Genomic DNA, 226,173 nt, shown 5'->3' on the forward strand with positions numbered 1-226,173 from the left:
CACGCAGGCACTTAGCCGGCCGGCGATCGCGCGCCGTCCGGATTCTCGACATCGTCAAAATCATAACATCATCAAAATCATTCGGCCCGTCGCATCGCGCGAGACATCCGCGCGCCGGCGTCGCCGCGCCCGCGATCAACCGCAAAGATCATCCGACATGACCCGAACCATTCAGAACGACTTTACTGCTCCTGCATTGCCGCCGATCGTCATCACCGCGAGCGAGGCGCATCGCCTCAGCGCGTTGGCCGATTCCAGCATGGCAGTGTTTCCGCGCGTGGCCCAGTTCCTTGCCCGCGAGACCGACCGGGCCCGGGTCGTCGCCGACGATGCCGAACTGCCCGACGTGGTCCGCATGGGCTCGCGCGTGCGCTACCGCGACGACGAGACCGGCGACGTCAGGGAGGTCGTGCTGGTGTATCCGCACGAAGCCGACATCGCGCTGCGGCGCATCTCGGTGCTGACGCCGGTCGGCGCCGCGCTGATCGGGCTTTCAGTCGGCCAGACGATCGATTTCCAGACGCCGAGCCACCAGACCCGCGCGGTGACGATTCTGGCCGTGAAGCAGCAGAGCTAGCGGCCTACGCCGCCAGACCACACTGCCCTATCTCCAGCCCGTGCCTGCGCCCGCGCGCGATGCCCTCGGCGATCGCCTTCACGACGATCTCGGCATCATCGGGCGAAAGCTGGTCGAGCGGCTGCCAGGCGCGCGCATGATGTCCCGCGCGCGATCCAGATCGCCATAGATTGCAAGAAGAGGAAGCGTTTTGATCGGCATGTCCGTGGCTCCCAACCGCAACTGCGCGAGCCTACCTCAGCTGGGTAGGCGGAGCCATGCGTTCGGCAGTCGCGGTTCTGCACTTTGCTGATCACCGATGCATGGCGAGAAGCCAGCAACTGGCTGCCATTGTAACTAGAGGCGCGACTGGCGTAGCTACAACACCAGCAACAGTCCCGAAACCAGCAAGATCCCGAGAATAATTCGCCGGAACAGCGCGTCATCGACGCAGCGAAAGACAAAAAGCCCGAGCGCCGTTCCTGCGAGGAGTGCCGGGGCGCTGATGGCGAAGTCAACCAGCACCTTCGTCGACAGATCTCTTCGGATCAGCATAAGACCAAGTGCGAATATCTGCATGGCGGCGATGAAGGGCTGAACCATTCCACGCTGCTCGGTTTTTGGCACGCCGTGAATGTCACACCATATGGTCGGTATTGCACCCGGCATTGCCGTCAACCCGCCGACAAAGCCTCCGCCGAAGCCGATCAATGCATTACGGCTCGCATTCATCTGCAAGCGATGAGAAAGCACCGGGCGGAATAACGTGTAGGCCGCATAGCAGGCGACGGCGAGACCAAAGCTCTCTCTGAAGATCCGCGCGTCTGCAGCTTGCAGCAACCAGACGGCGATCGGAACGCCAAGTAATCCGCCGACCACCAGTGCGGAGCTCTGTTTCCAGCGGATGCTTTTTCTCAAGGCCCAAAGACCCGTGGCTTGCACGGTGATGCTGCAGGCCATCATCAGCGGGACCGCCTCCAGTGGTGGGAGAGCGTGAAGCAGAATCGCGCCGGCCACCGCCGAAAAGGCAAAACCCGCGAGGCCCGAGACGAAAGCGCCGCAAAACACAGCGATGCTCAGCTGGCAAAACGACGCGATGTCACCCATGAGCTAACCCTTTCGGTTCGCAAAATCCGGGAAAACGACGTGGCGATCAGTCCGTGGATGACAGTCCCGGCGGCTCGGGCGCCACCCCGGCATCGCTCTGGCGGGTCGAAGTCAACATCGTGGCTGCAAGGATGTGCACAATGACAAAGCAGATGGCGATCGTTGCCAGCAGCGCATTCTCGCTCGGTGCCGAAACCCGAAGCTTGCGTCCGGACGACTTCTCACTGACCGACATTGTCATGACCTCCAACATCGTATCGCGAGGCAAACTGGTGCCACCTATTGTCGATCAGGTGACGATACTGCCGAAGGGTGCGCTCTGCCTGCGGCCGTCGCGAATGGTGGAGCGCCTGAAGGAGGCGCCCAAACCAGCCCTCTTTTCGGGAAAAACTCGTGGAGGCGACGGAAAACAACGTATCGCTTCCGGTTGAAGCCCTGCCGTCAAACAATGGTACGGCCGCTGCCGCGATCGACTGAAACATCTTGCGAAACAACAACCCATAGAACACGCGGGTGAGACGCCGCGCCTTTTCCTCCAAGCGCATGACACGAGCACCTTGTGTGAGTGGCTGGATACGGCTGGAAGTATCGAACGCCACGCCACGCCACGCTTTAACGCGAGCTTAATTTGTTCTTATCGTTTCCTTGATTTTGAAGGGTTTGCTTGCTTTCGGGCCGGTGTACCGGTTGAATGCCCGCCTCGCGCACTTCCGAAGGCATTGTTTTGCTGTATTTATTTGACGAGTTCGTTCTCGACACCGACCAGCGGGAATTGCGCCGTGACGGACGTCCGATCCCGTTGCAGCCTCAGGTTTTTGACCTCCTCGCGTATCTTGTCCGCCACCGCACCCGGGTGGTGACCAAGGACGATCTGATCAGTGCAATCTGGGGCGGGCGCATCGTCTCGGAGTCAGCGCTCACCACCCGCATCAACGCAGCCCGTACGGGAATAGGCGATTCCGGCGAGGCGCAACGGCTAATCAAGACCTTGCCGCGCAAAGGCGTCCGCTTTGTCGGCACGGTGCGGGAAGCACCCCGGGAGGTTGCGAACGCGGTCGTACCTCTGAAGGCCGAGACCTCCACCCTGGTGGTCGGCCGGACAGCCTCCTTCGAGACGATCGACCGGATGACGCGGCATGTATTGTCCGGCAACCGGCAGATGGCTTTTGTCACCGGAGAAGCCGGCATTGGCGAGGCGGCCTTCATCGCCAAGGCGATCGAGCAGCTGGCGGAACAGGGCTTCGATCAGCTCTATGGGCGCTGCACTGAACGATTCGGAACGGACGAAGTCTTTCTTCCACTCATCGATGCACTGGTGAACCGTTATCGCGCAAACGGTCCGGAATTGATTTCGGCCGTTCGCGCGCACGCCCCGACCTGGATACTGCAATTGCCAGGCGCCATCGACGCATCGGAACGCGCGGCTTTCCAGGATGAAGTGTTCGGCGCGACGCGCGAGCGGATGCTGCGCGAATTTTGCGATCTTCTGGAAGCGCTGAGCACCGGCCGCCCCTGGGTCCTTGTTCTCGAAGATCTGCATTGGAGCGACTTCGCGACGCTCGACGTACTGTCTCGCTTCGCGCGCGGAAACGGCAAGGCGCGCGTGCTGGTGCTCTGCTCCTATCGTCCGGCCGATAGTTCCGCCGGCGGACATCCTATCCGTCGCCTGCACCGGGATCTCGAGATCCATGGATACTGCAGCGAACTGCGGCTCGATCGCTTGTCGCGTTCGGAGGTCGAGCGTTACCTGGCATTGCGCTTCGACGACGAGGAACTTGCGTCCAGCCTGTCAAGACCCGTGTTCGAGCGAACGCTGGGACATCCCTTGTTTGTTGCCTCGCTGCTCAAGCACCTGATCGACCAGGAGTCGATCGTCGAAATCGACGGCAGATGGCGCCTGGCCTCACAGGCGGCATTCACGCAAGATCGCATTCCAGACAGCCTCCTCAACATGATCGGCCACGAGCTCGATCGCCTCACCGATAACGAGCGGCGTCTACTCGATGTCGCCAGCGTTGCCGGCGAAGAATTTTCTGCGGCCCTCGTTGCGGCCGGCTTGTCCGACGATGCGATCGACGTTGAAAGGGACATCGAAGCGTCGATCCGGAAAGATCAAATCCTCGTTCGTTCGGGCGTTTCCGAGTGGCCCGATGGGACATATTCGGGCTCCTACGCCTTTCGTCACATTCTCTATCAGAATATCATTTACCAGAATTTGCCGCCGGGGCACCGCGCGCAGACGCACAAGCGCTTGGGCAAGAGGCTGGAGGAGGCCTATGCCGGCCGCACCCCTGAAATAGCGCCCGCGCTCGCACTTCACTTTGAGCAGGGTCGCGACTTTCCGAGCGCGTTGCGCTACCTCCGGGAAGCGGCAAAGAGCTCGACGAAACGCCTCGGCCATGCGGAGGCCGCAAGCTATCTCACCCGCGCGCTCGGCATACTTGATCGTTTCGATGCTGCCGACAAATTTTCGACCCGCGTCGCTCTCTTGCGGGAGCGGAGCTGGGCGCTTCGCTCGTGCGGCGACCTCGCCGGCTCGATCCGTGATTTGCGCGACATGATTGCCTGCGCCGAACAGGCCGGCGAGATCAAGCAACAGCTCAACGGCCTCACGGCTGTGAGCAGTCTCTGCTTGCGCGTGGATCGCCACGCCTGCCTTGAGGCCGCTGACGATGTGCTGTCGCGAAGCCAGACGCTTGCGGACGACACATTCAAGGCTCTGGTCCAGGGCAGCAGCGCGAGCGTCAACCTGTTCCTCAACGGCTGGCGCAAACAGGACGCCACGCTCTGCGACAGGGCGATCGAGCTGAGTGCGAATGCCACGAACTATGGCGTCTTGATCAGGCGCAATGGAATATCCGGTATCGTTGATTGCTGGAGGTCGCGGTACCAGGAATGCCGCCGCGCCGGCACCGAAGGAAAGCGGTTGGCGCGGCTAGCCGGCGACGTTTACACTTTTGTTCTGTTCAACGTTCTTGAATCCATCGCGCTCATTCATCTGGGCGAATGGCGGGAATTGCGGCGTGAAATCACGGCCGGCCTCGAACTGGCCGTCAGGAACGCGAACGGCCCCGGCAGCGCATTATGCCGGCTGACGCTTGCATGGTTGCATGTCGAAGCGATGGACTTTGATGGAGCCCGGGAGCTCTGCGAAAGTGTCGACGACAGTCTATTGGTCGGCGATCAGTCGACGTACTTCCACAAGCGGGCCGTCCTTGCGAAGGCCTATGTCGGCCTGAACGATCCGTCGGGAGCGCGCAGGCAATTCGACGATATTGAGCGCCGCAGGCAGGAAGAAGGCATCGATATCGAATTTACCGCCGCGACGCAGGTGTATCATTGCCTCGGCGAATATTATCTGCAGGTTGACGACTTTACGCAGGCTCAGAGCTGTGCGCGCCAGCTCCACGACTATGTGGCTACGGCCCCGGATCTCAATCACCTGGCCCAGGCCCACGGACTGCTCGCGCGGACTGCGCTTGCCTTGGGCGATTCCGCGGAGGCTCGGTTGCACCTGTCCCGCGCGCTGGAGATCGTCGACAGTGCCGACTTCCCGATTGCCTCCTGGCGGGTGTACCGCACGGCCGCCGAGATCTTCGCGAAGTACGGAGACGTCGACAGGGCGGCGACGTATCGCATGCGATTTGTCGAGACCATCCGAACCCTCGCGCATAATTTCGAACCCGAGGATCGGCTGCACAAGAGCTTGCTCGCGGTGCTGGCAACGCGAACAGCGCAGCTCGAAGCGATGACCGCGCTGCCTTCGCGGCCCCAGCAAAATCAACGAAGCTGATCGATATCCCGTCGCTCATGACGGTCGGGTTGCAGGTTCGAGCCCTGCCCCGCCGTCAACGCGCGTTCCTGTTACGCGGCGCCCGAGCCGCCCTGCACGATCTTCTCGTTCAGCTTCTGATCGACGGTCTCCACGGTGCGGTCGATCTCGGCGCTCGGCGTGCCGAGCTGATGCGAGATCAGCTTCACCAGCAGATCGACGCGCTCGATGAAGGGCGCGCCGGCGGCGACCGCGCGGGCCGCCGAGGACGGCTTGAGCAGGCTTTCGGCCGCCTTGGCGTATTTCGCGAACGGCACCTGATCGGCAGGGTCGGCGCCGAGCTTCCGCGCGATGGCGTCGACATGGTCATAGATCGCCTGCGAGCGCGTGAGATCACTGTGGACGGCGTCGCGGATCGATTGCGGCTCAGTCAGCGTGATGCAGCGATAATTGCCGGTCAGCAACATCGACCACTTCGCCAGCGGCACGAACAGCGAAGAAAACACTTTCAGCTTCACCGGAACGTCCTGGCCGTCAAGGGTCACCGCGTCGATGTCGGCTTCGAGCTCGCGTAGTACCTTGTTGTGCTTGTCGTCGGCGAAGGCGGAGGCCTTGAAGTTGGTCGGCAGGCCGACATGCAGCACGTTGGCCTTCTCCTCCGGCGGACGGAACGCCTGCGGATCCGGCGAGCAAAGCGTGACGAGGCCCGGCTCGAAGCGCTCCCAGACCTGGGCGTTGGTGTAGGCCTCCTCGAGGTCCATGCCGGCGAGCGCGGGGATCCGCTTCAGATACGGCAGCGGCGGCATGTTCATGATCGACAGGCAGGGCAGTTTCGCCGCCGCGATCTTGATCATCAGCACGCGAACCGTGTGGTTGGTGTATTGCGGCTCCTGCATCGCCAGGCCGACCATGTCGTAGCGCGACACGTCGACATCGGCGGGCGTAACGGCGTCGAGCTTGCCCGGCAGGTCGCGCGAGAAGATCGAGCGGTGCTCCTTCTCGTCACGCAGCTTGATGCGCACCTCGGTGCCGTCGCGGTTGATCAGGTCCGCAGTGTTCTTCCGGCACACCAGGGACACGTTGTGGCCCGCCATCAGAAGCTTGGTCCCCAGCAGGGAGCCGTAGGAAGCCCCAAGGATCAGAATGTTGCGCGCCATGCTCTCTCCAAAAGCCGCTGGTGTATGGTATACCAACGTCTATCGCAGATCGACAAGCTGCTGCCAAGGGGATTATCTCGCGTACGGATTTTCGTTCCGCGATCAGGAAGGGCATTCGAGCTTGCAAGTCGCCGCCGACCCGACGGATCGGGCTGAAGAAATCCTCCTCTCAGCTTCCCGGCTGTTTGCCCGCCACTCCTACGCGAACGTGACGATGGAGCAGGTCGCGGCGTCCGTGCGGGCCGTACCGGGCGCGCTGTACCACTATTTCCGCGACAAGGAAGATCTGATCTTCCACTGCTATCTGCGCGGCCTTGCGATCTATCGGCATGAGATTGAAACGGCGGCCGAGCCCGGCATCGACGGGCTCGAGATTATCAGACGCTTCGTGCGCGGCAGGCTGCGGTCTGAAGCCCAGCGCATGATTCTGTTCACTGACATCGATGCGCTTGCTGCGCCCTACAGCAGCGAAGTCCACGCCAAGCGCTGGCAGAATGCCGCGCGGCTTGCCGAAATTCTGGATCGGGGCGTAGCGGACGGCTCGATCGCCTGCGACGAACCGCTGCTCACGGCGGTGGCGCTCATCTCCATCCTGGACTGGGTGCCGTTCTGGCTGTCCGAACGCGACTACTACACGCGCCAGCAGGCGATCGATGCCATCGACGACATCATCACGCACGGCGTTTACCGGCGCGAGATCGCGGTTCCCGAGATGCCCGAACCGCTCAGCCTTGCCCCGTTCCTGGAATCTCGCGCGGCGTTGAACAAGCGGGCTGCAAAGTTCGACAGGATGCTTTCGATTGCCTCCGACAGCTTCAACCGCAGGGGCGCATCAGGCACGTCGCTCGAGAGCATCGCCGTGGATGCAGGCATGACCCGCGCCGGCATCTACTATCACTTCAGCGAAAAGGAGAGCCTGCTGCTGGCTTGCCTGCGACGCGGGCTCGCCGGCGAGATCAGCATTCGCGAGCACCTGCAGGACCAGCGCCTCGGCGCATTCGATCACATCGTGCAGAGGATCCGCTTGCTGTTGATGCTGCACGACACGCCCTGCGGCCCGAAGGCGACCTACCACAACATCAACTATCTCAACGACGTTGACCGGAAGGCCTATGTCGGTCAGGTGCTGGCGACGATCCGGCAGGACCAGGACAGCTATCAGCGCTGGATCGACGAGGGCCGCTTCCGCCGCATCGATACCTACTTCGCGGAGCGTATTCTGACCGGAATGGGCCACTGGTATCCGATCTGGTTCAAGACCACGCGTGACTGGTCTCCGACGCAGATTGCCGATCATTTCGCGCGGTTGCTTCTCTCGGGACTCAAGCCGCGCCGGCATCCGGCTTGAGCCGCCAATTCGCCTCCGGTTGCTTTAGCGATGCTGGAGCATCGGCCCGCCTATATGGAGGGGACGACATCGGTTCCAGATGGTGAGCCAGCATGCGAGCGCAGGCCTCATCCAAAAGTTTACCTGTAATTCAAAACAGTGACCAAATCCGAAGGCATATAGCCTATAACATGATACTACCTTGCGCTAAAACTTGACGCCATATTCAAAGCGAAAGTTGCGAAGGCGCGGCAATTGGGGTTATGAGACGGCCTCGATCGCTGAAGACCAATCAGAAACATGAGCAAGGGAGAACGCAGGATGCATAAGCTGATCGTTGCCGCCGCGGCAGCGCTGACGGTGTTGGGAGGCGCGGCGTCCGCGCAGGAATCCATCAAGATCGGCTATATCGATCCGCTCTCCGGCGGCGGCGCCAGCGTTGGCGAAGGCGGCCTGAAGACGTTTCAGTACCTCGCCGACGAATTGAACGCCAAGGGCGGCATCCTCGGCCACAAGGTCGAGATCGTCCCGCTCGACAACAAGACCAATCCGCAGGAAAGCCTGGTGCAGGCGCAGAAGGCGGTCGACGCCGGCATCCACTACATCACCCAGGGCAACGGCTCGTCGGTCGGTGCGGCGCTGGAAGATTTCGTCACCAAGAACAATTCGCGCAACCCCGGCAAGGAAGTGCTCTACTTCAACTACGCCGCGGTCGATCCGAGCATGACCAACGAGAAGTGCAGCTACTGGCATTTCCGCTGGGATGCGAACTCGGACATCAAGATGGCCGCGCTGACCAACTACATGAAGGGCCAGCCGTCGATCAAGAAGGTCTATCTGATCAACATGGACTACTCGTTCGGCCAGTCGGTGCGATCGGAAGCGCGCAAGATGCTGGGCGAAAAGCGGCCGGATATCCAGATCGTCGGCGACGAATTGCACCCGATGCTCAAGGTCACCGATTTCTCGCCCTACATCGCCAAGATCAAGGCGTCCGGCGCCGACACGGTCGTGACCGGCAATTGGGGACAGGACTTCGCGCTGCTGCTGAAGGCCGCGGCCGATGCCGGCCTCAAGGTCAACTGGTACACCTATTATGCCGGCGGCGCCGGTGGACCGACCGCGATCAAGCAGACCGGTCTCGACCACCAGGTGTTCCAGATCAGCGAGGGCATCCCCAACTCCGGCAACAAGGCGGCGATGGATTTCGAGAAGGACTTCCGCGCCAAGACCGGCATTTCCGTGTGGTATCCACGCGCCGTCAACGAGATGCGGATGTTCAAGGCCGCCGCCGAGAAGGCCAATTCGATCGATCCGGTGAAAGTCGCGGCCGCACTCGAGGGCATGAAGTTCGACGTGTTCGACGGCGGCGACGGCTTCATGCGCAAGGACGACCACCAGTTCTTCCAGCCGATCATCATCTCCTCGTTCGGAACGTTGGCCGACAAGGCCAAGGAGCCGTTCGACGAAGAGAACACCGGCTGGGGTTGGCACCCCGTCTCCAAGATCGACACCGATCAGACGATGCTTCCGACCACCTGCAACATGAAGCGGCCCTGATCGGCCGCTGCTAGGCGCCTCCGCGACCACAGGGTTGCGGAGGCGTTCACCTTCCGGCAGCGTCGTGGTGCCGTAGTTCATTTCATCGACAGGTTATTGATCACGTGAACCGTTCCAGTCTCAAGCGGGTGCGCCGTGGCTGAGCTCATCGTCATCTCGACGCTCAACGGCGTGCTGTTCGGCATGCTGTTGTTTCTGCTGTCCAGCGGACTCACCGTCATCTTCAGTATGATGGGCGTGCTCAACTTCGCGCATGCGAGCTTCTACATGCTGGGCGCGTTCTTCGGCTTTCAGCTCACCCGCTGGATCGGCTTTTGGCCGGCGCTGGTAATCGCACCGCTGCTGGTCGGCGTGGTCGGCATGGGCGTCGAGCGCTACGGCCTGCGCAACATCCACAAGCATGGCCATGTCGCCGAACTGCTGCTGACCTTCGGTCTCGCCTTCGCCATCGAGGAAATCGTCTCGATGATCTGGGGCAAGAGCCCGGTCGACTATCGGGTTCCGGCGGCACTCGACTTTCCGGCCTTCACCGTGTTCTCGACCAACTACCCCGCCTACAAGATCTTCATGCTGGTGGTCTCCGTCGTGATCTTCATCGCGCTCCTGGTCACGCTGAAGCGGACGCGGGTCGGCCTCATCGTGCAGGCCGCGCTGACTCATCCGAGCATGGTCGGCCATCTCGGCCACAATGTCGGCCGCGTGTTCATGCTGGTGTTCGGCGTCGGCAGCGCGCTGGCGGGTCTTGCGGGCGTCATCGCCGGGCCCTCGCTGGTGACCCAGTCCGACATGGCCGCGCTGCTCGGGCCGATCCTGTTCGTCGTCATCGTATTCGGCGGCCTCGGCTCGCTGCCCGGCGCCTTCATCGCTTCGCTCCTGATCGGGTTGATCCAGACCTTTGCGGTCGCGCTCAATGGTTCGCTCGCCAGCGTGTTCGGGCCGCTTGATCCGAGCCTCGGCGCCTCGCCGCTGACCGACATCTGGAACGTCACGATCGCGCAGATCGCGCCGATCCTGCCCTATCTGCTGCTGGTGCTGGTCCTGATCTTCCGCCCCATGGGCCTGCTGGGGACGCGCGAGTCATGACGAACGCTGTGACCCCCGCTCCCGCAGTGGCCAAAGAAGAGTCCGGCGGCGCCCTGAGCTTCTATGGCATCTGGCTGATCGCAGCCGCAGCGCTCGTCGTGCTGCCGCTGGTGTTCTCCTCCGGCGGCTCGCTGACCTCGTTCAGCCTGATCGGCATCGCGATCATCTTCGCACTGTCCTACAACATCCTGCTCGGCCAGACCGGGCTGCTGTCGTTCGGACATGCCGTGCAGTACGGCCTCGGCGGCTTCCTCGCCGTCCACGCCATGAACGCCGTCGCGAGCCACAACTGGCCGATCCCGTTGCCGGTGATCCCGCTGGTCGGCGGCATCGGCGGCATGGCCTTTGCTCTGGTGGTCGGCTGGGTGATGACCAAGCGCGCCGGCACCGTGTTTGCGATGATCTCGCTCGGCATCGGCGAGCTGGTCGCCTCGTCGTCGCTGATCCTGCGCAGCGTGTTCGGCGGCGAATCCGGCATCACCACCGACCGCACCTCGCTGATGCCGCTGTTCGGCTGGACCTTCGGGCCGCAGATTCAGGTCTACTACTTGATTGCGTTCTGGGTGATGGTCTCGGCGATCGCGATGTACGCGCTGACCCGCACCCCGCTCGGGCGCATCTGCAACGCGGTGCGCGACAATCCGGAGCGCGTCGAGTTCATCGGCTACGATCCGCATGTGGTGCGCTATCTCGCCTACATGTTCGCCGGCTTCTTCGCCGGCATCGCCGGCGGCCTCGCCGCGATCAATTTCGAGATCGCCAACTCCGCCTATCTCGGCGCGACGCAGTCGGGCCTCGTGCTGTTCGCAGCCTTCATCGGCGGCACCGCCTATTTCTTCGGTCCGATCCTCGGCGCCATCTTGGTGACGTACCTGCAGCTCGGGCTGACCAACGTCACCTCGGTCTGGCAGCTCTATTTCGGCATCATCTTCATCGCCATCGTGATGTTCGCACCGGGCGGCATCGCCGGCATCTTGATGAAGCACCGTCCGCTGATCCGCGCCGGAACGCTCGGCACGGTGATCCCGTCCTATCTGGTCGCGGCGATCCCGACGCTGGCGCTGGCGCTCGGCATCATCCTGACCATCGAGACCGTCGCGCGCTTCTCCGGCGGCGACGTCATCAAGCTGCTCGGCATTCCCTTCGCCGCCACGGCGCCGACGACCTGGGCGGCCGCCGCGATTCTCGTGGTCGGCGGCTTCCTGGTCGCACGCATCACCTGGCGGCGCGTCGCGGAAGCCTGGGATCGCGCCGCGACGGTGGCCCGTGATCGGGGGTATCTCGCATGACCGCTGCCATCGAAGTCAACGCCGTCGAGAAGAGCTTCGGCAATGTCGGCATCATCCGCGACCTCAATCTCAGCGTCGCCAAGGGCGAGCGTCACGCCATCATCGGCCCGAACGGCGCCGGCAAGTCGACCACGTTCAACCTGATCAGTGGCTACATCAAGCCAACCTCGGGCGAGATCCGGCTGAACGGTGAAGTCACCTCGGGATTGCGGCCGTTCGAGATCAACCGGCGCGGCCTGTCGCGCTCGTTCCAGGTCACCAACGTGTTCGCCCGCATGACTGTCTGGGAGAACGTCCGCTGCGCCGTGCTGTGGGCGACCGGCCACCGCTACGCGTTCTGGAAGAATGTCGACAACCTGCCCGAGGTGAAGCGACGCACCGCGCAGATACTCGACGACATCCATCTCAGCCATCGCCGCGACGTACCGGCGGGCTTGCTCACCTATGCCGAGCAGCGCGAGCTCGAGATCGGCATCACGATCGCGGGCGGCGCCAGCGTCATCATGCTGGACGAACCGACCGCGGGCATGAGCCATGCCGAGACCGAGCGCGCCGTCGCGCTGATCCGCCGCCTCACCGAAGGACGCACGCTCGTCATCGTCGAGCACGACATGAGCGTGGTGTTCGGCCTTGCCGACCGCATCTCGGTCTTGGTCTACGGCCACATCATCGCCTCCGGCACCCCGGAGGAGATCCGCGGCAATCCGAAGGTCAAGGAAGCCTATCTCGGCGAGGAGGTCGACTGATGCTCGAGGTCAGGAATCTCCACGCTTATTACGGCAAGAGCCACATCCTGCAGGGTGTCGATCTCGACATCGCCGCCGGCGAGGTCGTGAGCCTGCTCGGGCGCAACGGCGTCGGCCGCTCGACCACCGTCAAGGCGATCATGGGCGAGGTGCCGCCGCAGGGCACCATCCGCTTCAAGGGCAAGGACATCGCAGGCCTGCCGAGCCACAAGATCGCCCGCCTCGGCCTCGGCTATGTGCCGGAGCATCGCGACATCTTCCCGAGCCTGACGGTTCGCCAGAACCTGATCCTCGGCATCAAGGACCCGCGCCGCCCCGGCAAGTGGCGGCTGCAGGAGATGCTCGACATGTTTCCTAACCTCGCCCGCCGCGCCGACACGCCGGCCGGCGTGCTCTCGGGCGGCGAGAAGCAGATGCTGACCACCTGCCGCACCCTGCTCGGCGATCCCGAATTGATGATGATCGACGAGCCGACCGAAGGTCTGGCGCCGCTGATCGTGCAGCAGGTCGGCGAACTGATCGCGCGGATCGCCAAGGCCGGCGTCGCCATCCTGCTGGTCGAGCAGAAGCTGTCGATCGCGATGAAGATCTCGAACCGGGTCTACATCATGGGCCACGGCCGCGTCGTGTTCGAAGGCACGCCCGAGCAGCTCAAGGCGAATGCCGCCATCCGCGAGGAATGGCTGGAAGTGTGAGTCAGGCCGGAGCGCGGGCGGGCTTCCTGTATTCCGCGGTCTCGGCGCGAAGCAGGTCGCAGAATTCCAGCGCAAGACGGCTGCGCGGCCGTTGCGACGGAAACAGCAGCACGGTGGTAATCTCCAGCCGCGGCGTGAACGGCTTGAGCACGATCCGGGCGCTGGCAAAATCCCGCGCCACGACGGGATCGACGATCGAGAAGCCCAGCCCCTGCGCAACCAGCGCGCAGCGCTGCATGCTGTACTGAATCTCCGCCACCGTTCTGACCTCGGCCCCGGCGTCTTCGAAGGCGCGTTCGAGGCGCGATCGATGCGGCGCGCCCGGGGCTGCCGCGATCATCGCCTCGCCGTGCAGGTCTTTTGGCATGATCAACCGCTTGGACCGCAGTCGGTGCTGACGCGGCAGCACGCAGATGGCGTCGGTCGTCATCAGCAGTTCGTCGTCGACCGCTGCAAAGCCTGACTGGGGTCGCGCCAGCCCGACATCGCACTGGCCTGCAGCAACCAGACTCCAGACCCGTTCAGGGCTGTGCACGGCGACCGACAGCATGATGCCGGGGTTCTTCCTGGAGAACTTGCTGACGATCCGCGGCATCAACGAATAGGTGAATGCTGGAAGGCAGGCGATCCTCAGCGTCCCGCTGCCCCGCGCGCGAATGCCGCGCGCGGCACGCGCCAGATACTCCAGCCCGGCTTGGTTGCGCTCCACCTCATGCAGGAATATCTCGCCTTCCGGCGTCAACGTGACGCCGCCGCGCCCGCGTTCGAACAGCGCGAAGCCGATCTCGCGCTCCAGCCGCGCGATGGCGCGACTGACGAACGGCTGCCCGATCCGCAGGCTCAGGGCCGCCTTGGTGATTCCGTTGTGACGCACGACCTCGCGAAACAGGTCAACGTGTCTCGGATTCAGGGACATGACCAATCCGCATATGAACTGCCATTCCAGTCATTTGACGGCATGTTGGTTCGGTGCGTCAATAGGGCATGCAATTCGCAGACAGCCATGCCGCCTTGGCCACCGACCGCATCCTGCTGACCAGGATCCACTGTTCTGAGATCTCGCGGGTAAAGCCGCTCGGGGACGCCGGCATGCTTCGGCAGCTCGATCGCGGCGGCTCCGGCCAGGCGGCGGCCGCGCGCGTGGCAGCCACGCTGAGCTGCGCGAACGTCACGGCCGCGTTCGCGATCGAGGACGCCGGGTCAGGCGACATCATCGGCCTTACCGCTTTCGCGGCGCTCGAGCCGGAGGAGAAGCGGGCGACGCTTGCGCCGATCTGGAGCAGCGGACGATTGGACGAGGTCCTGCTCATCAGCCATGTCGCGCATCTCATGACGCGGTATGCCTTCGAGGTGCTCGCCGTCGAGCGGGCCGAGGTGCATCTGGATTGGCGCCTGCGGCGTACGCTCAAGCTCTACACCGGCCTCGGCTTCCGCTGCGAAGGGCGGCTTCGCGCCTATTTTGCTTGCGATGAAGGTCCATCCGCCGACGCTGCGGTCCTCAGCGTGGTACGCTCCGGATGGCCTGCCATCGCCGACCGGCAGCGCCGGCTCCTTGCCAACGAGGCGTGGTGCTGTCGGCTTCCGTCCGATCGTCCCCCATAGGGCCATGATGGGGACAGGACCGCAGCAGACCGACGCGGCCCAATCTACTCCGGCCGGATCAACGCCACCACATCCCCGGCGCGCAGCGTCTGGCCAGGCTTGACCGGCACCGACGCAATGCGGCCCGCGCTCGGCGAATGCACTGATATCTCCATCTTCATGGACTCGATGATGGCGAGTGTGTCGCCGGCTGCGACCACGGCGCCCTCCTCGACCAGGATCTTCCAGATGTTGCCCGGCACCTCCGAGAACGCGCCGACCTGGCCGTTGGGAATGCCGGTTGCCGCAGCCCCTGCATCGATCGATTCCACCGGCGTCTCGTCGAGCTTCATCTCGCGCCAGCGCTGGCGCTCGGCATCGAACGCGGCCTGCTGCGTCGCCTTGAACGCCGCAATCGACGGCCGCGCATCGGCCTGCGACTTCGCGTAGTCGGCGTAGGAGAACTCACCCTGCTCGATCCTGATGTCATATTGCCCGTGCGGGAACGCGGCGCGGGCGTCCAGCAATTCATCGGCATCGACCGGGAAGAAGCGGATCTTGTCGAAGAACCGCAGCAGCCAGGGATGGCCGGGCTCGAACACCCGCGTGGTGCGCCAGCTGTTCCAGACCTGGATGGTGCGGCCGAACAGCTGGTAGCCGCCCGGCCCTTCCATGCCGTAGATGCACATATAGGCACCGCCGATGCCGACCGCATTCTCCGGCGTCCAGGTCCGCGCCGGATTGTACTTGGTGGTCACCAGCCGGTGCCGCGGGTCGAGCGGGGTTGCCACCGGCGCGCCGAGATAGACGTCGCCGAGGCCGAGCACGAAATAATTCGCGTCGAACACGATGCGGCGGACGTCGTCCTCGCTGCCGAGCCCGTTGATGCGCCGGATGAACTCGACATTCGACGGACACCACGGCGCATCCGCGCGGACCAGCTCCTGATACTTGCGCATCGCAAGCTCGGCTTCTGGATCCCGCCACGACAGCGGCAGATGCACGGTGCGGCTCGGCACCCGCATCGCATCGACCGGCGGCAATTCGCGCTCAATCTTGCGCAGCAGGTCGAGCAGCCTCGTTCGCGACAGCGTCGTGCCGTTATAGTGGATCTGCAGCGAGCGGATGCCGGGCGTGAGGTCGATCAGCCCGCCGAGTTTTGCTTCTTCCAGCGCCTGCGCCAGCACATGGACGCGCAGCCGCAGCGCGATGTCGAGCTCCATCGGGCCATATTCGACCAGGAGATTGTCGTCACCGGCGCGCCGATAGACCACCGGGATCGGACCATCATCATGGCGCCCGACGATGGCCGCGCCGAGCTCGGGCGCGCGCAGCACTGTGGGGCCGGCAACCGGATCGTCGCGTTTCACCGGTACGAAGCGGACGGTGTCGCCGGGCCGGAGCTGGCCGACCTTCCAGAGCTCGTCGCGCGCGACGACCGCCGGACAAACGAAGCCCCCGAGACTCGGTCCGTCCGGTCCGAGAATGATCGGCATGTCGCCGGTGAAGTCGATCGAGCCGACCGCATAGGCGTTGTCATGAATGTTCGACGGATGCAGCCCGGCCTCGCCGCCGTCGGCGCGGGCCCAGCGCGGCTTCGGACCGATCAGCCGCACGCCGGTGCGGGCACTGTTGAAGTGCACCTCGTAGCTCGACGCGAACAGCGTTTCGATGTCCTCGTCGAGGAAGAAGTCCGGCGCGCCGTGCGGGCCATAGACCACGCCGATCTGCCACGCCGAAGTCAGCTCTGACCGCTCGTCCTCCGTGGCGCGGCGCGGCGCGGCAAGGCCTGACGTCTCGACACCGATATGCAGCACGTCGCCGGCCTTGAGCGAGCCGGTCGCATGGCCACCGAACGCGCCGAGCGCGAACACGGCGCGCGAGCCCAGGATCTCCGGCACATCAATGCCGCCACGCACGGCGAGATACGCGCGCTGGCCCGGGCCCCTGATACTTCCGATGACGAGCGTCTGGCCGGCGCGCACGGCGACCGGCTCATCATGGGCGACCTCGGCACCATCGAGCGATGCCTTCATGCCTGCGCCCGAGAGCGCGACGATCGCATCGGTATTGAAGCGCAGGGTCGGCCCGTTGACCGTCAGCTCCAGCGCGGTCGTCGTCTCCGGATTGCCGACCACGCGGTTGGCAAGACGAAACGACCGCTCGTCCATCGGCCCGCTCGGCGGCACGCCGACATGCCAGAGATGCAGCCGGCCGGGCAGTTCCTGCACACCGCTCTGCGCACCGGGTGCGACGACATCGATGGTGCGCGGGCGATAGGCGAATGTGCCGAGCACACTGGTCGCCACCTTGCCGCTGCGGAACACCTCAGACGCCGCGATCGCGCGGAGATAATCGAGATTGGTCTCGATCCCGGCAACGATCGTGTCATCCAGCGCTTTCGCCAGCTTTGCGATCGCGGCATCGCGCGTCTCGGCCGACACGATGATCTTGGCCAGCATCGGATCGTAGAACGGCGAGACCTCGGTGCCGGTCTCGATCCATCCGTCGATGCGCGCGTCCGGCGAAAAGCTGACCTGCGTCAGCCGGCCCGCGCTCGGGCGAAAGCCAGCGCCCGGGTTCTCGGCATAGAGCCGTACCTCGATCGCGGCGCCCTCTGGTGCGAGCGCGCCGGCCTGGCCCAGCACATCCTCGCCGGCCGCCTGCCGGATCATCCATTCTACGAGGTCGACGCCAGTGACCTGCTCGGTGACGGGATGCTCGACCTGGAGACGGGTGTTCACCTCGAGGAAGTAGAAATCCTCGCGTTCGACGTCATAGATGAACTCCACCGTCCCGGCGGATTCGTAAGCCACCGCCTTGCCGAGCGACACACCGCGGCCGCGTGCAGCCGTTGCCTGATCTCGGCGGAGAGCCCCGGCGCGGGGGTCTCCTCAAGAACCTTCTGGTTGCGCCGCTGCAACGAGCAATCGCGTTCGCCGAGCGCGACCACATCGCCCTTGCCGTTGCCGAAGATCTGCACCTCGATGTGGCGTGCCTGAGCGACGAACCGCTCGAGATAGACCCGGGCATCGCCGAAGCTGGCGCGCGCTGTGCGCTGCACGGATTCAAACCGCTCGCGCAGCGTCGCCATGTCGTGGCAGAGCTGCATGCCGATGCCGCCGCCGCCCGCCGTGCTTTTCAGCATCACCGGAAGGCCGATTCTGTCAGCCTCTCGCACCGCCTCGTCGATAGTCTCCAGCAGGCCGGAGCCCGGCAACAGCGGCACGCCGCTAGCCTCGGCGATCTCGCGTGCCTTGTGCTTGAGGCCGAAGGCGTCGAGATGCTCAGGCCGGGGCCCGATGAACTTGATCCCGTGCTCGGCGAGCCGTTCGGCCAAGCGGCGGTTCTCCGACAGGAAGCCGTAGCCGGGATGGACCGCCTGCGCGCCGGTCGCAAGGCAGGCCGCCATGATCGCATCGACGTTGAGATAGCTCTCGGCCGCCGGCGCCGGGCCGATGCGCACCGCCTCGTCGGCCTCGAGCACCGGCCGCGTGAAGCGGTCGGCATCGGAATAGACCGCGACCGAGCCGATGCCCATGCGGTGCAATGTTCTGCCGATCCGCCCGGCGATCTCGCCGCGGTTGGCAATCAGGACCTTGCTGAACATGCCTCACGCCTCCCGCTCGAAGATCGTGACCTGCACCGGCGTCGGGAAGAAGCCGTTGCAGGGATTGTTGATCTGCGGGCAGTTCGAGATCAGGCACAGCACGTCCATCTCCGCCACCAGTTCGACCGCGTCACCCGGTTTGGAGACGCCGTCGACCACGGTGAAATTGCCGGCGGGATCGATCGGCACGTTCATGAAGAAGTTCAGGTTCGGCACGATGTCGCGCTTCGACATGCCGTATTTCGCAGCCTCCAGCACGAAATTCTCGCGGCAGGCGTGCTGGTACCGGGTCTGGTGCCCGAACCGCACGGTGTTGCTTTCGCAGGAGCAGGCGCCCGCCGAGGTGTCGTGCAGGCCGCAACTATCAGCGGTGACGCGCAGCATCACGCGGCCTTCATTGGACATGATCCTGGTGCCGAGCCCGACATAGGCCGAGCCCTGCGCGCGCAGCGTATCCTGGCCGCTGTAGCGCTCGCCGAAATCGTCGGCACGATAGAACAGCGTATCGACCGCCTGCTGGCCATGGGAATCCGTGATCCGCAGCGTCTGGCCTTTGCGGATGATGGCCGACCACGGTTTGCGCGCGGGAATTTCCACGTCGAGAACGACGCGGCCACGGGTCTGAGCGGATTGCGTGGTCATCGCACGGCTCCTTCGCTCATCTCGCCGAGATACAGCGCATTGTTCTCAAAGGCGCGGATCGCCTCGGCGGTCGCGGTACGGCACAGATCATCGGCGTCGGACTTGGCCGAGCGGTAGCGCACGATCTCCACGCTCGCCTGCGGATAGCTTTCCGCCGGATCGAGCGGATGCGGACAGTTCGACAACGCAATCAGCAGGTCCATCTCCGCGCGCAGATCGACGAAATCACCCTTTTGCCGGCGCGCCTCAGACCAGAAAAACTTGCCGCCCGCGTCGATCGCGACCGGCGCAAAGAAGCTGACGCAGGGATGAACGTCGCGGCGATCGAGCCCGAGCTTCGCCGCGGCGAGGACGAAATTGTCGCGCGTATTGCGGAAATTCCCTTCGCCATACTTGGCCAGGTTGGTCGCCGCGGTCGAGCCGCCGACCACGGCATCATGCGCGGCGCTGGTGTCCTCGGTGATGCCGAGCAGCGCGCGCCCCATGTCCGAGAGCAGCACGCGCCCCTTCTGCAGCCGGGCCGCCCACTGCACCTTGATGGTGTCGGCGTGGTTGAGCCGCTCGGTGGTGTCGGCGCTGTTCCAGGCGAGCAGGCTGACGGTCGATGTCCCCGAACTGTTGACGATACGCAGCGTATCGCCGCGGTTCAGCCGCGTGGTCCAGTACCAGCCGGCCGGAATCATCTCGCGATGGATGATCGCGTCAGTGGCGATCGGCGCAGCGTCGCGCGTGGTCGGCGCCGGCAGCGCCCGCGGCGCATGCTCCTGCCCCGCTGCTTTCAACTCGTTGTAGCGTCGGGTATGCACCGCAATCTCGGCCTTCTGTTCCTCTGTGAGGATCATGGTTGCTCCTTCAAGACGAGAGCGCCGGGCCGTCCCGGCTGATGCTCCGTGCCTGACCGGGTCGTCCCGATCGGAGCTGGTTGAACGGATGACCGCGGCTCGGCGCTGCGGCGTGGGAAGATCTCGAGGTCGCGCGACACGGTGGCGCCGTAGCGCTCGCGCTCCTCCGGCCGGTTGCGCTGCCGCTCCAGCGCGATCACGCGGGTCGCGAGCCCGAATGCCTCGCTGAGGTCGTGCGTCACCATCACGACCGTCAGATGGGTCTCGTTCCAGAGCCGCTTCATCAACAGATGGATGTCGGCGCGAATCCCCGGATCGAGCGCGCCGAACGGCTCGTCGAGCAGCAGGATTTTCGGCCCGCGCATGATCGCCTGCGCCAGCGCGAGGCGCTGCTGCATGCCGCCCGACAGCGCCGACGGATATTTGCTCTCCTGACCGGCGAGCCCGACCTCGGCGAGTAGCTTCATGGCGTCGTCGGTCGCGGCGCGCCGCGCGGCGCCGAACAGCCGGGCCGTGAATTTGGCGTCGCGCAACTCGCGGCCGAGCATGACGTTTTGCAGCACGGTCAGATGCGGAAACACCGAGTAGCGCTGGAACACCACGCCGCGGTCGGCATCCGGCTCCGCGCGCAACGGCTTGCCGTCGACCATGATCTGGCCGCGGCTCGGCTGCTCCTCGCCGAGCAGCATCCGGAGCAGCGTGGTCTTGCCGCAACCGGACGGACCGACCAGCGCAATGAAGGCGCGCGGCTCGACCTCCATCGTGATGCGCTCCAGCACGATGTGGTCGCCGTATTCTTTCCAGACGTCGTCGAACCGGATCGCGCTCATTCCGCCCTCACCGAGGCAAACCAGGGAAACAGCCTGCGCTGCACGACGCGCAGTCCGACATCGATCAGGAACGCCAGCAACGTGATCCAGGCGACGTAGGGGATGATGACGTCCATCGCGAGATAGCGGCGCACCAGGAAGATCCGGTAGCCGAGCCCGGAATCCGAGGCGATAGCCTCGGCCGCGATCAGGAACAGCCACGCCGGGCCGAGTTGCAGACGCAGCACGTCGATCAGCCGCGGCAGGGTTTGCGGCATCGCGACGCGCAACGCAATCTGCCATGTCGAGGCGCCGAGCGTCTGCGCCTTGACGATCTGCTCGCGCGGCAGCTCCTGCACCTTCATGGCGAGGTCGCGGATCATGCAGGGCAGCGTCCCGATCACGATCAGCGCAATCTTCGAATTCTCCCCCCAACCCCATCACGATGAACAGGATCGGCAACAATGCCAGCGGCGGCACCATCGAAGTCACCGATACGAACGGCCCGAGCAAGGCATTGGCGCCCGGCAACAGCCCGATCACGATACCAAGGACGAGCGCCGCCACCGTCGAGATCGCCAGCGCCGACCCCAGCCGCTCCAGGCTGGCGACGGTGTCGGAGGCCATCAGATAGCCTCCGGTGCGCGGATCGACCTCGAACGCCATCTGCTTGACCGCCTGCACCATGCTGGGCAGCGCCGGCAGCAGCTTGTCGTTCGGGTTTTGCGTGAGCCGCGCGCTGGAGCCGGCGAAGTAGGCGATTGCGACCAATACGAACGGCAGCGCGAGCAGATAGATTCGCGTCTGCCGTCCCGGCCGTATGTTCACAAGTCGCATAGTCGGCTCCTGCTTGAGGCGACGCGATGCGCGTCCGAGCTTGGCGTCAGAGCTTGACGTCAAAGCTTGCCTTTGGCGGCTTCGTCCATGTAGGTCGGATCGAAGCGCAGCTTGACGTTCGACTTGTCGCCCAGCACCGACTTGTCGGCGAGCTCGATCCCGACCGCGTCGACCGACTTCGCGCCCTTGCCGAGCAGGTCCTTCTCGAACAGGAACTTGCGGACGCGGTCCATGGTCACGCCGATGGTCTGGCTGCGCGTGAAGGCTTCGGCGTCGGTTGCCTTGTCGAATAGTTTTGTGGTCGAGAGCTGGCTGTCGAAACCTGCAAGGTCGGTGCCGGACGCCTTGGCCATCGCCTCCTTGGCGGCCTTCGCGGCAGGATCGTTCGCCGTCATCTTGGACAGCGTCTCGTACCAGATGCCGACCAGCGCCTTGGCGAAATCCGGATTGTCCTTGGCGACCGCGGTGTTGACCACCATCAGGTCCATGATCTCGCCGGGGATCTGCGAGGAGTCGAACACCTTCTTGGCGTCAGGTGAGCCAAGGATTTCCGTCACGATCGGATTCCAGGTCACGACCGCGTTGACGTCAGGCGTCTTGTAGGCGGCGGCGATATCGGCATCGGAGGTGTTGACAACCTTGACGTCCTTCTCGCTCAGCTTGCTGGTCTCGAGCGCGCGGGCCAGCAGATAGTGCGACACCGAGAATTCGACCAGATTGACCGTCTGCCCCTTGATCGCGGCGAGATCCGACTTGTTCTTGAGGATCACGGCATCGTTGCCGTTGGAGAAATCGCCCATCACGACCGCGGTGGTGTCGACACCGCCTGCCGCCGGAATCGACAGCGCGTCCATGTTGGTGATGGTGACGGCATCATAGCCGCCGGCGGTGTACTGGTTGATCGATTCGACGTAGTCGTTGAACTGCTTGACCTCGATCGCGATGCCGTATTTGTCGGCCCACTTCTTGACGATGCCGGTGTCGGCCGCATAGCCCCACGGCATCCACCCGACATAGATCGACCAGGCGACCTTGAAGCTTTTCTTCGGTGCGGCGTCAGCGACGGATGCTACCGCGAGCACGATCGCGCAGCCGGTGACAACAGAGCGGAAGAAGAAGACGAATTTGTTCATTGCCGATCCCTCTTGCGAAACTTCACAAAAAGGGACTGGCGAAAAGACCATCGCTCCGCCAATCCCTTGGCTAACGAGGTCTCCCGGGCTTTTATCCCGCCGTGCACCTGCGGGGATGTCTCCCCCGCAAGCGGCTGCTCTCGGACCAGCACCTTGTGTCTCAAGGTCGGAACCCTAGCGGCCAACTCGATGCCCTTGATGCACGAGGCGTGCCACACCGCCGGCTTTTGAATCTGATGAGATTTTTCGGCGCGCGGCGCGCGGCCGCGAGAACGCTTTGCTTAAAAACTACGCAGGCGTGCCCAGAATTGGCTCTGTCATTCCCTCACCGACATCAGCAGGATCGCAGTCGGCGGATGTCGAGGGGGAAGTCGATGCGCAAGCTTCTGAGCGTACTTTGCGGCGGCCTCTGGCGCGGGCTGCACGGCCGGTTTGGTCTGATGCCTGGATGCGAGATCGGGCGGTCCCCGGCAGCGCCAACCCTGAATGGCGCGACCGATCAGCTCTTCACGGTATTGATCGCGACGCTTTCCTTATAGGCCGGCCGCGCCGTGACGCGGTCGAGATAGGGCGTTGCGACGTCGCAGACACCGACACCGTAGTCGATCGCCCATACCAGGCAGGTCGCGAGCAGGATATCCGCGCTGGTGAACTGATCGCCCATCAGATACTGGCGGCCGTCCGACAAGGCGACCTCGACATGGCGGAGTTGCTGGCGGAAATACTCGGCCGCTTTCACGACGACATCCGGAGCATGGCCGTAGATATGAGCGAGGCCTTGGACGTCATGGCGACGCATCACGTAGAGGCTGGTCGAGTCGAGCTCGGCCACGATGAAGAAGCACCATTCCAGCCATCGTGCGAAATCGCGCTCCTCAACGGGAACGAGCGAAACATTCGAGTTGGAGTAGTGGCGCGCCAGATAGGCGACGATGGCGGCACTCTCCCCGATCGTGAAGTCGCCATCCTGCAGCAGGGGAATCTTCTGCCGCGGATTGAGCAGGGTGTATTCCGGCGTCTTGGTCTCGCCGGAGCGCGGCAGGATCGGCTTGCAGTGATAGTCCAGCCCCAATTCGTGCAACGCCCAATGGGCCCGGATCGTCCGCGATGTCCCCACCCCCCATAGCGTCAGCGTCTCCGGCATGACGTCACCATTTCTCGACGGAGGGACGCAGATCGAGTTCATGGCTCCAACCGTCCCGGCTCTGCTGGTGCACGAACCAGTAAGCCTCGGCGATGGAAGATGTCCGCGTCAAGGAATCCGGCGGGATCGCCGATGCGTCGACGCCCGTGGCGGCTTTCATCCGCTGGTGGATGGCCGGGCTGTCGACGCCGGCATCGATCAAGAGATGGGCGACATGGATGTTCTTCGGTCCGAGCTCGCGCGCCATCGCCTGGGCAACCGCGCGCAGGCCGAACTTGGCGGATGCGAATGCCGCAAAGCCGCTGCTGCCGCGCACGCTCGCGGTCGCGCCGGTGAACAGCATGGTGCCGCGGCCATGCCGCAGCATGTGCCGCGTCGCCTCGCGTCCGACCAGGAAGCCGGCGAAGCAGGCGAGCTCCCATGCTTTGAAGAACAGCTTTTCGCTGGTCTCATGCAGCTCCTTCTTGACGTTCGAGCCGGCATTGAACAGGCAGACCTCGATCGGCCCGATCTCACGTTCGACCCGCTCGCAAAGTTCCTGCACCTCTGTCTCGCGCCGGGCGTCGACACTCAACGCATGCACCTGGCTTCCGGCGCCGGTCAATTCCTCCACCAGGGCGCCCGATTTCGCCGCATCACGCCGCGCGATGCAGACGGTGTAGCCGCCGGCGGCGAAGCGCCGCGCCACTGCGGCGCCGATCGCATCGCCCGCGCCAACCAGCAAGGCAGTCTTGTTTGTCTCGGCCATAGGACATCTCCCACCGACAGCGGTTGTTCGATTCAGCAATTGTGACGTTGCGCGGCGCGGTCGCTCAGACCGCGCGCACGGCCTTTTGCTCGATCATCGCTTCAATCGCGGCATCGCCGTAGCCGAGGTCGGACAGCACCTGCTTCGTATGCTGCCCGATGCGCGGCGCAGGACCGCCGATCGCGGCGGCATCGACCTCGAAGCGCGCCGCTGGCTTCGGCTGCCGCACCGTGCCGACCCCGGGCTGCTCGAGCTCGGCGATCAGCCCGCGGGCGACGACCTGCTCGTTGGCGATGATCTCGCCGCGCCGCAGGATCGGCGCGCACGGCACGTCGGCTGCATCAAGCCGGGCGAGCCATTCGGCGGTGGTGTGCCTGCCGATATAGTCCTGCATCTTGTTGATGCGCGCGGTTGCATTGACCGAACGCGAGGCCGGCGTGGCGAAGCGCGCATCGTTGGCGAGCTCCGGATCACCGGTGGCCTTGCAGAAGCCCTGCCATTCGGAATCGGAAATCGTCCCGCAGGTAAGATAACCGTCCGAGGTCTGGAACACGAGATCGGGCCGGTCCGTTCGGATCGGCCGTCGCCTGCTCCCGGCCGACCACCGTGTATTGCATCATGCCTTCCGGCCAGAGATAGGCGATCATCGCGTCGAGCATCGCCACCTGGATATGCTGGCCGCTGCCGGATTTTTCCCGCGCGTAAAGCGCCGCCGTGATCGCCTGCGCGGCATAGACCGCCGTCGTCTTGTCGGCCACGATGGTGCGGATCATCTGCGGACGGTTGGTCACCGGCTGCGCCTGTATATCGCAGAAGCCCGACAGGGCCTGCACGATCGGATCATAGACGCGCTTCTTGGCGTAAGGCCCGTCTTCGCCGACGCCGCTGATCGAGACATAGATCAGCCGCGGGTTCTTCTTGCGCACCTCGTCCGGACCGAGCCCGAGACGTTCCATCGTGCCGGGCCGGAAATTCTGCACCAGCACGTCGGACTGCAGGACCAGCTTGCCCAGCACGTCCCGGCCGGCGTCGGTTTTCATGTCAATCGAGAGCGAACGCTTGCCGCGGTTCGACGAGATGAATAGCGCCGAGAACTCGCCGGTCTTGTCGACATTGGCCCGGCTGCGGCGGGTGATGTCGCCGCCGATCGGCTCGACTTTCAGAACATCCGCGCCCTGATCGGCTAGAAACATCGTCGCGAACGGGCCCGAGACGACACCGGTCAGATCAAGTACGCGAACTCCCGCCAATGGCCCTGGCATGCTTTGCTTCCCTCTCCAATGCGCGGTCGCGACCAAACCCTGAGCGCAACCCCGGCATACGCTGGACCCTGCGCCGGCGCTTGCGGGAAAGCGCCTCGACTTGCAAAAAAGCGCCGAAACTCACGCCCGTCCCTGTTGCCGGAACACCGACGGGCTGACACCCGTGACTTGCCTGAACGTCGACGAGAAATGCTGGGCGTGGCTGAACCCCGACGCCAGCGCGATGCTGGTCAGGCTCTCATCGGTGTCGCTGAGGCGGCGCTTGGCCACCTCGATGCGCAGGCCGAGCACATAGCGATGCGGGCTGGTGCCCATGCTCTCCTGGAACGCGCGCAGGAAATGCCGCTTGCTCAGGCCGGCAACATCTGACAGTGCCGACAACGAGATCGTCTCGCCAAGATTGGCCCGGACGAATTCCTCGATCCTCCGCAGCTTGAGCGCCGGCAAACCGCCGCGGCTCGGCGCTTTTGCCGGTCCCGCGCCGCGCGACAGCCGCGCCATATGGGCCAGCGCCTGGCTGGCCCAGCCTTCGGCGAACAGATCGAACAGATTGTCCGGCGTGGTCGCTTCCTGGCAAAGTTCGGAGAGACCACGACAGAGTTGGTCATGGCCGAACGCAATGGCGGGCGTTTCGATCAAGCCATTGAGACGGCTCTGCACGAATTTTGGGTCAAGGAAGACGACCACATAGTCGAATGCCGGCCCGACCGACCACTCCCCCTCGATCTCGGTGCCGGCGGGAAACAGCGCGAGATTGGCCGCCCTGGAGAACTCATATTCGACCGGACGGCCGTTGATCGTGGCCTGCAACCGCGAGCAGCCGTTGCGGAACCAGAACAACGTCAGTTCGGGCTGGCGGAAGTGCCAGTTCATGCGGGGCCGCGAGGTTCGGCTGAGCAGCTCGACCCTGATCGGCTCCGACCGCGCGATGACGGACGACACCAGCTCACCGCCGACCTCGCGGACAAACCGCTCCGGACGCGCTTCCTCCATGGGACATCTCCTCCGCGTATGCACGGATGGTAAGTTCCAAATCAGAATTGACGATCCGGAGCCGGAAATCCAGCCCTTTGATGGGCTGATCGCCAAGATGTTAGCGGGCAGCTGCGACGGATAGCGCACGCGAGAGACCGCGTACCACCCTCGTGTTCGGTGGCTCGCGGGGGATCGGCGCCGCGATTGCCAAGTGCCTTGCGGAGGAAAAAAGTGCCTTGCGGAGGAGAGGTGGATGCGAGGAGACAGGCGCCCGGCGCTGCGCGCCGAGCGGCCGCGCTATCCGGCGACCCGCAGCGCGGTGACCGCGACGCAGGCATTGCCGAACGGAATCAGCACCACCTGCGCGCCGTTCGGCAGCGCGATCGTCGCGAGGTCACCAAGCGTGCCGTTCTGCCCGTTGAGCTTGGCGAGCTCCGCAGCAACTGTCGAGCAGCTTTCTGCGCTCGGCGTCACCCGCACCAGATTGCCTTCACAGGACGACCCGACCGGCGCGGCAAACACGATGCCGACGGCGCGCTGGGCAGCGCTGCCCTGAGGCGCCTGATTTGGTGCGAGCGCGACCAGCGACTGCACCGAATGCGAATTGCCGGCCTTGGCGTCCCACTGCGACTGCGCGGTGTAGTTGGAGTTGGTCGCGAGACCGCGGCCGAGCGTTCCGAACAGATTGGCGCAGGCCACGACGTTGCCCTGCCGCGCATGCTCGTCGAACACCGTCGGCTGCTGCCCCGCCTGCTGCGGCGGAACGGATGCCGCGGCCGCCGATGGCGTCTGCGCCTCCTGCGGACGCTGTTTGTGCGGCTGCGGCTTCGCAGCGATAGCAGGCTTCTTGGCCGGTGCGGGCGCGGCCGGCTGCAATGGTACCGGCTGGGTCTGCTGCGCATAGACCACGACGCCGGCGGCACCGAGCGCGGCCACGACGACCGCAACAAAGATCAATCCCAGGGTGCGCCGCATCGACCATCCGTCCTTTTCACTTCGCGTGTCAGTCTCGAGCCGAATACCGGAACGCCACATCCGCATGTCCGACCCCGGCTTATTTCAGCTTCGCCAGCACACCGGACAGGCCGTCGAGCGGCGCCTCCAGCACGACCGGCCCGCCTTGCGGCAGCGGATAGGACACCAGGCACGGCGTCGCCGCGCGGATGTGCCGCCTCAGCACATTGCCGATCGCGATCGTGGCAAAGCAGAAACTGGCGTCGCAGCGATCGGTCTGCGCGACGATGCGGTCCGGACTATCGCCCATCGCGAGCTCGATCTGCGCGCCGACGCCGGCGGCCGCAGGAATCCGCATCGCCATCAGCGGCTTGCCGTCGGCGGTCGCAATCAGCGACCAGTTGAAGGCGACCGCACCCTGCGCGTTGACGATCGACTGCGTGACGTTGCAGACGCGGCGCTTCGATTTCAGGCTCTCGTCGCAGATCAAGGTCCAGTTCTTGAACGGCTGGATCATCCGCCTGAACTCGCCAAGCGTCTCGCCTTCCGGCACCACGACGTCCGATGGCTTCACGGCGTAGGCGGGTAGCGGCGCAGGCTGCGCGCTGGCGCCCGCCGCCGCGCAGAGCCAGATCGCCAAAGCCAGACACGCCAGCCGCCTCGTCGCCGTCAGGGTCAATTGAGCGTCAGGCTCACGCCGGCGCTGACACCCCAGTCGCTGCCGGCGGTGGTCGCCGCCAAATTGCTGCGCAGCCGGCTGTTCTCGCTGGTGTAACCGATGCCGAAGGCAAGCGCGCCCTGGCTACGCCAGACGCCGCCGCCGGCCGATGCGCTGATCTTGCCGGGCCGGTCGTCATAGCGCAGCGATGCCGCGGCCATGCCGATCGCGGCGGCGCGCCATGCGTCCTGCCGCACCTCGCCGATCTGACCATTGAGCTGTTGGAATGCGCTGTTGAGCTGGTTGACGTTGACCGCATCGGTGCCGGCGACACCCGCCGCCACGTTGCTGATGGTGACCGGCCCGGTGCTGCCACTGTTCAGCGTCACCTTGTTGGTGGTGTTCCCTGAGGCATCGGTGTCGTAGCGGATCGAGCCGCTGGAAACCGCCTGGAGCTGGCTGACATTGACCGCGTCGGTCGCAGCCGAGCCGGCGGCAACATTGGTGACGCGGCGTTCGGCCCCGGACGAGCCGACCGACACTTCGCCGGTCGCAACCCCCGCGACGCTCTTGCCGACGACGGGCGTATAGGCCGCATCGCTCAGATTGGCCGTGGTGGTCGAGTTCGCGCCGAGCGCCAGCGAATTGGCCGAAGTCGCCTTGGCGCCGGCGCCGATCGCGACCGAGTTGGCGCCCGATGCGGCCGAGCCGTTGCCCATCGACACTGCGTTCGCGCCGCTTGCGACCGATTGCGGTCCGATCGCGACACTCTCCGCGCCGGTGGCGGACGAATCCGCCGCGGTGGAGTTGGCGTGGAAATACTTGATTCCGCCGCTGCCGGTCGAGATGTTGTTGACCGTGGTATAGAGAGCGTCGAGCGAGGTGTTGGTGGCCCAGAGCTGCGAGCCGTTGATCGCGTCCGTCGAGGTCGCGCTGATCTGGCCCGCGGCGACGTTGGTGACGGTGCGTTCCGCCCCGGCGCTGCCGACGCTGACGGTCGAGGTCGGCGCCGTGCCGGCGAAGGCGTAGGTGGTGCCGCCGATCGTGGTACTGGTGGTCTTGACCACCGTCGAGGTGGTCGAATTGGCACCGAGCGAGACGTCGCCGGCCTGCGCCGTCGCCTTGGCATTCGGGCCGAGCGCAACGCTGGTCGGGTTGGTGGTCTGGGCTCCGGCGCCGATCGAAACCGACTGGATGCCGCTGGCCTGCGCATTGGTTCCGAACGCGATCGAGTCGGCGAAGTTGGACACCGAATTCTGGCCGATCGCGATGCCGCCGGGCGCGGTCTGCGCCACGGTTGCGCCAAACCCCATGCCGATGCCGTTGTCACCGTTGACCACGGTCTGCGGTCCCACCGCGACGGAATTGTTTCCGACCGCGAGCGAGTCGGCGAGCGTCGAATTGGCGTGGAAGTATTTCGTCGTCGTGGTCGCGAACGACGACAGTGCGCCGGTCAGCTGCCGCACGGTGACGGCGTCGCTCGACTGCGTGCCGTCGGCGACATTGGCGATCTGGCGATAGCTCGTCGCATTGCCGACCGACACCGCGCCGAGCAGCGCGAGATCGGTGGTGTTGTAGGGGATGATGGTGCCGCCGATCGTGCCGGAAGCCGGCGCGATCGCGCGGTTGGAGATCGATCCCGATCCGATCGCGACGCCGTCGGCGACCGTGGCCTGGGTGTTGAAGCCGAGCGCGGTGGAATTCGCCGCTGTTGCCGACACGACGCGGCGATGCCGGCGGCCATCGAATTTGCACCGGTCGCACCGTTGTTGGTGTAGTTCGCCAGCTGGGTGCCACCGTCGTTGACGCTATAGTAATGTGTCAGGCCGTTGCTGACGACGGTCGAGAGACTATCGATCGCTGAAGTGGCGGCAAACAGCTGCGAACCGTTGATCGCATCCGTCGAGCCGTTGCTGACCCGCCCCGCCGCGACATTGGTGATGGTGCGCTCGCTGCCGACCGAGCCGACGCTGACCGTCGAGAGCGGATTCGTGCCGGCGAAGCTGTAGGCGGTGGTGCCGATGGTGATGCCTGACGTGCCAACCGCCGTGGTGGTCTGGCTGCCGGAGCCGAGCGCGATGTCGTTGGCGTTGGCGGCCGTCGCACCGTTGCCGATCGACACCGAGCCGCTGCCGGTCGCGGTCGACACCGGCCCGATCGCAACGGCGTTGGTGCCCACGGCGGAGGAATCCGCCAGCGTCGAATTGGCGTGGAAATACTTGATGCCGCCGCCGGTGTTGATGTTGTTGACGGTGGTGGCGAGGCCGTCGACAGCCTGGTTGGTCGCAAACAGCTGCGACCCGTTGACCGCATCCGTCGACCCGTTGTTGAGCCGCCCGGCCGCAACATTGGTGATGGTGCGCTCGGCGCCGACCGCACCGACGCTGACGGTCGAGGTCGCTGTCGTGCCGGCGAAGCTGTAGGTGGTGCCGTTGATCACCGTGTTCGGCGTGTTGACCGCCGTGGTGGTCTGGCTGCCCGAGCCGAGCGCGATATCGTTGGCATTGGCGGCGGTCGCGCCATTGCCGATTGACACCGAGCCGGCGCCGGTGGCGGTCGACACCGGGCCGATCGCAACCGAGTTCGTACCCGCGGCAGACGAATCGGCCAGCGTCGAATTGGCGTGGAAATACTTGATGCCGCCGCCATTGTTGATGTTGTTGACGGTGGTACCAATGGCGTCGACAGCCTGGTTGGTCGCAAAGAGCTGCGACCCGTTGATCGTGTCGGTCGAAGATCCGCTGATCCGCCCGGCGGCGACATTCGTAATGGTGCGCTCGGCACCGGGTGCGCCGACGCTCACCGTCGAGCTCGGAGTCGTGCCCTGGAAGGTGTAGGTGGTGCCGTTGATCACCGCACTTGGCGTGCCGACCGCGGCAGCCGTGACGCTGCCGGAGCCGAGTGCGACATCGCCGGATTTTGCCGCCGCCGTTGCGCCGTCACCCAGCGCGACGTTCCCGGCGAGACCGGCCGCGCCCGCGGTGGAGCCATTGCCGAGCGCCACGGAGCCCTGCCCGATCGCCTTGTTGTTGTTGCCGATCGCGACGGCGCCGTTGGCCTGGTTGGCGGCGGTGGCGCTGGCCGTACCGTCGCTGTTGGCGATGTTGTTCGCGCCGCCGGTGAAGGCGCCGGTGCCGCTCGCATAGCTGGGATCGCCGATCGCCACCGCGCCGTTGCCAAAGGCGGTGTTGTTCGCGCCGATCGAGACCGCCTGGCCGCCGGCCGCCACCGCGTTGGTGCCCAAGGCCACCGCGTTGGCGGAACTGGCCGCGGCATTGTTACCGATAGCGATGGCGCTTGCAGCCGACGCCTTGGCGCCGATGCCGAGTGCGGTACTGGCGATTCCGCTGGCGCTGGCGCTGACGCCGGCCGCGAGAGAATTGTCTCCTATCGCATTCGCTCCAGACCCGAACGAGGAGGCGTTTATGCCACTGGCAACGGCTGTGTTGCCAACCGCCGTGCTGGCGGCGGCACTCGCATTTGAGGAAGTGCCGATCGCCAGCGAACTTGTGCCGGCGGCACTGGCTCCAACGCCGGTCGCGATCGAACTGATGCCGGCGGATGCCGCATTGTTGCCAAGCGCGATGCCGCCCGTCGCGGCACTGTTGACGATCGCGCCCGATCCGATTGCGACCGAGCCCCCGGTGCTCAGCGCCTGTGCCTGATTGCCCAGAGCCACGGCGAAATCCGCCGACGCGCTGGAGAGGTTGCCGGCCGCCAACGAGCTGGTACCCGACGCGACCGACTGGATGCCGATCGCAGCGGCGTTGCTGCCGCTCGCATTGGCAAGGTATCCCAAGGATGCGCTGCCTACCGCGGAGGCTTTCGCTCCATTACCGATGGCGGTGGCCTGGTTTGCCGACGCCGTGGCCGACGTGCCGAAAGCGCTGGCTCCTGTCCCCGTCGCTGAAGCGCTTGGGCCGACACTGGTTGACCAAGCCCCCGTTGCGGTGGAACCGGTGCCAAGCGCAACAGCCTCGAACGTGAAGCCGGCAGGCGCGGTCCCGCTGGCATTGGCATTCGTGCCGATGGCGATCGGAGACCCGCCGCCGGCTCCGGCGTTTGCTTTGGAGCTGACCCCGATTGCCGTACCCGAACCATTTGGCGATGAGGCAGCGGAGGATAATCCGATCGCGATCGAGGCACCACCAGAGGCGCTCGCCGTCGAGCCCAGCGCCAAGGCACCCACTCCATTTGCAGTGGTGTTGACGCCGAAGGATGAGGATCCGTCACCGGTGGAATGCGCGTTCCCACCTATGGCGAGAGCATTGGTGCCGGTCGCATTCGCAAACACACCCATACCGATCGCATTGAGGCCGTTCACAGAGTTGGAATAGCCCACGATGATCGAACCATCGCCGGTCGCGCTGTTCGAATCGCCTATCGCCAGGGAGTTCTGGCCATTCGCATTGGTATTAGCGCCAATGGCGGTTGCGGTGGCGCCGGCAGCGTGGGCGCCGCAACCAATAGCCGTGCTGCCTGCCGTTGCAGCGGTGGGATTGGTGCAGTTGGCGGGGTTGCTCAAAACACCGTTGCCGATCGCAACCTGCGCGAACGCCGCCTGCGGGATCATGATCCCCATGACGACGAGCAGCGCGCCGACCGCTCCGCCAGCGCCGAGCGAACCAAGCCCCAGCCGATCGCGCTTCACGCCGAGCCTGCGATGCGCCTGTCGCAGCACCGCGATCAGCCGGCGCCGCAGCGAACGGCTGCCCGCATCGCCCGATGCGACCCAGCTCCGGACGAAGCCGGTGCAGCCTTGACGCTTCAGCGATTCGGTTGAGTTGCGTACGACAACCATGGTGCGTCCCCTTTGTGACATCTGGTCCAGACGTCGGGGGTGCCATGCCGCGGACTGTGCCGACATGCGTGTCCCTTGGGACCACATGTGGAGATATGAGGACCGCGCAACCTGCGCCGGCCTTCCGGTCCTGGCCAACGATGTGTCGAACTCAACGAGCGCATCTTGCCACCCAGCGCTCGCTCGACTGCCCCATCAATGTGCCCCGAGTCGTCATATCAAAAATGATAGACACAATTTCGCCAACGTCACTCAGCAGGCCGTCCAAATAGCGCGCAGATCGTCTCACAAGTTGAACGATTTGCTCGATGCACCGTGGGGTATTCCACACATCTTCAACCGGCAGTTGATCTGCGGCGCACGCGTTCACGCATCTCGCGCGGACTCACGCCGAATTCGCGGCGAAACGCGCGGGTGAAATCCGACGCCAGCTTGAAGCCATGACGATAGGCGATCTCCTGCACCTGCCTGTCGTTGGACGCGACGAGTTCTGCCTGCGCCGCACGCAACCGCTTGCGCAGGATGTAACCGGCGACGCCGCCGACGCTCTCGAATGCACGGTAGAGGGCAGAGCGCGAGATCCGCAATTGCTGCGCAATGCGATCCGGCGTCAGATCGAAGTCGCCGAGATGCGTCTCTATATAGAGACGTGCACGCTCGAACAGCACCGATTCGATCGCACCGCGCGCCTGCTCCAGCCGGTCCGAGGACAGCTGAACGCATGCGGCGATCATCTGCGCGGTCGCTCGCCCTGCCTGCCGCAGTTCCTCAGGGGACATCAGGACGACGCGCGTTTCGAGTCTGTCGAGATAATCGGTCAACAGCTCGATCAGATTGCCGGAGAGCAGGATGTTGCAGGCATCATTGAGTTGATCGGCGACGTCCAAGAATGACCTGCGCGGCAGAGCCAGCACCAGGCCTTCATAGTCCGTGATGCTGCCACAGAAATCGTCGTCGAGCGAGATCAGGAACATCGCGCCGGGCCCGGCCTGAATCTGCCGGCCAGCGGTTTCGAAGCGGGCTTCGCCGGAGCGCACCCGGAACAGCCACCAGATATCGACCGGCGCACCTTGTGACGGCTCGGCGGCGCGCGCGAATGTTTGAGCGGCAATGCGTCCGGATGTGAAGATGACATCGGCCATGTTGCAGGTCAGATACTCCACCTCGAACCCCTGTGCAGGGTCGTGGTCGTCCGGCAGCGCGACGTCGATCAGCGAGGCCATGCGCGTTTTCCAGACATCGAACTGCTCCGATGGCGGATAAGGCCGTGTCGTGAAAAGCCGCGGTACCGCCGGGACTATGTCCCTGATGTTACGGGGCTCGCGTGGCAGGGGAACTTGTTCGAGGAGCTTGGCGGCGCTCGCCGGCGCATTGTCGTCTTCTGGCATGTCATTCCGTGCCCCGTTGTCGCAAACGACGAACGTCGTCTCAACGGGGGCGCATTCCCAAGGTTGCGTCGCCGGCCTCTGGCGGGCAGGCGAATTTCTGGCGGACAAGGAAGCAGCATTTTTGGATGCGGACATCACCCGCTTACACCGGCCGCTCCTGATAGGGCCGATGGGTCCTGCGGCAGTCGTGCTCACACATGGCATTCATCATTGTCGCGTCGTTGCCGGATTTCGGCCCGGAAGCTCGGCCTGACTGATCTAAAGAACAATCTGTGCGAGAACCAGAGCGGCGGCAACGCGCGCTTTGAAGAAATCCAAAATTGCGTTCGTGCGATGCGATCGGGCAACGCATCATTGCGGAGTCTTCAGAAAATCTTCTCGATCTTCGCGCTGAGACGAAATGAATGTCGGGAGAGCGCTGCAACTTAAGCACGGTACATGACACATCGCGAATCCCGCGCACGGGATTCGCGTCGACCGCGCCTGAAGACGCTTGCCTAATCATGCGGCATTCCACCACGTGCGACGTGAATGCGATCGATGGGAACGGAACACGCGCGCCGCACGAGGCGCACATGTTGTGGCACGCTGCGGCATTTTCATGTGAACGTCGAGATGACGAAAGTAACAATGGCTCATCATATTCGTCGGTGAACACGCCCGCCATGCCGGCGGGGCGAGCCTGATCGCCGGCACCTGCAACACCAGCGGCGCAGCCTGCGTTCCTCGATCGGGCGCCGCCCAGCTATGCCTTGGCTTGCCCGATCTGGTCGAGCCATGCCGCAAAGCGCGGATGCTTCGCGAACCTGCCTTGCACGACCGCCAACTCCTGCTGGAAGACCGGCAGCGAGAGCACCCGTTCGATGTCGGGCTCCCTGATCTTCCAGATTCCCGGCGGAACGAAGCCATGCACCTTGAGCTCGTAGAGCTCGAAGATCGAGAAGATGACTTCATGCACAATTCGGCGCTCGTCCGGCGTCATCTCAATGGCGCCGCCGGCGCCCTCGTCATGGAACGCCGCCGTTGGCAGGCGACGCCGCAAATCGGATATGCGCTCGGAATATCTCAGGAAGATGTCGGCTCCCAGACGCCGGTTGTTGGTGTGCAGCGCCGTGTAGATCGCGGTGACGCCGACGATGATGGTCCCGAGCGTCATGAACTTCAGGATATGATCGAGCACTGCGATGCCTCCTTCGACCTTCCGTGATCGCGCCAGGAGCCCTGTGCATCCTGTGTTCCGCGCCCTTTATTGCCCCGGGGCGCCGTGATCGTCGAGATGCCGATCACCGATTTGCCCGACCGCACGAGTCCACCGTCCAAGCCGCCTTCGATGGCTCCCGGCAGCACAGGGGTTCTCACCGGGGAGGCGTGCCGGGCCCCGGCGCCCGTTCCGAAAGGCCATGTGCCAGCACGGCGGCAATTTGGCCCTCGACGAAAGTCGCAACAAATGGGCCGCGCGCCTGTCGTAGATTTGTAACCATCTTGCAAATCGTTATCGGGCAAAAGTCGCGGGCAGCCTTCACGCAACCTTTTGCAAACTCCAAACTGCCTACCGTCGCCGGATATTATAGTGGATTGGGGATCGGCAGATGGTTGGACTGCGGCCGAATATTTCAATACGGCTCGGGGCCGCGATCAGGGAACAGCACTCGGGCGTTGAGCGTGATCCGGCCGTTCCATCGGTTGGAACTAACCCGGAGGTCGAGCGCCTGCGCGGCGTCATTGCACGCCTGATGCACACGGCCGCGCATGATCAGCTGACCGGACTTCCGACGCGCAGCCTGCTGCTCGAGCGGCTGGACCTTGAACTGGCGCGCGAGGCCGATGACGGCGCGCGGATCGCGGTTCTGTTCGTCGATCTCGACAACTTCAAGCTCGTCAACGATTCACTCGGCCATAGCAGCGGCGACGAGGTGTTGTCCGAAATGGCCCGGCGCATCCTTGGCTGTCTCGGACCGGACGATACGGCGAGCCGGTTCGGCGGCGACGAGATGGTCGTTCTCCATCCGCGCGCCTCGGACTCCTCCGGAGCGGAACTCGGCAAGCGGATCCTTGCAGCGCTGGCGGAGCCGATCCTGCTCTCAGGCAAGGAAGTCGTGGTATCGGCAAGCGTAGGGCTCGCGCACTGCAAGCCCGGCACGAAGTGCGCCGAACAATTGCTGCGCGAGGCGGACACCGCCCTCTACGCGGCAAAGGTCCGCGGCCGCGCGCGATTGGCCGAGTTCAACGACGAGCTGCATGCCCGCGCCGAGAAGCGTGTTCAAATCGAATCCGATTTGCGGGCGGCGCTACGGGAATCGCAGCTGTTCGTGGAGTATCAGCCGCAAGTCCGCCTGAAAGATGGACGCGTCGTCGGCGTCGAGGCGCTGGTGCGCTGGCGGCATCCTGAGCGCGGCATCATCTCGCCCGCCGACTTCATCCCCGTCGCCGAGGAATGCGGGCTCATCGTCAAGATCGGACGGCAGGTGCTGCAGGAATCCTGTCGCCAGCTCGCCGAGTGGACGAGGCTGATGCCGGGCTGCCCGCTCGCCATGACCGTGAACGTGTCGCCGCGCGAGATCGCGGAGCCGACCTTCATCCAGGAGCTCCGCCAGACTCTCGCCAGCACCAATGTCGATCCGACCGCCCTGTGTCTCGAAATCACCGAAAGCGTCATGATGAGCGCCCCGGAGGAGGTCGTCCAGGTGCTCGATCAGATCCGGCAGCTCGGCGTGTTCGTCGCGATCGACGATTTCGGCACTGAGCACTCGTCGCTGTCGCGCCTTCGCGACATGCCGGCCGAAGTCCTGAAGATCGACCGCAGCTTCATCGACGGTCTCAGCAGCGAGCCCGGCGATACGGCGATCGTATCGTCGATCCTTGGCCTACGCGATGGGCAAGCACACCATCGCCGAGGGCGTCGAACGAAGTGAGCAGGCCGCAATGCTGCTCCGCATGGGTTGCGACGTTGCCCAGGGTTATTTCTTTTCGCCGCCGGTTGCCGCCGAACAGATTGCGCCGATGCTGACCAGGGCACTCTGGCATCCGAGTTCGGGACGCGCGCTGCACGCCGCGCAGCCGGTGGAAGGACCGGTGCGGCGCGGCCATCACTATTTCATCGACGAATTCCTTGATCACATCGGGGCTCCCATGGGCACCAAGGCGACGGTCTCGCGGTGATGTATCTCGTCATTGGTCTCAGCAATCTGGCAATCGGACTGGCCTACGCGGGCCTTGGGATATTGTCGGCCTGGGAAACGGTCAGCCTGCATCGTTACCGGGGCTGGTCCCGCTTCGGCATCGGATTTTCGATGATGGCTGCGAGCTGCGGCCCGCATCATCTGGTGCACGGCTTCCAGGTGCTGCAGGGCGAAAGCGTGTCCTGGTCGATGCTCGCCGTCACCCTGCTCGGGCTGCCGGCAGGTTTGACATTTGTGTTCCTGCGGTTCGAGACGATATTGGGTGGCCAGGGCGAGCGATTGATCGCCCTCTCGCCGCATCGCGCGATGTTGCTGGTCGGCGGCTTCGCCATCACGGCGGGCTGGCTGGCGGCCTGGGCGATGGCCCAGCCCGGCGCGAACATCCCGTTCCTTTGCACGTCGGCCGATCTTGCCGCGCGCGCGACGATGCCTAGCACCTGGATCGACGTCGCCTCAGCCACGTTCTTAGCCAATGTGTTCGTCACCGTGACTTACGGGCTGGTCGGCTGGTATCTGGCTGACCATCAGGTGCGCCGCTATCTGGCGACCGGTGTGTGGTCGCTGTCGGGGGCCGCATTGGCGGGCGTCTTCTTCTCCTGCGCGCTGATCCATCTCATTGATGCGACGACTCAGGGCAGCGGATCGATGCTCGTCTTCGACCTGATCGGCATTCCCGCCTCGGTTTATTTCCTCTGGGTCGTCGAGCAGCTGCACAGCGACTCCGTGCTGGACTGGAATCGGCGTCCGCTGGTCGGCGCCGCGGCCGCGCCGGCGCGGCCCTCACCATGGAGCGGCAGGAACCTGCAGCACTGACCGGTCTTGTGGGTGCGATCGGCAGCCGGCTTTCCCTGGGCCCTCTTCAAGAGAGAGGGCGAGACGAGATGCAAAGCTCGGGCAAATCATGTCGCGAGAATGCGGATCTATGACTCACAGGTCGCGCAGCACACTCGGTGTCGTCCTGGCGAAAGCCAGGACCCATTACCCCAAATCTCAATTGTTGCGCGACGCCGGGGCCACGATGCGGTTCATCACTGAATGCGGTGGTCCTGCTTTCGCCAGGACGACAACGTGGGGGCCGGCGCGGCGTCGAACGAGCTGTTTGACGGGTTGAATCGGAAGCCCGCCGTCATGGCGCGGCTTGCCGAGCCCTAGCTCGCGGCCAAAGGCCCGCCTTCGCCCTTTGGGCTTCGGCGCGGCATCCTTCTCTCGCTTCGCGAGCGAAGGATGGTGGGTGCGACAGGGATCGAACCTGTGACCCCTACCATGTCAAGGTAGTGCTCTCCCGCTGAGCTACGCACCCAAAGCCATGTTTGGATCGGGACCCTATAACGGACGGCGGCGGGGCAGGCAAGGATACAAAGCGAAGGTTTTTTGGCGAATTAGGCCGCCAGCAACTTATTCACTTCGCTAACCAATTCCCGGAGGTGCACGGGCTTGGACAGCACCTTGGCGTTTTTCGGCGCCTCCGAATCGGAATTGAGGGCCACCGCGGCAAAGCCGGTGATGAACATGATCTTGATATCGGGATCGAGTTCCGAGGCACGGCGCGCCAGCTCGATGCCGTCCATCTCGGGCATCACGATGTCGGTGAGCAGCATTTCGAACGGCTCCTCACGCAGCCGCTGATAGGCCGACATGCCGTTGTCGTGCGGCGAGACCTTGAAACCTGCATTTTCCAGTGCCTTGACCAGAAAGCGGCGCATATCGGTGTCGTCTTCGGCGAGAAGAATTTTCGGCATGGCAGGGATCGTCGAATCCGGCTTGAGGAGCAGTCCGAACAGTAAGCCCGACAGACGGTAAATTTCGGGTGAAATTTGCGTCAAGCCAGCGGCAAATGCGCGCCAGCCAGTTGTGGACCGAACCACGCATCGAATCAACCTTGTACGGCATTTGCCGCCCTCAAGACGCGTTCCAGCCCGCGCCACACTCTTTTCACTTGGCAGAATGATCGCGATTACCGACAATGTCCGCCCATAAATCTCCGCCTTTCCGGCAGAATCAGTTCTTGCGGGGCGAGGCGGACGCAAGGGACGGCGCCAAGGGAATGACCGAATTTGCCGGCGAGTTGTCGCCCCCGTTCGAGATCGTTGAGCCGCAGGCCTGGCGTGCGCCGATCATCTTCAATTCCCCGCATTCGGGCTCGGCCTACCCGGCCGAGTTCCTCGAGGCGTCGCGAATCGACGTGGCGGCGCTGCGCCGCTCCGAAGACTCCTTCATGGACGAATTGATCGCTGGATTGAGCGATCGCGGCTTTCCGATCATCCGGGTCAACTTCCCGCGCTCCTATGTCGACGTGAACCGCGAGCCCTATGAGCTCGACCCGCGCATGTTCACCGGGCGGCTGCCGAGCTTTGCCAACACGCGCTCGATGCGGGTGGCCGGCGGCCTTGGCACCATCCCGCGCGTGGTCGGCGACGGCCAGGAGATCTACCGCGAGCGGCTCGACGTCGACGAGGCGCTGCGGCGGATCGAGGTGCTCTACAAGCCTTATCACCGCGCACTGCGCCGGCTGATCAACAAGGCGCACCAGGCGTTCGGTGCCGTGATTTTGGTCGATTGCCATTCGATGCCGTCAGTCGGGGTCTCGCGCGATGAGCCGCGCCGGCCCGACGTCGTGATCGGCGACCGCTACGGCACGAGCTGCGCGCCGCTGCTGCCCGACCTGGTCGAGGAGATGATGAGCTCGCTCGGCTATTCGGTCGGTCGCAACAAGCCCTATGCCGGCGGCTTCATCACCGAGCATTACGGCAACCCGGCGAGCGGCCTGCACACCGTGCAGATCGAGCTCAACCGCGCGGTCTACATGGATGAGCGCCAACGCGAGCGCGGACCGCGCTTCGTCCAGGTGGCGGCAGTCCGACTTTGGACCGACTTTGCGTCGCTCGCGGATGCGCTCGCGAAAATTCCGTTCGGGGATCTCGGCCCGTTCCAGGCGGCAGCGGAGTAAATCCTTCGTCGGCCACCCGTGGTGCCGATGAAGTCATGAACCGAGAATTCAAATTGGCGACGCGATGAGCGCCGAATTGGATTCTCAGTTCACTCGCAGAAATGACGGCCCAAAGAAAAAAGGGCCGCTTGAATGAACAAGCGGCCCAAGTCTAGGGAGGAAACGCCCAAGGAGGGCAGCGATAGCGCGAGGCGCTACCGCACCGCAACAATATGCGACCGCGCTGCACAAAACGCAAGAACTTTCGAAACATTTCTTCTGTAATGTTGGTAAGTCTGGCGAAACTGCAACACGACCAGCTAGATGAATTAAGATGTTGAATATCAATATCTTACACAAGAAATCGCGATCGGACAGCGTTCAGCGCATAGCTTGTATACCAGAACTCGCAACTTCGTGATCCGCCGCGAAGCCGGGCAGACTTTCGAATCGAAGCCAAATCGAAAGTCCGGAACCGGTCATCAGGCTGGGATAACACTCCGTTAATCGTGCGCGCCGCATGGGATTGAGCTAGGCAAGAGCACATCCGGTTCTATCGCGTCGTTTGCGCATTTCAGGGACATGCCGTGACGGTCATCGACTTTACCGCCTTCATCGGCCGCCTCGCGACCGCATCCGGCGAAACCATCCTGCCCTTCTTCCGCACCTCACTCTCGGTCGACAACAAGAGCTCGAGCGATTTCGATCCGGTCACCGAGGCCGACCGGGCCGCCGAAGCCGTGATGCGGCGGCTGATCAAGGCGAACTTCCCCCAGCATGGCATCGTCGGCGAGGAATTCGGCAATGAACGCCAGGACGCCGACTATGTCTGGGTGCTCGATCCGATCGACGGCACGAAGTCGTTCATCGCCGGCTTTCCGATCTGGGGCACGCTGATCGCGCTGCTGCACAAAGGTACGCCGGTATTCGGCATGATGCACCAGCCCTATATCGGCGAGCGCTTCTCCGGCGACAACGGCTCGGCACATTACTCCGGCCCGTCGGGCGAGCGGCGGCTCTCGGTGCGGCGCTGCGCCTCGTTGAAGGAAGCGACCGTCTTCACCACCAGCCCGCTGCTGATGAATCCGGATGACCGCGCCCGCTTCGGCCGCGTCGAGCAAGCGGCGCGCCTGTCGCGCTACGGCGGCGACTGCTACTCCTATTGCATGCTCGCGGCCGGCCATCTCGACCTCGTGGTCGAGACCGAGCTGAAACCCTACGACATTGCCGGCCTGATCCCGATCGTCACCGGCGCCGGCGGCGTCGTCACCACCTGGGACGGCAAGCCGGCGCAAGGCGGCGGCCGCATCATCGCAGCCGGTGACCCGCGCGTGCACGAAGCCGCGATGAAGCTGCTCAACGCCTGATCCTTGCTCCGCCTGATTTCTTGAGTTGCCGGGCGATTGATCTGCGCCCATCCTGACGGCAACGAGAAAAGTCAGGGATCGGCGCACATGACGATATGCGGCAGGCTGCTGGCAGCCATTCTCCTGCTTCTCGCGCCCGTCACCGCCAGCGCCCAGCAGTTCCCGACCAAGCCGATCCGGCTGATCGTGCCGTTCCCGCCCGGCGGGCCGAACGACATCATCGCGCGGGTGATCGGGCAGAAGATCTCGGAACTGGTGAAGCAGCCGATCATCGTCGACAACCGCGCCGGCCAGGGCGGCGTGCTCGGCACCGATGCGGTCGCGAAGGCCGCCCCCGACGGCTACACGGTTGCGATCGCGAGCGCCGGCGCGCTGGCGATCAGCCCGAGCATGGAGAAAGTCGCCTACGACACGCTGACGGATCTCGCGCCAATCACGCTGGTCGCGACCGTGCCGGAGATGCTGGTTGTCGCCACCGACGTGCCGGCAAAGAACATGAGCGAGCTGGTCGCGCTCGCCAAGGCACAGCCGGGCAAGCTCAACTTCGCCTCCTCCGGCCCCGGCAGCCTGCCGCATCTGGCCTGCGAATTGTTCAAGCTGACGGCAAAGATCGACATCGTGCACGTGCCCTATCGCGGCGCGGCGCCGGCGGTAAACGATCTGTTGGGCCAGCAGGTGCAGATGACCTTCCTCGACCTGCCGGTGATCCTGCCGCAGATCAAGGCAGGCTCGCTGCGGCCAATCGCGCTCGGCGGCCGCGAACGCGCCCCAACCGCGCCCGACGTGCCGACCACGACAGAGGCCGGCATGCCCGACCTGATCATCGAGAACTGGTACGGCATGGTCGCGCCCGCCGGAACGCCGCCGGCGATCATCACCAGGCTGAATCGGATCGCCACCGAAGCGATGGCTGATCCGACGGTCAAAGCAAAACTCGCCGAGCAGGGCCTGACGCTGGTCGGCGACACGCCGGAGCATTTCCGCGACTTCGTCGCCGCCGACATCAAGAGATGGGCGAAGGTGATCCAGGACGCCGGCGCGGTGACGGCGAAGTAAGACTAATAATCGAGCCGGCCGCGCAGCTCCTCAAACGGAAGCATGACGTGCTTACGAAACGGCAGGCGCTGCTGCAGCCTCTGATACCAGCGCTCGACCGCCGGCAGCGGCGGGCGCGCGATTTCGAGCTCGAAATAGCGATAGAGCGAGGTTCCCGCGGTGATGTCAGCGAGCGACAGTGTCTCGCCGAGCAGGAACGGCTTCGCTTCGAGCAGGCGTTCGAGCTTGGCAAAATGCTGCTCGCAGCGGGCGAGCGCCTTGTGAATCGCTGGCCAGTCGCGCCGGTTCTCGGGTGTGCGGAAAAATCCCCAGAACACGCCGCCGAGAAGATCCGGTTGCAGCGCGGTTTGCGACCAGTCCATCCAGCCATCGACCCGCGCCCGGACGACGGGATCGTCGGACCAGAAGCGGCCGTTGCCGTGGCGCGCGGCGAGGTAGCGCAGGATGGCGTGGGATTCCCAGACCGTCGCGTCGTCATCCCTGACGACGGGCACGCGGCCATGCGGGTTCATCGCGAGGAACGCCGGCGCATCGAGCCCCCCGAACGCGCCGCCGGCATCGATGTGCTCATGCGCCAGATCGAGCTCGCCGATCAGCCACATCACCTTCTGCACGTTGAACGAACTGCGCCGTCCCCAGACCCTGAGCATTGCAGTCTCCTCGGCTTCGTCAGCGCTGCGCTTCGGCCCGCAGATATTCCACCAGCTGCTTGGCCGCGCGCGGCAATGCCTTGAAGCTGCGCGCGCAGATCGTCAACCGGCGGTTGGCCCAGGCGTCGCGGATCCGGATCGTCGTGATCGGCATCGCCGCCGCGCAGCGTCGCGCCGCGGTTTCCGGGATCACCGCGATGCCGACATCGGCGGCGACCATCTGGCAGATGGCGTCGAAGCCGCGCAGGCGGGCGCGGAAGCGCAGCCGCGCACCAAGTTTTGCCGCGTGCCGCGAAATATGGACCTGCAGCGCCGACGTTGCCGTGAGGCCGACGAAATCGCGGCCGACCACCTCCTGGAAGTCGATCTGGCGGCGGCCGCCGAGATCACTGCGGCGCGACGCCACCAGCATCAGGCGGTCCTCGCTGAACAGGAAGCGTTCGACGCTGTCGGGCAGCGCATGTTCGGCGGCGAAGCCGAGATCGGCGGCGCCGCTCGCGATCGCTGTCGCGATATCGGTGCTCTCACGCTCCTCGACGTCGACGCTGATATCGGGATGCTCGTGCAGGAACGCCGCCAGCGCCCGCGGCAGATGCTCCGACAGGCCCGAGGTGTTGGCGAGCAGCAGCACGTTGGCGCGGACGCCGCTGGCATAGGCGGCGAGATCGCTCTGCAAGGCCTCGACATTATGCATCACGATCCGCGCGTGACCGAGCAGGCTCTCGCCCGCCGCCGTCAATTCGACGCCGCGACGGCCGCGCTTGAGCAGCGCGACGCCGAGCGCCTCCTCGAGCCCCTTGATTCGCTCGCTTGCCGAGGCTAGCGCAAGGTTTGCGCGCGCCGCGCCCTGGGTGATGCTGCGTGCATCCGAAACCGCGATGAACAATTGCAAGTCGATCAGGTCGAACCGCATGAAGTTTCCCACCCCATACCTTCGGACACCCCGAAGGCTAACTCCGTAACCTCCAGATTGTGCCGATCGGCTCGATCGGTCAATGTGCAGCGATGGTCGACCATCTCCTGATCTTCATCGCTTTCGCCTTCCTACTTGCCGGCTTCGTCAAAGGGACACTCGGCCTCGGTCTGCCGACCGTCGCGATGGGACTGCTGGCAACCACGATGGCGCCGGGCCAGGCGATCGCGATCGTGATCGTGCCGGCGATCGTCACCAATATCTGGCAGACCTTCGTCGGCCCCTATCTGCGCGACATCCTCAAGCGGTTGTGGCCGCTGATGCTCGGCACCGTGGTCGGAATCTGGATCAATGCCGGGCTATTGACCGGTCCTTACGCAGCCTACGGCACCGTGGTGCTCGGCGCGCTGCTGGTGATCTACGCGATCGTCGGCCTGAGCAGATTCAACTTCAAGGTCGCTCGGCGCCACGAGACATGGATCGGCGGCATCGTCGGCGTCATCACCGGGCTGATCTCGGCGGCAACCGGCGTCCAGGTTATTCCCTCGATGCCGTTCATGCAGGCGATCGGCATGGAGCGGGACGAACTGGTGCAGGCGCTCGGCGTCTTCTTCACCACCGCGACCATCGCACTCGCCTTCAATCTCACGGCCTCGGGCCTGCTGACCGCGGCCACCGCGCTGCCGGGTGCGGTGGCGATGGGGGCGTCGTTCACCGGCATGTTCGTCGGCCAGGCGGTCCGCACACGGATGCAGCCGGACGTCTTCCGCCGCTGGTTCCTGATCTCGATGATCCTGCTCGGCATCTATCTCGCCGGCAGCGCGCTGCTCAAGATCCACGGCTGAGAACCTAGCGCGCCTCCAGCATGGCGACGCGGACGCCGAGATAGATGAAGAGCGCGCCGAGCGAACGGTTGATCCAGGCGATCACGCCGGTCGATTGCCGGATGCGGCCGGCAGCCCGCGCCGCAAAGGCCGCGAGGCCGAGGCACCACAGCGTGCCGCCGGTGATGAAGATCAGCCCGAGCACCAGGAAGGCGAGCGTCTTGTGGGCTGAGTCCGCCGCCACGAATTGCGGCAGGAATGCCAGGAAGAACAGCGCCACCTTGGGATTGAGGATGTTGGTCAGCGCCCCCTGCCAGAACACACGTGAGATCGAAGTCTCGCCGCCCTGCCCGGCGATCTCCGCGATCGGCTTGGCGCGCGACAGCAGCATCTGCAGCCCGGTCAGCACCAGATAGGCCGCGCCGATCAACTTGACGGCCAGGAACGCGGTGGACGACGCCATCAGCAGCGCCGACAGCCCGATCGCCGCGCCCAGCACGTGAACCAGGCAGCCGCAGCTGATACCGATCGCCGCAGCGGCTCCGCCGCGCCATCCGTGCTGAATCGTACGCCCTATGATATAAGCGGTATCCGGCCCCGGCGTGACGTTGAGCAGCAGCCCGGACAGGACAAACAGCCAAAGCTCGTGAATTCCCAGCATCTCGGCCACATTAACCTATGTAAGTAACGAACCCGAAAGGACCGTCAGCCAACCTGCACCATCGCAGCGACACACGAATTCAGTAGAGAAACGGATTGTACGATCCGTTGGTCGCATGCCAATTCCTGCTACTATGCATTATAGGTGCCCGTAAACCGAGCTTCCGCCGGACCCGGCCTGTCTTGTAAGTATCGGATTCGGTCACCTCGGCTAAGTGGCCAATTCCAGGGCACAGGAGACATGGAAAGACGGCTCGCTGCCATTCTTTGCGCTGATATCGCCGGCTATTCCCGCATGATGGGTGTCGACGAGGCGGGGACGCATGCCTCGTTCAAGGCGCATCGCAGCGCGATCTACCCGATCATCCTCAACCACGGCGGCCGAATCGTCAAAAACACCGGCGACGGCTTCCTGCTGGAATTTCCGAGCATCATCGGCGCGATCGAAGCAGCCGTCGCGATGCAGACCCTGATGGCCGAGCGCAACGAACATCTGCCGCCCGACCGCGCCATGCACTTCCGGATGGGCGTCCACATGGGCGACGTCATGGCCGACGAGGACGAGGTGTTCGGCGACGACGTCAACATCGCGGTCCGCCTCGAGACCGTTGCCGTGCCCGGCGGCATCGCGGTGTCGGACAAGGCCCGCACCGAGTCAGGACGGCGGCTTGCCGTCACCTTGGTCGATGCCGGCCCGCACCGCTTCAAGAACATCACCGAGCCGGTCCATGTCTGGACCTGGGCGCCGGCCGGATCCGATCTCCAGGAGAAGACGCCGGATGACGGCCCGCATCTGCCAGGGCAATACCGGACCGCGATCGTCGGTGTGCTGCCGTTCGACAATCTGAGCGGCGGCGCCGACGAATATTTCTCCGACGGCCTGACCGAGGATCTGATCCACGCGCTGTCGCTGCAATCCTTCTACCGCGTGCTGAGCCGCAACTCGACCTTCGCCTACAAGGGCAAGAACGTCTCGACCCGCCTGATCGCGCGCGAAATCGACGCGACCTATCTGATCCAGGGTTCGGTGCGCCGCGCCGGCAACAAGATCCGCGTCTCCGCCGAGTTGATCGCGCCCGAGAAGGGCGAGCAGCTGTGGACCGGCCGCTACGACCGCGACATGGGCGACCTGTTCGCGATGCAGGACGAGATCACCGCCAACCTTTCCGCCGCGGTGGCCCAGGAGATCTACCGCGCCGAGGCCTCGGCACCGGCGCGCTCGCCGAACGCCGAACTGACCGCATGGGACCGCTTCCTGAAGGGTCTGTCGCACTACTATCACCAGACCAAGGACGATTGCGAAACCGCGATCGCACTGTTCAAGGAGGCGATCGAGCTCGACCCTGCGCTGTCGATCGCGCGCGCCTATCTCGCGCTGATCCAGATCCAGAGTATCCAGTTCGGCTGGATTCCGAGCACGCGCGAATTGTGGGCCTCGTCGGTCAGCCTGGCCGAGAGCAGCGGTCCGGCTCGACCCGCGCTCCTCGTTCGCATTTTCGCTGCTGGCCTATCTGCATGCGATGCAGGGCCACTACGAAGCCGCGATGGACGCCATCAAGCGGGCGATCGAGCTCAATCCCTACGACATGGGCGCCCGCGGCGTGCTTGGAATCTGCCACATGGTGATCGGCGATCATCGCAAGGCGGTCGATCTGTTCTCGACGGCGGTCCAGCGTGGCAACAGCGATCCGCGCTACCAATGGGGAGCTTTGAACGCGTTCAGCCATTACCTGCTCGGACAATACGACGCATCGCTGTCATGGTCGCGCGAAACGCTCTATCTCAACCCGAACCACCTGCAGGGTCTTGCGGTGCGCGCCGCGGCACTTGCCCAGCTCGGCCGCGCCGACGAAGCCGCGCAGGCGGCCGAGGCGCTGCTCGCCAATCATCCCGACCTCACGGTCGAACGTCATTTGCGCAATTTCCACTGGAAGAACCCGGCCGACATCGCGCTCTATCGCGAAGGCCTCTTGAAAGCCGGCCTCCCCTTCGGCAAACTCGCTCTGGTTGCATCCAACTCGAAATTCGCCGCTGATTCCTGAGCGAATTCATCCACCGGTAATGGATGCTTTCTAAGCTGAAGCTTTCAGGATGTGGTTTGATGTCCGATACGGCTGCAAGCGCGGCACCCGCCCCGCAGGTTTCCCCTGACAATCCGTGCCCGTTCCTGCGTGCGCTGGTCGCCGGCGACTATGTCGGCGGCCATATCGTGCCGCTGCCGAAGCTGACCGAAACCATCGACCGCGCCACCGGCAAGACCGGCCTTCCGGCGCTCAGCGCCGGCGCCAAGATCTTCATGGTCGCGCAGATGGCCAACGGCATCGGTCCGTTCAGCCAGGTTCGCAGCCTGTTGCAGGGCGCGATCCTCGACGAGTTGCGCAATGGCCCGCTCGACAAGCACGGCGCCGGCTCGCGCATCCTCGATCAGCATGCCGTCGTGCATGAGGACGAGATCGCGCGGCTCGCCACCTTCGGCACGGACCACAAGGCCCCCGACGGCAGCGTCGAACGCGGGCTGTCGGCCTCCGAGATCAAGACCTTCATGGCGGCGAACTTCCAGCGCGCCAAGGACGAGCATCCGGCGTCCTACGCGATCCTGCACTGCTACTATCCGCTGCTGATGCTCGGCGAGTGGCCGGTGCTGCTCGACATCATGGGCAAGGGCGAAGGCAAGGACCGCTATCTCAGCGTCGCCGAGGTCAGGACCTTGTTCGTGGAAAAGCGCTTTCCCGACCGGATCGTTGCGCTGCTGCAGGGCTAGATTTCTTTTTGACGCGTTTTCTTCACGCGAACCGGTATCCACTTCGCTCGAAAACGCTATCGTTCACTTGAACAGCGGCGTGCCCGGCACGAAGGCGTCGAACGCCGCCCAGAATTGCCCGCGGTAGCGATCCTGCTCCTGCAGGATCTCGTGCTTGGAGCCGGCGATCACGAGATGCGAACCGGCGCGCAGATGGTAGGCGAACTCCTCGATCGCCGCCGTCGACACCACCTCGTCATTGCTCGCCGCCAGCATCAGGATCGGCTGGCGGATTTCGGACGGATACGACATGCCGCGAAAAGTGCGCATCGCGGTGAATGCGGTGTCGGCCCAGGCGATCGTGGGCGCCGCGATGCCGAGCGTCGGGTCTTCTTCCAGGATCGCAGCGTTGCGGGCGTGGCGCACCGGGTCGCTGGTCACGGGATTACCAATGAAGGGCGCGAGGCCGACCAGTTCGTCGCTGCTGCCCGGAACGTAGCGGCCGCCCTGCCCGGCCAGTCGCATGATCCGGAGCAGCGCGCTTGGAAAGAACGACACGCGCCCGCGCGGCAGGTCGATCATCGGCGCCGACAGCACCATGCGGTCGAACCAGCGCTTGCCGGCATGCGCGACCCGCAGCATGACCGCGCCGCCCATCGAATGCGCCAGCGCGAAATAGGGCGGCGGGCAATCCGGCAGCACCACCTGCTGCACGAAGGCCTCGACGTCGACCTCGTAGTCGGCAAAGTCGCGGACGTAACCCTTGCGTGGATCGCGCAGCCGCCGCGACGAATGCCCTTGCCCGCGCCAGTCGATCATCGCCACCGCAAAGCCGCGGTCGCGCAGGTCGCGCACCGTCTCGAAATATTTCTCGATCATCTCGCCGCGCCCGCCGAACACGCAGACCGTGCCCTTGCGGCCGGGCGGCGGCGCCCAGCGCGCGAAGCGCAGCTCGGCTCCATCGGGAGTCTTGATGGTGCCACTGACAACGTCGTCCGGAACCGGGTTGGCGGGGATCGAGACGAGCGTCATGCAGGAGACCGGCGTGGAGGGACAGGGTGCAGATCAAGGACGCCGGCGCCGAAAAAAAGCGACGCGGTTTCCGCCTCTTGAACGCGACGTGACCCCTCCCATATCACCTCAGTGCAGGCCGCTACCAGTGTTTCGGAACCGGAACATCAGGCTGCACACATCTAAGCCCGGCCCGATGGCGGGCGGGTAACTGAAACAGTCGCTCATTGGAGGACTACCCCTATGCGTACCTACGACCTCACTCCGTTCTATCGTTCCACCGTCGGCTTCGACCGCCTCTTCAGCCTGCTCGATCAGGTGACCTCGGACGGCAGCCCCGGCTATCCCCCCTACAACATCGAGCGCACCGGCGAGAATGCTTACCGGATCAGCGTTGCGGTCTCCGGCTTCTCGCAGGCCGAGCTTTCGATCGTCGCGAAAGAGAACACGCTGACGATCAAGGGCGAGAAAACCGCCAACGAGAACTCCGGCAACAGCGCCGAAGTGCTCTATCGCGGCATCGCCTCCCGCGCCTTCGAGCGCGTCTTCCAGCTTGCCGACTTCGTGCAGGTGAAGAACGCTTCGCTCGAGAACGGCCTGCTCCATGTCGATCTCGTCCGCGAGATTCCCGAGGCCAAGAAGCCCCGCAGCATTCCGATCGGCGGCGGCGAGAAGGCCCCGCAGGTGGTTGACGGCTCGGCCAGCAAGGTCGCGGCCTAAGCGGCACATCTCGCGTCAGCAGATATTGGCTGAACGCGAAAACGCCCCGGGAAACCGGGGCGTTTTTTCTATCGTGGTGCCGTAGCCCGGATGAAGCGCAGCGACCTCTGTCACTCCAGTCCCTGCACCTTCGGCATTTCCTGGGTCGGCAGGATCGCAGGCGCCGGCGGCGGTGGAGCGGCCTGACCAACGGTCGGAGCCTCGGCTTGCTGGACGGCCTGCGGTGCGGCCGCCTGGGTTTCGGTCGGCTTGGGCGCCGCCGCGGCCTGCTCGGCCGGCGCGGGTGCGGTTGCCGGGCTCGGCGCAGCGGTCGGGGCGACGGCGGCCTGGGCCGCTGGCGCGGGAGCCTGGGCCGCCGCCGGGGCAGAAGCCGGCGCCGGACCGGGCGCTGACCTGGACGCGAGCGGGCTCCGCTTCGGCACCGGCACGCGGCTCGCGACATGCGGGATCGGGAGCGGCGGCCGCGGTACCCTCGCCTGGATCGCCCGCGGCATCGGGCCGACCGGGCCGTAGGTCGCGCTCATCTCCTCCTCGTAGTTGTCGCCGAGCCGGTAGGCCGGGGTGAAGCGGATGATGTGCCCGTCGCGGGCGTCGATCACCAGCCGGCCGTCGTCGCCGCCCTGGTCAATCACCGAAATCGTGTAGACGAAGCCGCGCTGCTGGGGCGCGCCGAGCGGCAGATAGCCGTTCTCGCGCAGCACGGTGTAGACCTCGACCGGCGGCAAAAGGCTCGGGACGCGGCCGAAGCGCGGCGGCGGCGGAACCTCGGGCATGGCGGCATAGGGCCCGTCCATGTCGGATACCCTGACGAGAGCCGGGCTGCCAATCCGGACGGATGTCACCAGCTGCGCCTGGGCCGAGGCTGCGCTGAGCGCGAGGGCGGCGGCTGCAACCGAACCTGTGAACAACTTCATCGCCGTAACTCCTGTCTGGCCCGCCTCTCGGAGCTTCCCGCTCTCTTACCGGCGTGCCGGGCAAAATTTCGGTTTGAATTCCGGCGGTCCTTGGTCCCTCCTTGGGCCAGATCACGGCGTGTTTGCTTCGAATCAGGGGCGCGGCGGGCCCGCCGAGCTGTCCGATCCAAGCATGCGGGCGAGGACTTCCTCGCGCTTGTGTGATAGACAAAAATTTGGCAAGGTCGAGGTTAGGACAGCAGAGCTGTCTCAATTTCGAGGCCATTCCGGCATAGGGATTGCAACGAAACCTCGGCGCCACGGGCTCCGAGAATGCTGCAGGCAGGGCCGTCCCCTAGGGGACGTTGAAACGCCCGTCGCCTGAATTTAGGAAAATGCGGCTCGCGGCGGACGAGCGGTGGCCCGGTGGGTGCCGCAACGTTCAAGGTGCGCCAAATACGGTGAGGCCCCTTACGAAAGGGAGAGGACACATGAGCGGGTCGGAATTCGAGCGCGAAACCATCGTGACAGGCATGCTGTCGGCGACCGCGGACTCGAAAGCCGCCGATGCCGCGCATGATGCGTCCTTTGGACCGCACAACCCCCGAGCTTCACACCTGGCGCCCGCAGGCCGAAGGCCTGTACGACCTGAGCCTGGAAAAGGATTCCTGCGGCGTCGGCTTCATCGCCAACATCAAGGGCCAGAAGTCGCATCAGATCGTCTCCGACGCGCTGAGCATCCTCTGTAACCTCGAGCATCGTGGCGCCGTCGGCGCCGACCCGCGCGCCGGTGACGGCGCCGGCATCCTGGTGCAGATCCCGCACGCCTTCTTCGCGCGCAAGACCTCCGAGCTCGGCTTCAAGCTGCCGAAGCCCGGCGAATACGCCATCGGCGCACTGTTCATGCCGCGCGATGCCGCGTGGCGGAACGTGATCAAGAGCATCATCGCCGACGAGATCAAGAACGAGGGCTTCAAGCTGCTCGGCTGGCGCGACGTACCGTCGGACAATTCCTCGCTCGGCGTCACCGTGAAGCCGACCGAGCCCTATCACATGCAGGTCTTCATCGGCCGCAACAATGCGGTCAAGACCGAGGACGATTTCGAGCGCCGGCTCTATATCCTGCGCAAGTCGATCTCGCAGGCGATCTATCAGCGCCGCGATCGCGGCATGGCGGGCTATTATCCGTGCTCGCTGTCGTGCCGCACCGTGATCTACAAGGGCATGTTCCTGGCCGACCAGCTCGGCAAGTATTATCCCGACCTGCATGAAGCGGACTTCGACAGCGCGCTGGCGCTGGTGCATCAGCGCTTCTCGACCAACACCTTCCCGACCTGGTCGCTGGCGCATCCCTACCGGATGATCGCCCATAACGGCGAAATCAACACGCTGCGCGGCAACGTCAACTGGATGGCGGCGCGGCAGGCTTCCGTGCATTCGGAGCTCTACGGCAAGGACATCAGCCGCCTGTGGCCGATCTCCTATGAAGGCCAGAGCGACACCGCCTGCTTCGACAACGCACTCGAATTCCTGGTGCAGGGCGGTTACTCGCTGCCGCACGCCGTGATGATGATGATTCCGGAAGCGTGGGCCGGCAATCCCCTGATGGATGAGCAGCGCCGCGCCTTCTACGAATATCATGCCGCGCTGATGGAGCCGTGGGACGGCCCCGCCGCGATCGCCTTCACCGACGGCCGCAAGATCGGCGCGACGCTCGACCGCAACGGCCTGCGCCCGGCGCGCTACCTCGTCACCAAGGACGACCGCATCGTGATGGCGTCCGAAATGGGCGTGCTGAAGATTCCGGAGGACCAGATCGTCACCAAGTGGCGGCTGCAGCCCGGCAAGATGCTGCTCGTCGATCTCGAGCAGGGCCGCCTGATTCCCGACGACGAGATCAAGGCCGACCTCGCCAAGAGCCATCCCTATAATGACTGGCTGCACCGCACCCAGATCCAGCTCGAGGAGCTGCCGGATGCGCCTGCCAAGGGCGTGCGCTCCAATTTGCCGCTGCTCGATCGCCAGCAGGCGTTCGGCTACAGCCAGGAAGACATCACCATCCTGATGACGCCGATGGCGGCCACCGGTGAGGAGGCAGCCGGCTCGATGGGCAACGACACGCCGATCTCGGCGCTGTCGGACAAGCCGAAGCAGCTATTCACCTACTTCAAGCAGAACTTCGCGCAGGTGACGAACCCGCCGATCGACCCGATCCGCGAAGAGATCGTGATGAGCCTCGTCTCGATCATCGGGCCGCGGCCGAACCTATTCGACCTGCAGGGCGTCGCCTCGACCCAGCGCCTCGAAGTGCGGCAGCCGATCCTGACCGACGCGGACCTCGAGAAGATCCGCTCGATCTCCGACGTTCCCGAGACCCACTTCAAGTCGCGCACGCTCGACACCACCTTCCACGCCGGCTTCGGCGCGGCGGGCATGGAGCAGGTGCTCGACGAGCTCTGCGCGCGCGCCGAGGGCGCGGTGCGCGAGGGCATCAACATCATCATCCTGTCGGACCGCATGACCGGCACCGACCGGATTCCGATCCCGTCGCTCTTGGCCTGCGCCGCCGTGCATCATCATCTGATCCGCACCGGCCTGCGTACCTCGGTCGGCCTCGTCGTGGAGTCGGGTGAGCCGCGCGAAGTGCATCACTTCGCCTGCCTCGCCGGCTATGGCGCCGAGGCGATCAACCCCTATCTCGCGTTCGAGACCATCCTCGCGATGAAGGACCGGCTGCCCGGCGCGCTCGACGACTACGAGATCGTCAAGCGCTACATCAAGTCGATCGGCAAGGGCCTGCTCAAGGTGATGTCCAAGATGGGCATCTCGACCTACCAGTCCTATTGCGGCGCGCAGATCTTCGACGCGGTCGGCCTGAAGGCCGACTTCGTCGCCAAGTATTTCGCCGGCACCCACACCCGCATCGAGGGCGTCGGCCTTGGCGAAATCGCCGAGGAGACCGTGCGTCGTCATAACGACGCGTTCGGCGACGGCCAGATCTACAAGAGCGCGCTCGATGTCGGCGGCGAATATGCCTACCGCACCCGCGGCGAGGACCATGCCTGGACCGCGGAATCGGTCTCGACGCTGCAGCATGCCGTGCGCGGCAACTCGCTGGAGCGTTACCGGGCGTTCGCCAAGATCCTCAACGAGCAGTCGGAGCGTCTGTTGACGCTGCGCGGCCTGTTCCGGATCAAGAGCGCCGAGGACGACAAGCGCAAGCCGGTCAAGCTCGAGGACGTCGAGCCGGCCAAGGACATCGTCAAGCGCTTCTCGACCGGCGCGATGTCGTTCGGCTCGATCTCGCGCGAGGCGCACACCACGCTCGCGATCGCGATGAACCGGATCGGCGGCAAGTCGAACACCGGCGAAGGCGGTGAGGAATCCGACCGCTTCAAGCCGCTGCCCAACGGCGACTCGATGCGCTCGGCGATCAAGCAGGTCGCCTCGGGCCGGTTCGGCGTGACGACGGAATATCTCGTCAACTCCGACATGATGCAGATCAAGATGGCGCAGGGTGCCAAGCCCGGCGAAGGCGGCCAGCTGCCCGGCCACAAGGTCGACGCGACGATCGCGCGCGTGCGGCATTCGACGCCGGGCGTCGGCCTGATCTCGCCGCCGCCGCATCACGACATCTACTCGATCGAAGACCTCGCCCAGCTGATCTACGACCTCAAGAACGTCAATCCGGACGGCCAGGTCTCGGTCAAGCTGGTGTCCGAGGTCGGCGTCGGCACGGTTGCGGCCGGCGTCGCCAAGGCACGCGCCGACCATGTCACCATCGCGGGCTTCGAGGGCGGCACCGGTGCCTCGCCCCTGACCTCGATCAAGCATGCCGGCTCGCCGTGGGAGATCGGTCTTGCCGAAACCCATCAGACGCTGGTGCGCCAGCGGCTGCGCAGCCGTATCGCGGTCCAGGTCGACGGCGGTTTCCGTACCGGCCGTGACGTCGTGATCGGCGCGCTGCTCGGGGCCGACGAGTTCGGCTTCGCCACCGCGCCGTTGATCGCGGCGGGCTGCATCATGATGCGCAAGTGCCACCTCAACACCTGCCCGGTCGGGGTTGCGACCCAGGATCCGGTGCTGCGCAAGCGCTTCACCGGCCAGCCCGAGCACGTCATCAACTACTTCTTCTTCGTCGCCGAGGAAGTGCGCGAGATCATGGCGCAGCTCGGCTACAAGACGTTCGACGAGATGGTCGGCCAGGTCCAGATGCTGGACCAGACCGCGCTGGTCTCGCACTGGAAGGCCAAGGGCCTCGATTTCTCCAAGCTGTTCGTGCGGCAGAAGGAGGAGAAGGGCCAGACGATCTATCACTCGGAAAGCCAGAACCACCACCTGGAAGCCGTGCTCGACCGCCGGCTGGTCGAGCAGGCGCAGGCCGCGCTCGATCGCGGCGCGCCGGTCAAGATCGAGGAAGAGATCAACAACACCGACCGTTCCGCCGGCGCGATGCTGTCGGGCGCGGTGGCCAAGATCTACGGCCATGCCGGCCTGCCGCTCGACACCATCCATGTCGGCCTGAAGGGCACGGCAGGACAGGCGTTCGGCGCCTGGCTCGCCAAGGGCGTCACCTTCGAGCTCGAGGGTGAAGGCAACGACTATGTCGGCAAGGGCCTCTCGGGCGGCTGCATCATCGTCAAGCCGCCGAAGAACTCCGGCATCGTGCCGGAGGAATCGATCATCGTCGGCAACACCGTGATGTACGGCGCGATCGCGGGCGAGTGCTACTTCCGCGGCATCGCCGGCGAGCGCTTCGCGGTGCGCAACTCCGGCGCGGTCGCGGTCGTCGAAGGCGCCGGCGATCACTGCTGCGAATACATGACCGGCGGCATCGTGGTGGTGCTCGGCAAGACCGGACGCAACTTCGCGGCCGGCATGTCGGGCGGCATCGCCTATGTGCTCGACGAGAGCGGCGACTTCAACAAGCTCTGCAATCTTTCGATGGTCGAGCTGGAGCCGGTGCTGTCGGAGGAGATGATCAACGCCGACACTTACCATCACTCCGGCGATCTCGAGGCGCACGGCCGGGTCGACGTGTTCCAGAACCTGCTCGAGTCCGACGTGGAGCGGCTGCATGTCCTGATCACGCGTCACGCCAAGCTGACCTCTTCGAAGAAGGCGGCCGAGATCCTCGCCGACTGGAAGAGCTGGCTGCCGAAATTCCGCAAGGTGATGCCGGTGGAGTACCGCCGCGCGCTGAAGGAAATGAAGGCCAACGCCGACGCCGAGCCGAAAATCGCGATCGGCGCGTAATATCACCGGGCGTCATTCCGGGGCGCGCCATTGGCGCGAGCCCGGAATCTCGCCAAACCACTTCGAGACCTCCGGGTCTGCGCCTCGCGGCGCAGCCCGGAATGACGGACAACTGAGATGCAGGGGCATCGGGTTTCAATGGGTAAGATCACAGGTTTTCTCGAGATCGAGCGGCATGACCGCAAGTACGAGCCGGTCGCCGAGCGGCTCAAGAACTTCAACGAGTTCGTCATTCCGCTGAGCGAGAAGGACACGCGGGACCAGGCCGCGCGCTGCATGAACTGCGGCATCCCGTATTGCCACGGCACCGGCTCGACCGCGCCGGGCACGCCGGGCTGCCCGGTCAACAACCAGATCCCCGATTTCAACGACCTCGTCTATCAGGGCAACTGGGAAGAGGCCTCGCGCAACCTGCACTCGACCAACAATTTCCCCGAGTTCACCGGCCGGATCTGCCCGGCGCCGTGCGAGGCGTCCTGCACGCTCAACATCGACGACAACCCGGTCACCATCAAGACCATCGAATGCGCGATCGTCGACCGCGCCTGGGACAATGGCTGGCTGAAGCCGGAGATCGCGGCCGCCAAGACCGGCAAGAAGGTCGCCGTGATCGGCTCCGGCCCCGCCGGCATGGCCGCCGCGCAGCAGCTCGCGCGTGCCGGCCACGAGGTGCATGTCTACGAGAAGTTCGCCAAGGCCGGCGGCCTGCTGCGCTATGGCATTCCCGACTTCAAGATGGAGAAGGACATCATCGACCGCCGCGTGGCGCAGATGGAAGCCGAGGGCGTCACGTTCCATTACGGCAAGGCCGTGGGCGGCTCGACGCCCGGTGCGATCGACCCGCAGGAGCTCGCCAAGCAGTATGACGCCGTGGCGTTGACCGGCGGCGCGGAAGCTCCGCGCGACCTGCCGATCCCCGGCCGCGATCTCGCCGGCATCCACTTCGCGATGGATTTCCTGCCGCAGCAGAATCGCCGCGTCTCCGGCGAGCCGCTGAACGGCGCCGCCGACATCCTGGCCGGCGGCAAGCATGTCGTCGTGATCGGCGGCGGCGACACCGGCTCGGACTGCATCGGCACCTCGTTCCGGCAAGGCGCCAAGTCCGTGACCCAGCTCGAGATCATGCCGGCACCGCCCGAGCACGAGAACAAGGGCGTGACCTGGCCGAACTGGCCGCTGAAGATGCGGACCTCCTCGAGCCAGGCCGAAGGCGCAGTGCGCGAATACGCCGTGCTGACGACGAAGTTCGAGGGCAAGGACGGTAAGGTCACCAAGCTGCATTGCGTCAAGGTCGACGACAAGTTCAAGCCGCTGCCCGGCACCGAGTTCACGCTCGACGCCGAGCTGGTGCTGCTGGCGATGGGCTTCGTCCATCCGGTGCACGAGGGCCTGCTCAAGACGCTGGGCGTCGAGCTCGACCAGCGCGGCAATGTCCGCGCCTCCCTGCAGGACTATCAGACCTCGCGCGCGAAAATCTTCTCCGCCGGCGACATGCGCCGCGGCCAGTCGCTCGTGGTCTGGGCAATCCGCGAAGGCCGCCAGTGCGCACGCTCGATCGACAGCTTCCTGATGGGCAAGACCGACCTGCCGGGGTAGGCGCCCGGCCATCAGGCCGGACTGCAGCCACACCTGAACTGTCATCGCCCGCGAAAGCGGGCGATCCAGTATTCCAGAGACGTCAGAGCTTCAACGGATAAGCCGCCGCGTACTGGGTGCCCCGCCTTCGCGGGGCACGACACCTCATCTGAGATGCGACTTGCGCATCCTCGCCGCTAGTTCTGCACCCGCACGCCCAGCATCACGACCGTCGATGCCGAGCTCTGTCCCGCCAGGTTCGAATCCAGCCCAGTCGCGGCGGACCGTGCCCTTGATCCAGAGGCTGCGGGTCATCTTGTAGATCAGGTCGGCGGACACCGAGTAGATGGTGTCGTTGCGGTTGTCGCCCTGGTACTCGAGCGTGCCGTAGGTGAATTTGCCGATCGCGGTCAGCCAGCGGCGGAAGTCGTGGTCGACCTCGACGGTGTAGGTGCGCGACAGCACGCCGGAGGTGCCGGGCAGCGTGGTCTCGCCGAGCTGGGTGTCGGAATAGAATTTGGCCGTGGTCAGCGGCGTCGCGGTCCAGGTCAACGAGGCCGTCGTGAGCAGCCCCTCGAGCCGGTTGAGCCGCGTATCGGCGTAATCGCGCATCGCGTAGCCGATCGAAATTTCGCCGAACAACAGCCGCGTGAACTCGAACGAGGTGCCGGCCTTGGCGTAGCCGCCCGATGAATCGCGCGCGTAACCGGCGCGGTCGAGGAAGAGATCGTGGACGCGGCTGTCGCCCTGCACCTCGATGAACGGCTTTACCGCCGGGTTGAGCTCATAGCTGAGGCGGCCGATGCCGCCATATTGCGTGAAGTTGCGGTCGTCGTTCGACGACGAGGTGCCGTCGGTCAGCTTCGACCACTGATAATCGGTACGGTCGACGGTGGCGCCGAGCGAGACCTGCATGCGGTTGAAATGCTGGTCGATGCCGAAGGTGCCGCCGACCGTAGAGTAGAGCGGATATTTGGCGAGGCCGGCCTGCACGTTCGGGCTGCCGGGATTGTCGGTCGAGACCAGCATGCGGGCCTGCGCCAAGAGATGCGTGTCTCTGGAGACGTCGAGACGGCCGTCGATATGGCCGGTGAAGCTCGGGCGGTCGATATCGAGCGGCGCCGACAGCGGCGTGCCGTCGATCGGCGTGAGCTGGGAGCCGTAGCCGGTGAACGAGCCGCGCAGATCGGCGACGACGGCGTGGCGCTCCCAGTCCGACACCGCGAGGAATTCCGGCGCGACCATGTAGAACGCCTTGCCCTGCGGCGAGTTCAAGCGGCCCGGATTGGTGTCGTAGCCGGCCATCACCTCGACCGCGGTCTTGACCATGAACGAGCCGGCGTAGTCGCCGACCGCGCCGAACGGATCGTCGTCGATCTTGAGCCGCCTGCGCGGCGGCTGGCCGACGATGGTGCCGGCCATCGCCGGCGGCAACGGCGGCTTGCTGGCGGTCTCCGACGGCGGGATCGACAGCCGCAATTGCCCGGCCGCGGTCAACGGTTGTGGCGTGGGCACCGGCGAGCCGGGTCCCGGCGGCGGCTTCGGCTTGGCCTGGCCCGGATAATATTTCGGCTTCAGGCGCTTCCGATTGAGCGAGTCATAGCCTGATGTCGCGGCACCATTGGCGGCAGGCAGACCGTAGGTCGGGACCTGTCCGACGCGGTCCGAGGTTGAGGTTGACGTCGACGATGACGAGGCACGCCGGCCGGGATCGGCGTCGGGCAGCCTCAAGCCGTTGAGCGGATCCATGGCATCGGCGGTGGTCCGGGGCGCAGCGGCGAATCCTGGGTGATGACCTGGCTTTGCCGGTTCGGGCTGAACAGATCGGGCGTCACGGTCTGAGCGTTGGCGAGCCCGGTCGTCGCGGTCAGCGCAGGAGCCAGCAGAAGGCATGGCAAGACCACGCGAATGAAGCATCCGCGCCGATTTGGGCCGCTTGCTGGCCGCCGCCACACGATGGAAATACTCCAACGAATACATGCACTTGACGTACGCATCTCGCCGGGCGGCGAAAAACGTCGTTAATGGAGTTAAAACAGTTATGGTTAATGAGCCGTTGAGGATCCTCCGCCGCGCGTCGCATCGCGGAATCGAACGTGCTAAGGGAGACGCCCGGGTGCAAAAACCCTCCCCTGGAATCCGAAATGGCCAAACCGAAACCGCTGATGACCAAATCATCCGGCCCCGATGATGGCGCCGTTCAGTCGGCGCTCCGCACCCTCGATGCCGAAGCAAGCGGCGTCGCTGCGCTCTCCGCGGCACTCAAGTCCGACCTCGGCGCGGCGTTCACGGCGGCGGCCGAGCTGATCCGCAAGGCCAAGGGGCGGCTGATCGTCACCGGGCTCGGCAAGTCGGGCCATATCGGCCGCAAGATCGCCGCGACCTTCGCCTCAACCGGCACGCCGGCGTTCTTCGTGCACACCGCCGAAGCCAGCCACGGCGACCTCGGCATGATCACCGCCGACGACGCGATCCTGGCGCTGTCATGGTCCGGCGAGCAGCCGGAGATGCGCAATCTGATCGCCTATGCCGCGCGCTTCGGCATCCCGCTGATCGCGATGACCGCCGACAAGGACTCGACGCTGAGCAAGGCGGCCGACGTGCAGCTCACCATGCCGAAGGCCCGCGAGGCCTGCCCGCATAATCTGGCGCCGACCACATCCTCGCTGATGATGCTGGCGCTCGGCGATGCGCTGGCGATCGCGCTGCTCGAAGGCCGCGGCTTCACCTCGACCGATTTCAGCGTGCTGCATCCGGGCGGCAAGCTCGGCGCGCTCCTGAAATATGCCCGCGACCTGATGCACAGCGGCGAGGCGCTGCCGCTGAAGCCGCTTGGTACCAAGATGTCGGACGCGCTGGTCGAGATGACCTCGAAGGGCTTCGGCTGCGTCGGCATCGTCGACCGCCACGGCCATCTGATCGGCATCGTCACCGACGGCGATCTGCGCCGGCAGCTGACGCGCCCCGAGCTTTTGACGCTGTCGGTCGACGAGGTCATGACCAAGACGCCGAAGACGATCAGCCGCGACACCTTGGCCGGCGAAGCGCTGGAGCTGCTCAACGCCTCGAAGATCACGACGCTGATCGTGACCGATGCGAAGAAGCCGGTCGGCATCATCCATCTGCACGATCTGCTGCGCGCGGGCGTGGCGTAGGGCCACGCTTCTTCCCGTCATTGCGAGCGAAGCGCAGCAATCCATCTCTCCGCTCGCGGAGGCATGGATTGCTTCGTCGCTTCGCTCCTCGCAATGACGGCGGTTAGCTCGGAAACCGCGCTGCGGTCGCCTCCAGCGGCAGGGCCAGCGCGTTGGCGAGGTAGGAGACCGTGCGGTAGAAGCCGCACAGCAGGATGATCTCCAGCACTTGATCGTCATCATAATGCGCCGACAGCGCCGCGAATTCCGCGTCATCCAGCGTCGCGCGCGCATGCAACGCGTCGACCGCAGCGATCATCGCCTGTTCGGCCGGCGACCAGCAGTCGGCATCGGCCTTGCCGCGCACGGTGGCGTGAACCTGCTGCTCCGACAGCCCGGCGGCGGCGCCGAACGCGCTGACATGCACGCCCCATTCATATTCGCATGCATTGAGCGCGCAGGTCCGGTCGATCACGATCTCGCGTTCCCGCAGGGGCAGCGGCCCGCGGTCCAGCAGGCTGCCGCCGCGAAACTTCTCCCAGGCGCGCGGGTGGCCCGCCATCATACGGAACAGCACCAGCGGCGGCTTGCCGCGCATGATGCGGTCGAAATGCTGTTGAACGTCCGCGGCGTAAAGGCGGATCGAGCGGCGCGATGCGTGACATGGGCTGATCTCGTTGCTACATTTACTGTAGCTAAACGCTACAATATCTGTAGCGATCGACGCAAGCGAGATTCAAGAGGGACTAGCGACATGGCGAAGCAGGTTCCGACCGCAAAACCCGGCGTCCGCGGCTCGCGGACCGGCCGCCCGATCATGGCGCTGCTCGATCTGCTCGGACGGCGCTGGACCTTGCGCATCTTCTGGGAGCTGCGCGAGGGCGCACTGACCTCGCGCGCGCTGCGCACCGCCTGCGACGAGGCCTCACCGACGATCCTGCAGACGCGGTTGACCGAACTGCGCGAGGCCGGGTTCGTCGAGCTGACGGATGATGGTTACGGCCTCACCGCGCTCGGCCGGGAGCTGTTCCAAACCTTCACGCCGCTCAGTCGCTTCGCCGGGCGCTGGAGCAAACAGGGCGGCAGCTAAGCCGTGATGAAGTTAGGTGGAACTGGCAACCGCGAAGACGCTGCGCTCCCTCTCCCGCTTGCGGGGGAGGGCTGGGGTGGGGGTATCACCGCGAATCCCATCGTGGAGAGAGCCCCCACCCGCCGCGCTACGCGCGTCGGCCTCCCCCGCAAGCGGGAGAGGCGAAACGAGTCTCCGGTCCGGCTTGACTCAACTAAGAAATCGTCGCGCCTTAGACCGCCGCCACCGTCAGGCTCGCGCCATCGGCGCGGACCACCTTCACCCGGCTGCCGGCCGGCGCATCGGGGCCGGCGACGCGCCAGACCGTGTCGTCGATCCGCACCGTGCCTGATCCATCGACGATCGGCTTCTCCAGCGTGAATTCGCGGCCGACCAGGGCTTCGTTGCGGCGGTTGAGGAATGGATTGGTCTTGCTCGCCTCGGTCGCGCCCCGGGCAAAATGCCGCCACACCGGCACCGCCAACGCGGCGAACACCGCGAACATCAGGAGCTGTGTCTGCCAGGACGGCGTGAAGACGAACGACAGGAGGCCTACCAGCAGCGCCGCGAGCCCGAGCCAGAACAGGAACACCCCGGGCGCGGCGAGCTCCAGCGCCATCAGGATGAAGCCGAAGATCAGCCAGTTCCAGGTACCCAATGTCGAAAACATCTCGGCCATGACGTGACCTCTCAACGGTCTAAAGCCCCTCTCCCCTTGTGGGAGAGGTGAACGGAGCGCGCCGAAGCAGTCATTGTCACGCCCTTACCGCTGCGGCGGCACCGGCGATGGCGGCGTCGGACCGGCCGGCGGCACCGAGCCGCGCCGTGCGGCGGCCGCGGCGGATGCGGCACTCTCGCCGAAGGTGGCCTTCGCGATCTCGCCAATACCGGCGAGCGAGCCGAGGATGCTGGTCGCCTCGATCGGCAGCATCAGCACTTTCTGGTTCGGCGAATCGGCCAATTGCCCGAACGCCTTGATGTACTTGTCGGCGATGAAATAATTCAGCGCGGCGACGTCGCCCTTGGCGATGGCATCGCTGACCATCTGGGTGGCTCTCGCCTCGGCTTCGGCGGAGCGCTCGCGCGCCTCGGCGTCGCGGAACGCAGCCTCCTTGCGGCCTTCGGCCTGCAGGATCTGGCCCTGCTTGGCGCCCTCGGCGCGCAGGATCTCGGACTGCCGCTGGCCTTCCGCCTGCAAAATGTCGGCGCGCTTGACGCGCTCGGCCTTCATCTGCCGGCCCATCGCCTCGACGAGGTCGGCCGGCGGCACGATGTCCTTGATCTCGATGCGATTGACCTTGAGGCCCCAGGGCGACACCGCGGCGTCGACCACGCGCAGCAGCCGCTCGTTGATCTCGTCGCGATGCGACAGCACCTGGTCGAGGTCCATCGAGCCCATCACTGAACGGATGTTGGTCATGGTCAGCACGATAATCGCCTGGTTGAGATTGGCGACCTCGTAGCTCGCCTTCGCGGCATCGAACACCTGGAAGAACGCGACGCCGTCCACCGTCACGGTGGCGTTGTCCTTGGTGATCACCTCCTGCTCGGGGATGTTGATCACCTGCTCCATCATGTTCATCTTGCGCCCGATGCGATCGAAATACGGCACGATCAGATTGAGGCCGGGCGACAGCGTGCGGGTGTATTTGCCGAACCGCTCGATGGTCCAGTCATAGCCCTGCGGAACGGTCTTGATCCCGGCGAACAGCGTGACGATGACGAGAAGAACAAGCGCGATCGCGAAAATGTCGAAGCCAGTCATAAAGTCCTCCAAGGCACCGCGAGACCCGCGAGACCGTCGCCAGGCACGGTCGTGCATTGGTCGGCAGGACCGCTCCGCCGGTTCAGCCGGCTGTTGTTCTCTCTAGCACATAGGAAGCGGCTGTCGGACTGCCAGATGCACGCAAGCTGAACACGAGATGCAGCAAGGCTGAACGAACCACTGTGTCCGCTGTCACGGATCGTTAACAATCAGATCAAACCCGCCTGGATCAAGCCTCGCTAGATCCAGCCCTGAAGCTCGCGCAGCACGAGCTGGCGGATCACGTCCATGCCGCCGTCGCTGTCGTTGAGGCAGGGGATGGCCGCGAACTGCTCGCCGCCATTGTGCCGGAAGATCTCGGCATTCTCCTGCGCGATCTCCTCCAGCGTCTCCAGGCAATCGGCGGAGAAGCCGGGCATGACCACGGCAATTCGCCGCACGCCGTCCTTGGCCAGCTTCTCGACCGTCTTGTCGGTATAGGGCTGCAGCCACTCGGCATTGCCGAAGCGCGACTGGAAGGTGAGGATCAGCCTGCCGGCATCGAGCCCGAGCCGCTTGCGCAGCGCGTTGGTCGTGGCAATACACTGCGCCTGATAGGGATCGCCCTTGTCGACATATGCCTTCGGCATGCCGTGGAACGATGCGAGGATGATCTCGGGCTCGAACGGCAATGTCGCGAGGTGGTCATTGATCGAGACCGCGAGCGCCTCGATGTAATCGGGGTCGTCGTAGTAAGGCGGCGTCACCCGCAGAATCGGTTGCGCGCGCATGGCGGCCAGCACGCGAAACGCCTCGTCGCAGACCGTCGCCGACGTCGCAGCGGAATATTGCGGATAGAGCGGCACCAGCAGCAGCCGGCTGCAGCCTTGCGCCGCCAGTGCCTCGATGCGCTGCTTGATCGACGGGTTGCCGTAGCGCATCGCCCAGTCGACAACGACGTGATCGTGATCGGCGATCGCCTCCGCCAGCTTGTCGGCCTGCGAGCGCGTGATCGTCTTCAGCGGCGACTCGTTCTTCGCGGTGTTCCAGATCTTCAGATAGTCGCGCGCCTTGCGAGCCGGACGGACGCGCAGGATGATGCAATTGAGGATCAGCTTCCAGAGCAGCCCCTGGTCCTCGATCACCCGCGGATCGGACAGGAATTCCCTCAGATAGACCCGAACGCCGGCGGCATCCGCCGTATCCGGCGTGCCGAGGTTGACCAGGAGCACGCCGACGCGTTCCGGCTTCGGCGCCGCGGCGGGCTTCGCGCTCTCGAAGGGGATCACCGTGCTCATGATGGCGTTGCGCCTAAAGTCCTTCACTTGGGGGCTTTGGGCTTCGCGCGTTGCTCCAACCTTGTCAAGCCGAGTGCCGGTTGGCTACGTTCCGGTCCGTGAATGGGGAGGAACCATGACGATCGCCGAATGGTGCGTTTTCGGGACGCTGCTGCTCTCGCTGCTGACGATCGTATCGGTGAAATGGGCCGGCATAAGCGGTTTCGACAATTCGAAACCGCGCGATCCCGATTTCTACGACGACCCGATCCGCTCGCGCGCGCTCGGCGCCCACCAGAACGGCATCGAGGCCTTCCCGTTCTTCGCCTTCGCCGTGCTGCTCGCCGAATTCCGCGTCGGCCCGCTGCGGCTGATCGACGAACTGGCGGTGCTGTTCCTGATCGTGCGCATCGCCTACGTTTTCACCTATATCGGCAACCGCCCGACGCTGCGCTCGATCCTCTGGAGCATCGGCTTTGCGATCAACATCGCGATCTTCTTCCTGCCGGCGATCAGGGGGTATCTGACGACGAGCTGAGCGAGGCAGCCCTGTTTCCCCGTCATCCTGAGGAGCCGCGTAGCGGCGTCTCGAAGGATGTACGGCCCGTGGCCGTCGACCCTTCGAGACGCGCTACGCGCTCCTCAGGGTGACGGATCAAGAGACAGCGCGGGACTAAGGGACCTCACAAACACGTCGCCCGTTCGGCCGCGACATAGCCGAACAGCAGCCCGAGCCCGAACAGCAGCACCAGACCCGCGGCAGCAAACTCCAGGCCGCGCATGATCACCATGCCGCCGCCGTCGCGCGCGCCGCTCAGCCGCTCCGCCACGCCGCGTGCCGACACCGCAACCAGCGCGATCGCGGCCACCGTGATGGCGGTGCCGAGCCCCATCACGAAGGTCGCAGCAATGCCGGCCCAGAACAGGCCCTGCGCCAGCGCGAACACCAGCACCAGGATCGCGCCCGAACACGGCCGGATCCCGACCGTGAGGATCGCACCTAAGCCGCGCCGCCAGCCGCCGGGACCGGCGAGCTCAGCCGGCGTCGGCCCGTGCGAATAGCCGCAATGCTCGTCATGGACGTGCTGCGCGTCATGCCCGTGATCGTGGCCGTGATCATGATCTTCATGCGCGTGACGATGATGGTGCTCATGGCCATGGTCGTGGTGATCATGATCATGGTGGTCGTGATCGTGCTGATGCGTGCCGGCCATCGCCAGCGCCGGGCGCGGCAGCTGGAGTGCGCGGAAGAAGCCGCCGCCCTTGACCCAGACCAGCCGGGCGCCGAACGCCGCGATCAGCGCGTAGCTTGCGATCTCGATCGCCTTCTCCGCCCCGCACATGGTCTTCGCCGTCGCGTTGAGCAGCCAGGCGCAGATCCCGACGATCAGAACGGCGACCAGCGACTGCATCAACGCCGAGGCGAACGACAGCACGATGCCGCGCTGCGCGGTCTCGCGATTGGCGACCATGTAGGACGAGATCACCGCCTTGCCGTGGCCGGGGCCGGCGGCATGGAAGATTCCGTAGGCAAAGGAGATCGCGAGCAGCGTCCAGACCGCCGAGCCGTCGGATTTCGCAGCGCGGATGGTCGCCGATATCTCGCGGTAGAATTCCGACTGTTTTGCCAATAGCCAGCCGACGATCCCGCCCTGCGGCTCCGCAGCGCGCGGTGCGCCGAACGGATTTTGCGCCAGCAGCGCATGAACCGCACCGTCGAGCACCGCGAATGCCGCCAGCACGGCAGCGGACACGGCGAGGCCACGCATCGCGCGGGAGGCGATCGGCGTCATGGGCAATCCACCGTAATCTTGTTGGCGAACATCATCGCGAAATTGCCGGCACTCCCGTCGAGGAAGTTCTGCTCGCCGAGCTTCTGCGCGGCGGCGGTGCCGTCGTTCGGCCGCTCGAACTGCATCTTGCACTCGGCCGCGGCGCCGACCAGCTTGATCGGCTCCTTCTCCGCGAACTGGAAGTCGATGAAGTAGGTCGGGTCGAACACTTCCAGCGAGAGCTGCCTGGCCTTGAACGGCGTCTTCACCGGCAGGGTGAAGTGCAACGTCAGCGCCGAATCCTTGTATTCGAGGAAGTAGTCGACCGGCTCGGTGAACTTCTGCTTCTTGCCGTCGCCCTTGGCGAAGGTGAAGTAGGCGTATTCCTTCAGCGACTCGACATTGGTCTGCGCCAGCGGCGCCAGCTCCTCGCGGCTGTAGGCGCCCTTCACCTTGGTCTCGATGCCCTGCAGCGCATAGGTCGAGAACATGTCGTCGAAGGTCCAGGCGTGGCGGACCCCCGTGATGGTGCCGTCAGGCGCGTAGATCAGCTCGCTTTTGGCCACGATCCAGACATGCGGATGGGCCTCGGCGGCCGCCGTGCCGAGCACGACGGACACCGCGAGCACGAGCCCGGCGATCAGGCGGTTCAGAGAGGGCACCTTCAGGCCGCCTCGGGCGTCTCGAGCAGGCCGCGACGGCGCAAGAGCGCGTCCGGCTCGGGCTCGCGGCCGCGGAAGGCGACATAGGCCTCCTCCGGATCGCGCGAGCCGCCCGACGAGTAGATGTCGTCATGCAGCCGCTTGGCGGTCGCCGGATCGAAGATGTCGCCGGCCTCCTCGAAGGCGCCGAAGGCGTCGGCGTCCATCACCTCCGACCACATGTAGCTGTAGTAGCCGGACGCATAGTGGTCGCCGGAGAAGATGTGGCCGAACTGGGTCGGCCGGTGCCGCAGCGAGATCTCGGCGGGCATGCCGATCTTCTCCAACTCCTTCTGCTCGAAGGCGCGGACGTCGCGGCTCGCCGCCGCCGGCTGGGTGTGGAATTCGAGGTCGACCAGAGCCGAGGAGACGAACTCCACGGTGGCAAAGCCCTGGTTGAATTTCCGCGCCGCGAGGAAGCGCTTGAGCAGGTCGTCCGGCAGCGCCTCGCCGGTCTGGTAGTGGCGGGCGAAACGCTGCAGCACCTCGGGCCGCTCCTGCCAGTGCTCGTAGAGCTGCGAGGGCAGCTCGACGAAGTCGGTGAAAACAGATGTCCCCGACAGCGACGGATAGGTCACGTCCGAGAGCATACCGTGCAGGCCATGGCCGAACTCGTGGAACAGGGTCCGCGCGTCGTCCGGCGACAGCAGCGACGGCGCGCCGTCGGCGCCCTTGGCGAAGTTGCAGACATTGATGACCAGCGGCGCGACGTCGCCGTCGAGCCTCTGCTGGTCGCGCAGCGAGGTCATCCAGGCGCCGGAGCGCTTGGAGGGCCGCGCGAAGTAGTCGCCGTAGAACAGCGCCTTGTGCTGGCCGTCGCGGCCCTTGACCTCCCACACCCGCACGTCCGGGTGCCAGACCGGCACATCCTTGCGCTCGGCGAAGGTGACGCCGAACAGGCGGGTGGCGCAGTCGAAGGCGGCCTCGATCATGTGGTCGAGCACCAGATAGGGCTTGATCGCGGAATCGTCGAAATTGGCGCGGCGCTGGCGCAGCTTCTCAGCGTAGTAACGCCAGTCCCAGGCCGCCAGGGTGAAATTGCCGCCCTCTTCAGTGATCAGCGCCTGCAGCGCATCGCGGTCGGCGAGTGCCCGCGCCCGCGCCGGCTTCCAGACCCGCTCCAGCAGGCCGCGCACCGCCTCCGGCGTCTTGGCCATGGAATCCTCCAGGCGGTAGGCGGCGTAGGTCGGGAAGCCCAGGATCTTCGCCGTCTCCTCGCGGAGCGAGAGGATCTCCACGATGGTCGCGTTGTTGTCGTTGGCGTTGCCATTGTCGCCGCGGGCGGTGAAGGCCTTGTAGACCTTCTCGCGCAGGTCGCGCCGCGACGAACTCTGCAGGAACGGCTCGACCGAGGAGCGTGACAGCGTCACGATCGCCTTGCCGGGCTTGCCGCGCTCTTCCGCCGCAGCCTTGGCGGCCGCCACATATGTGTCGGAGAGACCGGCGCGGTCGCCCTCGCCGAGCTCCATGAACCACTCCTGCTCGTCGCCGAGCAGATGGTGGCTGAACGCGGTGCCGAGCTGGGCGAGGCGCTCGTTGATCGCGGCCATGCGGGCCTTGGCGGCGTCGTCGAGCCCGGCGCCGGAGCGATGGAAGCGGGTGTAGGTGCGCTCCAGGAGCCGCATCTGCTCGCCGGTCAGGCCGAGCGAGGCGCGCTTCTCGTGCAGCATGGCGATGCGGCCAAACAGCACAGCGTTCATCATGATCGGATTCCAGTGCCGCGCCATCCGGGGCGACACCTCCTTGTCGATCTCCAGGATCGCCAGGCTCGAATGGGCCGAGACCAGGTCGTAGAACACCGCCGAGACCTTCGACAGCAGCTTGCCGGAGCGCTCCAGCGCCGTGATGGTGTTGTCGAAGTCCGGCAGCGCCGGATCATGGGTAATCGCAGCCACTTCGGCCGAATGGTCGGCGAAGGCCTGCTCGAAGGCAGGGAGGAAATGCTCCGGCTTGATCTCGGCGAAGGGCGGCGTCTCGAGCGGCGTCTGCCATGCCTTCAAGAGGGGGTTGGCGTGAGCGTCTGCGCTGGTTTCTGACATCGAATATCCCGTTTTCCGCCTTGAAAATGCGGACCCAATCTATATCACGCGTTACGGCATTTTTGGGCCTTTTGCGCTTGATACATGGGCACTTTTCGGAGAGATTGCGCCCCCTGAACAGGACCTATTCCATGACCATGCAGCCCTCCACCGCAGGCACGAGCCGGATCCTCTGGCCGAGCGTCATCACCGTGATTTCGGCGGCGATCCTGATCGGCGCCGAAGTGTTCGGCGCGGCCTTCGCCGGCGGCTGGGCGCTCGCGATCGCGCTCGGGCTCGGTGATTTCGGCGCGCACATCCTGCAGGCCGTGCTGTTCGGCATCGGCGTCCTGATCATGATCGCCTTCATCCGCGCAGCTCAACGCGTCGAGCCGTTCACGCGTCGCGCGTGAGCTGAAGCGATTCAAGAAAGCGCTGCGGCACAGGGCTTAAACGCACACGCTTCGCTAGTCATTCTTAACAGCCGTTCATCTTCAGCGCCTGCTGCGCGCGCCATCGCAAGCACGCGTTAGGGAAATTTGTCGCTATCGCAAAAAAATTCTTGCGAAGCGAATTTAAAAGACTTATTTCCTGCCTTGCCCAATTTCGCACGTGCCTGTGGTCGTGTGTCAGTCGGTAGGTATCCGGACAAGAGGCCGGACAGCCGCCAAGGGGTGGAAGAACCGAGGGTCGCTTACGTCCGTCAGGACACGAGGCGGCCAGCATCTCTCTCCAGGGATGCCGTTGAAGGTCTCACCACTCTTAGCAACCGTGACTGGCAGCCGGAGGCGAACCGGCGCACCCCGCTCTCCACGGGGGACGCGACTTAAAGCAACGACGGATCGGGCTTTTTTGGTCTCTACCGGCAGTCCAACGCCGGCGCGGGCTACTGAAAAGGCTTGTCCTTCATTGCCAGGTGAGCGGGCGGGAAACTCTCCCAACCAATCCACGGCAGCACAGTCTGGTTTGAGTCTTTTGGCTTCGTTGCGCCTCCATCGCGCGATGTGGCCGGAGCACTTTGACCCGACGTCATGTTGATGCGGATCCCGTCGCTGGGGCCGCTGGAGAGTGCCATGACTGAACGTATCCAGGAATTCCTGCGCAGCCGCCGCCAGGATGGTCTCGACACCGAGCCGTGCCTCGTCGTCGACCTCGAGGTCGTGCGCGACAACTACCAGACCTTCGCGAAGGTGCTGCCGGACAGCCGCGTGTTCTACGCGGTGAAGGCCAACCCAGCGCCCGAAGTGCTGTCGCTGCTCGCCTCGCTCGGCTCCTGCTTCGACACCGCGACCGTTGCGGAAATCGAGATGGCGCTGGCCGCCGGTGCGACGCCGGACCGCATCTCCTATGGCAACACGATCAAGAAGGAGCGCGACATCGCGCGCGCCTTCGCGCTCGGCATTCGCCTGTTCGCAGTCGACTGCGCCGCCGAGGTCGAGAAGATCGCCCGCGCCGCTCCCGGCGCGAAGGTGTTCTGCCGCATCCTCTATGACTGCGCCGGCGCCGAGTGGCCGCTGTCGCGCAAGTTCGGCTGCGATCCGGAGATGGCGGTCGACGTGCTCGACCTCGCCAAGCGCCTGGGGCTCGAGCCGTGCGGCATCTCGTTCCATGTCGGCTCGCAGCAGCGCAAGGTGAAGGCGTGGGACCGCGCGCTCGCGATGGCCTCGACCGTGTTCCGTGACTGCGCCGAGCGCGGAATCAACCTCTCCATGGTCAACATGGGCGGTGGCTTCCCGACCAAGTATCTCAAGGACGTTCCGCCGGTCCTGCAGTATGGCCGGTCGATCTTCCGTGCGCTGCGCAAGCATTTCGGCAACCAGATCCCGGAGACGATCATCGAGCCGGGCCGCGGCATGGTCGGCAATGCGGGCATCATCGAGACCGAAGTCGTTCTGATCTCGAAGAAGAGCGACGAGGATGAGGTTCGCTGGGTCTATCTCGACATCGGCAAGTTCGGCGGTCTCGCCGAGACGATGGACGAGTCGATCCGCTACGCCATCCGCACCCCGCATGACGGGGCGGACATGACGCCGTGCGTGCTCGCGGGTCCGACCTGCGACTCCGCCGACGTGCTGTACGAGAAGCTGCCGTATCCGCTCCCGGTAACGCTCGAGATCGGCGACAAGCTGCTGATCGAAGGCACCGGCGCCTATACGTCGACCTACTCGTCGGTGGCGTTCAACGGCATTCCGCCGCTGAAGACCTACCACATCTAAGCCGCCTCCTTTTCGAGGCCTGATAAACCGGGAGCCGGCCCCGCCGGCTCCTTCCCGATCATTTTGATTTTTCTGAACGACGCTTGCGCGGCGTGCGACTTGCCGTTGCAAGCGGGGACTGACGTGCCATGACTGCAAAATGGAACACCCCCGTTGCCCTCATCCGAAAAGCCGCCCCGTTCGCGATCCGCGCGGAGCGGGCTTCGGACGTCGTCGCGCGCGAAGCGCTGCTGGATGCCTGCTTTGGCGAGAACCGCCATGCCCGCACTTGCCAGCGCCTGCGCGACGGACGCGCGCCCGCCCAAGGCCTGAGCCTTGCGGCCGTGCGCCATGATGGCCGGCTGGTTGGAACCGTGCGGCTGTGGCACGTCAGCGCGGGGGGCCGCAGCGCGCTGATGCTGGGGCCGCTGGCGGTCGACGACGACTGCCGCGGCCTCGGCGTCGGCGCCGCGCTGATGCAGCGCGCGCTGGCCGTGGCGAAGGCCCGCGGCCACGGCGCGGTGATCCTGCTTGGCGATGCGCCCTATTACGCCCGCTATGGCTTCACCGCCGCCGGGACCGGCGAATTGTCGCTGCCCGGCGCATTCGAGCGCGACCGGCTGCTCGGCATCGAGCTGGTCGAGGGCGCGCTCGATGGCGCCTGGGGGATGATCACGCCGACCGGCGCACCGCTGCCCAAGCGCAAGGCAACCCGCAACCAGAAGGCACCGCTCGCCGTGCCGCACGCGGCGTAAGGCGGGCGCCATGGCAGAGAACCTTCCCACAATCGATGGCGCGCGCCCGCGATGGCGCGGCCTCGTCACCACGGTCATGCTGGTCCTGATCTCGGTTATGATCGTCCGGGACATCCTGATCCGGCGCTGGACCGGCACGCCGCCGTCGCCGCCGGACACCACGCAGCAGTCCCGCTAGCGCCTGCTCTCAGGCAAGAATCCAAGGGGTTGCGCGGGCGGTAAAAATGCCCGTAAACCCCCGCGCAGAAGCTTTTTCCGTCGAGGTCCAGCATGCCCCGCCGCCTGATTTCCACCGGCTCGCCGTTCGAGAAGACCGCGGGCTACAGCCGTGCCGTGATCGACGACGACTTCGCCTTCGTCGCCGGAACCACCGGCTACGACTACACCACCATGACCATGCCTGATGATGTCACGAGCCAGTCACGGAACTGCTTCAAGACCATCGAGGCGGCCCTCACCGAGGGCGGCTTCACGATGGCCGACATCGTCCGCGCGACCTACTACCTCACTGATATCAGTGACGTGGATGCCCATTTCGCGGTCTGTGGCGAGGTTCTCGGCGACATCCGCCCGGCCGCAACGATGCTGATCGTCGCGGGGCTCTACAAGCCCGAGATGAAGGTCGAGATCGAAGTTACCGCAAAGCGACGCAACCCCTGATCCACTCTACCCGCCGCTCGGCGCTCTCCTGGAGAAAATGATGAGCCCCTCCTCGCAGATCTACGCGAAAATCACCGGTCCCATTGTCATGATCGGCTTCGGCTCGATCGGCAAAGGCACGTTGCCGATGATCGAGCGGCATCTCGATTACGACAAGTCGCGCATCACCGTGATCGATCCCAAGGACGAGGGCCGCAGGGCGCATTGCGAGAAGCAGAATGTAAAGTTCATCCAGCAGGCCGTGACCAAGGACAATTACCGCGACCTGCTGACCCCGCTGCTCACTGAAGGCGGCGGCCAGGGCTTTTGCGTCAATCTCTCGGTCGATACCGGCTCGACCGACATCATGGAGCTCTGCAACGAGCTTGGCGCTCTCTACATCGACACCGTCAACGAGCCCTGGCTCGGCTTCTACTTCGATTCGTCAAAGGGCCCGGAAGCGCGCTCCAACTACGCCCTGCGCGAAGTGACGCTGGCCGCCAAGAAGGCGCGTCCCGCGAGGTCGACCACGGCCGTCTCCTGCTGTGGCGCCAATCCCGGCATGGTCTCGTTTTTCGTCAAGCAGGCGCTGCTCAATGTCGCCGCCGATCTGAAGCTCAATGCCCCGAGGCCGAAGACCAAGGCCGAATGGGCGGACTTGATGCGGCAGGCTGGTATCAAGGGCATCCATATCGCCGAACGCGACACCCAGCGCTCCAAGTCTCCGAAGGAGCCTGATGTCTTCGTCAACACCTGGTCGGTGGAAGGTTTCCTGTCGGAAGGCGTGCAGCCGTCCGAACTCGGTTGGGGTACCCATGAAAAATGGATGCCCGAGAATGCGCGCACCCACGAAGCCGGCTGCGGCGCGGCGATCTATCTGATGCAGCCCGGCGCCAACACGCGCGTGCGGACCTGGTGCCCGACCCGCGGCGCGCAGTATGGCTTCCTCGTCACCCACAACGAGTCCGATCTCGATCGCCGATTACTTCACGGTGCGTGACGCATCGGGCACGGCGATCTATCGGCCGACCTGCCACTATGCCTATCATCCGGCTGACGATGCCGTGCTGTCGCTGCATGAAATGTTCGGCCGCGCAGCGAAGATGCAGGAGAAGCACCACATCCTCGATGAGAACGAAATCGTCGACGGCATCGACGAACTCGGCGTGCTGCTGTTCGGTCACGACAACAATGCCTACTGGTACGGCTCGCAGCTCTCCATCGAGGAGACCCGCAGGCTCGCGCCCTATCAGAACGCGACCGGCCTGCAGGTGACCTCCGCGGTGCTCGGCGGCATGGTGTGGGCGCTGGAGAACCCGAACGAGGGCATCGTCGAAGCCGACGAGATGGATTTCGATCGTCTGCTGGAAATCCAGCTGCCGTATCTCGGCCCGGTGAAGGGTTTCTACACCGACTGGACTCCGCTGACGGATCGTCCGGGACTGTTCCCGGAGGATATCGACACCAGCGATCCCTGGCAGTTCAAGAACATCCTGGTGCGGTGACCGCACAGCGTACGTTGAGAACGAAAATGCCCGGCTCACGCCGGGCATTTTGCTGTCTGGCGCCGCTCACTTCGCCATGTAGTCGAACGCGACCGAGCCGAGGCCGAGCGTCAGGTCCGCCTTGTAATGCAACGCCGAGACCACCTCGCGCACCGGCAGGCGGGCGACGTCGCACAGCGCGTGCGGAAACAGACCGAGCGCGGAGGGCCCTGTCCAAGCCTCCTTCAGAACGATGTCGTCGAGATGGAAGCGCACCAGCTCGCAGATCCGCGGGCTGCCGTCGACATGCGGAATGATCTTCAGGATGAAGTTCGGCGCCTTCATCGCGTTCAAGACCGTATCGTGATCGACCTTGTGGTACTTGTAGCCCATGGTGGCGGAGGCGCAGAGTACCGAGCCGTAATGCAGCGAGCCGACCAGCACGTCGCTCTCGACCGCGATCTTGGGCCGCGCCAGCTTCTTCGGAAATCCCCAGAGCTCGCGGCCGCCCGCAATCGGGGCCTCGTCGTCGAGATACATCGCGTGGGTATAGGCCCCGAGCTCACCTTTGAAGCGGACCGGGATCACCTGGCCGGTTTCGGTGTAGTCGCCGAAGCCGGTCGAGTCCGGCATGCGGATGAATTCGTACTTCACCACGGGCTCGGCGACCTCGAGCGGCTCCGGCACCACGGCCGCCAGCGCTTCGGGGTCGGTCTTGTAGGTGATGATGAAATATTCGCGGTCGAAGAACCGATACGGCCCCGGCGGAAACGACGGGTTGGTGAGCGGCATCGAATAGGCGGTGCGCCGGACGTCCTCAATCTTCATGAAAGGCCCCATTTGTCGTTGGCAAGACGACAGATTATGGCGGGCGCAGGCGGCAGAGGCGAGACCGTATAATCGGCAGCATCAGTCAAATGCGCGTCACAATGCGCCGGCCGAACGCGCCTATTTCTTCTCAATCGGCGGCGCGGTCTTCTCGGCGGGCGCCGGCGGCAGCACCGGCCTGGCGCCGGCCTTCTGCGCTTCAGCGTCGGGACGCGCCGGCTCCGGCGCCGGCGTCGTCGGCCGCTCGCCGCCGGGCTTCGACTCGGCCGGCGGCGCTGTCTTCTCTGGCTCGGGTGACGGCGTCGTCTGCAGCGGCTGGGTCGCCTGCGCCATCTCTTGCGGCGCTGCGTTGATCGCGTGCAGCGACAGCGCCGCGATCGCAACGCCCGCCACCACCAGCGTGGAGGCGATCAGCACGTCGTTCCGCAGACTGGTCCGATCCGCAGCCATCTCATTCACCCGCGATTGTCAGCGAGGTCAACGATCCGGCCGCGGCATGGTTCCTGAGCAGAGCTTACGGGAACCTCACCTCAATCCGTGGTGCTGATTTCCCAGGTTACGTGCCGCACGCCGGGCTGATGCTGCAGATCGACCACCACGGCATTCAGCTCGTTGGGGTCGACCGCGGTCGAGACCAGCGTCGCCACGATCTCCACAGGAAGTCGTCGCCGGCCTCGACCACGTTGACATCGGCGACCGGATAGTTCGCGGCCTCGAGCTTCTCGACCAGGCGGTCGCGCATGTTGGGCAATGCCTCCGGAGTCACCGCGAGCTTGAAGTAGTAGGTCGCCTCCGAAGCCTTCTCGTTCAGCGGGATGCGGTTGATGGCGTTGACCAGCGGGCGCAGCAGCGTGTTGCCGGCGATCACGAACACGGTCAACGCCGCCGCCTGCGCCACCAGGTCGGCGCCGGCGCAGGAGCCGACCGCGGCCGAGGCCCACAGCGTCGCCGCGGTGTTGAGGCCGCGCACGTCCATGCCCTGCTTCATGATGACGCCGGCGCCGAGGAAACCGATCCCCGACACCACATAGGCGATTACCCGCACCGCGCCATCGGCACCCGCCAGATGCATCGCGAGATCGACGAAGGCGGCCGCGCCGACCGCGACCAGCACATTGGTGCGCAACCCCGCGGTGCGCTGCCGATACTGCCGCTCGGCCCCGATCAGGGTGCCGAGCACAAAAGCTGACGTCAGGCTGACCAGCGTGTCGATGAAGTCGGCGAGCTGGAATGTCGTGAGAAATCGCATGGCGCTGCCGATTCTTCCTCGCCCGAGAACGATGCAGCGATCTCTTACATTTCCAGGATGCCCGCGTCACCATCTTCCGTGCCGTAGGCGAGCAGCGTGCCCTTGGCATTCCATCCCAGCGCCGACACCGCGGTACCGGCGTTCCGGCGCACCAGGATCTCGGCGCCGTCCTCGAGCCGGACCATCAGCACAGTACCGTCGGCGTAGCCGACCGCCATGATGTCGTTCTTCGGATGGCAGGCAACCACCGCGACCCGCGCCGGCATCGGCGCCAGCATCGCCGGCTCCTTGCCCATCGGACCGTCCTTGCTGGTGAACGGCCAGACGATCACGGCATCGGCGCCCGAGGTCGCGAGTCCCTTGCCGCCGGCGCTCCACGACATCGAGCGCACGCGGCCGGGATAACCGCTCATCCGCATGTGCCTGTTATCGGCGAGCCGCCAGCCATGCATCGCGGCCTCGTGCATCGCCGTGACAAGAAACTTGTTGTCCGGGCTGAAAGAGACCGCGAGGTGCGAGCCGGCCCATTCCAGGAATTCCGGGTTGGCGGCCATGTTGGGAAACCACAAGGTCACGCCGTTGTAATGCGCAATCGCAAGCCGCAGGCCCTTCGGCGCGAACGCCAGTCCGCCGACGGTCGACGGCACCTCGAAGGTTTTCTCTTCGCCCTTGGGATTGCGCACGAACGCGGTCTTGCCCGCCGACCACGCCACGGTGCCGTCGCTGTGCAGCGCGACGTTGTCGATCCAGCGCCGCTTGGCGTCGGTCGCAATGGTCGAGGTCTCGCCCTTGGCGTCGATTGCGATCAGCTTGCCGTCGTCACCGCCGGTGACAAGCCGCTTGCCGTCGGAGGCCGCGCACAGGATGGCGCCGAAATGCGTCTCTGTCCGCGTGATCTCGCCGTCGCGCGGTCGCGATCGCGACGCTCTCCTCGGCGCCGACGAAGAACGCGCGGTCGCCGAGGAAGTGCACCGAACCGACCGCCGCGCCGAGCGGAAGCGACTTGACGCGGTCGGTGATCGAAACGATGGAAGATGGGGCCTCGCCCGGGTCGAACTCTTTCATCACGTGGTGATGCACTGCTCGAAGCCGTCGCGGATCGCCTGCTCGGGCAATTCGCGACCAATGAACACGACGCGGCTTTCGCGCTTCTCGCCGTCCTTCCACTTCCGCTGGTGGTCGCCCTCCAGCATCATGTGGACACCCTGGAAGACGTAGCGGTCGTCATCGCCGGTGAAGGCGAGGATGCCCTTCGAGCGCAGGATCTTCTGCCCCTCGGTGGCGACGAGGTTCTGCAGCCAGGGCATGAACTTGGTCGGATCGAGCGGCTTCTCCGAACGCAGCGACAGCGATTGCATGTCCTCGTCGTGATAGTGCTTCAGCCCATGGCCGTGATCGTGGTGATGGTGATCATGGTGATGATCGTGGTCATGGTCGTGACCGTCGCCGGCCTCGAGGAAATCGGGCTCGATCTCCAGGATGCGGTCGAGGTCGAACGCGCCGCGCTCCAGCACGTCAGCGATCCCGACCTGGCAGCGCTCGGTGCGGTGTAGCTTGGCATAGGGGTTGATGCCGCGGATGCGGGCCTCGACCTCGGCAAGCTCAGCCTTCGAAACCAGATCGGTCTTGTTCAGCACGATGACGTCGGCGAACGCGATCTGGTTCTTGGCTTCCGGCGCGTCCTTGAGGCGGTCGCTCAGCCACTTGGCGTCGGCAACGGTCACCACCGCGTCGAGCCGGGCGTTCTTCTGCACGTCCTCGTCGACGAAGAAGGTCTGCGCGACCGGTGCCGGATCGGCGAGGCCCGTGGTCTCGACGATGATGGCGTCGAACTTGCCCTTGCGCTTCATCAACCCGTCCATGATACGGACGAGGTCGCCGCGCACCGTGCAGCAGACGCAGCCATTGTTCATCTCGAAGACTTCCTCATCGGCGCCGATGATGAGGTCGTTGTCGATACCGATCTCGCCGAATTCGTTGACGATGACGGCGTATTTCTTGCCGTGGTTTTCCGACAGGATGCGGTTCAACAGCGTGGTCTTGCCGGCGCCGAGATAGCCCGTCAGCACGGTCACTGGAATTTTTTGCGAAGCTTCAGCCATAACAACTCCGAATTGGGGCCGCGCTCAATCCCGGCAGGGAGGCCCCTGCCCCTAGTTGGCGAGCGCGCTGGTCAGGGCCTTTATATTGTGCCTGACCATATCAATGTAAGTGGGTGCCTGGCCCTTTTCGCCCGTCAAACTGTCCGAATACAGGGTCCCGCCGACCCTGGCGCCGGTCTCGGCCGCGATCCGCTCGATCAGGCGTGGATCGCTGATATTTTCGAGAAAAACTGCCGGAATTTTCGCAACCTTGATCTGGGCGATGATGGCGGCGATATCGCGTGCGCTGGGCTCGGAATCGGTCGAGACGCTGAGCGGCGAGAAAAACGTAATTCCGTAGGCGTCGGCGAAATAGCCGAAGGCGTCGTGGGTCGAGATCACCTTGCGCCGCGCGTCCGGTATTTTCGCCACCGCCTCGTGCACCTCGCGGTCGAGCGCTTCCAGCCTCGCCAGATAGGCGTCGGCATTGGCCTTGAAGACGCCGGCACGGTCGGGGGCAGCGGCGATCAGCCCGTCGCGAATATTGACGACGTAGATCTTCGCATTGGCCACCGATTGCCAGGCATGCGGATCGTCATGGCCGCCCATCTTGCGCGGCATGATCCCCTTGGTTGCCACCGCGACCGGCGCCTTGCTGCCGGAGGCCTGCAGCAGCCGCGGCAACCAGCCCTCGAAGCCGAGGCCGTTGATGACCAGCAGCCTGGCGTCGGCGACCTTCTTGGCGTCCGCCGGCGTCGGCGCATAAACATGCGCGTCGCCGTCGGGCCCGACCAGCGCCACCACGTCGACGCTGTTGCCGCCGACATTGCGCACCATGTCGGCGAGGATCGAGAAGCTCGCAACGACATGGATGCGCTCCTCGGCGCGCGCCGCGCCGCTCGCCAGCATCAGTGCCAGACCGATCAATCCAACCAATCGCCGCATCGTCCTCACGCCTCGAGATGGCGGCCGGGAAACAGCTGCCGAACCAGGCCGCTGACATTGCCGAACAGCAGCGACACAATATAGAGCCCCGCCGCAACCAGGATGATCGCGGGGCCGGAGGGAATCCGGGTCTGGTACGACAACACGAGCCCGGCATAGCCCGACACAATCGCGCTCGCGACCGCGATGCAGATCATGGTGGTGATGTCGCGCGACCAGAATCGCGCAATGCCTGCGGGCAGGATCATCAGCCCGACGCCGAGCAGCGTGCCGAGCGCATGGAAGCCATTGACGAGGTTGACCACGACCAGCGCGAGGAAGGCGAGATGCGCCGGCGCGCCCGCCCGGCTCACGGTGCGCAGGAACACCGGATCGACGCATTCGATCACCAGCGGGCGATAGATCACCGCAAGCACCAAGAGCGTGAGCGTGGCGTTGAACGCGATCACCAGCAGGGTCTGGTCGTCCATCGCCAGGATGTTGCCGAACAGCACGTGCAGCAGGTCGATATTGGTGCCCTTGATGGAGACGATGGTGACACCGAGCGCGAGCGAGACCAGGTAGAAGGTCGCGAGCGAAGCATCCTCCTTCAGCTCGGTGGTGCGGGCGACGAGGCCGGCGAGCAGCGCCACCGCGAAGCCCGCGATCAGGCCGCCGGTCGTCATCGCGAACAGATTGAGCCCGGACAGCAGGAAGCCGATCGCAGCGCCCGGCAGGATCGCATGCGCCATGGCGTCGCCGACCAGGCTCATCCGCCGCAGCATCAGGAATACGCCGATCGGCGCACCGCCGAGCGACAGCGCGATCACCGCCGCGAGCGCGCGGCGCATGAATTCGAACTCGGTGAAGGGCGTGATCAGCGCGTCAGTCAGCATTGGCGTCAGGCGGCCCGTGAGCGCGGATCGGCGGCGCAGGCCGCGGCACTGTCGTCGAACGCCTCGCACATCCGCATCGCGACCGTCAGATTGTCCGGCGTCAGCGTCTCCGCGGTCGGGCCCCATTCGACCGGGCCGCGCGCCAGCAGCAGCGTTTCCGGGAAATTGTTGCGCACCATGTCGAGGTCGTGCAGCGCCGCCAGCACCGTGCGCCCCTCGCCGTTCCAGCGCTTCACCAGCGCCAAGAGATCGGCGGTGGTCTTGGCATCGATGGCGTTGAACGGCTCGTCGAGCACGATCAGGCGGGCATCCTGCAACAGCACCCGCGCGAACAGCATCCGCTGCATCTGGCCGCCGGACAGCGTGCCGATCGGGCGGTTCTCGAAGCCGTTGAGGCCGACGGCCGCGAGGGCCGCCCGGATCTTGTCGCGCGCGGCCTTGCCGATGCCGCCGAAGAAGCCGGTCGAGCGCCACAGCCCGGTGCCGACGAAATCGAACACCGAGATCGGAAACGTACGGTCTATGTCGGCGGATTGCGGCAGATAGGCGATGTCGCGGTGGTCGAGCCCGTCGAGATCGATCACGCCCGACAGCGGCTTCAGCACGCCGGCGATGCCGCGCAGCAGCGTCGACTTGCCGGCGCCGTTCGGGCCGATCACGGCGAGCAGTGCGCCCGCCTCGACCGCACCGTTGAGATGATGCACAGCCGGGTGGCGGTCATAGCCGAGCGTGACGTCGCGGAAGGTGACAAGCGCGGTCATGGTCACCTCATCGCCAGCCAGACGACGCCCCACAGGCAGGCAGCGACCGCGAGCGCCGCGGCCAGCCGCGCCGGCACGGGCATGCGCAGGATCGACCAGGGCGCGGCCTGGGCCGGATGTGCCGAGGGGCCGTGACTGTGCCCGTGGGGATGGGCGTGGCCATGATGGTGGTGGTCGTGGGTGTGCGTATGCGCCATGGGAAACTGTTATATTATAACATAACGCGAGTCTACAAACGAGGAACTCATGGCCGATCCGCAAAACCGGGAGAGATTCGAGCTGCGCCGGCAGAGTGACGCCCTCGCCTGCAGCTTGCCCGGAACACCCGCCCTGATGGAACCGTCGGCTATCAGCGTCAGGATCAGGATCTTTGGATCGAGCGCCGGCCGGGCTGGGGCTGGGTGGCTTGGGATCCGGCGAGCCAATCTTGCACCGGCCGTCCCTGGAACGTGCTGCCGGCCGCCTTAGGGCGATCACCCGCCGGAAGGCGACTGGGTGAGCCGCAAGGGGGCGAAGTCGTATGTTTATAGCCTCGTGTATGTGAGCTAGGCGAAGAGTCATCGCGGCACGGTCTGTCTCAAGTTCGTCGTCTCGGCGGGAGCCTCTCCGTTCGTCGTCCTGGCGAAAGCCAGGACCCATAACCACCGCATTCGGTGATGAACGGGATCGCGGCCCCAGCGTCGCGCAACAATTGACAGTTGGGGTTGATGGTGTGGACGGCCCCCTACGGCATCAGTGTGCCAGAATGAGGTTGTTGTAAATCTCAGACAAGGAGACCGTCCGTGAGAGAGATTATCCGTATTGGGATGGATACGTCGAAGCATATTTTTGTGCTGCATGGGGTTGATGCGTCCGAGCAGCCGGTCTTACGCAAGAAGCTTTCGCGCAAACTCGTGCTGGAGTTCTTCGCCAAATTGCCGCCGACGGTGATCGGGATGGAGGCCTGCGGAGCTTCGCAATATTGGGCGCGCGAGCTTTCCAGGCTGGGCCATGAGGTGAAGCTGATGGCGCCGCAATTGGTGAAGCCCTACGTGATGCGGAACAAGAATGACGGGCGTGATGCAGAAGGCCTGTGTGAGGCGATGAGCCGGCCGAGCATGCGCTTTGTGCCGGTGAAGACGGCCGAGCAGCAGGCTGCGCTGATGCTGATGGGGGTCCGCGACGGACTGATCGCCCGGCGCACCCAATTGACCAACACGATCCGCGGCCATGCGGCGGAGTATGGCCTGATCGCGCCCAAGGGACTGGAGGCGATCGAACCACTGCTGGCGCGGATCGCGCAGGACGAGACGCTTCCCGCTCTGGCGCGCGAGCTGTTTGTCGTGCTGGGCCGGGAGTGCGTCAGGCTCGAGGGCGAGTTGGAGGTGGTTGAGGCCAGGCTGATGGCCTGGCACCGCGGCGATGCCACGGGCCGGCGCCTGGCTCAGATCCCCTCGGTCGGTCCGATCATTGCAACGATGCTGGTGATGAAGACACCTGATCCGGGCGCGTTCCGCTCCGGTCGTCACTTTGCGGCTTGGCTGGGATTGACACCCAAGGACCACTCCACCGCAGGCAAGACCAGGCTTGGCAAGATCACCCGGGCGGGCGATGAGGACCTGCGCCGTCTGCTGGTCGTCGGGGCCACGGCGGTGATCCAGCAGGCCAGGCGGGGGCGCGGTCATCACTCGCGCTGGCTGCTGGCGCTGATCAAGCGTAAGCCGCCGAAGCTTGCGGCCGTAGCGCTCGCCAACAAGGTGGCGCGCATCGTCTGGAAGCTGATGGTGACGGGTGAGAGTTATGACGCCGCACGGCTGAATGCCGCGACGACGGGTACCGCTTAACAGATTGGCCGGCTGGCGGGCTCGCTCGTCAGCCGACCCGGAGCTGCAAGAGCAGATGGAGCGATCGATCGAGCAACGATGCGAGACAATCCGTGGGACCCATCGGCCGTCAACAGGTCGCGTGGTTGTTTGGAACTCGCATCGCGCAAACCATCTTGGCCAGCGATCCATTCGATCGCACTCAACAGGCCGGACATATGGATGCAAGCGATCCGATCAATCCCAGAAAGCTCTTGTGCCACGGGGGCCGTCCACATATGGGTCCCGGCCTTCGCCGGGACGACGATGAGGATGGCTCTCGATTCAAGGGAGAGACGGCAGCCAGTCTACTGGCACACCGGCGCGGTCAGTTTTGGATCAGCTGGTCTTGCTGACCAATACGCCCGCTGACTGAGCTCCGCTTCGTTTATCGCGGGAGCACATACGTAGCTCGTCTTGCCAATGCACATGGGCGAGCCAATCGAGAAGATGAGGTTTTCGTAGATGCAATAATTGCCGATCCCGGATGGCAGATCGGTCGGCGGCGCTGTGGAGCCCCCAAAATAGGGCTGCGATGAGCCGCCCGGCGCCCTGTCTTGCGCCTCGGCCGCATGAAGGGAAATCAAGAGCGTCAGACACGTGGCGATGCGGAGCATGATCCCTCCTGTCAAAGAATGCCGGCGAAGCGTCGGGCGACTTCCGGCGCGGGAAGCGCACTGGCGGCCGCGACGAAATCGCTAGCAGGCTCATATGACACTTGCTTTGCAAGTTGGTGCGCCCCGATCGCAAACAGGTTCAGGCAGCCGGCCCTGCTGACACCATACTGTCAGCAGGAAGGGCGTACGCCAACCTTGCGCGGGTGCAGGCCCGGGCGGGGATTGGGAGGCAGCGCGGCATGCATGATCGCTCATCGGACGTCGCCCAACAGCGACCGGCCCTGATCACGTTCGTCCTTGGCCTTGGCGCGTTCCTGATCCTGTTCGATGTGACCGCGGTCGTGGTCGCCATGCCGGGCATTGCCGGGGGTCTCGGATTCGCCGTTGCCGGTTCCGCCTGGGTGATCGACGCTTACAGCCTCGCCCTCACCGGCGCGCTATTGGCGTCAGGCGCGCTGGCGGATCGCTTCGGGCGGCGGCGCGCAATGCTGGCCGGGAACGTCGTGTTTCTGCTCGCGTCGATTGCCTGCGGCGCGGGGACGAGCGGTCCGTTGCTGCTCGCCGCACGCGTGCTACAAGGTGTCGGCGCGGCCTTCCTGAGCACAGGCGCCATTGCACTGGTCGCCGGAGCGTTCCCGCACCAGCGTCAGCGGGCGCGGGCCTTCGGCACCATCGGGATGATCTCGGGCGTCGCCATGGCGCTGGGTCCCACGCTGGGTGGCCTGCTCGCCGCGTGGTTCGGCTGGCGCTGTATCTTTTATGCCAACATCCCCTTCTGCCTGACGCTGGCCTTCGCCGTGCCGCGCGTCGTTGCCGAGACGCATCAGCCTGGCGGGCGCCCGCTCGATCTCCCGGGTATCGCGCTGCTGACGCTCTCGCTGGGTCTCGCCATCGATGCGCTGTTGAGACATGACGCCTCGCCGATCGTGAGAGCGGCCGGCCTGATCGCAAGCGTGGCGGCAGCCATCGGGTTCGTCCGGCAGCAGTGGCGCAGCCACAACCCGGTGCTCGACCCGCGCGTGTTCGCGGCTCCGCCGATGATCGGGGTCGCGGCCTCGTTGACCTCGATCCAGTTCGGTTACTGGGCGGTGTTGGTCTATCTGCCGCTGTTCCTGAGCACCGGCCTGCACGTCAGCATGGAAGTGGCCGGCGTGGCGTTGCTTGCGGCGACATTGCCAATGCTGCTGGTCCCGCTGCTTGGTGGCCGCTTCGTCACCCAATGGGGCTGGCGGCGCTTCTTCATGATCGCCTCCGGCGTCATCGCTGCTGGAGATGTCTTGCTCGTGATCGCCGCGCTGTCAGCCGACGCCGGGCTGCGCGGCATCGCAACGGCGGCCGGCATGCTGACGATCGGCGTCGGCGCGGCACTGGCGAACCCGCAATTGGGAAGCGTCGCTCTGGCGCTCGCGCCGCCCGCGCAAGCCGGTATGGCATCCGCCATGACCATGATCGTCCGTCAGGCCGGCTTCGCCATCAGCATTGCCGCGCTGGGGACGACGCTCAGGACAACGGAAGCGGCGCCGGCGTTCGCGGCCCCGTTCATCCTCGCGGCGCTCGGGGCGATTGCCGGCGTGGTCGCCGCCGCCACGCTGTTTCCTGCTGCGGAGAGCAGGACGTCGGTCAGCCGAACGGAGCAGCGGTAGGGCACCGTCTTTCGTCATTCCGGGGCAGCCCGAAGGGCTGAGCCCGGAATCCATTTCGCCACAAATGATGCGGCCCGATGGATTCCGGGCTCGTGCTTCGCACGCCCTCAGGTGCGCAATTGCGCACCGGGGAATGAGAAGGGAGAGATGTTCACGCCTCGCGCGCGTAGTTCTTCAATCTTGCCTCCAGCACCGCGATCACCTGGTCACGGACCGGATCGCGGGAGCCTTTCAGCCAGGCGGCGGCGAGCGGCAGGCGGCCGGCAGCACTCCCACGCTTGAGCCTAAGGGGAACGAAACGCACGCCGGGGATCGCCATTCGTGCGGTCCAGCGCGGCACGATGGCGACGCCGAGCCTTGCTGCGACCATGTTGACGATGGTCTGCTTCTCGTCGGCGATCTCCTGGATGCGCGGCGTCAGCCCGGCCTCGTCGAACAGTTTTGTCGTGAGATCGTGGCTGTGCGGCCGCGAGCGGCGCTCCGGCACGATCAAGGGCTGATCGGCAATATCGGGCAGCACGATCTGCTTGCGCCGCGCCAGCTTATGCTTGTGTGACAGCGCCACCACGGCGGTCTCCTGCAGCAGCGGAACAAACTCGATGCGCCGGTCGGGCCGCTCCGGCGGGCGCACGAAAGCGAGATCGAGCGCACCCGACAGCAGTTTTGGAAGCAGCCGGATGGTCTTCTCCTCCAGCAGTTGCACGGCGACGTCCGGATGGGCGGCGCGGAGGTCGCGCAGCAGCGGCGGCAGCAGCCCGGCCGCGGCGCTGTCGATCGCGCCGATCCGGAAGCGCCGCGCCTGCGGCTTGCGCAGCCGGCGGCGAAAGCCGTTCTCGATCGCCTCGGCGCGGCCGAGCAGCGCCCGCCCCTCGCGCAGCAGCACAGAGCCGTCCTCGGTCAACGACACCGCGCGCGTGGTGCGCGCGAACAGCCGCACCCCGAGATCCTCCTCCAGCAGCTTGATGTGGCGGCCGAGCGCCGACGGCATCATCTGCAGGCGCTGCGCGGCGCGGCCGAAATGCAGTTCCTCGGCTGCGGCCACGAAGCAGCGAAGCTGGTGCAGTTCCAAAGTGGGTTCCTGTCCATTTCGATCCGCCGTTGCCGGCTGCGGCGATTATATCATTTTTTTGTATAAACCGGCGCGGATTGAACCGGAAGGGCGCGAGCTTCTAGGCTTCCCGGTGGCGCGGCGAAATGCACCGTCCCAACAAACAAGACGAACCTTGAGGAAGCCCATGGAAAGCCAGCTTGGCACGCGCGTGTTGCGCAAGATCTCACTGCGCATCGTGCCGTTCATCATGCTGCTGTACTTCGTGGCCTTCATCGACCGCGTCAACATCGGCTTCGCCTCGCTGACCATGAACAAGGACATCGGCCTGTCGCCGACGGTCTATGGCTTCGGCGCCGGTATCTTCTTCTGGGGCTACTTCCTGTTCGAGGTGCCCTCCAACATCATCCTGCACAAGATCGGCGCGCGGATCTGGATCGCGCGGGTGATGATCACCTGGGGCCTGGTCTCGGCGGCGATGGCGCTGGTGCAGGGCGCGACCAGCTTCTACGTGCTGCGCTTCCTGCTTGGCGCCGCGGAAGCCGGCTTCTTCCCCGGCATCATCCTCTACCTGTCCTACTGGTTCCCGGCGCGGCAGCGCGCCGCCGTCACCGCGCTGTTCATGGCCGCGGCACCGCTCTCGACCGTGCTCGGCTCGCCGGTGTCGGGCGCGCTGCTCGAGATGGACGGCCTGTTCGGCTTCAAGGGCTGGCAATGGCTGTTCGTGCTGGAGGCTGTGCCCGCCGTGCTGCTCGGCTTCGTCGTGCTCGGCTTCATGACCGACCGGCCGGAGCAGGCCAGATGGCTCGCCGACGACGAGCGCGCCTGGCTGGTCAAGACCATGAAGGCCGAGACCGACGGCAAGGCCGCCACCGCGAGCCACAGCATCTGGCGCGGCCTCGCCGATCCGCGCGTGCTGGCGCTGGCGCTGGTCTATTTCGGCACCTCGGCCGGGCTCTACACACTTGGCGTGTGGGCGCCGCAGATCATCAAAGCGTTCGGCCTGTCGTCGCTGCAAGTCGGCTTCCTCAACGCGGTGCCGGCGACTATCGCTGTGATCGCGATGATCCTGTGGGCGCGGCATTCCGACCGCACCGGCGAACGCACCTGGCACGTCGTGATCGCCTGCCTGATCGCGGCGGCGGGACTTGCGCTTGCCGGATTGTGGACCGGCCTTGCCGCCGTGATCGCGGCGCTGACCCTGGTCAATATCGGCATCTCCTCCTCGAAGCCGCCGCTGTGGAGCATGCCGACCATGTTTCTATCAGGCTCGGCCGCCGCGGCAGGGATCGCCACCATCAACTCGATCGGCAATCTCGGCGGCTTCGTCGGCCCGGCAATGATCGGCTGGATCAAGGAACGCACCGGCAGTTTCGAGGGCGGTCTCTATTTCGTCGCCGCCCTGCTAGTGCTCTCGGCCGTGCTCACGCTGCTGCTGTCGCGCGCGCAAGGCGCACCCGTGCCAGCCGAACCGCAACCTAACCCTATGCGAACCCGCTAACCACTTGATCCGGAGACAACCCATGCGTACCCATTCCATCGCCGCTATCCCCGCCGACGGCATCGGCCCCGAAGTGATCTCCGCGGGTGTCCGCGTGCTCGAGGCGCTGGCGAAGCGCAGCGGCGACCTCAGCTTCAACGTCAAGACCTTCGACTGGGGCTCGGACTACTACAAGAAGCACGGCGTGATGATGCCGGCCGACGGCCTCGCCGACCTGAAGAACTTCGACGCGATCTATTTCGGTGCGGTCGGCGCGCCTGACGTGCCCGACCACATCACACTGTGGGGCCTTCGCTTACCGATCTGCCAGGGCTTCGACCAGTACGCCAATGTGCGGCCGACAAAAATCCTGCCCGGTGTCGCTTCGCCGCTGCGCAATGTCGGCGTCGGCGATCTCGATTGGGTGATCGTGCGCGAGAATTCCGAAGGCGAATATGCCGGGATGGGCGGACGTGCACACCGCGGCCTGCCGGAAGAGGTCGGCACCGAAGTCGCGGTCTTTACCCGCGTCGGCGTGACGCGGATCATGCGCTACGCGTTCCAGCTCGCGCAGTCGCGGCGGCGCAAATTCCTCACTGTGGTGACGAAGTCGAACGCGCAGCGCCACGGCATGGTGATGTGGGACGAGATCGCCGCCGAAGTGGCCAAGGAATTCCCCGATGTGACCTGGGACAAGATGCTGGTCGACGCCATGACGGTGCGGATGACGCTGCATCCGAAGAGCCTCGATACCATCGTGGCAACCAATCTGCATGCGGACATTCTCTCGGATCTCGCAGGTGCCCTGGCCGGCAGCCTCGGCGTCGCCCCGACCGGCAACATCGATCCGCAGCGCCGCTTCCCCTCGATGTTCGAGCCGATCCACGGCTCGGCGTTCGACATCACCGGCAAGGGCATCGCAAATCCGGTCGCGACCTTCTGGACCGGCGCGCAGATGCTGGAGCATCTCGGCGAAAAGGACGCCGCCGCGCGCCTGATGGCCGCGGTCGAGAAGGTGTGCGCGGCCGGCGTGCTGACGCCCGACGTCGGCGGCAAGGCGACGACCAGGGAAGTGACCGACGCCGTGATCGACGCGATCCATGGATCGAATGTGTGAGGGGCGTTAGCAAGCCGCGAACTCCGTCCGCCTCTCCCGCTTGCGGGGGAGGCCGGATCGCATCGCAGATGCGATCCGGGTGGGGGTTCTCTCCACGGCGTGACTCGCGGTGAAAGCCCCCACCCCAAGCGGGAGAGGGAGCCAGCCAAGCGTGCTCACCTGACAAGGGAATTGGTGCGCCTGCTCCCGATACCGCAACCGGGGAACAAACCATGCTACCCGATCTGACCAGACGACACTTCATGACTGCTGGAGGACTATCGATCATGGCCGCGATGACGGGGATACAGCCGGCAGGCGCCGCGCCATGGCGCGATGAGATCCGCGCCATCGCGTTCGACGTCCAGGGGACGTGCGTCGATTTCTATCAGCCGATCCTGCGTGCCGGGCAGGCCGTCAACGCCGCGAAGGGGCTCACGCTCGACTGGGCCAAACTCTCGAGCGAGTGGCGCGATCTCTATCGTGCCGCGCTCGACGATGTGATCGCCGGGAAGCGCCCGTGGATTCGGGTCGACCGCATCTATCGCGAGGCGCTCGATGTGCTGCTCGATCGCCACGGCCTCTCGGAGGCCTTCTCGAGCGACGAGCGCGACGAACTGAACACGGTGTGGAGCAGGCTCGACGCCTGGCCCGACAGTCTCGAAGGCCTTGCGCGCCTGCGCAGCCGGTTCGTGACCTCGACCTTGTCGAATGCCGGCATGGCCGCCGTGGTGGCAGTGGTCAAGCACGCCAAGCTGCCGTTCGACGCCGTGCTGACCGCGCAGCTTGCACGCAGCTACAAGCCGTCACCCGCGGTGTATCAGCTCGCCGTCGACTACCTCGGCTATCCCGCCGACAGGATCCTGATGGTCGCCTGCCACAAATATGACCTGAAGGCGGCCCGCACCTTCGGCATGCGCACCGCATTCGTCGCCCGTCCGCTGGAATTCGGGCCGGCGGCGAAGGTCGACGTCGCGCCGGAATCCTGGATCGACCTCCACGCGAACAGCTTTACGCAACTCGCCGACATGCTCGTGCCGACGTGACGACGCGAAGGGCCCCGATCGGTGCGCTCACCTCACGAAAGCGCACCCGCCTCCGCGCAATTGGTCAGCCGCGCCGGCACACCGACGGCGGTGCAGCCGGCCGGCACATCCGACGTCACCAACGCGCCGGCGCCGACCTTGGCGAAGTCGCCGACAGAGAGGTTTCCGATCAGCGTTGCGCCGGCGCTGAGCAGCACGCCGCGGCCGATCGTCGGCGCGTGGCGCGGGTCATCCTGATGCCGCGCGATGGTCACGTTCTGCAGGATCGTGACCTCGTCGCCGATGGAAGCCAACGCGCCGATGATGATGCCAGTGCCGTGATCGAGGAAAACCGCCGCTCCGATCCGGGCCGACGGGTGAATGCTAATCTGCAACTGGTCCGCCGCGGCACTGTGCATCAACAGCGCAAGGTCGGGGCGATCGTGGCGCCACAGCCAGTTCGATACGCGCCAGGCTTGCAGCGCGACGTAGCCCTTGAAGTTGAGGAGCGGCGGCAGCAAGCCCGTGATCGCCGGGTCGCGGCGCACGATGGCCACAAGATCGGTGGCCGCGGCATCGACCAGCGCGGGTTCGGCCGCGAACGTCTCGCGGGCCGTCCGCATGAACTGCGCGCGATCGGCCTCGGCGCGGCAGATAGCCCGGCCGATCAGGAAGGCGAGCGCGCCGCCGAGATCGCCCTGGTCGAGGATGAAGGCAGCCGATGCCTCGAGAAAGCGATCGGCGACAACAGCGGCATCCGCCTCGCGCCGGATCGCAAGCCAGAGATCGTCAGGACTCGCCGTTGCAAAAGCCGCCATCGCTTCACCTCATCGCTCGACGATAGAGTGGGCAGGGCGGCCGCACAATGCAAACCGCCCGCTTGCTTGTCGCAAACGGGCGGCTCAGGGCCATCAGGTTCTATGGGGGCACATCGCCTGAAGGCTCAGTGCTTGCCTCGCGGGATCAGCTCTGCGGCGGCTGATCGTTCGGCGGGGTCGGACGGGTCTTGTGCTGCGCCATGAAGGCGTCGAACTCTTCCTTGTCCTTGGCGTGGCGCAGGCGATCGAGGAAGTTCTTGAACTCGACCTGCTCTTCCTCGAGCCGGCGCAGGGTATCCTGGCGGTACTCGTCGAAGGCGCGGTTGCCGCTGGTGGGCGGGCCGAAGCCGCCGAACGGGAAGCCGCGGCGCTCCATGCGGCTCTTCATCCGCTCCATCTTGTCCTGCATGCGGTCCATCTTGTTCGCCCAGCGATCCTGATCGTAGTGACTCCAACAGGCCATTTTTCTGCTCCCGAGTGTGAAAAAGAGAAGGGCGAGGCCGATCGGCCACCAGATCATGAAGCCGAGGATGATCCCGGCGATCTTCAGGGGATGCCACGGCGTTGCGTAGAAGTGTGGACGGTAGGGCTCTTCGACGGGGCCGCGCCAGCGATTGACATCTGCGGTGTAGGCCATTTCCTTCTCCATCACGGCAATCACGCCGTTGTGAATGTAAATAACATTTACATAGATAGCCGAGCCCTTGGGAAAGTCAAGCAGAGCAGATGACGCACCCCTCGGATTATTTTTGGCTTGGTCGTTGAACCTTATTTCGGCTTGCCCCACGGGCCGGATCTGTCGCCGGCCGGCTCTTCGTCGGCTGCCGCGGTTCCCGGCCTGCGATCGGTGAGGAAGCCAAGGCCGCGCAGATAGATCAGCACTTCGGCCTCGAGCAGATCCTCCGGCGACATCGGCAGCTTGCGCCGCGCGGCATCGCCGCGGCCGAACAGCGAGGCGACGCCGTGCGACATCGACCAGATATGCAGCGCCATCATCATCGCCGGCGGGCGCGGTGTGCCGGGCGGCGCCAGCGCCGCGAGCCGCTCGGCGGCGGCGCGGATGATCGCAAATGCGCGTTCGCTTGCCGCCATCAAGGTCGGATTGGAATCGACCGGCAGGCCGGATTCGAACATCGCGGAGTAGAACGCGGGCTCCTCACGCGCAAAGGCGAGATAGGCCTTGCCGACCCGCTCGAACGCCGAGACGGTGTCGGGGCGGCCGTCGTCCCAGGCCTGCGTCAGGAGCGCCTCGAACTGCTCGAAGCCGCGCTGTGCGATGCTGGCGATCAGTTCGTCACGGTCGCGGAAGTGGCGGTAGGGCGCGGCGGGGCTGACGCCGGCCATTCGCGCGGCGTCGGCGAAGGTGAAGCCGGCCGGCCCCTTCTTCGAGATCAGGTCGAGGGCTGCCTGCAGCAACGCCTCTTTGAGATTGCCGTGATGATAGCCGCGCTCGGCGCGGCCTTGGTCCTTGCGCCAGCTCATGTGAACGGCTTTTACATGAGCCGCCGGTAAAGGTCACTAGCGGCCAGGCGGGCGGTTCATCAAGATTAACGGATCAGTTGGCTGAACGTCGTCGAGGACTTCCTCGCCAAGCCGTCAGGCGCATTGCGTGACTAGGCGGGAACGTAGGTCAACCTGATCGTGTTCTCACCCAGCCGATCGCTTGCGACGAGGCGGAGCGGCGCGCGGGGGCCGGCAAAGAACGGCTTGCCGCGACCAAGCACGATGGGCCGGAGGTAGATTCGATACTCGTCAATCAGGCCAAGCCCGGTCAGGTTCCCCGCCAGCTCTGGTCCGGCGACCTCGATCTCGCCGTCGAGCCGGGCCTTCAGCCCGCGCACCGCCGCCGCGAGGTCCCCCTCGACGAGCGTCGCGTTGGGTCCGACCGACTTCAGCGAGCGCGACACGACCCACTTTGGCCGGCTCCGCCACGCTGCCGCATAGTCGCGCTCCTCCGCATCCCAGTCAGGGAGGTCTTCGTCCCAATAGCGCATCACCTCGTACATGCGGCGGCCGTACATCATGCCGGTCACGCCGCGCACTTGCTCGATGAAATGACGAAACAGCCCGGTGTCCGGCAGCATGGCCTGATGATCGACATAGCCGTCGAGTGACTGGTTCAATCCGAAGACGAGCTTCGCCATGGCGCGAGACCTCCACCCGGGGTTTTCAGATTTGCTTGGGCCGGCATGACGTGAGGGCGATGTCGGGCGGGATCAATTGCACGCAGCTTGTCGGTAGATCGAACAAGCAGACGTTCGTTCTCCGGAAGGGAGCCCTCTCCCGCGGGAAGCGGGTGGGAAGCGGGAGAGGTATAGTGAGTTTGGCGCTCCAGCGCCCCGGGGACTAGCGCCCCAGGAACTAGCGCCCCGGGATCGGCAGCACCGGCATGATCTCCACGGCCTCGCCGGGGAAGATCGCAAAGTGCGGGTGGTTCTCGAACAGCTTTGCCGCCGCCTCATGCGAGGGCGCGCGCACCACGGTGAAGCCGGTCATCAGATTGGCGATGTCGGCGGTGCCGCCGGCGCCGACCTGCTTGGTCTTGCCGAGCGGCCCGCCCATCTCGACGATCACGTCGTGGTGCTTCTCGACCCAGGCGCCCCACGCGGCCATGCCCTGCTGCTCCTTGGCACGCCGTTCGGCCTCCGGCAGCGCGTTCCAGGCGGCCATGCGCGAACCGGTTTTGCCGCCGCCGAGGTAGACGGCGAGGAAGGTGTTGGTGCTCATCGTGCTTCTCCGTTGTGGTGGTTTGACGATCGGTCGGTCGCGCGATGCCGCTTTGGAGCGGCGTCGCTTCTCGTTTGGGATCTAGCGGAGCGCCTTGCCCCAGCCGCCCTGCGGATGCTCGAAGGTCGAAGCCGCCTGCTGCACTTCCTCGGAGAAATCCGCCATCTCCTGCACCTGTCGGATCTCGATCATCTCGTTCGCACTGGCGGGGCACTGCTTCGCCCATGCGATCGCTTCGGCGCGCGAGGCAACCTCGATCATCCAGAAGCCGCCGATCACTTCCTTGGCCTCGGTGAAGGGGCCGTCGACCACCATGGGCTCGCCGGTATCGAACTTGACCCGCGCGCCTGACGCCGGCGGATGCAGGCCTTCCAGCGTGATCAGCACGCCGGCGTCCTTCAGCGCCTGATTGTATCGCATCATCGCGGCGACCCGTTCCGGGTCGAGCTCGAGTTTGGCCGGCGCGGACTCGTAGCCGAGCGGGATCATCAGCATCATGAAACGCATTGGTCGGGCTTCCTTGTCTGTTGAATCGCGTGTGACTCTTTCCCCTCGTCGTTCCGGGATGCGCAGGCCCGGAATGACGAAATCGTTACTTCTTTCCAGCCTGCGCGCGCAGGCGCTCTCCCTGCTCGCGCAGCTCGGGCGTCAGCGCCTCGCCGAAATCCTCCGCGGCAAACACCTGGCGGATCTCGATCTCGGAGCCGCCGCCGAACGGCGCGCGCTTCATCCAGTCGATCGCTTCATCGAGCGACCTGGTCTCGATCAGCCAGAAGCCACAGACCAGATCGCCGGTCGGGCTGAACGGTCCGTGGCTCACGGTGCTCTGCCCGCCGGCATATTTTACGCGCGCGCCCTTGTTGGTCGGATGCAGGCCCTCGCCGGCCTGCATCACGCCGGCCTTGACCATCTCCTCGTTGAACTTGCCCATCGCGGCAAGCAGCTCGGTGCTCGGCATCACGCCGGCCTCGGTATCCTTGTTCGCCTTCACGATCACCATGAACTTCATCGTCCTGCTCCGTTGTCTCTGAGCCGATCTCAGCACCGGCGCTCGATTGAACGACGATGCAGAGTTTGCGATTCCGACACGGCGTTTGAAATTATTCTCGAGGTCATTGACGCACGCTCCGCGCTAGTCATCGATCGCCTGATAGGCGAGCGTCCAGAAATCGGAGAACACCGCGGGCGGCTGCGGCGAATCCATCATGCGCTGGGTCAGCAGGATTCCGGTCATCGCTTCACGCGGGTCGGAATACCAGGAGGTGCCATAGCCGCCGTCCCAGCCGTAGCGACCCGGCACATGACAGAGATCGTCGCGCGCGGTGACGACCGACAGCCCGAAACCCCAGCCGCGCGACGCACCGAGCAACAGCTCGGAGCCAAGCCCTTGTTCCGGCGTGAGCTGGTTCGAGGTCATCAGCTCCACCGAGGGGCGCGACAGAATGCGCTCGGTGCCGAGCCGCCCGCCATTGAGCATCATCTGCGCGAAGGCGTTGAAATCATCCGCGGTCGACACCAGCCCGGCGCTGCCGTTCTCGAACACCGGCGGCGCCGCGTATTTGCCGGTCGCGGGTACGTCGAACACTTTCAGCGTGCCGCTCGCATGATCGCGTCCATAGGACGTCGCAAATCGCGACAACTTGTGTTGCGGCACGTGGAAAGCCGTATCGTTCATGCCGAGCGGCCCGAAGATCCGCTCCTGCAGGAAGCCGGCGAACGAGGTTCCGGCAACACGCGCGATCAGGACGCCGAGGATCTGGCTCCCCGCGTCGTAGAGCCAGCGTTCACCGGGCTGATAGGCCAGCGGCAGCGTGCCGTAGCGGCGCAGCAATTCGTCCGGCGGAAACACCGGCCCGGGCGCGAAGCCGGCATCCGCGATCGCCATCTGGATCGGATAGCGCGCCGGAAACACCGGGATCATGCCGAGCCCGAGACGGAAGGTCAGAAGGTCGCGCAGCGTGATCGCGCGCTTGGCCGGTACCGTGTCATTGATCTCGGATTCGATGCTGCGCAACACCTTGCGATCGGCGAGTTCGGGCAGCCAGCGATCGAGGGGATCATCGAGCCTGAGCCGACATTCCTCGACCAGGATCATCGCGGCGACCGCCGTCACCGGCTTGGTCATCGAGGCGATGCGGAAGATGGTGTCGCGCTGCATCGGCGGCCCGTCCACCGCCATGCGTCCAAGCACATCGGCATGGATCTCGCCGCGACGGCTGACCAGCGCCACGAGGCCTGGAAGGTCGCCAGCATCGACATGGCGCGCCAGCACCTCGCGCATGCGTCCGAGCCGTGCCTGCGACAGGCCGCTGCTTTCACTCGCAATGGACATTTTCCAGGTTTCCTTCGCAGAATTCGTGCTCGCCTGCGACGATCGCGCGAGCGATATCACCGAGGCTGCCTCATCGATCCTGCCTGACCAGTTCGCCGTCCTGATGCGACGGACCGAAATAGACGTCAATGCGCGACACCTTGTCGCCGTCGAACACGAAGAACTCGGTGTTGCGGAAGCTCTTGCCGTCCCGGGCAACGCAGCGATAGGTGACGTAGGCCTCAACGCCGTCGACCATGATGCGCTCGATCTCGTGGCGGCCGATCCAGCCAGAGTCGCGCCAGCACTCGGCGAAATAGCGCGGCTTGTCGATGTTCTCGCCATAGGGCGTCGAGAAGCGGAAATCCTCCGCGAACGCGGCCTCGACGCTCGCGCGGTCATTGGCGAGATAGGCGGCGAAGATCCCGCGGATGATCTCCGCCCTGTTGCCAGCTGCAGCCATGTCGTCTCCACACAGATGTCGCCCGGGCGCCTCGGCGCGACCGGCGCTCCAGAACCCGGGCTTCAGGGAGATGACGAACGGGGCGGCGCGAAAACGACATCGCGCCGCATTTATTTTCGGGGTCCTGACCGGACCTCAGGTTCCTTTTCAGGCTTCCTTTTCAGTCCTCCTTGGGGAACATGCCGAAATAGGGCTCCGCTTCCTTGAGGACGCGCGCGAAGGACGGCCGCGCCTTCAGCCGCTCGAGATAGGCCGCCAGATGCGGATGGCCCTCCCCGATCGGCTCGACCTTGTTGCCGTAGAACAGCGCCGGCGCGGCGGCGCAGTCGGCCAGCGAGACCTGCTCACCCATCATCCAGCCGCCATGCACGAGCTGCTGGTCGAGGATCGCATAGGAGGTGCGGAGTTGGGCCCGCGCCTCGGCGACACCCCGCGGATCCTTGCTGTCCGCCGGACGCAGCCGGTCGCCGACGATCCTCTGCAACGGCAGATGGACGTAGAGATCGAGGAAGCGATCGCGCAGCCGGGTCTGCAACGCAAGCTCCGGGTCGTCAGGAATCAACCTGGCGGTCCCGGGATAGTGCCGGTCGAGATATTCGATGACGATGCTCGATTCAGGCACCGTCTCGCCACGCGCCTCGTCGCGCAGCACGGGAAAGCGGCCGATCGGCCACAGCGCGAGCAGCGCCGCGCGCTCGGCGGGATCGCCGAGATTGACCATGTTCGGCGTGAACGGCGCGCCGTTCTCGTAAAGCGCGACCAGCGCCTTCCAGCAGAACGAGGACAGCGGGTGGTAATGCAGGGTCAGCGACATCAGAACTCCATCATGGAACCAGTACCCGGAGGACGAACCGGAGACCGCCCTGCCGACATCTCGTGCGGCAATTATTTTGGCCGGCGCCGGGCGCCGAGAGCGGGCATCGACGCGACGCGGATTCGTCGAGCACCGCGAATCGACGTGCAGGATCGATCCGTGAAGCCGTCAGCAATATCAGCCTTCGTAATAGGCCTATCAGCGTTGCTGAAGTGCACGCGTTGCAATCATCTGCATCGGACCAAAGTTGTCATCGATTTTCGTCCGTAAGATTACGGTGAACATCGCATCACGACTATGGATGACAACGTGCAGATCAGAAAATTACTTCGCAATCTGAGATAGATGCGCGCGCGCCGCGCTGCATTATGCAGTCCGTGCCAAGCCGCAGGCTTTACCGATGCTAAACGGCTCGCTGCAACCTTTCCGTGAGTTGCCGCGATCTGCTTTTCCATCCCGTTTCATTTGACCCCTCACGGAGCCCTGATGTTCAGTTTCAGCAACAAGGCAAACATCGACAATGCACTGGCGCAAGCCGCAGCGATCGGCAAATCGCAGGCGGTGATCGAGTTCAGGCTCGACGGCACCATCGTCACCGCCAACGAGAACTTCCTGAACGCGATGGGCTACTCGCTCGACGAGATCAGGGGCAAGCACCACAGCATGTTCGTCGAGCCGGCGTATCGCGACAGCCACGACTATCGCGCGTTCTGGGCGAGCCTGAATCGCGGCGAATTCCAGGCCGCGCAGTACAAGCGCATTGCCAAGGGCGGCGGCGAGGTCTGGATCCAGGCCTCCTACAACCCGATCCTGGACAAGAACGGCAAGCCGGTCGGCGTCATCAAGTTCGCCACCGACATCACCGCGCAGAAGATCCACAGCATGGAAGATGCCGGCAAGATCGCCGCGATCGGCCGCGCGCAGGCGGTGATCGAGTTCAACATGGACGGCACCATCGTCAATGCCAACGAGAACTTCCTCGGCGTGATGGGTTACTCGCTCGCCGAGATCCAGGGCAAGCATCACAGCATGTTCATGCCGCCGGCCGACCGCGACAGCCCGGCCTATCGGGAGTTCTGGGCACGGCTGAACCGCGGCGAGTTCGTGACCGGCGAGTTCAAGCGGCTTGCCAAGGGCGCCAAGGAGATCTGGATCCTCGCCAGCTACAACCCGATCCTCGACGACCGCGGCAAACCGTTCAAGGTCGTCAAGTTCGCGAGCGACGTCACGCAGCAGAAGCTGAGGGCCGCCGACAATGACGGCCAGATCGACGCGATCGGCAAGTCGCAAGCCGTGATCGAGTTCAACATGGACGGCACCATCCGCACCGCGAACCCGAACTTCCTCGCCGCGATGGGCTATCTGCTCGCCGAGATTCAGGGCAAGCATCACAGCATGTTCGTCGAGTCGGTCGAGGCGAGCTCGGCGGGCTACCGCGAGTTCTGGGGAGCGCTGAACCGCGGCGAGTTCCAGGCCGCCGAATACAAGCGCATCGCCAAGGGCGGCCGCGAGATCTGGATCCAGGCTTCCTACAACCCGATCCTCGATCTCAACGGCAAGCCCTACAAGGTGGTGAAATACGCCACCGACATCACCGCGCAGGCGATCGGCCGCAAGAAGGCCGACAGTGCGCGCGGCCTGATCGAGGCGGTCGCCGCCGGCAGCGAGGAGATGAGCGCCTCGATCCGCGAGATCTCGGAGACCATGACCAAGTCGAAGCAGAACGCCGCGGTCGCCACCGGCCGCGTCGAGGCTGCCGACGGACAGGCGCAGAAGCTCAATGCCGCAGCGCAGGCGATGAGCGGCATCGTGGAGATGATCTCGAGCATCACCGGCCAGATCAACCTGCTCGCGCTCAACGCCACGATCGAATCGGCGCGTGCGGGCGAAGCCGGACGCGGCTTCGCGGTGGTGGCCTCCGAGGTAAAGAGCCTCGCCAACCAGGCCAAGCAGGCGACCGACACGATCTCCTCGGAGATCGATGCGCTGAACTCGATCGCCGCCGAGGTGGTCACCTCGCTGTCCGAGATCAAGGCGGCGATCGCCGGCGTCAACGAATACATCACCTCCACCGCCGCCGCGGTCGAGGAGCAGAGCATCGTGACGCAGGACATGTCGACCAACATGCAGCGCGCCTCGGCCGAGCTCGCGGCGTAGCTGAAACTTCCTCCCCGTCACCCTGAGGTGCGAGTGGAGCGAGCCTCGAAGGGTGTACGGCCCGGACTGGGGGCCGTGCATCCTTCGAGACGCTCCTTCTCGGGCGCGGCACGGCGAGAATGGATTGCTTCGTCGCTATCGCTCCTCGCAATGACGGCAGAGCAAGCTTAACGCCTCTCAGGTTGACATCACCGGACAAAGGTCGCAGACGGTCGGGACTTGCTGCCCGAACCGATGGACCATCCGATGAATTCCGCTTCCCCCAAAGTCGCACTCGTGACCGGCGCCGCGCGCGGCATCGGGCTTGCCGCAGCGAAGCGCTTTGTCGCCGACGGCTGGCGCGTCGCGCTGCTCGACATCGAGGGCGAATTGCTGCGCGCCGCGGTCGCGGCATTGAAGCAGCCCGACACGACGCTGGCGCTGACCTGCGACGTATCGGATGCCGCTGGCGTGGCAGCCGCGATCGCGGCGATCACGGAGCGCTTCGGCCGGCTCGACGCGCTGGTCAACAACGCCGGTATTGCCGTGTTCACGCCGGTGCTGGAGACCTCCGACGCCGACTGGAACCGGATCATGGCGGTCAACCTCACCGGCCCGTTCCTGTGCACCAAGGCGGCTGCGCCTGTGATGCGCGAGCATGGCGGCGGCGCAATCGTCAACATCACCTCGATCTCGGCGGTGCGCGCCTCGACGCTGCGCTCGGCCTACGGCACCAGCAAGGCCGGCCTCGCCCACCTCACCAAGCAGCTCGCGGTCGAGCTCGCCTCGCTCGGAATCCGCGTCAACGGCGTCGCGCCCGGGCCGGTCGAGACCGCGATGGCCAAGGCCGTCCACACGCCGGAGATCCGCGCCGACTATCACGACGCCATTCCGCTCAACCGCTACGGGCTGGAAGAGGAGCTCGCGGAAGCCATCTTCTTCCTGTGCTCGGATCGCGCCAGCTACATCACCGGCCAGATCCTCGCCGTCGACGGCGGCTTCGACGCCGCCGGCATCGGCCTGCCGACGCTGCGCGGCCAGCCGCGGAATGGGTAGCGCCTTTCTGTAGCAGCATTCCTCCTCGTTGCCCGTCACCCTGAGGAGCGCGCTCTTGCGCGCGTCTCGAAGGGTCGACGGCCCGGCTGGTGGCCGTGCACCCTTCGAGGCTCGCTCTGCTCGCACCTCCAGCGACAAAGGCGAAGCCTTTGCGCGGGGGTGACCGGTAGAAAGCAGCGAGAAGGCCTACCGCCCATTCACCGCGACAACGCGCCAGCTGCCAGCCAGCCGGTCGATCCGCGTCAGCGACAGCGGATCGATGACGAAGCGCAGTGCCAATTCCGGCACGAGCTCGAGCGCGATTGCGAGGATCGCGCGGATGGTGCCGGAGTGCACGACCAGCACGACGTCGCCGGCCGGCAGGCGCGCCAACCCTGTCCGTGCGCGCGCGATCTGATCGGCAAAACTTTCGCCGCCCGGCGGCCGGTTGGTCCCCGGCGATTGCCAGAACACGCGATAGGCTTCCGCGCCGAGCTCTTGCTCGATCTCGCTATGCCGACGGCCGGTCCAGTCGCCAAAATCCTGCTCGCGAAAGGCATCATCCGCCGTTGCCGTGAGGCCGAGCCGTGCGGCAGTCTCGCTTGTGCGCCGCGCCGGACTGCACACCGCGAAAGCGTCAGCCGGCAGCCGCGCCTTTAGCGCTGCAAAGGCCGCGGCATCGCCGAGGTCGGCGGGCGCGTCCGGCGCGTGGATCACGCCGCGCGGACCGTCGACCGGCGCGTGGCGGATCAGCCAGAGATGCGTTTCGTGATCCATGTTTCGCTCACCCGAATCGCGCCGCGAGCAGCACCAGGATCGCGGTCTCCGCAACCTGCTCTGCCCCGCCAAGCACGTCGCCGGTCTGGCCGCCGATCTGCCGATTTGCCAGCAGCGCCATGATCAATGCGCCCGCGCCGGCCGCGATCGCCGCCAGCAGCGCGCTGCCGAACGGCAAGACGAGGATTGCGATCACCAGCGCAATGCCGGCCGCGACCGCCGCAATCGTGCCGTCGGGCCGGCCGGCATTGGCCGCGAGCCCATCCTTGCGCGCGTAAGGCAGGCTGATCGCGATCCACGGCAACACGCCGCGGCCGAGCGCATGCGCTGATATCAGGCTCTGCACCACCATATCGTTGGGAAGCGCGGCCAGCGCCGCGAACCTGGTGGCAAAGCTCACCAGCAGCGCCAGCGCGCCATAGGTGCCGAGCCGGCTGTCGCGCATGATCTCGAGCTTGGCCGCTACATCGCGGCCGCCGCCGAACCCGTCGGCGACATCGGCGAGCCCGTCCTCGTGCAGCGCGCCGGTCAGCAGCGCGCCGCCGCCGAGCGCCAGTGCCGCCGCGGCGAGGTCCGGGACACCGATCGTCCGCAGCAGCAGACAGAACAGGCCGATCGCGGCCCCGATGCCGGCGCCGACCAGGGGGAACAGCCGCTGCGCCCGGGCAAAGCCCTCCGGCCGCGCGCCGTCCGGATGCGGCATCGGCAGCCGGGTCAGAAAGGCGATGGCGGTCCTGAGATCGTCGAGCAAGTCACGCATGGTCTTGGTATTCAAAGTCCCGGCCTTCAAAATTGTTCTAAAACGCGATGAGGTCAGGTTGGATGGTCACCGCGCTTCACCCTCCTGTTAGGGCATGATCTCCGCGCAAGCGCTACGCGTTTGTCGCGCGGGAAAACCGCTTCACAGCGCTCCGGAACATGCTTTAGTTTGCGGCCCGCTCGACGAGGGAATCGCATGCAGTTCAGTACTCTAGACGACATCCGCAGCTTTTGTCGCGACCTGCCCGAAGGCGACGCGGCGAGCGCCGCGGCCGCCACGCTGCGCCAGCAGAACCTGACCAAGCCGCCGGGGAGCCTCGGCCGGCTGGAAGAGGTCGCGATCTGGCTGGCACGCTGGCAGCGCCGCGAGATTCCCCGGCTCGACCAGGTCGCGATCGCCGTGTTCGCCGGCAATCACGGCATCGCCGAGCGCGGCGTCTCCGCATTTCCTTCTGAAGTCACCGCGCAGATGGTGGCGAATTTCGCCGCGGGAGGTGCCGCGATCAACCAGATCGCCAAGCTTGCCGGGGCCGAGCTGCGCGTCGAGCCGCTCGAGCTCGCACGTCCGACCCGCGATTTCACGATGGCGCCGGCGATGGATGGCGCCGATTTCCTCGTCGCGTTCGACGCCGGCTGGCGCACGGTGCCGGAGCGATGCGATTTGCTCGTGGTCGGCGAGATGGGCATCGCCAACACCACGGTCGCCGCGACGCTGTGCGCGGCGTTGATGGGCGGGCGCGGCGCGCGCTGGGCCGGCCGCGGCACCGGCGTCGACGATGCCGGCCTACTGCGCAAGCGCACCGTGATCGATACCGCGCTGAAGCTGCATCGCAGCCTGCTCGACGATCCCCTCGCCGTCGCCGTCGCGCTCGGCGGCCGCGAGCTCGCGGCCATCGCAGGCGCCGTGCTGGCAGCGCGGGCACGATCGATCCCGGTGCTGCTCGACGGCTTCGTCGCGACATCGGCAGTGCTGCCGCTGGCGCGGCTTGCGCCTGATAGCCTCGCGCATTGCCGCGCCGGGCATGTCTCGGCCGAACTCGGCCATCGCCAGCTGCTGCGCGAACTGCAGCTCGCGCCCCTGCTCGATCTCGAGATGCGGCTCGGCGAAGCCTCCGGCGCAGGGGTTGCGATCCTGCTGCTGCGCGCGGCGCTCGCCTGTCATAGCGGCATGGCGACCTTTGCCGAGGCCGGCGTCTCCGGCGCGGGCTGACAAACTGTCGCCGCATGCGCTAGCCAAACTGGAGCATGGCGCCAGCCAGAGCGACGCTAACGGAAGGAACCGCCGTATGCGCATCGGTGCGATCTGGAAGATGTCGACGATCTCGACGATCTTGGGGATGGCAGCGCTGCTTGCCGGTGTCTCCGGCGCACAGGCCGATGTCCGCATCCTCGCCAGCCCCGGCGGGCAGGTCGGCCCGTTCATCGAACTGTTCGACAAAGTGCGCGAGTCAGGCGAGCGCGTGGTGATCGACGGGCCGTGCCTGTCGGCCTGCACGCTGGTGCTCTCGATGGTGCCGGGCGACCGTATCTGCGTGACGCGGCGCGCCGTGCTCGGCTTCCACGCCGCGCGCTCGATCGACCGGCGCGGCCGAACCTATGCGGAGCCGGAAGCATCCGAGGCGGTGCTGGAGGCCTATCCGGCGCCGGTACGCGGCTGGATCGTGCGCCGCGGCGGCCTGACCTCACGCCTGCTGCTGCTCCGCGGCCGCGAGCTCGCGGCGATCTATCCGCAGTGCAGGTGAAGCGCTCTCTCCGTCCCGTCATCCCCGCGCAATGGCTGCGCCATTGTCGCTGGAGGTGCGAGCCTTGCGGCGCAATTGCGCTGCTGGGCCAGCCTCGAAGGATGCGCGGCCACCAGCCGGGCCGTCGATCCTTCGAGGGCCACTGAAGAAGCGGCCACCTCAGGATGGCGGTCCCGACCGGGTCGCTTGCGGCCTACATCTGCTGCGGGCAGTTCACCATCCAGGGGATGCCGAACTGATCGACGCACATGCCGAAACCGTTGGAGAAGAAGGTCTTGCCGAACGGCATGGTGACCGTGCCGCCTTCGGACAGCGCCTTGAAGCGGCTCGCGGCCTCCGTGGGATCCTCGACCTGCAGCGAGACGTGAAACCCCTGCGGCTTCTGGAAGTGGCCGGGCGGGGCGTCGGAAGCCATGATGATCTCGCCGTCGATCGAGACCCTGGCGTGCATGATCTTGTCCTTCCAGCCGGGCGGCGTCTGCATCTCCGGATTGCCCTCGCCGTAGGGATAGGTTTCCTCGATCCGCGCACCGAGAACCTTCTGGTAGAAGTTCAGCGCGGCGCCGCAATTGCCGTCGTAGGAGAGATAGGGGTTGACCTGCATCACATGCTCCCTGGGGTAGATTCTCGTTTTGACGCATTTTCTTCACGCGAACCGGTAACCACTTCGCTCGAAAACGCTCTCTATCTTTCAGTCAGTTTCTTCAGATTGGCGAGACCGACCTCGAAATCCTTGCCGATCATGTGATCCAGGTTCATGAACACCTGCATCACCTTCGACATGAAGACGGCCGGACCATACATGGTCCATGTGACGCTGGTCGCATCTCCCTGCGGCAGCATTGTGAACTCGGCGGTGTTGTGGCCCTCGAACGGCTTGAGGAAGTCGAGCTTGATGACGATCTTCGACGGCGCGGACGATTGCAGGATCTCCATGCGGCCGGTGCCGACATTCTTGTTGCCGTCCCACGCATGGACCGCCCCCTGCCCGCGCCCGGCGCCGTCATAGGTGCGCTTCATGGCCGGATCCCGGTTCTCGTAGGGCGACCAGACCGTCCACTGCCGAAAATCGTCGATCAATGGAAAGATCCGTTCCGCCGGCGCATTGATGCTGGTCGCACGCGTGACGCGGAATGTGCTCGGCTTGGTCGCCGCGAGGACGAGGATGACCGCAATCGCGACCGCGAGGATGACAGCGATGATGGCAATGGTCTCGAACATGATGGTCTCCAGGTCGATGAATGAAGAGGATAGCTCAGCGGCGGAACGGAAGCAGCGCGCGCAGATTGCCATCGCGCAGATAGAGCCCGCCCCACACCATCAGGCCGAGATAGAGCCCGAACAGCGTGTGGCTGAACAGCGGGCTGCCGATCCGCACATGGGACGCGATCGCACCGCCAAGATAACCGGTGAGCAGGATGGCGCCGAGGATCGAGGTCGGCGGCACCGAATACAGCAGCGTGCAGACGATGGTGATGATGCCGAGGCTGCGCGCCAGCGCATCGCTGGCGCCAAAGCCCATCTTGTCCATGGTCTCGGTGACGACAGGCAATGGCAGCAGCTTGATCGCGCCATCGAACAGCAGGAAAAGGATAACCACGCCGCTCATGACGCGGCCGGTGATGCGGGCGGGCTTTGAGACTTCGGTGTCGACGATCGTCGGCATGGCGGGCTCCGTAAGGCTTGGTGATGCTCTGCCTCCATGACGAACGACAGCACGACGGGCCGACAAGGACGGGGAAGATTTTTTTGAGATTCGTCATGGCCGGGCTCGTCCCGGCCATCGACGCCTTGCTTCTTCGCGGCATCCAACGACGCGAATGCCCGGCACAAGGCCGGGCATGACGAGCAGCAATGTTGGGGGACTACTTCGCCTTCACATTGCGCGGCTGGCTGTCGCGCATCAGGCGGTCGATATGCATGCGGATATGGGCGGCTTCGGCGGTGGTGTTGGCAAGCGCGATGGCGCGGTCGAAGGTGACGCGGGCTTCCTCGTTGCGGCCGAGCTGCATCAGGAAGGCGCCGCGCACGCCGAAGTAATGGAAATAATTGGAGAGCCGCGGGGCCAAGGGCTCGATCATCTCGAGCGCGGCTTCCGGCCCCTTCACCTTGGAGACCGCAACGGCGCGGTTGAGCGTGATCACCGGCGACGGCTGCATGATCTCGAGCGCGCCGTAGAGCAGGTCGATCTGGGTCCAGTCGGTATCCTCGGGCTTTTCCGCGCGGGCGTGGAGGGCGGCGATCGCGGCCTGCACCTGATAGGGCCCGCTGCGGCGATGGCGCATCGCCTTGTCGATCAACGCGAGGCCCTCGGCGATCAGCTTCTGGTTCCACAGGCTGCGGTCCTGGTCGTCGAGCAGGATGACCTGGCCGTCGGCGTCGAACCGCGCGGCGGCGCGGGCATGCTGCAACAGCAACAGCGCCGTCAGCCCCATGATCTCCGGCTCGCTCTGGAACAGCCGCAGCAGCAGGCGGGCGAGGCGAATCGCCTCCTCGCACAGCGGCGAGCGGATTTGAGCCGTGTCGCCGCTCGCCGAATAGCCCTCGTTGAAGATCAAATAGATCATCGCGGCGACCGAGACGAGCCGCTCGCTGCGCTCGACCGCGCCCGGCGTCTCGAACGGCACATTGGCGTCGGCGACGCGCGTCTTGGCCCGCGTGATGCGCTGCTCCATAGCGGCTTCCGAGACCAGGAAGGCGCGCGCGATCTGCTTCACCGACAGGCCGGAGACGATGCGCAGCGCGAGCGCGATCTGCTGCGTCGCCGGCAGATCCTTGTGGCAGCAGATGAACAGCAGCCGCAGGATATCGTCGCGGTAATGCGAGCCGTCGAGCCGCTCGGCGAGCTCTTCCTCGGCGTCGCCGAGGTCGGAGATCGCCTGGTCGTCGTCGGGCAACGCCTCCTGCTTCTTGCTGCGCCTGATGTCGTCGATCGCGACATTGCGGCCGACCATGATCAGCCACGCCGCGGGATCGCGCGGCGGGCCGTTCTGCGGCCAGCTCTTCAGCGCCCGCAGGCAGGCGTTCTGGAAAGCTTCCTCGGCGGTATCGAGATTGCGGAAGTAGCGCAGCAGTGCGCCAACCGCCTGGGGACGCGCCGACGTCAGCGCGGCATCGATCCAGGCGGTGTCGGTCATGCTCACGCCTTCGTACCCCCCTGATTGAAGTAGCCGACCGGGCGGATCTCATAGGTGCCGCCGGGATTGGCCTCGCCGAGATCGCGCGCGATGTCGAGCACCTCGTCGAGGTTCTTGCCTTCGACCAGATAGAAGCCGAGCAGCTGCTCCTTGGTTTCGGCGAACGGGCCGTCGAGCACCAGCGGCGGGTTTTCCTTGCGCAGCGTGGTCGCCGCGGTGGTCGGCAGCAGCCGCGCCACCGGGCCGAGCCGGCCCTGCTTGGCGAGCTTGGTCCTGCACGACCGACAATTTCTGCATGACCGAGGCGTCGTGTTCCTTGCTCCAGGAACCGACCATGTCTTCGTCATGATAGCAGAGGATGGCGTACAGCATCGAAAAGGCATCTCCGTTCATTGCAAGAACGAACGATTATGCCCGCTGCCGACAGGCGGAGCGAAAGAAATTTAAGTTCCGGATATCGGCGCTGGATTGGCCGACGCTTCATGGCGCGCCGCGACCGACTGCGTCTTGGGCGGTGGCGCGTCATGCCATCACCACGACGTTCATGCTGCGACTACCAGTAGACGCCGTAGCGGGCGGCGATCCGGCGCGCCTTGGCCTCATCGCTCTCCCGGCGGTTGGACTGACTCCTGTTCGTTGGCCGGGAGGCTTGCTGCCTCGAAGGCTCTGCCGGCTGCGCCTGCGACGAGGACGGCTGGGCGTCGGCCGGAGCGGGCGCAACGGCCGGTTGCGCCTGGGCGGGCGTGTCGGCATTTGCGAGCACGAGACCGCGGCTCTGGCCGGCGTGCGCGGTGGTGGCGGCGGCCGCGATGAAAGCCGCGGTCAGGATCAGCTTGCGCATGGAAGTTCTCCCCGGTTGATGGCAGGAGACTAGGGAGCGGGCCATGCCAGCTCTGTGATGTATATCACATTGAAATTGGAGATATCCGGATGGGTAAGGGCACACTGGCGCTGCTGATCAATGGCGGCTCGGAAAACTGGTCGTCGGCGCGCTGGAAGGCGCGGTTCGGCACCGTCTGCCCGGACCGCCGCGTGGTGCTGCTGCCGGACGGCGCGCTCGATCCCGCCGAGGTGCACTATGCCGCGGTGTGGAAGCCGAAGCCGGGCGAGCTCGCGGCCTTCAAGAACCTGCGCGTCATCTTCAACCTCGGCGCCGGCGTCGACGCGCTGATGGCCGACCGCTCGCTGCCCGACGTGCCGCTGGTGCGGGTAGCGGTCGGCGATCTCACCGACCGCATGACCGAATATGTCGTGCTGCATGTGTTGATGCATCACCGCCAGGAGCTCTATCTGCGGGAGTCGCAACGATTGAGGCGCTGGGCGCCGAAATATCAGTGGGCGGCGGGCGCGATCACGGTCGGTATCATGGGACTCGGGACGCTCGGCGCGGCCTCGGCGCACGCGCTGCGCGCGCTCGGCTTCCGCGTCGTCGGCTGGAGCCGCAGCGCGAAGCGGATCGACGGCATCGTCTGCCACCATGGCATTGAGGGACTGGACGCGTTCCTGCGCGAGACCAACATCCTGGTCTGCCTGCTGCCGCTGACGCCGGACACCCGCCACGTGCTGAACCGCGACGTGTTTGCGAAACTGAACCGTAACAGCCCGCTCGGCGCGCCCGTCATCATCAATGCCGGCCGCGGCGGTCTGCAGAATGAGGAAGACATCTTGCGCGCGCTCGACGACGGCACGCTGGGCGCCGCCTCGCTCGACGTCTACGAGACCGAGCCGCTGCCGCAAGACAGCCCGTTCTGGAGCCACCCGAAGGTGGTGCTGACGCCGCACAACGCCGCCGATACCGACGCCGACGAGATCTCGAAATATGTCGCGCAGCAGATTGCGCGCTTCGAGGCCAGCGGCGTGCTGGAGAACCTGGTCGACCGAGAGCGGGGATACTAAGGCCAACGGTAGCCCGGATGGAGCGAAGCAATCCATGCCTCCGCATGTGCGGCACGATGGATTGCTTCGTCGCGTTGCTCCTCGCAATGACGGCGCCGTGGCTGCTCACGCCATCTCGGCCACGACCTCCGCGAGCCGGTCGTAGGCGGGCTCGACGCCCTTGTCGATGCCGGAATTGAGATGGCCGTCACGCGCCTCCTTGGTCGGATGCTTGATCGTGGTGGTCAGCGTGGTCGTTCCGCGGTCCTCGACGAAGGTCGACGTCACCAGATATTCGTCGCTGGTGAAGCCCGGCATCGCAAAGGTTTCGCCGAATGCCAGCCGCTCCGGCCGCACCACTTCGCGATAGGTGCCGGTGAGGGTGTGCTCGACGCCTTAGTCGGACGACCGGAACACGAACCGATAGGCGCCGCCGACGCGCAGGTCGATCTCGCACACCGGCATCGTGAGCTGCTCGCAGCCGAGCCAACGCACGACGTATTCGGGCTTCGTCATGGCGTCGAACACGAAGCGCCGCGGCGCGTCGAACTGGCGCGTCATGGCGAACTCGAAATCCGACGGGGTCGTGATCCTCAGCGTCTTATCCACGCGTGCGTCCACGTTGCTTCTCCTTTTTTACTCTGACTCTACGGTTGCTGCGCGGCGGGGCCTTCGCGGCCTCCTCCGCCTTCATCTCCTCGAGCAGGCCGTCGAGGCGGTTGAAGCTCTCGTCCCAGAAGCGGCGGAAATTCCCGAGCCAGCCGTCGACCTGCTTGAACGAGGCAGGCGCAATGCGGCACGGCCGCCACTGCGCCTCGCGCCCGCGCGAGATCAACCCAGCATGCTCCAGCACCTTCAGGTGCTTTGAGATCGCCGGCAGGCTCATGTCGAACGGCTTTAGCCAGCTCCATCACCGAGGTCTCTCCGAGCGCGAGCCGCGCCAGGATCGCGCGCCGGGTCGGATCGGCCAGCGCCGCGAAGGTCGAACTGAGGGGATCGGGCGGCATGTACTTAGCTCATAAGTTAAATAACCTTTGGGTTAAGTACGACCAAACGGCGCCCGCGTCAACGGCCAATTTTTGGCCGCTGACGCAGGCGTGAACCGTTCAGGATGTCTTGCGCGCGAAGGTGACGTGCGTGGCGTTCGGGCTCGCGACATGCGCGACGACGCCATAGCCGAGGGTAGGAAGATCAAGGCCCGCGAACAGATTCTCGCCCGAGCCGAGCAGCACCGGCGACAGCGCCAATTGCAGCTCGTCGAGCAAACGCGCTTGCAGGAACTGGCGCACCAGCGAAACGCCGCCGCCGACCCTGATGTCCTTGCCCTGCGCAACATCACGCGCGCGCTCGAGCGCTTCGGCAATTCCTGATGTCACGAAGTGAAACGTCGTCCCGCCTTCCATCTCGATGTCGGGCCGCGCGTGATGGGTCAGCACGAACACCGGCGTGTGATACGGCGGATTGTCGCCCCACCAGCCTTTCCAGGCATCATCCGGCCACGGCCCGCGGATCGGGCCGAACATGTTGCGGCCCAAAATCCAGGCGCCGATATTTTCCATCGACTTGCGCGCGATCTCGTCATCGAGACCGGTGCTGCCGCCATCCTGGCCGAAGGTCTGGCGAAACGTCCGCGTCCCGAGGAACCAGGCAGGCAGCACCATGCCACCTTCGCCGAATGGATTTTCGAGGCTCTGCCGTGGCGCGGCGCCAAATCCGTCGATCGAGACCGAGAATGCTGAAGTCCTGACTTTTCCCATGATATTCCGCTTCCGTGAGTTGAGGGACCTTACGGAAGACGGGCGCGAAGAACATCGCCCGACATTTGATCGGTAAGAAATTTCGCCGCGGCTATTTGGCCGCGCACAGCACGTCGAGGGCGCCTTTCACGATCGCCTCGAGTTCCCCGCGCGGCACGCGGGCGCGGGCACGGATCGCGATGGTGTGGATGGTCGCTGAGGCGAGATGCGCCAGCGATGCCGGATCGGCGCCCTCAGGCAGTTCGCCGCGCTCCTTGGCATGGCGGAAGCAGACGCCGAACGCCTTGTCGAGCTCGGTCAGGCCCTCCACCACCATGGTGCGGATGCCCGGATCCGACACCGCCTCGGACGCGGCCGTCATCACCGTGAAGCAGCCGCGCGGGCCGGACTCGCCGGAGAGATAGATGTCGAGCGCGATCCGGTAGATGCGCTCCAGCCGCTCGCGCAGCGGCGCATCGGCATGGAAGATATCGACCATCGCCGCGCGCGCGTCATCGCGGTAGCGCTGGTAGCTCTTGATGTAGAGCTCGCGCTTGTCGCCGAACGCGCCATAGAGGCTCGGCCGGTTCATGCCGGTCGCAGCGCTGAGATCATCGAGCGAGGTCGCGGCGAAGCCGTCGCGGCGGAACAGATCGAGCGCCTTGCCGAGCGCGACCTCGGGCTCGTAGGCGCGCGGCCGCCCGCGCCGCTTCGGTGCGACAGGCGCCTCGATTTTGGCAGCAGATGGCGGCTTGTTAGTTTTTTGTACCATTTCGAATTTAATTCCTTGACCGCATCAATATTATCCAGGACAGTACAAAAATCAACAACGGCCGGGACATCCGCGCCAGACCGCCCCAAGGAGGCACCATGGACCTTTATTTCTCGCCGCTCGCCTGCTCGATGGCGACCCGCGTCGCGCTCTATGAAGCGGGCCAGCCGGCCAACTATCTCGAGGTCGATCCGAAGACCAAGCAGGTGCGCAACGACGGCTCTGACTTCAACAAGGTCAACCCGCTCGGGCTGGTGCCGACGCTGCGCACCGACGACGGCGTCGTACTGACCGAGAACGCGGCGATCCTGCAATATGTCGCCGACCAGTTCCCGCGGGCCGGCCTCGGCACCGCGTCGAACGCCGAGCGTTCAAAACTGCATCAATGGCTGTGCTTCATTGGTACCGAGCTACACAAGGGCCTATTCCTGCCGCTGCTCGACAAGAAGGCGCCGCCGGACGCCAAGACCTACGCGCTGGAGAAATACGTGTCGCGGCTCGACTATGTCGAGCATCACCTGAAAGGCCGCGAGTATTTGCTCGATCATTTCAGCGTCGCCGACGCCTATCTCGTCACGGTCATCAACTGGACCATGGCAACGCCGCCGATCGAACTGGCGAAATGGCCGGCGCTGAAGGCCTATTACGAGCGCCTGCGAACCCGGCCGTCTGTCGCGAAGGCGGTCGCGGAGGAGTTCGAGCTCTACAAGGCCGAGATCGCGCGGCACAAGGCGGCGGCATAAGGCGGTCTCTTACCATGCGTCGTCCCGGTCTTCGCCGGGACGACAACTAAAGCGCGATGAGATTAGGTTGAGCTGGAACGGCGTCGAAAGTTCACCTCTCCCTTGGGAGAGGTCGATTTGCGCAGCAAATCGGGTGAGGGGTTACGGTCTATCGAGAGAGCAGGAGCCCTCACCCGGATTGCTTCGCAATCCGACCTCTCCCCGGCGGGGAGAGGTGAACCGAAAACACGGCAGGCCGATTCAACCAAACTCATCCCGCCTTAGAACGGACTATCCCCCAACCCCGGAACATCGGCCGGACGCGGGCCCGGCGCGGGCCAGTGGAAGCGGCGGTCCTTCTCTGAGATCGCGATGTCGTTGATCGAGGCCTCGCGCCGGCGCATCAGGCCGTGCTCGTCGAACTCCCACTGCTCGTTGCCGTAGGAGCGAAACCAGTTGCCGCCGGCGTCGTGCCATTCGTACTGGAAGCGCACCGCAATGCGGTTGCCGTCGAACGCCCAGAGATCCTTGATCAGGCGATACTCCCGCTCCTTTTCCCATTTGCGGGTCAGGAAGGCCACGATCGCCTCGCGGCCCTGAAATATTTCGGCGCGATTGCGCCAGCGGCTGTCCTCGGTATAGGCGCCGGCAACCCGAACGGGGTCGCGCGAATTCCAGGCATCTTCCGCCATGCGCGCCTTCTGCGCGGCGGTCTCGCGGGTGAAAGGCGGCAGCGGTGGACGTGACATCGGCGATCCCTCGCGGTTGGTTTGTCACGCGCAAATCTATCGTCGCCGGATGAAGAATCGATAGGCCGATTCCTATCGCCCCATAGCTAGGCCATATCGGCCTTCATCAGCGCACGGATGGACTTCGGAATCGGCTGTGCCCTGCCCTGACTGACGAAGGCAACGCGCACCTGCGCCTTCACAAGCACGTCATCGCCGCGCCTGACCTCCTGGGCGAGCATGATGGAGGCGCCCTTCACCGCGATCGGCCAGGTCACGACGTCGAGCATGTCGTCCATCCGCGCGGGCTTGAGGAAGTCCAGCGTCATCGAGCGCACGACAAAGGCGAAGCCGCCGGTCTCCTCCTGCGCCTCCTCGAACAGCGCGTTCTGTTCGGCGCCCATCAATCGGAGATGATTGGTGCGGCCGCGCTCCATGAAGCGCAGGTAATTGGCGTGGTAAACGATGCCGGAAAAATCGGTGTCTTCGTAATAGACACGGACCTGCATATGGTGTCGGCCATCGCGGATCGCACCGTCAATATGGGGTAAGGTCAATTGCGGCCCCTCGATCGCTCTCGGAAAGACAATCGTGTTACGCAAATTGCGCGATCACGCAAGCACGATCAGGACACCACCGGCCCCTTTGCGCCGAGCGTGACCTGCACGATCTCGGGTGGCACGCCGAGGCGGAACGGCATGATGCTGCAGCCGAGGCCGCCGGAGACGACGACGTCGCATTTCAGCTTGATGTGGCCATAGGCGAGCCGCATGCCGTGCTTCATCGGCACCGCGGGCGACCATCCGAGCAGCCGGATCTGGCCGCCATGGGTGTGGCCGGACAGCTGTAGCGCGACGCGCGAGGGCACGCGGAGCGCGACGTCGGGCTCATGCGCGAGCAGGATCACCGGCGCATCGTCGGTGACTTTTGCAAGCGTCGCGTTGAGATCGTCAACCCCGATGCGCCTGATCTCGCGATAGCGCCGCGCCGGCAGATAGGCGAGCTGATCGCCAAGACCGGCGAGCCAGAACGGACGGCCGTCCTTGACGAGCCGCACCGCGTCGTTCTCGTAGACAGGGATGCCGGCGCGCTCCAGCGCACGGCGCGCAACCGGGGTGCCCTGCCCCAGGCGCTGCACAGCCTTGTCTTCCCAGTAATCGTGATTGCCGAGCACGGCATGCACGCCGAGCGGCGCCTTCAGGTCCTTGAGCACCGCGGCCCATTCGGAGGCCGGAATGAAGCGGGTGACGTGGCGCAGCCCCGCCACATAGTCGCCGAGCAGCACGATGATGTCCGGGTTCAGCGCGTTGGTCCGCTCGACGATCTCGGCGATGCGATCGAGCGACATCCATGGATCGCAGGCGTGAATGTCGGCGATCGCGGCGATCTTGAGCGGAAAGTCCGAAGGCCATTGCCGCGGCGACAGATCGTAGCGCGTCAGCCTGAGCCGGACGACCGGCTCGCTCAGGCCGTAGGCCCCGGTCGAGGCGGTGGCGGCGGTCATTCCGCCGAACCCGCGAAGAAAGTGACGACGTGAAATCATGGACGTTTGATCGGTGATGCCTGATCCATGATAGGCCCTTGGATTGGAGCGAAATTGGGCCGCGTTTGTGCAGACAACCTGCAGAGACGTCGCAATGGTTGGTGCGCAAGGTTACCGTGAGGCGTGACGCGCCGCATCAACACGCCTTTTCACGTCTTCGGGAGCGAGGCATTTTGTTTGAGCATGATCTTCACCGGAAAACCGCTTCGCACTTTTCCGGATCATGCTTAGTCGTCGTCGCCATTGCCGCCGAACAGGCCGAATTGCGAGGGATCGCGGTTCGGCTCGGCGAGGCCGAGATGGCGAAAGGCATGCGAGGTCAGCAGTCTTCCGCGCGGGGTACGCTGCAGATAGCCGCACTGGATCAGATAGGGCTCGATGATGTCCTCGATCGCATCGCGCGGCTCCGACAGCGCCGCCGCCATGGTCTCGACGCCGACCGGACCGCCGCCATAGTTCAAGGCGATGGTACTGAGATAGCGCCGGTCCATCGCATCGAGCCCGGCGCTATCGACCTCGAGCGCACTCAGCGCCCGGTCGGCGATGCCGCGATCGATGGAATCGGCATCCGCCGCGGAGGCAAAGTCGCGCACGCGGCGCAGCAGGCGGCCGGCGATGCGCGGCGTGCCGCGGGCGCGGCGGGCGATCTCGTTGGCGCCATCGGGGCTCATGCCGATGTTGAGCACGCGGGCGCCGCGGGTGACGATCTTCTCCAGCTCTTCCACGGTGTAGAAATTGAGCCGGACCGGAATGCCGAAGCGGTCGCGCAGCGGGTTGGTGAGCAGGCCCGCGCGCGTCGTCGCGCCGACCAGCGTGAATTTCGACAGCTCGATCTTCACCGACCGCGCCGCAGGGCCCTCGCCGATGATCAAATCGAGCTGGAAATCCTCCATCGCGGGATAGAGCACTTCCTCGACCGCCGGGCTCAGGCGATGGATCTCGTCGATGAACAGCACGTCGCGCTCTTCGAGGTTGGTGAGCAGCGCCGCGAGGTCGCCGGCCTTCGCGATTACAGGACCGGAGGTGGCGCGAAAGCCGACACCGAGCTCGCGCGCGACGATCTGCGCCAGCGTGGTCTTGCCGAGGCCGGGGGGACCGACGAACAGCACGTGATCGAGCGCCTCGCCCCGCTTCTTGGCCGCCTCGATGAAGATCGAGAGATTCTTGCGCGCCTGCGCCTGGCCGACGAACTCCGTCAGCGACTGCGGGCGCATCGCGGTGTCGCCGACATCGTCGGAGCGGCGCTCGGGGGTGACGATGCGGGAGGGCGTGTTCACTTCGACAATTCCTTCAGGCCCAGCCGGATCAACTGCGCGGTCTCGGCCTTCTCACCGGCGCTGCGGGAGGCGGCGGCGATAGCGGCGGCGGCCTGCGGCTGGCCGTAGCCGAGATTGACCAGCGCGGAGATCGCGTCGGTGACCGGGCGCGGCGCACGGTTGTTGTCGATCGCGCCCGACAGCTGCACCACCGCGGGATCGACATCGGCAAAGCCGGGCGCCTTGTCCTTCAATTCGCTGACGATGCGCTCGGCCACTTTGGGTCCGACCCCCGGCGTGCGCGCCACCGCCGCCTTGTCGCGCAGCGCGATGGCATTGGCGAGATCTGTCGGCGGCAACGTGCCGAGCACCGCGAGCGCGACCTTGGCGCCGACGCCCTGCACGGTCTGCAACAGGCGAAACCACTCGCGCTCAAGATCGCTGCGGAAGCCGAACAGCTTGATCTGGTCCTCGCGGACATAGGTCTCGATCGAAAGCACGGCCGCGCCGCCCGGCTGTGGCAGCGCCTGCAGCGTGCGGCTGGCGCAATGTACCTGATAGCCGACGCCGCCGACGTCGAGGATCACGTAATCCTCGCCATAGGAATCGATCAGGCCCTTGAGCTTGCCGATCATAGGCTCGCCACCCTGAGCCGCAGCGCGGTGCTCTGGCGGTGATGGGCGTGGGTGATCGCAACCGCGAGCGCGTCGGCGGCGTCGGCGGATGGCGGCTCGGCTTTCGGCAACAGGATCTTAAGCATCACCTGGATCTGGTTCTTCTCGGCATGTCCGGCGCCGACCACGGTCTTCTTGACCTGGTTCGGCGCGTATTCGGCCACCGAGATACCGAACATTGCGGGCGCCAGCATGGCGACGCCACGCGCCTGGCCGAGCTTCAGCGTGGCAACGCCGTCCTTGTTGACGAAGGTCTGCTCGACCGCAGCCTCCGCCGGCCTGTAGTCGCCGAGCACGGCGGCAAGCCCCTCATGGATCGCGAGCAGCCGGCTCGCCAGCGGCAGATCGTCCGGCGGCTCGACCGAACCGCAGCCGATATAGACCAGACGGTTGCCCTCGGTCTCGATCACGCCCCAGCCGGTGCGGCGGAGACCCGGATCGATACCGATGATGCGGACGGGAGAGCGAATCGGCTGCGATGTCATGGGCTAGTGATACCGCCTGCGCGGGGAGAACGAAACACAAACGGAGGTCCGTCCCCTGCCGCGGTCGTTGTGCTCGGCCTCGCTCGTCATCCCATCCCTGCTTGTCATCCCCGGCAAAAGCGGGGGTATCCAGTACGCTGCGGCCTCGCGGATCAAACGACGGTCTCTGGAATACTGGATCGCCCGAAGCAAACCGGGCGATGACAGCGGAGTTCGGGGCGATGAACGGGCGCTTACCCGCCCATCTTCGCGAGCAGCGCGTCGGACACCTCGAAATTGGCGTACACGTTCTGCACGTCGTCGTGCTCGTTGAGGAGGTCCATCAGCTTCAGCAGCTTTTCGCCGGTCTCGTCGTCGACCGAGACCGTGTTCTGCGGCTTCCAGGTCAGCGCCGCCTTGCGCGGCTCGCCAAACTTCGCTTCCAGCGCCTTTGCAACTTCGCGGAAGGTCTCCTGCGAGGCGTAGACCTCGTGACCGGCTTCGCTCGAGACCACGTCGTCGGCGCCGGCCTCGATCGCGGCGTCCAGCATCGCATCGTCGGAGGCGACCTTGGCGTCGTATTCGATGATGCCGGTGCGATCGAACATGAAGGCGACCGAGCCGGTTTCGCCGAGATTGCCGCCCGACTTGGTAAAGAACGAGCGGATGTCGGAAGCGGCGCGGTTGCGGTTGTCGGTCAGCGCCTCGACGATCACGGCGACGCCGCCGGGGCCATAGCCCTCGTAGCGGATCTCGTCATAGTTCTCTCCCTCACTGCCCAGGGCCTTCTTGATGGCGCGGTCGATATTGTCCTTGGGCATGTTCTCGGCCCGCGCTGCGACCACGGCGGCGCGCAGCCGCGGGTTCATCGCCGGGTCCGGGGTGCCGAGCTTGGCCGCCACGGTGATTTCGCGGGCCAGCTTGCCGAAAAGCTTCGACTTCTGGGCATCCTGCCGGCCCTTGCGGTGCATGATGTTCTTGAATTGGGAATGGCCGGCCAATGCGACGTCTCTTCGAGCGTAGGGTCTGAACAGGGGTGGAAAACGCGGCCTTATAGGCCCCTGGCGGTCAAAATCAAAGGTCGGCAGGGGCCGTCCGGCCCGAGAATACTACCGCAAGCCGGAATATGAGGCACTTGTTAACCATGACTTCATGCCCGGATGCGAGGATCGCCCCGTCCCGCCGCAACTTTCCAAGAGCCCCCCATGGCGTTCGGTTTGTTTCGAAAGCAAGAGCCGGAGCCGGCTGCGTCGGCTGCCGCGCAAGTTCCGACCGCGGCTGAAGCCTCGACCGAGACTGATTCGGCCAAGGATTCGTCAAAGGAAATCCTGGAGCTGCTGGAACTCGAGCTCGGCGCGATGATCCGCCAGCTCGAGCGCGCCACGGGCTCGGTGGCCGACGGCGCCGAGGCGACGGCAGCCAAGCTCGCGACCATCCGCGCCCGCACCGACGCCTTAACCGGCCGCAGCAGCGATGCGCAGAGCACCGCGACGACGTTTTCAGAGGCCGCCGACCGGTTCACCCATTCCGCCGAAGGCATCGGCGCGCAAGTGCGCAGCGCCAGCCAGCTCGCCGACGACGCCGCGGCCGCAGCGCGCGAGGCCACCGCCAATGTCGATCGCTTGCGCGAATCCTCGGCCGCGATCGGCAATGTCGTCAATCTGATCGCGCAGATCGCGCGGCAGACCACGCTGCTGGCGCTCAACTCGACGATCGAGGCAGCGCGCGCCGGCGCCGCCGGCAAGGGTTTTGCGGTGGTCGCCACCGAGGTCAAGGCGCTGGCGGTGCAGACCCAGAGCGCGACCGAAGAGATCACGCGGAAGATCGAGGCGCTGCAGAAGGACGCCACCGGATCGGCGGACGCCGTCCACCGCATCTCGCAGGCGATCGAAAAGATCCGACCGGTGTTCGAGAACGTCAACGGCGCGGTCGCCGAGCAGAACCAGATCACCGGCGAGATGGGCCAGAACGCCGCCTCCGCATCCCGCTTCATCGTCTCGGTGTCGGCACCAGCGCCGACGAGATCGACTCGGCAACCCGCGAAGCGGCCGCACACGGCGACAATGTCGCCAAGGCCGGCAAGGCGGTGACCGCCTTCGCCCAGAAGCTGAAGGCGCGCTGTGCAGTGCTGCTGCGCCAGGACGAGCGCGGCGATCCGCGCAAGAACCAGCGCCTGCCCTGCAGCCTCACGATCGAGATCACGACCGCGCGCGGCATCGTCACCGCGCCGGTCTACGAGATCGCGATGGACGGCATCCTGATCGGCGGGCCGGATGCCGAGAGGCTGCCGACCCATGAGACGCTGACCGCGACCTTGCAGGACGTCGGCGCCTGCCGGATCAGGATCGGCGACCGCTCCAAGGCAGGCAGCCAGGCGCGCTTCGAGGCGGCAACCGCAGCGCTGCGCGAGAAGATCGAAGACCGGATGTGGGCGATTCACGAGGAGAACGCCGAACTCGTCACCCGCGCGATGGAAGCGGGTCGCACGCTGAGCAAGATCTTCGAGGACGGACTGGCAAGCGGCGCGATCACGATCGCCGACATGTTCGACACCGATTATGTCGAGATATCAGGCACCAACCCGGTGCAGTATCGCACCAAAATGCTGGATTGGGCGGATCGCTCGCTGCCCGCTCTGCTCGAGGCGTTCCTCGCCAAGGACAAGCGCCTGGCATTCTGCGCGACGGTCGACCGGAACGGCTACCTGCCGGTCCATAACAATATCTACTCGCAGCCGCAGCGGCCGGGCGACGTGGCCTACAATACCGCCAATTGCCGCAATCGTCGTATCTTCAACGATACCGCGGGCCTCGCCGCCGCGCAAAACCAGCGCGCCTATTTGGTTCAAAGCTATGCGCGCGACATGGGCAATGGCACCACGGTGATGATGCGCGAGATCGACGTGCCGATCCACGTCCGCGGCCGGCACTGGGGCGCCTTCCGCACCGCCTACAAGCTTTGACCAAGCGCGAGTGCACGCTCAGGCAAGACCGGCGGAGCGAATCACGCTTTAGACTGGAATGGGGAATGCTGCGGCGGCGCGACGGGCTGCTGTAACGGAGGAAACGCGACATGTCGGCGGCGCAGCTTGCAGTGCTGGATACGTCATCGAACCGGACACTGGCCGAACGGCTGGTCGACCAGCTCGCCGACCGCATCGGCGGCCTCGGGGTCGAGCTTGCCGACATCGCCGGCAACGTCCAGGAGGTCGCGAACCGCGTCACCAACCAGTCGGAGCGGTTCCATCATTTGCAGGAGACCGCCGAGATCATGGTCTCGGCGAATCATGACATCGCCAATGCATCGCAGGCGGTGCAAACGACCGCAGCCGCCGCGGTTGGCCAGATCGCGGAATCACGCAACGTCGTCGAGACGGCGGTCAGCCACATCGCAGAGCTCGTCGCGGCGGTCGGACGGATCGAGGCGCGGCTCGCCGCGGTCGGCTCCGCGCTGAGCCAGGTCGCCAAGGTCTCCGGTTCGATCGAGGCGATCGCCAAGCAGACCAACCTGCTGGCGCTCAACGCCACGATCGAGGCCGCGCGCGCCGGCAATGCCGGTCGCGGCTTTGCCGTGGTCGCAAGCGAGGTGAAGAACCTTGCCGAGGCAACGCGCCAGGCGACGCATCAGATTTCCGATACCGTGCGCGATCTCGACGGTCAGATCGGCAGCCTGATCGGCGAGAGCAGCGACGCCTCGCTGCGCGCCAAAAGCGCCGGGGAAGGCGCCCGGCAGATCTCCGGCATCATCATGCGCGTGCAGGAGGGCTTTTCATCGGTCGGCGCCGAGATCGGCAGCGTGGCGCGCGCCGCGACCTCCAATCTCGGTCATTGCGACACCGTGATCGCGGAGCTGAATGAGCTCGCCAAGGGCGTCGATCTCTCCTCGCGCGACCTCAAGCACGCCGACGGCCGCGTGGCTAAGCTGCTCGAGCTGTCCGAGAGCCTGATCGTGACCATCGCCGACAGCGGCGTCGAGACGAGCGATGCGCCGCTGATCCGCGTCGTGATCGACACCGCAAAACTGATCTCGGAGCTGTTCGAGCATGCGATCGCGCGCGGCGAGATCACGCTCGCGCAGTTGATGGACGAGAATTATCGCGAGATCGCGGGCACCAATCCGAAGCAATATCTGACCGACTATGTCAGCTTCACCGACCGCGTGCTGCCTGCGATCCAGGATCCGATCCAGAAGACCGATCCGCGCATCGTGTTCTGCGTCGCCTGGGCGCGGAGCGGCTATCTGCCGACCCACAATCCGAATTACCGGCTGCCGCAGGGACCGGACCCGGTGTGGAACAACGCCAATTGCCGCAACCGCCGGCTGTTCAACGACCGCGCGGTGAGCAAGGTCGCGGCCAATACCAAGCCGTTCCTGCTGCAGACCTATCGCCGCGACATGGGCGGCGGCAAATTCGTGCTGATGAAGGACGTGTCGTCGCCGATCTTCGTGAACGGCCGCCACTGGGGCGCGTTCCGGATGGGCTTCCGGCAGGGCTAGGCCAGCCCTGGCCGGGATGGGGGGGCACTGCCAAAAAATGGAAAACAACCCCATGCAAAGTAAGCCGGCGGCTCTCGGCGCTCGACGCTGCACTTGACACGTCGGGCAACTCAGAAGTATTTTTCCATTATTCCGAAATAGTGCAACACTCCTCGTCCCGGGCAGTCGTGAAATCCGCGGCCCCATCCCCGTCATCGCGAGGAGCTACAGCGACGAAGCAATCCATGCCGCCGCCTGTGGTAAGATGGATTGCTTCGCTTCGCTCGCAATGATGAAAAAATCTGCAGCTAGCGAGCACTGAAACTCACTTCACTCAGAACCCCGGCACTGCGGGCTCGAGCCGTCCGCCGGCCGAAATCAAAGGTCAGCGAGCTATCCGTCTCAGCCCTTCTTGATCCTCGGTAGCCTTCGAATTAGGGCGCCAACCACCACTGATTTGGATCTCGCAGGGCGTCCAACACGTAGTATCGGTTTTCCTTAGAATGTTCTGCAAAATGATCCCGGTTCTCCCACGCCGTCTTCCATTCAGCAGACGACGTAAGGGGCGTGAAGGTCAGATCATCATTTTGTCGATAGACACGCCATATCGGCAATTCTGATGCGACCCCACTGTCGAGAAACGCGGCAACGAAGCCAGGATGCCAACTTGTGTCCATTCCTATTGATGCGAGCGGCCCACTTTCGCTTATCGACACCATTCCCCATGGTCTTTGAGGACCGTGGCCTTCATTGCAATAGGCCAACGCCAAATCCCAGCTGCGGTCCTCGAATGTTGTCCAGCACGGATATTGCTGCGCGGACGAGCCATAGTCCCAGTCCCTCATGACAACATGCGGTTCGACTAAACGCTGTCTGATGAAGGCCACGGTGGCCTCATGATCAATTGTTGCAAGCTCGGTCTCGATAAGTCCCTTCAGCCACTCCGCCGAGACACTCATATCGTGATCATCAATCCGCAATATAATTCAGGTCCAGAACCCCGGCACCGCGGGCTCGAGTCGCGCCCGCCGGCGCGCACCGGCGCGACCTTCACCGCAAGCCCGGTCGCATCGTCGGTCTCGATCGCGACGCCGCTCAGCGTCGCAACGCCTCCGGCCGGCTCGAAACGTCCGGAGGGAATGCCGGTGAGGAAACGCTGCAGCGGCTCCTCCTTCTGCATGCCGATCACCGAATCATAGTCGCCGGTCATGCCGGCATCGCTCATATAGGCGGTGCCGCCGGGCAGCACCTGATGGTCGGCGGTCGGCACATGGGTGTGGGTCCCGACCACGAGGCTGACGCGGCCGTCGCAGAAGAAACCGACGCCCTGCTTCTCGCTGGTGGCCTCGGCATGAAAATCGACCACGATGGCGTCGGCGCCCTCGCGCAACGGGCAGGCCTCGAGCTCGCGCTCGATCGCGCTGAACGGATCGTTCGAGGACGGCTCCATGAAGACGCGGCCGATCGCGTTGATGATCAGCGCGCGCTTGCCGCTCTTGGTGTCGACCAGCGTGGCGCCGCGGCCGGGCGAATGGCGCGGGAAGTTCAGCGGCCGGATCAGGCGCGGCGCACGCTCGATGAAGACCAGCGCCTCCTTCTGATTCCAGGCGTGGTTGCCGAGCGTGATCGCATCGGCGCCGGCATCGAGCAGCTCCTGATAGATCGCCTCGGTGATGCCGAAGCCGCCGGCGGCGTTCTCGCCATTGACGACGACGAGATCGAGCGACCAGTCCCTGATCATGCCGGGAAGATGGTCTGATATGGCGGTGCGGCCGGTCCTGCCGACGACGTCACCAACGAACAGAATACGCAAGGCTAGCTACTCCGGAAATCGAACGTCTTGCGCTCCGTTAGCACATAATCGAGCGGAACGTCGTGCGACAGCGCCGGTATAGCCTTGGTTTCCTGTGCGGCAAATGCGATCCCGACCCCGATCACATGCTTGGCCTTGCGCAGGTGCGCAAAGGTATAGTCGTAATAGCCGGCGCCGTAGCCGATGCGGTGGCCGAGCTTATCGAATGCCGCGAGCGGCACCAGCATGACGTCGGGATGCACCTCGGCGGCGGCCGGCGACGGCTCGGGAATGCCGAGCGGCCCGAGCATCAGACGGTCCTGCGGCGACCAGCTGCGGAAGGTCAGCGACTGGCCGCGCGCATTGATGCAGGGCAGCGCAAGCCGCGCACCCTTTTCGGCTAGCTTCTTCATCAGCGGCACCGGATCGAGTTCGCTGCGGATCGGCGCATAGCCCGAGACGATCATGCCTTGCGTGATCTCGAACGGCGCGCCGCGCTTGGCGAGCGCTTCGGCAGCGGCCGCGCGCTGCTCGTCGCTCAGCGCGTCGCGCTTGGCGAGAGCAAGTGCCCGAAGCTCGGCCTTCGATGGAGATGCGTGCATGATCCATCTTCCGCTGTCATCGTCCGCAAAACGCGAACGAGCCGGCACTCAGAAACGCTAGCATTCGTTTGACCAGGCCGCGGCGCACTGGACACCCCGCGAGGACCCTGCCAGCGGGCGAGCCGATGACGAGACCCATTGCGGGGAAACTGCATCACAATCGAACCGCCGCAGCGCGACGACAAGGCAACAGCAAAAATTCAGTGCGAAGCCGCAGAGGCCGTTGGAGCGCTCGATCCCGGAGTTCCCTACGAAAGTAGGTGGGCACCATATGTCCGGGTCCACGGACCCGGCCAGGGACAGTTCCCTAAAGGATCGATAAGGCCCCGGGGATATATGGCTCCTGACGCACGACGCAGCTTCGCGAGGGCTAATCTAGCTATCGTTGATCCAATCCGCCAGCGGTAAGGAAGACGCCGTCCAAGCTCTCGTATGATCTTCCTCACCCTGCGCAGGGGCGCGCTGCCAAAACATCGAAAACAACCCCATGCAAAGGAGCCGGCGGCTTGCCGGCATTCGACACGGCAACTTGACATGTCGTGGCCGCAGCCATCTGCGATGGCCTGCCCACAAGAGCAAGGTGAAGCAAGATCACCCGATCGCGATGCCGCCGCCGATGGTGCGGTTGAGCACCTGCGTGGTGCGCTCGATCCGCTCGGCGGCGGCGTTGAGCGCATTGGAGACCGCGGTCTGGGTCGCACGGGCGCGGTCGGTGGCGGCGACGCGGGCATTGCGCAGCTGCTCGACCTCTTCCTCGAGGCTGCGGATCCGTGCGCCCGCATCGACCAGCTCGTCACAGGCGGTGAGCGCCGCCATCACGGTGAGCCGCGCATCGCCGATCTCGCCGAACTTGCCGCGCAGCGATTCGACGCGCTGCTGGAGATTTTCCGCGAGCTTCAGGAGCCGCACCTCCTGGCCCTCCTCGCAGGCCATCCGGTATTGCCGGCCATTGATGGTGACGTTGATGTGGCTCATCTGCCCTCTCCGCCCTCGAGCACGGCGCGAATGGTGCCGATCGCCGCGTCGAGCTTTTCCGCGATGTCGCGATTGACGCGCTCGAGCTTGCGCGTCTTCACCAGCGATCCGTCGAGCTCGTCGGCAAGCCGGGAGCGATCGGCGCCGAGCGCCTGGATCCGGCTTGCCAATTCGTTTTCGTCGCGGTCGGCCTCGCGGCGCCGCTCCACCGAGCTCTCCAGCGCATCGAGCGCTGCCATCAGCCGCCTTGTCGCAGCATCGATATCGGCGAGCGGTGCCTCGGTATTGCCAGAGCCGTTGGCGAGACGATCACTCATGACACGCGGTGTGGACCCTTCAAATCGGCTAGCTGGGGTAGCCCCCGGTGGAAACAGGCCTGCCGCACGGCAAAACTGGCGGTTCGGCAAGCGGTTAGCGGACGAAATTTACGTGGCAAGCGAGCCGAGCGCAACGGCGGCGCCAAACTATGCACCGTTCAATGAAATTGGGCCATTTTGAGCAACTTTTCCCCGTTTTGGGGCGTTTCATCGCCTTGGACTTGCGGAATTGAGGTGCTAATCCACCCTCCAACCCGTAAGGCCATCCACGCGCGTATCGCGGCTGCCCGCCCCGATCCGTCCAGCAATCAGCTCCTCATTTCAGGCGGACTTTTCATCATGACGCAGGTCGATCACACCCGTATGGCCAATGCGATCCGTGGCCTTGCCATGGACGCCGTCGAGAAGGCGAATTCCGGCCATCCCGGCCTGCCGATGGGCGCTGCCGACATCGCGACCGTCCTGTTCACCAAATTTCTGAAATTCGATGCGGCCGACACGGCATGGCCCGATCGCGACCGCTTCGTGCTCTCGGCCGGCCACGGCTCGATGCTGCTCTATGCCTTGCTGTACCTCACCGGCAACAAGGACATGACGCTCGACCAGCTCAAGCATTTCCGCCAGCTCGGATCGCTGACGCCGGGACACCCGGAGAATTTCCACACCAAGGGCATCGAGACCACCACCGGCCCGCTCGGCCAGGGCATTGCGACCGCGGTCGGCATGGCGCTCGCCGAGAAGATGCTCGCTGCGGAGTTCGGCAAGAAGATCGTCAACCATCATACCTATGTGCTCGCCTCCGACGGCGACCTGATGGAAGGCATCTCGCAGGAAGCAATCGCGCTGGCCGGTCACTGGCGCCTCAACAAGATGATCGTGCTGTACGACGACAACGGCATCTCGATCGACGGTCCGACCTCGATCTCCGATTCCGTCGACCAGGTGAAGCGCTTCAAGTCCGCGGGCTGGGCCGCCGAATTGATCGACGGCCATGATCCGCAGGCGATTGCCGCTGCGATCACCCGCGCTCAGAAATCCAGCAAGCCTTCGATGATCGCGTGCAAGACCACGATCGGCTTCGGCGCGCCGACCAGGGCCGGCACCGCCAAGGCGCATGGCGAGGCGCTCGGCGCCGCTGAGCTCAAGGGTGCCAAGGAGAAGCTCGGCATTTCGCTCGAGCCGTTCTCGGTGCCCGACGACGTGCTGAAGGCCTGGCGTGAGGCGGGTGCCCGCGGCGCCGCCGAGCACAAGGCCTGGGACGAGCAGTTCGCGCAGCTCGGCAACCGCAAGCGCGCCGAGTTCGAGCGCCGCCTGCGTCACGAGCGGCCGCAGTCGCTCGCCAAGGGGCTGCGCGCCTTCAAGAAGGGCCTGTTGGAAAATCCGCTCAACGTCGCCACCCGCAAATCGTCGGAAGCCGCGATCGAAGTGATCGCCGCCGCAATGCCGATGGAATTCGTGGCCGGCTCCGCCGACCTCACCGGCTCCAACAACAACAAGGCGAAGTCGGCGACAGCGTTTGCCGCCAAGACGCCGAAGGGCCGCTTCATCCATTACGGCATCCGCGAGCACGGCATGGCGGCGTGCCTCAACGGCATTTTCCTGCATGGCGGCTTCGCGCCGAACGGCGCCACCTTCCTGGTGTTCACCGACTATGCGCGCGGCGCGATGCGACTGTCGGCGCTGATGGGCACCGGCGTGGTCTATGTGATGACCCATGATTCGATCGGTCTTGGCGAGGACGGCCCGACGCACCAGCCGGTCGAGCACCTTTCCGCGTTGCGCGCGATGCCCAACATGCGCGTGTTCCGTCCCTGCGACGCGGTCGAGACCGCCGAGTGGCTGGGAACTCGCGCTCAACCGGATCGACGGGCCGACCGTACTGGCGCTGACCCGCCAGAACCTGCCGCAGCTCCGCACCACGGCGCCGAACGACAACCCGTGCAGCCACGGCGCCTACGAGCTGGTCGCGGCGCAGGGTGACGCAAAAGTGTCATTGTTCGCCTCCGGTTCCGAGGTCCAGATCGCGGTCGAGGCGCAGAAGCAGCTCGCCGGGCGCGGCATCGCGACGCGGGTCGTCTCGGTCCCGTCGCTGGAATTGCTGCTGGCGCAGCCCGCCGAGCGGCAAAATGCCGTCATCGGCAACGCTCCGGTCAAGATCGCGATCGAGGCTGCGGTGCGCTGGGGCTGGGATGCCGTGATCGGCCGCGATGGCGAATTCGTCGGCATGCACGGTTTCGGCGCCAGCGCCCCGGCGAAGGACCTTTTCCCGCATTTCGGCATTACTGCGGAGGCCGTCGTTAACGCTGCCCTGAAGCGCGTCTGACGCTGGCCTGACACCCACACCGGTCGAAGGTTGAGCTTGCCGCGAAAAAGGATTACCAAAGCTCCATCTTTTCCGCTCGCGTCCGGCTGAACCGGGCGTTCCGCCGTAAAACCCTCGTGGGACACCTCCCGCGGGGCCGGCAGTAGCTTTTAGAGGAGACACAGCATGGCAATCCGCGTCGCGATCAACGGGTTTGGGCGTATCGGCCGCAATGTGTTGCGCGCCATCGCCGAGTCCGGCCGCAAGGACATCGAGGTGGTCGGCATCAACGACCTCGGCCCGGTCGAGACCAACGCGCACCTGCTGCGCTTCGATTCCGTGCACGGCCGCTTTCCGGGCACCGTGACCGTCGACGGCGACTCGATCAGCGTCGGCGACAACAAGATCAAGGTCTCGGCCGAGCGCGATCCCTCCAAGCTGCCGTGGAAGGCCCTCGGCGTCGACATCGCGCTGGAATGCACCGGCATCTTCACCGCCAAGGACAAGGCCTCGGCGCACCTCGCCGCCGGCGCCAAGCGCGTGCTGGTCTCCGCCCCGGCCGATGGCGCTGACGCCACCATCGTCTACGGCGTCAACCATGACACGCTGAACAAGGATCAGCTCGTCGTCTCCAACGGCTCCTGCACCACCAACTGCCTCGCGCCGGTTGCCAAGGTGTTGAACGAGACGGTCGGCATCGAGACCGGCTTCATGACCACGATCCACGCCTATACCGGCGACCAGCCGACGCTCGACACCCTGCACAAGGATCTCTATCGCGGTCGCGCCGCGGCGATGTCGATGATCCCGACCTCGACCGGTGCCGCGAAAGCCATCGGCCTGGTGCTGCCGGAACTGAAGGGCAAGCTCGACGGTGTCTCGATCCGCGTGCCGACCCCGAACGTTTCGGTGATCGATCTGAAGATCGTCGCCAAGCGCTCCACCGACGCCAAGGAAATCAACGAGGCGATGAAGCGCGCCTCCGAGCAGCAGCTCAAGGGTATCCTCGGTTTCACCACCGCGCCGAACGTCTCGATCGACTTCAACCACGATCCACACTCGGCCACCTTCCACATGGACCAGACCAAGGTGCAGAACGGCACGCTGGTGCGCGTGATGGCCTGGTACGACAATGAGTGGGGCTTCTCGAACCGCATGGCGGACACCGCCGTCGCGATCGGCAAGCTGATCTAAATTCGACTGTTCGTGATGCCCGGCCGAGCGCCGGGCATCTGCGTGTTTGCCCCCGCATTCGCGACCTCAACGGCCGCGACATCGGCAAGCGAAAGCGACGCCGTCCGCTGGATGGCTGTGTCCGGCCGCACAGGAAACGCCCATGACCAAATCGTTCCGCACCCTCGACGACGTCAACGTGAAGGGCAAGCGCGTGCTGCTGCGCGTCGACCTCAACGTCCCCATGGAAGGCGGCCGCGTCACCGACGCCACGCGGCTCGAGCGCGTTGCTCCCACCATCACCGAAATTTCCGATAAGGGCGGCAAGGTGATCTTGCTCGCCCATTTCGGCCGGCCCAAGGGACGCGATCCCAAGGAGTCGCTGAAGCCGGTCGCCGAGGCGCTGTCGAAGGTGATCAAGCGCCCGGTCGGCTTCGCCGAGGATTGCATCGGCGAGCCCGCGGCCAAGGCGGTTGCGGCCCTCAAGGACGGCGACATCCTCTGCCTGGAGAACACCCGCTTCCACAAGGAAGAGGAAAAGAATGACGCCGGCTTCGTCGCTGAACTGGCCAAGCTCGGCGACATCTGGGTCAACGACGCCTTCTCCGCCGCGCATCGCGCCCACGCCTCGACCGAAGGGCTCGGCCACAAGCTGCCGGCCTATGCCGGCCGCACCATGCAGGCCGAGCTCGACGCGCTCGGCAAGGCGCTGGAAGCACCGACCAAGCCCGTGATCGCGATCATCGGCGGCGCCAAGGTCTCGACCAAGATCGATCTGCTGGAAAACCTCGTGAACAAGGTCGACGCGCTGGTGATCGGCGGCGGCATGGCCAACACCTTCCTGCACGCGCAGGGCATCGCCGTCGGCAAGTCGCTCGCCGAAAAGGACCTCGCCGCGACCGCGCTGCGGATCATGGAGAAGGCCAATGCCGCCAATTGCGCGATCATTCTGCCCGTCGATGCGGTCGTCGCCAACCAGTTCGCCGCCAATGCACCGTCGCACGCCTACGGCCTCGACGCGATCCCGGCCGACGGCATGATCCTCGACGTCGGCCCGCAATCGATCGCGCGGATCCATGCCGCGATCGACGATGCCGCGACGCTGGTCTGGAACGGACCGCTCGGCGCCTTCGAGCTGACGCCGTTCGACCGCGGCACCGTGGTGTCGGCCAAGCATGCCGCCGAGCGCACCCGGGCCAGGAAGCTGATCTCGGTCGCCGGCGGCGGCGATACCGTCGCGGCGCTCAACCAGGCGGGCGTGGCCGGCGATTTTTCCTACGTCTCGACCGCGGGCGGCGCGTTTCTTGAATGGATGGAAGGCAAGCCGCTGCCGGGCGTCGAAGTGTTGAAAAACGGTTGATCCAGAGCATGATCCGGAAAAGTGTGAAGCGGTTTTCCGAAAAGACCATGCTCAAACAAAGAGCTAAAGCGCGATGACGATTCAACCTAATCTCATCGCGCCTCAAATCCGCGAACGCGCTTTACAGGGAGAAATGGAATGGCTCGCATAACATTGCGGCAACTGCTCGATCACGCGGCCGAGCATGATTACGGCGTACCTGCCTTCAACATCAACAACATGGAGCAGGCGCTGGCGATCATGGCCGCGGCCTCCGAGGTCGACGCGCCCGTCATCATCCAGGCCTCGCGCGGTGCGCGGTCCTACGCCAACGACGTCATGCTCAAGCACATGATGGACGCCGTCACCGAGATCTACCCGCAGATCCCGGTCTGCGTGCATCTCGACCACGGCAACGAGCCCGCCACCTGCATGACCGCGATCCAGGCCGGCTTCACCTCGGTCATGATGGACGGCTCGCTGAAGGCTGACGGCAAGACGCCGGGCGACTGGGACTACAATGTCGGCGTCACCAGGACCGTGACCGGCATGGCCCATCTCGGCGGCATCTCGGTGGAAGGCGAGCTCGGCGTGCTCGGCTCGCTCGAGACCGGCATGGGCGACAAGGAAGACGGCCACGGTGCCGAGGGCAAGCTGTCGCATGACCAGCTTCTGACCAATCCGGACGAGGCCGTGAAGTTCGTCAAGGAAACCAAGGTCGATGCGCTGGCGATCGCGATGGGCACCTCGCACGGCGCCTACAAATTCACCCGCAAGCCCGACGGCGACATCCTCGCCATGAACGTGATCGAGGAAATCCATCGCAAGCTGCCGAACACGCATCTCGTGATGCACGGCTCCTCGTCGGTGCCGCAGGAGCTGCAGGAGATCATCAACGCCAATGGCGGCAAGATGAAGCCGACCTGGGGCGTGCCGGTCGCCGAGATCCAGCGCGGCATCAAGAACGGCGTGCGCAAGATCAACATCGACACCGACAACCGGATGGCGATGACCGGCCAGATCCGCAAGGTGCTCAAGGACAATCCGGAAGAGTTCGATCCGCGCAAATACCTGAAGCCCGCGATGGAGGCGATGACCAAGCTGTGCAAGCAGCGCCTGCAGGAGTTCAACACCGCGGGCCAGGCCAGCAAGATCAAGAAGGTGCTGACCACGGCGGAAATGGCCAAGCGCTACGCTTCGGGCGCGCTCGATCCCAAGGTCGCCTGACAAGGCTGAGAGATCGCCTGACAACTTCTCGCCTGAATCATTAAGGCGGGACACCGGTTCTGACGCAGTTGGAAACGGTGTCCCGGGGCTTGATCGCCGGCTGCGACAAACATCGGCCGCGACGAACGTTTTCTAGGCATTTGCCCGAGAACCGCCTATTTTGGTTTGCAAAGGCAATGGCTCCGGAGGACGCCCCCGATGAACCTCGCTGACCTCAACAAAGTTGCGCTTGCCATGGTCACCCAGGGCAAGGGCATCCTCGCCGCAGACGAATCCTCCGGCACCATCAAGAAGCGCTTCGACGCCATCAAGGTCGATTCGACCGAAGACAGTCGCCGCGACTATCGCGAGATGCTGTTCCGCTCGCAGGAGGCGATGAGCAAGTACATTTCGGGCGTCATCCTCTACGACGAGACGATCTGGCAGAATGCCAAGGACGGCACGCCGCTGGTCAAGCTGATCGAGCAGGCCGGCGCGATCCCCGGCATCAAGGTCGACGAAGGCACCCAGGCGCTGCCGAACTGCCCGGGCGAACTCGTCACCGTCGGCCTCGACAAGCTCGCGGAGCGCTTGAAGAAATATTACGAGCGCGGTGCGCGCTTTGCGAAGTGGCGCGCCGTGATCGATATCGGGCCGCGAATCCCGACCCAGACCGCGGTCCGCGTCAATGCGCACGCGCTGGCGCGCTACGCGGCGCTGTGCCAGGCCGCGCAGATCGTCCCGATCGTCGAGCCTGAGGTGCTGATGGACGGCGATCACGACATCGACCGCTGCTATGAGGTGACGCAGCGCGTGCTGAATCGCACCTTCCAGGAATTGCGGGTGCAGCGTGTTGCGCTGGAAGGCATGATCCTGAAGCCTAACATGGTGATCTCGGGCAAGAAATGCCCGAAGCAGGCGTCGGTGCAGGAAGTCGCCGAGAAGACCATCCGCCTGCTCAAGAGCTGCGTGCCGGCCGCGGTGCCGGGCATCGCCTTCCTCTCCGGCGGACAGAGCGACGAGGAGGCGACCGCGCATCTCGACGCCATGAACAAGATCGGCCACCTGCCCTGGCGGCTGACCTTCTCCTATGGCCGTGCTCTGCAGGCGGCGCCGCAGAAGGCGTGGTCCGGCAAGCCTGACAACGTCCCGGCCGGCCAGCGCGCCTTCTCGCATCGCGCCCGGATGAACGGGCTGGCGAGCACCGGCAATTGGGAAGCCGGCCTCGAAAAACAGGCGGCATAGTTGGCCACCAAGCCCGTTCCGCCGCGGCCGGCGCCGCGCCTCTATCTGGCAACCCCGCCGGTCGACGAGCCCGCACGGCTTGCGGCCGAGCTTGCCGACCTGCTTGCCGCGGCCGACATCGCGGCCGTTCTGGTGCGGCTGCGCGAGACCGATCCGCGCAGCATGATCTCCACCATCAAGGCGCTGGCGCCTGCGATCCAGAACGCGGGCGCGGCACTGCTGATCGACGGCCATCCCGACATCGTGGCCCGCGCCGGCGCCGACGGCGCGCATCTGACCGGCCTCGCCGCAATGGAAGAGGCGATGCCCTCGCTGAAGCCCGACCGCATCGCAGGCGTCGGCGGCCTCGCGACGCGCCACGATTCCATGGCCGCAGGCGAAGCCGGTGCCGATTATGTGCTGTTCGGCGAGCCCGACACCAAGGGGCAGCGGCCCTCGCTTGAGGCGATCGCCGAGCGGCTGCAATGGTGGGACGAATTGTTCGAGCCGCCCTGCGTCGGCTTTGCGACCTCGCGCGAGGAGGCCGAGGCATTTGCCGCGGCCGGCGCGGATTTCGTGCTGGTCGGAGATTTCATCTGGTCCGATCCGCGCGGCGCCAAGGCCGCACTCGCCGAGATCGACACAGCGATTGCGCAGGCGCATGCCGGCACGTTGGGCCAAGCCAAGGCCGAGGGATGACGCCGGAATGAACCGTCTGCGTCCGATAGGTGTTGCGCTCGGCTGCACGATGCTGGCGAGCGGCGCGATGGCGCAGCTCTCGATCACGCCGCCGGCACAGACGCCGCCGCCCGCGAAGAAGGAGGCGCCGAAAGAGAAGCCGAAGGTGCATGCGCCCGCCGCGAAGAAGCCCGCGCCGAAGCCCGCCGCCACGCCTACGGCCACCCCGACGCCCTCGCCGACCCCGACGCCGGACGATCCCAATGTCGACCTCGTCTACGGCGCCTATCAGCGCGGCATGTACAAGACCGCCTTCGACCTCGCGATGGCGCGCGCCCAGAACAACAACGATGCCAAGGCAATGACGATGCTGGGCGAGCTCTATGCCAACGGGCTCGGCGTCAAGCGCGACTACGTCAAGGCGGACGACTGGTACAAGCGCGCATCCGATGCCGGCGACCGTGAGGCGATGTTCGCGCTCGCCATGATGCGAATCGCGGGCCGCGGCGGCGCGGTGGACAAGGATTCCGCGGTCAAGCTCCTGGCTTCGTCGGCCAAGCTCGGCGAACCCAAGGCGGCCTACAATCTCGCGCTGCTCTATCTCGACGGCCAGACCCTGCCGCAGGACCTCAGGCGCTCCGCCGAGCTGTTGCGGATGGCCGCGGACGCCGGCAGCCCCGAGGCGCAATACGCGCTGGCGACCTTCTACAAGGAAGGCACCGGCGTGCCGAAGGACCTCGAAAAGGCGGCGCGGCTGCTGCAGGCCGCCTCGCTGGCCGACAACGTCGATGCCGAGGTCGAATATGCCATCGCGCTCTACAACGGCGCCGGCACGCCGCGGAACGTACCGGCGGCGGTGGCGCTGCTGCGCAAGGCGGCCCGGCAGAACAGCGCGATCGCGCAAAACCGCCTCGCCCACGTGCTGGCGACCGGCGCAGGTGCCCCGGTGGACAAGGTCGAGGCGCTGAAATGGCACACGGTCGCCAAGACGGCCGGCAAGGGTGACCCCGATCTCGACGACATCCTTGCCGATATGAGCCCGGAAGACCGCGCCAAGGGCGAGGCAGCCGCGCGAAAATGGATCGGAAACAACGTCAAATGACGCCTTGACGGGGCGGCCTCCAGAGGGCACCCAGTCCGGCAATCCAAGGCAGTGCCCCTCCCGCCCCGTCATCCTGAGGTGCGAGCGGAGCGAGCCTCGAAGGATGAACAGCCCGGCTGGTGGCCGTTCATCCTTCGAGACGCGCGTTCCGCGCTCCTCAGGATGACGGGACCACGCTTGGGCCGGTCCTCCAGCACAATCGCAAAGAAACCGTTCATCATGCTCTACTCCGCCCTCATCAATGTCATGGTCAAGGCCGCGCGCCGCGCCGGCCGCAGCCTCAAGCGCGACCTCGGCGAGATCGAACACCTCCAGGTGTCGCTGAAGGGGCCGGCGAACTTCGTCTCGCTCGCCGACAAGCGCGCCGAGGAGATGCTCTATACCGACCTCGAAAAGGCCCGGCCCGGCTACGGGTTCCTCGGCGAGGAAGGCGGCAAGCGCGAAGGCTCGGACAAGAGCCACACCTGGATCGTCGATCCCTTGGACGGCACCACCAACTTCCTGCACGGTATCCCGCAATTCGCGATCTCGATCGGGCTCCAGCGCGAAGACACGATCATCGCGGGCGTGATCTACAATCCCGCCAATGACGAGCTCTACATAGCCGAACGCGGCAAGGGCGCGTTCCTCAACGACCAGCGGCTGCGCGTCGCCGGCCGCCGCCAGCTCAACGAATGCGTGGTCGCCTGCGGCCTGCCGCATATCGGCCGCGGCAATCACCAGCTGGCGCTGCAGGAGATGGCCGCGCTGCAGAACAAGGTCGCGGGCTTCCGCCGCTTCGGCGCTGCCTCGCTCGACCTCGCCTTCGTCGCCGCCGGCCGGCTCGACGGCTATTGGGAGCGCAATCTGCAAGCCTGGGACGTCGCGGCCGGCCTGCTGATGGTCCGTGAAGCCGGCGGCACCGTCTCCGGCATCCAGGGCAGTGACGACCCGCTGCAGACCGGCCACGTCGTCTGCGGCAACGAGTTCGTGCACGGCGAGCTGATCAAGATCCTCAAGCCGCTCGGGCAATAGCGCGACGGCGCGATCTAATCGTCGTCGTCATCCTCGTCGTCTTCATCGCGAAATTCACCGCCGAGCGTCAGGCCCTCGATGATGGTGGCGCCCTTCGCCTTGATCACCCGGCGCAGCGGGACCGAGCTCTCGCTCCGCAACGCCTCCATCAGAGGCTCTGAATGGGTCACGATCCAGATGTCGGCGCGGCGCGACGCCTTGGCGATCAACCTGGCCAATGGCGCCAGCAGCGATGGATGCAGGCTGGTCTCGGGCTCGTTCAGCGCGATGAACGGCGGCAGCCGATAGCCCATGAACACGGCGAGCAGGCAGATATATTTCAGCGTCCCGTCGGATAGTTCGTGCGCCTTGAACGGACGCGGCACGTCCGCTTGCTGCAGCTCAAACTCGCACCGCCCGTTTTCCGCCCATGCCCGGAGCTCGGCGCCCGGGAACGCGTCCTCGATCGCATCCTGCAGGTCGACCGCATCTTGCCTGATCGCGCTGAGCGTTGCCAGGGCAGCAGCCAGATCGCTGCCATCGGCGCTCAGCGACGGCGTCGTGATCGCCAGGCAAGGCTTTCGGATCGGCGACGCCGGATCGGTCCGGAAATCGTGATAGAAGCGCCAGCTCTGCAGCGCGTTTCGGATCAGGTCGATTTCGGGGCACGCCCTGCCGTCGAGGAAATCCGCGAGCGCGGTTTCCGACGGCAGCACCGCATCCTTGTGCTCGCTCCAGGCGCCGCTCTCGCCGCGGACGCTGACGTGCGAATTGGTCCGCTCCATCATCAGGACTTTTCGCTTGCCGTGGATCGCCTCGATGCGTTCGGACTTGATCATCGGCTCGCCGGGAAATGCCGCCTCAAGCGGGCCCGGATGTCCGAGCTCGATCGCGTAGTTGACGTGATCGAATCTGACCTCCAACCGCAACCGCCCATCTTCACCCCGCCTGCGGATGCCGAACCAGCAGACCGAGTTCAATCCACCCTCGTCGGCGATCGTGCGCGTGATCCGGCCGGTCGCCGCGTCGCGCAGCAACGACAGGGACTTGTAGAGATTGGATTTGCCGACGCCGTTTTCGCCGACGAAGACCGACAGCGGTTGAATGGGCATGTGGAGCCGCCGAATGGAGCGATAATTCGAGATCGCAATATCGGTCGGCCGCATCACATGTCCTCAATCCGCGGGTTGCCTGTACGCTCCCCGTTCAATCCAGAGATGCAATCTGAATTGGTCGGCCTGCGAAAGCAAGCCGCTGATCTGATCCGGACCGGTCGCGAACATCAGTGACCGATCCTCGCCGGTGCCGGAGGGCCATACACCTCACCCTGCTCCGGCGCCTTCTCGCGATCTCCCGCCAGCACGCGCTGCACGCTAACGAAGAACACCGGCACCAAGAGCAGCGCGAGGACCACGACGGCGATCATGCCGCCCATCACCGAGGTGCCGAGCGCCTGCTGGCTGGCGCCGCCGGCGCCGGTGGCGATCGCCATCGGCAGCACGCCGCAGACGAAGGCGAGACCGGTCATCAGGATCGGGCGAAAGCGCAAGCTACACGCCTCGATGGTCGCCTCGACCAGCGGCTTGCCCTGCGCGCGCAGGTCCTTGGCGAACTCGATGATCAGGATCGCGTCCTTGGCGGCCAGGCCGATGATGGTGATCAGGCCGACCGTGAAATAGACGTCGTTCGACAGCCCGCGTAGCGTCGCGGCCACCACCGCGCCGAGAATGCCGAGCGGAATCGTGAGCAGCACCGCGAGCGGAATGGTCCAGCTCTCATAGAGCGCGGCGAGCAGGAGGAATACCACCAGCACCGAGAGTGCGAGCAGGAACGGCGCCTGCGAGCCCGACAGCTTCTCCTGCAGCGACTGGCCGGTCCACTCGTAGCCGAATCCGCGCGGCAGCTTGTCGGCGAGCCGCTCCATCTCCGCGATCGCATCACCCGAAGTGAAGCCCGGCTTCGCCTCGCCGGAGATGCGCACCGCCGGATAGTAGTTGAAGCCCGCGATTTGAGTGGGCCCCTTCGACCATTCGATGGTGGCAAAGGCCGAGAACGGCACCAGCTGACCACGGCTGTTCTTGACGTTGTAATTGAGGATGTCGTCCGCGTTCATGCGGCTGGTCTTGTCGGCCTGCACGATGACGCGCTGCATGCGCCCGCGGTTCGGGAAGTCGTTGATGTAGTTCGAGCCGAGATTGGTCGAAATGGTATTGTTGATGTCCTCGAAGGTGAGGCCGAACGCGCCCGCCTTCTCACGGTCGATCATCAGATTGACCTGCGGCGCCGGCGGCAGGCCTTCGACATAGACCTTCTGCAACACGGGACTGGCATTGGCCTCGGCAATCAGGCGGTCGCTTGCTGCGATCAGCGCGGCATAGCCCTTCTGGCCACGGTCCTGCAGGCGGAACGAGAAGCCCGAGGAGTTGCCGAGGTTGTCGATCGGCGGCGGCTGCAGCGCCGAGATCCTGGCATCGCGGATCGTCGACGACAGGTCGCGGTTGATATCGGCGACGATGGCGGCAGCCGAATCCTTCGCGCCGCGCTCCGACCAATCCTTCAGCGTGATGAAGGCCTGTGCGGTGTTCATGCCCTGGCCGAGGAAGCTGAAGCCGGTGAGGAACGTGACGTTCTCGATGCCGGCGCGATCCTTCAGGTACTTCTCGACCTGCTCGACCGCAGCTTCGGTGCGCGCATAGGACGACTCAGACGGCGTCTGCACGTCGGTCGTGATGAAGCCCTGGTCGTCGACCGGCAGGAAGCCGCCGGGCAGCCGCACGAAGCCGTAGGCGACGCCTACGAACAACACGAGATAAATCAGCATCAGGCGGCCGGTGCGCTTCAGCCCGGCCTGCACCGTGCGGACATAGCCGGCACGGCTGGACTCGAGCACGCGATTGAAGGCGCCGAACACGCCCTTGCGGGCATGGCCGTGGCCCTTCTCGACCGGCTTGAGCAGCGTCGCGCACAGCGCCGGCGTCAGCGACAGCGCGAGCAGCGCCGAGAACGCGATCGCCGCCACCATGGTGACCGAGAACTGGCGGTAGATGATGCCGACCGAGCCGGGGAAGAACGCCATCGGCACGAACACGGCCATCAGCACCAGCGTGATGCCGATGATGGCGCCTGATATCTGCGACATCGCCTTCTTGGTGGCTTCCTTCGGCGGCAGGCCCTCTTCGGCCATGATGCGCTCGACGTTCTCAACCACGACGATGGCGTCGTCGACCAGGATGCCGACCGCCAGCACCATGCCGAACATGGTCAGCATGTTGATCGAGAAGCCCGCGATCATCAGCGTGGCGCAGGCGCCCAGCAACGCCACCGGAACCACGATGGTCGGAATGATGGTGTAGCGGATGTTCTGTAGAAATAAGAACATCACGATGAACACCAGCACCACCGCCTCGACCAGCGTCATCAGGACCTTCTCGATCGAGGCCTTCACGACGGGCGTGATGTTGTAGGGAATTTCGTAGGAGATATTGGCCGGGAAGAAGCGCGACAGCTCTTTCATCTTGGCTTCGACCGCGCTCGCGGTCGCCAGCGCATTGCCCTTCGGCGACAGCAGCACCGAGAGTCCGGCGGTCGGCTTGCCGTCGAGACGGGTGTTGAACTGGTAGCTGAGGCCGCCGATCTCGATCCGCGCGACGTCGCGCAGGCGGACCGTCGAGCCGTCGGGGTTCGCGCGCAGGATGATCGCACCGAACTCGTCGGGCGATGAGAGCTGGCCCTTCACCAGCACCTGCGCGGAGATCTTCTGCGTGTCGGTGCTCGGCTCGGCGCCGATGCTGCCGGAGGCGACCTGGGCGTTCTGCGCCGTGATCGCCTTGTTGACGTCGTCGGCGGACAGGCCATAACCGACCAGCTTGGCCGGATCGATCCAGATGCGCAGGCTGCGCTCGGTCGAATACAGCGTGGCGCGGCCGACGCCGGGGATGCGGCGCACCTCGCCCAGCACGTTGCGGATCATGAAGTCGCCGAGGCCCACTTCATCCAGCGAGCCGTCGGTCGAGTTCAGCGTGATGATCTGCAGCACGGCGGAGGAGGCTTCCTCGACCAGGATGCCCTGCTGAATCACGGCGCGCGGCAACCGCGCCTCGACGCGCTTGAGGCGGTTCTGCACCTCGACCGAGGCCTGGCTGGTGTCGGTGCCCGGCTTGAAGTTGGCGATGATCTCGACCTGGCCGAGCGAGTCGGAGGTCGATTCGAAGTTCAGGATGTTGGCGGCGCCGTTGAGCTCCTCCTCGATCAGCCGCGTGACGCTGTTGTAGAGGTTTTCAGGCGATGCGCCGGGATAGCTCGTCGAGATCGAGATCGAGGGCGCCGCGCGATGATCGGATACTGCGCAACCGCGAGCAGCGGAATCGAGATCGCGCCGACCAGACAGATGAACAGCGCGACGACCCAGGCGAAGATCGGCCTGTCGATGAAGAAGCTGGGCATGTCGGATCACCGCACCGCGTGCGCGGTCTGCTGCGAATCCGATGCCGCAGCAGCGTCGATCTCACGCCAGGCCAGCGGCCGAACCTTGTCGCCGGCGGCGAATTTCTGGAAGCCCTCGACGACGACCTTGTCGCCGGCCTTGAGGCCTTCGGTCACGAACCAGGAGCCGCCCTGCAGCGAGCCGGTGCGCACCGGCTGCACCGCGACGTGATTGTCGTCCTTGACGACGAACACCTCGCTGCCGCCGCCGCCATTGCGCTGGATCGCCTGCTGCGGCACGGCGATCGCATCGCTGTCGATGCCCTGCTCGATCTGCACGCGGACATACATGCCTGGCAGCAGGACGCGCTTCGGATTCGGGAACTCGCCGCGCAGGGTGACCTGTCCGGTATGGGCGTCGACCTTGGCGTCGGAGAACAACAGCTTGCCCGGCACCGGATAGATCGAGCCGTCGTCGAGCACGAGACGCACCTTCATCGCGTCGGCCTCGATGCGGTCGAGATCGCCGCTCTCGAAGGCGCGACGCAGCTGGTTCATCTCGGTGACCGACTGCTGGAAGTCGGCATAGATCGGATCGAGCTGCTGGATGGTCGCAAGGCTCGCGGCGTCGTTCTGCACGACGAGCGCGCCTTCGCTGATGACAGCAGCACCGATGATGCCGTCGATCGGCGCGCGAATGGTGGCGTAATCCAGATTGAGCCTGGCACGCGCGACGTCGGCCTCGCGACCCTGCACGTCGGCTTCGGCCTGCTTCAGGTTGGCGATCGCCTTCTCGTTCTCGGCCTCCGAGGTGGCGCGCTGGTTGGTGAGGGTGGCGATACGGCGGGCCTGCAGCGAGGTCTGCTCGAGCACCGCCTTGGCGCGCGCCAGCGCCGCCTCGGTCGACTGCAATTCGACCTCGAACGGGCGCGGATCGATCTGGTACAGGGGATCGCCGACCTTCACCTCGCTGCCCTGATGGAACATGCGGTTGACGACGATGCCCGAGACGCGCGGGCGCACCTCGGACACGCGGGTCGGCGCGATGCGGCCCGGCAGCTCGCGCACCATCGCGCGCGCCTGCTGCTTCACAGTGACGACACTGACGTCCGGCTCGGGTGCTTGTACGGCGGCGGTTGCGGAATTCGGCTCGTCGCAGCCAGCAAGCAGTGGCGCCGTCACGGCCAGCATCAGAGCAATGCATGCCGATTGCGCGCGAAGTCCAGACATTGAGATGATCGCCCCTGAGAGGTTTGAACAAACGAACGGCGGTGTCACGGCGACAGCGCTCGCGTTGCTGCAGTGAAAATAAAATCTCGTTGCTGCGACGCAATGCGTTTCTTGGCGGCTCATTGTCACAGAACGCTATCGCCCTGATTTCGCGGCATGTTTTATCGGGTCACTGCATTGTGAGCGGGTTCCATCGCAGGCTGTGGGAATGCGTTAAGGACTGCGTGAGCGGGAACAGGTCATTTGCCTGCGCAGGAATGCCGCACCTCGCAAGATCATGCGGCGATCCGGCCGAATCACCGCGCATCGCGCGTACCTCGTCCAACGATACGTGCAAACCGGCCTCGTCTCGCGATCTGCGCGTGGGACCGCGGGCCTGCGCGAGCGTTGATCGGGAGACCGGCGACGAAGCCGCGCAAAGCGGCAACACTCCGCCCAATCTCAACCCAAGGTTCTGCCATCCGCCTTTGGATTCGGCTTTCCTCACTCCGCCGCTGTGCCATATTGCTGGCAGATGCGGCCTTCGCGAACGGATGACCCGGCAATGCCCCCTTCCCGCTCCGAGATGGAGATCGAACTGAGCAAGCTGTCCTCGCCCAGGATCTTCCTGGTGCGGATGCTGGTGTTCCTGGTGCTCTGCGGCCTGGTCGGGGTCGTGCTGTACAAGCAGATCGTCACCGCCTTCTTCGCCAATCCCGGGCTGAACGCCCTGATCGGCGCGGTGCTGCTGATCGGTATCATCCTGGCGTTCCGCCAGGTGATCCGGCTGTATCCCGAGGTCGCCTGGGTCAACAATTTCCGCATTGCCGATCCCGGCCTTGCGATCGAGCGCCGCCCGACCCTGCTTGCCCCGATGGCCGCGATCCTCGGCGGCGAGCGCACTGGGCGGATGTCGATCTCGCAGCAGACCATGCGGCATCTGCTCGATTCGATCGCAACCCGCCTGGATGAAGCCCGCGACATCTCGCGCTACATGACCGGCCTGCTGGTCTTCCTCGGCCTGCTCGGCACCTTTTGGGGCCTGATCGAGACGGTCGGCTCGGTCGGCAAGGTGATCGACGGCCTCAAGGTCGGCGGCGACGCCGGCGCGCTGTTCGATACGCTGAAGGAGGGCCTCGCCGCGCCGCTCGGCGGCATGGGCATTTCGTTCTCGTCTTCGCTGTTCGGCCTCGCCGGCTCGCTGATCCTCGGCTTCCTCGACCTGCAATCGAGCCAGGCCCAGAACCGCTTCTACACCGACCTCGAGGACTGGCTCGCCACCACCGTGCGCGGCATTTCCGGCGAGGGCGTCGGCGCCGGCGGTGCCGACCTGCAGGGCGCCATCGACCGGCTGCGTGCGACCTTCGAAGAAGGTGGCGCCGGCGGCGGCGGCCGCAGCACCACGGCCGCGATGGCCAATCTTGCCGAGGCGATCCAGGGCCTGGTTGCGCATATGCGCACCGAGCAGCAGATGATCCGCGAATGGGCCGACGGCCAGGGCGAGCAGAACCGCGAGATCAAGCGGCTGCTCGAGCGCCTCGCCCGCCAGCCCGAGAAGAGCTGAGCCACGGAGGCCGACGTGCTGGACCACGTGACCATCGGCATCAGCGATATCGAACGGTCCAAGACCTTCTACGATGCGGCCTTGCGTCCTCTCGGCATCACCCGCTTGTATGCCGAGGGTGCCGAGTTTGCAGGCTATGGCGTGCGTCCAAAAGCCTTCTTCTGGATCGGCCGGCGCGCTACACCGCAGACCGGCGCCCACATTGCCTTCACGGCAAACGATCGTGTCACCGTCGATCGCTTCTATGACGACGCGATCAAGGCCGGCGGCAGGGACAACGGGCGCCCCGGAATTCGGCCGCACATCATGCAAACTACTACGGCGCTTTCGTCCTCGATCCCGACGGTCACAATATCGAAGCCGTCTGCCACGCGCCGCAGGACTGACGGCAACAGATAAAAGGAAACCGAATGGCCCTCGCCCGCTCGCGCCGCAGCGAATCCGGCTTCAACTACTGGCCCGGCTTTGTCGACGCGCTGTCGACGCTGGTGCTGTCGATCGTGTTCCTGCTGTCGGTGTTCCTCGTCGTGCAGTTCTTCCTGTCGCAGGAGGTCACCGGCAAGGACAAGGCGCTGGAGCAGCTCAACGCCAAGATCGCCCAGCTCAACGACCTGTTGTCGCTGGAGAAGCTCTCCAAGCTGACGCTCGACGACCAGGTGTCGCAGCTGCGCGCCGGGCTCGCTTCGGCCGAGAGCGAGCGCGACCGCATGAAGGGGCTCTATGAGGGGCTCGCCAATTCCGGCAATGACGCGCAGGGCCGCGCCAACGAACTCAACAAGGCGCTGGAGTCCGAGAAGAGCGTGTCGTCGCGCGCGCTGGCGCAGATTGAAGTGCTGAACCAGCAGATCAGCGCGCTGCGCCGCCAGCTCGCGGCGCTCGAGGAAGCGCTCGACGCCTCCGAGAAGCGCGACAAGGAATCGCAGAGCCGGATCGCCGATCTCGGCTCGCGCCTGAACGTCGCGCTGGCGCAAAGGGTGCAGGAATTGTCGAAATACCGCTCGGAATTCTTCGGCCGGCTGCGCGCCATCCTCGGCAACCGTCCCGATATCCGCATCGTCGGCGACCGCTTCGTGTTCCAGTCCGAAGTGTTCTTCGATACCGGCCAGGCAACGCTGCTACCTGAAGGCAAGACCGAGCTCGACACCGTGGCGAACGCGCTGATCGATCTCGACAAGCAAATCCCCGCCGAAATCGCCTGGGTGCTGCGGGTCGACGGCCACACCGACGTGCGGCCGATCAACAGCCCGCTGTTCAAATCGAACTGGGAATTGTCCTCGGCGCGCGCGATCTCGGTGGTGCAGTATCTGGTCTCGCTCGGCGTGCCGGCGCAGCGCCTGGTCGCGGCCGGCTTCGCCGAATTCCAGCCGCTCGACACTGCGCAGACCGAAGACGCCTACAAGCGCAACCGCCGCATCGAGCTGAAGCTGACGGAACGCTAGCTGGCACACGCCTTCGCGCTCCGCTTTCGCCAGGACAACATCGAATGTGTGGCACGGCCTGCATCCACAATCGTCGTCCCTGCGAAAGCAGCGACCCATGACCACAGGGTTGTGTTGTTGAAGAGGGCTGTGGCTGCAGCGTCGCGCAGCAATTGCCATTTGTGGTTATGGGTCCCGGGTCAAGCCCGGGACGACACTGAGCAGGTGGCTCGACGTCCTCAGCGTCCGACCATCCCGAGCAATTGCTCCGGATAGCGCGCGCCCTGCACCTCGACGGCAGCGACGGCCTTGCCGATGTCGGCAAGATCAGCGGAGCTCAATTCGATCCGCGCGGCGCCGATGTTTTCGTCGAGCCGATTGAGCTTCGTGGTGCCCGGGATCGGCACGATCCACGGCTTTTGCGCCAGCAGCCAGGCCAGTGCGATCTGGGCCGGCGTTGCGCCCTTGCCGGCCGCGATGCGGCCGAGCTGATCGACCAGCGCCTGATTGGCGCGGCGGGCTTCCGGCGAAAAGCGCGGCACGAGGTTGCGGAAGTCGTCGCTGGCGAACGTCGTCGACGCGCTGATCGCACCCGTCAGAAAACCGCGGCCGAGCGGGCTGTACGCCACGAAGCCGATGCCGAGCTCTTGCAGCACCGGCAGGATCTCCGCCTCCGGACCGCGCTCCCACAGCGAATATTCGCTCTGCAATGCCGTGACCTTCTGCACCGCGTGCGCCCGGCGGATGGTCTGCACGCCGGCCTCCGACAGGCCGAAATGGCGCACCTTGCCGGCGGCGATCAGATCCTTCACGGCGCCGGCGACATCCTCGATCGGCACCGCGGGATCGACCCGATGCTGATAGAACAGATCGATCACATCGATGTTCAGCCGCTTCAACGAGGCGTCCGCGACCGCCTTGATGTGCTCGGGCCGGCTGTTCAGCGAGCGGTGCCGCTCGGCCATGGTGCCGATATCGAAGCCGAACTTGGTCGCGATCACGACGTCGTTGCGAACCGGCGCCAGCGCCTCGCCGACCAGCTCCTCGTTGACGAAGGGACCGTAGACTTCCGCGGTATCGAAGAAGGTGACGCCGCGCTCGACGGCGCCGCGCAGCAGCGCGATGCCTGCGGCTTTCTCGACCGCTGGGCCATAGGCGAAGCTGAGGCCCATGCAGCCCAGGCCGATCGCCGATACCTCCAGATTGCTGTTACCGAGTTTACGCTTCTGCATGATGTCTCTCCGCATCAAAGGCTGGAACCTGCCGCTGCGGGATTTAGGGCGTGCACGGGCGTCCCATTAGACGTAAAAATCGGGATGGACTTATGAGCAGGATTCATCAATGCCGCGGCATGACGTCAATGACCTGATCGCCTTCCTCGCGGTGGCGCGCGAGCGCAGCTTCACCCGCGCGGCGGCGCGGCTCGGTGTGTCGCAGTCGGCGCTCAGCCACACCATGCGCGCGCTGGAGGAACGGCTGGGGGTGCGGCTCCTGACCCGCACCACGCGAAGCGTGGCGCCGACCGAGGCCGGCGAGCGGCTGCTGCAGGGCATCGGGCCGCGCTTCGAGGAGATCGAGGCCGAACTCACTGCCCTCAACGCGCTGCGCGAGAAGCCGGCCGGTACCATCCGCATCAACGCCGGTGAGCACGCAGCCGAGACCATCCTGTGGCCGGCGCTGGAAAACTTCCTGCCGCACTATCCCGACATCAAAGTGGAGCTGACCGTCGACAACGGGCTCGCCAACATCGTCGCGGAGCGTTTTGACGCCGGCGTCCGCCTCGGCGAGCAGCTGGCAAAGGACATGATCGCGGTGCGGATCGCGCCGGATTTCCGCATGGTCGTGGTCGGAGCACCGTCCTATTTCAAGCGGCGCGACCGTCCGAAGCGGCCGCAGGACCTGACACAACACGCCTGCATCAACATTCGCCTGCCGACCCATGGCGGCGTCTATGCCTGGGAATTCGAGAAGCGCGGACGCGCGATCAAGGTCCGCGTCGACGGACAACTGGTCTTCAACAGCACCGCGCTGCGGATCAAGGCGGCGTTGGCCGGGCTCGGGCTTGCCTATGTCGCCGAGGATCAGGTGCAGGCGCAACTTGCCAGGGGCCAGCTGGTCCAGGTGCTCGACGACTGGTGCGTGCCGTTTCCCGGCTATCACCTCTATTACCCGAGCCGCCGGCAGTCCTCGCCGGCGTTCGCGCTGCTGGTCGACGCGCTACGCTATCGGGGATAACAGAGCGAACGCGCCGCCGGGATCCACCACACGGATATTTGCTTTGCGGTTTGGCCGTAGCCTCTGGGAACGAGACCAGCACCGCTTACGTTATTGTGGACGAAATTGTGCGGGCTTGGCGGATCTCGCCACCGCTCGAACCTCACCGCACCATCCGGACCAGCCCATGTTCAGAAACAAATTCGCCATCATCGTCGCCGCCGGCCTGACGCTCGCCCCGGCCCAGCTTCTCGCGCAGAGCACGGGGGGCACGCCGTTGCCACCGAGGCCGGGCGACCGCGCTGCTTCGTCGGACGGCGTTGGCGGCACTGCGCTTCCGGCCCAGAGCGGCCAGCGCTATGCGCCGTCCTCCGGCGGCAACTTCAGTGCGGCGCCGGCCGCTCCCGGCGGTTCGGTGAGCACGACCGGCAATGCCAATAGCGCGCAGGGACGCTGAGGCGCGGCGCTAGATGGCGCCGGCGGGCTCCGCGGCCGGTTCGTCCGGCTCGGCGTCGGCGGTCACGAATTTGAGCCCGTAGGTCTTGCCGCGACGCCAGACCACTTCGCAAGGGTAGCGCTTGGCGTGATCGGCGAGCAGCGTCAGCGCAAGGCGATCCCTCACGTCGAACTCGACCTCGGTCGTGATCTTGGCGCCGCCCGGCGAGATGTCGACCACGGCGCAGGCGTTCTCGGTCGCGCCGTCATCGACCGTGATCCACGCCGCACGGTTGTTGAGCTGGCGCCGCGGCTCGCGACTGACCTTGATCCGTGCTCCATTGCTCGCCATCGTCTCGTCCTTGAAGACATTGGGGACCGCGCACATCGATCGACACGCCCGGCACACAACCGCAGGGGCCACAATGCCGTCCCCCCGTAAAGTCCGGATTAGCGCGATCGCTTGAACTTTACCGGAATCTTGCCCCGGCTTTTAGCAAACGAGGATTCCGCAATTCCATCAGCGGGATACCGGTCACCTCAGCAGCCGTCGGCTTGACACGGAGACCGCATAGTTGGTGAAGTGGCGGCAGTGGCCTTGGCCACATCCCTGCAACAAGAGCGCTTCAAGCCGCCTCTGTCTTCCGGAAACGCCCCATGCTGATCCCCCTCGCCGACGTGCCGCGCTGGTATGCCGAACGCAAACCCGCTGATGCGATCGCTGTCAGCCATGGCGCGGATACGCTGACCTGGCACGAGCTCGAACGTCGCGCCAATGCACGGGCGCGCGCCTTTGCCGCCAAGGGTGTCAAGCCCGGCGACTTCGTCGCGATCGGACTGCCCAACAGCAATGCATTCTTCGAGACCACTTTTGCGGTGTGGAAATGCGGCGCGACGCCGACCTCGCTGTCATGGCGGCTGCCGCGCGGCGAGGCCGCCGCGGTGCTCGAGATCCTGAAACCGTCGCTGGTGGTCGGCGGCGAGGCCGACTGGAATGCGCCGAATTCGCTGCCGGTGGATTTCGTGCCGGAAGGATTTTCCGAAGAGCCGCTCGATGCACCGGTCGCGCGCTACTGGAAGGCGATGACGAGCGGCGGCTCGACCGGGCGGCCGAAGGTGATCCTCGACCACAACCCCGCCGTGATCGAAACCACGACACCGCTGCCGCTCGGCATGCCACATGAGGCATCGGTGCTCAACCCGGGTCCGCTCTATCACAACGCGCCGTTCATCCTGTCGCACTCCGCGCTGTTCGGCGGCGGACGGCTGACCGGCATGGTGAAGTTCGACGCCGAGGAGATGCTGCGGCTGATCGCGCGTGAGCGCGTGCAATGGGTCAACTTCGTGCCGACCATGATGCACCGGATCTGGGCGCTGCCCGAAGAGGTGCGCAACCGCTACGACGTCTCCAGCCTGCAAATCGTGTTTCACATGGCTGCTCCGATGCCGCCCTGGCTGAAGGAGAAGTGGATCGAATGGCTCGGGCCGGAGCGGGTCTGGGAGCTCTACGGCGGCACCGAGCGGCAGGGCGCCTGCGTGATCTCGGGCGTCGAGTGGATGGCGCACAAGGGCTCGGTCGGCAGGATCGGCGAGACCGCGCGCTTGCGCATCATCGGCGAGGACGGCAACGACGTCGCGCCCGGCGAGACCGGCGAGATCTACTTCCTGCCCAATGACGGTGCCGGCTCGACCTATCACTATCTCGGCGCATCGCCGAAGCGGCGGCCGGACGGTTGGGAATCGCTCGGCGATATCGGCCGGCTCGACGAGGAAGGCTATCTCTATCTCGGCGACCGGCTCGCCGATATGGTGCTGCGCGGCGGCGCCAACATCTATCCGGCCGAGGTCGAGGCCGCGGTGAGCGAGCATCCCGAGGTGCGCTCCTGCGTCGTGGTCGGATTGCCCGATCCGGAATTCGGCCAGCGCGTGCATGCGATCCTCGAACTCGCCGAGACTGCCGATGCGCAGAAGATCGCCGACGGCATGGGCGACTTCCTGAAGGACCGGCTCAGCCGCTACAAGCATCCGGAAAGTTTCGAGCGCGTCGGTACGGCGCCCCGCGATGATTCCGGAAAGGTTCGCCGCACCTTGCTGCGCGACGAGCGCGCCGCCTGGATCAAGCAGGACCGCGCTTTCCGCATCATGCCGGCGCGTGCGGCAGCAAAAAGCGATTAGGTTCAGTTCATCTTGCGAGGGGCAGCTCTGCACGCCAGATGAGCTGTGCAGGCCGCCGCGCAAGGTATATCATTCCATCTTCCCTGCCGGCAGAACCTCGGACTACCATGAGGTTCCAGCGCCCTGCACGCCAGGAGATCCTTGATGCCCTCCACCACCGAATGGAAAGTGCCGGCGGCCTTTCAGCCCCGCCCCGAAGATTACCGCTACGACCTCGATCGTGCGCTGGCGAGCGTGATCGGGCTGCATTCGATCATTCCGCCTGACGCCTTCAGCGCCGAGACGCTCGGCACCGAGCGCGCCGGCAACGGCGTCTTGATCGACGACGGGCTGGTGCTGACGATCGGCTATCTGATCACTGAAGCCGCCACGGTGTGGCTGCATCTCGGCGATGGCCGCGCGGTCGAGGGCCACGCACTCGGCTTCGATTTCGAATCCGGCTTCGGCCTGGTGCAGGCGCTGGGACGGCTCGACATCAAGCCGCTGCCGATCGGCTCGTCGGCGGCGACGCAGGTCGGCGACAATGTCGTGCTCGGCGGCGCCGGCGGCCGCACGCGCTCGGTCGCGAGCCAGATCGCGGCGAAGCAGGAGTTCGCGGGCTACTGGGAATATCTGCTCGACGAGGCGATCTTTACCTATCCGTCGCATCCGAACTGGGGCGGCACCGGACTGATCAACAATGCCGGCGAGCTGATCGGCATCGGCTCGCTGCAGCTCGAACGCGAACGCTCGGGCCGCGCCGAGCATGTCAACATGATCGTTCCGATCGACCTGCTTAAGCCGGTGCTGAGCGACCTGCGCAAGTTCGGCCGTGTCGACCGGCCGGCGCGGCCGTGGCTCGGCATGTACACGACCGAGATCGACAACCGCCTCGTGGTGGTCGGCGTCGCCAGCAAGGGACCGGCGGCGCGCGCCGAGCTGAAGACCGGCGACGTGATCCTCGCGGTCGACGGCGACAAGGTGACGAGCCAGACCGGCTTCTACCGCAAGCTCTGGTCGCTCGGCGCAGCCGGCGTCGACGTGCCGCTGACCATCTACCATGAGGGCGTCACCTTCGACGTGACCCTGACCTCGATCGACCGCATGAAGCTGTTGAAGGCGCCGCGGCTGCATTAAGAGAAAGAAAAGATGAGCGAGGCCGTGGTTGACGACATCGTGGCCGTGCTGCCGCCGCTGTTGCAGACGCTGGAATCGCTGTCCTTTGTTGCACGCAACCTCAATCCGCCGGACTTCGATCGCGTGATGCAGATCGCGGGCGAGCCTGAGGAGGCCCTGCAGGCGGTGCGGCCGCGGCTTGCCGATTGGCCGGAGAAATTCGCGCACATCAAGACCGCACTGGAGGCTGCGATCGAACCGGCACTGGCCGGCTATGCCGGCCTGCGCGCGGTGCAGAATGGCGAGGGCGATCTGGTCAGCGTGTTCCGCGCGCTGCGCTATCTGCCGCGCGCACAGGAGGCGCTCTATCCGCTGACCGAGCTGCCGCCGGTCAGCGGCTTCTTCATCGCGCCCGACTTGCGCGAGGACGCCGACCTGCAGTCGAAGCTCGCGGCCACGCCGAACTCCGACACCGGCATCTTCCACGAGCGCAACGAACCGGGCAGCCGCGGCGGCTTCTCGATGTATGTGCCTGAGTATTACACGCCTGATCGCAGCTGGCCGCTGGTGATGGCGCTGCACGGCGGCAGCGGCAACGGCCGCGGCTTCCTGTGGAGCTGGCTGCGCGATGCGCGCAGCCGCGGCGCCATCCTGGTGGCGCCGACCGCAACCGGGCAGACCTGGGCACTGATGGGCGACGACACCGACACGCCGAACCTCAACCGCATCATCGACCAGGTGCGCGCGCGCTGGCGCATCGACGAGACCCGCATGCTGCTGACCGGCATGAGCGACGGCGGCACGTTCAGCTATGTGAGCGGGCTCGACGGCGCCTCGCGCTTCACGCATCTGGCTCCGGTTGCCGCGACTTTCCATCCGCTGATGGCCGAAATGGCCGATGCCGAGCGGCTGCGCGGCTTGCCGATCTTCATCACCCATGGCCGGCTCGACTGGATGTTCCCGGTGCAGACCGCGCGGCAGACCCAGGGCTTGCTGTCGGCTGCCGGCGCCAAGGTGATCTATCGCGAGATCGACGATCTCAGCCACACCTATCCGCGCGAGATCAATACGGAGATTTTTCGGTGGCTGAGTGGGGAATAAGAAGAACTCGCTCATTCGTCATTGCGAGGAGCGAAGCGACGAAGCAATCCATGCCTCCGCTTGCGCTGAGGTGGATTGCTTCGCTTCGCTCGCAATGACGTGGATGGAGCGTGCCGGATTTACTCGTTCACCCGCGGCTTGAGCAGATCTGAGAAGCCGACCCGGTGCAGCATCTCGTTGCGGACGCGGTCGATCACGCCGAAGGCGACCTCGGCACCGTCCTGGGTCGGATCGATACGGACGCGGAACGGCCGCTTGCCGAACGGGTGTCGACGACTTTGACAATCGCGACGAACGGCGCCTCGGCATCTTCGGGCGCGATCGCCGAAAACGCTTTCATGATCTGCTCGCTGAATCCGGCTTAGGGACCGGCTTCATATTCGGCGGCGCGTGCCTGATCGGCGGGACGGCCGGAATGCGCGAAGTGGTTGGTGCCGCCGGTGAAGGCGCCGGGCGATGATCGAGGTCTCGATGCCCCTTAGCTCGCGGGATGCGGGTGTTCGCGCGCAGTTGATCGATCGGCGGAACCACAGCGAACCCCACGACGTTATCCCGCCGACACCGGAGGGATTGAGCGATGCGGACGTTTTTCGGCATGATTTTGGGCGCGCTGCTGCTGGTTTGCGGCGTCTACGTCTACGATTCGATGCGGACGTCGAGCGTCGCCAATGGCGAAGTGGCGCAGGATACCCGCACCATCGTGAATTGGGATGTTGCAGCCCATGACTGGAACCTGCTGAAAACGCGCACCCGCGAGCAGTGGGACAAGATCGCGTCGAAATAACCGCTGACGTCACAGCCCGATCGTAGACGCCGCCAAGGCCGCACCGAAGCCGGCACCTAACGCGGCCCACTCCCTCGCCGTGACAGCCATCGTCACGAGCGCGACCATCGTTCCGACGAGACCTGCCAGCCCGCCGGACAGGCAACCGCCAACAATGAATGCGATGAACAAATTGCCGGGCGCGAGCCGGAGAAACCGGGCGGCGATGCCGTCGTCGCGCATCGACGCGGCGAGGACGTATCCACCGGCGCGCATGGCATAGCATGTCAGCCCGAGGATGAAGATCACACCGAGAACGTCCAAGTTCTTCATCAGGTCACGCATCGGTCCGCTCCATCATGCTGACGAGCGTGCCGCATCCGCCCCCGATCAGCATGGACCAGCTGGGATCCACGAATCGGCTGACCAGGAGCGCGACGACCGCCGAGGTCAGCCACGGCCACGGAGATGTCGCGTTCTTCCACTGGCTGGGAAGCAGGGTCGCAATGAACATCGTCGGCAGCAGTGCGGCGGCGAGCCTCAGCGGTCCATTCGTTGCGAGCGGGGCGGCATAGGCGAGCGCGGTGCCGCCGACCCAGCCGATCGCCATCGGGATGCTCGCCCCCAGCAGATAGCCGGCGTCGGGTCCGTTGCGGTCTGCATCCGAACTCGTCATCAGCCACGACGCATCCGCGAGCAGAAACAGGCTGAGCAGGATCTTCCGGGGGGCTAGTCCGCCAAACAGCTGGCGCAGATGGGCGCCCATCAGTAAGTATCGCGAATTGGTGGCGATGCAGGCAACGACCATGGCGGCAACCGGCAGTGGGCTTGCCCACATGCTCAGCGTGATCGCCTGGGCCGTAGCGGAGTAGACGAGCAGGCTGAACAGAATCGCTTGCGGCGCCCCCAGCCCAAGCCCCTTGTAGGTCAGTCCCATCACTAGGCCAGCGGCGCCATTGCTGAGCAGGAATGGCAAGGCCGCGACCAGGCCCCGCCTGAATCCGGCGGCCGTCATCGTTGGGGCGCGTCGAGGCGGTTGGGTACTTGTAATGGTCATGACCGTTAGATTAAACTCGGTGAGAGGCCGTGATGTCAAGGGATCCCGCGCGGGCAGCGACGCAGTTCTTCGGTGGACGGGTCTGCCTCGACTTCGCGAACACGCTCGACTGGCGGACGTCGAACGATCCGCAGGAGCTGATCCCGGATTACGCTGCGCTATTGTCCTGGAGCGAGCGACGCGGGACCTTGCCGCTCGCCGCGATCAGGAAGCTGAAAGCCCATTCGGCGAGCAGCGTTGCCGTGGCCGCGATGCAGAAGGCGCATGATTTGCGTCGCGACATCTGGGCGATTTCCGACGCGCTCCGCGGTGGCCGCAGCGTGGACCTCCGTCTCGTCAATCAGATGCTATCGGCAGCTCCGCGGCAGCCCGAGCTTGTGCGGCAGCATCGAGGCTATCGCCATGCGCTGGCGGGGACCGACGTGACGGAGCCATTGTGGCCGGTGCTGTGGTCGCTGACGGCCCTGCTGGCGTCCGATGACGCGAGCCGCATCGGATGCTGCGAGGCTGACGGCTGCGGCTGGTTCTTCGTCGACGAGAGCCCGAACCGGACCCGCAGATGGTGCTCGAGCGAAGTGTGCGGCAACCGCGAGCGCGCGCGGCGCGCCTATGCTAAGCGGAAAGGCTCTACGTGAGTGAACGCCAAGGGGTTTAGTTCTGCTCGGTCTTCCGGCCCATATTGGCCTTGCGCGCGTCGGCGATCACCTGCTCGAACTGATCGATGCTGAGCACGCCCGGCACGCGATACTTGCCGACAATGAACGACGGCGTCCCGTTGAAGCCGAATGCCTGCGCCTGCTCGTTGTTACGCGCCAAAACTGCGTCGATCGCCTTGGCGTTGGCGTCGAGATCCTTCTTCAGGCGGTCCATGTCGAGGCCGGCGCCCGACAGCAGCTCGGCAATGCGCGGCTCGGTGATGCGCGAATTGACCGAGATCATCGCCTCATGCGCGGCTTCAAACTTGTCCTGGTACTTCGCCGCCAGCGCCATCCGCGCCGCGACCTTCGACACCGGCCCGAGGATCGGCCAATCCTTCAGCACCAGGCGAACCTTGCCGTCGTCCTGCACCACCTGGCGGAGCTCCGGCGCGAGCTTGCGGCAATACGGGCAGTTGTAGTCGAACCATTCGACGATCGTGATGTCGCCCTTGGGATTGCCGATCACCGGAATATCCGGATCGCGCAGCACCTGTTCCTCGGTCAGGACATTGTCGTCCTCGGCGCGCGCGCCTCCCGCGGCCAGCAGCGCAATGCCGGCACCGATGAGGCCGAGCGCGCCGCGCCGGGTGGCGCCGGCGTTGTCGAGGGGTGATTTCGTCAGATGGTTCATAGCTCGCTTCCGGAAGGGCTCCTCGCCCTTCTACGTTCAGGACACATTGATGTTACGCAGCAGCATATAGATCGCCACGACGATAATCACAGTCGCAAACACGATATTGAGGGCGCCGCGCCGTTCCGACAGGTGCCGGGCGCTCCGTGTGCCCAGCAGGCCGCCCGCGATGCCGCCGGCGACGAATAGCCCCGCCAGGCCCCACGACACCAGCCCGGACCACGCATAGCTCAAGGCCGTGGTCACGCCGAAGGCGGTAACCGCCACCAGCGACGAACTGACCGCGTTCATGATCGGCATCCCGGTCGCCAGCATCAAGGCCGGCACGATCAGGAAGCCGCCGCCGATGCCGAAGAAGCCGGACATGGTTCCGGTCACAAGCCCGAGACCTACGATCGCGGGCGTGTTGGCCATCGAGATCTTGACGTCGGTCAGCCCGACCCGCGCGCGGGTCTTCAGCATCAGGCCCGCGATCACCAGCATCACGATCGAGAACAGCGCCAGCAGCTTCTGCCCGTCCAGCATCTTGCCGAGGATCGAGCCGCCGAAAGCGCCGAACATGCCTGACAGCGCGAACACCAGTGCGCAGGACCAGATCACGGTGCCGCCGCGGGCGTGGTTGGAGAGGTTGATCGCGGCGTTGGCGGCGACCGCGATCGCCGAGGTGCCGATCGCGACATGCGGTTGGGGCACCCCGACCACATAGACCATCAGCGGCACGGCAAGGATCGACCCGCCGCCGCCGACCAGGCCCAGCGAAAAGCCAACCAGCATGCCCGATGCCAGGCCAAGCACGCTCTGAGTTGCGGAGAAGACCAAGGGGAACAGACTCGCGTTTGAGGCCGCAACCCTAGAAGGATTTGCTCCGCAACGCCATACCAATAGCACAAAACTGCCCTGCAACCAGTGTCTCTCTATTTGAGCATGATCTTTTCGGAAAACCGGTCTCCACTTTTCCGGATCATGCTCAGCGCAGCAGATATGTCACGGCCAGCGGCACCAGCAGCGAGGTGACCAGCGCGTTCAGGCTCATCGCGATCCCGGCAAAAACGCCTGCGACCTCGTCGACCTGGAAGGCGCGCGCGGTGCCGATGCCATGGGCGGCGATGCCGGCGGCAAAGCCGCGGCCACGGAAGTCGGTGACGCCGGTGAAGTTCATCAAGGGCGTGACGATGATCGCCCCCATGATGCCGGTGAGGATCACGGAGACCGCCGTCAGCGAGGGATCGGCATGCAGGGATTCGCTGATGCCCATGGCAACGCCGGCCGTCACCGATTTCGGCGCCAGCGACAGGATGATGTCACGCGGCAGACCGAAGGCCCGCGCCAATAGCACCACCGAGACGATCGCGGTGAGCGAGCCGACCGCGAGCGCGAGCAGCATCGGCAGGACCGCGGCCGCAACCCGCCTGCGGTTCTCGTAGAGCGGCACTGCGAGGGCGACCGTCGCCGGCCCGAGCAGGAAGTGCACGAACTGCGCGCCGGCAAAATAGGTGGTGTAGGAGGTCCCGGTCAGCAGCAGGAACGCACCGATGATCCACAGCGAATGCAGCACGGGATTGGCGAGCGGGTGCCGGCGGGTCTTCAGCGACACCGCGTCGGTCGCCGCATAGGTCAGCAGCGTCACCGTCAGCCAGAGCAGCGGCGACTGCGAGAGATAGACCCAGAGCGAGAACGGATTGTCGCTCACGGGTTCTCCTCCTCGCGCGAAAGAAGGCTGCTCGCCGCGACGAAGGTCGCGACCGTCGCCAGCAGCGTGACGATGACCGAAACCGCGAGGATCACCAGGATCGCGATGCCGTGCTCGGCGAGCAGATCGAGCTTCTGCACCACGCCGACGCCGGCCGGAATGAACAGCAGCGAGAGATTGGCAAGCATGCCGCGGCTCGCGCTCTCGACCCCGTCATGGCCCAGCGGCCCGCGCGCGAGCACCGGAAGCCGGTCGCGCGCCAGAAGCAGCACCAGCAGCAGCACCAGCCCGACCACCGGTCCCGGCACCGGCACGGCCAGCGCCCGCACGGCAACCTCGCCGACCAACTGACAGAGCAGGATCAGACTGAGGCTGGCGATCATGACAAGGCGCTCACGCGAAGCATGCGCGTATCAGGTCGTCGCGGTGAAAGGTTGTCAATGCGCTCGCCTCGGTCAGATGCGCAAATGCTGGGCACGCCGATCTCTCAGGTCCGTCGCGACTCTCAGACCCGTCATCCTGAGGAGCGCGTAGCGCGTCTCGAAGGATCGACGGCCACCGGCCGGGCCGTGCATGCTTCGAGACGCCGCTGCGCGGCTCCTCAGCATGACGGGGATAGTTTAGCGCGGCTACCCTTCCCGCCGTGCCAGCGCCATCAGCGTCCCGCTCATGGTCGCGACGAGCGTCTCGATGCCGTCCTGCACGGCATAGGCGCGGCCGTCGCAGACCGTCAGCGTGCGGCCTGGCTTGACCACGACGCCGCGGAACACGAACCGCTCGCCGCGGGCCGGCGCCAGGAGATTGGTCTTGAACTCCACCGTGAGGATGTCGGAGCCTTCGGGCATCAGCGTGAAGGCGGCGATCCCGCAGGCGTTGTCGAGCCCCGCGGTGATGATCCCGGCATGCACGAATCCGTTCTGCTGGCAGAACTCCGGCGCGTAGGGCATCGCGAGATCGACCTCGCCCGGCTCCATGCGTGCGATCGAGATACCAAGCGTCTGCATTGCGCGCTGGCGCGCGAATGTGGCGGTGGCAACTGCGCGGAAGTCGGGATTCTTCGGCTCGAAACGGGGCATGGCGGTCACGCAGTCACCGGCTCTGACGGCACGAGGTGCGGCATCGCGGCGTAGCGGATCGCCGGCGCGAACGGCGCCGATTTGCGCGCGGCGCGATCGATGTGCACGGCCGCGATCTCGCAGGTCGCGGCGATGTCGCCGGTCTCCGCGTTGCGCATCTCATGCAGGATGCGGACCGACTTGTCGCGGAACTCGAGCAGCCGGCTCTTGACCTCGACGAGGTCGCCGGCAAGCAGTTCGCGCTGGTAGGAGATGTTCTGCTGCACGGCTGCCATGCCGCGGCCGGACTCGCGCAGATAGCTCGGCGTCAGCCCGAGCCGCGCGAACATGTTCCAGCTCGCCTCGTCGAACTTGCCGACATACCACATGACGTTCATGTGGCCGATGTGGTCACAATGCCAAGGATAGACCGTGCCGCGATAGGTCGCCTCGCCCTCCATCGTCCCCTCCTTCGATTTCTGATACGGTAGCGTATCAGGCACGAAGCGGGCTAGCAATACGGCACCGTATCGGGACCGCTCCGCGGAGATCACATGACTGAAAGCAAGGGCGACGTCTGGGTCGCGGCCGGCTTTGCCGAGCTCGCGCATACCGGCGTCGACGGCGTGCGGGTCGAGGTGCTGGCGAAGAATCTGGGCGTCACCAAGGGCGGCTTCTACCGCCGCTTCAGGGATCGCGCCGCGCTGCTCGAGGCCATGCTGACGCGCTGGCGCGACGGCCGCATCGCGGCGATCGAGAAGCAGACCGCGCTTGACGGCGCCAGCGCGCGCGAACGGGCTGAAGGCGATCATCACGCTCTATTCGGAGCGCATGAACACCGAGGCGATGGCGGTGGAGCTCGCGATCCGGCAATGGGCGCGCACCGACGAAGCCGCGGCCTCCGCCGCCGCGAGCGTCGATGCCGCGCGGCTGAAGAATGTCGGCCAGCTCTATCGCGCCACCGGGCTACCGGTCGAGGAAGCCGATGCGCAGGCGTTCCTGTTCTACTGCTTCATCTTCGGCCAGAGCCTCTTGTTTCTCGAACGCGGCCCGCGCAAGCGCGCGCAACTGCTGGCACAATCGGCGGACAAGCTGCTCGCGGAAAACCAATAGCGCTCGCGCCAAAGAAAAAACGGCCGGCTTACGCCGGCCGCCTGTCAAGCTCGCTTCGGCTGGCTCAGGCGCCCTTCAGGCGCTTGTTGCACTCGCTGTAATAGCCGCCGCCCTTCTGGATCCACTTCAGGCCACCATTGCCGCCGGTGGTCTTGTTGGCATTGTACTGGTCCACGCAGGTGTGGCATGCGCTGCTTGCCTTCGGACTCCTTGGCGTATTTGGGATCGACCGCGTTCGGAAACACGGCGGGCCCTGCCGGTGCGGCCGGTGCCGCGGCGGGAGCGGCTTCCCGCTTGGCTTCCTTCGGCGCGGCCGGAGCAGGCGCGGCGGCAGCGGGCGGCGGAGCGGCGGGCGCCGCGGCCGGGGTCGCGTCGGCGCCGCATTGCGCCTTGCGGAAATCATTCCACTTCTGGCCGTTGAGGGTGCCGGCCGTCTTGGCCGCCTGGTACTTGGCGCTGCATTCCTGCGCGGTCAGGGCCTGCGCCGGCGCGCTCGCCGCAAAGGCTGCAAAGCCCGACACCGCAATCACACACAACAATCTGGTCTGAATGGTCATCCCTGGTCTCCCGTCATCCCTGGTTTCCCGTGAGGTTTCCCCTGGGGGCATCGGCGTAAGACCATTATCCTAGCGCAACCCCGACTTGCGACAACGTGCGGACGCCCTTGGCTGTTAAAATATTGTGGCGGCCGGACCACCGCATATTCATCGACGGTTCATCATCGCCGCGCAACGTTTCGGCTCCTTCCCTCACGAGGTGCCCCATGAAGAAGATTTCCACGCTGGCGACTGCAACCGCCCTTGCCTCCCTGCTGCTGATGGGCGGAGCCTTCGCGCAAACCGCCGCGCCCGCCGCCAAGGAGGCCGCTCCGAAGGCCGACGCCAAGATGGCCAAGGAAGCCAAGCCGCGCACCGCCGAGTCGCTGGAGTGCTCGAAGCAAGCCGATGCCAAGGGCTTGCACGGCAAGGAGCGCAAGAAATTCCGCTCCGAGTGTAAGAAGGCGGGCGGCGCTGCCGCCGCGCCGGCCGCGAAGTAACGCGTAGACGTATCTGACATCCTTCACCCTCCCCGCCGGGGAGGGTGAAAATCTGTGCGCCGGGCGAGCCGAGGCGCAATGCTGCAATCGCGAGATGCAATTGTCCCGTGGTTGCGAATTTGCCATAAGGCGGCGTGACCCTGATCCGCGCTTCGATGGCGACCGCCATTCCCGACCGCAGCAAAGTTCTGAACGGGCTCGAGACACTCGTCATCGGCGCCGGCGGCGGCTTGCTGTTTTTATGGGCGGGATTGCCGGGCGGGCTGATCTCCGGTGCGATGTGCGCGGTTGCGATCGCCGCATTGGCCGGACGGCCGCTCGCGGTGCCGCCGGTGCTGACGCAATCGGTGCTGCTGCTGCTCGGCATCTCGCTGGGCTCGCTGATGTCGCAGCAATTGCTGCAGCACATGAGCTCTTACCCGCTCACCATCGCCCTGCTGGCGCTGGCGACGTTCTGCTCGACCTTCGGCTCGAGCGTCTATTTGCAGCGCATGCATGGCTGGGACCAGACCTCGGCCTTCCTCGCCGGCAGCCCCGGCGCGCTCTCGCAGATCACGATCCTCGCCGCGGAAAAAGGCGCCGACGTCGCGGCGATCGCCGTGGTGCAGACCATGCGCGTCATCATCCTGACCGCGGCGCTGCCGCTGGTGCTGGCCCTGACCGGCGTGACGCACGCGGCGCCGCCGCCATTGCCGACGACGGTCGCCTCGCCGTTCGGCCTTGTCGCCCTGGTCGCCGGGTCGATCGGCGTCTCGCTGCTGCTGCGCTGGATCAAATTCCCCGCCAGCTGGATGTTCGGCGCGATGCTCGCCTCCAGCCTGCTGCATGGCTCGGGCCTAGTCGATGGCGGCCTGCCGCCCTGGCTGCGCAACGTCGCGCTGGTCGGCATCGGCGCGCTGATCGGGACCCGGTTTGCACGCATGAAGACCTCGACCCTGCTGAGCCACGTCAATGCCGGGCTCGGCTCATTCGCGATCGCGATCGCAATCTCGGCCGTGTTCGTCGCGGTGATCGGCTTCACCACCCATGTGCGGCTCGCCGACGTCGTGGTCGCCTTCGCGCCCGGCGCAATGGACGCGATGCTGGCGCTGGCGCTGGCGCTGACGCTGCACATCGACCCGATCTTCGTCGGCGCGCATCATCTGTCGCGCTTCCTGTTCGTCACCATCTCGACGCCGGGCATCATCCACCTGTTCGGACGGCCGCAGGACGACGTCGACGATTAGGCCAAGGCTCACCCGTTAATTCCGTCATCCTGAGGTGCGAGCGGAGCGAGCCTCGAAGGATGAACGGCCCGGCTGGTGGCCGTGCATGCTTCGAGACGGCCGCAAGCGCGGCCTCCTCAGCATGACGGATTGAGAGGCGGACACGGGCCTTAACCGTGGAAGCGTGGTGGGTTTCCGGGCCGCGCTTTGCGCGGATCCGTTGGCTCTACCTACCCTGCAGTTCCAATCCCGATCATGCCTCGGCCGTCGACTGGCCCGGCTGATCGCGGAACGATCGCGCCAACGCTGTCAGTTCGCCGGGATCGAACCATAGCTCCTCGTCCCGGTCCATTTGCAGTTTCGCGACGGCTGCAGCGTGCCACAACGGCTCGGTGATCCGGGCATAGACCGAATCGGGCTGTGCTTCGCTCCATTCCTCGAGGCCGCTCTCTGGCGACTGCGCGCCAAAGCGCAGTCAGCCGGCTGCTCGCACCATGGATCTCGGAGATCGTATATCTCGGGCGCTGCTCGCTCATAAGCGTGGCGACGAGATTGCGTCGGCTCTTGAGGCGCAACAACGTCTCATTGGCCAACAGCAACAACTCGACGGGGACGCGGTGCACGATGATCAGCATGGGCTCGTCTGTCGCGCATGATCGGGAACGGTGACGGCGGGATAGCCTCCACCTTGAAACACCTGACACGCGCGTCAGGGCCTTCGCACAGGGAATCCTCTACCTTGGCTTCCGGAAATCGATGCTGCGCAGGATGATCCGGGGCGGCGCCCCCTCGAACTCCTTCGCCTGGTACTTGCCATCGGCGCAGGCCTCGATGCGCTCGCGCAGCCGCATGAACTGAGTCTCGCGGTGGCCCGCGCGCCCGAGCGCCCCGCCTTCCAATTCATCCATGGCGGAGGTCGAGATCGCGCAATGGATCTCCTTCTCGTCGTCATGCATCGAAAACAGCACGACCATCCGGTCGTATTCGTAGCTGATGAAGCGACCCTGGGTAAGCGTCATGTGACCAGCTCCTTCGAAGCCGCGAAGTGGTTCTGGTTCATCGCGGCTCGGTGAGGCGCACAAAATCCTCGAGAATTGCCGTGACCAGATCGCGATGCCTTGTATCCTCCGGCGGCAGGCTCGCGGCGTACAGATTCAGGACGTAGCGCGCCTTGGCGGCCACCTCCGGCCACGACGTCGCAGGTACTGCCAGCAGTCCGGTTTCGAGCGAGGCCTGCCGTTCGCGCAGATCCCTCGCATGGGTCTCGATTTCCGCCAGCGCACGGCGAATATCGGTGGCTTTCTGGGCTGCCATGCCGCGGCGGCGATCGAGCTCGAGCGGTTCGTCAGTCATTGGATGCGCTCGCGTTGGATGCGCTCGCGTCGATACGCTGGGCGTCCGCCAGATCGACCGAGCCGATCGACACCATCTCCGTCGTCAATCCGCGCGAGCCTTGTGCCGGGACGATGATCATCGTGGCGACACGGCGGAACACCGCGAACGAGAGCCCTTCGATCGCCTCTTCGTCGGTGATGACCTCATAGGCGCCTGCGGGCAATTCACGATCGATGCCTCTGATCCGGAATGGATGCTGGAAGGTGACGACTTCACGTCGGGAGCGCATGGTCATGGGCCAGCCTTTTGCGAAACGCCTTGCGCCGGTGCGCGGCCCCATTGGCAGCATGCGCCGCTTCGGCGGCAATAGCCAATGCTTTCTTGTTGGTTTTCCTGGTGTTCCTGGCTTTCTCGCCGAACGAGGGGCAAAGACCGCTCCTCATACCATCCTGCGTGTTGTTGCCGCCGCGCGCCGCAAACCGCTTTGGCGCTCGCTATTCGGGTGCGATCGGCCTACGATCGATCACCATCACTTCCGGCAAAGCAAATCCACGTCGACGTTCGGGACTGCTCCGGAGGCAGGCTCTGACCGAGTCGATGATCTCGATAAACCAGAGGGAGACCGACATGTCCAAAGGCGAGCGACACGGCAACCGCGAGGTCAAGAAGCCCAAGAAGGAGAAGATCAAGGTGATCGCCGCGGCTCCCAGCCTGAAGGGCGGACAGCCGAGCTTCACGCCGGGGAAGAAGAAATAGATCGATTGAGACAAGGCCTGTAGATCAGGCCACTCAGTCAGACCTTGGCCGCCTTCGCCACGCCCCAGCCGGCGATCGCGGCCATCAAGAGCGAGATCAGCACGTTGTAGCCGGCAAGCGAGATGCCGAGGAAGCGCCACTGCACCTCGTCGCAGCGGACCACCTTGACCTTGTCGAGCTGATCCAGCAGCGAGCCGGCCTTGCCGAAATCCACCATCGGGCCGGTGCAGTCGGTCGGTCCCTGCCAAAACCCCCATTCGACCCCGGCGTGATAGGCGCCGAGCCCGGCATTGGCCAGCGCGGCGAGGCCGAGGATCACAAGGCCCGCGAGCAGCACCGGGCGCGCCGCGCCACGGGCGGCCGCGAGCGCCACCACGGCGCCGAGCGGGACCGCGAGGTAATAGGCATAGCGCTGCTCGAGGCAGAGCGGACAGGGCATGATCTCCAGCACCAGTTGGAAGAACCAGGCGCCGGCCAGCGTCGCCGCCGCGATCACGGCAATCGCCAGGGCCGAGGTCAGCGCCGGATTGCCGGTGGCGGAAGCATCCGACGGATGAGCGGTGGCGAGCGTCACGGCAGTCCTCCTGCGAGCATCGTTCGGCAGGGTCATGGCCCTTGCTCCATGCTCAGCCCGGGTCGTATCGCGTGAAAATACCGCTGTCGAGGCGCGGGACAATCACATCCGCGCGGGTTGACCGTGACGGGCCGCCCGCTATAGTCCGCCGCGCTTCGCGACCCCGGCCCCGTCTCGGCCTGGACCACCGCGAATGCCCCTGTGGCGGAACTGGTAGACGCGCTCGACTCAAAATCGAGTTCCGCAAGGAGTGCTGGTTCGATTCCGGCCAGGGGCACCAGACTGACTGATGGTTTGCTTCCATATTTTCAAGGAAAATTTTCGTGGCGCGTTGAAAATACGCGTGAAAGTTCACCACAGCCGTCCGGTTTGTTGGCATTTTCGTTGGTATCTCGGGAGAACAAACGTTCGCGGCGACCTTCGCTATTCCGAACAATGAAATTGAGCAGATGGTCCGCAAGAACGATAGCGCGTGCGGCAACCCCAAGCTGATCAGGACCGACGTCGACTGCCGCGCCGTCCGACCGAAATTCAACGAGGGCGCGTGGAGCCCCGCCAAGATTTCCGACGTGACCGGCGGCGGTCTCTATCTGATGCCACGCCGGACGAGCGCAGGCTGTTATGCGGCGTGGGGTCTGACGCTCGATCAGCGTCCAAGTCGGACCCCAGCCCACGTACAGCAACGCATTGTATCGACGAATTAATTGGGCGCCCGACTAGGGTCACGGTTGGGAGCCGTTTGGGGGCAAATCGTAAGCCGATTCGCAAACGGCCGCATTGGGGCCAACAACGGTCATTCGCATACTGAAAAATTATGGGATATCGCGAGACAGCCAATAAGCTTTGTATTTTGATCACGTGACGGATAGGGGCGTTGTTCGTATTCGTCCACCTTGCGCTACGGCATTCATTTGAGGACCACCAAGCAATACGCCAAGCCTTGACAGCTGGTTGGCCGGCCAGATCCTCGAGCAGGCAAAATTCTGCTACAGTAGACTTCGTAGCCACCGATCGACCTCGTCGGCGTCATCTTCCAGCTCTACCGCCAATTCACCAGCGAAATTTCGCCAGGCGTCAATATTTCGCTTTGGTACGCCGATTACGACCGGAATTCCGCGGTCGATGGCGCTCGCGATCAGATCGCGCAGTCCGCCGCCTTCGCACTCGACCTTGCCGAACTTGTTGAGGATGAGGAGCTGCGGCGCATGCTCCAGACTTCCCTCGATCCTGGCGCTGGCTTCGGCAAGCGCCGCCTCGTCCAGCCGGCATCCGCGCGCGCCGGTGCCCCGGTTCTCGAACAAGGCCGTGCGATAGCCCGTAGCCAGATCCTGGAGAACCACATCGCACCGACGATCGCCGCCGTCGAAGGCCTGATGCTGCAGGACGCCAGCGAGCGTCAGTCCCAGCGCGCGGCAGCATTGGACGAGGGTCTGGAAGGTCGCGTCGGGAAAGGCCTCGTCGGCGTAGACGATCGCGGCGACCGGCCGGGCGTGCCCGGGCGAAAGCTCATGCGCCTGGGCGAAAGGCGTGACAGACATCGGGGTTCACCTCAATTGGACGGGCGCCTATCAGGTCGAGACAATATGGAATCGCCGGGAATACGGCATTCAGACAGACCTCGATCGCCGACGGCCGCCCGGGCAGATTGACGATCAGGCAATGCCCACGGGTGCCCGCAATCTGGCGCGAGAGAATGGCGGTCGGCACCTGCTCCAGGCTAACGCGGCGCATCAACTCACCGAAACCCTCGAGCTCCCGCGTGATCACCATCCGCGTTCCCTCCGGCGTCAGATCGCGCGGCGCCGGCCCGGTGCCGCCGGTGGTGAGCACGAGGTCGCAGTCCTCCCGGTCGGACATTTCGACCAGCGCCTCGGCGACGCTGTCGATTCCGTCCGGAACGACCTTCATCACGGCGATCCAGTTCGAGTGCACCGTTTTGTTGAGGAAACTGTTGATCGCCTTGCCGCTCTCGTCACTGTATTCGCCGCGGCTGGCGCGGTCGGAGATCACGAGGATGCCGACCCGCACGAGGCCATGCGAACCCGGAGCAACGTCGTCATGGCAGCGCTCGTGGTTCAAGAGCAGCCTCCGTTTCCTCCGCAGGTGCATCCTTGATGCGCCTGCACCGGCGGTGCCTCGTCCTGCTTCAGCGACCATCTGACCATGTAGGCCAGACAGTCGATGCCGGGATCGTTCGCGCGCTCGATCACATTCATCAGTCCGAGCCAATCCTCGCTCACCGCCAGGTTGGCGAAGCGCCGCACCGCGCCCGCCGCATATTCGCCTACAGTCTCGTCGTAACGCTCAGCAGCTTGCCCGACCTGCGCGAACAGCACGATGTCGTTGCAGGCAAGCAGCGCTTCGCTGGCTGGCACTTCGTCGCTAAAGCCACGGATGATCTTGCCAAGCTGCATGACAATTCTCCTACTGCACGAGCGGCGATGCCGACGCCGCGAGCGCAATGCCGGTGATTTCAGCACGGCCGGCCAGGATCGACACATACTGCGCCAGCGCACGATGCTGGACGCTGGTCGCGAGATAATCGGCGATACGGCCGCGCGCGAGTTCGAACGGAAGCATTTGCCCGGGTGCATGCTGGTCGAGCCGGACCACATGAAAGCCGTAGCGGGTTTCGGCGATGGCGAACTCTCCGGGCTGCATGCGCTGCAGCGCGGTCTCGAATTCGGCAACTGTTTGGCCTCGCGTCAGCTGGCCGAGATGACCGCCGTTTTCGGCCGAGGTCTTGCAGTCCGAATGGCTCCGCGCAAAATCCGCGAACGAAGCGGGTTTGGCCGTGACCGCAGACAGGATGGTATCGGCGGTGGCGCGCGCGGCGGTTCGCTTGGCGGGATCGCTGCCCGGCGCCGCGATCAGAATGTGCGCAGCCTCGTAGAGATCGCCAGAGCGGAAGCGCTGGCGGTTCTGTTCATAGAACCGCAGACATGCGGCCTCGTCGGGTTCCGGCGTGACGACTTCGCGCTCGATCAAGGCGCGCATTGCCGCCTCTTCCGCCGTCTCGGAGCGTCCTTCCGGATCGCGCAGCGGCTCGGCCTCGATGCCCAGACGCCGTGATTCCTGCAACAGCAATTCGCGCACGACCAGCGCGCGTGCCGCCGCCTGCCACGCCAGGATCGGCTTTTCCGCCGGATGATTCTGCACCTCCCGGGCGATGACCTCGCGCGAGATCGTCGTGCCGTTGACGCTGATGGTCTTCGGCTTCGGCAGCGTATTGGTGATCGAACAATCCATGACCTACTCCGCGGGCTGAATCGGACGCATGGCGCCATCGCGGCTGCGGACGATCTGGTAGCCACGCCGGCCAAGGTACCAGACCGGCGCGCTCCAGACGTGAACCAGCCGGGTGAACGGAAACAACAGGAACAGCGTCATGCCGAGCACGAGATGCGCCTTGAAGATCGGATGAACGTCCAGGACATTGGCGGCAACGCCGGGCTGCAGCGTCACGATGCCTTGCGCCCATCCCATGAATTTCACCATTTCATGACCATCAAGGTGACCCAGCGAGACCGGGATGGTCGCAAGGCCCAACAGCAATTGCGCGAACAGCAGCAGCAAAATCGCGGTATCGCCAAACGATGAATTGGAGCGGATGCGCGGATCGAGCAGCCGCCGGTGCGTCAATAGCGAAATCCCGGCCAGGCACATCAGGCCGGCCAGGCCGCCGGCAACGATCGCAAGCATCTGCTTGAAGCCGTGCGAGACGCCAAGCATGTCGAACACCCAGATCGGCGTCAAAAGCCCGACGAAATGGCCGACGAAGATCACGAGAATGCCGACATGGAACAGATTGGAGCCCCAGATCAATTGTCGCCGCCGCAGCAACTGGCTCGATCCGGTACGCCATGTGTATTGCTCGCGATCGAATCGGAACAAGCTGCCGAAAAGGAACACCGTCAGGCAGAGATAAGGATACCAGCCGAAGACGATCAAATTGAGTGTTTCCATCGCTTCGCTCCTTACTGCGGGGATGATGGCACGGGATTGACCGCGCGCCGGGCATGGCGAAGTTTGGCAATCAGGCCTTCATGGCCGCAGGCGCCCTGCCCCTGCGTGCCGGGGCCGAACCGCACTTCTTCCTCTTCCCAGGCGGCATCGAGCGCGACGAGATCCATCGGGTCGGTATCCGGCGTCTTCAGCAGTTCGTCGACGATGTCACGGCGCGGGGTCTCCACGGCGATGGCGACCAGCGCATCGAACACCGCCTTGTAGTTTGACTCCCGGCGGCCAAGACGCTCAGCCAGCGCCGCGAGAATATGCGCGGTCTGTCCTAGCAACTCGCGCGCCTCTGAAAGCGGCTGTGTCGATAGGAATTCCAGCAACAGCGGCACATAGTCAGGCAGCTCATTGGCTGCGATGACGAGCCCAGCATTTTCGTACATCGCTTTTAGATCGACCATGGCCTGACCGCGGTCGCGGCTTTCGCCATGGACATGTTCGAATAGGTTCAATGCGAGCGTTTTGCTGCGGTCGAACAACAGACCATAACGTTCCTGAAGATCATAGACCTCGCCAAGGGCGATTTCTTCGATCAACAAGTCGACGGCCTTGCGACACGCCTCCGGCACCAACTTGTCAGAATCGAGTACCGCCAAAAACTCAGGCGCGGCGTCGATCAAGGCTTCGGTGGGATAGCTCAGCAGCGCGGACAGCACCTTGAACGTTCTCATCACACCACCTCCATCGGATTTTTTGCCTTGCGTGGCGAGCCAAACAGGTTCGTCTCGCTTTCGCCACCGGAGCAGCCGTTACCGAAGGTGAAACCGCAGGAGCCGCGCATGTCGTAGGCATCGGCGCCGAGTTCTCGGTGCGCGGTCGGAATGACAAACCGGTCCTCATAATTGGCGATCGCCATGATCTGGTACATCTCGTCAATCTGTTCCGGTTCAAGGCCGACACGTTTGGCGATCGCGGCATCGACGACGCCGTCGATGGTCTTCGCCCGCATGTAGGCGCGCATCGCCAGCATGCGCTCAAGCGCAAGCGTCACCGGCTTTTCGTCGCCCGCGGTCAACAGGTTGGCGAGATACTTCATCGGAATGCGCAACGACTTGACGTCTGGCATTTCGCCGTCGAGCCCGATCTTGCCGGCGGACGCCGCAGAGGTGATCGGGGACAGCGGCGGCACGTACCAGACCATCGGCAGGGTGCGATATTCCGGATGCAGGGGGAAAGCGACCTTCCACTCCATCGCCATCTTCCAGATCGGCGATATCTTGGCAGCCTCAAGCCATGCATGTGGAATGCCCTGTCGCTCGGCTTCGGCGATCACAGCCGGATCGTTCGGATTGAGGAAGATGTCGAGCTGCGCTTGATATAGATCACGCTCGTCCGGCTTGCTCGCGGCTTCCGCGATCCGATCGGCATCATAGAGCACGACACCGAGATAGCGGATACGGCCGACGCAGGTCTCCGAGCAGACCGTCGGCTGGCCGGCCTCGATGCGCGGATAGCAGAAGATGCACTTTTCCGATTTGCCCGACGACCAGTTGTAATAGATCTTCTTGTAGGGGCAGCCGGACACGCACATCCGCCAGCCGCGGCACTTGTCCTGGTCAATCAGCACAATGCCATCTTCCTCGCGCTTGTAGATGGCGCCCGACGGACACGCCGCGACGCAAGCTGGGTTGAGGCAATGCTCGCATAGCCGCGGCAGGTACATCATGAAGGTATTTTCGAACTGGCCGTAGATATCCTTCTGCACGCCCTCGAAATTGACATCCATCGAGCGTTTGGCGAATTCGCCGCCGAGAATTTCCTCCCAGTTCGGGCCCCATTCGATCTTCTCGATCCGCTCGCCAGAGATCAGCGAACGCGGACGAGCCGTCGGCATCGCCGACATTTCCGGCGCCTGCTGCAGATGCTGGTAGTCGAACGTGAACGGCTCGTAATAGTCGTCGATTTCGGGCAGGTCCGGATTGGCGAAGATGCTCGCCAGTACGCGCCACTTGCCGCCGATGCGCGGCTCGATCGAGCCGCTGCGCTTGCGCTTCCAGCCGCCTTTCCAGCGCGCCTGGTTTTCCCAATCCTTCGGATAGCCGATGCCGGGCTTGGTCTCGACATTGTTGAACCACGCATATTCCATGCCTTCGCGGCTGGTCCACACGTTCTTGCAGGTGACGCTGCAGGTGTGACACCCGATACACTTGTCGAGGTTCAGCACCATGGCGATTTGAGCGCGGATTTTCATTCTGCGGCCTCCAGACGGGGGGTACCGGGCTGATCGGCGGTCGGCGTATCCAGCCAGTCGATCTTCGACATCTTGCGAATGATGACGAATTCGTCGCGGTTGGAACCAACCGTGCCGTAATAGTTGAAGCCGTAGGATTGCTGGGCGTAGCCGCCGATCATGTGCGTCGGCTTGAGAACGACGCGGGTGACCGAATTGTGGATGCCACCACGCTGGCCGGTCTGTTCGGAGCCCGGCACGTTCACGATCTTCTCCTGTGCATGATACATCATGCACATGCCCTGCTTGACGCGCTGCGAGACTACCGCCCGCGCCACCAGCGCGCCGTTGGTGTTGAAAGCTTCGATCCAATCGTTGTCGACGATGCCGGCGCCCTTAGCATCGACCTCGCTGATCCAGACGATCGGGCCGCCGCGCGACAGCGTCAGCATCAGCAGATTGTCGGTGTAGGTGGAGTGGATGCCCCACTTCTGATGCGGCGTGATGAAGTTCAACACCACCGAGGCGTTACCGTTCGGCTTGCGATCGATCACGGGCTTGATCGTCTTGGTGTCGATCGGCGGCCGATAGACGCAGAAGCCCTCGCCGAAGGCGCGCATCCACAGATGATCCTGATAGAGCTGCTGACGGCCAGTCAGCGTTCGCCACGGGATCAGTTCGTGGACGTTGGTATAGCAGGCATTGTAGCAGACCTTCTCCGATTCCAGGCCCGACCAGATCGGCGAAGAGATGATCTTGCGCGGCTGCGCCACGATATCGCGGAATCGGATCTTCTCGTCTTCCTTCGGGATCGCCAGATGGGTGTGATTTCGCCCCGTGAATCTTTCGAGCGATGCCCAGGCCTTGACCGCGACTTCGCCGTTTGTCTCCGGTGCGAGGCTCAGGATCACCTCGCAGGCGTCGATAGCGGTGTCGATGCGGGCCAGCCCCTTGCTGGCGCCCTCCTCGGTCACGGTGCCATTGAGCTTCTTGAGCAGATCGACCTCGTGATCCGTGTTCCAGCTCATGCCCTTGCCGCCATTGCCGAGCTTGTTCATCAGCGGACCGAGCGAGGTGAAGCGCTTGTAGAGATTCGGATAGTCGCGCTCGACCACGGTGACGGCCGGCATGGTCTTGCCGGGGATCGGATCGATTTCGCCTTTCTTCCAGTCCTTCACGTCGAAGGGCTGGGCGATCTCGCCGGGACTGTCATGCATGATGGGGGTGAGGACGACGTCCTTCTCCACGCCGAGCACCTCCGGGGCGACCTTGGAGAAGGCTTCGGCGATGCCCTTGTAGATGTCCCAGTCGCTCCGCGATTCCCAGACCGGATCGATCGCCGCCGACAGCGGGTGGATGAACGGATGCATGTCGGACGTGTTGAGGTCGTTCTTCTCGTACCAGGTCGCAGTCGGCAGCACGATGTCGGAATACATGCAGGTCGTCGACATCCGGAAATCGAGCGTAACCAGGAGGTCAAGTTTTCCCTCCGGCGCCTGGTCGTGCCACTTGACCTCGATCGGCTTCTTCTTGCCGTCCTCGCCGAGGTCCTTGCCCATCACCCCATGCTTGGTGCCGAGCAGATGTTTCAGGAAATATTCGTGTCCCTTGCCGGATGCACCCAGGAGATTGGAACGCCAGACGAACAGGTTGCGCGGCCAGTTCTTCGGATTGTCGGGATCGTCACAGGACAGCTTCAAGTCGCCCGACTTCAGGGCTTTCGCGACATAATCCTTCGGTTCCAGACCGACCGCGGCAGCTTGTTTGGAGACTTCGAGAGGATTGGATTGCAGCTGCGGCGCGGAGGGTAACCAGCCCATCCGCTCGGCACGCGCGTTGTAGTCGATCAGCGCGCCATCCCACGGACCTGCGGGCGCTGTCGGCGACAGGATCTCCTTGATGTCGAGGGTTTCATAGCGCCATTGATCGGTGTGGGCATAGAACGCCGAGGTCGAGTTCATCTGCCGGGGCGGACGCCCCCAATCGAGGCCGAAGGCGAGCGGGGTCCAGCCGGACTGCGGCCGCAACTTTTCCTGGCCCACATAGTGCGACCAGCCGCCGCCGGATTGTCCGATACATCCGCACATCACCAGCATGTTGATGATGCCGCGGTAGTTCATGTCCATGTGGTACCAGTGGTTCAGCCCGGCGCCGACGATGACCATGGAACGGCCGCCGGTCTTCTCGGCGTTGAGCGCGAATTCGCGCGCCACCGTGATGATCTGATCGCGCGGCACGCCGCTGATCTTCTCGGCCCAGGCCGGCGTATAGGGTTCGACGTCGTCGTAGCTCTTGCCGAGATGTTCGTCACCGAAGTCGCGATCGACGCCGTAATTGGCGACGAAGAGATCATAGACGGACGCCACCAGCGCCTCGCCGTCCCTGAGCGCGATGCGCTTGGCCGGCACCTTGCGCATGAGGACGTCCGGATGGTCGGTTCCCTTGAAGTGATCGTGCTCGCGATTGCCGAAATACGGGAATCCCACGTCGACCAGTTCATCCCTGACATCGGCGAGCGAAAGTCGAAGCTTCGTGTCACGGTTTTTGGAATCGTGCTCCTCGAGATTCCATTTGCCCTTCTCGCCCCAGCGGAAGCCGACGGAGCCGTTCGGCACCACGATCTCGCCGGTCCCCTCGTCATAGGCTACCGTCTTCCACTCGGGATTGTTGGCCTCATCGAGCGAAGTGGCGAAATCCGAGGCGCGCACGAACCGCTCAGGCACGAGCCGTCCCTCGGATTTCACCAAACGCACCAGAAATGGCATATCCGTATACTGGCGCGCATAGTCGTTGAAATATTTGGTCTGACGGTCGACGTGAAATTCCTTGAGGATCACGTGCCCCATCGCCATCGCCAAAGCGGCGTCGGTGCCCTGCTTCGGTGATACCCAAAGGTCGGCGAATTTTGAAGCTTCCGAATAGTCCGGGCAGATCACGACACTCTTGGCGCCCTTGTAGCGAACCTCGGTGTAGAAATGCGCGTCGGGCGTTCGCGTCTGCGGGACGTTCGATCCCCACAAAATGAGAAAGCCGGAATTGTACCAGTCGGCGCTTTCCGGCACGTCGGTCTGCTCGCCCCAGGTTTGCGGCGAGGCCGGCGGCAGGTCACAATACCAGTCATAGAATGACATGCAGACGCCGCCGAGCAACGACAGATAGCGTGCGCCGGCCGCGTAGCTCACCATCGACATTGCCGGAATCGGCGAGAAGCCGAACACGCGGTCGGGGCCGTAGGTCTTGGCGGTGTAGGCGTTTGCCGAGGCGACGATCTCGTTGACCTCGGCCCAATCGGCGCGAACGAAACCGCCGAGGCCTCGCTTCTGCACGTAAGCCGCCCGCTTCTTCGGATCCTCGACGATCGACTTCCACGCCGCTACCGGCGTCATCAGCAACCTTGCCTCGCGCCACAGTTTTAGCAATCGCGAACGCACGAGCGGGTATTTTACGCGGTTGCCAGAATAGAGGTACCAGCTATAGCTGGCGCCCCGCGCGCAGCCGCGCGGTTCGTGATTGGGCAGGTCTGGCCGGGTGCGCGGATAGTCGGTCTGCTGGGTTTCCCAGGTGACGATGCCGCCCTTGACATAGACCTTCCATGAACAGGAGCCCGTGCAGTTCACGCCGTGCGTCGACCGCACGATCTTGTCGTGCTGCCAGCGCTTGCGGTAACCGTCCTCCCAGGAACGGTCCTCGGTCGTCGTCACGCCGTGGCCGTCGGCAAACTCCGCCTTGGCGCGGGTGAAGAACGACAGCCTGTCCAGGAAATGGCTCATCCTTGGTCTCCTTATTCGGCGGGCTGCACAGCGGGCGAAATCCGGCCGCCGCGTTCGATGTCATGAAGCAGGCCACCCTTGCGGGTATAGACGGCCCAGGTGATCACGATGCAGATCACGTAGAAGGTGAAGAATCCCCACAGCGCCGCCTGAACCCCGCCGGTCAGATCGATCGACGTTCCATAGGATTTCGGAATGAAGAACGCGCCGAACGCGGCGATCGCAGAGGTGAAACCGGTGATCGCGGCCGATTCCTTTTCGGCTTGGCGCTGCCGGGTGATGGCATCGGCCGACGGCATCAGCCGGTCCATTTCCTTCCGCATGATGTTGGGGATCATCTGAAACGTTGAGGCGTTGCCGACGCCGGTCGCAAAGAACAGCACCAGGAACATGGCGAAGAAGCCCCAGAACGCGTGTGGCTGGTCCTTGATGCCGAGGAAGTAGAGAATCCCGAGCACGCCGACCATCATCAGGCCGAACACCCACAGGGTCACGCGTCCGCCGCCCCATCGGTCGGCAATCCAGCCGGTGGCCGAGCGTGACAGCGCGCCGACCAAGGGGCCGATGAAGACGAACTGCAGCGCGTCAACCGCCGGAAACTGAGTCTTCGCCAACAGCGGGAAGCCTGCGGAATAGCCGATGAAGGAGCCGAACGTGCCGGTATAGAGCCAGCACATGATCCAGTTGTGCTTGCGCTGGAAGATCACCGCCTGATCGGAGAACGAGGCCTTGGCGGACGCGATGTCGTTCATGCCGAACCAGGCGGCGAACGCGCTGGCCGCAATGAATGGCACCCAGATGAAGCCGGCATTCTGCAGCCAGAGCGGCGCCGGCTGCGTCCCGTTCGTGACCATTGCCGGATCGCCGCCGAACCAGCCGAACACCCCGGCCGTAATTACGATTGGGACCACAAACTGCACGACGCTGACCCCGAGATTGCCGAGGCCGGCGTTGAGCGCGAGCGCATTGCCCTTCTCTGCGCGCGGGAAGAAGAATGAGATGTTGGACATCGAAGAAGCGAAATTGCCGCCGCCGAAGCCGCACAACAGCGCCAGCGCCAGGAACACCGGATATGGCGTCGTCGGGCTCTGCACGGCGTAACCGATACCTACCGCGGGAATCATCAGCGACCAGGTTGCGAGCGTGGTCCAGAGACGTCCGCCGAAGATCGGCACCATGAAGGAGTAGAAAACACGCAGCACCGCACCGGAGATCCCGGGCAGCGCCGCCAGCCAGAACAGCTCCGCTGTGGTGAACTTGAAGCCGACCGCAGGCAGCTTCGCCACCACCACCGACCAGACCTGCCAGATTGCGAACGACAGCAGCAGCGCCGGGATCGATATCCAGAGATTGCGCCTCGCGATCGATCGTCCGCTGGCTTCCCAGAACGTCTTCTCCTCGGGACGCCAGTCGGTTAGGACCGCACCGGAAAGGGCACCGACGTGCTCCGGCTTGTGGATCTCCTCCATCTCGGGAAGCTCAGGCAGCTTCTTCAGCGCTTCGCCGACGACGCCGCGCTCCATCTGCCTGATGGAAACGTGCATCCAGACCAGGGCACCCGTAACCAGCAGGAACAGCAGCATGAAGCAACTGGTCCAAAGGCCCGTGAGATCGACCAGCGCGCCGAACGCAATCGGAAGCACGAAGCCGCCAAGACCGCCGATCATCCCGACCAGGCCGCCGACGGCGCCAACACTATTCGGGTAGTAGACCGGGATGTGCTTGTAGACGGCGGCCTTGCCCAGCGCCATGAAGAAGCCGAGCACAAACACGGTCACCGTGAACGGCACCAGGCCCATTTCCAGATGGAATCCGACGGTGCCGTTGACCGTCTTCACCAGATAGTCCGTCGGCGGATAGGATAAAATGAAGGTCGCGGCGACGGCGACGAGAAAGGTCCAGTACATGACGCGCCGTGCGCCGTAGCGATCCGAGAGATGGCCACCGTAGGCACGGAACACGCTGGCGGGGAACGAGAACATCGCCGCCATCATGCCGGCGGTCTTGATATCGACGCCGTACACCTTGATGAGGTATTGTGGCAGCCACAGCGACAGGGCGACGAACGCGCCGAATACGAAGAAATAGTACAGCGCGAAGCGCCAGACCTGGATGTTCTTCAGCGGCTCGAGCTCCAGCCACGCGCTTTTCGGCCGCTCGTTCTTCTCGCGCCGTGCGCGGACAACCGGGTCCTCCTCCGAAAACAGCCAGAACGCGATCCCCATCAGCCCGATGATCAGCGCCCAGATCTGCGCGACGGCCTGCCAGCCGTAAGCCACCAGCACGAACGGCGCGACGAATTTGGTGACGGCTGCGCCGACATTGCCGGCGCCGAAGATGCCGAGCGCAGTGCCTTGCTTGCCGGCCTGATAGAAACGCGAGACGTAGGCAATGCCTACGGCGAACGAACCGCCGGCGATGCCGACAAAGAGCGCAGCGACCAAAAATTCGGGGTAGGTGTGCGCCCAGGTCAGCAAGTACGTGGCGACCGCCGCAGCGAGCATGACGACGGTATAGACACGCCGGCCACCATATTGGTCGGTCCAGATGCCGAGCACGAGACGGATCAGCGAGCCGCTTAGGATCGGGGTGCCGATCAGGAGACCGAACTGGGTGTCATTTAACCCGAGTTCCTGCTTGATCCGGATACCGATGATCGAAAAGATCGTCCAGACCGCGAAGCAGATTGTGAAGGAAATGGTCGAGAGCCAGAGCGCCCGACCTTGATGTACGGTGTTTGTGCCTGCGGCGTCCATATCGATTCCCCGAGAAACTGCTTCGACGGGGCAGAGATCGCCTACAAGGATCAGTTTGATTTGCGCTGGATCAAACGCTACGGCCACGAGCCTGTAATGTATGAAATACTGCAGTACGGTTTGATGATTGCAACAGTTTCAATTGCTTCTTTTCATGCCTTGATTTGATAAATATCACACCCCAACATAGCATTGGAAAATGGGAGGACGAGGTCCGTTGCGTACTAGCGAGCTTGAGCAGCTGAAGATTTTGCCGCTATTTTCCGAGGTGACGGAGGAAAGTCTCGCGAGCCTGCTCGACTCGGCGCTGCTGCAGCATTTCCCGACCGGCGTCGTTCTCATCCATGAGGGCCATCACGCCGACTTCCTGCATGTCCTCGTAGAGGGCCTGGTCGAGATCTTTACCGAACAGAGCGGGGGAGAATGGGGTATCTCCCTGATTGATCCCATCTCGACGTTCATTCTCGCCGCCGTGGTAGGCGACCAGCCCTATCTCAACTCCGCCAGAACATTGACCGATTCCCGGGTGCTGCTGATTCCAGCGCAACGCGTGCGCGACGTTTTCGACCGGGACGTCGCGTTTGCGCGCATCGTAGCGCGAGAACTCGCGCTCGCCTATCGCTCGTCTGTGAAGAAGCTAAAGGGCTACATGGCCAGATCGAGCGTCGAGCGCCTGGCCAACTGGATCCTGGCCGAAGCGCAAAAGGACGGCGCCCAGGGAAATATCGTAGTCCCGTTCGACCGCGGCACGCTGGCCTCACATATCGGCACCACACGGGAGAATCTGTCCCGCAGCTTGGCACTATTGACCGATCACGGAGTACGCATCCGAGGCCGGGAAATTGTCATCGACCGAAAGGAACAGCTCGTAGCCTTCGCGCAACCGCAACGATTTATCGACGACCCGACGTCGTAAGTTTCGGCAAACCAGCCTTCTCGTCAACAGGATCTCGCACCGTCAGGCGACCTTGCGCTGCAGCAGCATCGGGCCGTAGATCACTGCGAACACAACAAAAGCTAGCATCCATGCCCCCGCCGAGAGATGCAACAGCATGTTGCCTTGCGCGATGTAGAGCGTCGCACCAATGCGCAACAAGGCGGCAACAACGATTGACCCAAAGATAAATTGCGTCGCGGGGCTCGCACGAAGCAGTCTGCCGGTATGTCCGAGCGTCGCGCGAGTCATGACGGCTAACGTCAAAGTCGCCATTGCGCCGATCGTCCAGGCATGAATCCCGGCGCTTGGCGCGATACCAATTTCGTCACTCGCCGCCAATAGCAAGAAGCCCGCAGGCACAAACAGATAGGCTATATGAAGCACCAGAACCAGACGGTCGCGCCAGGTCCGCTCGCCCGCCCATCGTGCCAGTCTGGCCAATTGAACGAATCCGGCGGCGGCAAGCAGAATGCTTGTGGTCCGGGCATCGGGCCATGTCACCCAACTCAGCAATGCAAGCGCTGAGATACCAATCGCGACGACATCGAAGCGATTGAACCCGACAGGCATTCTGCCATCCGCCTGCCGGGCAAGCCAGTTGCGGGTGAAGCTTGGAATGATCCGGCCTCCGATGACCATCACCAGCATCACCATGCCGGCGATACCGGTCCGCGTTCCATGGTCTGCATTTCCGGTCCAATGCGCCTCGATATGGAACGTCACGTTGCCGATCAACAGGACGGAAACGAGAATGACGACCTTCAGGTTCTTGAAATTCCTGCCAGCGAGAACCTCGCGTGAGGTCACAGCAACAAAGGTAAGCAAAAAACTGCAATCGACCAGCATTGTGAGGGCCCAACCGAGATGCGCTGATGCCGCGATCGCAATGCGTCCAGCAAGCCAGAGACCGGCTAGCAACGCTAAGGGCCGCCCATTAAAGGGCAGTCGACCCGTCCAGTTGGGTATAGCGGTTAAAAGAAACCCGCTCACCGTGGCGACCAGGTACCCGTACAGCATTTCATGAGCATGCCAGACGACTGGGGCGAATGCGGTGGGAATACTGATCTCCCCCTTAAATTCCGGCAGCCAGAATCCGATGCTCAAGACAGCGAAAATCCCGGCAAACAGGAACAGCGGACGGAAACCATACGAAAGAACGGCAAGTCCTTCGTGAAGCGATCGAGATCGGTTCATGCCATGATCCAAGGTCCGGCGGCTTTCATTTGGGTCCGACCAGCGCCAGTTCACTTAGGAGCGTCGATCAGCCCCTACATTGATCTCGCTCAAGTTTGAATGATCAGAGTGATTAGTTGGAAGGCGAACGACCGCTTTGCGACACGAGCGGTCGTTCCATAGCCGCGCATTGCGGCTCAGGATTATGCAGCTAAGCGGCGCTCCTCGTCTGACTCTTGATCGTCACCTGAAGCCCTCTTCAGGAACCAAACCGGGGCGGCCTTCCGTGAATCACGATCCAGCTCGTAAGCGGTTTGCTTTGAAAGCAATGCCGTCAAGGAGCCCTTGAATGTAGCCCGACATCGTGTCCGCAGCCGTGGTGAGTGCGGTGTCAAGCATATGGATAAGCGTCTTCCTCGACGTAATTTTGCGCAATGGATGGGTACGCATGACAAACCCCTCCTTTAACCTCGCGATATGTGTTTGGTCGATTGCGCCGGGATTTCGAGTAAGAGGCTGGGTTCGATTCCGGTCGGGCGATTGCGGAGACCGGAATGGCATGGGTCACGCCTGCTGCCGCGGAGCCTGCTGCTTTATTTCTGCTAGCTTGTATCGTGCGTCGGCTTGTTGGTATTTCTGCTGGTATCGGCAGCAATCGGCGACGGAAATTATTTCAAATTCAATTGGTTATCGTATTCGGCGATTGCCGGCCAAGGGCACCACGCTTCGCCCTTGTGGGCTTCGCGTGGCGCAGCCACGCCAAGACTGCAAAGGCGAAGCGTGTCCGGCGAAGCTCGAGCGACGCGAGAGCGAAGACGGACTGCCTCATTTCGGCTATGGGCCCGCGGATTCCAATATCAGTCCTCTTGAGCTGCGCCGACACACATGCGGCCGACACCGGCGGCGATCACCATTTCAATGCGGCTGTGCGCACCGGGGCGTCCCACAGCGCCGACGTCTCGGCATCGAGCAGGCTCACGGTGAGCGAGCAACCGGCCATATCCAGCGAGGTGACGTAGCTGCCGACCAGCGAGCGCGCGATGCGCAGGCCGCGCTGCTCGAGCATGCGGCGCGCGGCGTTGTACATCAGATAGAGCTCGATCGTCGGCGTGCCGCCGAAACCGTTGACCAGCAGCAGGGCCTCGGAGCCTGCGGGCGCGGCGAGATCGTCGGCAATGGCGGTCGTCATTTCCGATGCGATCGCGTCGGCCTCGGCGAGCTTGACGCGACGACGACCCGGCTCGCCGTGGATGCCGACGCCCATCTCCATCTCGTCTGCGCCGAGCGTGAAGGTCGGGGTGCCCGCGGCCGGGACGGTACAGCTGGTCAGCGCCACGCCCATCGAACGTGTCCGCGCGTTGACGCGCTCGCCGAGCGCCACGCAGGTCTTGAGATCGGCGCCCTTCTCGGCGGCGGCGCCGACGATCTTCTCGACGATCAAGGTGCCGGCGACGCCGCGGCGGCCGATGCTGTAGGTCGATTTCTCGACTGCGACATCGTCGTCGGTCACGATGGTGGCGGTGCGGCCTTCGGCGATCTCGGCCGCCATCTCGAAATTCATGCGGTCGCCCGCGTAGTTCTTGACGATGAACAGCACGCCGGCATCGCCCGCGACCGCCTGGGCGGCCTCGACGATCTGGTCCGGCGTCGGGGAGGTGAACACCTGTCCGGGGCAGGCCGCATCCAGCATGCCGTGGCCGACGAAGCCGGCATGCAGCGGCTCGTGCCCGCTGCCGCCGCCCGAGACCAGCGCGACCTTCTTGCCGTTCAGCTCGCGGCGACGCACGAATTTGCGCTCGGCGCCCAGCACGACCAGATCGGCATGCGCGGCGGCGAAGCCGTCGAGGCTTTCGTCGAGCAAATTGTCGACCGCATTGATGAACTTCTTCATGGTGTCCTCCCCGCTTCGTCCGCTTGGCGTTTTCGCCTATTTTTCCCGCATGATTGCCGATCAGGCGCCGCGTGAATTCCTGTAGCAGCGCGTCGAGCTCGGCATTGCGCTTGGCGCTGCCGAGATCCGGCAGATGCAATGTCAGTGTCCGCTCGTGCGAGCCTTCGCTCAGCCGGCCGACGCGGCGCGGATGCGCACGCGCATAGGCGCGCAAGAAGGCGGTCTTCGCCTGCGGCGGAAAGTGGCAGACATCGAAGATCGTGTTGAGATGCTGCACCGGGATCGGCACCGGATAGGCCGGATTGCTGATCTGGCTGACAAAGCTGCGGTTCTTGCCCATGGCATGGGCGAGGCGCAGCCGCATGCCGGACGGGCGGCTCTCCAGCACTTCCTTGAAGATGCGCTTGTAGACCGCAACCGCGCCGGCTTCGGGCGCTTCATCGGCCGCCGTGTCAGCCAACATTGCCTCCGCTGCTCAGCCGGTCGATGGTCTGCTTGATCTGCGCCAGCGCGGAGGCATTGACCGACAATTCACGCAGGCCGCAATTCAGCAGCGCGGGAAGACAGCGCGGATCGCCCGCCATGTCGCCACACAGGCTGACGCCGATGCCGGCGCGGCGGCCGTGCTCGGCGGTCCGCGCGATCAGTTCGAGCACTGCGGGATGCAAGGGGTCCATCAGGGGGGCGAGAGCTCCGTTGGAACGATCGCAGGCCAGCACATATTGCGCGAGATCGTTCGAGCCGATCGAGAAGAACGACGCCTTGAAGCTCGATACCGCCAGGGCCGCCGCCGGAACCTCGACCATGATTCCGAGCTCCGGGAGCATCGCGGCAATGCCGTCCGCCTGCAAGCGCTGCACGATGCCGGCGAACAGCTTCCGTCCCGCCTCGAGCTCGTCCGCCGACGTCACCATCGGGAACATGACCTTGAGATTGCCGCGCACCGCGGCACGGGCCAGCGCGCGGAGCTGGACGGCAAAAATCTCTGGCCGGGCCAGGCAAAGCCGCAAGCCGCGCACGCCGAGGAACGGATTGGCCTCGCCATCCAGCGTGAAGCCGGGCACCGGCTTGTCGCCGCCGGCATCGAACGTGCGGATCGTCACGGGCCGCGCTCCAGCCCAGCGCAATACCGCGTCGTAGGCCTGGAATTGGGTCTCCTCATCTGGCAGGTCGCTCCGCCCGGCGAGCAGGAATTCCGTCCGCATCAGGCCGATGCCGTCGGCATATTGCGCGTCCGCATCATCGAGGTCGTCGACCCGCTGGATATTGATCAGGAGCTTGATGTGTTCGCCGCGCCACGAGGCCGTCGGCCGCCGCAGGATCGCGCGCGCGGATGCCCTGCTCTTGCGGTGGCTCTCGCGCCGCTTCTCGAAGATGCGCACCTGCTCGGCGCTGGGATCGAGCTCCAGCGTCGCGCCTTCGCCATCGAGCAGCGCCGTGGCACCGGCATTTGGGATGGCGCCGAGTTGCACGACCATCGGGATGCCGCGCGCGCGCGCCAGCATCGCGACGTGGCTGGTCGGACTGCCATGCAGCAGCGCCAGGCCGCCGCCGCCGGACCAGTCGATCTCCAGGAAGCGCGACGGCGGCAGGTCGTCGGCACAGACGACGCCTCCGCTCGGAATCTTCAGCGGCTCGCCCTCGTCGCCGCGCAGGATGTGAACGACGCGGTCGCGCAGGTCCGCAAGGTCCGACGAGCGCGCCTGCAGATACTCATCCGCCGCCGAATTGTACTCCGCGATCTGATCGTCGAGCGTCGATCGCCATGCGACATCGGCCGGATGCCCCTCGCCGATCGACGCGAAGATCGCCTCGATCAGATCCTCATCCTCCAGCAATGCGACCTGGAATTCGAGGATCTGCGCGGCTTCGCCACCGGCGCTGGCGGCAAGATCGGCGATCTGCCCGCTCGCGAGATCGATCGCCTTGCGCAATGCGAGCGCCTCCTCGACCAGCGTGCCGGCCACCCGCTCGCCGCCGGCGCCCGCATCGACGCGGACCAGCGGACCATGGGCAAAGCCGATCGAGGCGGTCCTGCCGCGGTAAGCCGATCCTGCAGCGCCGCCCTGCATGCTAACCCGCTCCATCCGGAAAATCGCTGGCAACCAGCTCGACCAGGGCCGCGACGGCGGCCTCGGCGTCGCTGCCGGATGCCTTGATCTCGATCGTGCTGCCGTGCGCGGCACGCATCGCCATGATCTTGGCCACGCTCTTGGCATTGATCCACTCGGGCGCACCCGCGACCCGCACCGAGATCTGCGCCTGGAACTTCTTGGCGAGCTTGGTCAGCTTGACTGCCGGGCGCGCATGCATGCCCACCGCATGCACCAGCCGCACATTGCCGGTGAAGATCTGTCCGTCCGCTTTATCAAGCATGCTCATCATCCATCATCGCTTCGCCGACATCTCAATCGGCAGAGAGTTCCTCGGCCACGGCCTTGACCTGGGCCAGCGAGCTACCGCCCGCCGCCTCGGTCGCCGCCATCACGGCGCCCTCGACGATCGGCGCGTTGCAGACGACAACGAGATCGCGCCGCGCAGGCTCAAGCATCTCCACCGCCATTTCGCTGTTGGTCTCGGCGCCGCCGAGATCGACCAGCACCGCGACACCTTTCGGCGACCAGGCGTCATTGATGGCGTCGATGATCAGCGGCACGCTGGTGCCCAATCCGCCGTCTGGATTGCCGCCGCAGAACGCCACCTTGACCTCGCTGCCGACCATCTGCCGCACCATGTCGGCGGTTCCCTTGGCGATATCGCTGGAATGCGAGACGATCACGATCCCCACGGTGTCGGTCATGCCCGTGCCTCCAGGCCCGCGCACACCGCCTGCACCAGCACGCAGGTCGACCGCGCGCCGGGATCGACATGCCCGACACTGCGCGCGCCGAGGAACGACGCGCGTCCCTTGGTGGCCTGCATCGGCGCCGTCCGTTCGACCGCCTCGGTCGCGGTGGTGCGCACCCGCGCGATCAGATCCGGCTGGCCGGCCGCCGTCTTCAATGTCTCGAGCACGGGAACCAGCACATCCAGCATCGTCTTCTCGCCGACCTGCGAGCGGCCGCGCGCGCTCACTGCGTTCACGGCGCTGCCGAACACGTCGGCGAGATCCTCGGGCAGGTTCTTGTCGTGCGACAGCGCCTCGCCGGCGGCAAGAAAGAAGCTGCCATAGAGCGGCCCGGAGGCGCCGCCGACCGTCATCACCAGGGTCTTGCCGATCATCTTCAGCGCTTCGTCGAGCGGCTGCGCCGAGATCGCATCGAGCTTGCCGAGCACAGCTTCGCAACCGCGCTTCATGTTGGTCCCGTGGTCGCCATCGCCGATCGCCTGATCCAGGCTCGTCAGCTCCGGCGCGCTGGCGATGACCTGCTCTGCGGCCGCCTTGACCAACGACTTGATTGTCTCTGATGGCACCGACATCTCCTCGATCCTCTCGCCCCTCTAATGAACCGCCGCGGCAATGCGCTGCCCCGCGCGGTCGAAACACAATGGATGCACCAGATGCAAGTCGACCTCCTGGCCGGCCTGCAGCGGCTGATGGGGATCCGCCAGCGTCACCAGCGTTTCGCCCTTATAGTCCAGGTGAACATGATTCTGCTCGCCGAGGTGCTCGACCCGATGCACGCGGCCGACCATCTGCCCGCCATTGCGCGCGGCGAGCTGAAGATGCTCGGTGCGAATGCCGACCGTCTCGGTTCCGGCCGGCACCGCGACATCGGAGAGGAGGCGAGCCGGCAGGAAGTTGATCTGAGGCGTGCCGAGCCTCGAGGCAACGTAGCTGCTGGACGGGCTCTCGTAGATCTCCCGGGGCGTGCCGAGCTGAAGCAACTGGCCGTCCCTGATCACGCCTATCCGCGAGGCCATCGTCATCGCCTCGACCTGATCGTGGGTGACGTAAAGGATGGTCGCACCAAGCTCGATCTGGATCCGCTTGAGTTCGAGGCGAAGCTCGGCGCGGAGCTTTGCGTCGAGCGAGGACAGCGGCTCGTCCATCAGATAGATCGAGGGATCGCGGACCAGCGCACGGCCGATCGCCACGCGCTGCATCTCGCCGCCGGACAGCCGGGTGGCGCGGTTGCTCAGCTTGCTTGCGATATGCAGCAGCTCCGCGGTCTGTTCGACGCGCTTGCGGATGATCGGCTCCGCGACCCGCCGCGCGGGAGAGCGCAGCGGAAACGCCAGATTGTCGTAGACCGTCAGATGCGGATACAGCGAATATTGCTGGAACACGAAGGCGATGTCCCGCGAGCCGGGCGGATCGTGCGTCACGTCGCGCCCGTCGATCATCACGGAGCCCGTATCGGGGCTCTCCAGTCCGGTGATCAGCCGCAGCGTCGTGGTCTTGCCGGCGCCGCTCGGCCCGAGCAGGACCAGGAACTCGCCATCGCTCACCGTCAGCGACAAGTCGCGGACCGCGTCCACCGCGCCGAAGCGCTTGTTGACGTTGCGCAGGGTGACGTCAGCCATGGCGCACGCCCTCCTCGCTGGCGGTCCGGATCGCAAGGCCGCTGCCGATATCGAACAGCGCCAGCCGCGCGGCGTTGAATTCGAGACCGATGGTTTCACCGATCCGCACCGATGCACTGGAGGGCAGCCGCGCCGCGACCCGCCCATAGGCCGTGTCGACGGTGACGATCTGCGTGGTGCCGAGATACTCCGCGCCGAACACCTCGCCGCGAACGGCGCCCGCGTCGGCGAAGCGGATATGCTCCGGACGAACGCCGAGCGCCAGCGGCGCGCTGGCGCGGTCCTCGCGGATCTCCGGCACAGCAAGCCTCGTGTCATGGAAGCTGATCGCACGGTCGCCGGATCGCAGGCCGCCCTCGAAGCGCAGGAAGTTCATCGGCGGCGAGCCGATGAAGTCGGCCACGAACATGCTCGCGGGCCGGTCATAGACCTCCTGCGGCGTGCCGATCTGCTCGACACGCCCCTTGTTCATGACGGCGATCTGGTCGGCCATCGACATCGCCTCGAGCTGGTCGTGGGTGACATAGACCGTGGTCGCCTTGATGCGATCGTGCAGGTCGCGCAGCTCACCGCACATCAAATGGCGAAACTCGGCGTCGAGCGCGCCCAGCGGCTCGTCCATCAGGAACGCCTTCGGTCGCCGCACCATGGCGCGCCCGAGCGCGACGCGCTGCCGGTCGCCGCCCGAGAGTTTCGAGGTCTTGCTCGACAGCAGGTGTTCGATCTGCAACATCCGCGCTGTCTCCTGCACCCGCTGGCGGATTTCGCGCCGGCCCATGCCCTGGCACTTCAGGGGAAAGCCGATGTTCTCCCCGACATTCATGTGCGGATAGAGCGCGAACAACTGGAACACGAAGGCGATATCGCGCGCGGCCGCGCGGTGGAAGGTGACGTCCTCGCCATCGAGCAGGATCTTGCCTTCGGTCGGCAGCTCGAGACCGGCGATCATGCGCAAGGTGGTGGTCTTGCCGCAGCCGGAGGGCCCGAGCATCGCGAAGAATGTCCCGTCGTCGATCGTGAAGGTCGAGCCTTCCACCGCGGTGAACTGATCGAAGGACTTGCGCAGGTTTTCGATGCGGATCTGTGCCATGGCCTATTCCGGAAAATGGCTGACGATGACGAAGCCGACCGTGCCGGCAAGGATCGTCACGAACGAGTAGCTGTAGAGATCGATCGACCAGGGCTGCACCAGCATGACGATGCCGCCTCCGATCAACGTCATCGCGATGGCCTCCCACGGCCCGCGACGAAACCAGCGCGCTACGCCACCTTTGGCAACCACTGAGCCGCTCATTTGCGCACCGCTCCGAAGGTGATGCCGCGCAGCAGATGCTTGCGCAACAGCACGGTGAACATGACGATCGGGACGACGAACAGCGTGGTCGCCGCGGCAACCGCCGGCCAATCCTGTCCGCCCTCGCCGATGATGAACGGGATGAAGGGCGGCATGGTCTGCGCCTCGCCGCTGGTCAGCAGCACCGCGAAGGCGTACTCGTTCCAGGAGAAGATCAGGCAGAAGATCGCGGTCGCCGCGATCCCGGTGACGGCCTGCGGCAACACCACCTTGCGCAGCGCCTGCAGCCGCGTATAGCCGTCGACCAGCGCCGCCTCCTCATACTCGCGCGGGATCTCGTCGATGAAGCCCTTGAGCAGCCAGACCGCGAGCGAGACGTTCACGGCGGTGTAGAGCAGGATCATGCCGAGCCGCGTGTCGGTCAGATTGAGCTGCCGGTACATCAGATAGATCGGGATCGCCACCGCGACCGGCGGCATCATGCGCGTCGAGAGGATGAAGAACAGCAGATCGTCCGCCAGCGGAATGCGGAAGCGCGAGAACGCATAGGCCGCGAGCGTGCCGAGGAAGACCGCGAGGAAGGTCGAGCCGAAGCCGATGATCAACGAGTTGACGAAGCGCGGCACGACCTTGGACGGCCCGGCGATCACCATGTCCCGCTGGCGCACCAGCTTGTCGTACCAGGTTTCCGGCGGCAGCAGCTTGGCGATGAAATCCGGCGCCTGGCGGGTCCGCACGGTGAACAGGTTCACGTAGCCTTCGAGGGTCGGCTCGAAGATCACCTTGGGCGGATAGGCGATGGCGTCGCTCTGCGACTTGAACGCGGTGGCGACGATCCACAGCAGCGGCAGGATCGTGATCACGGCATACAGGATGACGAGGCCGCCGGCGAACGCCTTGGTGCGCGGCGAGGCCTCGACGATCGAGTGCGCGGTCGATTTGGTGGCGGCAGCGGTCATCGTTGCTTCACCTTGTTGAGCGTCTTGACGTAGATGTTGGCGGCGCCGAACACGGTCACGAACAGGATGATGGCGAGCGCCGAGGAATAGCCGGTGCGCCACTTCTCGAACGCCGCGCGCTTCAGCGAGATCGAAACCAGCTCGGTGGTCGAGCCCGGCCCGCCCGAGGTCAGGAGATTGACCATGTCGAACATCTTGAAGTTCTCGATCGCGCGGAACAGCACCGCGAGCATCAGGAACGGCACCGTCATCGGCAGCGTGATCGACCAGAACTGCCGCCATGCCGAGGCGCGGTCGACTTCCGCGGCCTCATAGATGTAGTCGGGGATCGAGCGCAGTCCGGCGAGGCAGATCAGCATCACGTAGGGCGCCCACATCCAGGTGTCGACCAGCACGATGGTCCACGGCGCGAGCGACACCTGCCCGGTCATGCTGAACGAGCTCGGCGGTACGCCGGTGAACAGGCTGATCAGATAGTTGAACGGCCCGATCTGCGGCTGCAGCAGCAGCGTCCAGAAATTGCCGACCACCGCCGGCGACAGCATCATCGGCAGCAGGATGATCGTGGTCCAGAAGCTGTGGCCGCGAAACTGGCGGTTGATCAGGAGCGCCAGGCCGAAGCCTATGACCACCTGCAACGCCACCGACGAGATCACGAACTGCGCCGTGGTCTGCAGCCGGAACCAGACGTCCTCGTCGGTGAGGATGTCCCTGAAATTGTCGAGGCCAACGAACCGCAGCGGCAGATAGGACATGCTGAGGTTGAGGTTGGTGAACGACAGCCGGATCATCCAGATCAACGGAAAGATATTGATCGCCAGCAGCAGCGCGATCGTCGGCGCGACGAACAGCCAGGCGATGGCCCGGTCCGACAGGCCGTGGACACGCCGCCCGGCGCGGGATTTTACAGGCTTGCTCACGCCTGGGATCGTAGCATGATCGGGTTGCAGGATCGTGGTCATCATGTCCATCAGCGGGGCTGGCCGGTTCGGATTCCCCGAGGCCGCCCCCGGGGAATCCAGTTCAGGTGAAGTGTGGGCGGGCACTATTGCGAGGCGACTTCCTTGCCTTGCTCCTTGAACACCTTGGTCCAGTCCTTGACCAGAAGATCGAGCGCCTGCTGTGACGTGCCCTTGTCGGCGACGACGTAGTCATGCACCCGCTTCTGCATGTCGAGCAGCAGCTGCGCGTAGGACGGCTCGGCCCAGAAGTCCTTGACGATGCCCATCGACTCCAGGAATTGCGGGGCGAACGCCGCGCTCTTCGGGAAGTCGGGCGCATCGACCACCGCCTTGAGCGCCGAGTAGCCGCCGATCTGCCACCATTTCTGCTGCACGGCAGGCTGCGCGAACCATTTGATGTAGGCGAGCGCGTCGTCCTTGTGGTCGGAGGTTGCCACCACCGAGATGCCCTGCCCGCCGAGCTGCGTGAAATGCCCCTTCGGACCGGCCGGGTTGACGAAGAAGCCGATCTTGTCGCCACCGACATTCGGATCCTTGTAGAGGCCGGGGAAGAAGGCGAACCAGTTCATCTGCATCGCGACCTGGCCGGACTTGAAGGCATCAAGTCCTTCCTGCATGTAGGCGTTGGTCATGCCCGGCGCCGTGCAGCACTTGTAGAGCTCCTTGTAGAACTCGAGACCCTTGGCCGCGTCGGCGGAATTGACGATACCCTGCATCTGATACGGCTTCTTCGGATTGTCGTAGGCGAAGCCGTAATTGTAGAGCACGTTGGTCACGCCCATCGTGATGCCTTCCGAGCCGCGCTCGGTGAAGATGTAGGCGCCATAGACTTTCTTGCCGTCGATCTCGCGGCCCTGGAAGAACTCGGCGACCTGCTTCAGCTCGTCATAGGTCTTCGGCGGCACCAGATCGCGGCCGTACTTGGCCTTGAACGCGGATTGAATCTCGGGCCGCGAGAACCAGTCCTTGCGGTAGGTCCAGCCCACCGCATCGGCCATTGCCGGCAGCGCCCAGTAGTTCGGCGTGTTCTTCGGCCACTGCGAGTAGCCGACGACGGTCGCCGGGACGAAATCGTCCATCGAGATCTTCTCCTTGTCGAAGAAGTCGTTGAGCTTGACGTACCATTTGTTCTCGGCGGCACCGCCGATCCATTGGCTGTCGCCGATGATCAGGTCGCAGAGCTTGCCGTGCGAGTTGAGCTCGTTGAGGAAGCGATCGGCGTAGCTCGTCCAGGGGACGAACTCGTATTTCATCTCGATGCCGGATTGCTTGGTGAAGTCCTTGCCCAGCTCGACCAGCGCGTTGGCCGGGTCCCATGCCGCCCAGCACAGCGTGAGCTGCTTGCCTTGTGCTGCGGCTTCCCCGCCGCCGAGAACCCCAACCGCAGCGGTCGCAACGACCGCGGACGCCACCGTACTGCGTAACCATCCCAATCTTCGCATATCCATTTCCTCCGTATCGTTGAAGCACCTAACTCGCCCGCCGCATCCCTGCCGGATTGACGCCGAGACTTCGAAACCGAGTTGATGAGCGATGATGGAGAGCGAGACTGAACGCGTCCGGAAGTTGGGTCCGGATGGCGGGGCTCCTCCCACACATCAGCTCGATGTGCGATGTTTATCGTTTTTGTAATACTAAACGTATTACTAAATTCAGGACCCCGTCAAGCCGATTTTCTTGCGAACCTCAAGAGGGGCTGGCTGCGCTATCCTACGAGAACGAATCGCTGCAGTGCACCAACGCCGATAGTGGAAAGCACCCAGCGATGGGCTCCGCCTGATGTTTAGTGGATTATTTTACTGAACGTTCAGCGCAATGACCAACGCATTGCCGCTTCGCCTTACGCCATCTGAAACGAGCGATGGCCAACGCCGCTGCCCGTTTCGCATCACCTCGTCAAAGCAAGGCGAACGCGATCGAACACGATCGACCGAGGGGCCTGCTTGTTGGCATGAGTGTCGTCCCGAAGCTCAGAAGCCGTCAATGCATGGACGCTTTTGGCTCAGATGCTCCGCGAAATTGGCACGGAAGGAAGAAGGCGCCGCTTCGGCCTAGCGCGCCAGCGCTGCGATCAGCTCGACTTCGATCGATGCGTTACGCGGAAGCTGCGCGACCCCAACGCTCGTCCTGGTGTGCAGGCCCCGCTCCGGACCGAACAGCTCCATGATGAGCTCCGATGCGCCGTCAGCGACCGCGGTCTGACCGCTAAAATCCGCCGCGCTGTGCACGAACACGGTGAGCTTCAGGATCTGCGTGACGTTGTCGAGCGGACCCCAGATGCGCCTTGATCGCGGCCAATCCGCGGATCAGCGCCAGCCGCGCACCCCGCTTGGCTTCTTCCGGTGTGACATCGCGGCCAACCTGGCCGACGACATGCACCTTGTCGCCGTCGCGCGGAAGCTGACCGCTGACATAGATCGTGTCGCCATGGACCACGACCGGCGCGTAGGCGCCGCCGGCCGCTGCCGATATCGGCAGTTCGATGTTGAGTTCGGTCAGACGTTGCTCGAGGTTCACGATTGCATGCCAGCGAACTGGCCCTCCTGTCCGGATCGCGGCGTGGCTACTGAAGCAACGCTGGTCTGAGCGAAGCGGAGCTCCGTCTGCCGCGGGGCGCTTCTGTTAACCCGGTTCTGCGTGACGCGGTACCCAGGAACATGCTCTCGGAGCAATTCTGCCGGCGTCAGCGCTGTGCGCGGCTTTTCAGATATGCGCAGAGCATGTCGGGCCATGTCTCAGCCGCCAGACGGGAAATAGCCGTCATATTTTGGCCATAGCCCGTTTCTTAAAGGCCCGGGCGGGCCATGTCCCGCCTCTGTTTTGCGTCGCCTGGCCGGTGCGGTCGCTTCGCAACCAAATCGCAGATCATCGCTGCGCCCCTCCCACAATCAGGATGGTCTGCCAACAACAAGAGGACTTTGTAATGCGTAAAACTCTCGCGGCTGTCGCCGTGCTTTTGGCCTTCGCTTCATCCGCTGCTGAAGCTCGCGGCCGTCATCACGATCATCGACACCATGCACATTCCGGTCGCCCCGCTGCGTGGTGCGGGTGGTTCATGCGCACGCAGGTCGGCAGCGATCCGGGTCCGCAATACAATCTGGCGCGATCCTGGGCGCGATACGGCAGCAACGCAGGCGGCCCTTCGGTCGGCGCGATCGTCGTCTGGCGTCACCACGTCGGCAAGATCGTGGGCCACGAGAACGGCGAGTGGATCGTCCAAAGCGGCAACGACGGACATGCCGTGCGCACACGACCGCGCTCATTGGCCGGCGCCATCGCGTTCCGAAACGCTTACGCTTCGTTCTAGGAACCTCGACGCGATATACGAACCGTTCATCATCGCGACTTACGCTGCCGCGGGGTTTCGCCCTGAAGCCCTCAGACGGGCGCCGTCACCTGCGTTGACCAGGTGGCGGTGCCTTTTTCAGGAATGCATTGGTTTGCCTCGGAAACCGAAAAAAGTTGCGACGGCCTCTCAGACCGTTTCGTATTGGTCCGCCGCTTACATCAGCTTCTGCAATGGCGTGGCCGTTTTCACTGTGATCGGCGGCGTGCTCGGGTTTCTGTTGGTCGCCAAGCACTACCTGTGAACGACGGCCGGATTAACAGCGCGCTTCAGCGCTTTGCGACACTCTTCAGATACGCGCAGAACATGTCGGCCATTGCGTCCGCATAGGTTTCGATCTCAGCCTGGCTTCGCGGGCTTTCTGAAAAATCCTTGCCTACCGTGCTCATCGTGGTCGTGATCAGATCGCCGGCCGTCGCCCGGACCGCGTCAGATGCCTTCGGCAATGCCTCGCGCATGAAGACCTCGACGATGCGCTCGCCCGATGCGCGCGCCTCGCAGGCTTCGGGCGCATCGCGATAGAGCGGCGCGGCATCGTTGAGCGCGACGCGCACCGCGGCCTCCTCGCATTCGGAACGGATGAAGGCGTGCACCAGCGAACGCAACCGCTGCAATGGCGGCCGCGTGCGATCGGCGAGAATGGTGCGCAGCAGGCTGGAGTTCTGCCGCCACTCATCGCTCTGCAGCCGGAACAGGATCGACGCCTTGTTCGGAAAATACTGGTACAGCGAGCCGACGCTGACGCCGGCCCTCTCGACCACCCGTGCCGTGGTGAAACGCTGCGCGCCCTCCTTCGTCAAAACCTGAACAGCAGCATCGAGGATCGCCGCGACGAGCTCGGCCGAGCGGGCCTGTTGCGGCTGTTTTCGCGAGGAAATTGAAGTGCTTCGCCGTCCGGCCATGAACGCCCTGAGGAATGCGATTAGCGAATGCGAATAATTATTCGTATTTCTGGCGAGGCGCAAGGACGCGCCGCTTTTCAGACCGGAGACCGACATGACCACCCTCATTTCACCTGAGCTCGCGGGCCTGCTCGACCGCCTGTTCGCGCAAGCTTCCGCCGCTGACGAGGAGACCCAACTCGCGGTGGCCGACCTTTCCGAGGCGGAACAGGCGCGCCTGACGCGGAGCAAGACCGAGTACCGCGCGCTCTACGGCCGCCTGAACAATGTGCCGCTCGCGGTCTCCCGCGAGACCGGCGCGCTGCTCTACATGCTGGCGCACGGCACGCGGGCGCGGAACATCGTCGAGTTCGGCACCTCGTTCGGCATCTCGACGCTGCACCTCGCCGCCGCGCTGCGCGACAATGGCGGCGGCCGGCTGATCACCAGCGAATTCGAGCCGTCCAAGGTGGCGCGCGCCAGGGACAATCTCGTCGCCGGCCGCCTCGAGGACCTGGTCGAGATCCGCGAGGGCGACGCGCTGAAGACATTGCGCACCGATCTGCCCGATACGATCGACCTCGTGCTGCTCGACGGCGCCAAGGCGCTCTACCCCGACATCCTCGATCTCGTGGAGCGGCCGCCTGAAGCCGGGCGCCTTCGTCGTCGCCGACAATGCCGACCACAGCCCCGACTATCTGGCACGGGTCCGCTCGCCGGCGAGCGGCTATTTGTCGGTGCCGTTCGGCGACGACGTCGAGCTGTCGATGCGGCTTGGTTGAGCGGATGCTGGCGGAGCGCGCGATCAGGCCGCCTTGATCTTGTCGATGATGGCGGACCACCGCGCGCGCTTTGGTGGGTCGGTGACGTATTGGAGACTGGCTTCGAGGTCGCGAAGGACGCTGCCCACTTTCCATTTCGCTTGCCCCTCGGCAACCACCTGCATTGCCAGTTCCTCGGCCTTGTCGGGATCACCGAGATCAAAGGCCGCGGCAAGCTGCGTCGGGCGCAGCCATTCGTCGGCAAGCTGCAATCGTCTGGCCCGCTCGCAGGCGGCAATCGCGACGCGCACGGTGGCCTGCGCAAGATCCTCGTCGCCCGGGTTCCCCCGAGCACGATAGAGACGGGGCAAGTTGCTGGAGCAATAATAGGCGTTGAGATCGAGCTCCATACCCTGCTGATAACAGTCGATCGCCTTCTCCAGCTCCTCCTTGCGGCGAGGAGAGTCGGCCGGTGCGGCTCTGGCGAGGCGTTTGTGGCGGCCACCCATCAACCCGAGCCGTTCCGGCGTCGGCCCCGCGAAATCAATCAATGTCTGGATCTCGGCAATGGCCTGGATGTCGTCGCCGGCCTGGGCCGCGGCAAATGCACGATTTTCCTGCACTTCAGGTTCGTTGGCAAAGCGGTCGGGAAGCTTGCTAATGAAGTCCAGCACGATGTTCCAGTCGGCGGCATCGCTGACGCAGTCGCGCAGCATCAGCAACAAAGCTAGCGCCTTTGCATAAGTGGCGGGCGGACTTCCCTCGGTCGCGATCAGCGCTTGGGCCCGCGCCATGCGCTGATCCGGGGCCGCCGCGCGCACCGCGCGTATCTTGGTCTGAAACGCGGCTTGCTCGGCGAGTTGACCTCGCATCGACGTCTTGCCTTGCGCGGATCGACCTTGTCAGGAAAACCCGGGATCGACTGATGCATCGGCGAAATCCCGGCGGCGAGCGTCTTGATAGGATCCTTGATGGCAGCCTGCATCGCGGCGGCGGTCGCCTCGGTGATCTCACCTTCGGGCAGCGGGTAACGGACAGTCCGTATCTGGACGACGTCGAACAACTGCTTGGACCAGTCGGCCGCAAGCAGGACGCATCCCGTCTCCTGTGATGCGTGGCGAATGCCGACCTCATAATAGACGTTGCCATTCGGGATCGTCATGTCGGCCAGCACGAGGTCGGCGAAGTAGATCCGCTCCAGCATTTCGCTGACGATCAACGCGCTGGTGTCCTGGTCGGCACGCACCGGCTGATAGCCCAGTGCCTTGATGGCCGGAACGTAAGCCCGATCCCAGAGCGCGTTAAAATCGATCTCGGCTGGACCAAACTTGGGGTCGGCCTGGGTCGGCTTGCGGCCGTAAGGCATGATCATGAAACAAGACGGCATCTTCCAATTCCTTCAGTCCCATAATTTTCTCGTATCCAGCCAGTAAATCCAGGTCGTCTTGCGCCCTGCCTCTTCCATCAGGTGCTTCGCACCGCCAGGGCCATCGCCGCCCTCGCCGTTCCACAGGCAGATGAAGGCGATCTTCTCGTCGCCGAACCGGGCGGCGCGCTGCAGCATCCATTGATTGTCGCGCTCGTAGGCGTTTTCGCCGGCCGGCAGCGGTCCGAGCTCCTCGGGCATGACGTGGAGCGTCGCTTTCGATTTCGCCGCGAAATAGCGCGCACGCCAATTGCCACCGGCGAAATCCACCGAGCCGGCGAGGAAGGTCTGCTCATCGAACGGAATGTAGATCTCAAGCCGCATGCCCTGCGCGAGAGCGGCTTCCGCAAACAGGAGATCGCCACCGCAGGCCCCGCCGCAGATTGCAAGATCGCCTTCGCGGACCCCGATCCGCACAAGCGCTGCGGCAATCGCAGCGGCCGCAGCGGGCTCCTTGTCCGGGGAAAAGCGTGGCGTTTTTCGATCTGGCGCATCGATCATGTGACCGCTGAAGAGAACCACCGTGTTCGGTGATTTGGCTTCTTGTTCCGTGGCCATCGCGACACCTCGACTCATGATTGGATCATTGTGTCCAGGTGACGAACTTAACTGAAGCTAAATTCCTTGTCGAAGCCGGGATCCGCGTGTTGCGACGCGCGCTCCGCGCGGCACTACGTGAGATCGAAGGCCTGTGGGAAATGTTCCGGCCTGACCTGCTCCTTCGCGGCGAGCTGTCCGATCCCGGCGAGTTCGTCCATGTTCTTCGGGTCGTCCATCGCTGCGACCTTCGCAAGCGCGTCCGGCGTCCGATCGATGTGGAGCTTCTCCTTCAGCCAAGCCGTTTCCAGCAGCACGTTGTAGCGCGCATAGGTCGCGAGTTGCGGCCCGTTCTGGCTGTCCGCGATCATATCCGTCACCGCGCGATCGATCGGCCACGGCGTCACGCAATTGGTCAGCCATTGCAGCATGCCGTGATTGTGCCGGCTGCAATCGTCCATGAGCGATTGCAGCGAGCGTACACCCTGCTCCGCCGCCGGCATGTGAACGATCTGGTCAGTCGAATAGGTTGCCTTGAATACGCCGGTACCCACCGAGATCAGCAGGAGCTTGTCCTTGCCGGTATGCCAGCGAAAGCCATGGCCATGGAGTACCGCGAGCATCAGGAGTTGCAGAGCCGGATCGTTGAACGGGCTGACGCCGCCGTCGACGAAGGCGCCGTTGACCGTGTGACCGTCGCGCGCCGAGATCGTGATCTCCTCCGGTTTGAAATAGGTTGGCGCTGCGGTGCTGGCGCGCACCACTTGGGTCAACCGCAACGCGCCGTCCTGTTTGGCAAAGACGGCGTCCGGATTGTTATGCAACGGCCAGGGGCTGCCGGTATCAAGCCGCTTGGTCATGATCATCAAGCCGGTACGGATGCGATCGCCGCCGATCACGGTGTCGGCGCCGAGCTGCGCATCGAGCGCGCGCTGCAAGGCGTCGGAATTGAATTTCGGCGCCAAGAGCCCCCGCCGCCAGAACGATTCCTGAAAGATGTCCGTGCCGATCGAGCGATACAGCTTCTTCAAGGCGTCCACGGTCATGCCGCAGGCAAGCCCGGCTGCGATGATCGACCCGGTCGAGGTGCCCCCGATCAGATCGAAGTAATCGCAAAGCAGCAGGTCGTTCTTGCCGAAGCGTTGGCGCAACATCGTCTCGATGGCTCCGACATATTCGAGCGTCAGAATGCCGCGAATGCCGCCACCGTCGAGCGCCAATATCCGTTTCGGCCCGGCGTCACGATCAAGATGCTGCTGCTCGGTCTTCGGCATGACTGCCCCCGACTATGATTTTTGCTGATCTCGATACGGCCGGCCGATCACGGCCGGAGGCTCAATTGGTCGTGCGTCCAGGCGCGAACCGCGCCAGGTCATGAAATAAAGCGATGCGTTCAAATCGACACATCGGCAGAGTTTCGAAAAATTTTAGCCAATCCGCCCCGATGCACGACAAGCATCGCGCGTCGGTTCCCTAGGTATCTTGCACATGGCACACCCTAAGGTATAGTGAGGTAAATCACTGGCAGGCGGATTTTCTTTTTCGCGCCCGGCGATCGCACATTTCAGAGACGAGCTATCATTCTGTCCGCGGCAGGACGTGCAGCCGCGGCATTCGGCCGATGAGACACGGCCAGCCGTCGCAGCAAATTCATGCAGATCGGATTTTGCCATGCAAAATGATTTCTCAGTCTTTATCAGCCACCGCGCCGAAGACAGATTTCTCGCGCGTCTGTTGAAGGCGCGGCTCGAATATCTCAGCAGCCTGGACGGTCAGCGTTCGGTGGAATGCTTTGTGTGCGAGGAAATTCCCGGCGGCACGGAGTGGCGGCAATGGATGATCGACAACACGGCGAAGGCCGACTGCCTGATCTTCATTCACACCAATGCCGAGCACAATTGGACGTGGTGCGCGTCCGAGATCGCCCAGTTCGACGGCTACAAGCGCGCGCTGAAGCTCATGTCAAAGGTGCTGTGGTTCTCGGTCGATGCCTCGCCCTCATTTCCGATGCTGGCGGAGAACGAGTTTTACGGGATTGGCGAGGACGACGTCCGGCGGTTTCTCGAAGATCTGTTCGTGAAGCCGACCTTCGGCAGCGCCCCACTCAGGCCGCGACTGAATGCCAACCACGCCCGCGACTTCAACGAGGCGGCAAAGGACCTGCACGCGCAGTTCATGCAGATCACCCGCCCGGAAGAGCTGTTTCGTCTGCGGCTTCGCATCGTGTTCAGCGACGAGTTGTCGTTCCGGCAGAAGGCCGATGCGCTGAAGGCATTGCCGCCGTCAGACCGAGCGCGGGGATTCCTGACGGATGCCAGGCTGGAGGCGGATCCCGCCACCACCACGCTGCTGTCCGGCCCCGATGCGGCTGATCTCGACTGGGAGGACCTGATCAGCGCACAGAATCGGTACGACAGCGGCGCCTGGCTCGACGAGTTGACGAGCTACGTCGCGAACTCGTTCGCCGATGTGGATATCGCCTGCCGGCGAAGCCGCGAGCAGGTCCTCAGTCCGATATTTCGCGATTTGAAGCTGTATCAACCGGTCATTGCCCGGCTCGAATATCTCGACAGCACGCCGTTCTCGGTCGTCATCATCTTCGTGCCGATGCCGCCGTTCAGCGAGGATCCAAGACTGATGGTCGCGCAGAACATGCCGAAGGACATCGTCTTCCTGTCGATCCTGCTGCGACTGGCGCGGCGCTTCCGATGGTCGTTTCTCGAGCCGCTGTACAACGCGGTCGAGAATCTCGACGATGACTTCAGCGCCAAGCGATGGGACGATCTGCTGCAGCGCTACCACGAATGCCTGGAAAACCTCGATTCGATCCTGCGACAGGGCAACATGCGCGAGCTCGAGACCGTCGGCGACATCAAGTCGACGATCAACATCTCCGACGATGCGCTCTTGAAGGAGATGTTCAAGGATTGGGGGACGTTTCAGACCCGGCTTGCGCAGGCCATCGAGAAGAAGTCGCCGGGCGATGTACGGCAGACGCTGGAGCCATGGCTCAAGCGCAACAAGGACTTCATGAAGCAACTGCTCGTCGAAACCCAGGGCAAGGTGGACAAGCTGCGTCCGCTGGAAGCCCACTAGAGCTTCAGTTCTGATTGAATCAGAACCGAAGCTCTAGATTGTTGTTTTGACGCGTTTTCTTCACGCGAACCGGTGTCGACTTCGCTCGAAAACGCTCTAGCAGTTTACTGAAAAATCCAAGGAATTGGGCGTTTGTTCTGTCGCGGGTGCCATTTTTGGGATGATTTGTTTGAGAGTTTGAAGCGCTTTGGTGGTCTGAACGCCAAGTTGGCTACGCTGCAACCAGTTTGGGGATGCGGATCAGGTTGTAGGCGATCAGATTGAGCATGAAGTCGGCAGCGACCCGAGCGATGCCGCGATGTTTGGTCTTGCGCATGGTGCCGCGTGCTGCTTGCCCCAGCCGAAGATGCACTCGATCATCGCCCGGCGCGATTGCGACATGCCATAGCCCGGATGCCGCGTGGTTCGTTGGTCGATGGCGCTGTTGCGGGTCTTGCCGGTTTTGGTGACGGCCTGGTTCTGCGTCACATGCGGTGTCACGTTGATGGCGCGAAGATTGGCCACATGATCGACCGTATCGTACGCTTTGTCCTCACCGGCCGTGATGCGGCAGCCGGCAACTTTGCCTCTCGCCTTCAGCATGATCTCCGAGGCTCGGCGTTCGGCGGTGCCATTGGCGTGCGTGACCATGCCGGCTACCGCCAGCCCATGCCGGTTCTCCATGGTGGCGTGGCCCATATAGCAGAGCTTCGCCTCCCGCCCGGCAGCCTTGCGATAGAGCCGGCTGTCGGGGTCGCTGGTACTCGCATGGGTGTCGTTCTTGCGCTTCTGGCCGTGGAAGTTAGCGCCGTCGTCGTCATCACCGCTGCCGTCTTTGGGGCGAAAGCTCTTCTGTGATGCCCAGGCTTCGATCAGCGTTCCGTCCACCGAGAAATGCTCGTCCGACAATAGTGGCTTGACTTGCGGATGGTTCAGAAGCCGGTTCATGAACGTCGCAAACACCTCGCCGTTCTGCAGCCGGTCGCGGTTCTTGGTGAAGGTGGTCGGGTCCCAGACGGGGGCGTCCGGCGAAAGTCCTACGAACCAGCGGTACAAAAGATTGTAGTCCAGTTGCTCCATCAACTGGCGTTCCGATCGAATGCCGTAGAACACCTGCAGCAACATTGCGCTCAGCAATTGCTCCGGAGGGATCGAGGGCCGTCCTTCGCTCGCGTAAAGCTTCCCCAAGTTACGGTTCATCTCGCCCAGCACATCGCGGACGAGCCCTCGGATCTTCCTCAGCGGATGGTTCGGAGGTACCCGTGCCTCCGGCGAGATGTACGAAAACAACCCGCCTTGATCCGCAAAATCGCCCCGCATGCGAGCCCCCGACGATTCATGATAGATAATTGAATCATCAACCGCAGCCCTTTGCGAGGGCTTTTTCAGCAGACTGCTAGAACTCATCGGCCGCAGGTTCGACTCGGCCGACCCTTGCGCTCAGATCATCGAGGCGACGCGTTCGAGGCCGATCAGGCGCGCCAGCGAGCGGACCTCGTTCTTCTGATCCTCGCGGAGCTGGAACAGCAGCGGCATCGCCGCCGACTTCAGCTGCTGGACTTCCTCGGAGTCGGGATCGATCGGCATGGTTCCCGATGCGGGATCGCCCTGGCGCTTGGCGTGGATCTTGCGCGCGACGGCGCGCAGCGCAGTCTCGACCGCCGGCCAGTAATACTCCTGCGATGACGACAGTTTGAGCCGGTCCTTGATGCCGGCGATCTGCGCGTCGCTGAGCAGGGCGTAGGTCTTCTGCGGCGCCGGCTTGGTGGCCGCCTTGGGCTTCGGCAGCGCGGCTGGGGCGGTCGGCGCCTGTGCGGCGGGCTCGGCGATCTGCGGCTGGGCCGCATCGACGGGGTCATTGATCTTCGGCAGGCCGATATCGGCAGGCTCGGCGGAGGCATAGGCCTGGCGCACGGTATCGGTCGCGCCCGGGATCGCGGCTTGCGCCCGCAGCAGGAGCGGCGACGGACTGGCGGCAGGCTCGGCCGGCCGCGGCGCCTCGAAGGCGGCCCTCGCGAGTGTCGTGACCGCAAGCTTGTCCTGCTTGCTGGCGCGATTGGCCACCGGACCAATGTCGGCCTGCGCCGCGGGCAGGCTGTCGCGGCCCAAAATGGCTGTTATCGCGGCGCCGGCGAGAAGGAAGCAGGTCAGCGCGGCGAGGGTTATGGCTCTGGTCAAAAACTACTCCATTCCCGGCCGGTGTTGCCGCAAACTGCGCGAGAAATGCGGCGTTACCGTGCCGTGACAGCGCCAAATAGGTGAAATCGTCCCGAAACGGCCCGAAAATCAGGCTGCGGCGTCAAGCTCATAGGCTTCCTGGATGTCGGCGACGATCTCGTGCGCCGTCCAGAGGGCACCGGGCTGGACCGAGTGCAGACTGACCGTCCAGTTGGTGCGGCGGGTGCGCGGCGTGCTGACGATGTCGAATTCGACCTGACGACACAGCGGATGCCGCTGCAGGGCGTAGAACACGCGGGTCCGGAGATCGTCGAGCGATGCCGGGGTCTTGGCCGAATCCCTGGCGAAGAGCGCCTCAAAAGCCATGTCGCATTCCCACAACTGCCGGGCGGCCAGCCGCGGCAGCGGACCATCCCCTGACGCATAGTTGGGACTGGCATGGTTAATGCCGCGTTAAGCGGACAGGCGGGACTTGATGGATCAGACGAGCCGCACCCGCGCGCTCGCCACCTCGTACTCGGCGAGCGTCTGGGCCAGGAGATCATCGACCGCGAGCACCCCGGTCACCCCCGAGGCGGAATGGCCGCCGCTCCAGATATCGCGCCAGCGCTTCGGCCGGCTTTCGCGGGCGCCGATGTCGATGTCCTTGGCGATGTCGATCGCGCCGCGCGCGCCGGCAGGTCGTCGGGATCGAGGCCGGCGGCCTCGATCGAGGGCCGCAGCATGTTGGTCTGCAGGCCCGTGAAGGCCGTCGTGAGCAGGATGTCATCGGCGGTCGCCTCGACCAGCATCTGCTTGTATCTCGCGTCCGCCATGCTCTCGCGCGTCGCGATGAACTTGGTGCCCATATAGGCGAGATCGCAGCCGAGCGCCTCCGCGGCGCGCAGCGCGTGGCCGTCGCTGATGCCGCCGGCCAGCACGATGGGGCCGTCGAAGAATGCGCGCACCGCGCGGACGAACACGAACGGATTGAGCCAGCCGGTCTGCCCGCCGGCGCCCGCGGTGAGCAGCACGAGCCCGTCGGCGCCGGCCGCGACCGCGCGCTCGGCATGACGGATCGAGGCGACGTCGGCGAACACCAGCGCGCCGGCATCGTGCAGAGGTGCGAGCACCGGCGCGGGCGAGCCGACCGAGGTGATCACGAGCTCGGGCTTGTGCCGCAGCAGCACCGCGAGATCCTGCGCCAGCCGCGTGTTGGAGCGATGCACGATCAGGTTCGGACAAACCGGCGCTGCAGCTTTGCCGCTTGCATTGGCATGCGCCTGCAGGCGGCGCGCGACGTCGCCGAGCCATGCATCGAGCTGTTCCGTCTCACGGCAATTCACCGTCGGGAACGAACCGACCACGCCGTTGCGGCAGGCAGCTACCACCAGCTCGACGCCCGACACCAGAAACATCGGCGCGGCAATCAGCGGCAACCGGAGGCGGTCGCGAAAACGCGCGAGAGGATCAGCGGACAAGTTGTTTCTTCCCTGCATCATTGTGTTAGCGTTGCGCCAACATTGGCACGAGAGAAGCCAAAGACAAAGCGGGAGGGACAACGAGATGAGCAATCCGCTCTATGCATTTCCGGCGGTGTGCGAGCAGACCTTGCGGGCACTGGCACGCTATCCGTCGCGCACGGCCTTCGCCTGGCCGGGCGGCTCGCTCAGCTATCAGGGCGCGACCGGACCTGATCGGACGGATGCAGAGCGTGTTCATGCGGCTCGGCTTCGCGCCGGGCACCCGCGTCGCGCTGCTCACCGCCAACCGTGCGGACAGCTGGTGCGCCGGCGTCGCCGCGCAATTGTCGCGGCTCGCGATCACCTGGCTGCACCCGCTCGGCTCGCTCGACGACCAGCTGTTCCAGATCGAGGACTCCGAGGCCGAGATGCTGATCGTCGATGGCATCACGTTTCGCGATCGTGGCGGCGAGCTCGCCGCCAAGGCCGCCGGCCTGAAGACCGTGTTCACGCTCGGCCCGGCGGATTACGGCGCCGACCTGTTGCAGGTGGTCGAAGATGCGGGCAGCGCGACCGCGCAGAACTTCGCCCGCGAGGACGACATCTCGACCCTGAACTACACGGGCGGCACGACCGGCAAATCCAAGGGCGCGCTGCGCTATCACCGCGAATATGGCGGCTTCGCCGCCGCCATCCTTGCCGACTTCGAGATTCCGGAGACGCCGCGCTACCTGACGGTGGCGCCGATCAGCCATGTCGCCGGCACCAAGGTGCTGCCGACGCTGATGCGCGGCGGCACCGTGCACATGCTGAAGGGGTTTGATCCGGAGGCCGTGTTCAAGACCATCGCGCGCGAGAAGATCAACTTCACGCTGTTCGTGCCGACCATGATCTATGTGATGCTGGATCATCCGGCGCTGCCCAAAACCGACCTCTCCTCGCTCGAGCTGTTGCTCTACGGCGCATCCGCGATGTCGCCGAGCCGGCTGGTCGAAGGCATCGAGCGCATCGGCCCGGTGTTCTCACAGCTTTACGGCCAGACCGAATGCTATCCGGTCTCGGTGCTGCGCAAGGCGGACCATGACCCGAAGACGCCGGAGCTGTTCCTGTCCTGCGGCTTCCCGATCACCGCCTGCCAGGTGAAGATCCTCGATCAGGACGACCAGGAGGTCGCGACCGGCGAGGCCGGCGAGATCTGCGTGCGCGCCACGCATGTGATGGCCGAATACTGGAAACGTCCCGACATCACGGCGGAGACGCTGAAGAGCGGCTGGCTGCACACCGGCGACATCGCCCGCAAGGACGAGCGCGGCTACATGTTCATCCTCGACCGCAAGAAGGACATGATCGTCTCCGGCGGCTTCAACATCTTCCCACGCGAAGTCGAGGATGTGCTGTCGCAGCACGCCGACGTCGCGATGGTCGCCGTGGTCGGCGTGCCCGACGACAAATGGGGCGAGGCCGTCACCGCCGTCGTGGTGGCGCGCGAGGGCGCTGTGCCCGACGCCGACGAGCTGATCAGCCTGGTCAAGGCGAAGAAGGGCTCGGCGCACGCGCCGAAGCAGATTCAGTTCGTCAAGGAACTGCCGATGACCGGCGTCGGCAAGGTCGACAAGAAGGTGCTGAAGGCGCGCTTCTGGTCCGGCCGCGACCGCATGGTGGGGTAGCTGCGCAAGTTCCCAACCGTCATCCTGCGCGCGTCTCGAAGGATGCACGGCCCCGATGCCGCCGTGTGCTGCAAGCAACCTGTCCTCGCGGCAAGAGCTGGGCCGTCGCCCTTCGAGACGCCGCTTCGCGGCTCCTCAGGGTGACGGAGAGAGCGTGGAAGGCGCGGCGAGACTGTCGCTGCTCGCTGCAGCCGCGAGCTGACCGCCCCCCTGCCCCAGCAGCTGATCGAGCCGCTCGCGCAGCTGATCCTGGTGGTAGGGCTTGGCCAGCCGCGGCAGGTCGACCTGAGTGCCGTCGGGCAATTCGGCATAGCCGGTGGCGAGCAGGACGACGAGATGCGGGCGCAACTCGCGCGAGGCTGCGGCCAGTTCGATGCCGGTCATGCCGGGCATCACGTGATCGGTCATCATCAGGTCGATCTCCTGGTCGCTCCTGAGGATATCGAGCGCGTGCGGTCCGGAACTGGCGCCGATCACGCGATGGCCGAGGTCCTCCAGCATCTCCATGGTCGACATCGCGATCAGCGGATCATCGTCGACCAGCAGGATCACCGCCGATCGCTTGACCTTCTGCGCCGCAGGCGCCGGGCTCTCGACCGCCGGCGCTGTTGTCGCGACCGGCAGCACCAGCACGGCCGTGGTGCCCTTGCCGACCGCGCTCGACAGCTGCAGCGCTCCGCCGAGCTGCACCGCGAGCCCGTGCACCATCGACAGGCCGAGACCGGTCCCCTTGCCCACCGGCTTTGACGAGAAGAACGGCTCGATCGCCCGCTTCAGCACGTCCGGCGACATGCCGCTGCCGCTGTCGACCACCGACAGCTTCAGGTAGTTGCCCGGCTGCAGCGCGGGATCGCCCTTGACCTGATCGCTCCCGCCCTGATCGTTTCTGGCCTGATCGTTTTTGACCTGCCAGGCCGCGAGGCGGATTTCGATCACGCCGCCATCCGGCATCGCATCGCGCGCGTTGATCGCAAGGTTGAGCACCGCAAGCTCGAGCTGGTTGGTATCGACGCAGGCCGCCGGCAGTCCGTCCGGGATGTCGAGGCGCAGCGTGATGCGCGGCCCGAGCGAGCGCTCGAGCAATTCGCTCATATCGCGCACCAGCGCGCCGAGATCGACCGGCACCGCGCGCAGATCCTGCTGCCGTGCGAAGGCCAATAGCCGTTGCGTCAGCGAGGCACCGCGCTCGGCGCCCTGCAACGCGCCATCGACCAGCCGGCGCAGGCGCGGGTCCTCCGGCATCCGCTTGCGCAGCAGATCGAGATTGCCCATCACGGCCATCAGCAGATTGTTGAAGTCGTGCGCGACGCCGCCGGTGAGTTGGCCGATCGCCTCCATCTTCTGTGCATGGCGGAGCTGTTCCTGCGCCCGCTCGCGCGCGGCGACCTCCTTCATCAGGTCGGCGGTGCGCTGTTCGACCCGCAGCTCCAGCGTCGCGGTGAGCTCGGCAAGCGCGGTGCGCTCCGCGGCGAGCTGCGCCAGCAGCGCCTCGCGCTCGATCTCCGCGGTCTTGCGCGCGGTGATGTCGGAGCAGACCCCGACCAGCGATCGGATGTTGCCGTCGGGGCGGCGCACCGCACGGGCGCGGACGTCGACCCAGTGCTGGGTGCCATCGGGCCAGATGTTGCGATACTCGATCCGGTAATCCGCGCCGGTGCGCAGCGTTTGCTCGACGATTTCGCTGCGGCGGGCGCGGTCATCGGGATGCACCGCGTCGAGCAGATCCTGATAGGTGAAGGGATCGCGAGGCTTGCGTCCGAAGAATGCCTTGCAGGTCGGCGACGCCTCGAGCTCGAAATCCGGCAGATGAAGTTCGAGCGCGCCGAGATGGCCGGCATCGAGCGCGGTCTGCAAAAGGTCTTCGCTCTCGGTCAGGTCTTCCAGTATCTGGCGGGTCTGGTACTGGCGGCGGCGGCCGCGCACCGCCGCGGCGACCAGGCTCACCAGCGTGGTCGGATGGAACGGACGCTCGATGAAGGTGACATTGCCGAGCGCGCGGCCGAGCCGCGCCGCTTCAGGATTGCGCTCGGGCCCGCCCTTCTCGCTCATCAGCACGATGGGAAAATCCGACCATGACGGCTGCTCATTCAGCCAGCGCGTCAGGCCGGCAAGGTCGGCGGTCCTGATCGCCTCATCGGCAATGATGGCAAGGCCCGCCCCGCTCGCGACCTGGTGCTCGAGCTCGGCGAGGTCGCCGCAGATGTTGGCGTAGTAGCCGGCTTCCTTGATCAGGTGGGCGGTCTTGACGGCGTCTCGCTCGCTCGCGGCGAGGATGACCGCGCGTTCCGAGGACGGGCCGGGCTTCACTGCGAGGCTCCGGGCCGCTCCGGAGCGCCGATACCATCCACCCGCAACGCACGGGGCCGCCGGACGGCCTTGGCCAGGAAACCGGCGGCGAGATCGATGCGCGTCATGACACCCCCTAACGAGACCAAAACTCGTTGGTGCCGCCAACCGTTCCGGAGGCGCAGGGGTATTTTTGCACAAGGGCGGCCGCTGCGGGCTGCCCTTCTCTCCATCCTGGCGGCTGAAACCGGCCCGGCGCTAGCGCCGCTCGATCACGAGGCTCTGGACGGTACGGCCGAAATAGCCGCGCTGGTCGGCGAGCCGCGACATCGCAAGCCCTGCGCCGTCAGGCCCGATCCAGGACTCACTGTCGAGCAGGACCCAGTCGCCGACCGGCTCGCGCGCCAGGCTCACGGTGAGATCGGCGTTGATGAAGGTCCACCGGCTGAAATCGAGAGCCGGCGAAACGCCGTTGGAGAAATCCGAGGCGACCACTGCGCGCATCGCCTGCGAGACGGCGACGCCCGCGATCAGCGGCTGGTTGACGCGGAACCAGATCGCGCCTGGGCCCAGCACGCCGAAGCGGCCGCGCGCGGCGCGCATCGAGATGTTTTTCACGAACGGACTGTTCGCGAGATTGCCCGGCTCGACGATGCTTTCGTCGGGGCCCGGCAGATCGACCGGAACGGCTGCGACATCCGGCGGCAGCTCGGCCGCCTGCTGCTTGATCTTGAGCACGGTGGCCGAGACGACGAGAACGCCGTCGGCGAGAAGTCTGACGCCGCAGAGCTGGATCTTGCGGCCGTCGCGCAGGATCTCGCTCGAGACCGTCAGCGGCGCCACCGGCACCGGACGCATCAGGTCGATGGTGACGCGCGCGATCCGCATCGGCAGCGGCGTGGGGATGGCTTCGGCCGCCCACACCACCAGCGCCGCCGGCGCGGAGCCGTGCTGCATCCGCGGATCCCATGGACCCGCGGCATCCGGACTGGTGACGACGCGGTCGCCGTCAACGCGAAAGATCGGCTCCATCACGCAAGCGCCGGATCGACCGCTTCCTCGTACTCTTTCCTGAACCGCGCGATCAGCTCGGCCGCGGGCACCACCTTGGAGATGCTGCCGACGCCCTGGCCGGAGCCCCAGATCTCCTTCCATGCCTTCGGCTTGGCGCGCTCGCCCGACGAATCGGTGCCGAAGCTCATCTTCGACGGATCGGAGGTCGGCAGGTTTTCCGGATCCATGCCGGCCGCGACGATCGACGGCTTCAAATAGTTTGCCGTGCACGCCGGTGAACAAATTGGAGTAGACGATGTCCTCGGCGGACGAATTGGTGATCATGCTCTTGTAGCCCTCGACCGCGTTCGCCTCCTGCGTCGCGATGAAGGCCGAGCCGATATAGGCGAAGTCGGCGCCGATGATGCGCGCCGCGCGAATGGCGCGGCCATTGGCGATGGTGCCCGAGAGTGCGATCGGCCCGTCGAACCACTGCCGGGTCTCGGACACGAACGGGAACGGCGACAGCGTGCCGGCATGACCGCCGGCGCCGGCCGCGACCAGGATCAGGCCGTCGGCGCCCTTCTCGATCGCCTTGTGCGCGAACTTCTGGTTGATCACGTCGTGAAAGACGATGCCGCCCCAGCCGTGGACGGCCTGGTTGAGCTCCTCGCGCGCGCCGAGCGAGGAGATGATCATCGGCACCTTGTGCTTCTCGCAAAGCGCCATGTCGTGATCGAGCCGGTTGTTCGACTTGTGCACGATCTGGTTCACCGCGAACGGCGCTGAGGGCCGCTCCGGATGCGCCTTGTCGTAGGCGGCGAGCTCTTCCTTGATCCGGTACAGCCATTCGTCGAGCAGTTCCGGCGGCCGCGCGTTCAGCGACGGAAACGAGCCGACCACACCGGCCTTGCACTGGGCGATGACGAGGTCGGGCACCGAGATGATGAACAGCGGCGCCCCGATCACGGGAAGAGACAGGCGGCCCTTGAACAGAGCAGGCATGGACATTGGCGGCGAATCCTCAAGTTGGTTGGTCTCGATGCTGACCGTCATACCAACAAGGCAATCTTTCCAGTGTCAAGTATTGCGTCATGGCACTGCAAAAAGGATGACAAAACCTCATCCAGATGTCGTGTTTTTCGGGCGGATCTGGCATCCCAGACGCAGTTTCGACCGCCTCTATTGGCAGACCGCCCGTGTCACGAAATTTTCCGTCTTGCAGTCGTTCGGCCCGCGCTTGTGGCCCGGCAGATAGACCAGCGGCGAGCATTTTTCGGAGCGCGTCGGTATCGATGCTCTTGCCCTCCTTGAACCCCTTGCTCTGGCACAGCCGGTCGGCGCCGATCTTGCAGTCCGGCGCGCCGTTCGAGGCCACCACGCAGGCCGCGCGCCCGGTCACCATCGTCGAGGGGCGCGCGATGTTCGACAGATCGTTGATGGTCTCGCCGGGGCTCTTCAACGACGGCAGCGCCGACTTCGACTTCTCGAACAGCTTTCCGATTTCGTTGATCAGCCCGGGATTCTCGCGCTCGACCGACGCCGGCGGCAACTCGATCTGTTGTTGCTGCGGAGACTCAGCCGGCTGCTGCGCCGGCGACTGCACGCCGAGCGCGGGCGGCGCAGTCTGCGCCCGTGCGCTGTCGGTCGCAGGCAGCGCCATCGACAGCGCAAGGCCCGCCATCGCAACGCACGCCTTGGCGGGATTGAGTCTCGCGAGATTCACGGGTCGTCGATTCCATCAGCCAACGCAGCGACCGTAGTCCGAAGCCGTCCGCGAGCAAAGACGCGAACAGCTAGAACTTTGGTCAGATCAGCTTGAATGCGACAACAAAGCCCAGCACCAGCACGATCGCGCCGATCGCGACCCACAGGCCGAGCCGCTTCTCGAGCTCGGCGCGGATGACATCGCCATAGCGGTTGAGCAGCACCGCGACGAAGAAGAAGCGGCCGCCGCGTGCGACGATCGAGCACAGGATGAACAGCCCGATGTTGTAGCCGGCAAAGCCCGACGTGATCGTCACGAGCTTGTAGGGGATCGGCGTCAGCCCCTTCACGAGGATGATCACGGCACCCCACTCGGCATAGGAGGTGCGGAACGCGTCGACCTTGTCGGAGAGGCCATAGAGATGGATCAGCCACTGCCCGAGCGAGTCGTAGAGCAGCGCGCCGATCGCGTAGCCGAGCACGCCGCCGGCGACGGACGCGACGGTGCAGACGGCCGCGAACCACCAGGCCCGCTTCGGCCGCGCCAGCGACATCGGCAACAGCATGATGTCAGGAGGGATCGGGAAGAAGGAGCTCTCGGCGAAGGCGACGGCCGCGAGAATCCAGAGTGCGTAGGGTTTGTCGGCAGCTGCGACGCACCAGTCGTAAATCCGTTTCAACATGGGCGCGATGAACCATCATGGAGCGGATTTGTCCATGCCGGGAATGGATCGAATTTGGTTGATTTACGACTGCCGTTTGCGCAGCCGGTTCTCCAGCGCGACAATTCGACGCCGAACCACCGGAACGGGCGCGGTCTTGGGCAGCTTGACGGGCGACTTCGGCAGCTTCTCGGCGATCCCGAGCAGCCGCTCGCGCCGCTCCATCTCGCGCCACACATCCCCCGGCTTCACGCCGGCCGATGCCCACAGAACGGTGAGATTGTAGAGCAGGTCCGCGCTCTCGCGGACGACGGCGTCCGGCTTGCCGCTGACGGCGTCGATCACGACCTCGACCGCTTCCTCGGCGAGCTTCTTGGCCATCTTGGCCGGCCCGCGCTGGAACAACCGTGCCGTGCGCGAAACTGCCGGATCAAGATCCTTGGCCGCGATCACCGCCTGGTAAAGCCGCTCGATCGAATCACTCATCCTACGAGCCTAATCGAAACGCGTCGCCAGCGTGTTAACGGGCAAGCCGACAACGAAAAATCCACCGGCCTCACAGCCGGTGGATTCGACGCCTTGTGACAGTTCTGCGAACCGATGACGGTGTCAGTACGGCGTATAGGGCAGTGCCGAGCGGCGCCCGTAATAGCCGTGATAACCATAGTACGGTCCGCCGCCGTAATAGGCCGGGCCACCACCATAATAGGCGGGACCGCCGTAGTAGCCCGGGCCGCCGTCGTAGTAGCCATAGGAGTCGTAATAGTCGCGACGGTTCTGGGCTGCAGCGATCGCCAGACCCGTGCCGACGATCCCGGCGAACGCAGCCGCAGCAGCCGCGCCACCGCCACGATAGTAGCGACGGCGCGCGCTGATGTCGGTTGCGCCGCTCGTGCCGTGCGATGTCGTCACTGCGGCCGCCTTGTCAGCCGGAGCAGAGCCTGCGAACGCCATCGTCGGCTCAACGGCCGTCAACGCCACCGCGGCAACCGTCGCCAATGTGGCTGCGCGGCCAATGGACGAAAAAACACCTTTTCGCGCAAACATTGCAGTCATCCTTGTGGAAGCCGGCCCGGCGGGCCCTGGTTAGCTAACCACTACCCCTAGATTAGGTTCCCCAAACCGAATGCAAGCTGAACAACCTTGGGTTAAATCATGGCAGTCATCGGCCGTTCACCTTGCCTGGGGCAGGATGCCGGCAAATAACGCTTGAAATTGATGCTTGAATTGCACCCTGCCCTGGCGCATTCGATGTCATGAAGCAGGCGCAGCCGGCGCGGCACTTTGTCTCGCCTCCCGGATGTCATGATGCAGGTAAGTCGGACCACCGTTCTCCACTGGATACTGGCCGGCGTGATTGGCCTTTCGGGCGGCGTGTGGCCGGCCGTCACGCCGTTGCGCGCCGGCGATGCGCCGCAGCCGCTCACCATCCAGTTCACGCTCGACCGTCCGCTTGATGCCGCCGCGGCCCCATTCGTGATGGCGTCGGCCGGCGGCCTGTTCAGCGCCGAGGGCCTTGCGGTCGGCACCAACGTCGCCACCAGCTCGGCGGATGCGATCGCGCGCGTCGCCGACGGCTCGAGCGATTTCGCCCTCGTCGACATCAACGCGCTGATCCGCTTTCGCGACAAGCCTGGTGCTGCCCCCGTCAAGTCGGTGTTCGTGCTGTTCAACCAGGCGCCTTATGCGATCATTGCCCGCAAGAGCCGGGGCATCAAGGCGCTGACCGACATCCAGGACAAAAACCTCGGCGTCGCCGAGGGCGACCTGTCGATCCGGCTGTGGCCCGCGGTCGCCAGGCAGAACGGCATCAAGCTTGCGAGCGTGAAGCAGAACACGATCAGCGCCGCGGTGCGCGAGCCGATGCTCTCCGCAGGCCAGATCGATGCCGTGACCGGCTTCTCCTATCTCTCGGCGATCAATCTGCGCGATCGCGGCGTGCCTGCCGACGATCTCGCGGTGCTGCGCTTCGCCGACTATGGCTGCGAGGCCTATGGCTTTGCCGTGATCGTCAGCCCGCGCCTTGCCGCGGCGAAGCCGGACGCGGTGAAAGGTTTCGTGCGCGCGGTGATCGGCGGCACCAACCTCGCGGTCAAGGACCCGGCCCGCGCGGCGAGCGAGGTGGTGAGCCGGATGGATGGCGGCTCGCGCGACCTGGAGCTGGAGCGGCTGGGCGCCATCATCCGCGACAACATCCTGACCGGCGAGGTGAAGCGCAACGGCCTCGGCGGCATCGAGCCGGAGCGCTTCGAGCGGTCGGTCGACCAGCTCGCGGAGGACTTCAAATTCCAGAAGCGGCCGCACGCCGCCGACATCTTCGACGACCAATTCCTGCCGCCCATCGATGGCCGGCTGGTGAACTAGGCCTCCCTATCCACGTCATTGCGAGCGAAGCGAAGCAATCCATTGTCGCCGAACACAAGACAGATGGATTGCTTCGTCGCTGCCGCTCCTCGCAATGACGGAATGCCAGGGCTCGCAGCAGAATCGATGAGTTGGATAACGCCAGAAGCGGTCATCGCCCGCTGGCCCTGCATCGCGAACCCTGATTAGATTGCATCCCGCCTGACCGGGCGCCCACCGCTGACGAGTCCCGCCGGCATGTCCATGCTTCGCCTCTATACCCGCGTCCTCGAACTGCTCGGCAAGGAGGCGCGGCTCGGCTGGATCCTCGCGGCCGCCAACATGCTGCTCGCCGGCGCGCAGTTCGCCGAGCCGGTGCTGTTCGGCAAGATCGTCGACGTGCTGTCCGGCCGGCCGGTCACCGGGCTGTTCGCGACCTCCTCGGCATGGCCGCTGCTCGCGGCCTGGGCGGCATTCGGCCTGTTCACGATCGGCTGCAGCGCGATCGTCGCGTTGCAGGCCGACCGGCTGGCGCATCGCCAGCGCCAGGCCGTGCTGACGGATTATTTCGAGCACATCCTGCAGCTGCCGCTGACCTTCCACTCCGGCACCCACTCCGGGCGGCTGATGAAGGTGATGCTGAACGGCACCGACGCGCTGTGGCGGCTCTGGCTCGGCTTCTTCCGCGAACACTTCGCCGCGATCATGTCGCTGGTCGTGCTGCTGCCGCTCGCGCTTTACATCAACTGGCGGCTGGCGATCCTGCTGTTCGCGCTCTGTGTCGTGTTCACCGTGCTGACCACGCTGGTGGTGCGCAAGACCTACGGCATGCAGAGCGAGGTCGAGGCCTATTACAGCGACCTCTCGGCGCGCGCCTCAGACGCGCTCGGCAATGTCGCGCTGGTGCAGAGCTTCGTGCGGATCGATTCCGAGGTGCAGGGCCTGCGCTACGTCGCCGACAAGCTGCTCGCGGTGCAGATGCCGGTGCTGTCATGGTGGGCGCTGGTCACCGTGATCACGCGCGCCTCGACCACCATCACGGTGCTCGCGATCTTCACCGTCGGCATCGCGCTTCACAACGAGGGCCTTACCACGGTCGGTGAGATCGTGATGTTCGTCTCGTTCGCCACCATGCTGATCCAGAAGCTCGAGCAGGTGGTGAGCTTCATCAACAATGTGTTCATGGAAGCGCCGCGCCTGCAGGAATTCTTCGACGTGCTCGATGCGGTGCCGGCGGTACGCGACCGGCCAGGCGCGGTCGATCCCGGCCGGCTGTCGGGGCTGGTCGAATTCAACGACGTCTCGTTCTCCTATGACGGCAAGCGGCCGGCGATCGAGGATCTCTCCTTCACCGCGTTGCCCGGCCAGACCATCGCGCTGGTCGGTGCGACCGGTGCCGGCAAGTCCACCGCGATCGCGCTGCTGCACCGCGCGTTCGATCCGCAATCCGGCATCATCGAGATCGACGGTATGGACATACGCGCGCTGAAGCTGACCGCGCTGCGGCGGAACATCGGCGTGGTGTTCCAGGAGGCGCTGCTGTTCAATCGCTCACTCGCCGACAATCTGCGCGTCGGCAAGCCCGACGCGACCGACGAGGAGCTGCGTACCGCCGCGGCGCGCGCGCAGGCGCTGGATTTCATCGAGCGCAGCGAAAAGAAGTTCGACACCCATGCCGGCGAGCGCGGCCGCATGCTGTCCGGCGGCGAGCGGCAGCGGCTGTCGATTGCGCGTGCGCTGCTCAAGGATCCGCCGATCCTGGTCCTCGACGAGGCGACCAGTGCGCTCGACGCCGTCACCGAGGCCAAGGTCAATGCTGCTCTCGACGAAGTGATGAAGGGCCGCACCACCTTCGTGATCGCGCACCGTCTCTCGACCATCCGCTACGCCACCCGCATCCTGTTGTTCGACCAGGGACGGGTGATCGAAAGCGGAACTTTCGATGAACTGGTGGCGAAAGGCGGGCGTTTTGCCGAACTGGCGCGGGCCCAGTTCATGGTCCAGGAACAGGCGCGCGCCGGCATCGAGGCACCATAATTCTCCCCTTTCCAATTGAGGCGGCTGCCGAAATTCAGCCGATTTCGTCCACGATATAATTGGCCGGCCTCTGTTCTCAGCTGGCAAGCCGGTATAGGTTTGCATCGCCGCAATGCGGCGCCGGACACGCTTGAAACCCGTACGTCACATCGCAAGACCTCCTTCTCGAAGGCGGGTCTCAAAGGACCGGAACCGTCGTGTATTTTCCTCGCCCGCTGCGCCCGTCGTTGAAATGGATTCTAGCCGTCGCGATGCTCGCCATCGCAACGCCGCAGATCGCGCAGGCCGAGGCGCTGCTGGTCGTCGAGGCCGATACCGGGAAGGTGCTGCAGGCCGACAATGCGACGATGCCGTGGTATCCGGCCTCGCTCAGCAAGCTGATGACCGCCTATGTGACTCTGAAGGCGGTCAAGGATGGCCGGGTGTCGCTCGACACGCTGCTCACGGTGTCGCCGACCGCGTCATCGCAGTCGCCCTCGAAGATGGGCCTTCGGCCCGGCACCCAGGTCACCGTCGACAACGCGCTCAAGATGATTGCTGGTGAAGTCGGCCAACGACATGGCCGTGGTGCTGGCCGAGGGCATCGGCGGCTCGATCGACGGCTTTGCCGGCGAAATGAACCAAACCGCCTCGAGGCTCGGCATGACGCAAACGAGCTACGTCAACCCGAACGGCCTGCCCGCCGACGGCCAGATCACCTCGGCGCGCGACATGGCGATCCTCGCCCGCGCCATCATCCGCGACCTGCCGGAATACGAGTATTTCGTCCACATCCCGTCGATCCGCTTCGGCCGCCGCATCACCCAGAACTTCAACAAGCTGATCGGCCGCTATCCCGGCGCCGACGGCTTCAAGACCGGCTTCATCTGCGCGTCCGGCTACAATCTCGTGGCGTCGGCGACGCGCGATGGCAAGCGGCTGATCGCCGTAGTGCTCGGCGCCTCTTCGGGCCGCATGCGCGCGATCCGCGCCGCGCAGCTCTTGGATCGCGGCTTTGCCAATAACGGGCTGGCGTGGCTGCGGCCCTCGCTCGGCACCGTCGACAATCTGGTGCCGATCGATTCCACCCCGCCGAACCTGCGCGAGGAGATGTGCGGCGCCAAGCACAAGCGGCCTGCCAGCGACGAGGACGGAGAAGACACCGTCGCCAGCGCCGGCGCGAGCACCAACGGCGACAGCGGCGTGAGCTTCTTCGCCTCGGGCCTGCAGGCCGCGATGCCGACAAAACCGGCCGACCTGCTGGCGCAGCCGGCGGCGGCGTCCGAACCGGTCGTGGTTTATACGGGACCGACAAAGACCGGCGCTGCGTTGATCGCCGCGGTCGAGGCCGACACCGAGAAGCTGCAGCCGGCCAAGCGCGGCAAGGGCAAGCACACCCGTGTCGCCGGCAAGAAGTCCGATACGGCTGATGACGCCAAGGGTGACAGCAAGAGCGCCTCCAAGTTGGATAGCTCCAAGTCGGACAACAAGCCGGCGGCCAAGCCCGTACGTCACGCCAACGCCAAGCCGGATGCCGCAGCTGCGAAGCCCGCCGCGGACAAGCCTGCCGCCGCAAAGCCTGCCGGCAAGCCGGCGGCGGCAAAGCCTGCTGCGAAGCCCAAGGTCGAGAAGCCCAAGGCTGAGAAGCCGAAGGCCGACGCCAAGCCGGCAGGCTAGCAGAGCGCCCCCCTCCGATCTCCCAATGCGTCGATAGCGCGCAGCGGCTTGCCATTGGCCGCGGCATCGCTCAATACTGCCTGAAATAAAGCGGCCAAGATAATACGGCCCAGGGTCGGGAAACCCGGAAACAATCCGGGACATCAGCCAAATTTGAGAGAGGGGATTGACCACTATGGAGCGCATCTGGCTCAAGCATTATCCGGCCGGCGTGCCCGCCGATATCGACGTCACGCAATATTCGTCGCTGGTCGAATTGCTCGAAGAGAGCTTCAAGAAGTTCGCCGATCGCAAGGCGTTCATCTGCATGGACAAGGCGATCACCTATCGCGAGCTCGACGAGATGTCGACCGCGCTCGGTGCCTACCTGCAGAGCAAGGGGGGCCTGCAGAAGGGCGCGCGGGTCGCGCTGATGATGCCGAACGTGCTGCAATACCCCATCGCGATCGCCGCTGTGCTGCGCGCCGGCTATGCCGTGGTCAACGTCAATCCGCTCTATACCCCGCGCGAGCTCGAGCATCAGCTCAAGGATTCCGGCGCGGAAGCGATCATCGTGCTGGAGAACTTTGCCACCACCGTGCAGAAGGTGCTGGCGAACACCGCGGTGAAACAGGTGATCGTCGGCAGCATGGGCGACCTGCTCGGCTTCAAGGGCGTCATCGTCAATTTGGTGGTGCGCCGGGTGAAGAAGATGGTGCCGGCCTGGTCGATCCCCGGCGCGGTCACTTTCAACGAGGCGCTGTCGGCCGGCCGCGGCATGAAGCTCAACAAGCCCGTGCTGACGCGCCAGGACGTCGCCTTCCTGCAATACACCGGCGGCACCACCGGCGTTTCCAAGGGCGCCACGCTGATCCACCAGAACGTGCTCGCCAACGTGCTGCAGAATGACGCCTGGCTGCAGCCGGCGCTGAAGAAGCCGCCGATCGTCGACCAGATGGTCATCGTCTGCGCGCTGCCGCTCTATCACATCTTCGCCCTGACTGCGTGCTACCTGCTGGGCGTGCGCTCCGGCGGCACCAATCTGCTGATCCCCAATCCGCGCGACATGGCCGGCTTCATCAAGGAGCTGGCGAAATATCAGGTCAGCTTTTTTCCGGCAGTCAACACGCTCTATAATGGCCTGTTGAACACGCCAGGCTTCGACAAGCTGGATTTCTCCAAGCTGAAGATCGCCAATGGTGGCGGCATGGCGACGCAGAAGCCGGTCGCCGAGAAGTGGCTCAAGGTTACCGGCATCCCGCTCTCGGAAGGCTATGGGCTGTCCGAGACCTCGCCGACGCTGACCTGTAACCGCGCCGACATCGAAAGCTTCTCCGGTACGATCGGGCTGCCGGTACCCTCGACCTATCTGTCGATCCGTGACGACGAGGGCAACGAACTGCCGATCGGCCAGGCCGGCGAGATCTGCGCCAAGGGTCCGCAGGTGATGGCGGGCTACTGGAACAGGCCGGACGAGACCGCGCGCGTGATGACGTCGGACGGCTATTTCCGAACCGGCGACATCGGCGTGATGGACGAGAACGGCTACACCAAGATCGTCGACCGCAAGAAGGACATGATCCTGGTCTCGGGCTTCAACGTCTATCCGAACGAGATCGAGGAAGTGCTGGCGAGCCATCCGGGCGTGCTCGAATGCGCCGTGATCGGCGTGCCCGATGCGAAGTCCGGCGAGGCGGTGAAGGCCTTCGTCGTCAAGAAGGACCCGAACATCACGGCGGAGGACGTCATCAAGTTCAGCGCCACCCAGCTCACCGCCTACAAGGTGCCGAAGCAGATCGAGTTCAGGGCCGACCTTCCGAAGACCAATGTCGGCAAGATCCTGCGCCGCGAGCTGCGCGACGAGAAGAAGGCCGCGGCCTGAAACAAGTGATGCGGGCGTTGGACGGACATGACTGACGCTCGCATCGCGACGCCTGCCGATGTTATCGCGTTCTGGCAAGAAGCCGGCCGCGACCGCTGGTACACGCGCGACGATGCCTTCGATGCCGAAATCCGCAGCCGCTTCCTTGCCACCTGGCAGAAGGCGGCTGCCGGCGAGTTGTCGTCATGGGAGGCGAGCGACGAGGGCGCGCTGGCGCTGACCATCGTGCTCGACCAGTTTCCGCGAAACCTGTTTCGAGGCGACGCCAAGACCTTTTCAAGTGATGCGCTGGCGCGTGAAGTGGCAAGGCGCGCCATCGACCGCGGCGTCGATGCGCGGACCGACCCGGTGCTGCGCGAATTCCTCTATCTGCCTTTCGAGCATTCCGAGGACCTCGACGACCAGCAGCGCTGCGTGACGCTGTTCCGGCAATATGACTGCCATCCCGACAACCTGAAATATGCCGAGGATCACGCCGACATCATCCGCCGGTTCGGCCGCTTCCCGCACCGTAACCGGGTGCTGGGCCGGGAAACCACCGCGGACGAGCAGGCCTTTCTCGACGCCGGCGGGTTTTCCGGCTGATGACGGAACGGTGACTGCGCTTCGGCATTGCCGTTCCCGCAGCAGATCGTATTGTGCGGTCCAACCGCCGGGTTTAAGACAATTCCGCTTCACCGAGGGAGAACACCGATGACGATCAATGTTGGCGACAAGCTGCCGGAAACCAAGTTTCGCGTGATGACCGCCGAGGGTCCGCAGGTCAAAACCACCGACGACATTTTCAAGGGCAAGAAGGTCGCCCTGTTCGCGGTGCCCGGCGCCTACACCGGCACCTGCCACAAGATGCATCTGCCGAGCATCTTCCTCAACGCCTATGCCCTGAAGAACAAGGGCGTCGACACCATCGCGATCGTCTCGGTCAATGACGCCTTCGTGATGAACGCCTGGAAGCGCGACACCGACCAGCGCGACGAGGCCGTCTTCCTGGCCGACGGCAATGCCGACTTCACCAAGGCGATCGGCATGGAGCTCGACGCTTCCGGCAACGGCCTCGGCATCCGCTCCCACCGCTACTCGATGCTGGTCGAGGACGGCGTGGTGAAGAAGCTCAACAAGGAGCCGGCTCCGGGCAAGGTCGAGGTCTCCGGCGGCGACACGCTGCTCGGGCAGCTCTGAGCTGACGCTTACGCCGCAAGCTGGCTGTCATCGCCCGGCTCGACCGGGCGATCCAGTATGCCGCGGCCTCTCGTTTCAATGGCTACCGTCTCTGGAATACTGGATCGCCCGCTTTCGCGGGCGATGACAGTTTTGGGCATGGCGATAGCAGGGACGCTGGTCTGTAGGATGGGTAGAGCGAAGCGAAACCCATCGCCTTCGTGCCGTGTATTGAGATGATGGGTTTCGCTTCGCTCTACCCATCCTTGTATTAGCGCGCTGGATTAGACTGGCCTCGTTCCGAGAGGAATGGCCCAGCTCGGGTGGCCGCCCGGGCTGGGCCGCTGATCGATCGGATCGATACCCATCGAAGCCTTGAGGGCTGTCGTTCGTAGCAAGATCGCGATCGGCACTTCATCGGGACCCGCATGGTTGAACGAACTCTAGGTTCGCATCACAAGGGAGGGTCGAGGAAGATGGCCAAGCGTATCACAATCTGTGCCGGAATCGATATCGGCAAACGGAAGCTCGACGTGGCGCTCGCCGACGGCTCGGACCAGCTGCAGGTGGAGAACACGGCGGATGGTTACAAGACGCTGTTGGAGTGGCTTGGGCGCCACAAGGTCAGGCGGGTTGGGATCGAGGCGAGTGGTGGCTATGAGCAGCCGGTCGTCGTCGAGCTGCGGCGCAAGCGGTTTGTCGTCGTGGTGTTCCAGCCGGCGCAGGTGCGTGCCTATGCCAAATACCGCGGGCAGCGCGCCAAGAACGATCGGATCGATGCCGCGCTGATCGCCGCCTGCACCGCTGCGGTCAAGAAGATCCACCCGGCACCCGACGCCAGATTACCGCCCTTGGCCGGACATCTGACGCTGATTGATCAGATCGGAGAAGATATCGCGCGATTCAAGAACCGGCTCGAGAGCTGTCGCGACGCGCGTATCCAAAAGCTATGGAAAGACGACATCGCTCGTCTGGCCAAGCGCGAACGGGTTGAGTTCAAGGCTCTGGTGGCGGCGATCCGCGAGCAACACGATCTCGCCGCCCGGCTCGACCTGATCCACAGCGTCGGTGGGGCCGGGCTGCCGACTGCGGTCGCCGTCCTGGTCCGGATGCCCGAGATCGGCCAGGTCAGCCGCGAGCAGGCTGCAGCACTTGCGGGCCTTGCGCCGTATGACGACGACAGCGGCGAACACATCGGCGCTCGTCACATCGACGGTGGACGCAAGCGTCTGCGCCAGGCGCTCTACGCTGCGGCGCTGGCGGCGTCCTTTCGCTGGAATCCGCAGCTCATCGCCCTGTACAAACGATTGATCGCCGCCGGCAAAGGCCACAAGCGTGCCCTGATCGCCTGCGCCAGGAAGCTGCTCATCTTCATCAACACCGTGGTGGCTCGAGCGATCCCTTGGCAAGCTCACTTGCCAGTCGTCGCTCCGGCAAGCTGAAGCGTTTCTTTGTTCGATCGGGGCACCGTTTCTTCGTCCCGACCTGCCGTCACGAGGACGCCGCGCACAGCGGCCGTCAAGGATGGCCGTCGCTCAAATGCCGCCACATCCCCACTCTCGCCAGGCCACGCCTTGATGGCCGCGAGCACGGCGTCAGTCTCAACGGCGATCGGGCAATTCAATCGCACACAATCGGAAACGCTAATGGTTGCTACGCGGCTGCTACGCGGGGCGACCGTGCGCCCTACCCCTTCAACCTCGCCATCGCCACGCCCTCACGCGCCAGCTCGTCGGCGCGTTCGTTCTCGGCGTGGCCGGCATGGCCCTTGATCCAGTGCCAGCGCACCTCGTGCGGCTTCAGCGCGGCGTCGAGGCGCTGCCAAAGCTCGACATTCTTCACCGGCTTCTTGTCGGCCGTGCGCCAGCCATTGCGCTTCCAGCCGTGAATCCATCCGGTGATGCCCTGGCGGACGTACTGGCTGTCGGTGGTGAGGTCGACCACGCAGGGCTTCTTCAGGGCTTCCAGCGCCGAGATCGCCGCCATCAGCTCCATGCGGTTGTTGGTGGTGTGCGCCTCGCCGCCCTTCAATTCCTTCTCGACGTCGCCGAATCTGAGGATCGCGCCCCAGCCGCCCGGTCCGGGGTTTCCGGAGCAGGCACCATCGGTGAAGACAATCACATGCGGCTTGTCGCTCACGCCACGCATCCTGCCGGCGTGATGCCGTAGTCGTTGATCGCAGCGACGCTCTGGTGGAAGCGCAGCTTGCGGACGTATTCCAGCGGGTCCTTCGGCTGCACCAGCGCACCCGCGGGCACGTTTAGGAAATCGACCAGGCGCGTCAGCAGGAAACGAAGCGCGGCGCCGCGCGCGAGCAGCGGCAGCGCGGCCTCTTCCGCCGCCGACAATTGCCGCTCGCGGCCATAGGCATTGAGCAGCGCGCGCGCCTTGGTGACATTGAAGGAATGATCCGGCTCGAAGCACCAGGCGTTGAGGCAGATCGCGACGTCGTAGGCCAGGATGTCGTTGCAGGCGAACGGAAAGTCGATCAGGCCCGAGAGCTTGTCGCCGAGGAAGAAGACGTTATCGGGAAACAGGTCGGCATGGATCACGCCGACCGGCAGATCCACCGGCCACGCGGCTTCGAGGTGATCGAGCTCGCGCGCGATGAAGTCGTGCAGACCCGGCTGCACGCTGTCGGCCCGCGCGGCGGCAAGATCGAACAGCGGCCGCCAGCCGGAGACCGACAGCGGATTGTTGCGGACCAGCGGAAAGTCGCGGCCGGCCAGATGCATTTTGGCCAGCGCCGCGCCGACGCCTGAGCAATGCGCCACGTTCGGCCGCCGCGGCCACATGCCTTCGAGGAAGTTGATGATCGCCGCCGGCCGGCCGGCAAGCCGGCTATAAACCTCGCCCTTGCGGTTGCGCGCCGGCTGCGGGCACGACACCCCGCGCTCGGCGAGATGCGCCATCAGCGACAGGAAATACGGCAGGTCGTCCTCGGCCACGCGCTTCTCATAGAGCGTGAGAATGTAGGCGCCCTGGCTGGTGTGCAGCAGGAAGTTCGAATTCTCGACGCCCTCGGCGATGCCCTTGTAGGAGAGCAATTCGCCGATGTCGTAGCTCTTGAGGAATTCCGCGAGGTCTTCGGCGGCAACGTCGGTGTAAACCGCCATATGGTCTATTCCGCGGCGGCAGCGTCGGGCCGCAGCGAACGCGGCAGCGGGAAGAACTCGTTCTCTTCCGCGGCCGAGACCGTCTCCACGTGAAGCTCGAAGCGCTCAGCGAAGGCGCCCATGATTTCCTCGACGATCACTTCCGGCGCCGACGCGCCGGCGGTGATGCCGAGGCTCTTGATGCCTTCGAACCTGCTCCAGTCGATGTCGCTGGCACGTTGTGCAAGCACGGCAATGGGACAGCCCTCGCGCTCGGCGACCTCGCGCAGGCGCTGCGAGTTCGACGAGTTCGGCGCGCCGACCACGATCAGGGCATCGACCACCGGCGCCACCTTCTTGACCGCAAGCTGGCGGTTGGTGGTGGCGTAGCAGATGTCTTCCTTGTGCGGGCCGTTGACGTTCGGGAAGCGCTGCTTGAGCAGCGCCACGATCTCAGCGGTATCGTCGATGGACAGCGTGGTCTGGGTCACGAAGGCGAGATTGTTGGGGTCCTTCGGGACGAAGGTCTTTGCATCCTCGGCGGTCTCGATCAGGGTCACGGCACCGACCGGGAGCTGGCCCAGCGTGCCGACCACCTCGGGGTGATGGGAGTGCCCGATCAGCAGGATCTCGCGGCCGCGCTTGAAATGGATCGCCGCCTCGCGGTGGACCTTGGTCACCAGCGGGCAGGTCGCATCCAGCGAGAAGAAATTGCGGGATTTGGCCTCGGCCGGAACCGACTTGGGAACACCATGGGCCGAAAATACCACCGGCGCATTGGTGTCGTCGGGGATTTCGGCCAATTCCTCGACGAAAATGGCGCCTTTGGTCTTCAGGCTGTCGACCACGTACTTGTTATGGACGATTTCGTGCCGGACATAGACCGGGGCACCATAAATGGTGAGCGCGCGTTCGACCGTATCGATGGCGCGGACCACCCCGGCGCAAAAGCCGCGGGGGGAACAAAGCACGATTCTAAGATCGGGTTTTTTCGCTGACATCAGGCTGTCTCGGGGCAATCTCGGGACCGAATCACCCCTCGCCGGCGGGCGGGGAACGGCCAGTTAGGATAAGGACTTGGGACTGCTTTCGGGCGCTGTCAAGGCGATTTTGCTGGCCCATTGCGCCATTCCCCCCGGAGGGCTTATATAGGCCCTATAATTCCCGTCATCGCCGATGACTACCAGCTTCGCCTCTACAGAGGTGGGCGAAGCACAAAGGAGATTTGCCATGAGCAACGCACCGCTGATGCCGAAGGCGACTGCCGTGTGGTTGGTCGATAATACCGCCTTGACGTTCGATCAGGTGGCCGATTTCACCAAAATGCACCCCCTGGAGGTGCGTGCCATCGCCGACGGCGACGCCGCCCAGGGCATCAAGGGCATGGACCCGATTTCCAACGGCCAGCTGACCCGCGAGGAGATCGAGCGCGGCGAGCGGGACCAGAATTACCGCCTCAGGCTCCAGGAGAGCAAGGTGGTGCTGCCGACCGCCGCCAAGAAGAAGGGCCCGCGCTACACCCCGGTGTCGCGCCGCCACGAGCGGCCGAGCGCGATCCTCTGGCTGGTGCGCAACCACCCCGAGCTGAAGGACGCCCAGATCATGCGGCTGGTCGGCACCACCAAGACCACGATCGCCAGCGTGCGCGACCGCACCCACTGGAACGCCTCGACCCTGACCCCGATGGACCCGGTGACGCTCGGCCTGTGCTCGCAGATCGAGCTCGATTTCGAGGTGCAGCGCGCCGCCAAGGAGAAGCCGACCACGACCGTTTACGGCGGCGCCACGCTGCTGCCGGCCTCCGAGACCACGCGCAAGGACGATCTGGACGATCAGCCGATCGAGCGGCACGACGATCTCAATGTCGATGCCGTGTTCGCCAAGCTGAAGACGATCGGCGGCAAGAAGGCCGACGACGAGGAGTAGGCGCCGGCTCCGTTTCGCGAAGCCCGACTACGAAACGCGGCAGGGCAACCCGCCGCGTTTTTGTTTGGGGCACGCGTAGCCTTGATCCCGCAAGCGGCGCGCCGGTGGCCCGCTTTCGCTTAGCCGAACGTGAAGCGCCGGTGGGCGAAGTCGAGCAGCGGACGTTCGAAATAGCGATAACTCAGGGCACACAGCCCGAACGTCAGCGCGAGCGCGCCGAAGGTCAGCGAGATGCCGGCGAGGCTCTCGACTGTCCTCGGTTGATGCAGCACGGCGAACAGCAGGTACACGATGACGTGGTGGGTGAGATACGCCGCGTAGGACGTCCTGGCGAAGAACGTCGCGACCGGGCTGCGCAGCAATGCGAGTTTTGGCGCGCCGCGATTTTCCAGGACGACGAACAGCAGGGAACCGAAGAAGATCTCGACCTGCGTGTGCGAGAACGCCACCGACCAACGCTTCCATCCGAACAGCCACAGCAGGGGGAGCGACATGCTCGACCATTTGAGGATGGCGGCGACGCGTCTGGAGACCTCGGCATCCGGCTTGCGATAGAGGCGCCACCAGGCGATCAGCGCGCCGATCGCAAGCGAATCGATCCTGAATTGCGGCAGCACGTACCAGCCGTAGGCGTCCGGCAGCGCGCTGTCGATCAGGCGCCCGATCGGGCAGACCAGGATCGGCACGAGCAGGATCGCGAACAGCCGCTCGGACGGGATGTTCCGGACCAGCAACGGAAACAGCAGATAGAACTGCTCCTCGATCGCGAGCGACCAGGTTACGGCCAGCCAGAAAGCGCCGTCGGTCTGCGCCTTGGCCATGCCGAAGTTCTGCAAGCCGAACAAATACAGCCAGCCGGGCACGCCCCTGGTGTCGAACAAATCAGGGCTTAGCGAAAAATACCAGCCGATCGCCGCGCAACCGCACATCAGGTAGTAGAGCGGCCAGATGCGGAACGCGCGCCTGCCATAGAAGGCCGAGTAATAGCGTTCGGCCGCACGGTGGCGCAGCAGAATATCCGTGATGAGATAGCCCGACAGAATGAAGAACAGGTCGACGCCGAAGCGGCCGACATGCAGCAGTTTCCACGGCCAGCCCTGCGGACCGTCCGGCGCGCCGAAATAGTGCCAGATGACGACGATCAGCAGCGCGATCGCGCGCAGCCCGTCGAGCTCTCCGATCCTGTCACGTTGCAACGCGGGCTCGCCTTCCACAAGCACAGGACCTGGTCTCATCCAAAACAGCTGCTCGTGATCGCATGCGGCGCGCCGATGTCTTGCCGGAATTCGGCCCGGCGGCCGTCCACGCACACCTCACCGGGCCGGCCGTCGCCATGGCGCCTAGTGGCGGTCCGGATTGTTCATCATGTATTCGCCGAGATCGCGCTGCCGCCGATCGGTGCGGGCTTCGGCGTTCTGGCGCTGGACGTCGCGATCCTTGCGGCATGCGACATATTCGGGCGAGCCGACCGCGACCTTGCCATTGCCCTGGCAGTACTGATCGTCGTCGCCCATGCTCTCCGCGATCGGCGATCGGCCGCGCTCGAGACAGCCTGCCAGCAGCGGCAGTGCGAGCAGCAATGCAAGAGGCGCGCGTGCGGAAATGGATCGCATCGGTGGTCCGTATCTCGTAGCAAATGACAGGGAAGGCCGGGATGACCCGGCAATCCATCAAAATCAAGGCCATTTTGCTTCCAATGGGTTTCGATGGAGCGCGAGCGAGCTGGACGATCACGCACTCATCGACCATCGCGCCCGCGGCCACCCCTCTCCCCACCCCTCCCCCGCAAGGGGGGAGGGAGTCTGACCGGCGTGCTCACCTCACGTCATCGGATCTACACGGAGTTGCTGCAGGTAAGGAGGGCACCGGCGGAAGGGTTCCCTCCCCCCTTGCAGGGGAGGGTTAGGGAGAGGGGTTCACACGACGTGCTCTCACAGATGCGCCGCTGCACGCTCGGCACTCGCACGATGATCGCAGCTACCCCTTGCCCTTCAACGCCTCTCCGATTTCGTCGAGCACCTTGGGGTCCTCGATCGTCGCCGGCATGGTCCAGGGCTCATCGTCGGCGATCTTCTTGATGGTGCCACGCAGGATCTTGCCGGAGCGGGTCTTCGGCAGCCGCGCCACGGTGATCGCGAGCTTGAACGCGGCGACCGGCCCGAGCTTCTCGCGCACCAGCGCCACGACCTCCTTCTCGACCTGATCCGGTGCCTTGGTCACGCCGGCCTTCAGCACCAGGAAGCCGCACGGCACCTCGCCCTTGATCGCATCCTTGACGCCGAGCACCGCGCATTCGGCGACATCGGGATGCGAGGCGAGGATCTCCTCCATGCCGCCGGTGGAGAGCCGGTGGCCGGCGACATTGATGATGTCGTCGGTGCGGCCCATCACCCAGACGTAGCCGTCCGCATCCTTGTAGCCGGCGTCCGAGGTCTTGTAGTAGCCGGGGAATTCCGAGAGGTAAGCGTCCCTGAAGCGATCGTCCTGCTGCCACAGCGTCGGCAGGCACGCCGGCGGCATCGGCAGCTTGATCACGATCGAGCCCATGGTGCCTGCGGGCACCGGCTTCGCCGCCTCGTCGACGATGTCGACCTGATAGCCCGGCATCGGCACCGTCGGCGAGCCGTGCTTGATCGGCAACTGGCCGAGCCCCACCGGATTGCCGGCGATGCACCAGCCGGTCTCGGTCTGCCACCAGTGATCGATGACCGCCACCTTGAGCTGCTGCTCCGCCCACTCCACCGTCGGCGGATCGGCGCGCTCGCCGGCGAGGAACAGCTTGCGGAAGCGCGAGAGGTCGTAGCTCCTCAGCAGCTTGCCCTCGGGATCTTCCTTCTTGATCGCACGGAATGCGGTCGGCGCGGTGAAGAGGGCAACCGCCTTGTGCTCGCTGATCACGCGCCAGAACGCGCCGGCATCCGGCGTGCCGACCGGCTTGCCCTCATACATGATCGTGGTCGAGCCATGGATCAGCGGGCCATAGACGATGTAGGAGTGACCGACCACCCAGCCGATGTCGGAGCCGCACCACCAGATCTCGCCGGGCTTCACGCCGTAGAGATTGTGCATCGACCATTTCAGCGCAACCAGATGGCCGCCATTGTCGCGCACCACGCCCTTCGGAATTCCGGTCGTGCCCGAGGTGTAGAGGATGTAGAGCGGATCGGTCGCGGCGACCGGCACGCAGGGCGCGGCCTTGCCGGCGTCGAACGCGGCGCGGCGCAGCGTCGCCCAGTCGTGGTCGCGGCCCGCGGTGAGCTCGCAAGCCTGCTGCGGTCGCTGCAGGATGATGCAGGTCTCGGGCTTGGCGCCGGCGAGGCGGATCGCTTCGTCGAGCAGCGGCTTGTACTGCACGATGCGCCCGGGCTCGATGCCACAGCTCGCCGAGAAGATCAGCTTCGGCTTGGCGTCGTCGATGCGGGTCGCGAGCTCCTTGGCCGCGAAGCCGCCGAACACCACGCTGTGCACCGCGCCGATCCGCGCGCAGGCGAGCATCGCAACGACAGCCTCCGGCACCATCGGCATATAGAGGATGACGCGATCGCCCTTGGCCACACCGAAATCCTGCATGACCGCGGCCAGCGTCCGCACCTCCGCCAGCAGCTCGGAGTAGGTGAATTTGGTGATGGTGTTGGTGAGCGGTGAATCGTGGATCAGCGCGACCTGGCCGGCGCGGCCGCCGGCGACATGGCGATCCAGCGCGTTGTAGCAGGTGTTGACCACGGCGCCGGCGAACCAGCGTCCATAGGCGCCCATGGACGGATCGAAGACTTTCTTGGCCGGTTCGATCCAGTCGATCTCGC

General features: G+C 64.8%; 196 protein-coding genes, 2 tRNA genes, 1 other RNA gene, 26 pseudogenes and 1 riboswitch (1 of these 226 only partly in view). Of the genes and pseudogenes, 80 read left to right on the forward strand and 145 right to left on the reverse strand.

All coding sequences use genetic code 11. The features are described from left to right. The first annotated feature begins 157 nt into the window (after positions 1 to 157). Entirely contained in the window at positions 158 to 577 is a 420-nt protein-coding gene (gene rnk / locus ACVWW1_RS24750; RefSeq protein WP_456657747.1) for a nucleoside diphosphate kinase regulator, read from the forward strand. 357 nt (positions 578 to 934) lie between these two features. Here the strand turns inward: rnk and ACVWW1_RS24755 are convergent, their stop codons facing one another. Next, positions 935 to 1,663: a sulfite exporter TauE/SafE family protein gene (locus ACVWW1_RS24755; protein WP_456657748.1), complete on the reverse strand. Its 729-nt coding sequence runs from the start codon at positions 1,661 to 1,663 to the stop codon at positions 935 to 937. A 140-nt stretch (positions 1,664 to 1,803) separates the two neighbouring features. Here ACVWW1_RS24755 and ACVWW1_RS24760 point away from each other — a divergent pair, with 140 nt between their 5' ends. Then, complete coding sequence (locus tag ACVWW1_RS24760) at positions 1,804 to 2,094, forward strand: hypothetical protein (RefSeq protein ID WP_456657749.1); 291 nt, start codon at positions 1,804 to 1,806, stop codon at positions 2,092 to 2,094. A 260-nt stretch (positions 2,095 to 2,354) separates the two neighbouring features. Beyond that, positions 2,355 to 5,456 (forward strand): ATP-binding protein, encoded by a 3,102-nt coding sequence (locus ACVWW1_RS24765; protein ID WP_456657750.1) that lies wholly within the window; start codon positions 2,355 to 2,357, stop codon positions 5,454 to 5,456. A 71-nt stretch (positions 5,457 to 5,527) separates the two neighbouring features. On the opposite strand, the gene ACVWW1_RS24770 is transcribed toward ACVWW1_RS24765, so the two are convergent. Further along, positions 5,528 to 6,592, reverse strand: coding sequence for a ketopantoate reductase family protein (locus tag ACVWW1_RS24770; RefSeq protein WP_456657751.1), 1,065 nt, complete (start codon positions 6,590 to 6,592; stop codon positions 5,528 to 5,530). Between the two features lie 121 nt (positions 6,593 to 6,713). On the opposite strand from ACVWW1_RS24770, the gene ACVWW1_RS24775 reads away from it, so the two are divergent. The 6 genes from ACVWW1_RS24775 to ACVWW1_RS24800 all read left to right on the forward strand — a co-directional run bounded on the left by ACVWW1_RS24775 (position 6,714) and on the right by ACVWW1_RS24800 (position 13,292). Next, positions 6,714 to 7,940, forward strand: a complete 1,227-nt coding sequence (locus tag ACVWW1_RS24775) for a TetR/AcrR family transcriptional regulator (RefSeq protein ID WP_456657752.1) — start codon at positions 6,714 to 6,716, stop codon at positions 7,938 to 7,940. Between the two features lie 300 nt (positions 7,941 to 8,240). Further along, entirely contained in the window at positions 8,241 to 9,479 is a 1,239-nt protein-coding gene (locus ACVWW1_RS24780) for a branched-chain amino acid ABC transporter substrate-binding protein (RefSeq protein ID WP_456657753.1), read from the forward strand. A 135-nt stretch (positions 9,480 to 9,614) separates the two neighbouring features. Beyond that, complete coding sequence (locus ACVWW1_RS24785; protein ID WP_456657754.1) at positions 9,615 to 10,562, forward strand: branched-chain amino acid ABC transporter permease; 948 nt, start codon at positions 9,615 to 9,617, stop codon at positions 10,560 to 10,562. Beyond that, positions 10,559 to 11,851: a branched-chain amino acid ABC transporter permease gene (locus ACVWW1_RS24790; protein ID WP_456657755.1), complete on the forward strand. Its 1,293-nt coding sequence runs from the start codon at positions 10,559 to 10,561 to the stop codon at positions 11,849 to 11,851. Before ACVWW1_RS24785 ends, ACVWW1_RS24790 begins: the two co-directional genes overlap by 4 nt. Then, complete coding sequence (locus ACVWW1_RS24795) at positions 11,848 to 12,597, forward strand: ABC transporter ATP-binding protein (protein WP_456657756.1); 750 nt, start codon at positions 11,848 to 11,850, stop codon at positions 12,595 to 12,597. Before ACVWW1_RS24790 ends, ACVWW1_RS24795 begins: the two co-directional genes overlap by 4 nt. Then, positions 12,597 to 13,292, forward strand: a complete 696-nt coding sequence (locus ACVWW1_RS24800; RefSeq protein WP_229167925.1) for an ABC transporter ATP-binding protein — start codon at positions 12,597 to 12,599, stop codon at positions 13,290 to 13,292. Before ACVWW1_RS24795 ends, ACVWW1_RS24800 begins: the two co-directional genes overlap by 1 nt. A 1-nt stretch (position 13,293) precedes the next feature. Here the strand turns inward: ACVWW1_RS24800 and ACVWW1_RS24805 are convergent, their stop codons facing one another. Next, on the reverse strand, positions 13,294 to 14,208 hold the full coding sequence (locus tag ACVWW1_RS24805; protein ID WP_092123839.1) for a LysR family transcriptional regulator: 915 nt from the start codon (positions 14,206 to 14,208) through the stop codon (positions 13,294 to 13,296). A gap of 68 nt (positions 14,209 to 14,276) precedes the next feature. On the opposite strand from ACVWW1_RS24805, the gene ACVWW1_RS24810 reads away from it, so the two are divergent. Further along, entirely contained in the window at positions 14,277 to 14,894 is a 618-nt protein-coding gene (locus ACVWW1_RS24810; protein WP_456657757.1) for a GNAT family N-acetyltransferase, read from the forward strand. A 44-nt stretch (positions 14,895 to 14,938) separates the two neighbouring features. Here the strand turns inward: ACVWW1_RS24810 and uca are convergent. The 17 genes and pseudogenes from uca to ACVWW1_RS24895 all read right to left on the reverse strand — a co-directional run bounded on the left by uca (position 14,939) and on the right by ACVWW1_RS24895 (position 35,856). Next, a pseudogene (uca, locus tag ACVWW1_RS24815) lies at positions 14,939 to 18,483 on the reverse strand (urea carboxylase). Between the two features lie 3 nt (positions 18,484 to 18,486). Then, complete coding sequence (locus ACVWW1_RS24820; protein ID WP_456657758.1) at positions 18,487 to 19,125, reverse strand: urea amidolyase associated protein UAAP2; 639 nt, start codon at positions 19,123 to 19,125, stop codon at positions 18,487 to 18,489. Next, complete coding sequence (locus tag ACVWW1_RS24825; protein WP_456657759.1) at positions 19,122 to 19,967, reverse strand: urea amidolyase associated protein UAAP1; 846 nt, start codon at positions 19,965 to 19,967, stop codon at positions 19,122 to 19,124. Before ACVWW1_RS24825 ends, ACVWW1_RS24820 begins: the two co-directional genes overlap by 4 nt. Beyond that, positions 19,964 to 20,797: an ABC transporter ATP-binding protein gene (locus tag ACVWW1_RS24830; RefSeq protein ID WP_456657760.1), complete on the reverse strand. Its 834-nt coding sequence runs from the start codon at positions 20,795 to 20,797 to the stop codon at positions 19,964 to 19,966. The genes ACVWW1_RS24825 and ACVWW1_RS24830 overlap by 4 nt, the downstream gene beginning before the upstream one ends. After that, positions 20,794 to 21,613, reverse strand: a pseudogene (locus ACVWW1_RS24835) (ABC transporter permease). Before ACVWW1_RS24835 ends, ACVWW1_RS24830 begins: the two are co-directional and overlap by 4 nt. A 59-nt stretch (positions 21,614 to 21,672) precedes the next feature. After that, positions 21,673 to 22,746 (reverse strand): putative urea ABC transporter substrate-binding protein, encoded by a 1,074-nt coding sequence (locus tag ACVWW1_RS24840; protein WP_456657761.1) that lies wholly within the window; start codon positions 22,744 to 22,746, stop codon positions 21,673 to 21,675. A 78-nt stretch (positions 22,747 to 22,824) separates the two neighbouring features. Beyond that, positions 22,825 to 22,935, reverse strand: a riboswitch (guanidine-I (ykkC/yxkD leader). 310 nt (positions 22,936 to 23,245) lie between these two features. Further along, positions 23,246 to 23,890, reverse strand: coding sequence for a glutathione S-transferase family protein (locus ACVWW1_RS24845; RefSeq protein ID WP_456657762.1), 645 nt, complete (start codon positions 23,888 to 23,890; stop codon positions 23,246 to 23,248). A gap of 4 nt (positions 23,891 to 23,894) precedes the next feature. Beyond that, entirely contained in the window at positions 23,895 to 24,638 is a 744-nt protein-coding gene (locus ACVWW1_RS24850) for an SDR family NAD(P)-dependent oxidoreductase (protein WP_456657763.1), read from the reverse strand. A gap of 64 nt (positions 24,639 to 24,702) precedes the next feature. Continuing rightward, positions 24,703 to 25,191 carry a CoA transferase gene (locus ACVWW1_RS24855; protein ID WP_456657764.1) on the reverse strand — a complete coding sequence of 163 codons (489 nt, stop codon included), beginning with the start codon at positions 25,189 to 25,191 and terminating at the stop codon, positions 24,703 to 24,705. Beyond that, entirely contained in the window at positions 25,109 to 25,900 is a 792-nt protein-coding gene (locus ACVWW1_RS24860) for a CaiB/BaiF CoA transferase family protein (RefSeq protein ID WP_456657765.1), read from the reverse strand. Before ACVWW1_RS24860 ends, ACVWW1_RS24855 begins: the two co-directional genes overlap by 83 nt. Before the next feature lie 120 nt (positions 25,901 to 26,020). Further along, the gene (locus ACVWW1_RS24865; RefSeq protein WP_456657766.1) at positions 26,021 to 26,893 is read right to left on the reverse strand and encodes a helix-turn-helix domain-containing protein; all 873 of its coding nucleotides are present in this window, start codon (positions 26,891 to 26,893) and stop codon (positions 26,021 to 26,023) included. 279 nt (positions 26,894 to 27,172) lie between these two features. Next, positions 27,173 to 27,850, reverse strand: coding sequence for a hypothetical protein (locus ACVWW1_RS24870; protein ID WP_456657767.1), 678 nt, complete (start codon positions 27,848 to 27,850; stop codon positions 27,173 to 27,175). A gap of 79 nt (positions 27,851 to 27,929) precedes the next feature. Continuing rightward, positions 27,930 to 28,508 carry an invasion associated locus B family protein gene (locus tag ACVWW1_RS24875; protein ID WP_456657768.1) on the reverse strand — a complete coding sequence of 193 codons (579 nt, stop codon included), beginning with the start codon at positions 28,506 to 28,508 and terminating at the stop codon, positions 27,930 to 27,932. Beyond that, the gene (locus ACVWW1_RS24880) at positions 28,505 to 29,029 is read right to left on the reverse strand and encodes a YadA-like family protein (RefSeq protein WP_456660669.1); all 525 of its coding nucleotides are present in this window, start codon (positions 29,027 to 29,029) and stop codon (positions 28,505 to 28,507) included. Before ACVWW1_RS24880 ends, ACVWW1_RS24875 begins: the two co-directional genes overlap by 4 nt. A gap of 93 nt (positions 29,030 to 29,122) precedes the next feature. Continuing rightward, positions 29,123 to 33,288 (reverse strand): annotated as a pseudogene (locus ACVWW1_RS24885) (beta strand repeat-containing protein); the annotation flags it as partial. A gap of 335 nt (positions 33,289 to 33,623) precedes the next feature. Then, positions 33,624 to 34,871, reverse strand: coding sequence for a helix-turn-helix domain-containing protein (locus ACVWW1_RS24890; protein ID WP_456657769.1), 1,248 nt, complete (start codon positions 34,869 to 34,871; stop codon positions 33,624 to 33,626). Between the two features lie 550 nt (positions 34,872 to 35,421). Next, positions 35,422 to 35,856 (reverse strand): hypothetical protein, encoded by a 435-nt coding sequence (locus tag ACVWW1_RS24895; protein ID WP_207832972.1) that lies wholly within the window; start codon positions 35,854 to 35,856, stop codon positions 35,422 to 35,424. Positions 35,857 to 36,409: 553 nt separating this feature from the next. Here ACVWW1_RS24895 and ACVWW1_RS24900 point away from each other — a divergent pair. Further along, positions 36,410 to 37,835, forward strand: a pseudogene (locus ACVWW1_RS24900) (putative bifunctional diguanylate cyclase/phosphodiesterase). Next, positions 37,835 to 38,668: a hypothetical protein gene (locus ACVWW1_RS24905; protein WP_456657770.1), complete on the forward strand. Its 834-nt coding sequence runs from the start codon at positions 37,835 to 37,837 to the stop codon at positions 38,666 to 38,668. Before ACVWW1_RS24900 ends, ACVWW1_RS24905 begins: the two are co-directional and overlap by 1 nt. Before the next feature lie 412 nt (positions 38,669 to 39,080). Here ACVWW1_RS24905 and ACVWW1_RS24910 read toward each other — a convergent pair. Both ACVWW1_RS24910 and cpdR read right to left on the reverse strand, forming a co-directional pair. After that, positions 39,081 to 39,155: transfer RNA gene (locus ACVWW1_RS24910), tRNA-Val, on the reverse strand. A 79-nt stretch (positions 39,156 to 39,234) separates the two neighbouring features. Further along, positions 39,235 to 39,594, reverse strand: coding sequence for a cell cycle two-component system response regulator CpdR (gene cpdR / locus ACVWW1_RS24915; RefSeq protein ID WP_092123795.1), 360 nt, complete (start codon positions 39,592 to 39,594; stop codon positions 39,235 to 39,237). Between the two features lie 305 nt (positions 39,595 to 39,899). On the opposite strand from cpdR, the gene ACVWW1_RS24920 reads away from it, so the two are divergent. The 3 genes from ACVWW1_RS24920 to ACVWW1_RS24930 all read left to right on the forward strand — a co-directional run bounded on the left by ACVWW1_RS24920 (position 39,900) and on the right by ACVWW1_RS24930 (position 43,204). Next, the gene (locus tag ACVWW1_RS24920; RefSeq protein WP_456657771.1) at positions 39,900 to 40,802 is read left to right on the forward strand and encodes an N-formylglutamate amidohydrolase; all 903 of its coding nucleotides are present in this window, start codon (positions 39,900 to 39,902) and stop codon (positions 40,800 to 40,802) included. Positions 40,803 to 41,368: 566 nt separating this feature from the next. Then, positions 41,369 to 42,148 (forward strand): histidinol-phosphatase, encoded by a 780-nt coding sequence (gene hisN / locus ACVWW1_RS24925; protein ID WP_173638708.1) that lies wholly within the window; start codon positions 41,369 to 41,371, stop codon positions 42,146 to 42,148. Positions 42,149 to 42,235: 87 nt separating this feature from the next. Next, positions 42,236 to 43,204, forward strand: a complete 969-nt coding sequence (locus tag ACVWW1_RS24930; protein ID WP_456657772.1) for a Bug family tripartite tricarboxylate transporter substrate binding protein — start codon at positions 42,236 to 42,238, stop codon at positions 43,202 to 43,204. A 2-nt stretch (positions 43,205 to 43,206) separates the two neighbouring features. Here ACVWW1_RS24930 and ACVWW1_RS24935 read toward each other — a convergent pair whose 3' ends face one another. Both ACVWW1_RS24935 and ACVWW1_RS24940 read right to left on the reverse strand, forming a co-directional pair. After that, a complete protein-coding gene (locus tag ACVWW1_RS24935; RefSeq protein WP_456657773.1) occupies positions 43,207 to 43,854 on the reverse strand; it encodes a glutathione S-transferase family protein in 648 nt (215 codons plus the stop codon). A gap of 19 nt (positions 43,855 to 43,873) precedes the next feature. Beyond that, entirely contained in the window at positions 43,874 to 44,767 is an 894-nt protein-coding gene (locus tag ACVWW1_RS24940; RefSeq protein WP_176529113.1) for a LysR family transcriptional regulator, read from the reverse strand. Positions 44,768 to 44,859: 92 nt separating this feature from the next. Here ACVWW1_RS24940 and ACVWW1_RS24945 point away from each other — a divergent pair, with 92 nt between their 5' ends. Further along, the gene (locus ACVWW1_RS24945; protein ID WP_456657774.1) at positions 44,860 to 45,612 is read left to right on the forward strand and encodes a sulfite exporter TauE/SafE family protein; all 753 of its coding nucleotides are present in this window, start codon (positions 44,860 to 44,862) and stop codon (positions 45,610 to 45,612) included. A gap of 4 nt (positions 45,613 to 45,616) precedes the next feature. Here the strand turns inward: ACVWW1_RS24945 and ACVWW1_RS24950 are convergent, their stop codons facing one another. Next, on the reverse strand, positions 45,617 to 46,252 hold the full coding sequence (locus tag ACVWW1_RS24950; RefSeq protein ID WP_176529111.1) for a LysE family translocator: 636 nt from the start codon (positions 46,250 to 46,252) through the stop codon (positions 45,617 to 45,619). Between the two features lie 240 nt (positions 46,253 to 46,492). On the opposite strand from ACVWW1_RS24950, the pseudogene ACVWW1_RS24955 reads away from it, so the two are divergent. Further along, positions 46,493 to 48,293: pseudogene (locus ACVWW1_RS24955) on the forward strand (adenylate/guanylate cyclase domain-containing protein). A 59-nt stretch (positions 48,294 to 48,352) separates the two neighbouring features. Then, positions 48,353 to 49,012 (forward strand): hypothetical protein, encoded by a 660-nt coding sequence (locus tag ACVWW1_RS24960; protein WP_456657775.1) that lies wholly within the window; start codon positions 48,353 to 48,355, stop codon positions 49,010 to 49,012. 63 nt (positions 49,013 to 49,075) lie between these two features. On the opposite strand, the gene ACVWW1_RS24965 is transcribed toward ACVWW1_RS24960, so the two are convergent. After that, positions 49,076 to 50,023, reverse strand: coding sequence for an alpha/beta fold hydrolase (locus ACVWW1_RS24965; protein WP_456657776.1), 948 nt, complete (start codon positions 50,021 to 50,023; stop codon positions 49,076 to 49,078). A 222-nt stretch (positions 50,024 to 50,245) separates the two neighbouring features. On the opposite strand from ACVWW1_RS24965, the gene ACVWW1_RS24970 reads away from it, so the two are divergent. Beyond that, positions 50,246 to 50,722, forward strand: coding sequence for an Hsp20 family protein (locus ACVWW1_RS24970; protein WP_176529107.1), 477 nt, complete (start codon positions 50,246 to 50,248; stop codon positions 50,720 to 50,722). A 110-nt stretch (positions 50,723 to 50,832) separates the two neighbouring features. Here the strand turns inward: ACVWW1_RS24970 and ACVWW1_RS24975 are convergent, their stop codons facing one another. Then, complete coding sequence (locus ACVWW1_RS24975; RefSeq protein ID WP_456657777.1) at positions 50,833 to 51,636, reverse strand: hypothetical protein; 804 nt, start codon at positions 51,634 to 51,636, stop codon at positions 50,833 to 50,835. 558 nt (positions 51,637 to 52,194) lie between these two features. Between ACVWW1_RS24975 and gltB the strand changes: the two genes are divergently transcribed. Both gltB and ACVWW1_RS24985 read left to right on the forward strand, forming a co-directional pair. Then, the gene (gltB, locus tag ACVWW1_RS24980) at positions 52,195 to 56,871 is read left to right on the forward strand and encodes a glutamate synthase large subunit (protein ID WP_456660670.1); all 4,677 of its coding nucleotides are present in this window, start codon (positions 52,195 to 52,197) and stop codon (positions 56,869 to 56,871) included. Positions 56,872 to 57,009: 138 nt separating this feature from the next. Then, positions 57,010 to 58,467 carry a glutamate synthase subunit beta gene (locus ACVWW1_RS24985; RefSeq protein WP_456657778.1) on the forward strand — a complete coding sequence of 486 codons (1,458 nt, stop codon included), beginning with the start codon at positions 57,010 to 57,012 and terminating at the stop codon, positions 58,465 to 58,467. A gap of 144 nt (positions 58,468 to 58,611) precedes the next feature. On the opposite strand, the gene ACVWW1_RS24990 is transcribed toward ACVWW1_RS24985, so the two are convergent. Then, positions 58,612 to 60,195, reverse strand: a complete 1,584-nt coding sequence (locus tag ACVWW1_RS24990; protein ID WP_456657779.1) for an outer membrane beta-barrel protein — start codon at positions 60,193 to 60,195, stop codon at positions 58,612 to 58,614. 395 nt (positions 60,196 to 60,590) lie between these two features. Between ACVWW1_RS24990 and ACVWW1_RS24995 the strand changes: the two genes are divergently transcribed. Next, the gene (locus tag ACVWW1_RS24995; protein WP_207832995.1) at positions 60,591 to 61,601 is read left to right on the forward strand and encodes a KpsF/GutQ family sugar-phosphate isomerase; all 1,011 of its coding nucleotides are present in this window, start codon (positions 60,591 to 60,593) and stop codon (positions 61,599 to 61,601) included. 103 nt (positions 61,602 to 61,704) lie between these two features. On the opposite strand, the pseudogene ACVWW1_RS25000 reads toward ACVWW1_RS24995, so the two are convergent. Beyond that, positions 61,705 to 62,245, reverse strand: a pseudogene (locus ACVWW1_RS25000) (carboxymuconolactone decarboxylase family protein). An 89-nt stretch (positions 62,246 to 62,334) separates the two neighbouring features. Between ACVWW1_RS25000 and ACVWW1_RS25005 the strand changes: the two are divergent. Next, positions 62,335 to 62,670: a winged helix-turn-helix transcriptional regulator gene (locus ACVWW1_RS25005; protein ID WP_456657780.1), complete on the forward strand. Its 336-nt coding sequence runs from the start codon at positions 62,335 to 62,337 to the stop codon at positions 62,668 to 62,670. Positions 62,671 to 62,881: 211 nt separating this feature from the next. Here ACVWW1_RS25005 and ACVWW1_RS25010 read toward each other — a convergent pair whose 3' ends face one another. From ACVWW1_RS25010 to hemH, 3 genes are all read right to left on the reverse strand, one after another. Beyond that, positions 62,882 to 63,328, reverse strand: coding sequence for an NfeD family protein (locus ACVWW1_RS25010; RefSeq protein ID WP_456657781.1), 447 nt, complete (start codon positions 63,326 to 63,328; stop codon positions 62,882 to 62,884). Between the two features lie 84 nt (positions 63,329 to 63,412). Then, entirely contained in the window at positions 63,413 to 64,414 is a 1,002-nt protein-coding gene (locus ACVWW1_RS25015; protein WP_176529097.1) for an SPFH domain-containing protein, read from the reverse strand. 239 nt (positions 64,415 to 64,653) lie between these two features. Beyond that, positions 64,654 to 65,691: a ferrochelatase gene (gene hemH, locus ACVWW1_RS25020; RefSeq protein ID WP_456660671.1), complete on the reverse strand. Its 1,038-nt coding sequence runs from the start codon at positions 65,689 to 65,691 to the stop codon at positions 64,654 to 64,656. Between the two features lie 115 nt (positions 65,692 to 65,806). Between hemH and ACVWW1_RS25025 the strand changes: the two genes are divergently transcribed. Next, positions 65,807 to 66,208: an MAPEG family protein gene (locus ACVWW1_RS25025; RefSeq protein WP_456657782.1), complete on the forward strand. Its 402-nt coding sequence runs from the start codon at positions 65,807 to 65,809 to the stop codon at positions 66,206 to 66,208. Between the two features lie 145 nt (positions 66,209 to 66,353). On the opposite strand, the gene ACVWW1_RS25030 is transcribed toward ACVWW1_RS25025, so the two are convergent. Genes ACVWW1_RS25030 through ACVWW1_RS25040 form a run of 3 tightly spaced genes read right to left on the reverse strand, consistent with a single transcriptional unit; the run spans position 66,354 to position 70,182 of the window. Next, positions 66,354 to 67,463, reverse strand: a complete 1,110-nt coding sequence (locus ACVWW1_RS25030) for a nickel/cobalt transporter (RefSeq protein ID WP_456657783.1) — start codon at positions 67,461 to 67,463, stop codon at positions 66,354 to 66,356. Next, positions 67,460 to 68,095 (reverse strand): DUF1007 family protein, encoded by a 636-nt coding sequence (locus ACVWW1_RS25035; protein WP_456660672.1) that lies wholly within the window; start codon positions 68,093 to 68,095, stop codon positions 67,460 to 67,462. Before ACVWW1_RS25035 ends, ACVWW1_RS25030 begins: the two co-directional genes overlap by 4 nt. Before the next feature lie 11 nt (positions 68,096 to 68,106). Beyond that, positions 68,107 to 70,182: a M3 family metallopeptidase gene (locus ACVWW1_RS25040; protein ID WP_456657784.1), complete on the reverse strand. Its 2,076-nt coding sequence runs from the start codon at positions 70,180 to 70,182 to the stop codon at positions 68,107 to 68,109. Between the two features lie 131 nt (positions 70,183 to 70,313). On the opposite strand from ACVWW1_RS25040, the gene ACVWW1_RS25045 reads away from it, so the two are divergent. From ACVWW1_RS25045 to ACVWW1_RS25070, 6 genes and pseudogenes are all read left to right on the forward strand, one after another. Beyond that, positions 70,314 to 70,574: a hypothetical protein gene (locus tag ACVWW1_RS25045; RefSeq protein WP_376711762.1), complete on the forward strand. Its 261-nt coding sequence runs from the start codon at positions 70,314 to 70,316 to the stop codon at positions 70,572 to 70,574. Positions 70,575 to 71,234: 660 nt separating this feature from the next. Beyond that, positions 71,235 to 72,377, forward strand: coding sequence for a type III PLP-dependent enzyme (locus ACVWW1_RS25050; protein ID WP_456657785.1), 1,143 nt, complete (start codon positions 71,235 to 71,237; stop codon positions 72,375 to 72,377). 128 nt (positions 72,378 to 72,505) lie between these two features. After that, positions 72,506 to 73,111: a GNAT family N-acetyltransferase gene (locus tag ACVWW1_RS25055; RefSeq protein ID WP_456657786.1), complete on the forward strand. Its 606-nt coding sequence runs from the start codon at positions 72,506 to 72,508 to the stop codon at positions 73,109 to 73,111. Between the two features lie 10 nt (positions 73,112 to 73,121). After that, positions 73,122 to 73,289 carry a hypothetical protein gene (locus ACVWW1_RS25060; RefSeq protein WP_456657787.1) on the forward strand — a complete coding sequence of 56 codons (168 nt, stop codon included), beginning with the start codon at positions 73,122 to 73,124 and terminating at the stop codon, positions 73,287 to 73,289. Positions 73,290 to 73,381: 92 nt separating this feature from the next. Then, positions 73,382 to 73,771, forward strand: coding sequence for a RidA family protein (locus tag ACVWW1_RS25065; protein WP_456657788.1), 390 nt, complete (start codon positions 73,382 to 73,384; stop codon positions 73,769 to 73,771). Positions 73,772 to 73,811: 40 nt separating this feature from the next. Continuing rightward, positions 73,812 to 75,255, forward strand: a pseudogene (locus ACVWW1_RS25070) (homospermidine synthase). Positions 75,256 to 75,321: 66 nt separating this feature from the next. Here the strand turns inward: ACVWW1_RS25070 and ACVWW1_RS25075 are convergent. From ACVWW1_RS25075 to ACVWW1_RS25115, 9 genes and pseudogenes are all read right to left on the reverse strand, one after another. Further along, positions 75,322 to 76,062: an acetoacetate decarboxylase gene (locus tag ACVWW1_RS25075; RefSeq protein WP_207833011.1), complete on the reverse strand. Its 741-nt coding sequence runs from the start codon at positions 76,060 to 76,062 to the stop codon at positions 75,322 to 75,324. 120 nt (positions 76,063 to 76,182) lie between these two features. Next, positions 76,183 to 76,512, reverse strand: coding sequence for a hypothetical protein (locus tag ACVWW1_RS25080; protein ID WP_456657789.1), 330 nt, complete (start codon positions 76,510 to 76,512; stop codon positions 76,183 to 76,185). Between the two features lie 80 nt (positions 76,513 to 76,592). Then, positions 76,593 to 77,311, reverse strand: a pseudogene (locus ACVWW1_RS25085) (MgtC/SapB family protein). A gap of 44 nt (positions 77,312 to 77,355) precedes the next feature. Then, positions 77,356 to 78,376, reverse strand: a pseudogene (locus ACVWW1_RS25090) (WD40 repeat domain-containing protein). Then, positions 78,376 to 79,413, reverse strand: coding sequence for a CobW family GTP-binding protein (locus ACVWW1_RS25095; RefSeq protein WP_456657790.1), 1,038 nt, complete (start codon positions 79,411 to 79,413; stop codon positions 78,376 to 78,378). The pseudogene ACVWW1_RS25090 and the gene ACVWW1_RS25095 overlap by 1 nt, the downstream one beginning before the upstream one ends. A 51-nt stretch (positions 79,414 to 79,464) precedes the next feature. Then, positions 79,465 to 80,337: a metal ABC transporter substrate-binding protein gene (locus ACVWW1_RS25100; protein ID WP_456657791.1), complete on the reverse strand. Its 873-nt coding sequence runs from the start codon at positions 80,335 to 80,337 to the stop codon at positions 79,465 to 79,467. Positions 80,338 to 80,342: 5 nt separating this feature from the next. After that, positions 80,343 to 81,212, reverse strand: a complete 870-nt coding sequence (locus ACVWW1_RS25105; RefSeq protein ID WP_298380175.1) for a metal ABC transporter permease — start codon at positions 81,210 to 81,212, stop codon at positions 80,343 to 80,345. A 5-nt stretch (positions 81,213 to 81,217) separates the two neighbouring features. Then, positions 81,218 to 81,973, reverse strand: coding sequence for a metal ABC transporter ATP-binding protein (locus ACVWW1_RS25110; RefSeq protein ID WP_456657792.1), 756 nt, complete (start codon positions 81,971 to 81,973; stop codon positions 81,218 to 81,220). Between the two features lie 2 nt (positions 81,974 to 81,975). Continuing rightward, on the reverse strand, positions 81,976 to 82,170 hold the full coding sequence (locus tag ACVWW1_RS25115; RefSeq protein ID WP_456657793.1) for a hypothetical protein: 195 nt from the start codon (positions 82,168 to 82,170) through the stop codon (positions 81,976 to 81,978). 585 nt (positions 82,171 to 82,755) lie between these two features. Here ACVWW1_RS25115 and ACVWW1_RS25120 point away from each other — a divergent pair. Continuing rightward, on the forward strand, positions 82,756 to 83,796 hold the full coding sequence (locus ACVWW1_RS25120; RefSeq protein WP_456655417.1) for an IS110 family RNA-guided transposase: 1,041 nt from the start codon (positions 82,756 to 82,758) through the stop codon (positions 83,794 to 83,796). A gap of 326 nt (positions 83,797 to 84,122) precedes the next feature. Here ACVWW1_RS25120 and ACVWW1_RS25125 read toward each other — a convergent pair whose 3' ends face one another. Further along, a complete protein-coding gene (locus ACVWW1_RS25125; RefSeq protein WP_456657794.1) occupies positions 84,123 to 84,431 on the reverse strand; it encodes a hypothetical protein in 309 nt (102 codons plus the stop codon). 116 nt (positions 84,432 to 84,547) lie between these two features. On the opposite strand from ACVWW1_RS25125, the gene ACVWW1_RS25130 reads away from it, so the two are divergent. Beyond that, a complete protein-coding gene (locus tag ACVWW1_RS25130) occupies positions 84,548 to 86,074 on the forward strand; it encodes an MFS transporter (protein WP_456660673.1) in 1,527 nt (508 codons plus the stop codon). Between the two features lie 151 nt (positions 86,075 to 86,225). Here the strand turns inward: ACVWW1_RS25130 and ACVWW1_RS25135 are convergent, their stop codons facing one another. Continuing rightward, positions 86,226 to 87,143 (reverse strand): LysR family transcriptional regulator, encoded by a 918-nt coding sequence (locus ACVWW1_RS25135; RefSeq protein ID WP_456657795.1) that lies wholly within the window; start codon positions 87,141 to 87,143, stop codon positions 86,226 to 86,228. A 166-nt stretch (positions 87,144 to 87,309) separates the two neighbouring features. Between ACVWW1_RS25135 and ACVWW1_RS25140 the strand changes: the two genes are divergently transcribed. From ACVWW1_RS25140 to ACVWW1_RS25150, 3 genes are all read left to right on the forward strand, one after another. Next, a complete protein-coding gene (locus ACVWW1_RS25140; protein ID WP_456657796.1) occupies positions 87,310 to 88,623 on the forward strand; it encodes an MFS transporter in 1,314 nt (437 codons plus the stop codon). Positions 88,624 to 88,645: 22 nt separating this feature from the next. Beyond that, entirely contained in the window at positions 88,646 to 89,719 is a 1,074-nt protein-coding gene (locus ACVWW1_RS25145; protein WP_456657797.1) for a tartrate dehydrogenase, read from the forward strand. 212 nt (positions 89,720 to 89,931) lie between these two features. Next, entirely contained in the window at positions 89,932 to 90,744 is an 813-nt protein-coding gene (locus tag ACVWW1_RS25150) for a haloacid dehalogenase type II (protein ID WP_456657798.1), read from the forward strand. A gap of 32 nt (positions 90,745 to 90,776) precedes the next feature. On the opposite strand, the gene ACVWW1_RS25155 is transcribed toward ACVWW1_RS25150, so the two are convergent. From ACVWW1_RS25155 to ACVWW1_RS25200, 10 genes are all read right to left on the reverse strand, one after another. Then, complete coding sequence (locus ACVWW1_RS25155; protein ID WP_456657799.1) at positions 90,777 to 91,541, reverse strand: serine O-acetyltransferase; 765 nt, start codon at positions 91,539 to 91,541, stop codon at positions 90,777 to 90,779. Between the two features lie 145 nt (positions 91,542 to 91,686). After that, positions 91,687 to 92,178, reverse strand: a complete 492-nt coding sequence (locus ACVWW1_RS25160; protein ID WP_176534837.1) for a DUF2852 domain-containing protein — start codon at positions 92,176 to 92,178, stop codon at positions 91,687 to 91,689. 131 nt (positions 92,179 to 92,309) lie between these two features. Then, positions 92,310 to 93,023, reverse strand: a complete 714-nt coding sequence (locus ACVWW1_RS25165; RefSeq protein WP_092123717.1) for a TetR/AcrR family transcriptional regulator — start codon at positions 93,021 to 93,023, stop codon at positions 92,310 to 92,312. 131 nt (positions 93,024 to 93,154) lie between these two features. After that, the gene (locus tag ACVWW1_RS25170) at positions 93,155 to 93,685 is read right to left on the reverse strand and encodes a dihydrofolate reductase family protein (RefSeq protein ID WP_176533570.1); all 531 of its coding nucleotides are present in this window, start codon (positions 93,683 to 93,685) and stop codon (positions 93,155 to 93,157) included. Positions 93,686 to 93,902: 217 nt separating this feature from the next. After that, positions 93,903 to 94,268 (reverse strand): YciI family protein, encoded by a 366-nt coding sequence (locus ACVWW1_RS25175; RefSeq protein ID WP_176533571.1) that lies wholly within the window; start codon positions 94,266 to 94,268, stop codon positions 93,903 to 93,905. 81 nt (positions 94,269 to 94,349) lie between these two features. Then, entirely contained in the window at positions 94,350 to 94,775 is a 426-nt protein-coding gene (locus ACVWW1_RS25180) for a YciI family protein (protein ID WP_456657800.1), read from the reverse strand. Between the two features lie 85 nt (positions 94,776 to 94,860). Beyond that, positions 94,861 to 95,277, reverse strand: a complete 417-nt coding sequence (locus tag ACVWW1_RS25185; protein WP_456657801.1) for a YciI family protein — start codon at positions 95,275 to 95,277, stop codon at positions 94,861 to 94,863. Positions 95,278 to 95,400: 123 nt separating this feature from the next. After that, on the reverse strand, positions 95,401 to 96,600 hold the full coding sequence (locus tag ACVWW1_RS25190; protein ID WP_456657802.1) for a serine hydrolase domain-containing protein: 1,200 nt from the start codon (positions 96,598 to 96,600) through the stop codon (positions 95,401 to 95,403). Positions 96,601 to 96,670: 70 nt separating this feature from the next. After that, positions 96,671 to 97,042 carry a nuclear transport factor 2 family protein gene (locus tag ACVWW1_RS25195; RefSeq protein WP_212313939.1) on the reverse strand — a complete coding sequence of 124 codons (372 nt, stop codon included), beginning with the start codon at positions 97,040 to 97,042 and terminating at the stop codon, positions 96,671 to 96,673. A 160-nt stretch (positions 97,043 to 97,202) separates the two neighbouring features. Then, the gene (locus ACVWW1_RS25200) at positions 97,203 to 97,856 is read right to left on the reverse strand and encodes a glutathione S-transferase family protein (protein ID WP_176533576.1); all 654 of its coding nucleotides are present in this window, start codon (positions 97,854 to 97,856) and stop codon (positions 97,203 to 97,205) included. 486 nt (positions 97,857 to 98,342) lie between these two features. Between ACVWW1_RS25200 and ACVWW1_RS25205 the strand changes: the two genes are divergently transcribed. Further along, positions 98,343 to 100,013, forward strand: a complete 1,671-nt coding sequence (locus ACVWW1_RS25205; protein WP_456657803.1) for a methyl-accepting chemotaxis protein — start codon at positions 98,343 to 98,345, stop codon at positions 100,011 to 100,013. A gap of 246 nt (positions 100,014 to 100,259) precedes the next feature. Beyond that, entirely contained in the window at positions 100,260 to 101,048 is a 789-nt protein-coding gene (locus ACVWW1_RS25210) for an SDR family NAD(P)-dependent oxidoreductase (RefSeq protein WP_456657804.1), read from the forward strand. Between the two features lie 186 nt (positions 101,049 to 101,234). Here ACVWW1_RS25210 and ACVWW1_RS25215 read toward each other — a convergent pair whose 3' ends face one another. Continuing rightward, a complete protein-coding gene (locus tag ACVWW1_RS25215) occupies positions 101,235 to 101,804 on the reverse strand; it encodes a histidine phosphatase family protein (protein ID WP_456657805.1) in 570 nt (189 codons plus the stop codon). A 7-nt stretch (positions 101,805 to 101,811) separates the two neighbouring features. Continuing rightward, the gene (gene cobS, locus ACVWW1_RS25220) at positions 101,812 to 102,564 is read right to left on the reverse strand and encodes an adenosylcobinamide-GDP ribazoletransferase (protein WP_456657806.1); all 753 of its coding nucleotides are present in this window, start codon (positions 102,562 to 102,564) and stop codon (positions 101,812 to 101,814) included. Positions 102,565 to 102,759: 195 nt separating this feature from the next. Here cobS and cobT point away from each other — a divergent pair, with 195 nt between their 5' ends. Both cobT and ACVWW1_RS25230 read left to right on the forward strand, forming a co-directional pair. Further along, a complete protein-coding gene (cobT, locus tag ACVWW1_RS25225; RefSeq protein ID WP_456657807.1) occupies positions 102,760 to 103,773 on the forward strand; it encodes a nicotinate-nucleotide--dimethylbenzimidazole phosphoribosyltransferase in 1,014 nt (337 codons plus the stop codon). Positions 103,774 to 103,900: 127 nt separating this feature from the next. Continuing rightward, on the forward strand, positions 103,901 to 104,305 hold the full coding sequence (locus ACVWW1_RS25230; RefSeq protein ID WP_456660674.1) for a hypothetical protein: 405 nt from the start codon (positions 103,901 to 103,903) through the stop codon (positions 104,303 to 104,305). A gap of 193 nt (positions 104,306 to 104,498) precedes the next feature. Here ACVWW1_RS25230 and ACVWW1_RS25235 read toward each other — a convergent pair whose 3' ends face one another. The 6 genes and pseudogenes from ACVWW1_RS25235 to ACVWW1_RS25260 form a co-directional block, all read right to left on the reverse strand. Continuing rightward, positions 104,499 to 104,909, reverse strand: coding sequence for a VOC family protein (locus ACVWW1_RS25235; protein WP_092123691.1), 411 nt, complete (start codon positions 104,907 to 104,909; stop codon positions 104,499 to 104,501). Positions 104,910 to 104,989: 80 nt separating this feature from the next. After that, a complete protein-coding gene (locus tag ACVWW1_RS25240) occupies positions 104,990 to 105,526 on the reverse strand; it encodes an SRPBCC family protein (protein WP_456657808.1) in 537 nt (178 codons plus the stop codon). 34 nt (positions 105,527 to 105,560) lie between these two features. Further along, entirely contained in the window at positions 105,561 to 105,971 is a 411-nt protein-coding gene (locus ACVWW1_RS25245; protein ID WP_456657809.1) for a DoxX family protein, read from the reverse strand. Positions 105,972 to 106,170: 199 nt separating this feature from the next. Next, on the reverse strand, positions 106,171 to 107,448 hold the full coding sequence (locus ACVWW1_RS25250) for an RNA polymerase sigma factor (RefSeq protein ID WP_173638761.1): 1,278 nt from the start codon (positions 107,446 to 107,448) through the stop codon (positions 106,171 to 106,173). Next, positions 107,445 to 107,814 (reverse strand): annotated as a pseudogene (locus ACVWW1_RS25255) (YciI family protein). The gene ACVWW1_RS25250 and the pseudogene ACVWW1_RS25255 overlap by 4 nt, the downstream one beginning before the upstream one ends. Positions 107,815 to 107,995: 181 nt before the next feature. Then, entirely contained in the window at positions 107,996 to 108,283 is a 288-nt protein-coding gene (locus tag ACVWW1_RS25260; protein ID WP_456657810.1) for a hypothetical protein, read from the reverse strand. An 89-nt stretch (positions 108,284 to 108,372) separates the two neighbouring features. On the opposite strand from ACVWW1_RS25260, the gene ACVWW1_RS25265 reads away from it, so the two are divergent. Further along, complete coding sequence (locus ACVWW1_RS25265; RefSeq protein ID WP_456657811.1) at positions 108,373 to 109,338, forward strand: 2-hydroxyacid dehydrogenase; 966 nt, start codon at positions 108,373 to 108,375, stop codon at positions 109,336 to 109,338. 105 nt (positions 109,339 to 109,443) lie between these two features. Here the strand turns inward: ACVWW1_RS25265 and ACVWW1_RS25270 are convergent. The 4 genes and pseudogenes from ACVWW1_RS25270 to ACVWW1_RS25285 form a co-directional block, all read right to left on the reverse strand. After that, a pseudogene (locus ACVWW1_RS25270) lies at positions 109,444 to 109,878 on the reverse strand (SRPBCC domain-containing protein). A gap of 40 nt (positions 109,879 to 109,918) precedes the next feature. Next, positions 109,919 to 110,324 (reverse strand): annotated as a pseudogene (locus ACVWW1_RS25275) (ArsR/SmtB family transcription factor). Between the two features lie 99 nt (positions 110,325 to 110,423). Beyond that, the gene (locus ACVWW1_RS25280) at positions 110,424 to 111,074 is read right to left on the reverse strand and encodes a dihydrofolate reductase family protein (RefSeq protein ID WP_456657812.1); all 651 of its coding nucleotides are present in this window, start codon (positions 111,072 to 111,074) and stop codon (positions 110,424 to 110,426) included. 91 nt (positions 111,075 to 111,165) lie between these two features. Continuing rightward, the gene (locus ACVWW1_RS25285) at positions 111,166 to 111,825 is read right to left on the reverse strand and encodes a TetR/AcrR family transcriptional regulator (protein WP_456657813.1); all 660 of its coding nucleotides are present in this window, start codon (positions 111,823 to 111,825) and stop codon (positions 111,166 to 111,168) included. 98 nt (positions 111,826 to 111,923) lie between these two features. Between ACVWW1_RS25285 and ACVWW1_RS25290 the strand changes: the two genes are divergently transcribed. Further along, a complete protein-coding gene (locus ACVWW1_RS25290) occupies positions 111,924 to 112,568 on the forward strand; it encodes a glutathione binding-like protein (RefSeq protein WP_456657814.1) in 645 nt (214 codons plus the stop codon). 260 nt (positions 112,569 to 112,828) lie between these two features. On the opposite strand, the gene ACVWW1_RS25295 is transcribed toward ACVWW1_RS25290, so the two are convergent. The 7 genes from ACVWW1_RS25295 to ACVWW1_RS25325 form a co-directional block, all read right to left on the reverse strand. Further along, the gene (locus ACVWW1_RS25295) at positions 112,829 to 113,296 is read right to left on the reverse strand and encodes a nuclear transport factor 2 family protein (protein WP_456657815.1); all 468 of its coding nucleotides are present in this window, start codon (positions 113,294 to 113,296) and stop codon (positions 112,829 to 112,831) included. A gap of 86 nt (positions 113,297 to 113,382) precedes the next feature. Continuing rightward, positions 113,383 to 113,784 carry a tol-pal system-associated acyl-CoA thioesterase gene (gene ybgC / locus ACVWW1_RS25300; RefSeq protein ID WP_420831845.1) on the reverse strand — a complete coding sequence of 134 codons (402 nt, stop codon included), beginning with the start codon at positions 113,782 to 113,784 and terminating at the stop codon, positions 113,383 to 113,385. A gap of 116 nt (positions 113,785 to 113,900) precedes the next feature. After that, a complete protein-coding gene (locus ACVWW1_RS25305; protein ID WP_456657816.1) occupies positions 113,901 to 114,818 on the reverse strand; it encodes a metallophosphoesterase in 918 nt (305 codons plus the stop codon). A 227-nt stretch (positions 114,819 to 115,045) separates the two neighbouring features. Then, positions 115,046 to 116,095, reverse strand: coding sequence for a Holliday junction branch migration DNA helicase RuvB (ruvB, locus tag ACVWW1_RS25310; protein ID WP_456657817.1), 1,050 nt, complete (start codon positions 116,093 to 116,095; stop codon positions 115,046 to 115,048). Further along, entirely contained in the window at positions 116,092 to 116,709 is a 618-nt protein-coding gene (ruvA, locus tag ACVWW1_RS25315; protein WP_342724557.1) for a Holliday junction branch migration protein RuvA, read from the reverse strand. The genes ruvB and ruvA overlap by 4 nt, the downstream gene beginning before the upstream one ends. Next, on the reverse strand, positions 116,706 to 117,233 hold the full coding sequence (gene ruvC / locus ACVWW1_RS25320; RefSeq protein WP_456657818.1) for a crossover junction endodeoxyribonuclease RuvC: 528 nt from the start codon (positions 117,231 to 117,233) through the stop codon (positions 116,706 to 116,708). Before ruvC ends, ruvA begins: the two co-directional genes overlap by 4 nt. A 233-nt stretch (positions 117,234 to 117,466) precedes the next feature. Further along, positions 117,467 to 118,213, reverse strand: coding sequence for a YebC/PmpR family DNA-binding transcriptional regulator (locus ACVWW1_RS25325; RefSeq protein WP_456657819.1), 747 nt, complete (start codon positions 118,211 to 118,213; stop codon positions 117,467 to 117,469). Between the two features lie 204 nt (positions 118,214 to 118,417). Between ACVWW1_RS25325 and ACVWW1_RS25330 the strand changes: the two are divergent. Beyond that, a pseudogene (locus ACVWW1_RS25330) lies at positions 118,418 to 120,174 on the forward strand (methyl-accepting chemotaxis protein). Between the two features lie 110 nt (positions 120,175 to 120,284). After that, complete coding sequence (locus tag ACVWW1_RS25335) at positions 120,285 to 121,709, forward strand: methyl-accepting chemotaxis protein (protein WP_456657820.1); 1,425 nt, start codon at positions 120,285 to 120,287, stop codon at positions 121,707 to 121,709. A gap of 413 nt (positions 121,710 to 122,122) precedes the next feature. On the opposite strand, the gene ACVWW1_RS25340 is transcribed toward ACVWW1_RS25335, so the two are convergent. From ACVWW1_RS25340 to ACVWW1_RS25365, 6 genes and pseudogenes are all read right to left on the reverse strand, one after another. Beyond that, the gene (locus ACVWW1_RS25340) at positions 122,123 to 122,647 is read right to left on the reverse strand and encodes a hypothetical protein (protein ID WP_456657821.1); all 525 of its coding nucleotides are present in this window, start codon (positions 122,645 to 122,647) and stop codon (positions 122,123 to 122,125) included. Between the two features lie 27 nt (positions 122,648 to 122,674). Continuing rightward, positions 122,675 to 123,501 (reverse strand): annotated as a pseudogene (locus ACVWW1_RS25345) (TIGR00282 family metallophosphoesterase). A 2-nt stretch (positions 123,502 to 123,503) separates the two neighbouring features. Further along, positions 123,504 to 124,082, reverse strand: coding sequence for a 5-formyltetrahydrofolate cyclo-ligase (locus tag ACVWW1_RS25350; RefSeq protein ID WP_456657822.1), 579 nt, complete (start codon positions 124,080 to 124,082; stop codon positions 123,504 to 123,506). Positions 124,083 to 124,286: 204 nt separating this feature from the next. After that, positions 124,287 to 124,447: non-coding RNA, 6S RNA (gene ssrS / locus ACVWW1_RS25355), on the reverse strand. Between the two features lie 226 nt (positions 124,448 to 124,673). Next, on the reverse strand, positions 124,674 to 125,057 hold the full coding sequence (locus tag ACVWW1_RS25360; protein WP_342724566.1) for a cell division protein ZapA: 384 nt from the start codon (positions 125,055 to 125,057) through the stop codon (positions 124,674 to 124,676). Beyond that, positions 125,054 to 125,374 carry a DUF4164 domain-containing protein gene (locus ACVWW1_RS25365; protein ID WP_092123643.1) on the reverse strand — a complete coding sequence of 107 codons (321 nt, stop codon included), beginning with the start codon at positions 125,372 to 125,374 and terminating at the stop codon, positions 125,054 to 125,056. The genes ACVWW1_RS25360 and ACVWW1_RS25365 overlap by 4 nt, the downstream gene beginning before the upstream one ends. A 339-nt stretch (positions 125,375 to 125,713) precedes the next feature. On the opposite strand from ACVWW1_RS25365, the pseudogene tkt reads away from it, so the two are divergent. From tkt to ACVWW1_RS25405, 8 genes and pseudogenes are all read left to right on the forward strand, one after another. Next, a pseudogene (gene tkt, locus ACVWW1_RS25370) lies at positions 125,714 to 127,697 on the forward strand (transketolase). 165 nt (positions 127,698 to 127,862) lie between these two features. Next, positions 127,863 to 128,870 carry a type I glyceraldehyde-3-phosphate dehydrogenase gene (gap, locus tag ACVWW1_RS25375; RefSeq protein WP_456657823.1) on the forward strand — a complete coding sequence of 336 codons (1,008 nt, stop codon included), beginning with the start codon at positions 127,863 to 127,865 and terminating at the stop codon, positions 128,868 to 128,870. Positions 128,871 to 129,012: 142 nt separating this feature from the next. Further along, entirely contained in the window at positions 129,013 to 130,209 is a 1,197-nt protein-coding gene (locus tag ACVWW1_RS25380) for a phosphoglycerate kinase (RefSeq protein ID WP_456657824.1), read from the forward strand. Positions 130,210 to 130,347: 138 nt separating this feature from the next. Further along, positions 130,348 to 131,415 carry a class II fructose-bisphosphate aldolase gene (gene fba / locus ACVWW1_RS25385; protein WP_207833091.1) on the forward strand — a complete coding sequence of 356 codons (1,068 nt, stop codon included), beginning with the start codon at positions 130,348 to 130,350 and terminating at the stop codon, positions 131,413 to 131,415. Positions 131,416 to 131,613: 198 nt separating this feature from the next. Next, positions 131,614 to 132,639 (forward strand): class I fructose-bisphosphate aldolase, encoded by a 1,026-nt coding sequence (locus ACVWW1_RS25390; RefSeq protein ID WP_456657825.1) that lies wholly within the window; start codon positions 131,614 to 131,616, stop codon positions 132,637 to 132,639. Continuing rightward, positions 132,640 to 133,317 carry a thiamine phosphate synthase gene (locus ACVWW1_RS25395; RefSeq protein WP_456657826.1) on the forward strand — a complete coding sequence of 226 codons (678 nt, stop codon included), beginning with the start codon at positions 132,640 to 132,642 and terminating at the stop codon, positions 133,315 to 133,317. A 7-nt stretch (positions 133,318 to 133,324) separates the two neighbouring features. After that, positions 133,325 to 134,398: a tetratricopeptide repeat protein gene (locus tag ACVWW1_RS25400; RefSeq protein WP_456657827.1), complete on the forward strand. Its 1,074-nt coding sequence runs from the start codon at positions 133,325 to 133,327 to the stop codon at positions 134,396 to 134,398. 219 nt (positions 134,399 to 134,617) lie between these two features. After that, positions 134,618 to 135,412 (forward strand): inositol monophosphatase family protein, encoded by a 795-nt coding sequence (locus tag ACVWW1_RS25405; RefSeq protein ID WP_173638789.1) that lies wholly within the window; start codon positions 134,618 to 134,620, stop codon positions 135,410 to 135,412. Between the two features lie 14 nt (positions 135,413 to 135,426). On the opposite strand, the gene ACVWW1_RS25410 is transcribed toward ACVWW1_RS25405, so the two are convergent. From ACVWW1_RS25410 to ACVWW1_RS25420, 3 genes and pseudogenes are all read right to left on the reverse strand, one after another. Then, on the reverse strand, positions 135,427 to 136,557 hold the full coding sequence (locus ACVWW1_RS25410) for an AAA family ATPase (protein ID WP_456657828.1): 1,131 nt from the start codon (positions 136,555 to 136,557) through the stop codon (positions 135,427 to 135,429). A 116-nt stretch (positions 136,558 to 136,673) separates the two neighbouring features. Continuing rightward, positions 136,674 to 139,834: pseudogene (locus tag ACVWW1_RS25415) on the reverse strand (multidrug efflux RND transporter permease subunit). A 6-nt stretch (positions 139,835 to 139,840) separates the two neighbouring features. Next, positions 139,841 to 141,043 carry an efflux RND transporter periplasmic adaptor subunit gene (locus ACVWW1_RS25420; protein ID WP_456657829.1) on the reverse strand — a complete coding sequence of 401 codons (1,203 nt, stop codon included), beginning with the start codon at positions 141,041 to 141,043 and terminating at the stop codon, positions 139,841 to 139,843. 544 nt (positions 141,044 to 141,587) lie between these two features. On the opposite strand from ACVWW1_RS25420, the gene ACVWW1_RS25425 reads away from it, so the two are divergent. The 3 genes and pseudogenes from ACVWW1_RS25425 (at position 141,588) to ACVWW1_RS25435 (ending at position 144,025) form a co-directional block, all read left to right on the forward strand. After that, positions 141,588 to 142,586 carry a flagellar motor protein MotA gene (locus tag ACVWW1_RS25425; RefSeq protein ID WP_092123620.1) on the forward strand — a complete coding sequence of 333 codons (999 nt, stop codon included), beginning with the start codon at positions 141,588 to 141,590 and terminating at the stop codon, positions 142,584 to 142,586. Positions 142,587 to 142,601: 15 nt separating this feature from the next. Beyond that, positions 142,602 to 142,972 (forward strand): annotated as a pseudogene (locus ACVWW1_RS25430) (VOC family protein). A gap of 24 nt (positions 142,973 to 142,996) precedes the next feature. Then, positions 142,997 to 144,025 carry a peptidoglycan -binding protein gene (locus tag ACVWW1_RS25435; RefSeq protein WP_207833107.1) on the forward strand — a complete coding sequence of 343 codons (1,029 nt, stop codon included), beginning with the start codon at positions 142,997 to 142,999 and terminating at the stop codon, positions 144,023 to 144,025. Positions 144,026 to 144,243: 218 nt separating this feature from the next. Here ACVWW1_RS25435 and ACVWW1_RS25440 read toward each other — a convergent pair whose 3' ends face one another. After that, a complete protein-coding gene (locus ACVWW1_RS25440) occupies positions 144,244 to 145,236 on the reverse strand; it encodes an aldo/keto reductase (RefSeq protein ID WP_456657830.1) in 993 nt (330 codons plus the stop codon). 109 nt (positions 145,237 to 145,345) lie between these two features. Between ACVWW1_RS25440 and ACVWW1_RS25445 the strand changes: the two genes are divergently transcribed. After that, positions 145,346 to 146,239, forward strand: a complete 894-nt coding sequence (locus tag ACVWW1_RS25445; RefSeq protein ID WP_456657831.1) for a LysR family transcriptional regulator — start codon at positions 145,346 to 145,348, stop codon at positions 146,237 to 146,239. Positions 146,240 to 146,405: 166 nt separating this feature from the next. Continuing rightward, entirely contained in the window at positions 146,406 to 146,675 is a 270-nt protein-coding gene (locus ACVWW1_RS25450) for a hypothetical protein (RefSeq protein WP_207833110.1), read from the forward strand. Between the two features lie 9 nt (positions 146,676 to 146,684). Here the strand turns inward: ACVWW1_RS25450 and ACVWW1_RS25455 are convergent, their stop codons facing one another. After that, on the reverse strand, positions 146,685 to 147,005 hold the full coding sequence (locus ACVWW1_RS25455) for a PilZ domain-containing protein (protein WP_456657832.1): 321 nt from the start codon (positions 147,003 to 147,005) through the stop codon (positions 146,685 to 146,687). A 305-nt stretch (positions 147,006 to 147,310) separates the two neighbouring features. Between ACVWW1_RS25455 and ACVWW1_RS25460 the strand changes: the two genes are divergently transcribed. From ACVWW1_RS25460 to ACVWW1_RS25470, 3 genes are all read left to right on the forward strand, one after another. Next, the gene (locus ACVWW1_RS25460; protein ID WP_456657833.1) at positions 147,311 to 148,828 is read left to right on the forward strand and encodes an AMP-binding protein; all 1,518 of its coding nucleotides are present in this window, start codon (positions 147,311 to 147,313) and stop codon (positions 148,826 to 148,828) included. A gap of 144 nt (positions 148,829 to 148,972) precedes the next feature. Next, positions 148,973 to 149,944, forward strand: a complete 972-nt coding sequence (locus ACVWW1_RS25465; protein WP_456657834.1) for a S1C family serine protease — start codon at positions 148,973 to 148,975, stop codon at positions 149,942 to 149,944. 12 nt (positions 149,945 to 149,956) lie between these two features. Next, a complete protein-coding gene (locus tag ACVWW1_RS25470) occupies positions 149,957 to 151,024 on the forward strand; it encodes a carboxylesterase family protein (RefSeq protein ID WP_456657835.1) in 1,068 nt (355 codons plus the stop codon). 119 nt (positions 151,025 to 151,143) lie between these two features. On the opposite strand, the pseudogene ACVWW1_RS25475 reads toward ACVWW1_RS25470, so the two are convergent. Further along, a pseudogene (locus ACVWW1_RS25475) lies at positions 151,144 to 151,500 on the reverse strand (oxidoreductase); the annotation flags it as partial. A gap of 101 nt (positions 151,501 to 151,601) precedes the next feature. Here ACVWW1_RS25475 and ACVWW1_RS25480 point away from each other — a divergent pair. After that, positions 151,602 to 151,808, forward strand: coding sequence for a hypothetical protein (locus ACVWW1_RS25480; protein ID WP_176533628.1), 207 nt, complete (start codon positions 151,602 to 151,604; stop codon positions 151,806 to 151,808). Positions 151,809 to 151,817: 9 nt separating this feature from the next. Here the strand turns inward: ACVWW1_RS25480 and ACVWW1_RS25485 are convergent, their stop codons facing one another. Together ACVWW1_RS25485 and ACVWW1_RS25490 are read right to left on the reverse strand one after the other, a co-directional pair. After that, a complete protein-coding gene (locus ACVWW1_RS25485; RefSeq protein ID WP_342709218.1) occupies positions 151,818 to 152,132 on the reverse strand; it encodes an AzlD domain-containing protein in 315 nt (104 codons plus the stop codon). After that, on the reverse strand, positions 152,125 to 152,802 hold the full coding sequence (locus ACVWW1_RS25490; protein ID WP_176533630.1) for an AzlC family ABC transporter permease: 678 nt from the start codon (positions 152,800 to 152,802) through the stop codon (positions 152,125 to 152,127). The genes ACVWW1_RS25485 and ACVWW1_RS25490 overlap by 8 nt, the downstream gene beginning before the upstream one ends. 74 nt (positions 152,803 to 152,876) lie before the next feature. Between ACVWW1_RS25490 and ACVWW1_RS25495 the strand changes: the two genes are divergently transcribed. Beyond that, positions 152,877 to 153,479 carry a CGNR zinc finger domain-containing protein gene (locus ACVWW1_RS25495; protein ID WP_456657836.1) on the forward strand — a complete coding sequence of 201 codons (603 nt, stop codon included), beginning with the start codon at positions 152,877 to 152,879 and terminating at the stop codon, positions 153,477 to 153,479. A 16-nt stretch (positions 153,480 to 153,495) separates the two neighbouring features. Here the strand turns inward: ACVWW1_RS25495 and ACVWW1_RS25500 are convergent, their stop codons facing one another. From ACVWW1_RS25500 to ACVWW1_RS25525, 6 genes are all read right to left on the reverse strand, one after another. Further along, positions 153,496 to 154,173: a DsbA family protein gene (locus ACVWW1_RS25500; RefSeq protein ID WP_176533632.1), complete on the reverse strand. Its 678-nt coding sequence runs from the start codon at positions 154,171 to 154,173 to the stop codon at positions 153,496 to 153,498. Between the two features lie 36 nt (positions 154,174 to 154,209). Further along, on the reverse strand, positions 154,210 to 154,947 hold the full coding sequence (locus ACVWW1_RS25505; RefSeq protein WP_229168957.1) for a sulfite exporter TauE/SafE family protein: 738 nt from the start codon (positions 154,945 to 154,947) through the stop codon (positions 154,210 to 154,212). Between the two features lie 193 nt (positions 154,948 to 155,140). Then, positions 155,141 to 155,863, reverse strand: coding sequence for an LrgB family protein (locus ACVWW1_RS25510; protein WP_456657837.1), 723 nt, complete (start codon positions 155,861 to 155,863; stop codon positions 155,141 to 155,143). Continuing rightward, positions 155,860 to 156,246: a CidA/LrgA family protein gene (locus ACVWW1_RS25515; protein WP_456657838.1), complete on the reverse strand. Its 387-nt coding sequence runs from the start codon at positions 156,244 to 156,246 to the stop codon at positions 155,860 to 155,862. The genes ACVWW1_RS25510 and ACVWW1_RS25515 overlap by 4 nt, the downstream gene beginning before the upstream one ends. Before the next feature lie 246 nt (positions 156,247 to 156,492). Further along, positions 156,493 to 156,939 carry a PaaI family thioesterase gene (locus ACVWW1_RS25520; protein WP_176533635.1) on the reverse strand — a complete coding sequence of 149 codons (447 nt, stop codon included), beginning with the start codon at positions 156,937 to 156,939 and terminating at the stop codon, positions 156,493 to 156,495. A gap of 5 nt (positions 156,940 to 156,944) precedes the next feature. Further along, a complete protein-coding gene (locus ACVWW1_RS25525) occupies positions 156,945 to 157,379 on the reverse strand; it encodes an acyl-CoA thioesterase (RefSeq protein WP_456657839.1) in 435 nt (144 codons plus the stop codon). Between the two features lie 93 nt (positions 157,380 to 157,472). Between ACVWW1_RS25525 and ACVWW1_RS25530 the strand changes: the two are divergent. Beyond that, a pseudogene (locus ACVWW1_RS25530) lies at positions 157,473 to 158,031 on the forward strand (TetR/AcrR family transcriptional regulator). Between the two features lie 64 nt (positions 158,032 to 158,095). Here the strand turns inward: ACVWW1_RS25530 and ACVWW1_RS25535 are convergent. After that, positions 158,096 to 158,588: pseudogene (locus ACVWW1_RS25535) on the reverse strand (hypothetical protein). Positions 158,589 to 158,794: 206 nt separating this feature from the next. Between ACVWW1_RS25535 and ACVWW1_RS25540 the strand changes: the two are divergent. Continuing rightward, a complete protein-coding gene (locus ACVWW1_RS25540; protein ID WP_173638811.1) occupies positions 158,795 to 159,067 on the forward strand; it encodes a PsiF family protein in 273 nt (90 codons plus the stop codon). A 134-nt stretch (positions 159,068 to 159,201) separates the two neighbouring features. Then, positions 159,202 to 160,293, forward strand: a complete 1,092-nt coding sequence (locus tag ACVWW1_RS25545; protein ID WP_456657840.1) for an AbrB family transcriptional regulator — start codon at positions 159,202 to 159,204, stop codon at positions 160,291 to 160,293. A 713-nt stretch (positions 160,294 to 161,006) separates the two neighbouring features. Here the strand turns inward: ACVWW1_RS25545 and ACVWW1_RS25550 are convergent. From ACVWW1_RS25550 to ACVWW1_RS25560, 3 genes are read right to left on the reverse strand one after another with little or no spacing between them, the layout of a single operon-like run. Continuing rightward, positions 161,007 to 161,291, reverse strand: coding sequence for a DUF1488 family protein (locus ACVWW1_RS25550; RefSeq protein WP_092123564.1), 285 nt, complete (start codon positions 161,289 to 161,291; stop codon positions 161,007 to 161,009). Positions 161,292 to 161,328: 37 nt separating this feature from the next. Beyond that, positions 161,329 to 161,625, reverse strand: a complete 297-nt coding sequence (locus ACVWW1_RS25555) for a hypothetical protein (RefSeq protein WP_092123562.1) — start codon at positions 161,623 to 161,625, stop codon at positions 161,329 to 161,331. Continuing rightward, positions 161,618 to 161,902 (reverse strand): hypothetical protein, encoded by a 285-nt coding sequence (locus ACVWW1_RS25560; protein ID WP_092126667.1) that lies wholly within the window; start codon positions 161,900 to 161,902, stop codon positions 161,618 to 161,620. The genes ACVWW1_RS25555 and ACVWW1_RS25560 overlap by 8 nt, the downstream gene beginning before the upstream one ends. A 332-nt stretch (positions 161,903 to 162,234) precedes the next feature. Between ACVWW1_RS25560 and ACVWW1_RS25565 the strand changes: the two genes are divergently transcribed. Beyond that, on the forward strand, positions 162,235 to 162,363 hold the full coding sequence (locus ACVWW1_RS25565; RefSeq protein WP_275948968.1) for a hypothetical protein: 129 nt from the start codon (positions 162,235 to 162,237) through the stop codon (positions 162,361 to 162,363). Positions 162,364 to 162,400: 37 nt separating this feature from the next. On the opposite strand, the gene ACVWW1_RS25570 is transcribed toward ACVWW1_RS25565, so the two are convergent. Next, positions 162,401 to 162,973, reverse strand: a complete 573-nt coding sequence (locus ACVWW1_RS25570; RefSeq protein ID WP_342724606.1) for a disulfide bond formation protein B — start codon at positions 162,971 to 162,973, stop codon at positions 162,401 to 162,403. A 159-nt stretch (positions 162,974 to 163,132) separates the two neighbouring features. On the opposite strand from ACVWW1_RS25570, the gene ACVWW1_RS25575 reads away from it, so the two are divergent. Both ACVWW1_RS25575 and ACVWW1_RS25580 read left to right on the forward strand, forming a co-directional pair. After that, positions 163,133 to 163,217 (forward strand) — tRNA-Leu (locus tag ACVWW1_RS25575). A 169-nt stretch (positions 163,218 to 163,386) separates the two neighbouring features. After that, positions 163,387 to 163,641, forward strand: a complete 255-nt coding sequence (locus ACVWW1_RS25580) for a hypothetical protein (RefSeq protein ID WP_456657841.1) — start codon at positions 163,387 to 163,389, stop codon at positions 163,639 to 163,641. A gap of 282 nt (positions 163,642 to 163,923) precedes the next feature. On the opposite strand, the gene ACVWW1_RS25585 is transcribed toward ACVWW1_RS25580, so the two are convergent. From ACVWW1_RS25585 to ACVWW1_RS25625, 9 genes are read right to left on the reverse strand one after another with little or no spacing between them, the layout of a single operon-like run. Continuing rightward, positions 163,924 to 164,475 (reverse strand): DUF2478 domain-containing protein, encoded by a 552-nt coding sequence (locus tag ACVWW1_RS25585; RefSeq protein WP_456657842.1) that lies wholly within the window; start codon positions 164,473 to 164,475, stop codon positions 163,924 to 163,926. Further along, positions 164,444 to 165,016, reverse strand: a complete 573-nt coding sequence (gene mog / locus ACVWW1_RS25590; protein WP_456657843.1) for a molybdopterin adenylyltransferase — start codon at positions 165,014 to 165,016, stop codon at positions 164,444 to 164,446. Before mog ends, ACVWW1_RS25585 begins: the two co-directional genes overlap by 32 nt. Next, on the reverse strand, positions 165,013 to 165,351 hold the full coding sequence (locus ACVWW1_RS25595) for a hypothetical protein (RefSeq protein WP_456657844.1): 339 nt from the start codon (positions 165,349 to 165,351) through the stop codon (positions 165,013 to 165,015). Before ACVWW1_RS25595 ends, mog begins: the two co-directional genes overlap by 4 nt. A 10-nt stretch (positions 165,352 to 165,361) precedes the next feature. Beyond that, entirely contained in the window at positions 165,362 to 166,186 is an 825-nt protein-coding gene (locus tag ACVWW1_RS25600; RefSeq protein WP_456657845.1) for a peptidylprolyl isomerase, read from the reverse strand. A gap of 3 nt (positions 166,187 to 166,189) precedes the next feature. Beyond that, positions 166,190 to 166,903 carry a respiratory nitrate reductase subunit gamma gene (narI, locus tag ACVWW1_RS25605; RefSeq protein WP_456657846.1) on the reverse strand — a complete coding sequence of 238 codons (714 nt, stop codon included), beginning with the start codon at positions 166,901 to 166,903 and terminating at the stop codon, positions 166,190 to 166,192. A gap of 11 nt (positions 166,904 to 166,914) precedes the next feature. Further along, positions 166,915 to 167,625 carry a nitrate reductase molybdenum cofactor assembly chaperone gene (gene narJ, locus ACVWW1_RS25610; protein ID WP_456657847.1) on the reverse strand — a complete coding sequence of 237 codons (711 nt, stop codon included), beginning with the start codon at positions 167,623 to 167,625 and terminating at the stop codon, positions 166,915 to 166,917. Further along, complete coding sequence (narH, locus tag ACVWW1_RS25615; protein WP_456657848.1) at positions 167,625 to 169,145, reverse strand: nitrate reductase subunit beta; 1,521 nt, start codon at positions 169,143 to 169,145, stop codon at positions 167,625 to 167,627. Before narH ends, narJ begins: the two co-directional genes overlap by 1 nt. Further along, positions 169,142 to 172,894, reverse strand: a complete 3,753-nt coding sequence (locus ACVWW1_RS25620) for a nitrate reductase subunit alpha (protein ID WP_456657849.1) — start codon at positions 172,892 to 172,894, stop codon at positions 169,142 to 169,144. Before ACVWW1_RS25620 ends, narH begins: the two co-directional genes overlap by 4 nt. Before the next feature lie 11 nt (positions 172,895 to 172,905). Then, entirely contained in the window at positions 172,906 to 175,650 is a 2,745-nt protein-coding gene (locus ACVWW1_RS25625; protein WP_456657850.1) for a nitrate/nitrite transporter, read from the reverse strand. A 217-nt stretch (positions 175,651 to 175,867) separates the two neighbouring features. On the opposite strand from ACVWW1_RS25625, the gene ACVWW1_RS25630 reads away from it, so the two are divergent. After that, positions 175,868 to 176,566: a cyclic nucleotide-binding domain-containing protein gene (locus ACVWW1_RS25630; RefSeq protein ID WP_456657851.1), complete on the forward strand. Its 699-nt coding sequence runs from the start codon at positions 175,868 to 175,870 to the stop codon at positions 176,564 to 176,566. Positions 176,567 to 176,608: 42 nt separating this feature from the next. On the opposite strand, the gene ACVWW1_RS25635 is transcribed toward ACVWW1_RS25630, so the two are convergent. The 14 genes from ACVWW1_RS25635 to ACVWW1_RS25700 all read right to left on the reverse strand — a co-directional run bounded on the left by ACVWW1_RS25635 (position 176,609) and on the right by ACVWW1_RS25700 (position 189,850). Next, positions 176,609 to 177,781 (reverse strand): NnrS family protein, encoded by a 1,173-nt coding sequence (locus tag ACVWW1_RS25635; RefSeq protein ID WP_456660675.1) that lies wholly within the window; start codon positions 177,779 to 177,781, stop codon positions 176,609 to 176,611. Between the two features lie 886 nt (positions 177,782 to 178,667). After that, positions 178,668 to 179,651 (reverse strand): dihydroxyacetone kinase subunit DhaK, encoded by a 984-nt coding sequence (gene dhaK, locus ACVWW1_RS25640; protein ID WP_456657852.1) that lies wholly within the window; start codon positions 179,649 to 179,651, stop codon positions 178,668 to 178,670. A gap of 452 nt (positions 179,652 to 180,103) precedes the next feature. Next, the gene (gene ptsP / locus ACVWW1_RS25645) at positions 180,104 to 181,723 is read right to left on the reverse strand and encodes a phosphoenolpyruvate--protein phosphotransferase (RefSeq protein ID WP_456657853.1); all 1,620 of its coding nucleotides are present in this window, start codon (positions 181,721 to 181,723) and stop codon (positions 180,104 to 180,106) included. A gap of 1 nt (position 181,724) precedes the next feature. Next, complete coding sequence (locus ACVWW1_RS25650; protein WP_176528981.1) at positions 181,725 to 182,036, reverse strand: HPr family phosphocarrier protein; 312 nt, start codon at positions 182,034 to 182,036, stop codon at positions 181,725 to 181,727. A gap of 22 nt (positions 182,037 to 182,058) precedes the next feature. Then, entirely contained in the window at positions 182,059 to 182,451 is a 393-nt protein-coding gene (dhaM, locus tag ACVWW1_RS25655; RefSeq protein ID WP_092118687.1) for a dihydroxyacetone kinase phosphoryl donor subunit DhaM, read from the reverse strand. Then, positions 182,448 to 183,071, reverse strand: a complete 624-nt coding sequence (gene dhaL, locus ACVWW1_RS25660; protein ID WP_176528980.1) for a dihydroxyacetone kinase subunit DhaL — start codon at positions 183,069 to 183,071, stop codon at positions 182,448 to 182,450. The genes dhaM and dhaL overlap by 4 nt, the downstream gene beginning before the upstream one ends. A gap of 21 nt (positions 183,072 to 183,092) precedes the next feature. Further along, the gene (locus ACVWW1_RS25665; protein ID WP_456657854.1) at positions 183,093 to 184,118 is read right to left on the reverse strand and encodes an ABC transporter ATP-binding protein; all 1,026 of its coding nucleotides are present in this window, start codon (positions 184,116 to 184,118) and stop codon (positions 183,093 to 183,095) included. Continuing rightward, positions 184,111 to 185,208: an ABC transporter ATP-binding protein gene (locus ACVWW1_RS25670; protein WP_456657855.1), complete on the reverse strand. Its 1,098-nt coding sequence runs from the start codon at positions 185,206 to 185,208 to the stop codon at positions 184,111 to 184,113. The genes ACVWW1_RS25665 and ACVWW1_RS25670 overlap by 8 nt, the downstream gene beginning before the upstream one ends. Before the next feature lie 3 nt (positions 185,209 to 185,211). Further along, the gene (locus ACVWW1_RS25675; RefSeq protein ID WP_176528977.1) at positions 185,212 to 185,412 is read right to left on the reverse strand and encodes a hypothetical protein; all 201 of its coding nucleotides are present in this window, start codon (positions 185,410 to 185,412) and stop codon (positions 185,212 to 185,214) included. After that, positions 185,409 to 186,371, reverse strand: a complete 963-nt coding sequence (locus ACVWW1_RS25680) for a carbohydrate ABC transporter permease (RefSeq protein ID WP_456657856.1) — start codon at positions 186,369 to 186,371, stop codon at positions 185,409 to 185,411. Before ACVWW1_RS25680 ends, ACVWW1_RS25675 begins: the two co-directional genes overlap by 4 nt. After that, positions 186,368 to 187,342 carry a carbohydrate ABC transporter permease gene (locus ACVWW1_RS25685; protein WP_456657857.1) on the reverse strand — a complete coding sequence of 325 codons (975 nt, stop codon included), beginning with the start codon at positions 187,340 to 187,342 and terminating at the stop codon, positions 186,368 to 186,370. The genes ACVWW1_RS25680 and ACVWW1_RS25685 overlap by 4 nt, the downstream gene beginning before the upstream one ends. A gap of 74 nt (positions 187,343 to 187,416) precedes the next feature. Further along, positions 187,417 to 188,775 (reverse strand): ABC transporter substrate-binding protein, encoded by a 1,359-nt coding sequence (locus tag ACVWW1_RS25690; RefSeq protein ID WP_456657858.1) that lies wholly within the window; start codon positions 188,773 to 188,775, stop codon positions 187,417 to 187,419. A gap of 609 nt (positions 188,776 to 189,384) precedes the next feature. After that, positions 189,385 to 189,567, reverse strand: coding sequence for a RidA family protein (locus tag ACVWW1_RS25695; protein ID WP_456657859.1), 183 nt, complete (start codon positions 189,565 to 189,567; stop codon positions 189,385 to 189,387). Next, positions 189,539 to 189,850, reverse strand: a complete 312-nt coding sequence (locus ACVWW1_RS25700; RefSeq protein ID WP_456657860.1) for a RidA family protein — start codon at positions 189,848 to 189,850, stop codon at positions 189,539 to 189,541. Before ACVWW1_RS25700 ends, ACVWW1_RS25695 begins: the two co-directional genes overlap by 29 nt. Positions 189,851 to 190,388: 538 nt before the next feature. Between ACVWW1_RS25700 and ACVWW1_RS25705 the strand changes: the two genes are divergently transcribed. Beyond that, the gene (locus ACVWW1_RS25705; protein ID WP_456657861.1) at positions 190,389 to 190,640 is read left to right on the forward strand and encodes a hypothetical protein; all 252 of its coding nucleotides are present in this window, start codon (positions 190,389 to 190,391) and stop codon (positions 190,638 to 190,640) included. Between the two features lie 308 nt (positions 190,641 to 190,948). On the opposite strand, the gene ACVWW1_RS25710 is transcribed toward ACVWW1_RS25705, so the two are convergent. Next, positions 190,949 to 191,581, reverse strand: a complete 633-nt coding sequence (locus ACVWW1_RS25710; RefSeq protein ID WP_456660676.1) for a TetR family transcriptional regulator — start codon at positions 191,579 to 191,581, stop codon at positions 190,949 to 190,951. Positions 191,582 to 191,675: 94 nt separating this feature from the next. On the opposite strand from ACVWW1_RS25710, the pseudogene ACVWW1_RS25715 reads away from it, so the two are divergent. Continuing rightward, positions 191,676 to 192,342: pseudogene (locus tag ACVWW1_RS25715) on the forward strand (O-methyltransferase). Positions 192,343 to 192,365: 23 nt separating this feature from the next. Here the strand turns inward: ACVWW1_RS25715 and ACVWW1_RS25720 are convergent. The 4 genes from ACVWW1_RS25720 to ACVWW1_RS25735 form a co-directional block, all read right to left on the reverse strand. Beyond that, positions 192,366 to 193,115 (reverse strand): tetratricopeptide repeat-containing protein, encoded by a 750-nt coding sequence (locus ACVWW1_RS25720; protein WP_456657862.1) that lies wholly within the window; start codon positions 193,113 to 193,115, stop codon positions 192,366 to 192,368. Next, positions 193,094 to 193,708, reverse strand: coding sequence for a hypothetical protein (locus tag ACVWW1_RS25725; protein ID WP_456657863.1), 615 nt, complete (start codon positions 193,706 to 193,708; stop codon positions 193,094 to 193,096). Before ACVWW1_RS25725 ends, ACVWW1_RS25720 begins: the two co-directional genes overlap by 22 nt. Before the next feature lie 12 nt (positions 193,709 to 193,720). Further along, positions 193,721 to 194,305, reverse strand: a complete 585-nt coding sequence (locus ACVWW1_RS25730; RefSeq protein ID WP_456657864.1) for a hypothetical protein — start codon at positions 194,303 to 194,305, stop codon at positions 193,721 to 193,723. Positions 194,306 to 194,418: 113 nt separating this feature from the next. Next, complete coding sequence (locus ACVWW1_RS25735; RefSeq protein ID WP_456657865.1) at positions 194,419 to 195,558, reverse strand: patatin-like phospholipase family protein; 1,140 nt, start codon at positions 195,556 to 195,558, stop codon at positions 194,419 to 194,421. Between the two features lie 397 nt (positions 195,559 to 195,955). Between ACVWW1_RS25735 and ACVWW1_RS25740 the strand changes: the two genes are divergently transcribed. Then, positions 195,956 to 197,380, forward strand: a complete 1,425-nt coding sequence (locus ACVWW1_RS25740) for a toll/interleukin-1 receptor domain-containing protein (protein ID WP_456657866.1) — start codon at positions 195,956 to 195,958, stop codon at positions 197,378 to 197,380. A gap of 211 nt (positions 197,381 to 197,591) precedes the next feature. Here the strand turns inward: ACVWW1_RS25740 and ACVWW1_RS25745 are convergent. The 4 genes and pseudogenes from ACVWW1_RS25745 to ACVWW1_RS25760 all read right to left on the reverse strand — a co-directional run bounded on the left by ACVWW1_RS25745 (position 197,592) and on the right by ACVWW1_RS25760 (position 201,018). Further along, positions 197,592 to 198,679: pseudogene (locus tag ACVWW1_RS25745) on the reverse strand (IS5 family transposase). A 120-nt stretch (positions 198,680 to 198,799) separates the two neighbouring features. Continuing rightward, the gene (locus ACVWW1_RS25750) at positions 198,800 to 199,537 is read right to left on the reverse strand and encodes a hypothetical protein (protein ID WP_456657867.1); all 738 of its coding nucleotides are present in this window, start codon (positions 199,535 to 199,537) and stop codon (positions 198,800 to 198,802) included. A 108-nt stretch (positions 199,538 to 199,645) separates the two neighbouring features. Then, positions 199,646 to 199,903, reverse strand: coding sequence for a hypothetical protein (locus tag ACVWW1_RS25755; protein ID WP_212314100.1), 258 nt, complete (start codon positions 199,901 to 199,903; stop codon positions 199,646 to 199,648). 114 nt (positions 199,904 to 200,017) lie between these two features. After that, a pseudogene (locus tag ACVWW1_RS25760) lies at positions 200,018 to 201,018 on the reverse strand (NAD(P)H-dependent flavin oxidoreductase). A 64-nt stretch (positions 201,019 to 201,082) separates the two neighbouring features. Between ACVWW1_RS25760 and ACVWW1_RS25765 the strand changes: the two are divergent. Then, positions 201,083 to 202,646: pseudogene (locus ACVWW1_RS25765) on the forward strand (AMP-binding protein). 135 nt (positions 202,647 to 202,781) lie between these two features. On the opposite strand, the gene ACVWW1_RS25770 reads toward ACVWW1_RS25765, so the two are convergent. The 7 genes and pseudogenes from ACVWW1_RS25770 to ACVWW1_RS25800 form a co-directional block, all read right to left on the reverse strand. Then, entirely contained in the window at positions 202,782 to 204,953 is a 2,172-nt protein-coding gene (locus ACVWW1_RS25770; protein WP_456657868.1) for an ATP-binding protein, read from the reverse strand. Between the two features lie 237 nt (positions 204,954 to 205,190). After that, the gene (locus ACVWW1_RS25775; RefSeq protein ID WP_456657869.1) at positions 205,191 to 205,964 is read right to left on the reverse strand and encodes a thioesterase family protein; all 774 of its coding nucleotides are present in this window, start codon (positions 205,962 to 205,964) and stop codon (positions 205,191 to 205,193) included. After that, positions 205,964 to 206,936: pseudogene (locus ACVWW1_RS25780) on the reverse strand (NAD(P)H-dependent flavin oxidoreductase). Before ACVWW1_RS25780 ends, ACVWW1_RS25775 begins: the two are co-directional and overlap by 1 nt. A 13-nt stretch (positions 206,937 to 206,949) precedes the next feature. Continuing rightward, entirely contained in the window at positions 206,950 to 207,609 is a 660-nt protein-coding gene (locus ACVWW1_RS25785) for a hypothetical protein (protein WP_456657870.1), read from the reverse strand. Positions 207,610 to 207,733: 124 nt separating this feature from the next. Next, positions 207,734 to 208,315: a YqaA family protein gene (locus ACVWW1_RS25790; RefSeq protein WP_456657871.1), complete on the reverse strand. Its 582-nt coding sequence runs from the start codon at positions 208,313 to 208,315 to the stop codon at positions 207,734 to 207,736. 63 nt (positions 208,316 to 208,378) lie between these two features. Further along, a complete protein-coding gene (hisE, locus tag ACVWW1_RS25795; protein WP_207834978.1) occupies positions 208,379 to 208,780 on the reverse strand; it encodes a phosphoribosyl-ATP diphosphatase in 402 nt (133 codons plus the stop codon). A gap of 123 nt (positions 208,781 to 208,903) precedes the next feature. Then, entirely contained in the window at positions 208,904 to 209,341 is a 438-nt protein-coding gene (locus ACVWW1_RS25800) for a hypothetical protein (RefSeq protein ID WP_456657872.1), read from the reverse strand. A 261-nt stretch (positions 209,342 to 209,602) separates the two neighbouring features. Between ACVWW1_RS25800 and ACVWW1_RS25805 the strand changes: the two genes are divergently transcribed. From ACVWW1_RS25805 to ACVWW1_RS25835, 7 genes and pseudogenes are all read left to right on the forward strand, one after another. Then, complete coding sequence (locus ACVWW1_RS25805) at positions 209,603 to 210,658, forward strand: ABC transporter substrate-binding protein (protein ID WP_456657873.1); 1,056 nt, start codon at positions 209,603 to 209,605, stop codon at positions 210,656 to 210,658. A gap of 237 nt (positions 210,659 to 210,895) precedes the next feature. Further along, entirely contained in the window at positions 210,896 to 212,674 is a 1,779-nt protein-coding gene (locus tag ACVWW1_RS25810; protein ID WP_456657874.1) for a glucan ABC transporter ATP-binding protein/ permease, read from the forward strand. Between the two features lie 251 nt (positions 212,675 to 212,925). Continuing rightward, positions 212,926 to 214,330: pseudogene (locus ACVWW1_RS25815) on the forward strand (D-alanyl-D-alanine carboxypeptidase family protein). 175 nt (positions 214,331 to 214,505) lie between these two features. After that, positions 214,506 to 216,191: a long-chain-fatty-acid--CoA ligase gene (locus ACVWW1_RS25820; protein WP_456660677.1), complete on the forward strand. Its 1,686-nt coding sequence runs from the start codon at positions 214,506 to 214,508 to the stop codon at positions 216,189 to 216,191. Positions 216,192 to 216,218: 27 nt separating this feature from the next. After that, positions 216,219 to 216,776 carry a DUF924 family protein gene (locus ACVWW1_RS25825; protein WP_456657875.1) on the forward strand — a complete coding sequence of 186 codons (558 nt, stop codon included), beginning with the start codon at positions 216,219 to 216,221 and terminating at the stop codon, positions 216,774 to 216,776. A gap of 108 nt (positions 216,777 to 216,884) precedes the next feature. Then, a complete protein-coding gene (locus ACVWW1_RS25830) occupies positions 216,885 to 217,370 on the forward strand; it encodes a peroxiredoxin (RefSeq protein WP_229196031.1) in 486 nt (161 codons plus the stop codon). A 455-nt stretch (positions 217,371 to 217,825) separates the two neighbouring features. Beyond that, positions 217,826 to 218,791: an IS110 family RNA-guided transposase gene (locus ACVWW1_RS25835; RefSeq protein ID WP_456655983.1), complete on the forward strand. Its 966-nt coding sequence runs from the start codon at positions 217,826 to 217,828 to the stop codon at positions 218,789 to 218,791. 244 nt (positions 218,792 to 219,035) lie between these two features. Here the strand turns inward: ACVWW1_RS25835 and rnhA are convergent, their stop codons facing one another. The 3 genes from rnhA to ispH are packed head-to-tail and all read right to left on the reverse strand — an operon-like array spanning position 219,036 to position 221,445. Further along, positions 219,036 to 219,497, reverse strand: a complete 462-nt coding sequence (gene rnhA, locus ACVWW1_RS25840; protein ID WP_171947839.1) for a ribonuclease HI — start codon at positions 219,495 to 219,497, stop codon at positions 219,036 to 219,038. Next, positions 219,485 to 220,465 carry a homoserine kinase gene (locus tag ACVWW1_RS25845; RefSeq protein WP_456657876.1) on the reverse strand — a complete coding sequence of 327 codons (981 nt, stop codon included), beginning with the start codon at positions 220,463 to 220,465 and terminating at the stop codon, positions 219,485 to 219,487. Before ACVWW1_RS25845 ends, rnhA begins: the two co-directional genes overlap by 13 nt. A 5-nt stretch (positions 220,466 to 220,470) precedes the next feature. Continuing rightward, the gene (ispH, locus tag ACVWW1_RS25850) at positions 220,471 to 221,445 is read right to left on the reverse strand and encodes a 4-hydroxy-3-methylbut-2-enyl diphosphate reductase (protein WP_173643790.1); all 975 of its coding nucleotides are present in this window, start codon (positions 221,443 to 221,445) and stop codon (positions 220,471 to 220,473) included. Between the two features lie 229 nt (positions 221,446 to 221,674). Between ispH and ACVWW1_RS25855 the strand changes: the two genes are divergently transcribed. Continuing rightward, entirely contained in the window at positions 221,675 to 222,370 is a 696-nt protein-coding gene (locus tag ACVWW1_RS25855) for a DUF1013 domain-containing protein (RefSeq protein WP_456657877.1), read from the forward strand. Between the two features lie 119 nt (positions 222,371 to 222,489). On the opposite strand, the gene ACVWW1_RS25860 is transcribed toward ACVWW1_RS25855, so the two are convergent. The 3 genes from ACVWW1_RS25860 to ACVWW1_RS25870 all read right to left on the reverse strand — a co-directional run. Then, a complete protein-coding gene (locus ACVWW1_RS25860; protein ID WP_456657878.1) occupies positions 222,490 to 223,605 on the reverse strand; it encodes an acyltransferase family protein in 1,116 nt (371 codons plus the stop codon). A gap of 105 nt (positions 223,606 to 223,710) precedes the next feature. Continuing rightward, complete coding sequence (locus ACVWW1_RS25865; RefSeq protein ID WP_229168563.1) at positions 223,711 to 223,983, reverse strand: hypothetical protein; 273 nt, start codon at positions 223,981 to 223,983, stop codon at positions 223,711 to 223,713. Between the two features lie 364 nt (positions 223,984 to 224,347). Then, positions 224,348 to 226,173, reverse strand: the 3' portion of a protein-coding gene (locus tag ACVWW1_RS25870; RefSeq protein ID WP_456657879.1) for a propionyl-CoA synthetase. 85 nt of this gene lie beyond the right edge of the window; 1,826 of the gene's 1,911 nt are visible here — the last part of the coding sequence; its start codon lies beyond the right edge, outside the window; it ends in the stop codon at positions 224,348 to 224,350.

The organism is Bradyrhizobium sp. JR3.5 (genome assembly GCF_054057015.1).

What these genes read in the sequence shown, in the direction of transcription:
- rnk (WP_456657747.1), top strand. Translation starts at nt 158, where the DNA reads ATGACCCGAACCATTCAGAACGACTTTACTGCTCCTGCATTGCCGCCG.
- ACVWW1_RS24755 (WP_456657748.1), bottom strand. Translation starts at nt 1,663, where the DNA reads ATGGGTGACATCGCGTCGTTTTGCCAGCTGAGCATCGCTGTGTTTTGC.
- ACVWW1_RS24760 (WP_456657749.1), top strand. Translation starts at nt 1,804, where the DNA reads ATGACAAAGCAGATGGCGATCGTTGCCAGCAGCGCATTCTCGCTCGGT.
- ACVWW1_RS24765 (WP_456657750.1), top strand. Translation starts at nt 2,355, where the DNA reads ATGCCCGCCTCGCGCACTTCCGAAGGCATTGTTTTGCTGTATTTATTT.
- ACVWW1_RS24770 (WP_456657751.1), bottom strand. Translation starts at nt 6,592, where the DNA reads ATGGCGCGCAACATTCTGATCCTTGGGGCTTCCTACGGCTCCCTGCTG.
- ACVWW1_RS24780 (WP_456657753.1), top strand. Translation starts at nt 8,241, where the DNA reads ATGCATAAGCTGATCGTTGCCGCCGCGGCAGCGCTGACGGTGTTGGGA.
- ACVWW1_RS24790 (WP_456657755.1), top strand. Translation starts at nt 10,559, where the DNA reads ATGACGAACGCTGTGACCCCCGCTCCCGCAGTGGCCAAAGAAGAGTCC.
- ACVWW1_RS24795 (WP_456657756.1), top strand. Translation starts at nt 11,848, where the DNA reads ATGACCGCTGCCATCGAAGTCAACGCCGTCGAGAAGAGCTTCGGCAAT.
- ACVWW1_RS24800 (WP_229167925.1), top strand. Translation starts at nt 12,597, where the DNA reads ATGCTCGAGGTCAGGAATCTCCACGCTTATTACGGCAAGAGCCACATC.
- ACVWW1_RS24805 (WP_092123839.1), bottom strand. Translation starts at nt 14,208, where the DNA reads ATGTCCCTGAATCCGAGACACGTTGACCTGTTTCGCGAGGTCGTGCGT.
- ACVWW1_RS24810 (WP_456657757.1), top strand. Translation starts at nt 14,277, where the DNA reads ATGCAATTCGCAGACAGCCATGCCGCCTTGGCCACCGACCGCATCCTG.
- ACVWW1_RS24820 (WP_456657758.1), bottom strand. Translation starts at nt 19,125, where the DNA reads ATGACCACGCAATCCGCTCAGACCCGTGGCCGCGTCGTTCTCGACGTG.
- ACVWW1_RS24825 (WP_456657759.1), bottom strand. Translation starts at nt 19,967, where the DNA reads ATGATCCTCACAGAGGAACAGAAGGCCGAGATTGCGGTGCATACCCGA.
- ACVWW1_RS24830 (WP_456657760.1), bottom strand. Translation starts at nt 20,797, where the DNA reads ATGAGCGCGATCCGGTTCGACGACGTCTGGAAAGAATACGGCGACCAC.
- ACVWW1_RS24840 (WP_456657761.1), bottom strand. Translation starts at nt 22,746, where the DNA reads ATGAACAAATTCGTCTTCTTCTTCCGCTCTGTTGTCACCGGCTGCGCG.
- ACVWW1_RS24845 (WP_456657762.1), bottom strand. Translation starts at nt 23,890, where the DNA reads ATGCCGGAGACGCTGACGCTATGGGGGGTGGGGACATCGCGGACGATC.
- ACVWW1_RS24850 (WP_456657763.1), bottom strand. Translation starts at nt 24,638, where the DNA reads ATGGCCGAGACAAACAAGACTGCCTTGCTGGTTGGCGCGGGCGATGCG.
- ACVWW1_RS24860 (WP_456657765.1), bottom strand. Translation starts at nt 25,900, where the DNA reads ATGCCAGGGCCATTGGCGGGAGTTCGCGTACTTGATCTGACCGGTGTC.
- ACVWW1_RS24865 (WP_456657766.1), bottom strand. Translation starts at nt 26,893, where the DNA reads ATGGAGGAAGCGCGTCCGGAGCGGTTTGTCCGCGAGGTCGGCGGTGAG.
- ACVWW1_RS24870 (WP_456657767.1), bottom strand. Translation starts at nt 27,850, where the DNA reads ATGCGGCGCACCCTGGGATTGATCTTTGTTGCGGTCGTCGTGGCCGCG.
- ACVWW1_RS24905 (WP_456657770.1), top strand. Translation starts at nt 37,835, where the DNA reads ATGTATCTCGTCATTGGTCTCAGCAATCTGGCAATCGGACTGGCCTAC.
- cpdR (WP_092123795.1), bottom strand. Translation starts at nt 39,594, where the DNA reads ATGCCGAAAATTCTTCTCGCCGAAGACGACACCGATATGCGCCGCTTT.
- ACVWW1_RS24920 (WP_456657771.1), top strand. Translation starts at nt 39,900, where the DNA reads ATGACCGAATTTGCCGGCGAGTTGTCGCCCCCGTTCGAGATCGTTGAG.
- ACVWW1_RS24930 (WP_456657772.1), top strand. Translation starts at nt 42,236, where the DNA reads ATGACGATATGCGGCAGGCTGCTGGCAGCCATTCTCCTGCTTCTCGCG.
- ACVWW1_RS24935 (WP_456657773.1), bottom strand. Translation starts at nt 43,854, where the DNA reads ATGCTCAGGGTCTGGGGACGGCGCAGTTCGTTCAACGTGCAGAAGGTG.
- ACVWW1_RS24940 (WP_176529113.1), bottom strand. Translation starts at nt 44,767, where the DNA reads ATGCGGTTCGACCTGATCGACTTGCAATTGTTCATCGCGGTTTCGGAT.
- ACVWW1_RS24945 (WP_456657774.1), top strand. Translation starts at nt 44,860, where the DNA reads ATGGTCGACCATCTCCTGATCTTCATCGCTTTCGCCTTCCTACTTGCC.
- ACVWW1_RS24950 (WP_176529111.1), bottom strand. Translation starts at nt 46,252, where the DNA reads ATGCTGGGAATTCACGAGCTTTGGCTGTTTGTCCTGTCCGGGCTGCTG.
- ACVWW1_RS24960 (WP_456657775.1), top strand. Translation starts at nt 48,353, where the DNA reads ATGTCCGATACGGCTGCAAGCGCGGCACCCGCCCCGCAGGTTTCCCCT.
- ACVWW1_RS24965 (WP_456657776.1), bottom strand. Translation starts at nt 50,023, where the DNA reads ATGACGCTCGTCTCGATCCCCGCCAACCCGGTTCCGGACGACGTTGTC.
- ACVWW1_RS24970 (WP_176529107.1), top strand. Translation starts at nt 50,246, where the DNA reads ATGCGTACCTACGACCTCACTCCGTTCTATCGTTCCACCGTCGGCTTC.
- ACVWW1_RS24975 (WP_456657777.1), bottom strand. Translation starts at nt 51,636, where the DNA reads ATGAAGTTGTTCACAGGTTCGGTTGCAGCCGCCGCCCTCGCGCTCAGC.
- gltB (WP_456660670.1), top strand. Translation starts at nt 52,195, where the DNA reads ATGCGTCCTTTGGACCGCACAACCCCCGAGCTTCACACCTGGCGCCCG.
- ACVWW1_RS24985 (WP_456657778.1), top strand. Translation starts at nt 57,010, where the DNA reads ATGGGTAAGATCACAGGTTTTCTCGAGATCGAGCGGCATGACCGCAAG.
- ACVWW1_RS24990 (WP_456657779.1), bottom strand. Translation starts at nt 60,195, where the DNA reads ATGGATCCGCTCAACGGCTTGAGGCTGCCCGACGCCGATCCCGGCCGG.
- ACVWW1_RS24995 (WP_207832995.1), top strand. Translation starts at nt 60,591, where the DNA reads ATGGCCAAACCGAAACCGCTGATGACCAAATCATCCGGCCCCGATGAT.
- ACVWW1_RS25005 (WP_456657780.1), top strand. Translation starts at nt 62,335, where the DNA reads ATGGCGAAGCAGGTTCCGACCGCAAAACCCGGCGTCCGCGGCTCGCGG.
- ACVWW1_RS25010 (WP_456657781.1), bottom strand. Translation starts at nt 63,328, where the DNA reads ATGGCCGAGATGTTTTCGACATTGGGTACCTGGAACTGGCTGATCTTC.
- ACVWW1_RS25015 (WP_176529097.1), bottom strand. Translation starts at nt 64,414, where the DNA reads ATGACTGGCTTCGACATTTTCGCGATCGCGCTTGTTCTTCTCGTCATC.
- hemH (WP_456660671.1), bottom strand. Translation starts at nt 65,691, where the DNA reads ATGAGCACGGTGATCCCCTTCGAGAGCGCGAAGCCCGCCGCGGCGCCG.
- ACVWW1_RS25025 (WP_456657782.1), top strand. Translation starts at nt 65,807, where the DNA reads ATGACGATCGCCGAATGGTGCGTTTTCGGGACGCTGCTGCTCTCGCTG.
- ACVWW1_RS25030 (WP_456657783.1), bottom strand. Translation starts at nt 67,463, where the DNA reads ATGACGCCGATCGCCTCCCGCGCGATGCGTGGCCTCGCCGTGTCCGCT.
- ACVWW1_RS25040 (WP_456657784.1), bottom strand. Translation starts at nt 70,182, where the DNA reads ATGTCAGAAACCAGCGCAGACGCTCACGCCAACCCCCTCTTGAAGGCA.
- ACVWW1_RS25045 (WP_376711762.1), top strand. Translation starts at nt 70,314, where the DNA reads ATGACCATGCAGCCCTCCACCGCAGGCACGAGCCGGATCCTCTGGCCG.
- ACVWW1_RS25050 (WP_456657785.1), top strand. Translation starts at nt 71,235, where the DNA reads ATGACTGAACGTATCCAGGAATTCCTGCGCAGCCGCCGCCAGGATGGT.
- ACVWW1_RS25055 (WP_456657786.1), top strand. Translation starts at nt 72,506, where the DNA reads ATGACTGCAAAATGGAACACCCCCGTTGCCCTCATCCGAAAAGCCGCC.
- ACVWW1_RS25060 (WP_456657787.1), top strand. Translation starts at nt 73,122, where the DNA reads ATGGCAGAGAACCTTCCCACAATCGATGGCGCGCGCCCGCGATGGCGC.
- ACVWW1_RS25065 (WP_456657788.1), top strand. Translation starts at nt 73,382, where the DNA reads ATGCCCCGCCGCCTGATTTCCACCGGCTCGCCGTTCGAGAAGACCGCG.
- ACVWW1_RS25075 (WP_207833011.1), bottom strand. Translation starts at nt 76,062, where the DNA reads ATGAAGATTGAGGACGTCCGGCGCACCGCCTATTCGATGCCGCTCACC.
- ACVWW1_RS25080 (WP_456657789.1), bottom strand. Translation starts at nt 76,512, where the DNA reads ATGGCTGCGGATCGGACCAGTCTGCGGAACGACGTGCTGATCGCCTCC.
- ACVWW1_RS25095 (WP_456657790.1), bottom strand. Translation starts at nt 79,413, where the DNA reads ATGGCTGAAGCTTCGCAAAAAATTCCAGTGACCGTGCTGACGGGCTAT.
- ACVWW1_RS25100 (WP_456657791.1), bottom strand. Translation starts at nt 80,337, where the DNA reads ATGCGGCGATTGGTTGGATTGATCGGTCTGGCACTGATGCTGGCGAGC.
- ACVWW1_RS25105 (WP_298380175.1), bottom strand. Translation starts at nt 81,212, where the DNA reads ATGCTGACTGACGCGCTGATCACGCCCTTCACCGAGTTCGAATTCATG.
- ACVWW1_RS25110 (WP_456657792.1), bottom strand. Translation starts at nt 81,973, where the DNA reads ATGACCGCGCTTGTCACCTTCCGCGACGTCACGCTCGGCTATGACCGC.
- ACVWW1_RS25115 (WP_456657793.1), bottom strand. Translation starts at nt 82,170, where the DNA reads ATGGCGCATACGCACACCCACGACCACCACCATCATGGCCACGCCCAT.
- ACVWW1_RS25125 (WP_456657794.1), bottom strand. Translation starts at nt 84,431, where the DNA reads ATGCTCCGCATCGCCACGTGTCTGACGCTCTTGATTTCCCTTCATGCG.
- ACVWW1_RS25140 (WP_456657796.1), top strand. Translation starts at nt 87,310, where the DNA reads ATGGAAAGCCAGCTTGGCACGCGCGTGTTGCGCAAGATCTCACTGCGC.
- ACVWW1_RS25145 (WP_456657797.1), top strand. Translation starts at nt 88,646, where the DNA reads ATGCGTACCCATTCCATCGCCGCTATCCCCGCCGACGGCATCGGCCCC.
- ACVWW1_RS25150 (WP_456657798.1), top strand. Translation starts at nt 89,932, where the DNA reads ATGCTACCCGATCTGACCAGACGACACTTCATGACTGCTGGAGGACTA.
- ACVWW1_RS25155 (WP_456657799.1), bottom strand. Translation starts at nt 91,541, where the DNA reads ATGGCGGCTTTTGCAACGGCGAGTCCTGACGATCTCTGGCTTGCGATC.
- ACVWW1_RS25160 (WP_176534837.1), bottom strand. Translation starts at nt 92,178, where the DNA reads ATGGCCTACACCGCAGATGTCAATCGCTGGCGCGGCCCCGTCGAAGAG.
- ACVWW1_RS25165 (WP_092123717.1), bottom strand. Translation starts at nt 93,023, where the DNA reads ATGAGCTGGCGCAAGGACCAAGGCCGCGCCGAGCGCGGCTATCATCAC.
- ACVWW1_RS25170 (WP_176533570.1), bottom strand. Translation starts at nt 93,685, where the DNA reads ATGGCGAAGCTCGTCTTCGGATTGAACCAGTCACTCGACGGCTATGTC.
- ACVWW1_RS25175 (WP_176533571.1), bottom strand. Translation starts at nt 94,268, where the DNA reads ATGAGCACCAACACCTTCCTCGCCGTCTACCTCGGCGGCGGCAAAACC.
- ACVWW1_RS25180 (WP_456657800.1), bottom strand. Translation starts at nt 94,775, where the DNA reads ATGCGTTTCATGATGCTGATGATCCCGCTCGGCTACGAGTCCGCGCCG.
- ACVWW1_RS25185 (WP_456657801.1), bottom strand. Translation starts at nt 95,277, where the DNA reads ATGAAGTTCATGGTGATCGTGAAGGCGAACAAGGATACCGAGGCCGGC.
- ACVWW1_RS25190 (WP_456657802.1), bottom strand. Translation starts at nt 96,600, where the DNA reads ATGTCCATTGCGAGTGAAAGCAGCGGCCTGTCGCAGGCACGGCTCGGA.
- ACVWW1_RS25195 (WP_212313939.1), bottom strand. Translation starts at nt 97,042, where the DNA reads ATGGCTGCAGCTGGCAACAGGGCGGAGATCATCCGCGGGATCTTCGCC.
- ACVWW1_RS25200 (WP_176533576.1), bottom strand. Translation starts at nt 97,856, where the DNA reads ATGTCGCTGACCCTGCATTACCACCCGCTGTCCTCGTTCTGCTGGAAG.
- ACVWW1_RS25205 (WP_456657803.1), top strand. Translation starts at nt 98,343, where the DNA reads ATGTTCAGTTTCAGCAACAAGGCAAACATCGACAATGCACTGGCGCAA.
- ACVWW1_RS25210 (WP_456657804.1), top strand. Translation starts at nt 100,260, where the DNA reads ATGAATTCCGCTTCCCCCAAAGTCGCACTCGTGACCGGCGCCGCGCGC.
- ACVWW1_RS25215 (WP_456657805.1), bottom strand. Translation starts at nt 101,804, where the DNA reads ATGGATCACGAAACGCATCTCTGGCTGATCCGCCACGCGCCGGTCGAC.
- cobS (WP_456657806.1), bottom strand. Translation starts at nt 102,564, where the DNA reads ATGCGTGACTTGCTCGACGATCTCAGGACCGCCATCGCCTTTCTGACC.
- cobT (WP_456657807.1), top strand. Translation starts at nt 102,760, where the DNA reads ATGCAGTTCAGTACTCTAGACGACATCCGCAGCTTTTGTCGCGACCTG.
- ACVWW1_RS25230 (WP_456660674.1), top strand. Translation starts at nt 103,901, where the DNA reads ATGGCAGCGCTGCTTGCCGGTGTCTCCGGCGCACAGGCCGATGTCCGC.
- ACVWW1_RS25235 (WP_092123691.1), bottom strand. Translation starts at nt 104,909, where the DNA reads ATGCAGGTCAACCCCTATCTCTCCTACGACGGCAATTGCGGCGCCGCG.
- ACVWW1_RS25240 (WP_456657808.1), bottom strand. Translation starts at nt 105,526, where the DNA reads ATGTTCGAGACCATTGCCATCATCGCTGTCATCCTCGCGGTCGCGATT.
- ACVWW1_RS25245 (WP_456657809.1), bottom strand. Translation starts at nt 105,971, where the DNA reads ATGCCGACGATCGTCGACACCGAAGTCTCAAAGCCCGCCCGCATCACC.
- ACVWW1_RS25260 (WP_456657810.1), bottom strand. Translation starts at nt 108,283, where the DNA reads ATGCGCAAGCTGATCCTGACCGCGGCTTTCATCGCGGCCGCCGCCACC.
- ACVWW1_RS25265 (WP_456657811.1), top strand. Translation starts at nt 108,373, where the DNA reads ATGGGTAAGGGCACACTGGCGCTGCTGATCAATGGCGGCTCGGAAAAC.
- ACVWW1_RS25280 (WP_456657812.1), bottom strand. Translation starts at nt 111,074, where the DNA reads ATGGGAAAAGTCAGGACTTCAGCATTCTCGGTCTCGATCGACGGATTT.
- ACVWW1_RS25285 (WP_456657813.1), bottom strand. Translation starts at nt 111,825, where the DNA reads ATGGTACAAAAAACTAACAAGCCGCCATCTGCTGCCAAAATCGAGGCG.
- ACVWW1_RS25290 (WP_456657814.1), top strand. Translation starts at nt 111,924, where the DNA reads ATGGACCTTTATTTCTCGCCGCTCGCCTGCTCGATGGCGACCCGCGTC.
- ACVWW1_RS25295 (WP_456657815.1), bottom strand. Translation starts at nt 113,296, where the DNA reads ATGTCACGTCCACCGCTGCCGCCTTTCACCCGCGAGACCGCCGCGCAG.
- ybgC (WP_420831845.1), bottom strand. Translation starts at nt 113,784, where the DNA reads ATGCAGGTCCGTGTCTATTACGAAGACACCGATTTTTCCGGCATCGTT.
- ACVWW1_RS25305 (WP_456657816.1), bottom strand. Translation starts at nt 114,818, where the DNA reads ATGATTTCACGTCGTCACTTTCTTCGCGGGTTCGGCGGAATGACCGCC.
- ruvA (WP_342724557.1), bottom strand. Translation starts at nt 116,709, where the DNA reads ATGATCGGCAAGCTCAAGGGCCTGATCGATTCCTATGGCGAGGATTAC.
- ruvC (WP_456657818.1), bottom strand. Translation starts at nt 117,233, where the DNA reads ATGACATCGCAGCCGATTCGCTCTCCCGTCCGCATCATCGGTATCGAT.
- ACVWW1_RS25335 (WP_456657820.1), top strand. Translation starts at nt 120,285, where the DNA reads ATGTCGGCGGCGCAGCTTGCAGTGCTGGATACGTCATCGAACCGGACA.
- ACVWW1_RS25340 (WP_456657821.1), bottom strand. Translation starts at nt 122,647, where the DNA reads ATGAGTGTCTCGGCGGAGTGGCTGAAGGGACTTATCGAGACCGAGCTT.
- ACVWW1_RS25350 (WP_456657822.1), bottom strand. Translation starts at nt 124,082, where the DNA reads ATGCACGCATCTCCATCGAAGGCCGAGCTTCGGGCACTTGCTCTCGCC.
- ACVWW1_RS25360 (WP_342724566.1), bottom strand. Translation starts at nt 125,057, where the DNA reads ATGAGCCACATCAACGTCACCATCAATGGCCGGCAATACCGGATGGCC.
- ACVWW1_RS25365 (WP_092123643.1), bottom strand. Translation starts at nt 125,374, where the DNA reads ATGAGTGATCGTCTCGCCAACGGCTCTGGCAATACCGAGGCACCGCTC.
- gap (WP_456657823.1), top strand. Translation starts at nt 127,863, where the DNA reads ATGGCAATCCGCGTCGCGATCAACGGGTTTGGGCGTATCGGCCGCAAT.
- ACVWW1_RS25380 (WP_456657824.1), top strand. Translation starts at nt 129,013, where the DNA reads ATGACCAAATCGTTCCGCACCCTCGACGACGTCAACGTGAAGGGCAAG.
- fba (WP_207833091.1), top strand. Translation starts at nt 130,348, where the DNA reads ATGGCTCGCATAACATTGCGGCAACTGCTCGATCACGCGGCCGAGCAT.
- ACVWW1_RS25390 (WP_456657825.1), top strand. Translation starts at nt 131,614, where the DNA reads ATGAACCTCGCTGACCTCAACAAAGTTGCGCTTGCCATGGTCACCCAG.
- ACVWW1_RS25400 (WP_456657827.1), top strand. Translation starts at nt 133,325, where the DNA reads ATGAACCGTCTGCGTCCGATAGGTGTTGCGCTCGGCTGCACGATGCTG.
- ACVWW1_RS25405 (WP_173638789.1), top strand. Translation starts at nt 134,618, where the DNA reads ATGCTCTACTCCGCCCTCATCAATGTCATGGTCAAGGCCGCGCGCCGC.
- ACVWW1_RS25410 (WP_456657828.1), bottom strand. Translation starts at nt 136,557, where the DNA reads ATGCGGCCGACCGATATTGCGATCTCGAATTATCGCTCCATTCGGCGG.
- ACVWW1_RS25420 (WP_456657829.1), bottom strand. Translation starts at nt 141,043, where the DNA reads ATGTCTGGACTTCGCGCGCAATCGGCATGCATTGCTCTGATGCTGGCC.
- ACVWW1_RS25425 (WP_092123620.1), top strand. Translation starts at nt 141,588, where the DNA reads ATGCCCCCTTCCCGCTCCGAGATGGAGATCGAACTGAGCAAGCTGTCC.
- ACVWW1_RS25435 (WP_207833107.1), top strand. Translation starts at nt 142,997, where the DNA reads ATGGCCCTCGCCCGCTCGCGCCGCAGCGAATCCGGCTTCAACTACTGG.
- ACVWW1_RS25440 (WP_456657830.1), bottom strand. Translation starts at nt 145,236, where the DNA reads ATGCAGAAGCGTAAACTCGGTAACAGCAATCTGGAGGTATCGGCGATC.
- ACVWW1_RS25445 (WP_456657831.1), top strand. Translation starts at nt 145,346, where the DNA reads ATGCCGCGGCATGACGTCAATGACCTGATCGCCTTCCTCGCGGTGGCG.
- ACVWW1_RS25450 (WP_207833110.1), top strand. Translation starts at nt 146,406, where the DNA reads ATGTTCAGAAACAAATTCGCCATCATCGTCGCCGCCGGCCTGACGCTC.
- ACVWW1_RS25455 (WP_456657832.1), bottom strand. Translation starts at nt 147,005, where the DNA reads ATGGCGAGCAATGGAGCACGGATCAAGGTCAGTCGCGAGCCGCGGCGC.
- ACVWW1_RS25460 (WP_456657833.1), top strand. Translation starts at nt 147,311, where the DNA reads ATGCTGATCCCCCTCGCCGACGTGCCGCGCTGGTATGCCGAACGCAAA.
- ACVWW1_RS25465 (WP_456657834.1), top strand. Translation starts at nt 148,973, where the DNA reads ATGCCCTCCACCACCGAATGGAAAGTGCCGGCGGCCTTTCAGCCCCGC.
- ACVWW1_RS25470 (WP_456657835.1), top strand. Translation starts at nt 149,957, where the DNA reads ATGAGCGAGGCCGTGGTTGACGACATCGTGGCCGTGCTGCCGCCGCTG.
- ACVWW1_RS25480 (WP_176533628.1), top strand. Translation starts at nt 151,602, where the DNA reads ATGCGGACGTTTTTCGGCATGATTTTGGGCGCGCTGCTGCTGGTTTGC.
- ACVWW1_RS25485 (WP_342709218.1), bottom strand. Translation starts at nt 152,132, where the DNA reads ATGCGTGACCTGATGAAGAACTTGGACGTTCTCGGTGTGATCTTCATC.
- ACVWW1_RS25490 (WP_176533630.1), bottom strand. Translation starts at nt 152,802, where the DNA reads ATGACGGCCGCCGGATTCAGGCGGGGCCTGGTCGCGGCCTTGCCATTC.
- ACVWW1_RS25495 (WP_456657836.1), top strand. Translation starts at nt 152,877, where the DNA reads ATGTCAAGGGATCCCGCGCGGGCAGCGACGCAGTTCTTCGGTGGACGG.
- ACVWW1_RS25500 (WP_176533632.1), bottom strand. Translation starts at nt 154,173, where the DNA reads ATGAACCATCTGACGAAATCACCCCTCGACAACGCCGGCGCCACCCGG.
- ACVWW1_RS25505 (WP_229168957.1), bottom strand. Translation starts at nt 154,947, where the DNA reads ATGCTGGTTGGCTTTTCGCTGGGCCTGGTCGGCGGCGGCGGGTCGATC.
- ACVWW1_RS25515 (WP_456657838.1), bottom strand. Translation starts at nt 156,246, where the DNA reads ATGATCGCCAGCCTCAGTCTGATCCTGCTCTGTCAGTTGGTCGGCGAG.
- ACVWW1_RS25520 (WP_176533635.1), bottom strand. Translation starts at nt 156,939, where the DNA reads ATGCCCCGTTTCGAGCCGAAGAATCCCGACTTCCGCGCAGTTGCCACC.
- ACVWW1_RS25525 (WP_456657839.1), bottom strand. Translation starts at nt 157,379, where the DNA reads ATGGAGGGCGAGGCGACCTATCGCGGCACGGTCTATCCTTGGCATTGT.
- ACVWW1_RS25540 (WP_173638811.1), top strand. Translation starts at nt 158,795, where the DNA reads ATGAAGAAGATTTCCACGCTGGCGACTGCAACCGCCCTTGCCTCCCTG.
- ACVWW1_RS25550 (WP_092123564.1), bottom strand. Translation starts at nt 161,291, where the DNA reads ATGACGCTTACCCAGGGTCGCTTCATCAGCTACGAATACGACCGGATG.
- ACVWW1_RS25555 (WP_092123562.1), bottom strand. Translation starts at nt 161,625, where the DNA reads ATGACTGACGAACCGCTCGAGCTCGATCGCCGCCGCGGCATGGCAGCC.
- ACVWW1_RS25560 (WP_092126667.1), bottom strand. Translation starts at nt 161,902, where the DNA reads ATGACCATGCGCTCCCGACGTGAAGTCGTCACCTTCCAGCATCCATTC.
- ACVWW1_RS25565 (WP_275948968.1), top strand. Translation starts at nt 162,235, where the DNA reads ATGTCCAAAGGCGAGCGACACGGCAACCGCGAGGTCAAGAAGCCCAAG.
- ACVWW1_RS25570 (WP_342724606.1), bottom strand. Translation starts at nt 162,973, where the DNA reads ATGACCCTGCCGAACGATGCTCGCAGGAGGACTGCCGTGACGCTCGCC.
- ACVWW1_RS25580 (WP_456657841.1), top strand. Translation starts at nt 163,387, where the DNA reads ATGGTCCGCAAGAACGATAGCGCGTGCGGCAACCCCAAGCTGATCAGG.
- ACVWW1_RS25585 (WP_456657842.1), bottom strand. Translation starts at nt 164,475, where the DNA reads ATGTCTGTCACGCCTTTCGCCCAGGCGCATGAGCTTTCGCCCGGGCAC.
- ACVWW1_RS25595 (WP_456657844.1), bottom strand. Translation starts at nt 165,351, where the DNA reads ATGCAGCTTGGCAAGATCATCCGTGGCTTTAGCGACGAAGTGCCAGCC.
- ACVWW1_RS25600 (WP_456657845.1), bottom strand. Translation starts at nt 166,186, where the DNA reads ATGGATTGTTCGATCACCAATACGCTGCCGAAGCCGAAGACCATCAGC.
- narI (WP_456657846.1), bottom strand. Translation starts at nt 166,903, where the DNA reads ATGGAAACACTCAATTTGATCGTCTTCGGCTGGTATCCTTATCTCTGC.
- narJ (WP_456657847.1), bottom strand. Translation starts at nt 167,625, where the DNA reads ATGAGAACGTTCAAGGTGCTGTCCGCGCTGCTGAGCTATCCCACCGAA.
- narH (WP_456657848.1), bottom strand. Translation starts at nt 169,145, where the DNA reads ATGAAAATCCGCGCTCAAATCGCCATGGTGCTGAACCTCGACAAGTGT.
- ACVWW1_RS25620 (WP_456657849.1), bottom strand. Translation starts at nt 172,894, where the DNA reads ATGAGCCATTTCCTGGACAGGCTGTCGTTCTTCACCCGCGCCAAGGCG.
- ACVWW1_RS25625 (WP_456657850.1), bottom strand. Translation starts at nt 175,650, where the DNA reads ATGGACGCCGCAGGCACAAACACCGTACATCAAGGTCGGGCGCTCTGG.
- ACVWW1_RS25635 (WP_456660675.1), bottom strand. Translation starts at nt 177,781, where the DNA reads ATGAACCGATCTCGATCGCTTCACGAAGGACTTGCCGTTCTTTCGTAT.
- dhaK (WP_456657852.1), bottom strand. Translation starts at nt 179,651, where the DNA reads ATGAAGAAGTTCATCAATGCGGTCGACAATTTGCTCGACGAAAGCCTC.
- ptsP (WP_456657853.1), bottom strand. Translation starts at nt 181,723, where the DNA reads ATGCAGGGCGGCGCTGCAGGATCGGCTTACCGCGGCAGGACCGCCTCG.
- ACVWW1_RS25650 (WP_176528981.1), bottom strand. Translation starts at nt 182,036, where the DNA reads ATGATGAGCATGCTTGATAAAGCGGACGGACAGATCTTCACCGGCAAT.
- dhaM (WP_092118687.1), bottom strand. Translation starts at nt 182,451, where the DNA reads ATGACCGACACCGTGGGGATCGTGATCGTCTCGCATTCCAGCGATATC.
- dhaL (WP_176528980.1), bottom strand. Translation starts at nt 183,071, where the DNA reads ATGTCGGTGCCATCAGAGACAATCAAGTCGTTGGTCAAGGCGGCCGCA.
- ACVWW1_RS25665 (WP_456657854.1), bottom strand. Translation starts at nt 184,118, where the DNA reads ATGGCTGACGTCACCCTGCGCAACGTCAACAAGCGCTTCGGCGCGGTG.
- ACVWW1_RS25670 (WP_456657855.1), bottom strand. Translation starts at nt 185,208, where the DNA reads ATGGCACAGATCCGCATCGAAAACCTGCGCAAGTCCTTCGATCAGTTC.
- ACVWW1_RS25675 (WP_176528977.1), bottom strand. Translation starts at nt 185,412, where the DNA reads ATGAGCGGCTCAGTGGTTGCCAAAGGTGGCGTAGCGCGCTGGTTTCGT.
- ACVWW1_RS25680 (WP_456657856.1), bottom strand. Translation starts at nt 186,371, where the DNA reads ATGACCGCTGCCGCCACCAAATCGACCGCGCACTCGATCGTCGAGGCC.
- ACVWW1_RS25685 (WP_456657857.1), bottom strand. Translation starts at nt 187,342, where the DNA reads ATGGACATGATGACCACGATCCTGCAACCCGATCATGCTACGATCCCA.
- ACVWW1_RS25690 (WP_456657858.1), bottom strand. Translation starts at nt 188,775, where the DNA reads ATGCGAAGATTGGGATGGTTACGCAGTACGGTGGCGTCCGCGGTCGTT.
- ACVWW1_RS25705 (WP_456657861.1), top strand. Translation starts at nt 190,389, where the DNA reads ATGCGCACGCAGGTCGGCAGCGATCCGGGTCCGCAATACAATCTGGCG.
- ACVWW1_RS25710 (WP_456660676.1), bottom strand. Translation starts at nt 191,581, where the DNA reads ATGGCCGGACGGCGAAGCACTTCAATTTCCTCGCGAAAACAGCCGCAA.
- ACVWW1_RS25720 (WP_456657862.1), bottom strand. Translation starts at nt 193,115, where the DNA reads ATGGCGCGGGCCCAAGCGCTGATCGCGACCGAGGGAAGTCCGCCCGCC.
- ACVWW1_RS25725 (WP_456657863.1), bottom strand. Translation starts at nt 193,708, where the DNA reads ATGCCGTCTTGTTTCATGATCATGCCTTACGGCCGCAAGCCGACCCAG.
- ACVWW1_RS25730 (WP_456657864.1), bottom strand. Translation starts at nt 194,305, where the DNA reads ATGGCCACGGAACAAGAAGCCAAATCACCGAACACGGTGGTTCTCTTC.
- ACVWW1_RS25735 (WP_456657865.1), bottom strand. Translation starts at nt 195,558, where the DNA reads ATGCCGAAGACCGAGCAGCAGCATCTTGATCGTGACGCCGGGCCGAAA.
- ACVWW1_RS25740 (WP_456657866.1), top strand. Translation starts at nt 195,956, where the DNA reads ATGCAAAATGATTTCTCAGTCTTTATCAGCCACCGCGCCGAAGACAGA.
- ACVWW1_RS25755 (WP_212314100.1), bottom strand. Translation starts at nt 199,903, where the DNA reads ATGGCTTTTGAGGCGCTCTTCGCCAGGGATTCGGCCAAGACCCCGGCA.
- ACVWW1_RS25775 (WP_456657869.1), bottom strand. Translation starts at nt 205,964, where the DNA reads ATGGAGCCGATCTTTCGCGTTGACGGCGACCGCGTCGTCACCAGTCCG.
- ACVWW1_RS25785 (WP_456657870.1), bottom strand. Translation starts at nt 207,609, where the DNA reads ATGGCGGGCCTTGCGCTGTCGATGGCGCTGCCTGCGACCGACAGCGCA.
- ACVWW1_RS25790 (WP_456657871.1), bottom strand. Translation starts at nt 208,315, where the DNA reads ATGTTGAAACGGATTTACGACTGGTGCGTCGCAGCTGCCGACAAACCC.
- hisE (WP_207834978.1), bottom strand. Translation starts at nt 208,780, where the DNA reads ATGAGTGATTCGATCGAGCGGCTTTACCAGGCGGTGATCGCGGCCAAG.
- ACVWW1_RS25800 (WP_456657872.1), bottom strand. Translation starts at nt 209,341, where the DNA reads ATGTTTGCGCGAAAAGGTGTTTTTTCGTCCATTGGCCGCGCAGCCACA.
- ACVWW1_RS25805 (WP_456657873.1), top strand. Translation starts at nt 209,603, where the DNA reads ATGCAGGTAAGTCGGACCACCGTTCTCCACTGGATACTGGCCGGCGTG.
- ACVWW1_RS25810 (WP_456657874.1), top strand. Translation starts at nt 210,896, where the DNA reads ATGTCCATGCTTCGCCTCTATACCCGCGTCCTCGAACTGCTCGGCAAG.
- ACVWW1_RS25820 (WP_456660677.1), top strand. Translation starts at nt 214,506, where the DNA reads ATGGAGCGCATCTGGCTCAAGCATTATCCGGCCGGCGTGCCCGCCGAT.
- ACVWW1_RS25825 (WP_456657875.1), top strand. Translation starts at nt 216,219, where the DNA reads ATGACTGACGCTCGCATCGCGACGCCTGCCGATGTTATCGCGTTCTGG.
- ACVWW1_RS25830 (WP_229196031.1), top strand. Translation starts at nt 216,885, where the DNA reads ATGACGATCAATGTTGGCGACAAGCTGCCGGAAACCAAGTTTCGCGTG.
- ACVWW1_RS25835 (WP_456655983.1), top strand. Translation starts at nt 217,826, where the DNA reads ATGGCCAAGCGTATCACAATCTGTGCCGGAATCGATATCGGCAAACGG.
- rnhA (WP_171947839.1), bottom strand. Translation starts at nt 219,497, where the DNA reads ATGCGTGGCGTGAGCGACAAGCCGCATGTGATTGTCTTCACCGATGGT.
- ACVWW1_RS25845 (WP_456657876.1), bottom strand. Translation starts at nt 220,465, where the DNA reads ATGGCGGTTTACACCGACGTTGCCGCCGAAGACCTCGCGGAATTCCTC.
- ispH (WP_173643790.1), bottom strand. Translation starts at nt 221,445, where the DNA reads ATGTCAGCGAAAAAACCCGATCTTAGAATCGTGCTTTGTTCCCCCCGC.
- ACVWW1_RS25855 (WP_456657877.1), top strand. Translation starts at nt 221,675, where the DNA reads ATGAGCAACGCACCGCTGATGCCGAAGGCGACTGCCGTGTGGTTGGTC.
- ACVWW1_RS25860 (WP_456657878.1), bottom strand. Translation starts at nt 223,605, where the DNA reads ATGAGACCAGGTCCTGTGCTTGTGGAAGGCGAGCCCGCGTTGCAACGT.
- ACVWW1_RS25865 (WP_229168563.1), bottom strand. Translation starts at nt 223,983, where the DNA reads ATGCGATCCATTTCCGCACGCGCGCCTCTTGCATTGCTGCTCGCACTG.